Below are 230,686 nucleotides of genomic sequence, written 5' to 3'. Positions count from 1 at the left end.
GAATAAGCGGCGTTATTTACACCGCTCAATAAGTAATTTGTTAACCTTTGACCTTCGGCATCGCAATGTCTTTAAGACCACCGGCGTTCTCAACGTGGGTATATCCCATTTCGTTGAGGAGCTCTTTTGCCTGCCCGGACTGGCGTCCGGCGTTGCAATACACTTTCACGGTGTCGTTTTTATCCGGAACGGCGGTGGCAATGCGCTCTTTCACTTCCTTCAGGGGAATATTGATGGCTCCCTGAACGTGTTCTTGCTGATACTGTTCTGGAACACGAACATCGATCCAGTGTTCAGCAGCAAAAACAGGCAGTGAAAACGCCAGCGTCAGCGCAAGTAAGCCTTTTTTAAACATGTAAGCGTCCTTCTATGGATGAAAATTGCCATCCATTATACGCCTGAGATTTAACAATTTTTGCGAAACTCCCCTCACCTTTTATAACGCTGCGCCAGTTTATTGGCAGCCCGACTTAACAGCGGTTCCAGCGCCACAGCCAACAACATTTTCAGCGGTCGGCGAGCAACAGATTTTATCGCCCAACCCGCCACACCCGCCGGGCCGTAGCGCAGAGCGGTGAGAAGAACCAGCTTGCCTGCTAATTTGAAACCAGGCTTCACCTTTTGCCCAGCTTGTTGCCAGCGAGTATTCATAACTTTCCTCACAATTGACGGAAACGGCTACGCAGCGTGAAGGTATCGGAAGTGACATAACGTTCCATCTCGCGTAAACGCGTTTCACTGGCCGCCAGTTCACGGTCGACTTCATCCAGCAATTCGCTGCTGGAAGGTAGCTGCTCACCAAAGGCCATGTTGTCCGGCATTGGATCAAGCGCAAATGACAAAATGATGTAAGCAACCAGGGTAAACAGCGCCAGACCGAAGAAAATCGACAGCACCACCAGGATACGCACCAGTTTTACCGGTACATCAAAATAGTTGGCAATCCCTGCGCAGACGCCGCGCACCATGCCCTGCTGTGGAATACGCCATAATTTTTTATTGAGATTAATGCCCGCCATTAGCGATCCCTCCAGTTCGGATGTTCTGCATCAAGAATAGATTCCAGCGCCTGAATACGTTCGCGCATCCGTTTTGCTTCATCAGCCAGTTGCGCTAATCGCTGCTGTTCGCTTTGCGACAATTCACCGCGACTGGATCGGTTGCTGTAATGCAGCCATAACCAGATCGGTAAAACAAACAGCACAAAAATGGTTAACGGAATAGCCAGAAATAGCGCGCTCATAAGTACTCCTTAGACGATGAGCGGCGGCGCGTTCGGACGCCGCCTGGATGTTATTATTGATTGTCTTGCTTCATTTTGGCTTTTAATTGTGCCAGTTGCTCACTGATTGCATCATCGGCTTTCAGTTCGGCAAACTGATCGTCCAGCGATTTTTGTTTGCCGAAGCTGTGACTTTCTGCTTCCGCTTCCATCTGGTCGATACGACGTTCGAAAGATTCGAAACGCGCCATTGCTTCATCCAGTTTGCCACTGTCCAGTTGACGACGCACGTCACGCGACGAGTTTGCAGCTTGATGACGCAACATCAATGCCTGCTGGCGAGCGCGAGTTTCGCTCAATTTGTTTTCCAACTCGCCAATCTCTTTCTTCATACGCTCCAGCGTATCGTCCACCAGCGTCACTTCATGTTCCAGGCTCTTAATCAGATCGGTCAGTTTCTGTTTTTCAATTAGTGCCGCACGCGCCAGATCTTCTCTCTCTTTCAGCAGCGCCAGTTCGGCTTTTTCCTGCCACTCAACTTCACGCGCCGACGCTTGTTCAATACGGCGAGTCAGCTGTTTCTTTTCCGCCAGTGCACGCGCCGAGGTAGAACGCACTTCAACTAATGTATCTTCCATTTCCTGGATCATCAGACGCACCAGTTTCTGCGGATCTTCCGCTTTCTCTAACAGGGCGTTGATGTTGGCGTTCACGATGTCGGCAAAGCGAGAAAAAATACCCATAATGTTGTCCTCTTGATTTCTTCGTTCAGGATTGTCCTGCTGAACTGTTAATACAATTTGCGTGCCAATTTTTTATCTTTTTGATTTATAAAGATCTGATTGAAGATTCAACAGCAACATGCCAGGATGAATTAGCGAATTACACTAACAAGTGGCGAATTTCATCATGGCAGAATACAAAGATAATTTACTCGGTGAGGCGAACAGCTTTCTCGAAGTGCTGGAACAGGTTTCGCATCTCGCACCGCTGGACAAACCGGTGCTCATCATCGGCGAGCGCGGCACCGGTAAAGAGCTGATCGCCAGCCGTTTGCATTATCTCTCCTCCCGCTGGCAAGGGCCGTTTATTTCCCTTAACTGCGCGGCGTTAAATGAAAATCTGCTGGATTCCGAACTGTTTGGTCACGAAGCCGGTGCGTTTACCGGAGCGCAAAAACGCCATCCGGGACGATTTGAACGTGCCGACGGCGGAACGCTGTTTCTTGATGAACTCGCTACGGCACCAATGATGGTGCAGGAAAAGTTATTACGCGTAATTGAGTATGGTGAACTGGAACGCGTCGGCGGCAGCCAGCCATTGCAGGTGAATGTGCGGCTGGTATGTGCGACAAATGCCGATCTTCCGGCGATGGTCAATGAAGGTACTTTTCGCGCCGACCTGCTCGACCGCCTGGCTTTTGATGTTGTACAACTGCCGCCCCTGCGCGAGCGTGAAAGCGACATTATGCTGATGGCGGAGCACTTCGCCATCCAGATGTGTCGGGAAATAAAACTGCCTCTGTTTCCTGGTTTTACCGAGCGCGCCAGAGAAACGTTGCTGAACTATCGCTGGCCGGGAAATATCCGTGAATTGAAAAACGTGGTGGAACGTTCGGTGTATCGCCACGGCACCAGCGATTATCCGCTTGATGAGATCATTATTGATCCCTTTAAACGGCGTCCACCTGAAGACACTATCGCCGTTTCAGAAAACACCTCGCTTCCAACGCTGCCGCTGGATTTACGTGAGTTTCAAATGCAGCAGGAAAAAGAGTTGCTGCAACTCAGTTTGCAACAGGGGAAATATAACCAGAAGCGCGCAGCTGAATTGCTGGGGTTAACCTATCATCAGTTCCGCGCATTGCTTAAAAAGCACCAGATTTAGTGGAGTTGGGCAATGTGGCTTGCCGGATGAGGCGATCAAGCCTACAAAATCAATACGTCGTTTGCAGGCCTGATAAGCGCAGCGCATCAGGCATTTTTGCGTTGGGCTCCGCTTATGCGTATTAATCTCTCAGCGCATCCTGCAAAATTTTCATTGCCGCATCGAACTGCGCATCCGGGATGGTCAGCGGATACAGGAAACGAATCACGTTGCCGTATGCGCCACAGGTCAACAGTAACAGCCCCTGCGCCAGCGCACGTTGCTGAATTTTCTGCGCAATGGCGGCTGACGGCTCGCCCGTTTGCGGGTCGTTAAATTCTGCCGCAATCATCGACCCCAGACCGCGTACCGCAGCAATGGCCGGAACGCTTTCTTTGGCCTCAATCAGCGTTTGCGTCAGGCGCTGACCGAGTTGATTCGCACGGTCGCAAAGGGATTCTTTGTCGATAATGTTGAGCACTGCGTGCGCGGCGGCAACTGCCAGCGGGTTACCGGCGTAAGTGCCGCCAAGCCCGCCCGGCGCGGGCGCGTCCATAATGTTGGCATTACCGACCACGCCCGAAAGCGGCATACCACCCGCGAGGCTTTTCGCCATCGTCATTAAGTCCGGCTTATCGGTGTAATGATCCATGGCAAACAGTTTACCTGTACGCGCAAAACCGCTTTGCACTTCATCAGCAATCATCACAATGCCGTGCTCATCGCACAGGCGGCGAATGGCGGCAACCAGCTCTTTTGGCGCCACGTTAAATCCGCCCTCGCCCTGTACCGGTTCGAAAATAATGGCCGCGACCTGTTTCGCTTCGATGTCTGATTTAAACAAGCGTTCGATGGCGTCGAGGGAATCTTGCGTCGAAACGCTATGCAAATCTGACGGATACGGCACGTGATACACCGAACCGGGGAACGGGCCGAAACCAATTTTGTACGGTGCAACCTTTCCAGTTAATGCCATGGTCATATACGTGCGACCGTGGAAGCCGCCGCTGAACGCAATCACGCCAGGGCGTCCGGTATGGGCGCGGGCGATTTTCACCGCATTCTCAACTGCTTCCGCACCGGTGGTGAAGAACGCGGTTTTGGCCTGACCGCTCACCGGGGCAAGGGCGTTAATTTTCTCCGCCAGGGTGACGTAGCTTTCGTATGGCACAATCTGGTACGCCGTGTGGGTAAACTGTTGCAGTTGCTGTTCCACTGCCGCCACCAGTTCAGGATGGCGATGTCCGGTGTTCAGCACCGCGATGCCTGCGGCGAAATCGATGTACTCGTTGCCCTCAACATCCTTCAGCGTGGCGTTTTCAGCCGACTGGGCGAAGAAGTTACACATTACGCCAACCCCGCGCGGAGTGGCAGAAAGACGACGCTGATGGAATTCATTGTTGCTCATGTTTCACACCTTTTGACTCTTCACTGTTAATCGGAAATTAAACGCCCAGACGATCGCGCAGGCTGTAATAGACTGCGCCCATCGCGGTAAACGGCACGCGCAGCGTGCGCCCGCCAGGGAACGGGTAATGCGGCAGATTGGCGAAGGCGTCGAAACGCTCGGCATCTCCGCGTAGCAGTTCAGCAATTAAACGCCCGGCGAGATGGGTACAGGTAACGCCGTGGCCGCTGTAGCCCTGCATGTAGTAAATGTTTTTATTAAGGCGACCAAACTGTGGCATACGTGACAGGGTCAGCAAGAAGTTGCCCGTCCAGCGGTAGTCGATTTTTACGCCCTGCAACTGCGGGAAGGTTTTCAGCAGTTTCGGCACCACCAGGCGCTCAACGTCATCCGGGTCACGTGCGCCATACACCACGCCACCACCGTACAGCAGGCGGTTATCGGCAGTCAGGCGGTAGTAATCAAGCAGATAGTTACAGTCTTCGACACAGTAGTTTTTCGGGATCAGCGAACGGGCTAAATCATCGGAAAGACGCTCAGTGGTGATTACCTGCGTGCCGCACGGCATACTGCGCTTCGCCAGTTCCGGCTCCACTTTATCGCCCAGATACGCATTCCCGGCGACAATCACATACTTCGCCGTTACCTGACCTTTGGCAGTCCGCACCACGGCTGGCGTGGTGTGCTGGATCTGCGTCACCGCAGAAAGCTCATACACACGTCCGCCGTTCAGACGAATGGCGTCGGCTTCACCAATAGCGAGGTTCAGCGGGTGAATATGCCCGCCGCTGTGATCCAGCAGCGCACCGGTGTAGCGATCGCTGGCAACTTCACGGCGAATGGCACTGGCGTCCAGCAGTTCGAGTTGATTGTTACCATAGCGTTCCCAGTTCTCTTTCTGCTCTTCAAGAGTCGCGAGCTGCTTATCATTCATCGCCACAAACAGGCCGCCGGGGCGGTAGTCGCAGTCAATCTGATAACGTTTGATACGTTCGCGGATGATCTCTCCGCCTTCGAACATCATGCTGCCGAGCATACGGGCGGTGTCCATGCCGTAGCTTTTTTCGATTACGTCGATGTCGCGGCTGTAGGAGTTTACAAGCTGCCCGCCGTTGCGTCCGCTGGCGCCAAAGCCGATGCGTGAGGCTTCGAGTACCACCACGTCAAAGCCCGCTTCCGCCAGATGCAGTGCAGAGGAAAGCCCGGTGTAGCCGCCGCCAACCACGCAAACATCACACGTGATTGACTCATTCAGCGTGTCGAAAGGCGCATATTTATTCGCACTGGCGGCGTAGTAACTACTGGTATGTTCGGTCATTTCAGGCCTCCAGGCTTATCCAGATGGTTTTCAGTTCAGTGAATTTTTCAAGGGCGTGCAGGGATTTGTCGCGACCGTTGCCGCTCTGCTTATAACCGCCAAACGGTACGGTCATATCGCCATCGTTGTAGTTGTTGACGAAGACGGAACCAGCTTTCAAGCGGCGGCTCATGCGGTGCGCGCGGGAGAGATCGCGCGTCCATACCGCCGCACCGAGCCCGTACTGGCTGTCGTTGGCAAGCTGTAGCGCCTGGTCTTCTGATGTGAAACGCGTGACCACCAGCACCGGGCCGAAAATCTCTTCGCGACTTAAGGACGCATTGGGCTCTACGTCGACAAAGATGGTCGGGCCGATGGCGGCAGCCAGCTCGGCGTTACGGCCATCCAGCAGCAGTTGCCCTTTGCTTTCACCTTCACGAATAAAGGTGTGTACCGAGTCGGCATGAGCGCAGTCGATTAAGGTGCCCATCGTGGTTGCAGGATCAAGTGGATGCCCTGGCTGCCAGTTTTGCGCCTGCTGTTTTAACAGGGCTAAGAATTCATCGGCGATACTCTCTTCCAGCAATAAACGGGTTCCGGCGATGCACACCTGGCCCTGGTTGTAGAAGATGCCTGCGGCGGTCGCGCTCGCCGCTTTTTGCAGATCCGGGCAGTCAGCAAAAACGATGTTGGCGCTTTTACCACCCGCTTCCAGCCAGACGCGTTTCATGTTGCTGTCGCCTGCGTCTTTCAGCAGTTGTTTACCGGTACGCGTGGAGCCGGTAAAGGCGATGGCATCGATATCGTTATGACGAGAAAGCGCCTGCCCCGCCTCATGACCAAAACCAGTTACTACGTTCAACACGCCATCCGGCAGACCTGCTTCTTTCGCCAGCCCCGCAAGGCGAATCGCACTGAGCGGTGATTTTTCAGACGGCTTCAGGACAACGCTGTTACCTGCCGCCAGCGCCGGGCCGAGTTTCCAGCAGGTCAGCAACAGCGGGAAGTTCCACGGGACGATGGCGGCAATTACGCCGACCGGTTCGCGCACAATCATCGCCAGCTCATGGCTACTGGTGGTCGCCACTTCGCCATACACTTTATCGATCGCTTCGGCGTACCAGCGAATGGCGCGTGCCGCGCCGGGAATATCATCACGCAGGCTGTGACGAATCGGTTTACCGGTGTCGAGGGTTTCCAGCAGCGCCAGTTCTTCGGCGTTGGCTTCCATTAAATCGGCGAGTTTATTCAGTACCACTTTGCGTTTAGCCGGAGAAGAGAGCGACCAGTCGCCGCGTTCAAATACGTTGCGTGCCGCGCTCACTGCGCGGTCGATATCGGCGCTTTTACCGCGCGCAATATTCGCCAGCGGCGCCTGGGTGACCGGATCAACGGTTTCGAAGGTTTCGTTTTCCGCCGCAGCGGTATACTCACCGTTAATAAATAAGCGGGTTTCAATGGCGAGACTTAACGCTTTATCCTGCCAGTAAGCCAGATGATGAAAATTCATTATGACTCCTGTTTCACGTCTATCAGATATATGCAGTTTGTGAACGTCAGGGCGCAGAGATCCCCGGGCCGTATGCCCGTTTATTTCTGGCGACATTCTTTATGGATTGCCGGGCGCATTGCGCTTACCCGGCTTACAGAGCTAAAAGATTAAAACGTGGTGGGTGTATGGGCGCTGATAATTCGGCAAATGCCTGCCGACGTATTGCTGAAACTGTGCGGGATGCCGGTATTAATGGCATAACTTTGCCCCGCGACGAGGTGATAATCCTGTCCATTAATGGTCAGAACAATTTCACCTTCCAGTACAGTGCCTATTTCCTCACCCTGATGCTTAATTCTTTCCCCAGTGGTTGTGCCCGGCTGGTACGTTTCAAAGATCATCGCCAACGTGCGATTCGGGTTACCGTTATGAACCAGCTTCATTGACACACCCTGACTGCCCATTTCAATTAAGTCGTCCTGATTAATGACGACCTGCGGCTCATCAGGTTTTTCCGGCTCGGAAAAGAATTCCGAGAGTGACAGTCCATACACCTTCAGCAGCTTTTGCAGCGTACTGATGGCAGGGCTGACTTTATCCTGTTCTATCGTACTGATAGCACTGTGAGTCAGCCCGGAGAGTTCGGCGGCACGACGTTGTGAAAGCCCCTGCTGCTGGCGGATTTCCGACAAGCGTTTTCCTGGCGCCAGTCCCTCATCACTCATATTTGCATTTCCTTAAACTGTAGTGGTCAGAGTCGCTGTTTTTCAGCGATATGGTGCTGACAAGCGGTGATAAAGCCCTCGAACAATATACGCGAAAGCGCGTACTCGCTACTGTTCCATTCCGGGTGCCACTGTACGCCCAGCGCGAAAGGATGATTGATGACGCTAACCGCCTCAACTAAGCCATCCGGCGAGCGAGCTTCAACACGCAACCGTGGGCTAACAACCTTCGCCCCTTGTCCATGCAGAGAGTTTACCCAAAAGTTGCTACATTCAGGTAACAGCGCAGACAGTAATCCCCCCTCTTCAACCTGAACTTCATGCGACGGCGCATATTGCTGCTCCACCGGCAGTTCGGGATCTTCCCGATGTTCCAGCAATTCAGGCTGTTCGCACAGCTTGCGATGCAACGAACCTCCGGTTGCCACCACCAGTTCCTGTAAACCCCGGCAGATGGCGAAAATGGGGATGCGCCTTTCGAGTGCAGCGTTAATTAACGCCATGCTCAGAAGATCACGCCCGGGATCGGCGTCAGGCTCATCGCCGTTTTCACCATATAGGTGCGGCTGCACATTGCTGGGGCTACCAGGAAGATAAATGCCATCAAGTTTCGGCAAAAGTTCTTCAAGTAATGACGGCTCAGCCAGCGCATGGGGAAGCGCAATCGGCAAACCACCTGCATGAATGATGGCATTCAGGTACTTTTCTTGCAGAGTCTGGGTCTCATGACCCTTAAGCCTGTTCCTGCACATTACGACACCGATAACAGGATTGTTCATTATATTTTCCATGCTCAATCTCACAAAGTGGACTAAATTATCGCCATTACTGCGGTTTAAATGACCTTTCTGTTCAATATTTTTTCAATCTAGCAGTGAGTTTTCTTTTTTGCAAACTCAATTTAACATTTGACAAACATTTAGTTTGCATACAGATTCGAAGAGTGGTCATTATATTTTACGCTCTGATAACGAGTGGAAAACAAAACCAAAGGCGAAGAATCATGGAAACCAATATCGTTGAAGTAGAAAACTTTGTTCAGCAGTCAGAAGAGAGGCGGGGTAGCGCCTTTACGCAGGAGGTGAAACGCTATCTGGAACGCTACCCGAATACGCAATATGTTGATGTTTTACTTACCGATCTTAATGGCTGTTTTCGTGGAAAACGCGTCCCCTTCTCCAGCCTGAAAAAACTGGAGAAAGGATGCTACTTCCCGGCTTCGGTGTTTGCGATGGATATTCTGGGCAATGTGGTAGAAGAAGCAGGGCTAGGTCAAGAAATGGGCGAACCCGATCGTACCTGTGTCCCTATTCTCGGTTCTTTAACCCCTTCTGCCGCCGATCCTGAGTTTATTGGTCAAATGCTTCTGACCATGGTCGATGAAGATGGCGCTCCCTTTGACGTTGAGCCGAGGAATGTACTCAACCGCCTGTGGCAACAGCTACGCCAGCGCGGATTGTTCCCGGTCGTAGCGGTAGAGCTGGAGTTCTATTTACTGGATCGCCAGCGCGACGCCGAAGGGTATCTGCAACCGCCCTGTGCGCCAGGCACCGATGACCGCAATACCCAAAGCCAGGTCTACTCTGTCGATAACCTCAACCACTTCGCCGATGTGCTCAATGATATTGATGAACTGGCGCAATTACAGCTGATTCCGGCAGATGGTGCGGTCGCCGAGGCTTCGCCAGGCCAGTTTGAAATCAACCTTTACCATACCGATAACGTACTGGAAGCCTGCGATGATGCATTAGCCCTTAAACGCCTGGTGCGCTTGATGGCGGAAAAGCATAAGATGCACGCCACTTTTATGGCGAAGCCGTATGAAGAACACGCGGGCAGCGGGATGCATATCCATATCAGTATGCAAAATAATCGTGGAGAGAACGTGCTAGCTGACGCGGAAGGCGAAGATTCGCCGCTACTGAAAAAGATGCTCGCCGGGATGATAGATCTGATGCCGTCATCAATGGCATTGCTGGCGCCGAACGTGAACTCATATCGCCGCTTCCAGCCGGGCATGTATGTGCCGACGCAGGCATCGTGGGGTCATAACAACCGTACCGTTGCCCTGCGTATTCCGTGTGGCGATCGTCATAACCACCGTGTGGAGTATCGCGTGGCGGGTGCCGATGCCAACCCGTATCTGGTGATGGCGGCGATTTTTGCCGGTATTCTGCACGGTCTTGATAATGAGCTGCCGTTGCAGGAAGAAGTCGAAGGTAACGGGCTGGAACAGGAAGGATTACCCTTCCCGATTCGCCAGAGCGATGCCCTGTGGGAGTTTATCGAGAACGATCACCTGCGCCACTATTTAGGCGAGCGTTTCTGTCATGTGTATCACGCCTGTAAAAATGATGAGCTGTTGCAGTTTGAGCGCCTCATCACAGAAACAGAAATTGAGTGGATGTTGAAAAACGCATAGTGCCCCCTTGCGGGGGTTGCCTCATCGGCCTGAGCGGAGCCAGGCCTGACATTTGCTGGTAATCCAGACATTTCCCGGATGTCGCGTTATGGAGCGCAGGCGGCAACGGGCTTCCGTTAACGATTAAGACTGTGACGAGGAAATGAGATGATGCCGATGATGAAATTCCCGCATGGCGAGGGAGGCTGCGTATGCGCTCCCCCTGCGACTGACCGGACTCCGCCCCCTTTGCTTCCCCTGCTAAACAGGTTTGATTTCAGGTCGACGCGACCGCAAACCCGATTACGCAGTGGAGGCAACGATTATGGCTATTAATTCACCGCTGGACATTGCTGCACAACCGGGCAAAACCCGCCTGCGAAAATCACTGAAATTGTGGCAGGTGGTGATGATGGGTCTGGCCTATCTCACGCCGATGACCGTGTTCGATACCTTTGGCATTGTCTCCGGTATCAGCGACGGCCACGTTCCGGCGTCCTACCTGCTGGCGCTGGCCGGCGTGCTGTTTACCGCGATCAGCTACGGCAAACTGGTTCGCCAGTTCCCGGAAGCTGGCTCGGCCTATACCTACGCGCAAAAGTCGATTAACCCGCACGTCGGTTTTATGGTCGGCTGGTCATCGCTGCTGGATTATCTTTTTTTACCGATGATCAACGTCTTGTTGGCGAAAATCTATCTCTCCGCCCTCTTCCCGGAAGTGCCGCCGTGGGTGTGGGTGGTAACCTTCGTCGCCATTTTAACCGCCGCGAATCTGAAGAGCGTCAACCTGGTCGCTAACTTCAATACCCTGTTTGTACTGGTGCAGATCTCCATCATGGTGGTGTTCATCTTCCTGGTGGTTCAGGGGCTACATAAAGGGGAAGGTGTCGGCACCGTCTGGTCGCTACAGCCGTTTATCAGTGAGAACGCGCATCTGATTCCGATTATTACCGGGGCGACGATCGTGTGCTTCTCGTTTCTTGGTTTTGATGCGGTGACCACGCTTTCAGAAGAGACGCCGGACGCCGCGCGCGTTATTCCAAAAGCCATCTTCCTGACGGCGGTCTACGGCGGCGTTATCTTTATTGCCGCATCGTTCTTTATGCAACTGTTCTTCCCGGATATCAGCCGCTTTAAAGACCCGGATGCCGCACTGCCGGAGATTGCACTGTACGTCGGCGGCAAGCTGTTCCAGTCGATTTTCCTCTGCACCACGTTTGTGAACACATTAGCGTCTGGCCTGGCTTCACATGCCAGCGTGTCGCGTCTGCTGTATGTGATGGGGCGTGACAATGTGTTTCCGGAGCGCGTGTTTGGCTATGTGCACCCGAAATGGCGCACCCCGGCGCTGAACGTCATTATGGTCGGGATTGTCGCGTTGTCGGCGCTGTTCTTTGATTTAGTCACCGCTACAGCATTGATTAACTTCGGCGCGTTGGTGGCATTTACCTTCGTCAATTTGTCGGTGTTTAATCATTTCTGGCGGCGTAAAGGAATGAATAAAAGCTGGAAGGATCACTTTCACTATTTGCTGATGCCGCTGGTTGGCGCGCTGACGGTAGGCGTGTTGTGGGTTAACCTGGAGTCAACTTCACTGACGCTCGGTCTGGTTTGGGCCTCGTTAGGCGGCGCATATTTGTGGTATCTGATCCGCCGCTATCGCAAAGTGCCGTTGTATGAAGATGACAGAACACCAGTGAGCGAGACGTAATGTGTTGGATGCGCTGCGTATTGCCCTGCCTGTTGGCAATACGCAGCGCCATTATCCATAAAAAGATGTATGACCCGGATCACGAGTGCTATCATCCGCCCCTGTGCTTAACGCATTAACCCCAGGGCAGATAATGAACCACGATATCCCACTAAAATATTTTGATATTGCCGATGAGTACGCGACCGAATGCGCAGAACCTGTCGCAGAAACTGAACGCACGCCACTGGCTCACTACTTCCAGTTACTGCTCACCCGTTTGATGAATAATGAAGAGATCAGCGAAGAAGCTCAGCATGACATGGCTGCTGAAGCGGGGATCAATCCCGCACGCATTGATGAGATCGCAGAGTTTTTGAATCAATGGGGTAATGAGTAATCCTTTATTAAGGCCAGTTCGGGCTGGCTTCTTACGAGCAAGTCAAACGGCACCTCGCTAAGTAGTTCTGTGAGTTATAGTTATAAGAAATCACGGGTACGAATGTTGAACAGATGGCGACGCCACATGTGCAACAACCAACCATACTGCCCTCATTGCGACCCCTGAACACAAACGGTAATGGCAAATGTCATTAAATATTAGTAAGATAGCCTCTTTACATAAAATCCCTTAATATTATGCGCCAGGTATTATCGTCTCTTTTGGTGATTGCTGGACTTGTGAGTGGTCAGGCAATCGCCGCGCCTGAACCCACCCCGCACGCTGATATCCGCGACAGCGGTTTTGTCTATTGCGTCAGCGGGCAGGTCAACACCTTTAACCCATCCAAAGCGAGCAGTGGGTTAATTGTCGATACCCTTGCCGCCCAGTTTTATGATCGACTACTGGATGTCGATCCTTATACTTATCGTCTGATGCCGGAACTTGCCGAAAGCTGGGAAGTGCTCGACAACGGCGCGACCTATCGCTTCCACCTGCGTCGCGATGTCCCGTTTCAAAAAACCGACTGGTTTACGCCTACTCGCAAAATGAATGCCGACGATGTGGTGTTTACCTTCCAGCGAATTTTTGACCGTAACAACCCGTGGCATAACGTCAACGGGAGCAACTTTCCCTATTTCGACAGCCTGCAATTTGCTGATAACGTGAAAAGCGTCCGCAAGCTGGATAATCATACCGTTGAGTTCCGTCTGGCCCAGCCGGATGCTTCTTTTTTATGGCATCTGGCGACCCATTATGCGTCAGTAATGTCTGCCGAATATGCGCAGAAATTAGAGAAAGAAGATCGTCAGGAACAACTCGACCGCCAACCCGTAGGCACCGGGCCGTATAAACTGTCGGAAAATCGCACGGGGCAATATATTCGCCTGCAACGTCATGATGAGTTCTGGCGAGGCAAACCGTTGATGCCGCAGGTGGTGGTGGATTTAGGCTCTGGTGGCACCGGACGTCTGTCGAAACTATTGACCGGTGAATGTGATGTTCTGGCCTGGCCTGCTGCCAGCCAGCTATCCATTTTGCGCGACGACCCGCGTTTGCGTTTAACGCTGCGTCCAGGGATGAACGTCGCCTATCTGGCTTTTAACACCGCCAAACCGCCGCTAAATAATCCGGCTGTCCGTCATGCGCTGGCACTGGCGATTAATAACCAGCGCCTGATGCAATCTATCTATTACGGTACGGCTGAAACGGCGGCCTCTATTTTACCGCGCGCCTCGTGGGCTTATGACAACGAGGCTAAAATTACCGAATACAATCCGGCGAAATCACGCGAACAGTTAAAGGCATTGGGGCTGGAAAACTTAACGCTGAAACTGTGGGTGCCAACACGTTCGCAGGCGTGGAACCCCAGTCCGCTGAAAACTGCCGAACTGATTCAGGCGGATATGGCACAGGTCGGCGTGAAAGTGGTGATTGTGCCGGTAGAAGGTCGTTTTCAGGAGGCGCGGTTGATGGATATGAGCCATGATCTGACGTTATCCGGTTGGGCGACGGACAGTAACGACCCGGACAGTTTCTTCCGTCCGTTACTGAGCTGCGCGGCAATTCATTCGCAGACCAACCTCGCCCACTGGTGCGACCCGAAATTCGACAACGTGTTGCGTAAGGCGCTCTCTTCGCAGCAACTGGCGGCGCGTATTGAAGCCTATGACGAAGCGCAAAGTATTCTGGCGCAGGAGTTACCCATTCTGCCGCTGGCCTCATCATTACGCTTGCAGGCCTATCGGTACGATATCAAAGGGCTGGTTCTTAGCCCATTTGGTAACGCCTCCTTCGCTGGCGTATACCGCGAAAAGCAAGAGGTGAAAAAACCATGATTATCTTCACCTTACGCCGCGTTTTATTATTGATCGTGACCCTGTTCCTGCTGACTTTTGTTGGCTTCAGTTTGAGCTATTTCACGCCACATGCGCCGTTACAAGGCGCTTCACTGGGGAATGCCTGGGTATTCTGGTTTAACGGCCTGATCCACTGGGATTTTGGCGTTTCCAGCATTAACGGACAACCGATAGCCGAACAGTTAAAAGAGGTTTTTCCGGCAACGATTGAGCTATGCATCCTCGCTTTCGGCTTTGCGCTAATTGTCGGCATCCCGGTGGGCATGATTGCCGGGATTACGCGCCATAAGTGGCAAGATAACTTGATCAATGCCATCGCGTTGCTGGGCTTTTCAATCCCGGTTTTCTGGCTGGCGCTTCTGCTGACGCTGTTTTGTTCGCTGACGCTGGGCTGGCTGCCCGTTTCAGGGCGTTTCGATTTGCTGTATGAAGTGAAACCTGTTACCGGTTTTGCGTTGATTGATGCCTGGCTTTCAGACTCTCCGTGGCGGGATGAAATGATCATGAGCGCAATACGCCATATGGTGTTGCCGGTTATCACCCTGTCGGTTGCGCCAACAACTGAAGTGATCCGATTGATGCGTATCAGCACTATCGAAGTGTATGACCAGAACTATGTGAAAGCGGCGGCGACCCGTGGTTTGTCACGCTTTACTATTTTGCGTCGCCATGTGCTGCATAACGCGCTACCCCCCGTCATCCCTCGTTTGGGCTTGCAATTTTCCACCATGCTGACGCTGGCGATGATCACCGAAATGGTCTTTAGCTGGCCTGGTTTGGGGCGCTGGTTAATTAACGCCATTCGCCAACAAGATTACGCAGCGATTTCCGCCGGTGTGATGGTGTGTGGCTCGCTGGTCATTATTATTAACGTGATTTCTGATATTTTGGGTGCTATGGCTAACCCTCTGAAACATAAGGAATGGTATGCCTTACGATAGCGTATACAGCGAGAAGCGCCCACCGGGCACGCTGCGTACCGCATGGCGCAAATTCTATGGTGATGCCGCTGCAATGGTCGGCCTGTACGGCTGCGCGGGGCTGGCTGTGCTGTGTATTTTTGGCGGCTGGTTTGCGCCTTACGGCATTGACCAGCAATTTCTCGGTTATCAATTGTTGCCACCGTCATGGTCTCGCTATGGCGAAGTCTCTTTCTTCCTGGGGACTGACGACCTCGGACGCGACGTTTTAAGCCGTTTATTGAGCGGCGCTGCGCCTACCGTTGGCGGCGCATTTGTGGTGACACTTGCTGCTACCATCTGTGGTCTGGTGCTCGGCACCTTCGCCGGTGCGACGCATGGTCTACGGTCAGCGGTGCTTAATCATATTCTGGATACCTTACTGGCGATCCCGTCCCTGCTGCTGGCAATTATCGTTGTGGCATTTGCCGGGCCGAGTTTGTCGCACGCGATGTTTGCCGTCTGGCTGGCGCTGCTGCCGCGTATGGTGCGTTCGGTCTACAGCATGGTGCATGATGAACTGGAAAAAGAGTACGTTATCGCTGCTCGCCTGGATGGGGCAACGACGCTGAATATTCTCTGGTTTGCCGTACTGCCAAACATCACCGCTGGACTGGTCACTGAGATCACCCGCGCACTGTCAATGGCAATTCTTGATATTGCCGCGCTGGGCTTTCTTGATCTCGGCGCGCAACTCCCCTCTCCTGAATGGGGAGCGATGCTCGGCGATGCACTGGAACTGATTTATGTCGCCCCGTGGACCGTCATGCTTCCTGGGGCGGCAATTATGATCAGCGTGTTGTTGGTTAACCTCCTTGGTGATGGTGTGCGTCGTGCAATTATTGCGGGGGTGGAATAATGCCGTTACTGGATATTCGTAACCTGACCATTGAATTTAAAACCGGTGATGAGTGGGTTAAAGCCGTTGACCGCGTGAGTATGACCTTAACCGAAGGCGAAATCCGGGGTCTTGTTGGTGAATCCGGCTCCGGCAAGAGTTTGATTGCGAAAGCGATTTGTGGCGTCAATAAAGATAACTGGCGTGTTACCGCTGACCGTATGCGTTTTGATGACATCGATCTGCTGCGTCTTTCCGCGCGCGAACGGCGCAAGCTGGTTGGGCACAACGTGTCGATGATTTTTCAGGAACCACAATCGTGTCTCGACCCTTCTGAACGTGTGGGGCGTCAGTTAATGCAAAACATCCCGGCCTGGACCTATAAAGGCCGTTGGTGGCAGCGTTTTGGCTGGCGCAAACGCCGTGCCATTGAGCTGCTGCACCGCGTGGGGATTAAAGATCACAAAGATGCGATGCGCAGCTTTCCGTATGAGTTGACCGAAGGTGAGTGCCAGAAAGTGATGATTGCCATCGCGCTGGCGAATCAACCACGTCTGCTAATAGCTGACGAACCTACAAACTCAATGGAGCCAACAACACAGGCGCAAATCTTTCGCCTGCTGACGCGTTTGAATCAAAACAGCAATACTACTATTTTGCTTATCAGCCATGACTTACAAATGCTTAGCCAATGGGCGGATAAAATCAACGTGCTTTATTGTGGTCAGACAGTGGAAACCGCGCCAAGTAAGGAGCTGGTGACAATGCCGCATCATCCTTACACCCAGGCGCTGATCCGCGCGATACCGGATTTCGGCAGCGCGATGCCGCATAAAAGTCGCCTCAATACGCTGCCTGGTGCAATCCCGCTTCTGGAACAATTACCCATTGGTTGTCGTCTGGGGCCACGTTGCCCATATGCACAACGAGAATGTATAGTGACGCCGCGCCTGACGGGCGCGAAAAATCATCTCTATGCCTGTCATTTCCCGCTGAATATGGAGAAAGAGTGAGATGATCGAAACGCTGCTCGAAGTGCGTAATTTAAGCAAAACGTTCCGCTACCGAACTGGCTGGTTTCGTCGTCAGACCGTAGAAGCCGTAAAACCCTTGAGCTTTACGCTACGTGAACGCCAGACGCTGGCGATTATTGGTGAAAACGGCTCCGGTAAATCGACGCTGGCGAAAATGCTGGCAGGAATGATTGAGCCAACCAGCGGCGAGTTATTGATTGACGATCATCCGCTGCATTTTGGCGATTACTCCTTCCGCAGCCAGCGGATTCGCATGATTTTTCAGGATCCATCGACCTCGTTGAATCCGCGTCAGCGTATCTCGCAGATCCTTGATTTTCCTCTGCGTTTGAACACCGATCTGGAACCTGAACAGCGCCGCAAACAGATTATTGAAACAATGCGTATGGTCGGGCTGCTACCGGATCACGTCAGTTACTATCCGCATATGCTGGCACCAGGGCAAAAACAACGTCTGGGTCTGGCGCGCGCGCTGATATTGCGCCCAAAAGTTATTATCGCGGATGAAGCTCTCGCCTCGCTGGATATGTCGATGCGTTCGCAGTTGATTAATCTGATGCTGGAGCTACAAGAGAAACAGGGCATTTCTTATATTTATGTTACCCAACATATCGGGATGATGAAGCATATCAGCGACCAGGTTCTGGTCATGCATCAGGGTGAAGTGGTCGAGCGCGGTAGTACGGCTGACGTGCTGGCATCGCCGCTACATGAACTCACCAAACGGCTCATTTCCGGGCACTTTGGCGAAGCGTTGACGGCGGATGCGTGGCGCAAAGATCGTTGATTTTCTGAACCCGCCTTCCAGATAATTCACCTCATTCTGACAAGGGATTAAATCTTGTCAGAATGAGTGGATGGATAAAATAAAATCAAATGCGCGTTATTTAAGACGCAATCTCACCCCGCAGGAACGAAAGCTCTGGCGATATCTTCGCAGCCGACGTTTTGGTGATTTCAAATTTCGCCGTCAACATCCGGTGGGGAGCTACATTCTCGATTTTGCCTGCTGCTCGGCGCGTGTAGTAGTTGAGCTGGATGGTGGGCAGCATGATTCGACAGTTGCCTATGATACCAGGCGCACACGCTGGCTTGAGTCGCAGGGCTGGACCGTGCTGCGTTTCTGGAATAACGAGATTGATTGTAATGAGGAGGCGGTGCTGGAGATTATTCTGCAGGAACTGAGTCGCCTGTCACCCTCACCCCAGCCCTCTCCCTGAAAGGGCAAGGGAGCCGACTGAATCGGGTAGTTGCTGTGGTGAAAACATGGAGTCGGATGGTGAAGAATATTCGGCAAGGACTGAATCGCCGGTCACCCTCACCCCAGCCCTCTCCCTGAAAGGACTAGGGGGCTGTATGTGCCTGTTTGTTGCTGGGGTGACAATATTTGCACAATACGATCCCCTCGCCCCTCTGGGGAGAGGGTTAGGGTGAGGGGAAAAGCCCCCACCCTGCCCGCGCCCTGCTCCGGTCGGACCTGGCAACTATAGCCACCCACAGCCAGGTTGATTATAATAACCGTTTATCTGTTCGTACTGTTTATTTAAACGACGAATCGCCTGATTTTCAGGCACAACAAGCATCAACAATAAGGATTAAAGCTATGGGTTTTCTTTCCGGTAAGCGCATTCTGGTAACCGGTGTTGCCAGCAAACTGTCCATCGCCTACGGTATCGCTCAGGCGATGCACCGCGAAGGAGCTGAACTGGCATTCACCTACCAGAACGACAAACTGAAAGGCCGCGTAGAAGAATTTGCCGCTCAATTAGGTTCTGACATCGTTCTGCAGTGCGATGTTGCCGAAGATGCCAGCATCGACACCATGTTCGCTGAACTGGGTAAAATCTGGCCGAAATTTGACGGCTTCGTACACTCTATTGGTTTTGCACCTGGCGATCAGCTGGATGGTGACTATGTTAACGCCGTTACCCGTGAAGGCTTCAAAATTGCCCACGACATCAGCTCTTACAGCTTCGTTGCAATGGCAAAAGCTTGCCGTTCCATGCTGAATCCGGGTTCTGCCCTGCTGACCCTCTCCTACTTGGGCGCCGAACGCGCTATCCCGAACTACAACGTTATGGGTCTGGCAAAAGCGTCTCTGGAAGCGAACGTACGCTATATGGCTAACGCGATGGGTCCGGAAGGTGTGCGTGTTAACGCCATCTCTGCGGGTCCGATCCGTACTCTGGCGGCTTCCGGCATCAAAGACTTCCGTAAAATGCTGGCTCACTGCGAAGCGGTTACACCGATTCGTCGTACCGTTACCATTGAAGATGTAGGTAACTCTGCAGCGTTCCTGTGCTCCGACCTCTCCGCTGGTATCTCCGGTGAAGTCGTTCACGTTGATGGCGGTTTCAGCATCGCTGCCATGAACGAACTGGAACTGAAATAATCGTTCTGTTGGTAAAGATGGGCGGCGTTCTGCCGCCCGATTTCTCTGTTATACCTTTCTGATATTTGTTATCGCCGATCCGTCTTTCTCCCCTCCCAGCCTTGCGTCAGGATAACGATTTCCTTTACGACCAAGGAGTACCCATGGAACAACGCCACATTACCAGCAAAAGCCACTGGTATCATGAAACGCAATCCAGTACTTCGGAGTATGACGTTTTGCCACTGGTTCCGGGAGCCGCAAAGGTAACCGATCCTTTTCTGCTCGACGTGATCCTTGATGAAGAAACACTTGATCCTTTTCATTCGTGGCTGATCCCGGCGCGTGCTCTTGCTGTAGAGTTATTCCCCGACCAGCTTGCAGTGACACGCTTACAAACATTCACCGCCTATGAACGCCTGACGACCGCCCTGACGGTTGCCCAGGTCTGCGGCGTCCAGCGGTTATGCAACTACTATTCCGCGCGTCTGACACCGCTTCCCGGGCCAGACTCCTCCAGGGAAAGCAATCATCGGCTGGCGCAAATCACGCAATATGCCCGTCAACTGGCTGGTTCTCCATCTATTATCGACGGTCAGTCCCGCCAGCATCTTAACGATGTCGGGCTTACCGCCTGGGACTGTGTAATTATCAATCAAATCATCGGCTTTGTTGGTTTTCAGGCGCGAGCGATCGCCACATTTCAGGCTTATCTTGAGCATCCGATACGCTGGCTACCCGGTCTGGAAGTGCAAAGCTACGCAGACGGTTCACTTTTTGCTGAAGCATCAACTGGCTGGCGTGCCTGCTACGAAGTGGATAAATATCCGCAAGAGCAAGAGATGAATGCTCTCCGACAGCTACCATCCGAACTCCGCCAACTGATAGCAATATTGAATCTGCACCCTGCCTCACTTTCACTCTTTGTGACGTTGCTATCCAGTTCCTTGGTAACAACAAAATCCAGCCATCAACTTGCTGCCTTACTCAGTGCACGAATTAACGGGAGCGTTGCCTGTTTCACCTCTTTAATTCATTCAAATGTTGAATATAAAGAAGCAATATGCATTCTGTTTCAGGGCGAAAACGAAATAAACCAATGGGCTGACCGTCATTCTGTTGAGCGCGCTACCGTTCAGGCGATACAATGGCTGACACGAGCACCCGATCGCTTTAGCGCCGCCCAGTTTAGCCCATTACTCGAACATGAAATATCATCAGCTCAGGTTATCAATCTGCTGGTATGGAGCGGGTTTTGTGGTTGGATAAATCGCTTAAAAATCGCGTTGGGTGAAACACATTAACCTTGCTGCGTCAGGCAGAATCGCGTAAAACTGTCAGCCGCTCTAATGGCCACCAAAATAGACAATTATGTTTCAGGACAACCCGCTGCTAGCGCAGCTTAAACAGCAACTGCATTCCCAGACGCCCCGCGCTGAAGGGGTGGTAAAAGCCACTGAAAAAGGCTTTGGCTTCCTGGAAGTCGACGCACAGAAAAGTTATTTCATTCCGCCGCCGCAGATGAAAAAAGTCATGCATGGCGACCGAATTATCGCGGTGATCCACAGTGAAAAAGAACGTGAATCCGCAGAGCCAGAAGAACTGGTTGAACCGTTTCTGACTCGTTTTGTGGGGAAAGTTCAGGGCAAAAATGACCGTCTGGCCATCGTTCCTGATCATCCACTCTTAAAAGACGCCATTCCTTGTCGCGCGGCTCGTGGCCTGACCCATGAGTTTAAAGAAGGCGACTGGGCGGTTGCCGAAATGCGCCGCCATCCGTTGAAAGGCGATCGCTCATTCTATGCGGAACTGACACAATACATCACTTTTGGTGACGACCATTTCGTGCCGTGGTGGGTAACCCTGGCACGCCATAATCTGGAAAAAGAAGCGCCAGACGGTGTCGCTACCGAAATGCTCGATGAAGGTCTGGTACGTGAAGATCTGACTGCACTGGACTTTGTCACCATTGACAGCGCCAGCACGGAAGATATGGATGATGCCCTCTTCGCCAGGGCGCTGCCGGATGACAAACTACAGTTGATTGTGGCGATTGCCGACCCAACCGCGTGGATCGCAGAAGGCAGCAAGCAGGACAAAGCCGCGAAAATTCGTGCGTTCACCAACTATCTGCCAGGCTTCAATATCCCAATGCTGCCACGGGAACTTTCCGACGATCTCTGCTCCCTGCGTGCCAATGAAGTGCGTCCGGCGCTGGCATGTCGGATGACGCTATCCGCTGACGGCACCATTGAAGACGACATCGAATTTTTTGCTGCCACCATCGAATCCAAAGCGAAACTGGTTTATGACCAGGTTTCCGATTGGCTGGAAAACACCGGTGACTGGCAACCAGAAAGTGATGCGATTGCGGAACAAATCCGCCTGTTAGCGCAAATTTGCCAGCGTCGCGGCGAATGGCGTAATAACCATGCGTTGGTGTTTAAAGATCGCCCGGATTACCGTTTTATTCTGGGTGAAAAAGGTGAAGTGTTGGATATCGTCGCTGAACCGCGTCGTATTGCCAACCGTATCGTCGAAGAAGCGATGATCGCCGCCAACATATGTGCGGCTCGCGTGCTGCGCGATAAGCTCGGTTTCGGTATCTATAACGTGCATATGGGCTTTGATCCGGCAAATGCCGACGCGCTGGCAGCATTACTGAAAACGCACGGCCTACATGTTGACGCCGAAGAAGTGCTCACACTGGACGGCTTCTGCAAACTGCGCCGTGAGCTGGATGCGCAACCGACAGGTTTCCTTGACAGCCGCATTCGCCGTTTTCAGTCTTTTGCAGAAATCAGCACCGAACCTGGCCCTCACTTTGGTCTCGGTCTGGAAGCGTATGCCACCTGGACTTCACCGATTCGTAAGTATGGCGACATGATCAACCATCGTCTGCTGAAAGCGATCATCAAAGGCGAAACAGCGACGCGTCCACAGGATGAGATCACCGTCCAAATGGCAGAGCGTCGCCGCCTCAACCGAATGGCAGAACGTGATGTCGGCGACTGGTTATACGCACGTTTCCTGAAAGATAAAGCCGGAACCGATACCCGTTTTGCGGCGGAAATCGTCGATATCAGCCGTGGCGGTATGCGTGTGCGGCTGGTCGATAACGGCGCAATCGCCTTTATCCCTGCACCATTCTTACACGCCGTGCGCGATGAACTGGTTTGCAGTCAGGAAAACGGCACCGTACAAATTAAAGGTGAAACGGTTTACAAGGTAACCGACGTTATCGACGTCACCATCGCAGAAGTACGCATGGAAACCCGTAGTATTATTGCGCGCCCGGTCGCGTAATCCCCTTTCACGGCCCGTTCATTACCGATGGGCCGTTTGCTTTTCCCCCTCCCTTCGCCTTCGTTTTATCTCAGCAGATTTTTTTTAATGACTTCCGTTTGAAAACTGGCGTTTTCCCAAAACTGGATTACAAATAAATATATAAATAAAACAATACGTTTAGCCGACATTAATTTCATGTAAGTCATGTTGAACCTTTCATTTAATGGTGAGCTTCGCCGTTAACCGTAGGGTATGCATCATGAAAACCGTTAGGGAGTCCACAACGTTGTACAACTTTCTCGGCTCGCACAACCCATACTGGCGGTTGTCGGAAAACAGTGATGTTTTGCGCTTTTCCACCACTGAAACAACAGAACCTGAACGTACTCTGCAGTTATCTGCCGAACAGGCTGCTCGTATCCGGGAAATGACGGTCATCACCTCCAGCCTGATGATGAGCCTGACAGTCGATGAGAGCGACCTTTCTGTCCATCTGGTGGGACGAAAAATCAATAAGCGCGAATGGGGTGGCAACGCGTCGGCATGGCATGACACACCAGCGGTTGCTCGTGATTTATCACACGGACTTTCCTTTGCTGAACAGGTGGTTTCTGAAGCACATTCCGCAATAGTGATTCTGGATAGCCGAGGGAATATCCAGCGTTTTAATCGGTTATGCGAAGAATACACAGGGCTGAAAGAACACGATGTCATTGGGCAAAGTGTGTTTAAATTGTTTATGAGTCGCCGTGAAGCCGCGATCTCCCGGCGTAACAACAGCAGTTTTTTTCGTAGTGGCAACGCCTATGAAGTCGAGCGTTGGGTACAGACGCGCAAAGGTCAGCGGCTGTTTCTGTTTCGCAACAAATTTGTCCACAGCGGTAGCGGCAAAAATGAGATCTATTTAATCTGTTCCGGCACCGATATCACCGAAGAACGTCACGCCCAGGAACGCTTGCGAATCCTGGCTAACACTGACAGCATCACCGGGCTACCGAATCGTAACGCAATGCAGGAATTAATCGACTACGCCATTAATGAGGCCGACGAGGGTAAAGTCGGAGTGGTTTATCTCGATTTAGACAATTTTAAAAAAGTGAACGATGCCTACGGGCATTTGTTTGGCGACCAGCTGTTACGCGAGGTTTCACTGGCTATTTTAAGCTGTCTTGAGCAGGATCAGGTGTTAGCACGTCTTGGCGGCGATGAATTTCTGGTACTCGCACCAAACACCTCGCAAAGTGCCCTGGAAGCAATGGCATCGCGGATTTTGACCCGCCTGCGCCAACCCTTTCGCATCGGTTTAATCGAAGTTTATACCGGCTGTTCAATTGGTATTTCACTTTCACCGCAACATGGATCAGACAGCGCAGCGATTATTCGCCATGCCGATACGGCAATGTACAGTGCCAAAGAAGGCGGACGAGGACAATTTTGCGTCTTTTCGCCGGAAATGAATCAACGGGTATTCGAATATCTGTGGTTGGATACCAACCTGCGTAAAGCTCTGGAAAACGATCAGTTAGTTATTCACTACCAGCCGAAAATCACCTGGCGGGGTGAAGTACGCAGTCTGGAAGCCCTGGTACGCTGGCAGTCTCCCGAACGTGGCTTAATTCCCCCTCTGGACTTTATTTCCTATGCCGAAGAGTCCGGTCTGATTGTGCCTCTAGGCCGTTGGGTTATTCTCGACGTCGTGCGCCAGGTAGCAAAATGGCGAGATAAAGGCATTAATCTTCGGGTTGCGGTGAATGTCTCAGCACGCCAACTTGCCGATCAAACCATTTTCACTGACCTGAAACAGGTACTCCAGGAACTTAAATTTGAGTATTGCCCTATTGATGTCGAGCTGACTGAAAGCTGTCTGATTGAAAACGATCAGTTGGCGCTTTCCGTTATTCAGCAATTCAGTCAATTAGGCGCACAGGTTCATCTGGATGATTTCGGCACGGGTTACTCTTCTCTTTCCCAACTGGCACGATTCCCCATCGATGCTATAAAACTCGACCAGGTTTTTGTCCGTGATATTCACAAACAGCCAGTCTCGCAGTCGCTGGTACGTGCGATCGTCGCCGTGGCTCAGGCGCTCAATCTTCAGGTGATTGCCGAAGGTGTAGAGAGTGCAAAAGAAGATGCCTTTTTGACCAAAAATGGCATCAATGAGAGACAAGGATTTTTGTTTGCTAAACCGATGCCTGCCGTGGCTTTTGAACGCTGGTATAAACGTTATCTGAAGCGCGCATAAAGAGACGAATATATAAATGTAACAGTATATAATTCCATTACATATCGTATTAATGAATGATAATTAGCCTTTGCCGTTAAACACTTCTCTTTTAGCGGCAATTTTTGCATTATTCATTTTCACTTTTTTGCCTTGAGGATACCCTGATGTCTGAATTTGATGCCCAACGCGTTGCCGAACGTATTGATATTGTGTTAGATATCCTTGTGGCGGGCGATTACCACTCTGCGATCCATAATCTCGAGATACTTAAAGCAGAACTGTTGCGCCAGGTTGCTGCATCTACGCCAGACATCCCGAAGGCACCGTGGGAGATTTAACAATCGTGCTTTCAGGTTTCCCTATTTAAGGATGCCCGGCGCGTCAGCATTTTTTATTTAGTATTATAACGTTATAAGAATTACAGCGATGAATTCCCGACAACAAACTATTCTACAGATGGTCATTGAGCAGGGTCAGGTTAGTGTAACCGATCTGGCAAAAGCCACTGGAGTTTCCGAAGTTACCATTCGCCAGGATCTCAACACCCTCGAAAAACTTAGCTATCTACGCCGTGCACATGGCTTTGCTGTTTCGCTTGATAGTGATGACGTCGAAACCCGTATGATGAGTAATTATACGCTGAAGCGTGAACTCGCCGAGTTTGCCGCCTCACTGGTTCAACCGGGTGAAACCATCTTTATCGAGAATGGTAGCAGTAATGCCCTTCTGGCTCGCACATTAGGTGAGCAGAAGAAAAATGTCACCATCATTACGGTCAGCAGCTATATAGCGCATTTACTGAAAGACGCGCCTTGTGAAGTCATTTTACTTGGCGGCGTGTACCAGAAAAAAAGCGAAAGTATGGTTGGCCCACTGACACGTCAGTGCATCCAACAGGTGCATTTCAGTAAGGCATTTATTGGTATCGATGGCTGGCAACCTGAAACTGGATTTACAGGTCGCGACATGATGCGTACCGATGTGGTCAATGCCGTGTTGGAAAAAGAATGCGAAGTCATAGTCCTGACTGACAGTTCTAAGTTTGGTGCCATACACTCTTACTCCATCGGTCCTGTGGAGAGAATCAAGCGTGTTATAACCGATTCGAAGATTCGCGCCAGCGATACGATGCATTTAGAACACAGTAAATTAATCGTTCACGTCGTTGACATGTAATCATTTTCCTTCCCTACGGATGATTTACCCTGACGCAAATCATCCGCTCTAAGATGATTCCTGGTTGATAATTAAGACTATTTACCTGTTATTAACATCCTAAAGTTATAAACTTATTATCAGCGATATAACAGGAAGTCACTATCACCTGCGTGATATAACCCTGCGCGCGAGAGGATTTCACGGAATTATTTTAACGGATGTATTCTAAACTATTATAGTTATAGAGAGCTTACTTCCGTGAATCATAAATTCAGGAGAGAGTATTATGTTTGTAACGAGCAAAAAAATGACCGCTGCTGTTCTGGCAATTACACTGGCAATGTCTCTAAGCGCCTGTTCTAATTGGTCTAAACGAGATCGCAACACCGCAATCGGTGCGGGCGCAGGGGCTTTAGGTGGTGCAGTACTGACTGATGGCAGCACGTTGGGTACATTAGGTGGTGCAGCAGTTGGTGGTATTATCGGTCACCAGGTCGGTAAATAATCGTAAATAAATGTCGATAAGCGACTCGCAATTATAATACGCTTGACTCTGTTCATTACGAAATAACTGAATAGTACACACAGTAAAATAAACGAAAGCCACGGAATATTTCCGTGGCTTTTTTTGTTACCCGCCCGCGAGTTTTACTTTCATTCCTTTCGCTTCAAGGAGTGATTTTAATAAATCACGCTTATCTCCCTGGATTTCGATAATTCCGTCTTTTACTGCTCCGCCGCAGCCGCATTTTTTCTTCAGTTCAGCCGCCAGTTTTGCCAGCTCGGTATCATCGAGATCGACTCCAGTGATCAGGCAAACGCCCTTTCCTTTACGTCCACTGGTTTGACGTTGAATGCGCACCACGCCGTCGCCTTTAGGGCGTACAGGGGCCGCTTTTGGCTCATCAATACGTCCGGTTTCCGTTGAGTAAACCAGACGGCTGTTGGAATCACTCATCATGCACTCCGTTGTAATGAGGCGTTGATCGCTTTCAGCGTTTGCGCTGGATCTGCCGATTGCGTTACCGGGCGACCAATCACCATATAATCAACTCCAGCCGCCAACGCCTGTTCTGGCGTCATAATGCGGCGCTGGTCACCAGCGTCACTCCCCTGCGGACGAATGCCCGGCGTAACCAGTTTGAACTCCTGACCGAATACCTGTTTAAAACGCACAGCTTCCTGAGCAGAACACACCACACCATCAAGGCCACATTTTTGCGTCAATGCCGCCAGACGTTCTGCATAATCCGCTGGTGACAGTGTCACGCCAAGATCGGCCAGGTCGCTGGCTTCCATGCTGGTCAATACAGTCACAGCAATTAATAGCGGTGCATCTTTACCAAACGGAACCAGCGCCTCACGTGCTGCGGTCATCATACGTGCCCCACCTGAGGCATGAACGTTCACCATCCACACGCCTAAGTCAGCCGCTGCTGCCACAGCGTGCGCTACGGTGTTGGGAATGTCGTGAAATTTCAGATCGAGGAAAATATCAAAACCGCGATGTTGCAATTCATGCACAAACTGCGGCCCAAACAGCGTAAACATCTCTTTGCCGACTTTCAGACGACAATCACGTGGGTCGATCTTGTCGACAAATGCCAGCGCGGCGTCACGATTATGGTAATCAAGGGCAACAACGACAGGAGAATTCGTAACAGCGCGGGAAGAAGATGAAGCAGTTAACGTCATGACCAGACCTTCTTGATGATGGGCACCGGAAGTGGCGCGAAACAGGTAAACGGCGAGCATTCTACCCGTGGAAATAAAAAATTAACAGTTGCGATTTCTCCCCTGTCAGGCTTTTCTACGCTGGAGTTGCCGAAGCAAAATGTGAGAGTAACAATAAGGATGTTGTAACTAAAGTTGGATTTTTTTTAGAAGTTACAGTCCATCAAGGCCGCGAATGGGTTTAATGGTTGACCAGGCCCGACATGATGGACAATGCCAGTAGAGCGTATATGCGGTAAAACCACACTTCTGGCAACGATAACGCGGCTTACTACGCACCTTCTCACCAACCATGTCACGCAGCACCATCAGGCTCTCTTTAGCGCGCCCTTCTTCTGCTTCATTCAGGTGGTAATCCATTAACTTGTGGAACACGCGCATGGTCGGGTGACGTTGTAGTTGGCGCGTAATATAGACCTGAGCGGCATCACTGCCCTCGCGCGCTTCGATGATGTCTGCAAGCATCAACTCAGCATCGGCACCGGTGTTCTCTTCCACCGCGCGCTGCAGGAACTCTGCCCATTCGGAAGTTTTACCCAGTTGCTGATAGCAGGTTTGCAGCATTTCCAGCGTTTCGCTGACCAGTTCTCTGTCCTGGGAAATGACGCGTTGCAGGCTTTCGACCGCTTTGGCGTATTCTCCTTTCGCCATAAACACACGTCCCATCATGATGGATACGCGGGCGCTGTTTTTATCTGCCGCCGCCCCTTTTCTCAACAAGGTCATAGCGCGATCAAGATCGTCGCTGGCCATATGCTGGAGCGCCAGTTCACAGTAGAAATGGGCAATCTCGACGCGTTGCTTATCTTTGCCCAGCTTCACCAGGCGTTCTGCAACATCAATTGCTTTCTGCCATTCACTGGTAGACTGATAGATTTGTAACAGCTGTTGCAATGCGCCAACACGGAAGTCAGTTTCATCGGTCAGTTGATTAAACATATCTTCCGCGCGATCGTATAAACCCGCCGCCATGTAATCACGCCCCAGTTGTTGAATTGCCAGCAAGCGTTGCTCATAAGTCAACGAGGCACTTTCCATTAAGGTTTGATGAATACGAATCGCGCGATCGACTTCGCCACGCGAACGGAACAGATTTCCGAGCGTAAGATGGGCTTCAACGGTGCCAGTGTCCTCTTTGAGCATATCGAGGAACAGATCAACCGCTTTATCCTGTTGATTACTAAGCAGGAAGTTAACCCCTGCAACGTAATCGCGTGACAGGCGGTTGGCTTCATCTTGCTTGTTTTGTTGCGCACTTCTGCGGCCCATATACCAGCCATAGGCAGCGGCTACAGGCAAGAGCAGAAACAACAACTCCAGCATAGAAAGTTATTCCTTCGCCACTGACGAATCAGGCGCTACCGTCACGCCAGTCGCAGGTGAAAGCTGGTTTTCCAGTCGCTTTATTTTACGTTCAGCGCGCGCCAGAGAAACACGAACTCGCAGCCAGAACAGGCCACAAATCAACCAACCGATAGCAAAACCCGCAGCAAACAATACCGCCAGCAAAGTAGAGATACGATACTCCCCTTGCGCTAACAGATAATTAAATGTTACCTGTTGATCATTCTGCGCACCTAATGTGACGGAAATCACAAAAATCGCTAACACCAGTAAGAAAATGAGTAAATATTTCACATTACTTCCCGTTATGTGGTTAGAGCGAATAAATTATGGTCAACTTACCGCAATAGCCCTTTAAATTACCATTTTCACGACGTCTGCGAAATGGTAGCCACAATCATTGTTGATGATTTGAGGGTTAAATTCAGAAATTCAACCAGTATTAACTTTCTTGTTCTCGTTGCGCTATCTCACGATTTTCTTCCGGTGGTGGTGTTAATGGCCCACAAATACGTTGTGCAAGCCAGGTTGCTACCGCGACCAGCGTCCACGAAATCAACGTAGCCACCACCAGATCGCGCGGCCAATGCATCCCAAGCAACAGGCGGCTTCCCATGACTCCCGTTGCCCAAACCAGCAAGAGTGCAATGGTTACGGTTCGCCGACGCGGCCATAACAGCCCAACGGCCAGCAGAGCCCAACTGGCAGCAAACATTGTGTGACCAGAAGGAAAGGCAAAACCGGTCTCTTTCTGCCAATGAGTTCGCAAATATTGCGGGATATTTTTCTCTTCAGCCAACTGTTCTTTCACTAAATTTCCGCGCTCTGCACGCTTTAAAGTGTAGAACTCATCAACCGGAATATGATGTGTTTTTTCCAGCCAGATAACAAACGGGCGCGGTTCCTGAACTTTGTCTTTAATCCAGGATTTTACCGCTTGTCCGACCAGGATCGCCGTAGCCAGTATGGCAAACAACATAATTGCCGCTTTGATCCGAAAACGCAGGCACCAAAGGAACCAGCCGAATAAAATCAGATGCGTAATAACGCCCCAGGGCTGAGTGACAGTTTCAGTGACCCAAAAAGCCGCCTTTAACACCCCATTCTGCTCTCCTGGTTGCCAACGCCAGCCAGAAATCCATACCGCTACAGGCATGATAAGTAATAGTGCAGCTCCAACTGCGGTACGTCTGGCAATCGAACGCATGGTCTCTCCTTTCTTATAATTCTCACAATCATAACTGAAAATGCCCTGACCTGGAAAAATTGACAGATTTGTGCCATTCAGTGAACGATCGACGCGTCGTGATTAGGTGAACGCCTTCGCGTTATGGCAAAATAAGCCAATACAGAACCAGCATTATCTGGAGAATTTCATGCAGCTTAAACGTGTGGCAGAAGCCAAACTGCCAACCCCATGGGGCGATTTCCTGATGGTGGGATTTGAAGAACTGGCAACCGGACACGATCATGTCGCGCTAGTCTATGGCGATATTTCCGGGCATACCCCGGTACTTGCGCGCGTCCATTCCGAATGTCTGACCGGTGACGCCCTGTTCAGCTTGCGCTGCGATTGTGGCTTCCAGCTGGAAGCGGCGCTGACGCAAATCGCCGAAGAAGGCCGTGGTATTTTGCTGTATCACCGCCAGGAAGGTCGTAACATTGGTCTGCTGAATAAAATTCGCGCTTACGCATTGCAGGATCAAGGTTACGACACCGTAGAGGCTAACCACCAGTTAGGCTTCGCTGCAGATGAGCGCGACTTCACTCTTTGCGCTGATATGTTCAAACTCCTTGGTGTCAATGAAGTCCGTTTGTTAACCAATAACCCGAAAAAAGTCGAAATTCTGACCGAAGCCGGGATTAATATTGTTGAACGCGTGCCGTTGATTGTTGGTCGTAACCCCAATAACGAACATTATCTCGATACCAAAGCCGAGAAAATGGGGCATTTGCTGAACAAATAACCCACTTACGTTGTAAAGTTAATTTGCTTGCCGGTTATCTTACTTCCGGCAAGCAAATACTCGTTACTTCAACATATTACGAATAACGTAATGCAAAATACCGTCGTTCTGGTAATAGGTTAATTCCGTCGCGGTGTCGATGCGACAACGGCACGGCACAACTTCCTGGCTACCATCAGCACGCGTCAGCGTCACCGGAACCGTCGCGCCCGGTTGTAGATTTTGCAGATCGACAATATCAATCTTCTCTTCCCCGGTCAGCCCTAATGTTTTACGCGTCACGCCTTGCGGAAATTCCAGCGGCAGAATGCCCATGCCAATTAAATTCGAGCGGTGAATTCGTTCAAACGATTCGGCAATCACGGCACGAATACCAAGCAGACGCGGACCTTTTGCCGCCCAGTCACGGCTGGAGCCAGAACCATATTCTTTACCGGCAATCACCGCCAGGGGCGTTTTCTCCTGCTTATAGCGCATCGCTGCATCATAAATAGAAACGACATCGCTGGCAGGTAAATGCCGCGTCATTCCACCTTCAACACCGGGCACCATTTCGTTACGAATGCGAATATTGGCGAATGTGCCGCGCATCATCACCTCATGGTTACCGCGCCGCGAACCGTAGGAGTTAAAGTCTTTCCGCTCAACACCTCGACCTTGTAGATATCGACCCGCCGGACTGTCGGGCTTAATACTGCCCGCCGGAGAGATATGGTCAGTGGTGACTGAATCCCCCAGCATTGCGAGGATCCGCGCACCGTGAATATCTTCCACAGGTGCTGGTGTTGCCTGCATTTCATCAAAGAACGGCGATAAGCGAATATAGGTCGAATCATCCTGCCAACCGTAGGTATCGGATCGCGCAACGTTAATTTCTTTCCACTCAGCTGTCCCTTCGAAAACTTCTGCGTACTCTTTACGGAACATCTCTGTAGAGACCTGTTCTACTGCGCGGGCAATTTCTTGTGCCGATGGCCAGATATCTTTCAGATATACCGGATCGCCTTTACGATCATGGCCGATAGGCTCTGAAGCCAGGTTGATATTCATATTTCCCGCCAGCGCATAGGCAACCACCAACGGCGGCGAAGCCAGCCAGTTGGTTTTAACCAGCGGATGAATACGGCCTTCAAAGTTACGGTTGCCGGACAGCACCGCACCAACGGTTAAATCGCCTTTTTTGATTGCAGTTTCGATAGGATCGGGCAACGGACCAGAGTTACCAATACAGGTGGTACAGCCATATCCCACAAGGTTGAAGCCAAGTTCATCGAGATACGGAGTCAGTTTGGCTTTTGCCAGATAATCAGAAACCACTTTCGAACCCGGTGCCAGCGACGCTTTGACCCACGGTTGCCGCTTCAGGCCCAGAGTTACGGCTTTTTTAGCCAGCAAGCCTGCGGCCATCAGTACACTTGGATTAGAGGTGTTGGTACATGACGTGATGGCAGCAATAACCACTGCGCCATCAGGCAACTGATACTGATGTCCGTTCATAACATAATCGACCGGTTGGCGATCTTTATGCGTGGCATTCACTTCCAGTTCGTTACTGGCGGCAAAAGCTTTTGGTACATCGGGCAGTGCAACGCGATCCTGTGGGCGTTTTGGCCCCGCCAGACTCGCTTCAACGTCATTCATGTCCAGTTCTAACGTACTGGTAAAAATCGGTTCATCGCCTGGGTTACGCCACATACCCTGCGCTTTAGCATATTTTTCGACCAGCTCGACCTGATCTTCACTGCGCCCGCTTAAACGCATGTAATCGAGGGTGACCGCATCGATTGGGAAGAAGCCGCAGGTCGCGCCATATTCTGGCGACATATTGGCAATGGTGGCGCGATCTGCCAGCGGCAGCGAATCCAGCCCATCACCATAAAATTCGACGAATTTCCCCACCACGCCATGTTTGCGCAGCATTTGGGTAACAGTGAGAACCAGGTCTGTGGCGGTGATACCTTCACGTAATTTTCCGGTAAGTTTAAAGCCCACAACATCCGGGATAAGCATGGAAACCGGCTGGCCTAACATTGCGGCTTCTGCTTCGATCCCACCAACGCCCCACCCCAGCACGCCAAGGCCGTTGATCATCGTAGTGTGTGAGTCGGTGCCGACGAGCGTATCCGGATAAGCAATCCATTCACCATCCTGCAATTCGCTCCACACTGCTTTGCCGAGATATTCGAGGTTAACCTGATGGCAAATCCCTGTACCTGGCGGCACAACGCTAAAACGGCTGAAGGCCTGCTGTCCCCATTTCAGGAATACATAACGTTCGTGGTTTCGCTCCATTTCCAGACGCACGTTTTCCTCGAATGCCTCATCATCGCCAAAACGATCGACGGTCACCGAATGGTCAATTACCAGATCGACCGGTGAGAGTGGATTCACTTTCGCGGTATCGCCGCCGAGACGTTTTACCGCTTCTCGCATCGCCGCAAGATCCACGACAGCGGGCACGCCGGTAAAGTCCTGCATTAACACTCTTGCCGGGCGGTAGGCAATTTCACGGTCAGCATGGGCATTTTTCAACCAGCCCGCCAGCGCGTGGAGATCCTCTTCGATAACCGAGTTACCATCCTGCCAGCGGAGCAGGTTTTCGAGCAGAACTTTGAGTGACTTAGGCAGGCGGGTGATATCGCCCAGTGATTTAGCAGCAAGTGGCAGGCTGTAGTAATGGTAAGTTTTATCTTTGGCCTGCAACGTGTCCTTACTGGCTTCTCGTAGGGTTGACGACATAGCTCCTCCTTAATAACAGGGTTGCGATGCCCTGATTCTCTTCAGGGTGAATATTAAAGATAACACAAACATTGCGTAACGATTTGATAACAACCCAAATTGATAAAAGAGGAGAAATCTTGCGGATAAGAAAAGAAAAACCTCGCCACAGCGAGGTCAGAGATTAGTGAGCAACTATCCAGATGAGTTCAACCCAGAAGAGCATCGACAGAGAAAATGCGCCCATCCAGGACCAATATTTCATATTTGTGGTGATCATAGGCTACACCCCTCACTTGTTATTACTTTCTGTTGAAATTATTCAACCTTTTATTGCTGTGGTGTATTAAAAACCGTTTAATTCACGAATATATCGGATAATAAGAATGATGATAATTATTGTTTCTGCTGCTCATCTTCAGCAAACATCTCTATAAACGCTTGCTGTTGCGACGTCAGTTTCCAGCCATCCGGAATAACGACTGAACATTCCCGTTTCGTTTCCGTTTCATTGTCACTATGCTGAGACAGTGGCAAAGCAATCTGATGCTGCTCCTGAACGACCATGCTTTACCCCCACACTTTCCAAATTAGCAGTGCGACAAGCACCCAGAAGAGCGCAGAACCAAGAAATACCGCAAGCCAGGCTTTGCGTTTCAATTCAGGGTCCCTGCGGGGTTCCTGATTTCCAGAAGGCATTGCTAACCTCATATAATCGCCATCACTTATCAGTAATACGCTAAACGATTGGTATAATTAATCAACTGATGAGACAAATCCTAATGAAACTTTAGCCAAAAATCCAGCTAATTTACGAATCGTCTCCAGTGAATAATTCAATCTTTTGACCTGAAATAGATATTTGAAGGCTGGAGTTTGCGAGGCAGGTAATTAGACACTACTTTACGTCCAATTTACCATAAAGATTTCAGGGATAATTATATTGTGAGCGGTGTACAAATAAGAAAGAACAAAGGATATATTCCGGCACCCCGAAAACATAAAAGGTGCCGGAAATAATGCAGGTAATTATTTTTCCGGCAATTTGATATCTTTAAACATGATCTCAATTTCTTCATTGGAACGCAGTGCTACGGCGGCATCAACGACATCGCGGGTTAAATGCGGCGCAAAACGCTGAATGAAATCATACATATAACTGCGCAAAAACGTACTGCGACGAAAACCAATTTTGGTTGTGCTATGGCTGAAAATGTCATGCGCATCAACACGAACCAGGTCAGGGTCAGAAACCGGGTCCACCGCCATGCTGGCAATTACCCCAACACCCAGCCCTAAGCGGACGTAAGTTTTAATCACGTCAGCATCGGTAGCCGTGAAAACAATACGCGGCGTCAACCCTGCGCGGTTAAAGGCGGTATCCAGCTCGGAGCGTCCGGTAAAACCGAAGGTATACGTCACCAACGGATACTGCGCCAGTTCTTCAATGGTAATTGCTTTTTTGCCCGCCAGCGGATGGTCAGGTGTCACCACAATAGCCCGATTCCAGTGATAGCATGGCAGCATCACCAAATCTTCATACAAATGAAGTGCTTCCGTGGCGATAGCGAAATCGGCATTACCTTTAGAGACGGCATCGGCGATTTGTGTCGGCGATCCCTGATGCATATGCAAAGAAACGCGAGGATAACGCTCAATGAAACCTTTGATGACATTCGGTAATGCATAGCGCGCCTGAGTATGCGTGGTGGCGATATACAGCGAGCCTTTATCAGGCCAGGTATGCTCTCCGGCGACCGATTTAATAGCATCAACTTTCGACAGAACTTCACGAGCGATACGAATTATTTCCTGCCCGGCTGGAGTAACCTGCGTCAAATGCTTACCGCTACGGGAAAAAATTTGAATACCCAGCTCATCTTCCAGCATTCTGACTTGCTTACTGATCCCAGGTTGTGATGTGTAAAGTCCTTCAGCCGTTGATGAGACGTTCAGGTTATGATTGACGACCTCAACAATATAGCGAAGTTGTTGTAATTTCATGTTAAACCATCCAATTAGACGCCATCAGAACATCGTTTTTTCGTCACTCCTGACGGGTGACTAATACGATTTAATAATAAAAAAGGTGCTAACTATAACCACTATATCATTTATAGCTTTAGTGTATAGGTGTGGAGATAAAATAATATGCAATAAAAAAGGGTCGCTTTTGCGACCCTTTGTTTTAAAAACCAGAAAGAATTAAAGGTTATTTTTTCCCTTCAACCCATTTGCCATCAACATAAAATGCTGACCAGCCAGTTGCCTTTCCGTCTTTTTCCGAAGAGACATATTGCTGCCTGGTTTTCCGGCTAAAACGAACCATTGTCTTATTACCTTCTGGATCTTGCTGTGGCGCATCAGCCAGATAACGCAATTTTTCTGGTAAACGGTCGCGGAAGCGATAAAGCTCTTCCACCAGCGGCGCACGCGTTTCACGTGATTTCGGGAAAGTATTGGCCGCCAGGAACACACCGGCAGCGCCGTCACGCAACACGAAATAAGCATCCGATTTTTCGCACGGTAATTCTGGCAGCGGAACCGGATCTTCTTTCGGCGGCGCGACTTCACCGTTACGTAAAATCTTACGTGTGTTTTTACACTCTTCATTGGTGCAAGCCATGTACTTACCGAAACGCCCCATTTTCAGGTGCATTTCAGAACCACATTTTTCACACTCAACGATCGGGCCGTCATAACCTTTAATACGGAATTCGCCCTCTTCGATCTCGTAACCGTCGCAGGTTGGATTATTACCACAGACATGCAACTTACGTTTTGGATCGATGAGATAGCTGTCCATCGCTGTACCGCATTTCGGGCAACGACGTTTGGCGCGCAGCGCGTTGGTTTCAGCGTCTTCGCCTTCCAGCACGTTAAGCACTTCGTTTTCCGGCACCAGGTTGATGGTGGTTTTGCAACGCTCTTTCGGCGACAGCGCATAACCGGAACAGCCCAGGAATACCCCGGTGCTGGCGGTGCGAATCCCCATTTTTCGACCACAGGTCGGGCAGTCAATGCTGGTCAGAACCATCTGGTTCGGGCGCATACCGCCCTCTTCCGGATCTTTTTCCGCTTTATCAAGCTGCTGAGTGAAATCAGAGAAGAAGTGATCCAGTACAGCTTTCCACTCTGCTTCGTGATTTGCCACCTGGTCGAGGCTGTTTTCCATCTGCGCGGTAAAGTCGTAATTCATTAACTCGCGGAAATTTTCTTCCAGGCGATCAGTAACGATCTCACCCATTTTTTCCGCATAGAAGCGACGGTTTTCCACACGCACATAGCCGCGATCCTGAATGGTCGAAATGATCGACGCATAGGTAGACGGACGACCGATCCCGCGTTTTTCCAGTTCTTTAACCAGTGAAGCTTCGCTAAAACGGGCTGGCGGCTTGGTAAAGTGCTGCGCAGGCGTCAGTTCAACAAGCGACAGGGAGTCACCTTTATCGACAGCCGGTAAAATACGATCTTCATCGCCTTTACGCAGCGCAGGCATTACTTTCGTCCAGCCATCGAAACGCAGAATACGACCGCGCGCTTTCAGGCGGAAGTCACCCGCGCCAACGGTCAGCGTGGTGGAGTCATATTTCGCTGGGGTCATTTGACAGGCAACAAACTGACGCCAGATTAACTGGTACAGTTTCTGCGCATCTGCTTCCATATCTTTCAGCGATTCCGCCATCACATTGACATCTGAAGGACGAATCGCTTCGTGCGCTTCCTGTGAGTTTTCTTTGCTGGCGTATTGGTTCGGGCTTTCCGGCAGATATTTATTACCAAAATTATCGCTGATATAACCGCGAACCATGTTTACCGCGTCCTGACTCAGGTTAGTGGAGTCGGTACGCATGTAAGTGATATAGCCAGCTTCATACAGACGCTGCGCCATCATCATGGTTTTTTTCACACCAAAACCAAGACGGGTGCTGGCAGCTTGTTGCAGCGTAGAGGTAATAAAAGGAGCGCCTGGTTTACTGGTTGTCGGTTTGTCTTCACGTTCCAGCACGCTGTAGCGCGCTTTTTCAAGCAGACTTACCGCAGCCTGAGTTTGTTCTTTGTTGACCGGGCGGAACGGTTTATCGTTCTGATGAGTCACCTGCAAAGCCAACGCTTCACCAGACGGCGTAGTCGTACTGGCATCGACTTCCCAGAATTCTTCCGGCACGAACGCTTTAATTTCACGCTCACGCTCAACCACCAGGCGAACCGCTACGGATTGCACACGCCCGGCGGAAAGACCGCGAGCGATCTTTTTCCATAGCAGCGGCGAAACCATATAACCCACGACGCGATCCATAAAGCGACGCGCCTGCTGGGCATTAACACGATCAATATTCAGTTCGCCGGGTTTGTTGAACGCCTGGCGGATCGCGTTTTTAGTAATTTCGTTAAACACCACTCGGCTATAGCGAGCTTCATCACCCCCAATCACTTCCCGCAGGTGCCATGCAATGGCTTCCCCTTCGCGGTCAAGGTCGGTTGCGAGATAGATGTGGTCGGCTTTTTCAGCCAGTTGTTTCAGTTCAGAGACGACCTTCTCTTTACCAGGCAACACTTCATAGTGCGCCTCCCAATTGTGCCACGGGTCAACCCCCATACGGTTGACGAGAGCGCCACGTTCATCCTTTTTAGGCTTTTTAGCCGTTTTGGTGGAGGTAGAGTCGGCACTCTTTTTAGCAGCTGAGCCACTGGTCGGCAAATCGCGGATGTGACCGACACTGGATTTCACCACGTAGTCACTACCCAGATACTTGTTGATCGTTTTGGCTTTTGCCGGGGACTCAACGATGACAAGAGCTTTACCCATATTCACCTTACCTAATTTGATTCTTCCAGGAATGCGTCGCACATTGATAAACCTTCCACTGGCAACGAGTTACCGATATGGACTCGCTCTCTGCGGATATCAACCCCTTGTCGTGACTCTGTTCACGAAAATTCCGGTGACTGAGTTAACAGGTCTTGGCCTACAGGCGCTATAGCACGACGGAATTTTGGTCGAATGTCAAGCAAATCTATTGCCAGATTGACGAAAGCGTCACACTGTACCTGATAAAATCCGTTACGCAACTTTATTAGCATGCAAAATCCAAAGTTGCCAGTAAGGCGCTCCTGACGCCAGCGTGGTATATTTGTCCGCATGCCATGCCTGGCGTAGACTAATGTCCTTGTTTAAGGAGTAAATAATGAACAAAGAGACACAACCCATCGACCGCGAAACGCTGTTGAAAGAGGCCAACAAAATCATTCGTGAGCATGAGGACACACTCGCAGGAATTGAAGCCACCGGCGTCACGCAGCGTAATGGCGTGCTGGTGTTTACTGGCGATTACTTTTTAGATGAGCAAGGGCTGCCGACAGCGAAAAGCACTGCTGTGTTTAATATGTTCAAACACCTGGCACACGTGCTCTCGGAAAAATATCATCTGGTAGATTAAAGCAAAACGCGAGGCCTGAACCTCGCGTTTGTCTTTTACATCAAAGGCTTTTGCCCACGCTGCCACCAGCGTAGCAACAATCGGTCGACGCTCTCTGCCGCACTGCCGGTAAACCGATCGATTAACCGTTTACGCTGCATATAACGCACATTGACCACTTCTCGACCGTCCATCAGATTAAGAATCACTTCATCACTGGTGTTGATTTCGTCAACCAGGCCTTTCTCTACCGCCTGTTGCCCGTACCAGTGTTCACCGGTAGCCACCTCTTCAATATCCAGAGACGGACGCATACGTTTTACAAAATCTTTAAATAGCTGATGTGTTTCGTTCAGTTCTTCGCGGAATTTTTCGCGCCCTTCTTCAGTATTTTCACCCAGCAATGTCAGCGTGCGCTTATATTGCCCGGCAGTATGCAGTTCAATATCAATATCTTTACTTTTCAGGAAGCGGTTAAAGTTGGGCATTTGCGCTACCACACCGATGGAACCAACAATGGCAAACGGCGCAGAAACAATTTTGTCCGCCACACAGGCCATCATGTACCCGCCGCTGGCAGCCACTTTGTCTACCGTAACGGTTAAAGGAATGTTTTTATCGCGCAGACGCCGCAATTGTGAGGCTGCCAGGCCATAACCATGAACCATACCGCCGGGGCTTTCCAGACGCAAAACAACCTGATCCCGTGGCTTAAATGCCGCGAGTACTGCGGTTATCTCTTCACGTAATGAGTTAACTTCATGCGCGTCCATGCTGCCTTTGAAATCCAGTACCCAGACGCGGGGTTTACTGTCAGTCACCACCTCACCCAGTTTGGCTTTTGCTTTCGCTGCTTTCGCTTCTTGCTTGTGCTTTTTCTTCTGCGCTTTGTGCCACTGCTTTTGCTGATGCGGATCCATCAGAGCTGCTGCCAGTTCTTCTTTCATCTCCTTATATTGTTCGCTGAGATTGTTAACCCGTAACTCGCCACGCTGGCGTTTATTACGTTGCGCAACATTGACAATAATGGCGGCAACAGCCGCAATCGCCACAACAACAGTGACAATTTTCGCCAAAAACAAACCATATTCAGACAACAATTCCACGAGTCCCACCTTGGTTAAACAACGCTTTGCCTCACAGTTTACAACAGGCACGTTAAGCCGTCTCGCAGAGATATTCTTGACGAGAAAGTATGACAAAGTATTCATTTTGCGGCGTTATCGCCCCAGGCCGATTGAAATGCGCCTCTGTTTAAGGCATAACCCCTCAAAGTCATAAAGTACACTGGCAGCGCGACTGATGATGTCGTTGAGGAGTAGCCATGCATTACCAACCAAAACAAGATTTACTCAATGATCGTATTATCCTGGTAACCGGCGCCAGCGACGGCATTGGTCGTGAAGCCGCTCAGACTTATGCGCGTTATGGCGCGACAGTGATTTTACTGGGACGTAATGAAGAAAAATTACGTCAGGTCGCCCAGCGTATATTCGAAGAGACCGGACGTCATCCACAGTGGTTTATTCTCGATTTACTGACCTGCACATCCGAAGATTGCCATCAACTGGCACAGCGCATTGCCGTTAATTATCCGCGTCTGGACGGCGTTCTGCATAATGCCGGATTGCTTGGCGAAGTTTGCCCGATGAGTGAACAAAATCCGCAGGTCTGGCAGGATGTCATGCAGGTCAACGTTAATGCCACCTTTATGCTGACCCAGGCACTGCTTCCTTTATTACTCAAATCGGACGCCGGTTCGCTGGTCTTTACCTCATCAAGCGTCGGGCGTCAGGGTCGGGCTAATTGGGGTGCATACGCTGCCTCAAAATTTGCCACCGAAGGAATGATGCAGGTACTGGCCGATGAATATCAACAGCGCCTGCGCGTGAACTGCATTAACCCAGGCGGTACGCGCACCGCCATGCGTGCCAGCGCCTTCCCGACGGAAGATCCGCAGAAACTCAAAACCCCCGCTGATATCATGCCACTTTACCTCTGGCTGATGGGCGATGATAGCCGCCGTAAAACCGGCATGACCTTTGACGCCCAACCGGGCCGTAAACCAGGAATTTCCCAATGAGTGATGAACGCTACCAACAGCGTCAGCAGCGAGTTAAAGAAAAAGTGGATGCCCGTGTGGCGCAGGCCCAGGATGAACGCGGCATTATTATCGTTTTTACTGGCAATGGAAAAGGCAAAACCACAGCGGCATTTGGTACGGCAACACGCGCAGTAGGTCACGGAAAAAAAGTGGGCGTCGTGCAATTTATTAAGGGCACCTGGCCTAATGGCGAACGAAATCTGCTGGAGCCGCACGGCGTTGAGTTTCAGGTAATGGCAACTGGCTTCACCTGGGATACGCAAAACCGTGAGTCTGATACCGCTGCCTGCCGCGAAGTCTGGCAACATGCAAAACGAATGCTGGCGGATTCCTCACTGGATATGGTTTTGCTCGATGAGCTGACGTATATGGTGGCGTATGACTATTTGCCACTGGAAGAAGTGGTGCAGGCGTTAAATGAACGTCCACATCAACAGACGGTGATTATCACGGGTCGTGGTTGTCATCGGGATATTCTTGAATTGGCGGATACGGTAAGTGAATTACGCCCCATCAAACATGCGTTTGATGCCGGTGTAAAAGCGCAGATAGGGATTGATTACTAATCTGTAAAAATGCCGGATATGACGTCCGGCATACTTTGATTAACCGTTATTATTACGTCCGCCAGAACGACGACCGCCGCTCACCTGACTGTGACGTTTCACCGCACGACGAATCTGATTCGCCTTCATGCGACGACGGTCTTTTTCTACAGCGACTTTAGAGCTGGTTTCTGGCGGTAGCTCCACCAGTTCGCGCAGATAGTTAGTCTGGGCGAGGTCCAGCTCCGTCCAGCCACCGCGTGGCAGACCTTTTGGCAGTGGGATATCACCGTAACGAACACGGATCAGGCGGCTTACCTGCACACCAACCGCTTCCCACAAACGACGAACTTCACGGTTACGGCCTTCGGTCAGAGTAACGTTGTACCACTGGTTGATCCCTTCGCCGCCGCTGAACTTAATGGTTTTAAAGGCTGCCGGACCATCTTCCAACTGCACGCCACGACTCAAATCACGCAGTTTCGCGTCGTCAACCTGACCAAATACACGCACGGCATATTCACGTTCAACTTCACGGCTTGGGTGCATTAAACGGTTTGCCAGTTCACCGTCGGTGGTGAACAGCAACAGACCACAGGTATTAACGTCGAGACGACCTACGGCAATCCAGCGTGCGCCACGCAACTTCGGCAGACGGTCAAACACTGTTGGACGCCCTTCCGGGTCGTTACGGGTACATAACTCACCTTCCGGCTTGTAATAGGCCAGCACGCGACAAATTTGCTCAGCGGACTCACGCACCGAAATCAGGTGACCATCGATACGAATTTTCAGTCCAGGAGTAACTTCAACGCGATCGCCGAGTTTAGCAATTTTGCCATCAACACTCACACGACCGGCTTCAATAATAGATTCGATTTCACGGCGAGAACCGTGGCCGGCACGCGCCAGCACTTTCTGTAGCTTTTCGCTCATAGAGCTTCCTTTTGGTGTCGCCTTCCCAGGCGTCTGATATGCTTTGTGCAACAGTGAGTCAGAACTTACATCTGACTCACTGATAGTAAAGTCTGTTCGAACTCTTCCGGCCTTAAGTCAACGACATGACGTTTTAACTGGCCTGGCTTTGAGGCGCAACATACTACACTATCTTTAGGGTTAAAGCTTGTTTCGATTAACATCAGCTTGATTACCAGCCACCACCGCCTCCGCCAACTGCGCCACCGCCACCGGCACTACTACCGGAATAACTTCGCCCCAACAAACTGGTATTAGCTCCCAGACTCAGGTGCATCTGTAATGAGAATAAAACGCCGCTACGGGCAATTTCCGGAGCGCGAACAGCCGCTGTAAGTGACGGAGTGATACGTGCTGCCCATTCTCTGCCAAGGTTTGCCGAGACCGCCCAACCTAACAAAGTGTAATCCAGTTTCCGTGTTTCCCCTTTCCGCCGCCGCCCACTGTGCGTTGCCGCCTCTTTACGCGCAATATAGTTGACGATAGCCTCGCCGTGGGCATAACGTTGCTGCCCAGTTTGTGTAAACTGTGGCAGAAAAATATACCCCAGGGCGGTGAGATACCCCGTCAGGAAAACGGCACTAAAATAACCGGCTGGCATATACCAGTAAAAGAACACATCTCCGACATTGATGTAGAGAGAATAGAAAGCCACGCCTGAACAAATCAGTGGTAAAAACAAAGTGATGATTACACAATTAACGCAAGGCTTGTCATCATCGCGGGCAAACAAAAGCGCAAGGGAAGAAAACAAAAAAGGAAGAAGCCAGCAGGTCATGATAAACATATCAGCCACCAGACTCATACCTGCCCAGCCAACGGGACTCAGGTTTCCATAAAAAATGACTGCTAATATCGCCAGTCCGCCCCATTGCAAAAACGCATCCGGTCGGTAAAACGAAGACTTTTTACGCGGCAGATAAAATTTCTGCATCCGTAAAAATGCCCTGCGTAAGACTCTGTTGCGTCTCCCCGTAAGAACGACCTTATCGCCTTTACGAAATAACGCTTCCAGTAATAACTGCTCTGCGGGCAGTAGTACCTCATTATTTCTGGTCGCGCCTTCATTAACACGAATCAGGATTTGCTGGTTCTTGTCATACAGGTCTTCCAGATGAATTTTTCCTTTCACAATCAGATTTACGATATCGGCACAAAAACCTTTATCGTCGTAAACCAGCTTCGCATCGAGACGCAACATGCCAGGCGTGTAATCTGGGGGAATGATTTCAGTTTCACTCACATCTACCGGCGTAAATTGTGGCCTGCGCTTCCAGAGATATAACCATCCACACACCAGTAACAGACACGGTAACCAAATGATAAGAGACGATGTTGAGGGCAAAAAAAGATGGCTAAAAATATTCGTCGTGTGTTGTGCCGGGGCATTATCCAGCAAGGCATGAGGCCAACGGTAGAGTGCAGTGAAATCTTCACGGTAAAACGGATCGCGGGATTCAATTCTTCCGTCCTCAAGGATGCGGCCATTTCGATATGTGTCGCCCTCTTCTCCAGTAAAGAGATCGATTTCGCTAAATGGATTACCCGTAATATCAGGCAACTTGAGTGAAAATCGGGTCTTATAGATTTCAAACGGCCAGTTATTACCAGTTACGTTCCAGATAAGCAGGTCAGAATCACCCTCACGCAGTACAGCATTTTCAACCTGGTAATGAATTTGATAATGATAGTCGCCTTGAGGCAAGAAACGCTGCTTATCGCCCACGACAATACTCATCAACCCGATATGCCAGTCAAGTTGCCAGGGTTCAGGAATACCATCACGAGTGACGCCAATAATGCGATAGTTTAGCAGCGCCGCATCACCATTAGGCTGCATCCATAATCGAGGCAAATCACGATAAAATCCATGCTTAATCTGCTGATTTCTCGCCTGAAAATGAATGTTCTCTTTAATGTCGAGCACCCCATCAGGTTGCATGGTGGCCTCAACATCAAAGAGCGAGATCCCTTCTTCATGATAAGGAATCTCCATGTTTTTCGCGTAACCCAGCGATGAGAAAAGCAGCCCAGCTATCAACAGCAAAATGCAGCGAAATGTCCCTGCCATAATCTTCCATCCGTGGAACGCAATTTTTTATAAGAAAGGCTTCACATCACCTACGCCTTCACGCACCACGACTGGCGTATCATCGGTGAGGTCGATGACCGTTGTCGGTTTCTGGCCGAGATAACCGCCGTGAATGATCAAATCCACCTGTTTTTCCAGACGGTCTTTAATTTCTTCCGGATCGGATTCGGTAAATTCGCTGCCCGGCAGCATCAACGAAGTGGAAAGCATCGGTTCACCCAGCACCTCAAGTAACGCCTGGGCGATGGGGTTTGACGGCACGCGCATCCCGATGGTTTTACGTTTTTCCTGTAACAGGCGGCGTGGCACTTCCTTCGTCCCCTTAAGGATGAAGGTATAGTTACCTGGCGTGTTGTTTTTCATCAGACGAAACGCGACGTTATCCACAAAGGAATAGGTCGAGAGTTCAGAAAGATCGCGACACATCAGGGTAAAGTTGTGACCGTCCGGCAGCTGGCGAATACGACAAATACGCTCCATGGCGTTTTTATCTTCAATTTTACAGCCGAGCGCATAGCCGGAATCGGTTGGATAGACAATCACCCCGCCTTTACGCACGATCTCCACCGCCTGATTGATCAGACGTTGCTGCGGGTTATCAGGATGAATATAAAAAAACTGACTCATAATTCCCTCTCTGTGGTGTTCTGCGGCTGTTCCCATAGCTGCCAGACGCCTTCAACACCTGCGGGCAGCCAGAGTTTACGACCCAGTTCGATCCACGGGCATGGCTGATGAAAATCAGATCCTTGTGATGCCCATAAATGGTGCTGACGCGCAAGTGTCGCCAGTTGGGTGCGTTCATTGGGCGATTGCTGGCACTGCGCGACTTCCATCGCGTCGCCGTGGTGTTCGGCAAAATGCGCAACCAATCTTTTCAGCCATTTAGCACTAAGATTGTACCGCCCAGGATGAGCTAGTACCGCCTTACCGCCAGAATGATGAATGACATCAATAGCTTGTTCTATTGTACACCACTGTGGCGGAACGTATCCGGTTTTCCCGCGCGCCAGATACTTTTTAAAGACATCCGCCATTGAACTGGCTTTGCCGCACTCCACAAGGAAACGAGCAAAATGACCGCGCGTCACCGCACCGCCCTGCGCCAGCCGTTGCGCGCCTTCCAGCGCACCAGGTATTTGCGCTTTTTCAAGTCTTTCGGCAATTAGCTGCGCCCGCTGATTGCGCCGTTCTGTCTGCTGCGCGAGGAACTCACACATTAGCGGATGAGTAATATCAATATTCAGCCCGACAATATGAATTTCATGATTTTCCCAGACCGTGGAAATTTCCACGCCGGGAATAAGATTCAGCGCCAACCCCGAACGTGAAATTTCCTCTCTTGCTGGCGCGATTGCGGCTGTGGTGTCATGGTCGGTGATCGCCAGGGTGCCGACGCGCATCTCGACTGCACGGTGCACCAATGCTTCTGGCGTCAGACAGCCATCGGAAGCTGTCGTATGGCTGTGCAGGTCGTAAATCACTGCGTAATTCGTGTCGCTCAAGGCGCACTCCCGTTCTGGATAATGTTTTTTGCGCCGACATCATAACGGTTCTGGCAAATATTCTGAAATGAGCTGTTGACAATTAATCATTGAACTAGTTAACTAGTACGCAAGTTCACGCAAAAAGGGTATCGACAATGAAAGCAATTTTCGTACTGAAAGGTTGGTGGCGCACTTCCTGAAACGGGCAGTGTATTCACCATGCGTAAAGCAATCAGATACCCAGCCCGCCTAATCAGCGGGCTTTTTTTTGAACAAAATTAGAGAATAACAATGCAAACACAAAAACCGAATCTCGAATTGCTAACCTGCGAAGGCGCTTATCGCGACAATCCCACCGCGCTTTTTCACCAGTTGTGTGGGGATCGTCCGGCAACGCTGCTGCTGGAATCCGCAGATATCGACAGCAAAGATGATTTAAAAAGCCTGCTGCTGGTAGACAGTGCGCTGCGCATTACAGCACTAGGTGACACTGTCACAATCCAGGCGCTTTCCGGCAATGGCGAAACCCTGCTGACACTACTGGATAACGCCCTGCCTGCGGGGGTGGAAAATGAACAATCACCAAACTGCCGTGTGCTGCGCTTCCCCCCTGTCAGTCCACTGCTGGATGAAGACGCCCGCTTATGCTCCCTTTCGGTTTTTGACGCTTTCCGCTTATTGCAGAATCTGTTGAATGTACCGAAGGAAGAACGGGAAGCGATGTTCTTTGGCGGCCTGTTCTCTTATGACCTGGTCGCGGGGTTTGAAGATTTACCGCAATTGTCAGCGGAAAATAACTGCCCTGATTTCTGTTTTTATCTCGCTGAAACGCTGATGGTGATTGACCATCAGAAAAAAAGCACCCGCATTCAGGCCAGCCTGTTTGCGCCGAATGAAGAAGAAAAACAGCGTCTCACTGCACGCCTGAACGAACTACGTCAGCAACTGACCGAAGCCGCGCCGCCGCTGCCAGTGGTTTCCGTACCGCATATGCGTTGTGAATGTAATCAGAGCGATGAAGAGTTCGGTGGCGTAGTGCGTTCGTTGCAAAAAGCGATTCGCGCCGGAGAAATTTTCCAGGTCGTCCCCTCTCGCCGTTTCTCACTGCCCTGCCCGTCATCGCTGGCAGCCTATTACGTGCTGAAAAAGAGTAACCCCAGCCCGTATATGTTTTTTATGCAGGATGATGATTTCACTCTGTTCGGTGCGTCGCCGGAAAGTTCGCTCAAGTATGACGCCACCAGCCGCCAGATTGAAATCTACCCGATTGCAGGAACACGCCCACGAGGTCGTCGCGCCGATGGTTCACTGGACAGAGACCTCGACAGCCGCATAGAACTGGAGATGCGTACCAACCATAAAGAGCTTTCGGAACATCTGATGCTGGTGGATCTCGCCCGTAATGATCTGGCACGCATTTGCACCCCCGGCAGCCGCTACGTTGCCGACCTCACCAAAGTTGACCGTTACTCTTACGTGATGCATCTCGTCTCCCGCGTTGTCGGTGAATTGCGCCACGATCTTGACGCCCTGCACGCTTATCGCGCCTGTATGAATATGGGCACATTAAGCGGTGCGCCGAAAGTGCGCGCCATGCAGTTAATTGCCGAAGCGGAAGGTCGTCGACGCGGCAGTTACGGCGGCGCGGTAGGTTATTTCACCGCACACGGCGATCTCGACACCTGCATTGTGATCCGCTCGGCACTGGTGGAAAACGGCATCGCCACCGTGCAGGCCGGTGCTGGCGTGGTTCTTGATTCTGTTCCGCAGTCGGAAGCCGACGAAACCCGTAATAAAGCCCGCGCTGTACTGCGCGCTATCGCCACCGCGCATCATGCACAGGAGACTTTCTGATGGCTGACATTCTGCTGCTCGATAATATCGACTCTTTTACTTACAACCTGGCAGATCAGTTGCGCAGCAATGGTCATAACGTGGTGATTTACCGCAACCATATTCCGGCGCAGACCTTAATTGAACGCCTGGCGACGATGAGCAATCCGGTGCTGATGCTTTCTCCTGGCCCCGGTGTGCCGAGCGAAGCGGGTTGTATGCCGGAGCTGCTTACTCGTCTGCGCGGCAAGCTGCCGATTATTGGCATTTGCCTCGGTCATCAGGCGATTGTCGAAGCCTATGGGGGTTATGTCGGCCAGGCGGGCGAAATTCTGCACGGTAAAGCGTCGAGCATTGAACATGACGGTCAGGCGATGTTTGCCGGGTTAACAAACCCTCTGCCAGTGGCGCGTTATCACTCGCTGGTGGGCAGTAACATTCCGGCCGGTTTAACCATCAACGCCCATTTTAATGGCATGGTGATGGCGGTTCGTCATGATGCGGATCGCGTCTGTGGATTCCAGTTCCATCCGGAATCCATTCTCACCACCCAGGGCGCTCGCTTGCTGGAACAAACGCTGGCCTGGGCGCAGCAAAAGCTGGAACCCACCAACACGCTGCAACCGATTCTGGAAAAACTGTATCAGGCGCAGACCCTTAGCCAGCAGGAAAGCCACCAGCTATTTTCAGCAGTGGTACGTGGTGAACTGAAGCCGGAACAACTGGCGGCGGCGCTGGTGAGCATGAAAATTCGCGGCGAGCACCCGAACGAAATCGCCGGAGCAGCAACTGCGCTTCTGGAAAACGCTGCGCCGTTCCCGCGCCCGGATTATCTGTTTGCCGATATTGTCGGCACCGGCGGTGACGGCAGCAACAGTATCAACATTTCTACCGCCAGTGCTTTTGTTGCAGCAGCCTGTGGGCTGAAAGTGGCGAAACACGGCAACCGCAGCGTCTCCAGTAAATCGGGTTCTTCGGATCTGCTGGCGGCGTTCGGTATTAATCTTGATATGAACGCCGATAAATCGCGCCAGGCGCTGGATGAGTTAGGCGTCTGTTTCCTCTTTGCACCGAAATATCACACCGGATTCCGCCACGCGATGCCGGTTCGTCAGCAACTGAAAACCCGCACTCTGTTCAACGTGCTGGGGCCATTGATTAACCCGGCGCATCCGCCGCTGGCGTTAATTGGTGTTTATAGTCCGGAGCTGGTACTGCCGATTGCCGAAACGCTGCGCGTGTTGGGGTATCAACGCGCAGCGGTTGTGCACAGCGGCGGAATGGATGAAGTTTCGTTACACGCACCAACGATTGTTGCCGAGTTGCACGATGGCGAAATTAAAAGCTATCAGTTGACCGCAGAAGATTTTGGCCTGACGCCCTACCACCAGGAACAACTGGCAGGCGGAACGCCGGAAGAAAACCGTGACATTTTAACACGTTTGTTACAAGGTAAAGGCGACGCCGCCCATGAGGCAGCCGTCGCGGCGAATGTCGCCATGTTAATGCGCCTGCATGGCCAGGAAGATCTGCAAGCCAATGCGCAAACCGTTCTTGAGGTACTGCGTAGTGGTTCCGCTTACGACAGAGTCACCGCACTGGCGGCACGAGGGTAAATGATGCAAACCGTTTTAGCGAAAATCGTCGCGGACAAGGCGATTTGGGTAGAAGCCCGTAAACAGCAGCAACCACTTGCCAGTTTTCAGAATGAAATTCAGCCGAGCACGCGACATTTTTATGATGCGCTACAAGGTGCACGTACCGCATTTATTCTGGAATGCAAGAAAGCGTCGCCATCAAAAGGCGTGATCCGTGATGATTTCGATCCGGCACGCATTGCCTCGATTTATAAGCATTACGCTTCGGCAATTTCGGTGCTGACTGATGAGAAATATTTCCAGGGAAGCTTTGATTTCCTCCCCATCGTCAGCCAAATCGCGCCACAGCCGATTTTATGTAAAGACTTTATTATCGACCCTTACCAGATCTATCTGGCGCGCTATTACCAGGCTGATGCCTGCTTATTAATGCTTTCAGTGCTGGACGACGAATCGTATCGCCAGCTTGCAGCCGTCGCCCACAGTCTGGAGATGGGTGTGCTGACTGAAGTCAGTAATGAAGAGGAACTGGAGCGCGCCATTGCATTGGGGGCAAAGGTCGTTGGCATCAACAACCGCGATCTGCGTGATTTGTCGATTGATCTCAACCGTACCCGCGAGCTTGCGCCGAAACTGGGGCACAACGTGACGGTAATCAGCGAATCCGGCATCAATACTTACGCTCAGGTGCGCGAGTTAAGCCACTTCGCTAACGGTTTTCTGATTGGTTCGGCGTTGATGGCCCATGACGATTTGCACGCCGCCGTGCGTCGGGTGTTGCTGGGTGAGAATAAAGTATGTGGCCTGACGCGTGGGCAAGATGCTAAAGCAGCTTATGACGCGGGCGCGATTTACGGTGGGTTGATTTTTGTTGCGACATCACCACGTTGCGTCAACGTTGAACAGGCGCAGGAAGTGATGGCTGCGGCACCGTTGCAGTATGTTGGCGTGTTCCGCAATCACGATATTGCCGATGTGGCAGGCAAAGCTAAGGTGTTATCGCTGGTGGCAGTGCAACTGCATGGCAGTGAAGATCAGCAATATATCGACGCACTGCGTGATGCTCTGCCAGCAAACGTTGCCATCTGGAAAGCATTGAGCGTTGGAGAAACCCTGCCCGCGCGCGATTTTCAGCACGTTGATAAATATGTTTTCGATAACGGCCAGGGCGGAAGCGGGCAACGTTTCGACTGGTCACTGTTAAACGGTCAATCACTTGGCAACGTTCTGCTGGCGGGTGGCTTAGGCGCAGATAACTGCGTGGAAGCGGCACAAACCGGCTGCGCCGGGCTTGATTTTAATTCTGCTGTAGAGTCGCAACCGGGCATCAAAGACGCACGTCTTTTGGCCTCGGTTTTCCAGACACTGCGCGCATATTAAGGAAAGGAACAATGACAACATTACTTAACCCGTATTTTGGTGAGTTTGGCGGCATGTACGTGCCACAAATCCTGATGCCTGCCCTGCGCCAGCTGGAAGAAGCCTTCGTCAGCGCACAAAAAGATCCAGAATTTCAGGCGCAGTTTAATGATCTGCTAAAAAACTATGCCGGACGCCCGACCGCGCTGACCAAATGCCAGAATATTACGGCCGGCACTAACACCACGTTGTACCTGAAGCGTGAAGATTTACTGCACGGCGGCGCACATAAAACAAACCAGGTGCTAGGTCAGGCCTTACTGGCGAAGCGGATGGGTAAAACCGAAATCATCGCCGAAACCGGTGCCGGTCAGCATGGTGTGGCGTCTGCCCTTGCCAGCGCCCTGCTTGGCCTGAAATGTCGAATTTATATGGGTGCCAAAGACGTCGAACGTCAGTCGCCCAACGTTTTTCGTATGCGCTTAATGGGCGCGGAAGTGATTCCGGTACATAGCGGTTCCGCGACGCTGAAAGATGCTTGTAACGAGGCACTGCGCGACTGGTCCGGAAGTTATGAAACCGCGCACTACATGCTGGGCACCGCAGCTGGCCCGCATCCTTACCCGACCATTGTGCGTGAGTTTCAACGGATGATTGGCGAAGAAACCAAAGCACAGATTCTGGAAAGAGAAGGTCGCCTACCGGACGCCGTTATCGCCTGTGTTGGCGGCGGTTCGAATGCCATCGGGATGTTTGCTGATTTCATCAACGAAACCGACGTTGGCCTGATTGGGGTGGAACCAGGCGGTCACGGTATCGAAACCGGCGAGCACGGTGCACCATTGAAACATGGTCGTGTGGGCATCTATTTCGGTATGAAAGCGCCGATGATGCAGACAGAAGACGGGCAGATTGAAGAATCTTACTCCATCTCAGCCGGGCTGGATTTCCCGTCTGTCGGCCCGCAACACGCGTATCTCAACAGCACTGGACGCGCTGATTATGTCTCAATTACCGATGATGAAGCACTGGACGCCTTTAAAACGCTGTGCCTGCATGAAGGGATTATTCCGGCGCTGGAATCCTCCCATGCCCTGGCTCATGCGCTGAAAATGATGCGCGAAAACCCGGAAAAAGAGCAGCTGCTGGTGGTTAACCTTTCCGGTCGCGGCGACAAAGACATCTTCACCGTTCACGATATTTTGAAAGCACGAGGGGAAATCTGATGGAACGCTATGAAACTCTGTTTGCCCGTTTGAAGGAGCGCAAAGAAGGCGCATTCGTTCCTTTCGTCACGCTCGGTGATCCGGGCATTGAGCAGTCGCTGAAAATTATCGATACGCTAATTGAAGCCGGTGCTGACGCGCTGGAGTTAGGCATCCCCTTCTCTGACCCGCTGGCAGATGGCCCGACGATTCAAAACGCCACACTGCGTGCTTTTGCGGCGGGTGTGACCCCGGCACAATGTTTTGAAATGCTGGCACTGATTCGCCAGAAACACCCGAATATTCCCATTGGCCTTCTGATGTATGCCAACCTGGTGTTTAACAAAGGTATTGATGAGTTTTATGCCCAATGCGAGAAACTCGGCGTCGATTCGGTGCTGGTTGCCGATGTGCCCGTGGAAGAGTCTGCGCCCTTCCGCCAGGCTGCGTTGCGCCATAACGTCGCACCTATATTTATCTGCCCGCCGAATGCCGACGATGATTTGCTGCGTCAGATAGCCTCTTATGGTCGTGGTTACACCTATTTATTGTCGCGTGCGGGCGTGACCGGCGCAGAAAACCGCGCCGCGTTACCCCTCAATCATCTGGTTGCGAAGCTGAAAGAGTACAACGCTGCACCTCCATTGCAGGGATTTGGTATTTCCGCCCCGGATCAGGTAAAAGCAGCGATTGATGCAGGAGCTGCGGGCGCGATTTCTGGTTCGGCCATTGTTAAAATCATCGAGCAACATATTGATGAGCCAGAGAAAATGTTGGTGGCATTGAAAGCTTTTATACAACCGATGAAAGCGGCAACACGCAGTTAATCCCACAGCCGTCAGTTCTGCTGGCGGCATTTTGTATTCCTTTAACGAAGCCAGAAAAATCTTAATTTTATTTATTATTTGCCTTTTTACCGTTTCGCTTAACCCTAACATACGTCAACTTACGTCATTTTTCCGCCCAATAGTAATATAATCAAACAAATTAATCCCGCAACATAACACCAGTAAAATCAATAATTTTTCCTAAGTCACTTATTCCTCAGGCAATTATTAATATATCCAGAACCTTCCTCAAAATATATTTTCCACCCTCCCTCCTTGTCACGCTTAATTTGACTAATTCTTATTAGCAACTAATTTTAATGAGTGTCGACACACAACACTCATATTAGTCAAACAATGCAACGTAACGGGAGAAATAACATGGCCGAACATCGTGGTGGTTCAGGAAATTTCGCCGAAGATCGTGAGAAGGCATCCGACGCAGGTCGTAAAGGTGGTCAGCACAGCGGCGGTAATTTTAAAAACGATCCGCAACGCGCATCCGAAGCGGGTAAAAAAGGCGGTCAACAAAGCGGTGGTAATAAATCAGGAAAATCCTGATCCACCGTTAATTATTAATATCAGCTGATAAAGATAATTGTATCTGCGGGCCGTATGGCTCGCAGTGATTTCACTGGAGAAAAATATGAATATGAAGACTATTGAAGATGTATTTATTCACCTGCTTTCAGACACCTACAGCGCAGAAAAACAATTAACCCGGGCACTGGCAAAATTCGCCAGAGCAACATCAAACGAAAAACTAAGTCAGGCTTTTCATGCGCACCTTGAGGAAACTCATGGACAGATAGAACGTATTGATCAAGTCGTAGAATCCGAATCAAATCTTAAAATTAAACGCATGAAGTGCGTAGCAATGGAAGGACTCATTGAAGAAGCTAATGAGGTCATTGAGAGCACAGAAAAAAACGAAGTGCGTGACGCCGCGCTCATTGCTGCTGCACAGAAAGTCGAGCACTATGAAATTGCCAGTTACGGGACCTTAGCGACACTGGCTGAACAATTAGGTTACCGTAAAGCAGCGAAGCTTCTGAAAGAAACTCTGGAAGAAGAAAAGGCCACAGACATCAAACTGACTGATCTGGCTCTTAATAACGTAAATAAGAAAGCCGAAAATAAAGCCTGAAATATGAACTTCAACTTTCAGTAATTTTATAAAGAGGACATTTTCATGAATCGTATTGAACATTATCATGACTGGCTACGTGACGCCCACGCAATGGAAAAGCAAGCCGAATCTATGCTTGAATCCATGGCCAGCCGTATAGATAATTATCCTGAACTACGCGCTCGTATTGAACAACATCTTAGTGAAACCAAAAACCAGATTGTTCAACTGGAAACTATTCTTGATCGTAATGACATTTCACGTTCAGTCATTAAAGATTCCATGAGTAAAATGGCTGCGCTTGGGCAGTCAATCGGTGGTATTTTTCCTTCTGATGAAATTGTCAAAGGTTCCATTAGCGGCTATGTCTTCGAGCAATTTGAAATCGCCTGCTATACCTCACTATTAGCTGCGGCAAAAAATGCCGGTGATACAGCCTCTATTCCGGTCATCGAAGCGATTTTAAATGAGGAAAAGCAGATGGCCGACTGGCTAATTCAGCATATTCCGCAAACAACTGAAAAATTTTTAATTCGTGCTGAAACTGATGGCGTAGAAGCGAAGAAATAATACCCTTTATACCATGTCCTTATTGACCCCGTAATTACGGGGTCATTTTTGCGGGGAATTAAAAACGATATCCTGCGGAGAACATAAACACCCACGGATCGAGGCGTACACTGTCGTGTTGCTGTGCACCGCCCAGTTTATAATTTGCGGTAGTATCAATATCCATGTACCAGACTGACATGTTAACCAACCAGTCACGGTTAATCAGATAATCCACCCCAACCTGCCCGGCAGCGCCCCAGGAATCTTTCAGACTGAGATCGGAAAGCCCGGCCTCTTTGCCATGATCGTTAAATCCATTATCAAAGAACGTGGTGTAGTTAATACCGGCACCAACGTAAGGACGGAATTTGCTGCTGGCATCACCAAAATACCACTGCGCCATCAGTGTTGGCGGCAGATGATGGACTGTTGCAATATCACCGGTCGCGCGAGTACCGATTTTATGGCGGAAAGGCGTCGCTGCCAGTAATTCAACACCGATATTGTCAGTCGCCATATACGTAAACGTCAGGCCCAACTGAGTGTTATTAGTCACGCTAAATCCCCCCAGACTTCCTAACGTACCACCAGCGCCTTCTGTCGGACGCACAGTCGCAGAACCTGCACGCATAAAAAACTCGCCTGCTTCATGCGCAAAGGCTGTGCCAGAGAGAAGTGTTGTTACTGCCAAAGCCGCCACTGTTAATTTTTTCATATCCGCTCCGTCGTTATGGTTATAAAAACGTGACAAATATACCTACATTGGGGTAACAAATGATCCTACACAGATCACACTACATCCTCTAAATCACCCTTTATTGATCTGGATTAATTTAGAAGTTGCATCACAAATCCTGGTTAATGTGATTTAAATCAATTTTCGAATATTTGCGCTGCGCAAATATTAACGCGCTCGCCACTTGCTCCCGTCTGCACACATAAATGCCAACAATTACCTCCGCTTTACAAAGATATGCTTTTCCATACATGACCTGATGCTGCCACTGAGAGGCTAACCAGGGTACAATTGCCCGCTAATTAACACCTGCATAAAACTCAAGGAGAGTGCATGTCTATCACGGCGCAGTCCGTATACCGTGACACCGGAAATTTCTTCCGTAATCAATTTATGACCATTCTGTTGGTATCGTTGCTTTGTGCATTTATCACAGTGGTGTTAGGACATGTTTTCTCACCCAGTGACGCTCAACTTGCGCAGCTCAATGACGGTGTACCCGTTAGTGGCGGCGGTGGGTTGTTCGACCTGGTACAAAATATGTCCCCGGAACAACAGCAGATTTTGCTGCGTGCATCCGCTGCTTCTACCTTTTCAGGATTAATCGGTAACGCCATTCTTGCGGGCGGCGTATTATTAATGATCCAGCTAGTGTCCGCCGGTCAGCGGGTCAGCGCATTACGGGCAATTGGCGCGAGCGCTCCGGTATTACCGAAGCTATTCTTGCTAATCCTCCTGACAACATTGATTGTGCAAATAGGCATCATGCTGGTGGTCGTTCCTGGTATCATCATGGCCATCCTGCTGGCGTTGGCTCCCGTGATGCTGGTCCAGGATAAAATGGGCGTTTTCGCCTCCATGCGCAGCAGTATGCGGCTGACATGGGCGAATATGCGTCTGGTGGCACCTGCGGTATTGAGCTGGTTGCTGGCAAAAACACTGTTGTTGCTGTTTGCCTCTTCGTTTGCCGCATTAACCCCAGAAATTGGCGCTGTACTGGCGAACACCTTGAGCAACCTGATTTCAGCCGTATTGCTCATCTATCTGTTCCGTCTGTACATGTTGATTCGCCAATAACCCTAAGTATTTGATTACGGAATCGTAAAATGAAGCAGTTTCTTGATTTTCTACCGCTGGTTGTCTTCTTCGCGTTCTATAAGATTTATGACATCTATGCGGCAACTGCGGCGCTGATCGTCGCCACAGCGATTGTGCTTATTTATAGCTGGGTTCGCTTTCGTAAGGTTGAGAAGATGGCTCTGATCACCTTTGTTCTGGTGGTTGTCTTCGGTGGTCTGACGCTATTCTTCCACAATGATGAGTTTATTAAATGGAAGGTCACCGTAATTTACGCACTGTTTGCCGGTGCTCTGTTGGTTAGCCAATGGGTAATGAAAAAGCCGCTGATTCAACGTATGTTGGGTAAAGAGCTTACCCTGCCGCAGCCAGTATGGTCGAAGTTGAATCTGGCCTGGGCAGTCTTTTTTATCCTTTGCGGGCTGGCAAACATCTATATCGCTTTCTGGCTACCACAAAATATTTGGGTCAACTTCAAAGTGTTCGGTCTGACCGCCCTCACCTTAATCTTCACGCTGTTAAGCGGTATCTATATCTACCGCCACATGCCACAGGAAGATAAATCATAACCAGACTGCCAGTCCTTCGGGGCTGGCGCTGTATCTCCTCTGTTCTCCTCAGGAAAATCATAGTAGCATCGCGCCTGTGATTTTCCTTTTTAGTCGGTTTTACCATGTCAACAACACATAACGTCCCCCAGGGCGATCTGGTTTTACGAACTTTAGCCATGCCTGCCGATACCAATGCCAATGGTGACATCTTTGGTGGTTGGTTAATGTCGCAGATGGATATTGGTGGTGCCATTCTGGCAAAAGAAATTGCACACGGTCGCGTAGTAACCGTGCGGGTTGAAGGAATGACTTTCTTGCGGCCGGTTGCGGTCGGCGATGTAGTGTGCTGCTATGCACGCTGTGTCCAAAAAGGGACAACATCTGTCAGTATTAATATTGAAGTGTGGGTGAAAAAGGTGGCGTCTGAACCACTTGGGCAACGCTATAAAGCGACGGAAGCATTATTTAAGTATGTCGCTGTAGATCCTGAAGGAAAGCCTCGCGCCTTACCCGTTGAGTAATAGTCAAAAGCCTCCGGTCGGAGGCTTTTGACTTTTTACTTACTGAATTTCGGTGGTGCCGTTAATTTTAAACAGAATATTTACCACAATTCCACTTCCTGGCTTACCCGGCTCGTAACGCCATCTGCGCATCGCGTTTTTCACTTCGCGCTCAAACATGTTTGCGGGTTTGGCGGAAAGAATTTGTACGTTATCCACGCGACCATCCGGTGTAACGTCAAATTTAACTTTAACCTGCCCTTCAATGCGCAATGCCTGCGCACGCGCTGGATACTGCGGCTGATTGCGGCTTAATGCGCGTGGTCCTGAAGCCACACTAGTGACTGGTTTGCTGGTTGCAGCCGTTGCCGTGCTGGTGGTCGGGCGCGCTGGTGCCGTATTTTCAAACGGTGATGCCGGACGCGACTCCGCTGGTTTAACATCGCGCTTTGGCTGTTCCTGCACCTTTTTCACTGGCTTAGGTTTTGGCTTAGGTTTTGGCTTCGGCTTTTCAATGACCACCGGCGCTTCTTTTGGCGGTTCAGGTATCGGCTCAGGTTCCGGCTCTGGCTCTACCACCGGCTCCGGCGGCGGCTGAACGGCTTGTGGCGGTTCGAGATCCGCTGGCGCAACCATGGTGACAGAAATCGGCTGCGCGGGCGCAGGTAGTTCAATAACCTGATGTACCGAGGTATAGAGTAGACCCGCCACGACAGCACCGTGAATGCAGACTGAAAGTAACGTCGGCCAGGGGAAGCGGCGAGGTAAATCAAGGGTCATTGAAGTCATAATCATTTCAGTAGAAAAACCAGGCCTCAATTTTAAATGCAAATAGCAATCATATTCAATAACACAAAACGATCAGGATCAGTGAAAACGCAATTTTTGGCGTAATTGGCCTGACTTTATCCAGACTCTTAACAAAGACATCATCTTTCCGTTGCAGATCTTCGCCCTTTCAAATAACGTACTTTACAACTTTTCCGAACAAGGAGTTGTGCCCGTGTTGTATGTAATTTACGCTCAAGACAAAACCGATAGTCTCGAAAAACGTCTTTCCGTTCGTCCGGCACATTTAGCGCGTTTGCAGTTACTGCATGATGAAGGTCGTTTGCTGACTGCGGGACCAATGCCAGCAGTTGATAGCAATGATCCTGGTGCCGCAGGTTTTACAGGTTCGACGGTGATTGCTGAATTTGAATCTCTGGAAGCAGCGCAAGCATGGGCTGATGCCGATCCTTACGTGGCGGCTGGAGTGTATGAACACGTTTCAGTCAAGCCCTTTAAGAAAGTGTTCTGAATAGAGGCTCAACATCTTAGAACACGGTTTTAGCAACCGTGTTCTTGTTTGGCCTTTCCTTGTAGGTATGCCATCGCAGCCGCTATGACAAACAGATAATAACTTTATCTGTATTTCTTTATACGATGTCAGCATATTCAGGAAAAATGCCCCTCCCTGACAAGGTATTGCTCAATCAAATCCTTTGATTACTGCGGATAAAGTCATCTACTATTGTTTAACATATTCACGCGTCGCATGTATGCTCACATTATGTACGCGTAGAGATAATTAAACAAAATTGTGGTTACAGAGGTATCAGTGAGTCACTGGGCTACATTCAAGCAAACAGCAGTAAATTTATGGGTGACCCTGCGGCACGATATTATCGCGCTAGCCGTCTTTTTAAATGGATTGCTTATTTTTAAAACAATCTATGGTATGTCGGTCAATCTGCTCGATATTTTCCATATCCAGGCATTTTCGGAACTTGATCTCTCCTTGCTGGCCAATGCGCCGCTGTTTATGCTCGGCGTCTTTCTTGTTCTGAATTCGATCGGCTTGTTATTTCGAGCAAAACTGGCATGGGCAATCAGTATTATTTTGTTGTTGATTACGCTGATCTACACCTTGCATTTTTATCCCTGGCTGAAATTTAGTATTGGTTTTTGCATCTTTACGCTGGTGATTCTGCTGGTGCTGCGCAAAGACTTCTCACACAGTAGTGCCGCCGCCGGGACAATTTTTGCTTTTATTAGTTTTACGACGTTACTGTTTTACTCCACCTACGGCGCGCTGTATTTAAGTGAGGGTTTCAATCCGCGAATAGAGAGCCTGATGACTGCTTTCTATTTTTCGATAGAAACTATGTCAACCGTGGGCTATGGCGATATCGTTCCCGTGTCTGAATCGGCACGCCTGTTTACTATTTCAGTCATTATTTCCGGCATTACCGTTTTCGCCACCTCCATGACCTCTATTTTTGGTCCTCTTATCCGAGGAGGATTCAATAAACTTGTGAAAGGAAACAAGCATACGATGAATCGTAAAGATCACTTTATTGTTTGCGGTCACTCCATTCTGGCAATCAACACTATTCTGCAACTGAATCAACGCGGACAAAACGTGACTGTTATCAGCAATTTGCCAGAAGATGACATCAAACAACTTGAGCAACGATTAGGCGACAATGCTGATGTTATTCCCGGTGACAGCAATGACAGTTCGGTATTAAAAAAAGCGGGAATCGATCACTGTCGGGCTATTCTGGCGCTCAGTGATAACGATGCAGATAACGCTTTTGTCGTCCTGTCAGCCAAAGATATGAGCAAAGATGTCAAAACGGTGCTGGCCGTCAGCGATAGCAAAAACCTGAATAAAATTAAAATGGTACATCCGGACATCATTCTTTCGCCGCAGCTTTTTGGCAGCGAAATTCTGGCGCGGGTTTTAAATGGTGAAGAGATTAATAATGATATGCTCGTCTCAATGTTGCTGAACTCCGGGCATGGTATTTTCAGCGATGACGATGAAACGAAAACTGACAGTAATGAATCGGCGCAAAAATAGATTTAAAAGGCTGAAGGTAAACTTGCTGGGCACCGCAATGGTGCCCGGAACATTCAGATATTGTAGATCGCAAACAATAACGAGTTACGCTGTTTGTTTAGAATGCACTTCCTGATGCTGTGGATACGCATATTTCGGCGAGACTGCCCCTCAAGCCAACGCGATTTACGCCGGCTAGCCTGACGCTGCATACGCCAGCGTCCCACTTCCGTTCTACTCCGCTTCATGTTAACTACTCTATGCAATAACAGAATGGTCATTATACCCTCGCCCCCGACGCTGACTAGTGCTTTTCCCGCGTTTTTATTTGCCAGATGAATCCATATGCGTAAACTCATAACAATGCGCTTTCAAAAGGATTTCTAATCTATGACAACCGTTTATACGTTGGTGAGTTGGTTGGCCATTCTGGGATACTGGTTGCTCATTGCAGGCGTAACATTACGCATTCTAATGAAACGACGTGCAGTTCCCTCCGCCATGGCCTGGCTGTTAATCATTTATATTCTGCCTCTGGTCGGAATTATTGCCTATCTTGCAGTCGGCGAACTCCACTTAGGTAAACGCCGTGCCGAACGCGCCAGAGCGATGTGGCCTTCTACCGCTAAATGGCTTAACGATCTTAAAGCCTGTAAACATATCTTCGCAGAAGAAAACAGCAGTGTCGCCGGCCCGTTATTCAAGCTTTGCGAGCGTCGTCAGGGGATCGCCGGGGTCAAAGGAAATCAGCTACAACTGATGACCGAGTCTGATGATGTGATGCAGGCGTTAATCCGCGACATCCAGCTCGCCCGGCATAATATTGAGATGGTGTTTTATATCTGGCAACCCGGCGGTATGGCGGATCAGGTGGCTGAGTCACTGATGGCTGCAGCCCGACGCGGTATTCATTGCCGACTGATGCTCGATTCCGCCGGTAGCGTCGCGTTCTTCCGCAGTCCGTGGCCAGAACTGATGCGTAATGCCGGTATCGAAGTGGTCGAGTCCCTAAAAGTTAATCTGATGCGCGTATTTTTACGCCGTATGGATCTGCGCCAGCACCGCAAGATGATCATGATCGATAACTACATTGCCTATACCGGCAGTATGAATATGGTCGATCCGCGCTTCTTCAAACAGGATGCAGGTGTAGGACAATGGATTGACCTGATGGCGCGTATGGAAGGCCCCATCGCCACCGCGATGGGGATTATTTATTCCTGCGACTGGGAGATTGAAACCGGGAAACGTATTCTGCCACCGCCACCAGATGTCAATATTATGCCGTTTGAGCAGGCCAGCGGTCATACGATCCATACTATTGCTTCTGGCCCCGGCTTCCCGGAAGACCTGATTCACCAGGCATTACTGACTGCGGCTTATTCGGCGCGTGAATATTTGATCATGACGACGCCCTACTTCGTGCCCAGCGATGATTTGCTTCACGCTATTTGCACGGCAGCGCAACGTGGTGTTGATGTCAGTATTATCCTGCCACGTAAAAATGACTCAATGCTGGTTGGCTGGGCCAGCCGCGCGTTCTTTACTGAGCTGCTGGCCGCTGGGGTTAAAATTTATCAGTTTGAAGGCGGATTGCTGCATACCAAGAGCGTGCTGGTCGATGGCGAGTTAAGTCTGGTGGGCACCGTTAACCTCGATATGCGTAGTCTTTGGCTGAACTTTGAAATCACGCTGGCGATCGACGATAAAGGTTTTGGTGCTGACCTGGCCGCCGTTCAGGACGATTATATTTCACGCTCACGTTTACTTGATGCGCGGTTGTGGGCGAAACGACCACTCTGGCAACGCGTTGCCGAGCGACTGTTTTACTTCTTCAGTCCGTTGCTGTAAAACGTGGCCAACAGATGTTAAACGGGTAGTGACTATGGATATGGATTTAAACAATCGCCTGACCGAAGATGAAACACTTGAACAGGCCTATGATATTTTTCTCGAACTGGCCGCAGATAATCTCGATCCGGCTGATGTTCTGCTGTTCAATCTTCAGTTTGAAGAGCGCGGCGGCGCGGAGTTATTCGACCCGGCAGAAGACTGGCAAGAGCATGTTGATTTCGATTTAAACCCGGACTTTTTTGCCGAAGTGGTGATTGGCCTGGCGGACAGTGAAGATGGCGAAATTAACGATATTTTCGCCCGCATTCTGTTATGCCGCGAAAAAGATCACAAACTTTGCCATATTATCTGGCGAGAATAAATAATCGCTTTTGGCGTGATAAAGGGCTGACAGCTGTCAGCCCTTTTTGTTTTAAAGCGGATCGACTTTCAGGCAAGAAACGGCATGTCTGAAACTCCCCTCCAGCACAGGTCGCGTTTTGGCACACTCAGGACCGGCAATCGGGCAACGGGTACGGAAAACACAACCGGAAGGCGGGTTGATCGGCGACGGTAATTCCCCTTCCAGTAACTGAATAGATTTGTTCTTTTCCAGATCCGGGTCAGGAATGGGCACTGCCGACATCAATGCTTTGGTATAAGGATGCAGCGGATTATGGTAGACCTCATCATACGTTCCCAGTTCTACCGCATGTCCGAGATACATCACCAGCACGCGATCGGAAATGTGTTTTACCACGGCCAGATCGTGGGCGATAAAGATTAATGACAATCCCATCTCACGCTGCAATTGCTGGAGCAGGTTGACTACCTGCGCCTGAATTGACACATCCAGCGCCGACACCGGCTCATCGCAGATAATCAGCTTCGGTTCAAGAATAAGTGCACGAGCAATCCCGATACGCTGACACTGCCCGCCGGAGAACTCATGCGGATAACGGTTAATCAGATTGGGTAGCAAGCCGACTTTCATCATCATCGCCTTCACGCGCTCACGAACTTCCTGGCGTGACATTTTCGGATAGTAGGTGCGCAGCGGTTCAGCGATGATCTCACCGATGGTCATACGCGGGTTCAGCGATGCCAGCGGATCCTGAAAAATCATCTGGATATCACTACGAACGGCACGCCATTCATCGGGCTTCATTCCCAACAACTCTTTGCCTAACCAGGCAACACGACCGTCAGTAGCCTTGACCAAACCGATGATGGCACGAGCAAAGGTGGACTTACCGCATCCCGATTCTCCTACCACACCCAATGTTTCCCCTTCATACAAGCGAAGCGTGACACCATCGACCGCTTTCAGTGTTTTTGCGGGTTGCCAGAACCACTGTTTGCCATCTTTGATCTCAAAGTGCACTTTCAGGTCAGCGATTTCGAGGAGGACTTTTCTTCCTTCGGTTACAGCATTCATAACAGCTCCTCCACCGGTTTAAAGCAGGCACGCAGGCGACCAGGCGTAAACTCTTCCAGCGGCGGCGCACTACTACAAATCTCCATCGCATACGGACAACGTGGCTGGAACGGGCAACCTTTCGGTAAACGTAGCAGGTTTGGCGGATTACCGGGAATGGTCAACATGGTTTCACCTTCCGCATCAAGGCGCGGCACCGCATTGAGCAAACCGATAGAATAAGGATGAACGGGTTGATAAAAGACATCGCGCGCATTGCCATATTCCATCGTGCGCCCGGCGTACATCACCAGAACTTTGTCACAGATCCCCGCCACAACACCCAGATCGTGGGTGATCATAATGATGGCGGTATTAAATTCCCGCTTCAGTTCATTCAATAGCGTCATGATTTGCGCCTGTACGGTCACGTCCAGCGCGGTTGTCGGCTCATCGGCAATCAGCAGTTTAGGCCGACACAGCAACGCCATCGCAATCATGACGCGCTGACGCATCCCACCAGAAAATTCATGCGGGAACATCTTCATGCGTTTACGCGCTTCCGGCATTTTTACCGCATCGAGCATCCGCACTGACTCTTCAAACGCCTCAGCCTTGCTCATGCTTTTATGCAGCATCAGCACTTCCATCAACTGCTCACCAACGCGCATATAAGGGTTTAACGAGGTCATCGGATCCTGAAAAATCATCGAGATTTGTTCAGCGCGCAGTTTATTGAGTTCTCGCTCTGGAAGATTGAGGATTTCTCGCCCATTGAAGGTTGCCGCCCCGTCAATACGTCCGTTGGCAGCCAGAAGCCCCATTAAGGCAAACGCGGTTTGCGATTTACCCGAACCAGATTCACCAACGATACCCAGCGTTTCCCCAGCACGCAGTGAAAAATTCAAATCATTGACCGCCGTGACGTCGCCATCCGGTGTGCTAAAGGTGACACGCAAATCTTTCACGTTCAGTAGTGCGTCAGCCTGTTGTTGTGCGAGCGGCACAGTTGCAGTTTCAATTACGCTCATGGCTGCACTCCTTAACGATCTTTCGGGTCGAGGGCATCACGCAAGCCATCGCCGATAAAGTTGAAACAAAACAGCGTCACCACAAGGAATCCCGCAGGGAACAGCAGTAACCACGGAGAGACTTCCATCGAGTTCGCGCCATCGCTCAGCAATGCGCCCCAGCTGCTTAACGGCTCTTGTGTACCCAGCCCCAGGAAGCTTAAAAAGGATTCAAAGAGGATCATGCTGGGCACCAGTAGCGATGCATAGACCACTACAACACCAAGCACATTCGGCACAATGTGGCGAATAACAATACCGGGCGTAGATACACCGCCAACTTGTGCCGCCTCAATAAACTCTTTGCGCTTCAGACTCAGGGTTTGTCCACGCACAATACGCGCCATATCCAGCCAGGAAACCATGCCAATCGCTACAAAAATCAGCAGAATGTTTTGACCGAAAAAGGTCACCAGCAAAATGACGAAGAACATGAATGGGAAGGAGTTGAGGATTTCCAGCAGACGCATCATTACCGAATCCACTTTGCCGCCAAGATAACCAGAAAGCGAACCATAAAGTGTCCCCACAACCACTGCGACCAGTGCCGCAGCAACCCCGACCATGAGTGAGATACGTCCACCAATAGCAACGCGTACCAGCAAGTCGCGGCCAGATGAGTCAGTACCAAAGTAGTGACCGGATTCCATATCCGGGGCACTGGACATCATCGCCCAGTCGGTATCGTCATAGGCAAACTGCGAAAGCATTGGTGCCAGGATAACAAATAACGCGATCAGTACCAGCACTATCAGACTGGCGACCGCCGCACGGTTATGCATAAAACGTCGACGTGCGTCCTGCCACAAGCTGCGCCCTTCGACCTCCAGCTTCTCACTGAAATTTTCCAGCGCCTCGCTGTTTTTCTTACTTAACATCATCGCGAGCTCCAGTATCAGTAACGGATTTTCGGGTCGATAACCGCATATAGCACATCGACAATGGCATTAAACAAAATGGTTAATGCACCAACCAGAATGGTCAGGCTTAACACCAATGAATAGTCACGGTTCAATGCGCCATTAACGAACAATTGCCCGATCCCCGGCAAACCATAAATGGTTTCGATGACCATAGAACCGGTAATAATGCCGACAAATGCGGGTCCCATATAGGAGAGCACGGGTAGCAGAGCAGGTTTTAATGCGTGGCGAAGGATGATCCTGCGCATAGGTAAACCTTTCGCGCGGGCAGTACGAATAAAGTTAGAATGCAAAACTTCAATCATCGAACCACGGGTAATGCGCGCAATACTGGCGATATAAGCGAGAGACAATGCCACCATCGGCAATATCATGAATTTCAGCGCCCCGCCATTCCAGCCACCGCCTGGTAGCCAATGCAAAATGATCGCAAATATCATGACTAATAATGGCGCAACCACAAAACTGGGGATAACCACCCCGGTCATTGCCAGCCCCATCACGGTATAGTCCCATTTGGTGTTTTGTTTTAATGCGGCAATAACGCCAGCACTAACACCCAGCACTACCGCAAGTATAAACGCGGCTGCCCCCAATTTTGCAGAAACAGGAAAACTGGATGCTACCAGGTCATTGACCGAATAATCTTTATATTTAAAAGACGGACCGAAATCGCCATGCGCCAGTTGTTTCAGGTAGCTGAAATACTGTGTCATGATCGGATCATTAAGATGATATTTCGCTTCGATATTGGCCATCACTTCTGGCGGTAACGTCCGTTCACCAGTGAACGGACTTCCTGGCGCCAGACGCATCATAAAGAACGAAATAGTAATCAGAATAAATAGCGTCGGAATCGCTTCCAGACAGCGACGTAGAATAAATTTTAACATTGCCGTACCTTCTGGCCAGTGCCTTCTATAATGCGATAAAAATCAGACACCGTGGAGCAAGTTCCCCTGCCCCACGTATTGCCATTAGTGCTTCACAATGTACATATTTCTGGTGTAGGTATTATCCAGCGGATCTTTGCCGGTATACCCCCCAACCCACGGTTTCACCAGACGCGCGTTCACATAGTAATAAACCGGAACAATGGCCGAATCTTTATCCAGCTGCTGTTCTGCTTTGGTGTACAGCGCAGTGCGTTGCGCCTCGTCAGTCGCTTTCAGCGTTTCCGCCATAATGCTGTCAAAGGCCGGGCTCTTATAATGCGCGGTATTCATCGAACTGTTCGACAGCATGGTGTTCAGGAAGGATGTTGGTTCGTTATAGTCAGCACACCAGCCTGCACGAGCCACATCAAAAGTTCCCTGGTGACGGGTATCGAGGAAGGTTTTCCACTCCTGGTTAACCAGTTTGACGTTTACACCAATGTTTTTCTTCCACAGTGAAGAGGCGGCAATCGCCAGCTTTTTATGCAGATCGGACGTGTTATATAGCAGGTTAATGGTCAACGGTTTGTCTGCGGTATAGCCCGCTTCAGCCAGCAGCTTTTTCGCTTCTTCGTTACGTTTTTCCTGACTCCAGCCAAACCATTCCGGTTGAGTTAATTTTGCACCATCTGTGTAAGGAGGAGTGTAACCATAGGCGGGCATATCGCCCTGTGCTTTCACTTTATTAACGATGATATCGCGATCCATACCCAGTTTCAGTGCGGTACGCACACGCACGTCGTTGAATGGCGGTTTCTGATTGTTAATTTCGTAATAGTAGGTGCACAAATACGGATCGACGTGAACCTCGTCCGGGATCTCTTTTTTAAGCTTCTGGAACAGCTCGATCGGCATGTTGTTATAGGTCATATCGATTTCGCCGCTGCGATAGCGGTTAACATCGGTGACTTCAGAAGCAATCGGCAAATAGGTGACTTGGTTAATGACGGTTTTCGCGTTGTTCCAGTAGGTCGGGCTGCGCTCAAGAACGATACGTTCGTTAACGACCCAATCTTTTAAGGTATAGGCACCGTTGGTGACAATATTTCCTGGCTGGGTCCATTTCTCGCCGAATTTCTCAATAGCGGCTTTTGGCACCGGAGAAGTCGATGGGTGAACCAGTAATTTATAGAAATACGGAACAGGCTCACTCAATGTGACTTCTAAAGTGTGGTCATCGACGGCTTTCACGCCGAGATCGGTAATCGGTTTTTTCCCTTCGAGAATTTCATCAATACCGGCGATATGCCCATATTGTAGATAACTGGCATAGGGAGAAGCGGTGTTCGGATCAACAGAACGTTGCCAACTGTATACAAAGTCCTGCGCAGTGACTGGCGTGCCGTCGGACCATTTTGCATCTTTACGCAGATGGAATGTCCAGACTTTGGCATCTTTATTATCCCAGGACTCCGCGACGCCAGGCGCCGGGTGACCATCGAGATCGCTGACCAGCAAGCCTTCAAACAGGTCGCGACTGATATTAGACTCCGGAACCCCTTCAATTTTGTGCGGATCTAATGACTGAACTTCAGAACCATTGTTACGCACCAGCGTTTGTTTTTCTGCGAGCTGAACACCAGCGGGTACATCAGCCGCCAGCGCAACATTCCCTGCCATAAGCGCAGCCAGAACGCCTGCTGCTACTAAACTTCTCTTGGTGATGTTGGTCATTGTTTTTGGACTCCCTCATTATAATTACTGGCTTTAACCAGCATGTGTAATCCCGGGTTGGGACCCTGGACAGATTCGGAGACTTTCTGCTGCCAGGTTGATATATCGTTACGCTTTGCTATCACCGACTTTATTTATTCTGGCGATTCGAACGACCACCTTACGTCGGTTCCTACTGTGTCTCCCCTGTCGAGACACATTTACTATTTAATGCAGCAATTTTTATTGTTAATTATTCTCATTACCAAAAAAATCGCCTGACGGTTGGCCGGAAAGTATCAAATGCGCTTCTTGCCCGCCAATACATTTTGCAAAATTGTTAAGCAATTCTCTTTTACTGACCGCGCCAATATCTAAAGACTTCATCAGATTGCCAATAAAACAATTTAAAAACAATAAGATAAAACCTCGTAAAGCAAGTCTGTTTTTTCTGGTTGCTGTCACGATAGAGAAATATACAATAACTTAACAAAAGGTCATTATTTAGCACATTCCTCTGCCAAATGCAGTGGAATTACTAATATCATTTCAATTATTCTTCAGCAAGACCCAGGATTATGATGTCGCGAAAATAACATGATGAGGAGGATGGCGGGGTAAGGATATTCTTATAACTGGCTGTAATATGAGGAAAAATATTTATCTATTTCGTTTGCTTTTGATAACTGTGCTGGGCAAAAGTAAAAATAATGCCGAAAAAACGGAGCACCATGGCTCCGTTTCGTATGAAAGAAATTAATTGAGCAGACCAGGGAAAATCCCTTTGATTCCATTAACAATAAATTCAATCCCTAATGCCATCAGCAGCAACCCCATAATACGAGTAATCACGTTTATACCGGTCTGGCGCAGAACTCGCACCAGCCAGGGTGCCATGCGGAATAAGCCCCAGCAACATAAAGCAAACAATGCAATTGCCACAAAAAAGCCGAACAGATAACCAATGCTGTGATAACGCGTTCCCCAAACGATAGTTGAACTGATCGCCCCTGGCCCTGCCATCAAAGGCAATGCGAGCGGTACAACGCCGATGCTTTCTCGAATTGCGGTTTCTGATTTCTCTTGTTTGTTCTGTTTATCCTCACCAAGCTTACCGCTGATCATCGACATCGCAATTGTAACCACCAGTATGCCGCCCGCGATGCGGAACGAATCAATCGATATTCCAAAAAGTTGCAGAATCGTGTCGCCGAGAAAAAGCGAGATCCACAAGATAATCGCTACCGACAGGTTGGCAGTCAGATTTGTTTTGTTTCTCGCTGCCGCAGTCTGATAGCTGGTCATACTGATGAACACGGGGATAATCCCAACCGGGTTAACCAGCGCAAATAACCCGATGAAAAATTTAAAGTAAACGGGAAAATCAAAGAGTGTCTGAATCACGGTTAGCTCCGAAGCAAAAGCCGGATAATGTTAGCCATAAGCAAAGGTAAAAAAATACGCGCTGACAATACGCCTTTTGGCAGCATTTTTCACCTCCTAACCGCTTAAAATTACTATCATTCATTATTGTTATCTAGTCGTGCAAAACATGCTAATGTAGCCAACAATAAATACTACAATTTATTAACTATTAGCTTTTATAGCTAAAAGCGGAGCTGAAAGGTGTCAGCTTTGCGGAATTTTGATCTAGATCACGTAATCAGTACCCAGAAGTGAGTAATCTTGCTTACGCCACCTGGAAGTGACGCATTAGAGATTAGTCTCTCTAATGTTTAAACTCTTTTAGTAAATCACAGTGAGTGTGAGCGCGAGTAAGCTTTTGATTTTCATAGGTTAAGCAAATCATCACCACACTGACTATACTCTCGTATTCGAGCAGATGATTTACTAAAAAAGTTTAACATTATCAGGAGAGCATTATGGCTGTTACTAATGTCGCTGAACTTAACGCACTCGTAGAGCGTGTAAAAAAAGCCCAGCGTGAATATGCCAGTTTCACTCAAGAGCAAGTTGATAAAATCTTCCGCGCCGCCGCTCTGGCTGCCGCAGATGCTCGAATCCCACTCGCGAAAATGGCCGTTGCCGAATCCGGCATGGGTATCGTCGAAGATAAAGTAATTAAAAACCACTTTGCTTCTGAATATATCTACAACGCCTATAAAGATGAAAAAACCTGTGGTGTTCTGTCTGAAGACGACACTTTCGGTACTATCACTATCGCTGAACCAATCGGTATTATCTGCGGTATCGTTCCAACGACTAACCCGACTTCAACTGCAATCTTCAAATCGCTGATCAGCCTGAAGACCCGTAACGCTATTATCTTCTCTCCGCACCCGCGTGCAAAAGATGCAACCAACAAAGCTGCTGATATCGTTCTGCAGGCTGCTATCGCTGCTGGTGCACCGAAAGATCTGATTGGCTGGATCGATCAACCTTCTGTTGAACTGTCCAACGCGCTGATGCACCACCCTGATATTAACCTGATCCTCGCGACTGGTGGTCCGGGCATGGTTAAAGCAGCATACAGCTCCGGTAAACCGGCAATCGGTGTAGGTGCTGGTAACACTCCGGTTGTTATCGATGAAACCGCAGATATCAAACGTGCAGTTGCATCCGTATTGATGTCCAAAACCTTCGACAACGGCGTAATCTGTGCTTCTGAACAGTCTGTTGTTGTTGTTGACTCTGTTTATGACGCTGTACGCGAACGTTTCGCTACCCACGGCGGTTACATGCTGCAGGGTAAAGAGCTGAAAGCCGTTCAGGACGTTATCCTGAAAAACGGAGCACTGAACGCAGCTATCGTTGGTCAACCGGCTTATAAAATTGCTGAACTGGCGGGCTTCTCTGTACCAGAAAACACTAAGATTCTGATTGGTGAAGTGACCGTTGTTGATGAAAGCGAACCGTTCGCACATGAAAAACTGTCCCCGACGCTGGCAATGTACCGTGCAAAAGATTTCGAAGACGCGGTAGAGAAAGCAGAGAAACTGGTTGCCATGGGCGGTATCGGTCATACTTCTTGCCTGTACACCGACCAGGATAACCAACCGGCTCGCGTTGCCTACTTCGGTCAGAAAATGAAAACTGCCCGTATCCTGATCAACACCCCGGCTTCTCAGGGTGGTATCGGTGACCTGTATAACTTCAAACTCGCACCTTCCCTGACTCTGGGTTGTGGTTCCTGGGGTGGTAACTCCATCTCTGAAAACGTTGGTCCGAAACACTTGATCAACAAGAAAACCGTTGCTAAGCGAGCTGAAAACATGTTGTGGCACAAACTTCCGAAATCTATCTACTTCCGCCGTGGCTCACTGCCAATCGCGCTGGATGAAGTGATTACTGATGGCCACAAACGTGCGCTCATCGTGACTGACCGCTTCCTGTTCAACAACGGTTATGCCGACCAGATTACTTCTGTACTGAAAGCTGCCGGCGTTGAAACCGAAGTCTTCTTTGAAGTTGAAGCTGACCCGACACTGAGCATCGTTCGTAAAGGTGCAGAACTGGCAAACTCCTTCAAGCCAGACGTGATCATCGCGCTGGGTGGTGGTTCCCCGATGGACGCCGCGAAAATCATGTGGGTTATGTACGAGCATCCGGAAACCCACTTTGAAGAACTGGCGCTGCGCTTTATGGATATCCGTAAACGTATCTACAAGTTCCCGAAAATGGGCGTGAAAGCGAAAATGATCGCCGTCACCACCACTTCCGGTACGGGTTCTGAAGTGACTCCGTTTGCGGTTGTAACCGACGATGCAACAGGTCAGAAATATCCGCTGGCAGACTATGCACTGACCCCGGATATGGCGATTGTTGACGCCAACCTGGTTATGGATATGCCGAAGTCCCTGTGTGCTTTCGGTGGTCTGGACGCAGTCACTCACGCCATGGAAGCTTATGTTTCTGTACTGGCATCTGAGTTCTCTGATGGTCAGGCTCTGCAGGCGCTGAAACTGCTCAAAGAATATCTGCCAGCGTCTTACCACGAAGGGGCTAAAAACCCGGTAGCGCGTGAACGTGTTCACAGTGCAGCTACTATCGCGGGTATCGCGTTTGCGAACGCCTTCCTGGGTGTATGTCACTCAATGGCGCACAAACTGGGCTCCCAGTTCCATATTCCGCACGGTCTGGCCAACGCCCTGCTGATTTGTAACGTTATCCGCTACAACGCGAATGACAACCCGACCAAGCAGACTGCATTCAGCCAGTACGATCGTCCACAGGCTCGTCGTCGTTATGCTGAAATCGCAGACCATCTGGGTCTGAGCGCACCGGGTGACCGTACTGCTGCGAAGATCGAGAAACTGCTGGCATGGCTGGAAACGCTGAAAGCAGAACTGGGTATTCCGAAATCTATCCGTGAGGCTGGCGTTCAGGAAGCTGACTTCCTGGCGAACGTAGATAAACTGTCTGAAGATGCATTCGATGACCAGTGCACCGGCGCTAACCCGCGTTACCCGCTGATCTCCGAGCTGAAACAGATTCTGCTTGATACCTACTATGGTCGTGATTACGTAGAAGGAGCACCAGCAGCAAAGGAAGCAGCTCCAGCTAAAGCAGAGAAAAAAGCGAAGAAATCCGCTTAATCAGTAACTCTGTACATCCTCATAAACGGTCCCTTTTGGGGCCGTTTTTTTGTTTTCGCTACACGCTATACAAAGTCAAATAACCCAACTGCATTAGTATGCTCATATATACTGTTATCTAATGCGCACTAACCGCGATAACCTGAAAATGACTCAACATCGTAGATGACGAAGCACTAAATCGTTCTATTACGTTTTAGCGATGGTTAGGAGCAGAGAAAGGATTATGGTTCGGAAGAAGTTAGTAAAACGAACTGACAGGATAAAGGCCTCGATTCATCCTGTCAGTAAAGAAAATCTTATTAATCGTGTTGATGTCTTTCTTGAATAGCCGTCAAAGAACCGACTTCTAACGCTTCTTTATAGTGTTTACGGCAAACCGAGACGTAACGCTCATTACCACCAATAACCACCTGTTCGCCTTCGTTATAAGGCCTACCCGCTTGATCAAGACGTAGCACCATGCTTGCTTTACGACCACAAAAGCAGATAGTTTTTAATTCGACCAGTTTGTCTGACCATGCCAGTAAGTATTGACTGCCGGTAAATAATTCACCGCGAAAATCTGTACGTAAGCCATAACAAAGTACGGGTATATCGAGTTGATCGACAACCTCCGATAATTCATATACTTGTTGTCTGGTTAAAAACTGGCATTCATCAACCAATACACAATGAATTGCCTGTTGTTCATGTTCCGCACGAATCTCATCAAATAATGATGAATTTTGGTTAAATAATTTTGCCGGAGATGACAAACCTATACGCGAGCTGACTTTCCCTGCCCCGAAACGATCGTCAATTTCCGCCGTATATACGACAGTCCGCATACCGCGTTCCTGGTAATTGTATGAAGATTGCAGCAATGCCGTAGACTTACCCGCGTTCATTGCGGAATAGTAGAAATATAGCTGTGCCATCAGCCACAGGCCCTCAATGATATGAAATAAAGTTGGCTGAAGTTTATCATAATTCGCCAGTTTTACAGCGCAACAGTACACGCAGAAGAGCGTATATACATCATTCCTTAAGAAGGATGACATAATCCTTCAGAGCTATCATTGTGTCTGTATTGCTTGTTATAACCGCGTAAATGACTCCTGGTAACTATTCACAATCTTTAACTTGTTGCACAAGTAATAACCCTCTGTTGACCTCCAGGATACGGCAATACGAAGTCCCTGCACTTATTGCGACTGTTCTTCTTTTCATCATTCTCTTAATAGCGGATTTTTTGTAAACATGACTAATACCGAAGAGTAAAAGACGTCAGCGCGTGTTAATCCCTACATAAAATGTGACATGAATCAGGAAGTTTTAACCTTAGATGATGCGAAATCATCGGTGCAAATAGGGCTATATGCCGCATCTTTTCTGGCTAATTTTATGAAAAGATATTTATTGGTGGCACAAAATAAAGAACAATTTTGAATTCCTTACATTCCTGGCTATTGCACAACTGAATTTAAGGCTCTATTATTACCTCAACAAACCACCCCAATATAAGTTTGAGATTACTACAATGAGCGAAGCACTTAAAATTCTGAACAACATCCGTACTCTTCGTGCGCAAGCAAGAGAATGTACACTTGAAACGCTGGAAGAAATGCTGGAAAAATTAGAAGTAGTTGTTAACGAGCGTCGCGAAGAAGAAAGTGCGGCTGCTGCTGAAGTTGAAGAACGCACTCGTAAACTGCAACAATATCGTGAAATGCTGATCGCTGACGGTATCGACCCGAACGAACTGCTGAATAGCATGGCTGCTGTTAAATCTGGCACCAAAGCTAAACGCGCACAGCGTCCAGCTAAATATAGCTACGTTGACGAGAACGGCGAAACCAAAACCTGGACTGGTCAGGGTCGTACTCCGGCTGTAATCAAAAAAGCAATGGATGAGCAAGGTAAATCCCTCGACGATTTCCTGATCAAGTAATAATCTTTTTTAGATTACGCTCGCTTAAAATCCCGCCATTGGCGGGATTTTTTATTGTCCGTTTTAAGACTATCCAATAAGAATAAGCTATAAAAAAACGGCATTGATAACTCAATGCCGTTTCGTAGAAAACACCGCTATTGGTGTTACTTCTTAATGCCCATCTCTTCTTCAAGCCAGGCTTTAAATTCAGCACCCAGCGAGTTGTGACGAATACCGTATTCAACGAAAGCCTGCATGTAACCTAATTTATTACCGCAGTCATGGCTCTTCCCTTTCATGTGATAGGCTTCAACCGTTTCTTTTTCGATCAGCATATCAATAGCATCGGTAAGTTGAATTTCATCGCCTGCTCCCGGAGGAGTTTTTGCCAGCAGCGGCCAAATATCGGCGCTAAGTACGTAACGACCAACAATAGCGAGATTAGACGGCGCAACATCCGCTTTTGGTTTTTCAACCACGCCAACCATAGGTACGCTTTCACCCGGCGCTAATTCAACGCCTTTGCAATCCACAACACCGTATGCAGTCACATCAGCAACAGGCTCAACCATGATCTGACTATGGCCAGTTTCATCAAAGCGGCGGATCATCTCTGCGAGGTTATCCTGCGACAAATCGGATTCATATTCATCCAGAATAACGTCAGGCAAAATAACAGCCACAGGTTCATCACCAACTACCGGGTGAGCACACAATACTGCGTGCCCTAAACCTTTCGCCAGCCCCTGACGAACTTGCATAATAGTCACGTGCGGCGGGCAAATAGACTGCACTTCATCAAGCAGCTGACGTTTTACACGTTTTTCCAGCATTGCTTCCAGTTCAAAACTGGTATCAAAGTGGTTTTCAATAGAGTTTTTCGATGAGTGAGTAACCAGCACAATTTCAGTAATACCCGCCGCAATACATTCATTCACGACGTATTGAATTAATGGCTTATCGACAAGCGGTAGCATCTCTTTCGGGATAGCTTTCGTCGCCGGCAACATCCTGGTTCCTAATCCCGCTACGGGGATAACGGCTTTTTTGACTTTCGTGTTAATGGCAGCCATTTAAATTCTCCTGGACTGTTCGTGTATTGAACGTGTTCATATTTCTGTATCACATCCCAGTATATCAGTACCCTGGCGACGCCTGGTTCCGAAAAGGAAGCGAGTTAACATAATTAAGACAATTACTTATACGAATGGCGACGATAGTACCACCAGCAGACATTAGCAGGTAATGCAATTTTATCCCAAATTATCGTTTGCTCAATTCGCAGACAGCATCAAACGTAGCCTTCCACCAGCGCCCCAAATTTGGCATTGCCAGGCATCACATCTCTGACTCAATTGATTCAAATAAGTGTTGCCTAATGTTCCTAACGGAACGCCATTACTGATTTGAATCTGGTGTTCACCCGCATTCAACGTCGCATTCAAGCCTGCGGATACCAGAATGAGATTTTTTAATTCACGATGATAATAGCCGACTAATAGAGGAAACTGACCAGGCAGATTGGCCTGGCGTAGTAAATGGTTTACCTGCTTCAATAACGCGCCTAACTCAGGCAAAGGTTGATTCTGGTGCGCAAGCTGTTCCTGTAATAAGCCATTAAACAACGCACGTAATAACAAGGCTGCAAGGACGCCATTATGTCCAGCACGGGTTACATCAAGGCAATAAAAAGCCAGATCGTTTTCCGAAAGTGCAGCAATATCAAGTACCAGACCAGGTTTATCAACAGCAACGAGTTGGCGATAATTAACCCGGCAATGGGAAATCTCCTGCTGAACCGGTGGTTGTAATTCTTGCAATAATTTCGCGGCAGCTGTCGGATTATCGACCATTGCATCCCAATCGCGAAAAAGCCTTTCTTCTTCCTCAACCCTGGAGTTAAACATGCTGGGATACAGACAAGCAAAAACCATCTCGCGCAAGCGATTAAGATCTTTAACTGGTTTCAGCAAAACATCTTCCACACCCAGCCGTAATGCTTTCGCAATATCTGCCATATTTTCCGTAGCAGAAATCACCAGAACCGGGGTTTGGTCTCCCCGGTTGCGTATATGTTCCAGCAGTTTTAAGCCGTTCATTCTTGGCATTGCAATATCACATATCATCAGATCGGGTGTAAAACCTCCCAGTAGCTCAAGGGCATCCACCCCATCAGCCGCCAGTACTGTTGTTGCTCCCAATGAGGAAAACCATGAATCCAGAAGCGAGCGAAAGACTGGCTCATCTTCAACTATGAGAATCTGTTTTCCGACCAATGGCTGCGTCATGTTCTCTCCCCTGACTGGCTTTATTCAATAGTGACATGCTATTGCCATCAGTGCCTGTCAGAATTAACTTAAGTGTAGATAAAAAATCAGGTCAAAACGTTGGTTCGAACCAGCGGTAAAAGTTCATCCATTTTCTTCTCTACCGCTAATTGTCCTGCCGCAATGGCAGCATTTGCACGATGAAAATCCAGAGTGGATATCTGCGGGCATAAAGGTTGAATCAGAATATCAGGCGGATCCCCAGCCATACGGTTTCGTTTAAGACGGTTTTCCAGCACCTGGATAGACGTGGTCATAATCTCTGTTGCGGTTGGCGCAGTCACTGCCCGACGTGCCGTTATACTGCCTAATCGTTCTTTCAGACGCGCATGCCACGGGAGAGGATCGTCGTTCTCGCCATTATCTTCACTGACATTAAATGAAAGGAGATCTTGTTGCATTAAATGAGCATCGTGCTGCAGATCGACCGCAATCACAATATCAGCGCCCATCGCACGCGTGAGGGAAATAGGAATCGGATTAACAACTGCGCCATCAACCAGCCAATAGCCGTTATGAGCGACCGGCGCCATCAGGCCGGGGATGCTGCATGATGCACGAATAGCAAGATGGAGATCGCCTTCGGTAAACCAGAGTTCTCGCCCCGTGCTTAAATTAGTGGCAACCGCAGCGAAACGGCGTGAACAATTTTCGATCTCTGTTTCCGGCATTATTTCGCGGTACTGGTTGAACACACGCTCACCGCGCAACAATCCACCACGCTGCCAGGAAAGATCCATCAGCCGTAAAACATCCCAATAGCTAAAAGAGGTAACCCACTGTTCAAGCGCGGTCAGGCGATCGCATGCAAAAGCAGCGCCCACCAGCGAACCGATTGAACATCCAGCGACGATATCTATTTCAATGCCCATTTTTTTAAGCGCGTTAATGACGCCAATATGCGACCATCCTCGCGCCGCGCCAGATCCTAGCGCCAGCCCTATTTTTATCTTTCTCATTGTTCCTGAAGGCTTCCCCTGGAATGCAGCCGTAGCCACATCGCTACTGCTCGGTTAACATAGTGCTACGCAGGCGATTAATACGCCGTTATTGTTTCCAGGGAGATTATTTGTGTCTGAGCTTTGTCCCTGTGGTAGTGCTGTCGAGTATAGCCTATGTTGCCACCGTTATGTGTCTGGTGAAAAGGTCGCACCTGATCCAGAACATCTCATGCGTTCGCGTTACTGCGCTTTTGTGATGCAGGACGCAGATTATTTAATTAAGACCTGGCATCCGTCCTGTGGCGCAGCGGCGTTACGTGCCGAATTGATTGCCGGATTTGCGCATACCGAATGGTTAGGGCTGACCGTATTTGAGCGTTCATATCACGAAGGAGATAACGTAGGTTATGTTAGCTTCGTCGCCCGATTTGCCGAACAGGGTAAAACAGGAGCGATAATTGAACGTTCGCGATTTTTGAAAGAAAACGGTCAGTGGTACTATATTGACGGTACACGTCCACAGTTTGGCCGCAACGATCCCTGCCCTTGTGGTTCAGGTAAAAAATTTAAAAAGTGCTGCGGCCAATAATGGTTGACGGTACGGTTTAGCAAACACTCTCAACAAGGTTTTTCCAGCAATGCACTCACTCCAACGAAAAGTTCTGCGTACTATTTGTCCGGATCAAAAAGGTCTGATCGCGCGCATTACGAATATTTGCTACAAGCACGAGTTAAATATCGTGCAGAACAATGAATTTGTTGATCATCGTACCGGACGCTTTTTTATGCGCACGGAACTGGAAGGCATTTTTAATGATTCGACCCTGCTGGCGGATCTCGATAGCGCATTGCCGGAAGGCTCTGTGCGCGAACTAAATCCCGCCGGTCGTCGCCGGATAGTCATTCTGGTCACTAAAGAAGCGCATTGCCTTGGCGATCTGCTGATGAAAGCCAATTACGGTGGACTGGATGTGGAAATCGCGGCAGTCATCGGCAACCACGATACCTTGCGTTCGCTGGTTGAACGTTTTGATATTCCATTTGAACTGGTCAGCCATGAAGGATTAAGTCGCAACGAGCACGATCAAAAGATGGCGGATGCCATTGATGCTTATCAGCCTGATTACGTTGTGCTGGCGAAGTATATGCGCGTATTAACGCCGGAATTTGTGGCGCGCTTCCCGAATAAAATTATCAATATTCACCACTCATTCCTGCCGGCGTTTATTGGGGCACGTCCGTATCATCAGGCCTATGAACGCGGCGTGAAGATAATTGGCGCAACGGCACACTATGTAAATGACAATCTGGATGAAGGTCCAATCATTATGCAGGACGTTATTCATGTGGATCACACTTATACAGCCGAAGATATGATGCGGGCAGGTCGTGACGTCGAGAAAAACGTATTAAGCCGCGCCCTTTACCAGGTTTTGGCGCAACGTGTGTTTGTTTACGGTAACCGGACGATTATTCTTTAATCGCCAGCAAAAAGAACTGGTTGCCTTTAATCCGTTACGGATGAAAATTACGCAACCAGTTCATTTTTCTCAACGTAACGCTTTACAGCGGCGTGTCATTTGGTATGATGCGCCCCGCTTCCCAATGAGGGAGCAGGCCAGTAAAAAGTATTGCCCCGTGGTGGGGTTCCCGAGCGGCCAAAGGGAGCAGACTGTAAATCTGCCGTCATCGACTTCGAAGGTTCGAATCCTTCCCCCACCACCATTATTCACCACAGCGATGTGGTAACTTCGGTGAGATTGTTAATCTTTGCACTCATCGAGGAAGGGTGAGAACCTTCGATTAAGGTTCGACTCGAGCGAAAGCGAGAGAACATTGCCGCAGGCAACGACCCAAAGGGTGAGGAGCGAAGCGACGAATAATCCTTCCCCCACACCATCTTCAGCATTACCTACAATTGATTTTCCCCTGGTGGGGTTCCCGAGCGGCCAAAGGGAGCAGACTGTAAATCTGCCGTCATCGACTTCGAAGGTTCGAATCCTTCCCCCACCACCATTATTCACCACAGCGATGTGGTAACTTCGGTGAGATTGTTAATCTTTGCACTCATCGAGGAAGGGTGAGAACCTTCGATTAAGGTTCGACTCGAGCGAAAGCGAGAGAACGTTGCCGCAGGCAACGGCCCGAAGGGTGAGGAGCGAAGCGACGAATAATCCTTCCCCCACCACCATTACTTCCTGAAAATACTCTTCTAAATCAATTTACTAACCATTTATTTCTTGTTGTCACACAGAATTCGTCATGCCTGTTTTTAGGTCTGCACACTTTTACACAAAACAAAAAACCCCGCCGAAGCAGGGTCTATGTGAACTAAATTTCGCTTAGTGGCGAGCACGCACCAGCTGATATTTCCGTGTCAGATACTCCACCGGCACGCTCCAGATGTGCACCAGACGCGAGAACGGGAACAGCAGGAATAACGTCATCCCCAGCACCAGATGCAAACGGAAAATAAACGCGACACCATCAAGGTGCTGAGAAGCGCCACCGTGGAAGGCCACTACCGACTGCGCCCAGCCAACCAGTTTCATCATCTCGCTGCCGTCCATATGCTGGGCGGAGAACGGAATGGTCAGCAGCCCCAGCGCACACTGGATAACGAGCAGCGACAAGATCAGGATATCCGCTCCGGTAGTCGTTGCACGCACGCGCGGGCTGAACAGGCGGCGTTTTAGCAACAGCACACCGCCAATCAGGCACAGCACGCCGCTGGCACCACCAGCAAACATCGCCATTTTCTGTTTCACTTCAATCGGCAACCACGCTTCATACATCCAGTGCGGCGTCAGCATACCGAAGAAGTGACCGACAAAAATCCCCAGAATTCCGATATGGAACAGGTTAGACGCAAGGTTCATCCCTTTGCGATCCAGCATCTGGCTGGACGCCGCGCGCCAGGTGTACTGCCCGTAGTCATAGCGCAGCCAGCTACCAATCAGGAAGACCGCCCCGGCAATGTACGGGTAGATATCAAAGAAGAACATATTCAGGAATTGCATTAGTGCTGTCCTCCGGTGGTGATATTCAGATATTGCGGCGCGACGGCACCGGCAAAGCGACGCTGATGAGCAGTGATTGCCGAATCACCGCAGCCTTTGTCAGCAAAGAATTTAACCTGCTCTTCTTCCCAGACAGCATCCAGCGCCTGCGGCGTATCATCGCGCGCTTCATCGGCAATTTTTTCCGCCACTTTGTCGCTGTCGATAGCGGTATTCGCCAGTTTCAGCAGCAGATCAAACAGCACTGCATAACGGCTTTCACGCTGTTGCAGACGAGCACTTAGCAACGCCAGAATCGGCGCGATATCTTTCAAACCTTCCACGGCTTCGCTTTGCGGCAGCTGCGCCAGGTACTCCAGATACAGCGGCAGATGATCCGGCAGTTCACGACTGTTTAACTGCAAGCCGTGCTGCTCGTACTGCGCCAGTAAATCCACCATCGCCTGACCACGATCACGGGATTCGCCGTGCACATGTTCAAACAGTAACAGCGACGTGGCACGACCACGGTCGAACAGTTCGCTGTACTGCGCCTGAGCGTCCAGCGGATCCATCGCAGTTAAATCGCGCAGGAAAATGCCCAGCGCATGGGCATCCTCTTTTGACAGATTTTCCGACGCGGCAATCGCCTCAAACATCTCTTGTTGATGCTGCCATAAGGCAGCATCCGGATATTCAAGGAGACGCGATACAATCACGAGTTCGATCATGGATGCGGCTCCGTTTTACTGGTCACGTCGATGGCATCGATACGACGGCTGTTGAACAGATTGAATTTGGTATCTGAACCGTGGCAGCCGTCACCAAAGGTAAAGCCGCAACCATTTTTCTCCGGGAAGGCTTCCCGCGCCAGTTCACGATGGCTACTCGGCACCACAAAGCGATCTTCGTAGTTTGCAATTGCCAGATAACGGTACATCTCCTGTGCCTGGGCTTCGGTCAGGCCGACCTCTTCCAGCGCACGGGTATCAACTTTACCGTCAACGGTTTCAGCTCGTTTGTAATGACGCATTGCCAGCATACGTTTCAACGCGAGCAGTACCGGTTGGGTATCACCGGCGGTCAGCAGATTCGCCAGGTACTGAACCGGGATACGCAGGCTTTCTACGTCTGGCAAAATGCCGTTGTTGCCCAGTTCGCCCGCGTCTGCCGCAGACTGAATCGGTGACAGAGGCGGCACGTACCAGACCATCGGCAATGTGCGATATTCCGGATGCAGCGGCAGCGCCAGTTTCCAGTCCATCGCCATTTTATACACCGGCGACTGTTGTGCGGCTTCAATAACGCTTAGCGGAATACCGTCTTTAATCGCTTGCTCGATGACTTTCGGATCGTTCGGATCGAGGAACACTTCCAGCTGACGCTGGTAGAGATCTTTCTCGTTCTCGGTGCTGGCTGCACGTTCAATAGCGTCGGCATCGTACAACAGCACGCCAAGATAACGGATACGACCCACACAGGTTTCTGAGCACACCGTCGGCTGACCGGCTTCAATACGCGGATAGCAGAAGATGCACTTCTCAGATTTACCGCTCTTCCAGTTGAAGTAGATTTTTTTGTACGGGCATCCGGTGATGCACATACGCCAGCCACGGCATTTATCCTGATCGATCAGTACGATGCCATCTTCTTCACGTTTGTAGATAGCCCCGCTCGGACAGGTCGCCACACATGCCGGGTTGAGGCAGTGTTCACACAGACGCGGCAAATACATCATGAAGGTGTTTTCGAACTGGCTATACATCGCCTTCTGGATGTTGTCGAAGTTCTTGTCTTTCGCCAGTTTGTCAAACTCGCCGCCCAGGTCATCTTCCCAGTTCGGCCCCTTTTCGATTTTCGCCATCCGTTCCCCGGTAATCAGCGAACGCGGACGGGCAATCGGCTGCGATTTGCTGCCTTCCGGCGCGGTATGCAGGTTCTGATAGTCAAAATCGAACGGCTCGTAATAATCGTCGATCCCCGGCAGATGCGGGTTAGCGAAGATTTTACCCAGCAGCATGGCACGGTTACCCATGCGCGGCTGCAGTTTGCCGTTGATTTTACGGATCCAGCCGCCTTTGTATTTTTCCTGGTTTTCCCAGTCAGTCGGGAAGCCCTGGCCCGGCTTGGTTTCCACGTTGTTGAACCACGCGTATTCCACGCCTTCACGGCTGGTCCAGACGTTTTTACAGGTAACTGAACAGGTGTGGCAGCCGATGCACTTATCGAGATTCAGCACCATGCCGACTTGTGAACGAATTTTCATTTTACGCTCTCCTGTACCTGGTCATTGCCTTCGCCATCTAACCAGTCAATGTTCTTCATCTTACGCACTACAACAAACTCATCGCGGTTAGAACCTACGGTGCCGTAGTAGTTAAAGCCGTATGCCAGATGGGCATAGCCGCCGATCATATGCGTCGGTTTCGGCGTGATACGGGTGACCGAGTTATGAATCCCCCCACGCTGCTGCGTGATTTCCGAACCAGGCAGGTTAACGATACGTTCCTGCGCGTGGTACATCATGGTCATCCCTGCCGGAACACGCTGGCTGACAACCGCACGGGCAGTCAGCGCACCGTTGCTGTTGAAGACTTCAATCCAGTCGTTGTCGGCAATACCCAAATCTTTAGCATCGGCTTCGCTCAGCCAGACCACAGGCCCACCGCGACCTAAAGTCAGCATCAGCAGGTTGTCGCTGTAAGTGGAGTGGATACCCCACTTCTGGTGTGGCGTCAGGAAGTTCAGGGCTTTTTCCGGGTTACCGTTGGATTTCTGGCCCATCACTTCTTTCACCGAACGGGTATCGATCGGCGGACGATAAACCAGCAGGCTTTCACCGAAATCACGCATCCACTGATGATCCTGATACAGCTGCTGACGACCAGAGAGCGTACGCCACGGGATCAGCTCGTGAACGTTGGTGTAACCGGCGTTGTAAGAAACGTGTTCATCTTCCAGACCAGACCAGGTCGGGCTGGAGATAATTTTGCGCGGCTGTGCCTGAATATCGCGGAAGCGGATTTTCTCGTCTTCTTTATTTAGCGCCAGATGCGTATGGTCGCGACCGGTAAACTCGCTCAGTGCCGCCCAGGCTTTCACGGCTACCTGACCGTTGGTTTCCGGTGCCAGCGTCAGGATCATCTCTGCCGCATCAATTGCGGTGTTGAGCATCGGCTGGCCTTTCGCTGGACCTTCAGCCTTGGTGTAGTTGAGCTTACGCAGTAGATCCATTTCGCTCTGGGTGTTCCAGGCAATCCCTTTACCGCCGTTGCCGATTTTCTCCATCAGCGGGCCGATTGAGGTAAAGCGTTCGTAAGTGGCCGGATAATCACGCTCAACCACCATAATATGCGGTGCGGTTTTACCTGGGATCAGATCGCATTCGCCTTTTTTCCAGTCTTTCACATCCAGCGGCTGCGCCAGTTCAGCGGCGGAGTCGTGCTGAATTGGCAGCGTAACGATGTCGGTTTCTTTACCCAGATGACCAACGCACACTTCGGAGAATTTCTTCGCGATAGCTTTGTAGATTTCCCAGTCGCTTTTCGCTTCCCAGGCCGGATCGACCGCCGCAGACAGCGGGTGAATAAACGGATGCATATCCGAAGTATTCATGTCGTCTTTTTCGTACCAGGTCGCCGTCGGTAAAATAATGTCGGAATAGAGACAGGTGCTCGACAGACGGAAGTCCAGCGTCACCACCAGATCCAGCTTGCCTTCCAGACCGTTATCCTGCCAGTCCACTTCTTCCGGCTTCACGCCGCCCTGCTGCCCCAGATCTTTACCCTGGATACCGTGTTCCGTCCCCAGCAGGTACTTGAGCATAAACTCATGACCTTTACCGGAAGAGCCCAGCAGGTTAGAACGCCAGATAAACAGGTTACGCGGATGGTTTTTGCCGTTTTCCGGCTGTTCCGCAGCAAAACGGATTGAACCCTCTTTCAGGGATTTCACCGTATAGTCCACCGGATTCATCCCCACTTTTTCTGCTTCGCGGGCGATAGTCAGCGGGTTAGTGCCTAACTGCGGCGCAGAGGGCAGCCAGCCCATACGTTCTGCACGAACGTTGAAGTCGATCAGGTGTCCGGTATAGCGGGATTTATCCGCCATCGGCGACAGCAACTCTTCTGCGGTCACGGTTTCATAACGCCACTGGCTGGAGTGGTTATAAAAGTAAGAGGTGCTGTTCATGTGACGCGCCGGACGCTGCCAGTCGAGAGCAAATGCCAGCGGCTGCCAGCCAGTTTGCGGACGCAGTTTTTCCTGACCTACGTAGTGTGCCCAACCGCCACCGCTCTGACCAACGCAGCCGCAGAAAATCAGCATGTTGATCAGACCGCGATAGTTCATATCGAGGTGATACCAGTGGTTCAGACCGGCACCAACAATGATCATTGAACGACCGTGCGTCTTATCAGCGTTGTCGGCAAATTCACGGGCAATGCGGATAATCTGGCTACGAGAAACACCGGTGATCTGCTCGGCCCAGGCCGGGGTGTAGGCTTTCACGTCGTCATAGCTGGTTGCGCAGTTAACGTCGTTCAGACCACGCTCCAGGCCGTAGTTTGCCAGCGTCAAATCATAAACGGTGGTCACCAGTGCGGTGCTGCCATCAGCCAGTTGCAGGCGTTTTACCGGCAGCTTGTGCAGCAGAATGTTTTCCAGCTCCACTTTGTTGAAGTGTTCCGTGCCGTCGCCGCCAAAGTACGGGAAGCCCACTTCGGCAATCTCATCCTGACTACCCAGCAGACTCAGTTGCAGCTCGGTTTCTTCGCCGGTTTTGCCGTCGCGCTGCTCCAGATTCCATTTGCCCTTCTCGCCCCAACGGAAACCGATCGAACCGTTCGGCGCAACCATTTCACCTTGCGTATTAAAGGCGACGGTTTTCCATTCCGGGTTGTTTTCCTGGCCCAGCGCATCAACCAGATCGGCGGCACGCAGCATACGACCCGCAGCGTAATAACCGTCGCGCTCTTCCAGCATTACCAGCATCGGCATGTCGGTGTAACGGCGCACATAATCGGTGAAATACTGGCTTGGGTTATCGAGGTGGAATTCACGCAGCATCACGTGACCCATTGCCAGCGCCATTGCTGCGTCGGTGCCCTGTTTCGGTGCCAGCCACAGATCGCACAGTTTGGCGATTTCAGCGTAGTCCGGTGTGACGGCAACGGTTTTGGTGCCTTTGTAACGCACTTCGGTAAAGAAGTGAGCGTCCGGGGTACGGGTCTGCGGAACGTTAGAGCCCCAGGCGATGATATAGCTGGAGTTGTACCAGTCAGCGGATTCCGGTACGTCAGTTTGCTCGCCCCAGGTTTGCGGAGACGCAGGAGGCAGGTCGCAGTACCAGTCGTAGAAGCTTAAGCAAGTACCGCCAATCAGCGAAAGATAGCGAGCACCTGATGCGTAAGAAACCATCGACATTGCCGGAATTGGCGAGAAGCCAGCGACACGATCCGGGCCGTAGTTTTTGATGGTGTAAACGTTAGACGCGGCGATCAGTTCGTTCACTTCCTGCCAGGAAGAACGAACAAAACCACCGCGTCCACGCGCCTGCTTAAAGCTTTTCGCTTTATCGGCGTCTTCGATAATAGAAGCCCATGCCTCAACCGGATCGCTATGCTGCGCCTTCGCTTCACGCCACATTTTCATCAGGCGTTTGCGCATCATCGGGTATTTCAGACGGTTGGCGCTATAGAGATACCAGGAGTAGCTGGCACCGCGCGGGCAGCCGCGAGGTTCATGGTTTGGCAGATCCGGACGAGTACGCGGATAGTCAGTCTGCTGGGTTTCCCAGGTCACCAGACCGTTTTTAACGTAGATTTTCCAGCTGCAGGAGCCGGTGCAGTTTACCCCGTGGGTAGAGCGGACAATTTTGTCATGCTGCCAACGCTGGCGATATCCATCCTCCCAGTCACGGTTGGTATCGAGAAGCTGGCCATGCCCATCGGCAAAGGTATCACCCTTCTGTTTGAAGTAGCGAAACCGGTCCAGGAATTTACTCATCGGTTTTCTCCTGTGGGAGCCTGTCGGCTCTCTGATAAATCGACATTGCTAATGTTTAAAACGAAGGTAACGCTCTGAAACGTCGTGGGAATTGATAACGATCAAGAGTGGTGGGGATGAAAAATAAAGTAAATTCCTAATATACCTCTTTGGGGTAATTAATATTTATTATCCAACTTATTGTAAATTAATGTTTTTTACATCCAATGTCATTTAATCACTTCGGATTTTTATACAGATGGGTATTAAGGAGTATCCCCCATGGATGACATATTAATGGTGCTTAATTGACGCCGTTGAAATAATCATCTCTCTATAAGTATGTTGTAACTAAATGACAAATAAAAAAAGCGCGACATTATGCCGCGCAAAGGATAATCAAATATTACGATTTATTTTTTAGAATGCCGACCATATACCGCCCAGGTAATTACTACGCAGGCGATATAGAAAATCAAAAATACTTTCATTGCACCGACTGGCGACCCTGTTAATGCCAGTGAGCTACCGAACGCTTTCGGGATAAAGAAGCCACCGATAGCGCCAATCGCGGAGATGAAGCCCAGCGCCGCCGCAGTGTCGGTTGCCGCTTCACGCATGGCACGTTCGTCAGAACCGCCTTCTGCTTTCACACGATCCATCGTCAGTTTACGGAAGATCACGGAAATCATCTGGAAGGTGGAACCACTACCCAGCCCCGCCGTCAGGAACAGCGCCAAGAAGACCGTAAAGAATGCCATGAAGTTTCCGCCTTGCCCGTCAGTCGGTAAGGTGAGGAACAGCAGACCACTGAAAATCGCCATCAGCACGAAGTTCACCAGCGTGACCCGAGTACCGCCGAGACGGTCAGACAATGCTCCCCCCGCAGAACGCGCCAGTGCGCCAATAAACGGTCCGAAGAAGGCGTAGTGCAGGATCTGTACATCCGGAAACTGCGTTTTAGACAGCATGGCAAAACCCGCAGAAAAACCGATGAAGGAACCGAAGGTTGCCAGATACAGCAGGCTCATAATCCACAGATGACCCCGTTTGAGTACTGGCAACTGCTCCTTGATAGAGGCTTTCGAGGTAGCAAGGTCGTTCATGCCAAACCACGCTGCAATGGTGAAGATGGCGAGGAACGGCACCCATACCCAGGAGGCGTTAGCCAGATACAACTCGGTGCCATCCGGCTGTGTTACGCCCTGGCTGCCAAATGCAGCAAAAATTGACAGTGATACCACCAGCGGAGCAACCAGCTGCATGACGCTAACGCCCATGTTGCCCAGACCACCATTCAGCCCCAGTGCACCACCCTGCTTCTGCTTGGGAAAGAAGAAGCTAATGTTTGCCATACTGGAGGCGAAGTTCGCGCCAGCAAAGCCGCACAGCAGAGAAATGATGATGAATACGCTGTATGGCGTAGTGGTATCCTGCACGGCAAAACCCAGCCAGACGCAAGGAATAATGAGAATGCCGGTGCTGAACGCCGTCCAGCGACGACCACCGAAGATTGGAACCATAAAGGAGTATGGCACACGCAATAATGCGCCAGAAACCGAAGGTAGTGCGGTCAAAAGAAACAGCTGATCGGTCGTAAAATTAAAGCCGACTTTCGGTAAATTTACCGCGACGGCACTGAATAACATCCATACACAAAACGCCAGTAGCAGACAGGGAACGGAAATCCACAGATTGCGGCTGGCTATACGCTGGCCGCGCTGTTGCCAGAACGCAGGATCTTCCGGTCGCCAATCAGTAATGACAGCTCCAGTAGCCCTTTCGGGGGCGGATGAGTGACTCATAGACACCTCTGATACTCGTTTCGATGTCTGCCACCTTAGTGTCTGTAGCCAAAGGTAATTTGATGTAAATCAAACGATAAGATAACTTTATCTATCATTGATATTTATGATTACCCATAGTGAGTACGGAGATTTCATAAAAATTATGAGATTTTTCACAGTACTGTAAAATCCCTACCCTTACTGATGTAAATCGACTAACCACACGGCAAATAAGGAGTAACTCTTTCCAGGTATGGGTATACTTCAGCCAATAGCCGAGAATAACGCCATTCCAGAATGTATCGTCACATTCATTAAGGTTATTGCTCATTCAAAGCCTGAAGGAAGAGGTTTACATGCTTAAACGTTGTCTCTCTCCGCTCACCCTGGTTAATCAGGTTGCGCTTATTGTTTTGCTTTCTACCGCTATTGGACTGGCGGGGGTGGCGGTTTCTGGCTGGCTGGTACAAGGCGTTCAGGGCAGCGCCCATGCTATTAACAAAGCGGGATCGCTGCGTATGCAAACTTACCGGCTACTGGCGGCAGTACCATTAAGCGAGAAAGACAAGCCCTTAATCAAAGAGATGGAACAAACGGCATTTAGCACCGAATTAACTCGAGCAGCAGAACGAGACGGGCAACTGGCGCAATTACAAGGGTTGCAGGATTACTGGCGCCATGAGCTGATTCCTGCGCTGCTACACGCACAAAGCCGCGAAACGGTGTCGGCTGACGTCAGCCAGTTTGTCGCCGGGCTTGATCAGTTGGTGTCTGGTTTTGACCGCACCACAGAAATGCGCATTGAGACGGTCGTACTGGTTCATCGGGTGATGGCTGTGTTTATGGCACTTCTGCTGGTATTTACCATCATATGGCTGCGGGCACGGCTGCTACAGCCGTGGCGGCAATTGCTGGCGATGGCGAGTGCCGTCAGCCATCGCGATTTTACCCAGCGGGCGAATATCAGCGGGCGCAACGAAATGGCAATGCTCGGAACGGCACTGAACAATATGTCTGCGGAACTGGCGGAGAGTTATGCCGTACTTGAGCATCGGGTACAGGAGAAAACCGCCGGGCTGGAGCATAAAAATCAAATACTCTCGTTTTTGTGGCAGGCTAACCGTCGTTTGCATTCTCGCGCCCCACTGTGTGAACGCCTGTCACCTGTACTCAACGGATTGCAAAATTTAACCCTGCTGCGTGATATCGAACTGCGTGTATATGACACTGAAGATGAAGAGAATCATCAGGAGTTCACCTGCCAGCCGGATATGACCTGCGACGACAAAGGCTGCCAACTCTGCCCGCGCGGGGTATTACCCGTTGGTGATCGCGGCACTACCCTGAAATGGCGACTGGCAGATTCCCATATGCAGTACGGCATTTTGCTGGCGACCCTGCCTCAGGGGCGCCATCTGAGCCATGATCAACAGCAACTGGTGGATACGCTGGTTGAACAATTAACCGCCACTCTGGCGTTGGATCGCCATCAGGAACGCCAGCAGCAGTTGATCGTGATGGAAGAGCGTGCCACCATTGCGCGCGAACTACATGATTCTATTGCCCAATCTCTCTCTTGTATGAAGATGCAAGTGAGTTGTTTACAGATGCAAGGCGACGCACTGCCAGAAAGCAGCCGCGAACTGTTAAGCCAGATCCGTAACGAACTGAATGCGTCATGGGCGCAGTTGCGTGAGTTGCTCACCACATTCCGTTTGCAGCTCACAGAACCGGGATTACGCCCGGCACTGGAGGCAAGTTGTGAAGAGTACAGCGCCAAATTTGGCTTCCCGGTGAAGCTGGATTACCAGTTGCCACCGCGTCTGGTGCCCTCGCATCAGGCAATCCATCTGTTGCAAATTGCCCGTGAGGCATTAAGTAACGCCCTCAAACATTCGCAAGCGAGCGAGGTCGTTGTGACGGTGGCGCAAAACGATAATCAGGTCAAACTGACCGTCCAGGATAACGGCTGCGGGGTGCCTGAAAATGCCATCCGCAGCAATCACTACGGCATGATAATTATGCGTGACCGTGCGCAAAGTCTGCGTGGCGACTGTCGCGTCCGCCGTCGTGAATCAGGTGGCACCGAAGTGGTGGTCACTTTTATTCCCGAAAAAACTTTCACAGACGTCCAAGGAGATATCCATGAGTAATCAGGAACCGGCTACTATCCTGCTGATCGACGATCACCCGATGCTGCGAACTGGCGTAAAACAGCTTATCAGCATGGCCCCCGATATCACTGTGGTTGGCGAAGCGAGCAATGGCGAGCAGGGTATTTTACTTGCGGAATCTCTCGATCCTGATCTGATTCTGCTTGATCTGAATATGCCCGGCATGAACGGTCTGGAAACGCTGGATAAACTGCGCGAAAAATCTTTATCCGGCCGCATTGTGGTATTCAGCGTCTCGAACCATGAAGAGGACGTCGTCACCGCGCTGAAACGCGGCGCAGATGGCTATCTGTTAAAAGATATGGAGCCGGAAGATCTGTTAAAAGCGTTGCACCAGGCTGCAGCTGGCGAAATGGTATTAAGCGAGGCGTTAACCCCTGTTCTGGCCGCCAGCCTGCGTGCTAACCGCGCCACGACTGAACGCGACGTCAACCAGTTAACGCCGCGCGAGCGCGATATTCTGAAACTGATTGCTCAGGGCTTACCGAATAAGATGATCGCCCGTCGCCTGGACATCACTGAAAGCACGGTCAAAGTGCACGTGAAGCACATGCTGAAAAAAATGAAGCTTAAATCTCGTGTGGAAGCCGCAGTATGGGTGCATCAGGAACGTATTTTCTGATTATGGTTCCCAGCGCAGTTCGTCCTTTGCCATTTCATCGAAAGGTTCGGCAAGCGTTAGCGTGATCTCATTGGAAGAGACACGCTGTCCCTGGTTATCTTCCACCACCACCGACAAGCGCCATCGATTGGTCGCCTCTTCTCCACTTTGCCAGTCCGGCACGATCAGCGTCCAGCCATCCGCACTGTTGGCTGTGGCTCCCGATGTCAGACTTAACATCTGTGTATCCCCTTGCCAGATCAATTGTCGAATACCGTAACGACTGTGGATTTGTAATTTCAGCGGCACCGTTTCACCAGGTTTAAGATCCCAGGGGGGCGTCGCCAGAAATACCGTTAAGGTTTTACGCTGATGATACTCAATGACCGGCAGATTATTCCGCTGCGGATTGTCATAGCGACTGCCGCGCAACGACTGACTCTCAGCAACTTCACCAGCAGAAAGTTGTTTGTTTAGTGGCACACCAAAGCGGTAGTTAATATTCAGCCCGAGATTATTTTGGCTTTCTCCACTTTCGCCTTGTTTATGCTGAGCGGTCATAGTAACGAGTGGAACAGGGGTGTAATTAAGCCCCAGACTCATGGCGACAGGATTATGATAACCCGTACCAGAATTAAACAGATCGACACGCTGACCAAAATATTGTTCGAGGCTGACACTGGTGTTGAGATGCTGGTAAAACGGCATTCGCATCCGGGCAGTCAGATCATAACCACGTGCCATACGCTGCTCGAGCGAGGCAGTCTGTTCATGCCATGAGGCAAAAGGCTGATAATAATTTGCCGACAGACGCAGATATTCTCCCCAGGCTTCAGCGCCAACCCCTGCCCGCTGAAGATTTTCATCTAACAAGTTGTCATAAAACGTGTTGTATCCCATCAACCATGTGCCATGCCTCCAGCGTTGACCAATGCCAAGGTTACTTACCAGACCATCGTCCTGCTGGGTGAGCCCAAGTTGGCTCCATGTAAGATAACGCTCGTTATCCTGCAACGGTACAAACCAGCTCCCCCGGCTGCCGGTAAAATGCCCTTCGTTATCCACTTTAACGTCAACACTGGCGTTCCCCCACGGCGAAAGCCAGGACTCCACATGTTGATTAACCTGCTGACTGAGCGCATCACGGACTTTTCCCAGCGCGAAGGCTTTTGCCTGTTCGCCTGTATCCTGACCGTTATCAGTCATACTGGTTTCACCAAAATCTTTCACGATTTCGGCGAAGTGTTTTTCACCGTCATGATTTTCCGGTGCCATTCCTAAGTCCGGCAGACCATCCTTATCGTTATCAAAAGGATTTACCGATTGCTGCTCAACGGATGGCTGTGCGCTGGCTATACCGCCTGCCAGCAGCAAGAGTAAATAAAGTGGGGTAACACGAGAGACGATACGGCTCAAAACGTCAGTAATTTCCGGTAAAAATGAACACCCATTACTTTATAGAATAACGATTACTGGTAACTTTTCTCGTACTTTCTCATGCTTTATGGAAAATCCTAAAAATGTGGCAAATTGGTCAGACAGCGTAAAAGCAGTAAGATAGAAGTCGAAAATCTAATTATCTGAATACAGGAGTGAGTAATGCAAAAAATCGTGATCGTTGCCAATGGCGCGCCCTACGGGAGCGAATCCTTATTTAACAGCCTGCGGTTAGCCATTGCGCTACGGGAACAGGAGAGCAACCTGGATCTGCGTTTGTTTCTGATGTCTGATGCGGTAACTGCCGGATTACGCGGACAAAAACCGGGGGAAGGCTACAATATTCAGCAAATGCTCGAGATCCTCACTGCACAAAATGTGCCTGTGAAATTGTGCAAAACCTGCACCGATGGTCGCGGTATCAGCCCACTTCCGCTGATTGATGGAGTTGAAATTGGCACACTGGTCGAACTGGCGCAATGGACGCTGGTTGCCGATAAAGTGCTTACGTTTTAATTGCAGTATGGGGCGCTCAAGGTTACAGAAACGCCCCGCTGTGATGACAGTTTCATCAGGCAAAACCGGGCCGTAAGACACCATCCGGGAAATTCTCCGCCAGCAGTTTTTTCACCGACACCAGTAAATCATTCAGCCCGTCATCCTGCATCCCCAGTTTGTTGAGCTCTTGTTCCAGAGAAAATAAATACTGTGCATTGGTTCCAAGTGAACCACTCGCCGCAGCAATCAACGGAGCAATCACCTGAGCTCGGGTATCGGACTCATATTCAGGATGGCGCGGGTCCATAATAAACACCAGCGCGTTGACAGTGCGCCCGTCATCAAGATCAAGCTGACACCAGGTTGGCAGGTAGCAGCCGGTAATCATCTCCCGCTTCCACAGCAAGGTCAGTTCCTGCTCCAGCGTCTCTTCCGGCAAGCGATACGCCACTCCCGTGGTGCGGCCGCCCTCTTTCAGAGCAAGCATTCTTCCCGGCTGGTGTGCCGTCCCCCTTCCGGCGGTCAGACGCAGACAGAACGCCCGGTGCCACCCAACCAGCGTACCGGTACAGGACTCGATAAACTCCAGCGCCGGATTCCACATCAACGATCCATAACCGAAGATCCACACCGCCCCCTCATCAGGACGACAAGCCAGCGTAGCTGCCAGCGAGGCTGCCCGCTGTTCTGCCGACCATAAGAGTGATTCTTCAATAGTGCCAAATGCCGTTTTACAATCGGCATTCATCAAGAAATCCCGCGTTATCACCTTATACCTCCGCCACTGCATACTTCCCTGCGACAACTTTTTGGTGTCTTCCAGACATTTTTACTGCTCATTTTGGAACCATTACCGGGACAATATGCAATCTGCAGACCACTTGCAAGGCGACGCCGCACGAATAGCTTTAACTCATCACCGGGAGTTATAACTTTTTATGCCATTTATCATCACTTCCTTTAGCATATTCATGTTTCACTGCTGCCCAGGCCACTTTATGCGCTGTCTCCTCCCGACTGGCATCATCACGCCGATCTTCTTTATCTTTATATTGATCCCAGGCGCTGTTGAATGCCTCTTTATAGATATCCTGAGCATGGGACGGTAGAACGTGTTTTACATTTTCCGGCAGATCGCTTTTTGTTTTATACGGCATTGTTGACTCCTTTTTTAAAGGTGAACTTTAAGTGTGGTCAACAATATCCACGCTTGCCAGCATATAAGACTTTTCACGTCAGACTCTTCTTAAGAGGTGCTAATACAAACATTGTCTAAACACGTTGATTATTTTTATACCCCAAAGAGTAAAAAAGCGACAGCGGGGTAAAATTTCGTAAAATGTTACCGATATCCAGACACTTTCTGTTATTTTTTCTGCCTATTTATTACATTTTCGACAAATTCATCTGCAAAGGATAACCATAATGACAAATGCTCACGAGGCGGTAAAAACCCGCCACAAGGAGACCTCGCTTATTTTCCCGGTTCTGGCGCTGGTAGTGCTGTTCCTGTGGGGAAGCAGTCAAACACTACCAGTGGTCATAGGCATCAATCTTCTTGCGCTTATTGGTATTTTAAGCAGCGCCTTTAGTGTTGTCCGTCATGCGGACGTATTAGCCCATCGACTGGGAGAACCTTATGGCTCTCTTATTCTTAGCCTTTCCGTGGTTATTCTTGAAGTCAGTTTGATATCAGCCTTAATGGCGACCGGCGATGCGGCGCCGACGTTAATGCGAGATACGCTCTATTCAATCATTATGATTGTTACTGGTGGACTGGTTGGTTTTTCATTACTGTTGGGCGGGCGCAAATTTGCCACCCAATATATGAATCTGTTTGGTATTAAACAGTATTTAATCGCCCTGTTTCCATTGGCAATTATTGTGCTGGTATTCCCGATGGCTCTGCCTGCGGCGAATTTTTCAACTGGTCAGGCGTTGCTGGTGGCATTAATTTCCGCAGCAATGTACGGCGTATTTTTGCTAATTCAGACCAAAACGCATCAGAGTCTGTTTGTCTATGAACATGAAGATGACAGTGATGATGACGATCCGCACCATGGTAAACCGTCTGCCCATAGCAGCCTGTGGCATGCCGTCTGGTTGATTATCCATTTAATTGCGGTGATAGCGGTTACCAAAATGAACGCCAGTCCGCTGGAAACACTGCTCACCAGCATGAATGCTCCGGTGGCCTTTACCGGTTTCCTGGTGGCGCTATTGATTCTTTCGCCGGAAGGCTTAGGGGCGTTAAAAGCGGTATTAAACAACCAGGTCCAGCGCGCGATGAATCTGTTCTTTGGTTCGGTGTTAGCAACCATTTCACTTACCGTACCTGTCGTCACGCTGATCGCCTTTATGACAGGCAATGAATTGCAGTTTGCGCTTGGTGCGCCAGAAATGGTGGTGATGGTAGCCTCTTTGGTGCTGTGCCATATCTCCTTCTCCACCGGACGTACTAACGTACTCAACGGCGCGGCACATCTGGCTCTCTTTGCCGCCTATTTGATGACAATATTTGCCTGACATTGATATCTCCCCCTGGCGGCGGAAGCTGGGGGAGATAATAAAAATACCTGCCCGGTTCCTTTCTTCAGTTATTCTGAACAATTCGTCAGACATAATTGCGAGCCTGCACCACAACATGCAAGAAAGCACTGCAACAGTTGATGAAAAGCTGGAATGTACTCTTCATTACGAACGTTTCAGTGGTGAAGTAAAGAAGGCTTGAGACGTAGTATCCACACCAAGCCGGCGTTATCCGGTGAGGCGCAATGTTGCGGGGGCTTTATCCCTGGTGGCATTGGTTGCTGGAAAGAGAAAACCCCCGCACGTTGAGAGGTAAAACCTGACAACAGAACGGGGGCTAATCTTGAACCATCAACAATTCAAGAATAGCCGCAAAATGTTGTCATTACAACAAGGCGGCTATATGACGCTCGCGCAGTTTGCCATGATTTTCTGGCACGACCTGGCAGCACCGATCCTGGCGGGAATTATTACCGCAGCGATTGTCGGCTGGTGGCGTAACCGGAAGTAAGGCGAAAACGGGCGTCAGGCTGCCGTGATGGCAATATGCGCCCGAAACCGGCCGCAGGGGTAACAGCCTGCGGCCTTTTTTGTATCTGGCACCCATGAAAAAAGTCTTAACGCAGAACGCTAAGACTTTATTTTTCAAGCAAAAAAGATTACTTGCTGGTATCCAGTTCTTCGAAACCTTTCACCAGATCATCAATCGCTTTCATCTGCTTGAGGAACGGTTCCAATTTAGCCAGCGGCAGCGCGGATGGGCCATCACATTTCGCATGTTCCGGATCCGGATGAGCTTCAATAAACAGCCCCGCCAGACCTACCGCCATACCGGCTCGTGCCAGCTCAGCCACCTGAGCACGACGACCGCCGGAAGCTGCGCCAAACGGATCGCGGCATTGCAGTGCGTGGGTCACGTCGAAAATCACCGGCGAGTTACCAGACACTTTCTTCATAATGCTGAAACCCAGCATATCGACAACCAGGTTGTCATAGCCAAAGTTAGCGCCGCGATCGCAAAGAATCACTTTATCGTTGCCGCCTTCTTTGAATTTATCAACGATGTTACCCATCTGACCCGGGCTGACAAACTGCGGTTTTTTGACGTTAATTACCGCACCGGTTTTCGCCATGGCTTCCACCAGGTCAGTCTGACGAGCGAGAAATGCCGGTAACTGGATCACATCCACAACATCAGCAACTGGCTGTGCCTGGCTTGGTTCGTGAACGTCGGTGATAATTTTCACGCCAAAAGTTTGCTTCAATTCCTGGAAGATTTTCATCCCTTCTTCCAGGCCCGGTCCACGATAAGAGTGGATAGAGGAGCGGTTGGCTTTGTCAAAAGAGGCTTTGAACACGTAAGGGATACCCAGTTTCTGGGTCACGGTTACGTAGTGTTCGCAAATGCGCATCGCCAGATCGCGAGATTCCAGCACGTTCATACCGCCAAACAGCACGAACGGCAGGTCATTTGCTACGTTGATGTCGCCAATGCTAACCACTTTTTGTTTCATAGGATCGCCTTAATCTTAAGTAAAATGTCGATTAATTAATGCAGCACAATATGTTTATGCGCGATGTTATTAATTTGCGCACGAATCATTTCGCTGATCGGGTCTTCCGGACACTGTTCAACGAAATAACTTAAATCATTTAACGCAACGTGTTCGCAATCCAGTTGCGCGTAAATCAACCCACGATCGCGAATTTCATACGGATCTTCCGGGTTGAACTGTAATAAGGCCTCGCTGGTGCGTAATGCCAGTTCCATCTGATTTTCTTCCATCAGCGACGCTTTCAGCGTATCCAATAGTTTGCGGATAACCTCAATGTTATCGGCTTCATCCAGGTCTTCATAAAACAGTTCCGCCGACGGGCTGATATTTCCCTTTAACCATACATCCAGCATATGTTCGCTTAACGATTCACCGTTAAAAGGGTTAATCAACCAAATTTCGCCATCCGGACATTCAATGCGCAATATAAGCTGCGTCGGGAAAATCACCGGCATCAGCGGCAAATCGAGACGATTAGCGACCCACACCAAAACGGCGCCTAATGATACCGCACTGCCCTGCCGATTTTTTAACACCTGATCCAACCATAGTGCATCGGAAAGACGATAAACACCGCGTGAGGCTTTAAATCCCCATTCGCCGTAAAACAGCGCGATCAATTTTTCCAGCTGCTCTTCTAAAGGCAGAAGCTGGCTAATTTCTTCCTTCGCCAGATTAACGAGACGCTCCAGTTCGTCGTATACATCTTGCGAGGGAAAATCGCGGCGGATTGCTTCGCAAGCCAGGATCATGCCTTCGCACAGCGGCGCTTTATTAAATTCGAAATCAGCTAACGATCTCATGACTTACCCCAGTAACGGTACTTTTGTGGTGGCGAGTTTAATGATGATGTACAGCACCACCAGCGCCAGCGGGAAGGCAATAATGCGCACCTGCTGACTGTGCACCCGACGATAATCGAGAGCAATAAAACCCAAAACGATATAAATGATAACTCCAAACAGCTTTTCAGTCAGCCATTGTGCCTGCCCGGAAAATGGCAGGATGTGCGCTTTAGCCATTAGCGCCACGCCGCTTAACAATAACACCGTGTCAATAACCGGCGGCGCAATGCGCGTCCAGCGAGCAAATGCCTGAGGATGCTCCTGATAACGTAGCCAGAAACGTAAGGTTAATAGCCCAACAGAAAGCGCAACGCTAATGAGATGAACGCTAAGCAGCGTAGTAAAACTTGTCATCGATAATAGCGACCAAGCGTCACGCGCTCGTTATCACCGTAGTCCCGGCAGGTTTCGACGTCATGATATCCCGCGAGGATAAATGCCTGTCGCACCGCTTCGCCCTGCTGCCAGCCATGTTCCAGAAGCAGAAAGCCGCCGGATACCAGCGCGTTACGCGACTGTTCGACGATATGCACGATGTCTGCCATTCCACTGTCTGCCGCAACCAGCGCAGTGAGCGGCTCAAAGCGGACATCGCCTTGTTGAAGATGTGGGTCCTGCTCGTCAATATACGGCGGATTGCTGACAATCATCGCAAACTGCTGCCCGGCTAGCGCGCTAAACCAGTCGCTTTGCAGAATGTGGATATTTTTGATCGCCAGATGCTGGGCATTACGTTGTGCCAGGGCGACAGCATCAGGCATACGATCTACAGCGGTAATTTCGCAGTCCGGGCGCTCGCTAGCCAGCGCAAGCGCAATCGCCCCGGTGCCCGTACCGAGATCGAGAATACGGCAAGACTGTTCAGGTAACCGAGCCAGTGCCTGCTCCACCAGACATTCCGTGTCAGGACGGGGAATTAAGGTCGCTGGCGAAACAAATAACGGCAACGACCAAAATTCACGCACACCGGTTAAATGAGCAATAGGTTCACCTGCACGACGACGCGCCAGCAGTACGTCGAGTTGCTCACACTGCGCGTCAGTCAGCTGCGTTTCGCCAAAGGCGAGAATAAAAGTACGCCCCTTGCCGGTAACATGCTCCAGCAGGATTTCAGCATCGCGCCGTGGGCTTTCGCTCGCCTGAAGTTGGGTTATTGCGTCACGTAACCAGTGTTGATATTCCATTATTCTTGCTCGGACAACGCCGCCAGTTGGTCAGCCTGATGTTCCTGGATAATCGGTTCAATTAGCATATCCAGCTTACCTTCCATCACTTCATCCAGACGGTAGAGCGTCAGGTTGATACGGTGGTCAGTGACGCGCCCCTGCGGGAAGTTGTAGGTACGATTACGATCGCTGCGATCGCCACTGCCCAGCAGGTTACGACGGGTAGACGCCTCCGCCTGCTGGCGTTTTGCCATTTCTGCTGCGTGGATGCGAGCACCAAGTACAGAAAGTGCTTTAGCTTTGTTTTTATGTTGTGAACGTTCGTCCTGACATTCAACAACAATACCGGTTGGTAAGTGAGTAATACGGATTGCCGAATCGGTGGTGTTAACGTGCTGCCCCCCTGCCCCTGAAGAGCGGAAAGTATCAATGCGCAAATCTGCCGGGTTGATGTCCGGCAGTTCTGCGTCAGGCAGCTCTGGCATTACCGCAACGGTACAAGCAGAAGTATGAATACGACCCTGCGATTCCGTAGCAGGAACACGCTGCACGCGATGACCGCCAGATTCGAATTTCAGGCGACCATACACACCATCGCCACTGATTTTGGCGATGATCTCTTTATAGCCACCATGCTCGCCCTCGCTGGCGCTCATGATTTCCACGCGCCAGCGACGGGCTTCTGCGTAACGGCTGTACATACGGAACAGATCGCCTGCAAATAATGCGGCTTCATCACCACCTGTTCCGGCACGCACTTCGAGAAAGGCGTTGCGTTCGTCATCAGGATCTTTTGGCAGCAAGAGAACCTGAAGTTGTTGTTCCAGTTGTTCGCTTTTTTCTTTAGCTTCACGCAGTTCATCCTGCGCCATCTCACGCATTTCAGGATCGTCGAGCATCATCTGTGCGGTTTCGATATCTTCCTGAACCTGTTGCCAGTCGGTGAAACAGCGCGAAACATCACTTAACTGCGCATATTCACGAGATAATGCGCGAAAACGTTCCTGGTCAGCGATGGTTTGCGCATCACCCAGCAGCGCCTGAACTTCTTCATGGCGTTCATGCAGGGCTTCCAGTTTGGCAACGATAGAAGGCTTCATAGGCGTAAATGCACCCTGTAAAAAAGAAAATGATGTACTGCTACTCCAGCCCGAGGCTGTCGCGCAGAATATTCAGGCGTTCGTTATCCCCGTCACGGGCAGCCTGTTGAAGTGATTTCGTTGGCGCATGGATCAGGCGGTTAGTCAGTTTCCATGCAAGATCCTGCATAATGGCTTGCGCGTCGCCGCCCTGTTCAAGGGCTGCTAACGCTTTGGCGGTTAACTCATCGCGAACCTGCTCTGCCTGACTGCGATAATCGCGAATAGTTTCGCTGGCGCTTTGTGCGCGCAGCCACGCCATAAATTCGCTGGTTTCCTGAGCGACGATAGTTTCCGCTTCAACTGCGGCGGCTTTACGCTGCGCCAGGTTATGCGAAATGATGCTTTGCAGATCGTCAACGCTATAAAGGTAGGCATTCGCCAGTTTTCCGACTTCCGGTTCGACATCGCGCGGAACGGCAATATCCACCAACAGCATCGGTTGGTTGCGACGGCTTTTTAATGCGCGCTCCACCATACCTTTACCGATAATCGGTAACGGGCTTGCAGTGGAACTAATGATGATATCGGCTTCGCGCAGACGTTCGTCGATATCGCTCAATGCAATCACTTCTGCGCCGACTTCATCTGCCAGGATTTGGGCTCGTTCGCGAGTACGATTGGCGATAATCATCTTCTGCACTTTGTGTTCGCGCAGATGACGCGCCACCAGTTCGATGGTTTCGCCCGCACCAACCAGCAATACCGTCACCGTAGAAAGCGATTCAAAGATCTGCCGCGCCAGCGTACAAGCCGCAAAAGCGACAGACACAGCACTGGCGCCAATATCCGTTTCAGTGCGAACGCGCTTCGCTACAGAGAAAGATTTCTGGAACATGCGTTCCAGTTCGCTGGCCTTCATATGGCCTTTTTGCGAATCGGCAAACGCTTTTTTCACCTGACCGAGGATCTGCGGCTCCCCCAGAACCAGTGAATCCAGGCCACTGGCAACACGCATTAAATGGCTAACCGCGTCGTTATCCTGATGCCAGTAGAGGCTATTACGCAGATCTTCTTCGTTGAGATTGTGGTAATCGCACAACCAGCGAATGAGCGCCTCTTGCAGGTTATCCTGCTCTTCAACGCTAAGATAAAGTTCTGTGCGGTTACACGTCGACAGCACCACGCCGCCCTGCACCATCGGCTGCGCGAGCAGGCTGTCAAGCGCCTGATCGAGCTTGTCCGGCGAAAACGATACACGTTCTCGTAGCGATACAGGTGCCGTTTTATGGTTAATACCGAGTGCTAAAAGGGTCATGTCTGCGGGAAATAATACCAACGTTGATATGGTTAGTCTGCTCGCATCATACAGGATGAGTGAGATCAATAAAAGAGAGCGCCCCCTTTTGGAGTAATTGCCAAAAGCCGTTAGATTCTGGCAATTAAGACAACTTGAACATAGACGATAGCGGACGGTAACGCTAGCATTAAGGGTTATAACTGCAACGTATCTCAAGGACTTGTCATTATCATGCCCCTGCCCGATTTTCGCTTTATCCGCCTGCTACCGCTGGCTGCCCTCGTGCTCACTGCCTGTTCCGTTACCACACCAAAAGGCCCCGGCAAAAGCCCGGACTCCCCGCAGTGGCGTCAGCATCAGCAAGAGGTTCGTAACCTCAACCAGTATCAGACACGCGGTGCATTTGCGTATATTTCTGACCAGCAGAAAGTGTATGCCCGCTTCTTCTGGCAGCAAACTGGCCAGGATCGCTACCGTCTGCTGCTGACCAACCCATTGGGAAGCACCGAACTGGAGCTGAATGCTCAGCCGGGTAACGTGCAGCTGGTAGATAACAAAGGTCAGCGTTACACCGCCGATGACGCCGAAGAGATGATTGGCAAATTGACAGGAATGCCGATTCCGCTCAACAGTTTGCGCCAGTGGATTTTAGGTTTGCCTGGTGATGCAACCGACTACAAACTGGACGACCAGTACCGCCTGAGCGAAATCACCTACAGCCAGAACGGCAAAAACTGGAAAGTCGTATACGGTGGTTATGACACCAAAACGCAACCTGCGATGCCAGCCAATATGGAACTCACCGACGGTGGTCAGCGCATCAAGTTAAAAATGGATAACTGGATAGTGAAATAATGCGGACACAGTGGCCCTCTCCGGCAAAACTTAATCTGTTCTTATACATTACCGGTCAGCGAGCGGACGGTTACCACACGCTGCAAACGCTGTTTCAGTTTCTTGATTACGGCGACACCATCAGCATTGAACTTCGTGACGATGGGGATATTCGTCTGTTAACGCCCGTTGAAGGCGTGGAGCACGAAGATAACCTGATCGTTCGCGCAGCACGGTTGTTGATGAAAACAGCGGCAGACAGCGGGCGTCTTCCGGCGGGGAGCGGTGCAAATATCAGCATTGGCAAGCGTTTGCCGATGGGCGGCGGCCTGGGCGGTGGTTCATCGAATGCCGCGACTGTGCTGGTGGCGTTAAATCATCTCTGGCAATGCGGGCTAAGTATTGATGAACTGGCGGAACTGGGTCTGACGTTGGGTGCAGATGTTCCTGTCTTTGTACGCGGTCATGCCGCGTTTGCTGAAGGGGTTGGCGAAATATTAACGCCAGTGAATCCACCGGAGAAATGGTATCTGGTGGCACACCCTGGTGTAAGTATTCCGACACCGGTGATTTTTAAAGATCCTGAACTCCCGCGCAACACGCCGAAAAGGTCAATTGATACGTTGCTAAAATGTGAATTCGGTAATGATTGCGAGGTTATCGCAAGAAAACGTTTTCGCGAGGTTGATGCGGTGCTTTCCTGGCTGTTAGAATACGCCCCGTCGCGCCTGACTGGGACAGGAGCCTGTGTCTTTGCTGAATTTGATACAGAGTCTGAAGCCCGCCAGGTGCTAGAGCAAGCCCCGGAATGGCTCAATGGCTTTGTGGCGAAAGGTGTTAATCTTTCCCCATTGCACAGAGCCATGCTTTAAGCCGGGCAAGCTGAGTTTCGGTGACAACGTCACCTTGTTCCAGACGTTGCATCGCGCTCTTTAATACACCGCCTGGAAAGAATATTGCCTGGCCCGCACAGTTTTCGGCAGATTCTTTCCACCAATGGACGCATGCCTGAGGTTCTTCTCGTGCCTGATATGAAGCTTTTTGCTGGTAACGCCACCCCGGAACTAGCACAACGTATTGCCAACCGCCTGTACACTTCACTCGGCGACGCCGCTGTAGGTCGCTTTAGCGACGGCGAAGTCAGTGTACAAATCAATGAAAATGTACGCGGTGGTGATATTTTCATCATCCAGTCCACTTGTGCCCCTACTAACGACAACCTGATGGAATTAGTCGTGATGGTTGATGCCCTGCGTCGTGCTTCCGCAGGTCGTATCACCGCTGTTATCCCCTACTTTGGCTATGCGCGCCAGGACCGTCGCGTCCGTTCCGCTCGTGTGCCAATCACTGCGAAAGTGGTTGCAGACTTCCTCTCCAGCGTCGGTGTTGACCGTGTGCTGACAGTGGATCTGCACGCTGAACAGATTCAGGGTTTCTTCGACGTTCCGGTTGATAACGTATTTGGTAGCCCGATCCTGCTGGAAGACATGCTGCAGCTGAATCTGGATAACCCGATTGTGGTTTCTCCGGACATCGGCGGCGTTGTGCGTGCCCGCGCTATCGCTAAGCTGCTGAACGATACCGATATGGCAATCATCGATAAACGTCGTCCGCGTGCGAACGTTTCCCAGGTGATGCATATCATCGGTGACGTTGCAGGTCGTGACTGCGTACTGGTCGATGATATGATCGACACTGGCGGTACGCTGTGTAAAGCTGCTGAAGCTCTGAAAGAACGTGGTGCTAAACGTGTATTTGCATACGCGACTCACCCGATCTTCTCTGGCAACGCGGCGAACAACCTGCGTAACTCTGTAATTGATGAAGTCGTTGTCTGCGATACCATTCCGCTGAGCGATGAAATCAAATCACTGCCGAACGTGCGTACTCTGACTCTGTCAGGTATGCTGGCCGAAGCGATTCGTCGTATCAGCAACGAAGAATCGATCTCTGCTATGTTCGAACATTAATCGAACCCGGCTCAAAGACCCGCTGCGGCGGGTTTTTTTGTCTGTAATATCCATTTGTATGACCTATGCCTCCTTCACCTGCCATTTAGTTGACAGATGATGCGCTCACGGATGAAACATTATTGTGAACAAAATATTCTCCTCACATGTGATGCCTTTCCGCGCTCTGATCGACGCTTGCTGGAAAGAAAAATACACTGCCGCACGGTTTACCCGTGACCTGATTGCCGGGATTACCGTCGGGATTATTGCTATTCCGCTGGCGATGGCGTTGGCAATTGGTAGTGGCGTGGCTCCACAGTACGGTTTATATACCGCTGCTGTTGCAGGGATTGTCATTGCTCTGACGGGGGGGTCGCGTTTTAGCGTTTCCGGTCCAACTGCGGCATTTGTGGTAATTCTCTATCCCGTTTCGCAACAGTTTGGACTGGCAGGCCTGCTGGTTGCGACGTTGTTGTCCGGGATCTTTTTGATCCTGATGGGGCTGGCGCGCTTCGGGCGCCTGATTGAGTATATCCCGGTTTCCGTTACCTTAGGCTTCACTTCGGGTATCGGGATCACCATCGGTACGATGCAGATTAAAGATTTTCTCGGTCTGCAAATGGCACATGTCCCGGAACATTATCTGCAAAAAGTCGGCGCATTATTTATGGCGCTGCCCACCATTAATGTGGGTGATGCTGCCATTGGCATTGTGACGCTTGGCATTCTGGTTTTCTGGCCGCGTCTGGGCATTCGTTTACCTGGTCATCTTCCGGCCTTGCTGGCTGGTTGTGCGGTGATGGGCATTGTTAACCTGCTCGGTGGACACGTTGCTACCATCGGCTCGCAATTCCACTACGTTCTGGCCGATGGTTCCCAGGGTAATGGTATTCCGCAACTGCTGCCGCAACTGGTACTGCCGTGGGATCTCCCCGATTCAGAATTCACACTAACCTGGGATTCTATTCGCACACTGCTGCCTGCGGCATTCTCAATGGCAATGCTCGGCGCAATCGAATCTCTGCTCTGCGCGGTGGTACTGGATGGCATGACCGGGACGAAACACAAGGCGAACAGCGAACTGGTCGGTCAGGGGCTGGGGAATATCATCGCTCCGTTCTTTGGTGGTATTACCGCTACAGCTGCCATCGCGCGTTCTGCCGCTAACGTCCGTGCCGGTGCAACTTCCCCTATTTCGGCGGTGATCCACTCTATTCTGGTTATTCTCGCTCTGCTGGTACTGGCACCGCTGCTCTCCTGGCTGCCGCTTTCCGCCATGGCTGCCCTGCTATTGATGGTGGCGTGGAACATGAGTGAAGCACACAAAGTGGTCGACTTGCTGCGCCATGCGCCGAAAGATGACATCATCGTCATGCTGCTTTGCATGTCGCTGACCGTGCTGTTTGATATGGTTATTGCCATCAGTGTGGGTATCGTACTGGCATCGCTGCTGTTTATGCGCCGTATCGCCCGTATGACTCGTCTGGCACCCGTGGCGGTAGATGTTCCTGAGGATGTACTGGTTCTGCGCGTTATTGGTCCGCTGTTTTTCGCTGCGGCTGAAGGCTTATTCACCGATCTTGAATCACGTCTGGAAGGCAAACGAATTGTTATTCTGAAGTGGGATGCAGTTCCGGTTCTTGATGCTGGTGGCCTTGATGCGTTCCAGCGTTTTGTGAAGCGCCTGCCTGAAGGATGTGAACTGCGGGTGTGTAATGTGGAGTTCCAGCCACTGCGCACCATGGCTCGTTCTGGTATTCAACCGATCCCTGGACGCCTGGCATTCTTCCCGAATCGCAGCGCAGCAATGGCTGATCTGTAAGACAGGCATTAAATTGACCAGTCAGCACAAACTGACTGGTCAGCAAACTGCATTATGCGTTAGCTATGACGACGATTATCGTTACGGCGGCAACGTTTGTCATAATGACGAACCCACCAGTAACGGTCGCACACCTGTTCATGCCCGCCAACACGGGCACCCGCCAGCCAGAGAATGGCACCGACGAAAATACTCAGCACTGCACCATGTGCGAAATACTGGGGCATATTAAACTGTGGTAACTGGTTGAGGATTGAATACCCCACGCCGACCACCATGACCACCAGACCCAACCCCATGAGCACGTTACCGAGTAACGAAGCGTTTTTGCGTTTCATGTGTCACCTCCGGAACTTTCTGGGTTGTAACAGGGAATACCCCTCTTCCTTATGTGTAAAGTATAGACAACACCCTGTAGGTTATGTGCGGGCGTGATCACAATTACAACCCTTATTTCAACAAAACTTTACAAATAAACGCCTGAACATCCTGACTTTCTAATAGTTCGCAGAGGCAATTATTATGTTGTCTGCGTATAAGGTGCTGTTTTTTGTCAAGCGAGGCCACAACCAGTAAACTACGCGCCAGTTATGCACTCACTCAGGACAAAAAACGTGACGATTAAATTGATTGTTGGCCTGGCGAACCCCGGCGCTGAATACGCCGCAACGCGACACAATGCTGGCGCCTGGTTCGTTGACTTACTGGCGGAGCGTTTGCGCGCTCCCTTGCGCGAAGAAGCTAAATTCTTTGGTTATACCTCGCGAGTTACCCTTGGAGGCGAAGATGTCCGCCTGTTAGTCCCGACCACATTTATGAATCTCAGCGGCAAAGCCGTCGCGGCGATGGCCAGTTTTTTCCGCATTAATCCGGACGAAATTCTGGTCGCCCACGACGAGCTGGATCTGCCCCCTGGCGTCGCCAAATTTAAGTTGGGCGGCGGTCATGGTGGTCACAATGGACTGAAAGACATCATCAGTAAATTGGGTAATAACCCTAACTTTCACCGTTTACGCATTGGAATCGGTCATCCGGGCGATAAAAACAAAGTTGTCGGGTTTGTGTTAGGCAAACCTCCTGTTAGTGAACAGAAGTTAATTGATGAAGCCATCGACGAAGCGGCACGTTGTACTGAAATGTGGTTTACAGATGGCTTGACCAAAGCAACGAACCGATTGCACGCCTTTAAAGCGCAATAAGTCGTTGTCTGCGGCATTTTTGCCGCGTGCCGTGTATAATAGGCAGAGTTATTTCCATTTCTACAATCTGTTTACGATAACAGGTTGATTATTAAGATATTAAGGTGATTTAAATCATGGGATTCAAATGCGGTATCGTCGGTTTGCCCAACGTCGGGAAATCTACCCTGTTCAACGCGCTGACCAAAGCCGGTATTGAAGCGGCCAACTTTCCATTCTGCACCATCGAGCCGAACACAGGCGTTGTGCCAATGCCCGATCCGCGTCTGGATCAACTGGCTGAAATCGTAAAACCGCAGCGTACGCTTCCCACGACCATGGAGTTTGTCGATATCGCTGGCCTGGTAAAAGGCGCGTCAAAAGGCGAAGGTCTGGGTAACCAGTTCCTGACCAACATCCGTGAAACCGAAGCGATCGGTCACGTTGTTCGCTGCTTTGAAAATGACAACATCATTCACGTTTCCGGCAAAGTTAACCCGGCAGACGATATTGACGTTATCAATACCGAGCTTGCTCTGGCGGATCTCGACACCTGTGAACGTGCAATTCACCGGGTACAGAAAAAAGCCAAAGGTGGCGATAAAGACGCGAAAGCCGAGCTGGCGGTACTGGAAAAATGCCTGCCACAACTTGAAAACGCAGGTATGCTGCGCGCGCTGGATTTAAGCGCAGAAGAAAAAGCTGCTATTCGTTACCTGAGCTTCCTGACGCTGAAACCGACAATGTACATCGCTAACGTCAACGAAGACGGTTTTGAAAACAACCCGTATCTTGACCAGGTGCGTGAAATCGCGGCGAAAGAAGGTTCTGTTGTCGTTCCGGTTTGTGCTGCTGTTGAAGCAGACATTGCCGAACTGGACGACGAAGAACGTGACGAGTTTATGCAGGAACTGGGACTGGAAGAGCCGGGTCTGAACCGTGTGATCCGTGCCGGTTATAAACTGCTGAACCTGCAAACTTACTTCACCGCCGGGGTGAAAGAAGTGCGTGCATGGACCATTCCGGTTGGTGCAACCGCGCCGCAGGCTGCTGGCAAAATCCACACCGATTTTGAAAAAGGCTTTATCCGTGCACAAACCATCGCGTTTGAAGATTTCATCACTTACAAAGGTGAACAAGGCGCGAAAGAAGCAGGCAAAATGCGTGCAGAAGGTAAAGATTACATCGTTAAAGATGGCGATGTGATGAACTTCCTGTTTAACGTTTAATACGTTACTACCAGTACTGAAGTCTCCGTACAGGCGCAAAAAATCAGCCATTATGTGTGGATGCACATAATGGCTTTTTTTGTTTTTGTCGATCATCCCCGACGCTTAAACTGCCCCGCATCAATGCCATATTGTTTCATTTTTCGCCACAGCGTGGTGCGACCAATTCCAAGTAACGCCGACATTTCCAGAATACGTCCACCTGTCACCTGGGCGGCGTTAATAATCGCTTCTTTTTCGACTTCCGCAAATGACAGACTGGTGGAAAGACGCGTGGCGCTGATATCTTCTGTCGCCTGTTCGGTAAACAGATGCTCAGGCAAATCACTGACGTGAATGCGTCCGTTGTCGCTGCTCAGGGCAAGGTTCTCAATGACGCTATACAGTTCAAAATCATTACCGGGCCATGCGCAGGAGACCAAACGAGCAAGTGCATCGTCATCAATCTTCAGGCGAGTTGAGAAGCGTTTTTCGAGATTACGCAATTTGTTATTCACCAGCGCCGGAATACTGCCGCGCCGCATACGCAGAGGCGGGATGGTAATTTCAAATGCATGGAGCGCGTAATAAAGCTGGCGACTAAAGCGATTTTGTTCCACCAGCATTGCCAGATCTGCGGTCGTCGTGGCAATCACTTTGACATCAATCGGGATTAAACGCCGCGCATCCAACCGCGTGATAACGCCCTGCTTGATGACCTGAAGCAATGCTGACTGTAACTCCACCGCCAGATACTCAATCTTTTCGAGAAACAGCGTGCCACCGTGTGCCAGTTCCAGACGACTCAGACGACCATTTTTATTCTCCGTGCGATCGCCGCCAATAAACTCCTCCACCAGCGTCGCATCACCATATAACTCGCAATTGACGGCGATATAGGGACCTGCAGCGCGTTCGCTTTCATTATGAATCGCCTGACTTAACAGAGCCTTACCAACGCCTTCTTCTCCACAAAGTAACACCGGAAAACTGCTGCGCGCCGCCTGACGACCAAAATGAATCAAGCGACGGGTTTGCGGATCATCCTGTGGCATATGAGCAAAAGTATGACTAACTTTGCCTAATTGACTGGTCATCAATTGCCGCATCTGCTCCACCGGATGCAGCAGCAGAATAAAGCTGGTTCCCTGGGGTTCAATTATCGGTTTAAGGGTAATGACCGCATCAATAAACTGGTGCTGACTTTCAAAGGTCGCTTCCACATGTTTGAGCGGATGTGCCTGTTTTATTGCCTGTTGCAGCACGGCAGGTAACGTTAACAGTTCCGTGATTGCTCTTCCCTGGCTGGCCGTTGCGTCCAGACGCAAAACACGCGCCGCCTGAGCATTAATAAATTGCAGATTACCCTGCTCGTCCCAGCTAATCACGCCATCGTCCATACTTTCTAACAGAGCGTTACGTTGATTTAAATGCCGATTAGTTTCAGCCAGCAAACTGTCCGTTAGCAGTAAGTTTCCCACCTCGCGAGCAATTGCCAGCGTCAACGGCAAATCGGCTGCTGTCGATTGTTCCGCTGGACACGCCAGGGCTATCGTCCCGGTCAATCGCCCCTTGCTGTCAAACAGCGGCGTTGCACAAAATGCCCATTTCCAGAGCGCCTGTTTAAAATGTTGATCGGCTATCGTTTTCACCGCCTGACCAGAGATAGCCGCTAACGATAGCGCACAAGTACCGATGATTCCTTCGGCGCAATAAGTGCCGTCATTAAATCCCAACGCACTAAGCTGCTCCATAGTCTGCGGATCACCATAACGGCTAAGGATGCAGGCAGTTTCATCGAGAATAAGCAAAACGCACGCTCGTGGCGCCATATATTCCAGGGCATCTTCCAGCGCCGCCTGCCCGAGTGTCAGCATCGCCTTTTTACGCCGACAGATGGTAGCAAATGTCACGCCCTGGGCCTGGTGCGGTACGCTCCACGACTCCCGTTTCATCAGTTTGCGGCATCGCTCCCAGGATGCTGCAATCCAGGGGGCGTTAGCCTGGTCATCGTTGTGAAAACCGCCTCTCATATTCCGCTCACTTCTGGCAAAAGGTGTTCTGACTCGCAATTTTAAGTATCAGGGCATTCTTATGTTCCATTATGGAACATTTATTAAAACATATGTTTCAGCATGAAACATAATTTGTATGAATTTTCTTTTCCCAAGTCTGATGCACAATGGATTCATCGGCAGTCAGTGGTCGCCGTGTCGTTGAACATCATCCATGCCCTACGATAATTGCTGGAGCAAGATAATGAAAAAATTGATCAATGATGTGCAAGACGTACTGAACGAACAACTGGCAGGGCTGGCGAAAGCGCATCCTTCGCTGACATTGCATCAGGATCCGCTGTACGTCACACGAGCTGATGCACCGGTTGCCGGAAAAGTCGCCCTGCTGTCAGGCGGCGGCAGCGGACACGAACCAATGCACTGCGGTTATATCGGTCAGGGGATGCTTTCGGGGGCGTGTCCGGGTGAAATTTTCACTTCACCTACCCCCGATAAAATCTTTGAATGCGCCATGCTGATTGATGGCGGCGAAGGCGTACTGCTGATCATCAAAAATTACACCGGCGATATTCTTAACTTCGAAACAGCAACCGAATTACTCCACGACAGCGGCGTAAAAGTGACCACAGTGGTCATTGATGACGACGTCGCGGTGAAAGACAGTCTTTATACCGCCGGGCGGCGCGGTGTTGCCAATACGGTGTTAATAGAAAAACTTGTGGGTGCGGCGGCAGAACGTGGCGACTCACTGGATGCCTGTGCGGAACTGGGGCGTAAGCTGAATAATCAGGGTCACTCAATTGGTATCGCTCTCGGTGCCTGTACCGTTCCAGCCGCTGGCAAACCTTCATTTACGCTGGCAGATAATGAGATGGAGTTTGGCGTCGGTATTCATGGCGAGCCGGGTATCGATCGTCGCCCCTTCTCTTCCCTTGATCAAACCGTCGATGAAATGTTCGACACGCTGCTGGAAAATGGCACATACCATCGCACACTGCGCTTCTGGAATTATCAACAAGGAAACTGGCAGGAAGAGATTCAAACCAAACAGCAGCTACAGTCTGGCGATCGGGTGATTGCGCTGGTCAACAATCTTGGCGCCACACCACTTTCTGAGCTTTACGGCGTCTATAACCGTCTGACTACGCGTTGTCAGCAAGCGGGGCTGACTATCGAACGCAATTTAATTGGTGCGTATTGCACTTCACTGGATATGACCGGTTTTTCCATCACCTTACTGAAAGTTGATGACGAAATGTTGGCGTTATGGGATGCCCCAGTCCACACCCCGGCGCTGAACTGGGGTAAATAAGGAGATAACGATGTCACTGAGCAGAACTCAAATTGTTAACTGGCTTACTCGCTGTGGAGAAATCTTCAGCAAAGAGAGCGATTATCTTACCGGGCTGGATCGTGAAATTGGCGACGCTGACCACGGGCTAAATATGAATCGAGGATTTAGCAAAGTGGTGGAAAAACTACCCGCCATTGAGGACAAGGATATTGGTTTCATCCTCAAAAATACCGGTATGACACTGCTTTCCAGCGTCGGTGGAGCCAGTGGTCCGCTATTCGGTACATTCTTTATTCGCGCCGCGCAGGCGACTCAGGCGCGCCAGAGCCTGACGCAGGAAGAGCTTTATCAGATGTTTCGCGATGGTGTGGACGGCGTAATCAGTCGGGGGAAAGCCGAACCTGGCGATAAAACCATGTGCGATGTCTGGGAACCAGTGGTTGAGTCGTTACGCCAGTCCAGCGAGCAAAATCTCTCTGTTCCGGCTGCGCTCGACGCAGCCAGCAGTGTCGCTGAATCCGCTGCACAAAGCACGATTACGATGCAAGCTCGCAAAGGCCGTGCCAGTTATCTCGGCGAACGCAGTATTGGTCACCAGGATCCTGGCGCGACCTCCGTGATGTTTATGATGCAAATGCTGGCGTTAGCCGCGAAAGAGTAAGGAATTGGTGATGGTAAACCTGGTCATAGTTTCACATAGCGCCCGGCTGGGTGAAGGTGTCGGTGAATTAGCCCGTCAGATGTTAATGAGCGATAGTTGTAAAATCGCCATTGCCGCTGGGATTGATGACCCGCAAAATCCCATTGGTACTGATGCCGTCAAAGTGATGGAAGCCATCGAATCCGTTGCTGATGCCGACCATGTGCTGGTTATGATGGACATGGGGAGCGCGTTATTGAGTGCAGAAACCGCTCTGGAATTGCTGGCGCCAGAGATCGCCGCAAAAGTACGTTTGTGCGCAGCGCCATTGGTCGAAGGAACTCTGGCGGCAACAGTTAGCGCGGCATCAGGTGCCGATATCGACAAAGTTATTTATGATGCTATGTCTGCGCTGGAAGCCAAACGCGAACAACTGGGTTTACCGTCATCCGCCAGTGAGATATCTGACACATGCCCGCCGCACGATGAAGAAGCCCGTTCCCTGGCTGTGGTGATTAAAAACCGTAACGGCCTCCACGTGCGCCCGGCCTCTCGACTGGTCTATACCTTATCGGTATTTAATGCAGACATGTTACTGGAGAAAAACGGCAAATGCGTCACGCCGGAAAGTATTAACCAGATTGCGCTATTACAAGTCCGCTATAACGATACTCTGCGCCTGATTGTGAAAGGGCCAGAAGCTGAAGAGGCGCTGGCCGCTTTCCGCCAGTTGGCTGAAGATAACTTTGGTGAAACAGAAGATATTACGCCGCCAACGCTGCACCAGGTTAATCCTGTTACGGGGAAAGCCTTTTATTATCAACCCGTTTTATGCGCCGTACAGGCGAAATCAGTCCTTACGGTGGAACAAGAACAGGAACGATTACGCCAGGCAATTGATTTTACGTTGTTAGACCTGATGACGTTAACGGCAAAGGCAGAAGCAAGCGGGCTTAACGATATCGCCGCGATCTTTTCCGGTCACCATACTCTGTTAGACGATCCTGAACTGCTGGCAGCAGCAAGCGAACTTCTTCTGCATGAACATTGCACCGCAGAGTATGCCTGGCAGCAGGTTCTTAAAGAACTTAGCCAGCAATATCAGCAGATTGATGATGAATATCTGCAGGCGCGCTATATCGATGTGGATGATCTTCTGCATCGCACCCTGCTCCATCTGACACAGACAAAAGAAGAACTACCGCAATTTAGCGCACCAACCATTTTGCTGGCAGAGAACATTTACCCCTCCACCGTGCTGCAACTGGATCCGACGGTCGTTAAAGGCATCTGCCTTAGTGCCGGAAGTCCGGTATCCCATAGCGCCTTAATTGCCCGTGAACTGGGTATTGGCTGGGTTTGCTTACAGGGTGAAAAACTGTACGCGGTACAACCTGAAGAGACGTTAACTCTGGACGTTAAAACACAACGTTTTAGCCATGATGGCTAAACCAGTGTCCGGATGGCGTCGTTACGATGCCATCCGGGAAAGCCTTACGCTATTAGCCAGCGTACTGACCATGTTGTAAATCCTGTACTACTTTGTTCATTTTCGCTTCATTCAACAGATAAAACTTAATAGAAATTGCAGTCAGGAAGTAGAAGAATGCCGGCAGGAGGGTAAACAGTAACACTACGCCCTGTACTGAATTAGCGGATTGAGTTGTGCTACTGGTTGCATAGCCATAATAAGCCAGTACCCAACCAATCACCGCCCCACCTACTGCAACGCCCAGTTTGATGACAAAAATATTCGCAGCAACGTTCATCCCCGTAATACGACGACGCGTTTTCCATTCACCATAGTTATTCGCATCGGTAATCATCGACCACTGGAGTGCGCCATTTCCGCCCTGAATAATCTGAATTGCCAGATGAGCCAGTAATGGAATAACCCAGTATTCCACCGGCAGGAAATAACAGAGCACGCCCAACGCCGCATTAATAATATTAACCCAGAATGAAAGTTTAATTTTACAAAAGCGAGTACCAAATGGTTTCGCCAGTACAGAACCTAACATAGAAGCAAACATTCCGCCGAGCATAAACCAGGTAAGAATATCTGAACCTTTATTTAAAACGGTATTAACATAATAAACAACAGCACCGCCACGGATAACCACCGCCACCAGCATCATAAAATTATAAACAGAGAGGATGCGCCACTGATCATTCTTAAAAAGAATCTTCAAATCGCGCGCAATATTCAGATTTTCTTCCTGAATAGGTTGTACCCGCTCTTTGGTGGTCAGGAAACAGATTAAAAACATAATGCAGCCAATAACGCCAAACACCGCCATCGCAATCTGGATACCAGTAGCCCGATCGCCTGGCGAGAGGAAGTCAGCGACCGGCAGGATAAATGCTGTACCTAACGCACCGCCAATAGGTGTGATGGCAAAACGCCAGGATTGCAATGACAGGTTTTCACGTGGATCGGATGTCAACGCCGCGCCCAATGAGCAGTAAGGAATATTAATGGCCGTATACATTAATGTCATAAATATATATGCAGCAACCGCGTAGACAACCTTACCGCTATCAGAGAAATCAGGAATGGAGTAAACCAGCACGCAACTGACCGCAAATGGTACACAGATGGCCAACAGCCACGGACGGAAACGCCCCCAACGAGATGAGGTTGCATCGGCGATTGCCCCCATAATCGGATCGGTAATTGCATCCAGTAGACGCACCAGTAAAAACATGGTTCCCATTACGGCTGGCGGCAGACCATAAATATCGGTATAGAAATAAGCGAGGATGGCAACAGAAGAATCAAAGACGATATGGCTGGCGGCATCGCCCAGGCTATAGCCTATTTTTTCTTTTATTGGCAATTTTTCCACATTAGACATGTTTTATCCTTATCTATAAATTTACTTCACGGAATACCTTTCACTGGCACAATTCTTCACGGAAGTTTTTGGTCGGTCTATTATGTTTTTTCATTAAATTCTTATGATTTTTTTCTTCTGTGATCACACAACAAAAGTCACTGCCCATTTAATAAACAACATATATTTTATGAATATATTGCAACACTATTTAGGCCGTTAATTACATCGTCCATAATGCCTGACACTTCGCAGAATGAGATTTCAATCATGCAGTTGCCGCGATCCTGAACTAAGGTTTTCTGATACTTGATTACCGTTTTGTTCGGTATCGCCAAAGGAGAATGATTGATGAAACCACGTGTCCCTCGTCACCTGCAAAGAATGGCGTTAATTCCCACCACCGTTTTATTGTGTTTTGCCACGCTATCGGCACAGGCGGAAGAAATCGCCGTCACACCACAATCACCTGATATTTTGTTGGGACCGTTGTTTGACGATGTTCAAAACGCCAAACTTTTTCCTGATCAAAAAACTTTTGCCGACGCCGTGCCCAACAGCGACCCGCTAATGATCCTCGCTGACTATCGGATGCAACAGAACCAGAGCGGGTTTGATTTGCGTCACTTCGTGAAAGTTAATTTCACCCTGCCAAAAGAAGGCGAGAAACATGTCCCGCCGAAGGGACAGTCGCTGCGTGAACATATTGATGGACTTTGGCCGGTATTAACCCGCACAACGGAAAGCACCGAAAAATGGGACTCTCTGTTGCCATTGCCGAAACCCTATGTCGTGCCGGGAGGTCGTTTTCGGGAAGTGTATTACTGGGACAGTTACTTCACCATGCTGGGGCTTGGCGAAAGCGGTCACTGGGATAAAGTGGCGGATATGGTGGCGAATTTTGGTTATGAAATAGATACTTATGGACACATTCCCAACGGGAACCGCAGCTACTATTTAAGCCGTTCGCAGCCGCCTTTCTTTGCGTTGATGGTGGAGTTACTGGCGCAACATGAAGGCGACGCCGCGTTGAAACAGTATCTGCCACAACTACAAAAAGAATATGCTTACTGGATGGACGGCGTTGAAAATCTGCAAGCCGGGCAACAGGAAAAGCGCGTTGTAAAGCTCAAGGATGGCACTATTCTTAACCGCTACTGGGACGACCGCGATACACCGCGTCCGGAGTCATGGGTAGAGGATATCGCCACCGCGAAAAGCAATCCAAATCGCCCTGCCACTGAAATTTACCGTGACCTGCGTTCCGCCGCCGCATCTGGCTGGGATTTCAGCTCGCGCTGGATGGACAATCCTCAGCAGTTAAATACATTACGCACCACCAGCATCGTACCGGTCGATCTCAATAGCCTGATGTATAAAATGGAAAAAATCCTTGCCAGCGCCAGTAAAGCCGCCGGGGATAACGCGATGGCCAGTCAATACGAAACGCTGGCAAATTCCCGTCAGAAAGGGATCGAAAAATACTTGTGGAACGATCAACACGGCTGGTATGCCGATTACGATCTGAAGAGTAATAAAGTACGTAATCAGTTAACTGCCGCCGCCCTGTTCCCGTTGTACGTTAATGCAGCAGCGAAAGATCGCGCCAGTAAAATGGCAACGGCGACCAGAACGCATCTGCTGCAACCTGGCGGACTGAACACCACCTCGGTGAAAAGTGGGCAGCAATGGGACGCGCCAAATGGCTGGGCGCCGTTACAATGGGTCGCTACTGAAGGATTGCAAAACTACGGGCAGGAAGATGTAGCGATGGACATTAGCTGGCACTTTCTGACCAATGTTCAGCACACCTATGACCGGGAGAAAAAGCTGGTGGAGAAATATGATGTCAGCACCACCGGAACAGGTGGCGGTGGTGGCGAATATCCGTTGCAGGATGGTTTTGGTTGGACCAACGGCGTAACGCTGAAAATGTTGGATTTGATCTGCCCGAAAGAAAAACCGTGTGACAACGTTCCGGCAACGCGCCCGACCAGTGCTTCCGCAACGCAGCCAACAAAAGTCACAGAACCCACACCTTAATTTTTCTTCTCCCGACAGCGTCATTCTGCTTATCTGGATGACGTTGCCGTTTTATCTGGTTTTCAAACACCGTGAGGTTTACACATAATTTGAAAGCGGATAGCGATGTCAGCACCGCTATCCGCCAGAAAGATTACGTTATTCTCTTCGCAGGAGGCGGAATACCCCCAGCACCAGGATAGCGCCGACCACCGCCACCAGGAAGCTATGTAAATTAAAACCACTGATGGAGCCGCCAATGCCAAACATGGTCGCCAGCCAGCCGCCGACAACCGCACCGACTATCCCGAGAATGCAGGTCAGGAAAAATCCACCACCATCACGCCCTGGCATGATCAGCTTGGCGATAATGCCGGCTATCAGGCCAAAAATAATCCAGGCAATAATTCCCATGTTCAGGCCCTCGTTTCGATGAATCGGACGCAAGAAATGCTTACGTCAACGCTCTAAGTATAGGCAAGCACAGGATCAATGGAGGGAGGCTGTCGGTTGAATTAGTCGTAAGTTGTAAAAAAATTCACGCATTTGTATTAAGTTTTGTTAGTCCCTACCGATAAACCAAAGACAGTTTGTCGGTCAGGAGTTTTTCCGCGTGAGTCATTACCATGAGCAGTTCCTGAAACAAAATCCGTTAGCAGTCCTGGGCGTTTTACGCGATTTACATAAAGCCGCAGTGCCACTGCGTATCAGTTGGTCAGATGGTCAGCTGATCAGCAATATACTGGCGATAAGCCCTGATAAACTGGTGCTGGATTTTGGTAGTCAGCAAGAAGACAACAATGCCGTGCTTAAAGCGCGTCAAATCACTATTACCGCCGAAACGCAAGGCGCCAAAATCGAATTTACCCTTGCGCAATTACAGCAAAGTGAATATTTGCAGCTTCCGGCGTTTATCGCCACTCCCCCTCCCGCATTATGGTTTGTGCAACGACGCAGATATTTCCGCATCTCCGCCCCACTTCATCCGCCTTATTATTGTCAGACCAAACTGGCGGATAACAGTACGTTACGTTTTCGCCTGAGTGACTTATCGCTAGGTGGCATGGGTGCATTACTGGAAACGGAAAAACCAGGCGGGTTGCACGAAGGTATGCGCTTCGCACAGATTGAAGTCAACATGGGACAATGGGGCGTTTTTCACTTTGACGCCCAGTTACTGACCATCAGCGAGCGCAAAGTGATTGATAGCAGAAATGAAACGATCTCCACTCCCCGCCTGAGCTTTCGTTTTCTTAACGTCAGCCCGACGGTGGAGCGGCAATTACAGCGGATTATATTCTCACTCGAACGGGAAGCCCGGGAGAAAGCGGACAAAGTGCGCGACTGAGTTACATCGCGTCCAGCGCCTGCTCAAGTTTGTAGATATAGCGTGGTGCCTGCGGTGCAGGATGATTTCTTGCTACGTGATCGAGGAACTCATCAGCATCCAGATCATTGATTTTGCTGATCGCTTTTTTCCGATCTGATGAGAAAGTCCGTAGCAGCGCACCAGCCCCGTTAGCGTATGACACCACCAGCGCATATTGCAGGACCTTCGGATCTTCAATGCCTGCCAGCGGGCCGGTTTCCAGAATATTCAGGTAAGCCGCCCCCATTGAGATATTGCGCTCCGGGTTTTTCAGTTCGCTGGTCGTCGGCTCACCTTTCCAGCCCATGCGTCGATAAACATCACGTCCGGAGGTTGAGGCTTTTAACTGCATCAAACCAATAGCATTCGACTTACTTACCGCGTTCGGGTTACCGCCTGATTCAATAGCGATAATCGCCGTGATCAATTGCGGATCGACACCCCAGGCCGCTCCGGCTTTCTGGCTTATTGGCATCCACTGCATCGCACGTTGTACCGGGACTTTCGCATTCCACGGCGGGTTCGTATAGTCATGCTTTGAAGAACAACCCGCTAATAACACAATCAAAAAGGCAAACCATCTCAATTTCACTTCATCTATCCTTATCGCCTGGAATCGCCGTTGAGGTGACAACGGCACACCTAAGCGGCATGATATACATTTCGTTTCTGTTGTCAGCAAGGAATTGCCATGTATCAGTTTCACTTAATTGCCCCGTCGGGTTACTGCATTAATCAGCACGCCGCACAGCGCGGCATTCAGCGCCTTACCGATGCAGGGCATCAGGTCAATAACGTCGGGGTTATCGCCCGTCGTTGTGAACGTTTTGCTGGTACGGAAACGGAGCGTCTGGGAGATCTCAATTTCCTTGCCAGACTGACTTCGCCCAACACCATCGTGCTGGCAGTACGCGGCGGTTACGGTGCCAGTCGCTTACTGGCGGATATTGACTGGCAGGCTCTGGTGGCTCGCCAACAAAATGATCCGTTGCTTATCTGCGGGCATAGCGATTTTACGGCCATTCAGTGCGGTCTTCTGGCACAAGGCAATGTCATCACCTTTAGCGGCCCGATGCTGGTGGCAAATTTTGGCGCGGATGAGCTGAATGCCTTTACCGAGCACCACTTCTGGCTGGCGTTACGCAATGAAACGTTCAGCATTGAATGGCAAGGGGAAGGCCCGTCGTGTCAGACAGAAGGAACACTGTGGGGAGGCAACCTCGCGATGCTGATTTCGCTTATCGGTACGCCGTGGATGCCACAAATTGAGAACGGTATTCTGGTACTGGAAGACATCAACGAACATCCGTTCCGTGTCGAACGCATGTTATTACAGCTTTATCATGCTGGAATTTTACAGCGCCAGAAGGCGATTATTCTCGGCAGCTTTAGTGGCAGCACGCCCAATGATTATGATGCGGGTTACAACCTGGCGTCGGTGTACGCGTTCTTGCGTTCCCGCCTGTCGATTCCGCTGATTACCGGCCTCGACTTTGGTCATGAACAACGCACAGTTACCCTCCCGTTGGGCGCACATGCTATCCTCAAAAACGCCAAAAACGGTACACAATTGACGATTAGCGGTCATCCTGTTCTTAAAGCGTAAAAAAATCACGCTTCCGGGCTAAGTAAAACGCTGTTTCTGCCGTGAATATGGTAGGTTTATAGTATGAGACAGCGTAATCAGGAGTAACCGACCGTTGGATGCCGCAACAATTATTAGCCTTTTCATCTTAGGCTCCATCCTTGTCACCAGTAGTATTTTACTTAGTTCATTTTCTTCCCGCCTTGGCATTCCGATTCTGGTTATTTTCCTGGCGATCGGTATGCTGGCTGGGGTCGATGGTGTCGGCGGCATTCCGTTTGATAATTATCCTTTTGCCTACATGGTAAGTAACCTGGCACTGGCGATTATTTTGCTCGATGGCGGAATGCGCACCCAGGCCAGTTCATTTCGCGTGGCGTTAGGACCTGCTCTTTCACTGGCGACGCTGGGCGTGCTTATCACCTCCGGTTTAACTGGCATGATGGCGGCATGGCTGTTTAATCTTGATTTGATTGAAGGTTTATTAATCGGCGCAATTGTCGGCTCTACCGACGCCGCAGCGGTCTTTTCTCTGCTTGGCGGCAAAGGGCTTAACGAACGTGTTGGCTCGACGCTGGAGATAGAGTCCGGCAGCAATGATCCGATGGCGGTCTTTCTGACAATTACCTTGATTGCGATGATCCAGCAGCATGAAAGCACTATTAGCTGGATGTTCGTTGTCGATATTCTGCAGCAATTTGGCCTGGGGATCGTAATCGGTCTTGGCGGTGGTTATTTACTGCTGCAGATGATTAACCGCATCGCCCTGCCTGCGGGCTTGTATCCATTGCTGGCATTAAGCGGCGGTATTTTGATTTTTGCTTTAACCACGGCGCTGGAAGGCAGCGGCATTCTGGCTGTTTATCTGTGCGGTTTCCTGCTGGGTAATCGTCCGATTCGCAACCGCTACGGCATTCTGCAAAATTTCGACGGCCTCGCCTGGCTGGCACAAATCGCCATGTTCCTGGTGCTGGGACTGTTGGTTAACCCAAGCGACCTGCTGCCTATTGCCATTCCGGCGCTCATTTTGTCCGCATGGATGATATTCTTCGCCCGTCCTCTTTCGGTATTTGCCGGATTGCTACCGTTCCGTGGTTTTAATCTGCGTGAGCGCGTGTTTATCAGCTGGGTGGGATTACGCGGCGCAGTGCCGATCATCCTGGCGGTGTTCCCGATGATGGCGGGGCTGGATAATGCGCGTCTGTTCTTTAATGTCGCATTCTTCGTAGTTCTGGTTTCACTGCTATTGCAGGGAACATCGCTGTCGTGGGCAGCGAAAAAAGCTAAAGTAGTGGTTCCGCCAGTGGGACGTCCGGTGTCACGCGTTGGACTGGATATTCATCCGGAAAATCCGTGGGAACAATTTGTTTACCAATTGAGTGCCGATAAATGGTGCGTGGGCGCGGCGCTGCGCGACCTGCATATGCCAAAAGAGACGCGCATTGCGGCACTGTTTCGTGATAACCAGTTGCTTCACCCCACCGGCAGCACCCGACTGCGTGAAGGCGACGTATTATGCGTGATTGGTCGGGAACGCGATCTTCCGGCACTCGGAAAACTGTTTAGCCAGTCGCCGCCTGTCGCGCTGGATCAACGCTTCTTTGGTGACTTCATTCTCGAAGCCAGCGCGAAATATGCCGATGTGGCGCTGATTTATGGTCTGGAAGATGGTCGGGAGTATCGCGATAAACAGCAAACGCTGGGTGAAATTGTTCAGCAGTTGTTAGGCGCGGCACCGGTGGTCGGTGACCAGGTAGAGTTTGCCGGGATGATCTGGACGGTGGCTGAGAAAGAAGATAATGCAGTGTTGAAGATCGGCGTTCGGGTGGCAGAGGACGAAGCCGAATCTAAAATTTGATGGAGTTTGTATCGCCGGATACGACGTGTGCGTCTTATCCGGCTTGCCACAAGTTACACCGTCACAACAGGTACACGTAGCGCCAGCGCGCACATCAACTCATAGCCCACCGTTCCGGCAGCGGCGGCGACATCATCAATTTTGATCTCCTTGCCCCACAGCTCAACCGGCGTACCAATCCCCGCCTGTGGGCAAGGCGTCAAATCGACCGCCAGCATATCCATCGAGACTGTCCCCACCGTCATGGTGCGCACCCCGTCCACTAAAACAGGTGTTCCGGTTGGTGCATGACGCGGATAGCCGTCGGCGTATCCGGCGGCGACAATGCCGATTCGCTGCTCATCGCGCGCAGTATAGCGACCGCCATAGCCCACACGCTCGCCCGCTTTTAGCGTCTGAACACCAATAATCTCACTGCTTAACGTCATGACCGGGCGTAATCCGGTATTGGCGATATCGCGCCACTGACCGGACGGCGAAGCACCATATAAAATAATGCCAGGTCGAACCCAGTCAAAATGCGCTTCCGGATGCCACAGGGTTGCCGCCGAATTAGACAACGAGCGCCGACACTCCAGACCTTCCGCTGCCTGCTCAATACGCGCCATCGCGCCAGAAATCCCATCAGGATGCTCCGCATCGGCAAAATGCGACATCAAAGTCATTTCGCCAACATTCGCCATCGCCCGCAGCTGCTGCCAGACAGTAAGCACGCGATCGGGCTGGAACCCCAACCGATTCATTCCACTGTTCACCTTAAGGTAAACATCCAGCGGCGCTTTTAGCCGCGCATTTTGCAGTGCTTTGAGCTGCCAGTTACTGTGCACGCAGGTGGTCAGACGGTACTGGTCATAAACTTCCAGATCCTGAGCATGAAAAAAACCCTCCAGCATCAGGATTGGCCCTTTCCAGCCGCGCTCGCGCAGGATAATGGCCTCTTCAAGATTAAGTAACGCAAAACCATCGGTCGCCCCGAGCGCGCTCCAGATACGCTCGATACCGTGCCCGTAAGCGTTCGCTTTTACCACCGACCAGACGCGCGCATGCGGCGCGGCCTGGCGGACAATGGTCAGATTTTGTTTTAATGCCTGCAGATCGAGGCTGGCCTGTATCGGACGAGTCATCTCGATTCCTTAACTGTGCGCGCCATGTAAATGGCCTGGACGTGATGGCGTAAATCCACGACTGTAGCGCGCTACACTTAGATCCTCATACGGGATCGCTGGCGTGCGGCCAGAAAGCAGATCGCTTAACAACTGACCAGAACCGCAAGCCATCGTCCAGCCAAGCGTACCGTGACCGGTATTCAGCCACAAATTTTTGAAGCGTGTACGCCCCACAACCGGCGTGCCATCTGGCGTCATCGGACGTAGCCCCGTCCAGAACGTGGCCTGCTCAACATGGCCGCCGCGCGGATAAAGGTCGCGAACCACCATCTCCAGCGTTTCACGACGCGGTTGCAACAGCTCGGTGTTAAAGCCAACAATTTCCGCCATTCCGCCAACACGGATACGGTTATCGAAACGGGTAATGGCGATTTTGTAGGTTTCATCAAGAATGGTGGACACCGGCGCACCGTCTTCCTGCGCAATCGGAATGGTCAAAGAATAACCTTTCAACGGATAAACCGGGATATCGACAATGCCCTTGAGCATCGCCGTCGAGTAAGAGCCAAATGCCATAACATACGCATCGGCCTTAATTACTTCACCACCACACTTCACACCATAAATCTGCTCGCCGTCACAAAGCAGCTGATCGACTGGTGTATTAAAGCGGAATTTTACCCCCGCCTGTTCCGCCATGCTCGCCAGATTCTGGGTAAAGAGCTGACAGTCACCGGTTTCGTCATTGGGTAGTTGCAGGCCACCAGTCAGTTTGTGCGCAACTTCCGCCAGCGCAGGTTCAACTTCCGCCAGGCGACTGGATTCCAGTAACTTATATGGCACGCCTGCATCTTCCAGTACGGCGATATCGCGAGTGGCGTTTTCATACTGTTGTTCAGTGCGGAACAGTTGCAGCGTCCCGCCCTGCCGTCCTTCATACTGAATATTGGTTTCGGCGCGCAATGTTTTCAGGCAATCACGGCTGTATTCCGCCAGGCGCACCATCCGACCTTTGTTTTCCATATAGTGGCTGGTGTCACAGTTCCGTAACATTTGCCACATCCATTTCAACTGGAATTGCGTACCATCGAGACGAACCGCCAGCGGCGCATGTCGCTGGAACATCCATTTAATCGCTTTTAAAGGCACGCCTGGCGCCGCCCACGGCGCGGCATATCCAGGAGAAATTTGCCCGGCATTTGCTGCGCTGGTTTCAAGTGCTGCCCCGGGTTCCCGATCAATGACGGTGACCTCGTGTCCAGCCTGATTTAAATACCAGGCGCTGGCAACGCCTACCACACCACTTCCCAGTATGACAACTCGCATAGCCACTCCGATAACGGTAGATACAGTAAAAGAACAATAATCTAATTACATCTTGATAACCCAGATGAAAATATTATTCAACATATGGCTTTTTTATGGTGAGCTGGCTCACATCTCCCTGACTTTGCGGGAATATGGCGTCTTTGGTATCTCCTGCTGGTCGCGCTTTATATCCAGCAGAAAATTCCGTTCAGAAGCTAATTATTGGCGCTCCGATAATAAGAAATCGCAAAGAAAAAAATTCTCCAGCGACGCGGTTTTTAACTGGTGTTCTATGCTTGAAATGAGGTGTTCCACACAGAGAGCGCCGACAACAATGAGGTGCGCGTATGGCGACGATCGATTCTATGAATAAGGACTCCACACGTTTGAGCGATGGACCTGACTGGACATTCGACCTGCTGGATATTTATTTGGCAGAGATAGACCGGGTGGCAAAACTCTACCGGCTGGATACCTACCCGCACCAGATTGAAGTAATTACATCAGAGCAAATGATGGATGCCTACTCCAGCGTCGGTATGCCAATTAACTATCCGCATTGGTCGTTTGGTAAAAAGTTTATTGAAACCGAGCGTCTGTATAAGCACGGTCAGCAAGGGCTGGCCTATGAAATCGTCATTAACTCTAATCCGTGTATCGCTTATCTGATGGAAGAGAACACCATTACCATGCAGGCACTGGTGATGGCACACGCCTGTTATGGCCACAACTCTTTCTTCAAAAACAATTACTTATTCCGTAGCTGGACCGATGCCAGTTCGATTGTCGATTACCTGATTTTCGCCCGCAAATACATTACCGAGTGCGAAGAACGCTATGGCGTTGATGAGGTAGAAAAGCTGTTGGATTCGTGCCATGCGCTGATGAACTACGGTGTGGATCGTTATAAACGCCCACAAAAAATCTCGCTGCAAGAGGAGAAAGCCCGGCAGAAAAGTCGCGAAGAGTATCTGCAGAGTCAGGTCAATATGCTCTGGAGAACGCTGCCTAAGCGCGAGGAAGAGAAAACCGTTGCCGAAGCGCGCCGCTATCCGTCCGAGCCACAAGAAAATCTGCTCTATTTTATGGAGAAAAATGCACCGCTGCTGGAATCATGGCAGCGTGAAATCCTGCGCATTGTACGTAAAGTGAGCCAGTATTTTTATCCGCAAAAACAGACTCAGGTGATGAACGAAGGCTGGGCGACCTTCTGGCACTACACCATCCTTAACCATCTGTATGATGAAGGGAAAGTGACCGAACGTTTTATGCTGGAGTTCTTGCATAGCCACACCAATGTGGTCTTCCAGCCGCCCTATAACAGCCCGTGGTACAGCGGAATTAACCCGTATGCCCTCGGATTTGCTATGTTTCAGGATATTAAACGGATTTGTCAGTCGCCAACGGAAGAAGACAAATACTGGTTCCCGGATATCGCCGGTTCCGACTGGCTGGAAACGCTGCATTTCGCGATGCGTGATTTCAAAGATGAGAGCTTTATCAGCCAGTTCCTGTCACCGAAGGTAATGCGTGATTTTCGCTTCTTCACCGTGCTGGATGACGATCGGCATAATTATCTGGAGATTTCCGCCATTCATAATGAGGAAGGTTATCGGGAGATCCGTAACCGTTTATCGTCGCAATATAACTTAAGTAATCTGGAGCCGAATATTCAGATCTGGAACGTGGATTTGCGCGGCGACCGTTCGCTGACGCTGCGTTACATTCCACATAACCGCGCACCGCTGGATCGGGGGCGTAAAGAAGTGCTGAAGCATGTACATCGCCTGTGGGGATTTGATGTGATGCTGGAACAGCAAAACGAAGACGGCAGCGTCGAGTTGCTGGAACGCTGCCCGCCAAGAATGGGGAATCTATAAAAAAACCCCTCCTCATTTGAGGAGGGGTCATTTTTGCCGGATGCGGCGTACACGCTTTATCCGCCTGCAAAGCATCACAAATTCAATAGGCCAGATAAGCATAACGCATCAGGCAACTATGCGTTGGTCATCAGTATGGATGGATTAACGCCCCTGAATGGCTAAATCACCCGGCAGGTTTTTCTGCATCCGGTGCCAAATCTCGCCACTCTCATGCCCATAACGGCGTACTGTTTCGTAAACCTGATCGTGAGCACCTTCACTGCACAACGCAGACAGCTTGTGGTAGAAGCCCAGCGCCAGACTACGCGCTTCCGGATTGGCGAAATAGTGACGACCAATGCGCGTATACAACCCTTTCATTCCGTTAAGGATCAGACCATAAATCGGGTTACCAGAGGCAAACGCCAGACCGCGAAAAATGTTGTAATCCAGATCAGCAAAGGCGTCTGCGTGATCGGCCACTTCATTAGCCGTTGCCAGCACTTCCTGCGCTTTATCAGGATGCTGACGAAACGCGGTGCGAATAAAAATGGTCGAAATATTGGTGCGCACTGACAGCAAATTATCTATGAGTTGCGGTACACTTTCGTGATCCAGTCGCGCCAGCGTCTCAAGGATATTCAACCCGGAGGTTTCCCAGAAATTATTCACCTTCGTCGGTTTGCCGTGTTGAATGGTCAGCCAGCCGTCTCGCGCCAGGCGCTGTAACACTTCGCGTAACGTCGTTCTCGTTACACCAATTAATTCTGAAAGTTCACGTTCTGCGGGCAAAATAGTCCCGGGTGGGAAGCGGTTATTCCAGATACTTTCAATAATGTACTCTTCCGCGAAACCCGCCGGGCTTTGCGCCTTAATGACCATAGTGAGATTTCCATAACACAGCAAAACAAAGTTGGACTCATCATACCAGAGGGCTAACAACGCTGATAGCAGACAAAAAGAAGAAAAAAGGGATCAAGGCTTCATTTTCTGTATCTCTTTCCCCTTGACTATCAAGACTTGCCTCGCTCCCCCCTGACCGTTAAGCTTTGCGTTCTAACATAAAAACATCATTTATTATTTGTAAGGTAAGGGAAACCATCATGGAGATCTCCTGGGGCCGCGCGTTATGGCGCAATTTTTTGGGTCAGTCACCTGACTGGTACAAACTTGCCCTTATTATTTTCTTAATTGTTAACCCATTAATTTTCCTCATCAGCCCCTTTGTTGCTGGCTGGCTGCTTGTCGCGGAATTTATTTTCACTCTGGCGATGGCTCTGAAATGCTATCCGCTGCTCCCCGGCGGTCTGTTGGCTATCGAAGCTGTCTTCATCGGCATGACCAGTGCGGAACACGTCCGTGAAGAGGTGGCGGCAAATCTTGAAGTCTTGCTGTTACTGATGTTTATGGTGGCGGGCATCTATTTTATGAAACAGCTTCTGCTGTTCATATTTACCCGTTTACTGTTAAGCATTCGCTCCAAAATGCTGCTGTCGCTCTCTTTTTGCATGGCGGCGGCGTTTCTCTCTGCGTTCCTCGATGCCTTAACCGTCGTTGCCGTAGTGATCAGTGTTGCAGTTGGTTTTTATGGCATTTATCACCGCGTAGCTTCTTCCCGCACCGAAGATACCGACCTGCAAGACGACAGCCATATCGACAAGCATTACAAAGTGGTTCTGGAGCAGTTCCGTGGCTTTCTGCGTAGCCTGATGATGCATGCGGGTGTCGGCACTGCATTAGGCGGCGTGATGACTATGGTAGGCGAACCACAGAACCTGATCATTGCCAAAGCTGCTGGCTGGCATTTTGGCGATTTCTTCCTGCGCATGTCACCGGTGACCGTCCCTGTCCTGATTTGCGGCCTGCTAACCTGCCTGCTGGTGGAGAAGCTGCGTTGGTTTGGCTACGGCGAAACGCTGCCGGAGAAAGTCCGCGAAGTGCTGCAACAGTTTGACGATCAAAGCCGTCTCCAGCGTACACGTCAGGATAAAATTCGTCTGATTGTCCAGGCGATTATCGGCGTCTGGCTGGTCACCGCGCTGGCTTTGCATCTGGCAGAGGTCGGCTTGATTGGTTTGTCTGTCATTATTCTGGCGACATCACTGACCGGTGTAACTGATGAACATGCTATCGGCAAAGCCTTCACCGAGTCTCTGCCATTCACCGCACTGTTGACGGTCTTTTTCTCGGTAGTGGCGGTGATTATCGACCAACAACTGTTCTCCCCAATTATCCAGTTTGTATTGCAGGCATCAGAACACGCTCAGCTATCGCTGTTCTATATCTTCAACGGTTTGCTGTCTTCCATTTCGGATAACGTCTTTGTAGGGACGATTTATATCAACGAAGCAAAAGCGGCAATGGAAAGCGGCGCGATTACACTGAAGCAATATGAACTGCTGGCAGTCGCCATTAACACCGGAACCAACCTGCCCTCCGTCGCCACGCCGAACGGACAGGCTGCGTTCTTATTCCTGTTGACCTCAGCACTCGCGCCATTAATACGTCTTTCTTATGGCCGCATGGTGTGGATGGCTCTGCCCTACACTCTCGTACTGACCCTCGTCGGATTACTCTGCGTAGAGTTTACGCTTGCTCCTGTAACTGAATGGTTTATGCAAATGGGGTGGATTGCAACGCTTTGATAACAACTTACCGGGCATATTTATGCCCGGTTTGCCTTTCCGCCCGATAATTGTTCAATTACATCCTATTTTTACTCCCTCCTGGTGGCGCAACGAATGAATTGGTTTAAACTGCGCATTCGATGCATATTGCAGGGAAATTATTATGTTGCGATTTTTGAACCAATGTTCACAAGGCCGGGGGGCGTGGCTGTTAATGGCATTTACCGCTCTGGCTCTGGAACTGACGGCGCTGTGGTTCCAGCATGTGATGTTACTTAAACCTTGCGTGCTCTGTATTTATGAACGCTGTGCGTTATTCGGCATTCTGGGCGCCGCGCTGATTGGCGCTATCGCCCCGAAAACTCCGCTGCGTTATGTGGCGATGCTCATCTGGCTGTATAGTGCTTTTCGTGGCGTGCAATTAACTTACGAGCACACCATGCTCCAGCTCTATCCTTCACCGTTTATGACCTGTGATTTCATGGTTCGATTCCCGGACTGGCTGCCGCTGGATAAATGGGTGCCACAAGTGTTTGTCGCCTCTGGCGATTGCGCTGAGCGTCAGTGGGATTTTTTAGGCCTGGATATGCCGCAGTGGCTGCTCGGTATTTTTGTTGCATACCTGATTGTCGCAGTGCTGGTGGTACTCTCTCAGCCGTTTAAAGCGAAAAAACGTGACCTGTTTGGTCGCTAATCAATTCGGCGCTCCTGCGGGAGCGCCTGTCTGGCTTCACCTTGCCGAGAGCTTAATATTGGATGCGGTGCAGACGCCTTGCCCGGCCTACGGCATTTCTGGCGGCGTAATCCCGAAGTGGTTCCACGCACGCACTGTCGCCATACGCCCGCGCGGCGTCCGCTGCAAAAAGCCCTGCTGAATCAAATAAGGTTCCAGCACATCCTCAATAGTTTCACGCTCTTCGCCAATGGCCGCTGCCAGGTTATCCAGGCCAACCGGCCCACCGAAGAATTTATCGATCACCGCCAGCAATAACTTGCGATCCATATAATCGAAACCTTCAGCATCAACGTTCAGCATATCCAGCGCCTGAGCAGCGATATCCGCCGAGATGGTGCCATCATGCTTCACTTCGGCGAAATCTCGCACACGACGCAGCAGGCGGTTGGCGATACGTGGCGTACCTCGCGCCCGGCGAGCCACTTCCAGCGCGCCATCATCACTCATCTCAAGCCCCATAAACCGTGCGCTACGACTGACGATATATTGCAAATCAGGCACCTGGTAAAACTCCAGGCGCTGCACAATACCGAAACGGTCACGCAGTGGCGATGTCAATGAACCAGCACGCGTTGTCGCGCCAATCAGGGTGAACGGGGGAAGATCGATTTTAATTGAACGCGCTGCCGGGCCTTCACCAATCATAATATCCAACTGGTAGTCTTCCATGGCTGGATACAGCACTTCTTCCACCACAGGCGAAAGACGGTGGATCTCATCAATAAACAACACATCGTGTGGTTCAAGGTTGGTGAGCATCGCCGCCAGATCACCCGCCTTTTCCAGTACCGGGCCGGACGTGGTGCGTAAATTGACGCCCATTTCATTGGCGACGATGTTGGCAAGAGTGGTTTTACCCAGACCCGGAGGACCAAAAATCAATAGATGATCAAGGGCATCGCCGCGCAGTTTCGCCGCTTTGATGAAAATTTCCATCTGTGAACGAACCTGCGGCTGACCAACATACTCTTCCAGTAGTTTGGGGCGAATGGCGCGATCTGCCACATCTTCCGGCAAAGTCGTACCGGCAGAAATCAGACGGTCTGCTTCAATCATCCTTTACCTCATAACGCGGCGCGCAGGGCTTCGCGAATTAATGTTTCACTGCTGGCATCAGGGCGAGCGATTTTGCTCACCATGCGGCTGGCTTCTTGTGGTTTATAGCCCAGCGCCACCAGCGCAGCAACAGCTTCCTGTTCGGCATCGTCGGTTGCCGGGCTTGCCGGTGAGGTCAATACCAGATCGGCAGCCGGTGTGAACAGATCGCCATGCAGACCTTTAAAGCGATCTTTCATTTCAACGATCAGGCGTTCAGCAGTTTTCTTACCAATGCCCGGTAATTTCACCAGTGCCGCAGGTTCTTCACGCTCAACGGCATTTACAAACTGCTGCGCTGACATACCCGAGAGGATAGCCAGTGCCAGTTTCGGTCCCACGCCGTTAGTTTTGATCAACTCTTTAAATAACGTGCGCTCTTGTTTGTTGTTAAAACCATACAGTAGCTGCGCATCTTCACGCACCACAAAGTGGGTGAAAACAATCGCTTCCTGGCCCGCTTCAGGGAGTTCATAAAAACAGGTCATCGGCATATGCACTTCATAGCCTACGCCGCCCACTTCAAGTAACACCAGCGGGGGTTGTTTTTCCAGAATGATGCCTCTCAGCCTGCCTATCACATGACGCTCCTGCGTAATGAATCAAAGATAAGGCTGTATGATAAAAAAATGCTGGATAGATATCCAGCGAAGGATGAAGAAAAATTGCGAGTCGTCTCGATGAACTGAAAAATGGCGCAGTATAATTGATCCGCTAAGCCATATTTATAATAAATATTTTAATGTTAAATATTTAGTGGATAAATCTGCAAAAAAAATAAACCTTTCTGCTCCTGCAAAAAAATATTTTTTATGGTATTACGCATATTCATATTTATTTCAATGGAATGACAAAGTGAAAATTAATTACCCTTCTGAATATGAAGTTGGCGATATTGTATTTACATGTATAGGTGCTGCATTATTTGGTCAAATATCTGCCGCATCAAATTGCTGGAGTAATCACGTCGGGATCATTATCGGTCATGACAGCGATGATTATCTGGTCGCAGAAAGCCGTGTTCCCCTTTCCACCATAACCACACTGTCCCGCTTTATTAAACGCTCTGCTAACCAACGCTATGCAGTAAAGCGATTAGGTGCCGGGCTAACAGAACAGCAAAAACAACGGCTGGTAGAACAGGTTCCCTCCCGGCTACGCAAGCTCTACCATACCGGTTTTAAATACGAATCTTCCCGCCAGTTCTGTTCAAAATTCGTTTTTGATATTTATAAAGAGGCGCTATGTATCCCGGTGGGTGAAATAGAGACATTTGAAGAACTGTTAAACAGCAATCCGAATGCAAAACTCACCTTCTGGAAATTCTGGTTTTTAGGTTCGATTCCGTGGGCACGTAAAACGGTCACTCCAGCGAGTTTGTGGCATCATCCGGATCTGGCGTTAATACATGCAGAAGGAGTAGTAACGCCTCAGCAAGAACTGACCGAGGCGGTATAACTTAACGCAGTCGCCCGCGAGCCAGATTCAGCCTCGATTCGCTCATCTGCATCGCATTCTGGCTGACATGGCAGTGGGTGATGGCAATCGCCAGCGCATCGGCGGCGTCCGCCTGTGGGTTGGCGGGTAGTTTTAGCAAAGTGCGCACCATATGCTGCACCTGGCTTTTTTCGGCACTACCAATACCTACCACCGTTTGCTTTACCTGACGTGCCGCATATTCAAATACTGGCAATTCCTGATTCACCGCCGCCACAATCGCCACGCCGCGTGCCTGCCCCAGTTTCAGGGCAGAGTCGGCATTCTTCGCCATAAAGACTTGTTCGATTGCGAAATAATCGGGCTGGAACTGGGTGATGATTTCCGTCACGCCCGCATAGATGAGCTTCAGACGAGACGGTAAATCATCCACTTTGGTGCGTATGCATCCACTGCCCAGGTAGGACAGTTGCCTGCCCACCTGACGGATAACGCCGTAGCCGGTAACGCGCGAACCCGGGTCAATACCGAGAATAATAGCCATCACGCGTCTCCGTTTTGTTGTTTAGCCGGCCTCATCAGAGGGTCGCTGCAACCTCATCAGAGATCTCACCGTTATGGTAAACTTCCTGCACGTCGTCACAGTCTTCCAGCATATCGATCAGACGCATCAGTTTCGGTGCAGTTTCTGCATCCATATCGGCTTTGGTTGACGGGATCATGGAAACTTCTGCGCTGTCTGCTTTCAGACCAGCCGCTTCCAGAGCATCACGTACTTTACCCATCTCTTCCCATGCAGTGTAGACGTCGATTGCGCCGTCATCATAGGTCACAACGTCTTCTGCACCTGCTTCCAGCGCCGCTTCCATGATGGTGTCTTCATCACCTTTCTCGAAGGAGATCACGCCTTTTTTGCTGAACAGATAGGCTACGGAACCGTCAGTACCGAGGTTGCCGCCACATTTGCTGAATGCGTGACGCACTTCAGCAACAGTACGGTTACGGTTGTCAGACAGACATTCAATCATGATTGCAGTGCCGCCAGGACCGTAACCTTCGTAGATGATGGTTTCCATGTTCGCATCATCATCACCGCCCACACCACGTGCAATTGCGCGGTTCAGAGTGTCACGGGTCATGTTGTTAGACAGTGCTTTATCAATGGCTGCACGCAGACGCGGGTTAGCATCCGGATCGCCGCCGCCCAGTTTAGCTGCGGTCACCAGCTCACGAATGATTTTAGTGAAGATTTTACCGCGCTTAGCATCCTGCGCGGCTTTACGATGTCTGGTGTTGGCCCATTTACTATGACCTGCCATAAAAAATATCTCCAAATAGCCCTGCCTGTTCAGGCAGCGTTAATTACATACTCTTCAATCGCCTGCCGGTTGCTCCACGACTTAGTGAGCGCCGCTGCTGCGGGCGCATCAAGCCACTTGTAGGCCAAATGTTCAGTAAAAACAATCTGGCGTTCGTGCGGGAGCGCAAGACAGAACCATGATTCTGTATTGCGCATCACACCCGGCGCATAGCGATGACGCAAATGTGAAAAAATTTCAAACTCTACCGTGCGTTGACAGTCAATTAAGGTCAGTTGTTCAGCGACAACATCAATGGTGACCTCTTCCTTTACTTCGCGCATGGCAGCTTGCGGCGCGGTTTCACCCTCTTCCACGCTGCCGGTTACCGACTGCCAGAAATCGGGATCGTCACGCCGCTGTAACATCAGCACCCGTTTCGTATCTTGTGCATAGATGACCACTAAGATCGAAACGGGACGCTTATAAGTCATATCAATTATTCTCAGCCTTCTTCACAACCTGAATGCTCAGCTCAGCCAGAGCCGTCGGGTTAGCAAAGCTCGGTGCTTCAGTCATCAGACACGCTGCCGCTGTGGTTTTCGGGAAGGCGATAACGTCACGGATGTTGTCAGTGCCGGTCAGCAGCATGGTTAGACGGTCAAGGCCAAATGCCAGACCTGCGTGCGGCGGAGTGCCATATTTCAGGGCGTCGAGCAGGAAGCCGAATTTCTCGCGCTGTTCCTCTTCGGTGATACCCAGAATGCCAAATACAGTCTGTTGCATATCACCATTATGGATACGCACAGAACCACCGCCCACTTCGTAACCATTGATGACCATATCATAAGCGTTCGCCACCGCATTTTCCGGTGCCGCTTTCAGCTCGGCAGCAGTCATGTCTTTCGGTGCGGTGAACGGATGGTGCATCGCGGTCAGGCCACCTTCGCCGTCGTCTTCAAACATCGGGAAGTCGATAACCCACAGCGGCGCCCATTTGCTTTCGTCGGTCAGACCAAGGTCTTTACCCACTTTCAGGCGCAGTGCGCCCATCGCGTCGGCAACAATTTTCTTGTTGTCGGCACCGAAGAAAATCATATCGCCATCTTGCGCGGCAGTACGATCCAGGATGGCTTCGATGATTTCTGCATTAAGGAACTTCGCTACCGGGCTGTTGATACCCTCCAGACCTTTCGCACGTTCGTTAACTTTGATGTAAGCCAGACCTTTCGCGCCATAGATTTTGACGAAGTTACCGTATTCATCGATCTGCTTACGGGTCAGCGATGCACCGCCCGGAACACGCAGAGCAGCAACGCGGCCTTTCGGATCGTTCGCTGGACCCGCGAATACCGCAAATTCAACAGATTTCAGCAGATCGGCAACGTCGGTCAGTTCCATCGGGTTACGCAGATCCGGTTTATCGGAACCGTAACGGCGTTCGGCTTCCGCAAAGGTCATTACCGGGAAATCGCCCAGATCCACGCCCTTCACTTCCAGCCACAGATGACGCACCAGGGCTTCCATTACCTCACGCACTTGCGGCGCGGTCATGAAAGAAGTTTCCACATCGATCTGGGTAAATTCTGGCTGACGGTCAGCACGCAGGTCTTCGTCACGGAAGCATTTGACTATCTGATAATAACGGTCGAAACCGGACATCATCAGCAACTGTTTGAACAACTGCGGAGATTGCGGCAGCGCGTAGAATTTGCCTTTATGCACACGAGAAGGCACCAGGTAGTCACGCGCGCCTTCCGGCGTCGCTTTGGTCAGCATCGGGGTTTCGATGTCGAGGAAGCCGTGGTCGTCCATAAAACGGCGCACCAAGCTGGTAATTTTTGCACGGGTTTTCAGGCGCTGAGCCATTTCCGGGCGACGCAGATCAAGATAGCGGTATTTCAGACGCGCTTCTTCGGTGTTGACGTGGTTAGAGTCAAGCGGCAGAACGTCTGCGCGGTTGATGATGGTCAGCGAGGACGCCAGCACTTCGATTTCGCCGGTCGCCATATCGCGGTTGATATTTTTTTCGTCACGCGCACGCACGGTGCCCGTTACCTGAATGCAGAACTCATTACGCAGTTCAGAGGCCAGCTTTAACGCGTCCGCACGATCCGGATCGAAAAATACCTGCACGATACCTTCGCGGTCGCGCATATCGATGAAGATCAGGCTACCAAGATCACGACGACGGTTGACCCAACCACACAGAGTCACCTGCTGCCCCACGTGGGACAAACGGAGCTGTCCACAATATTCTGTACGCATGAGATATCCCTTAACTTAGCTGCCGGCGGACGTCCCCTGCTGCGCAGGTGACCTAAGTCGCAGCGTTAGCTGTATGTCACAACTGAATGAAAAAAGGCGGCTATTATACTGGAAATTCTGCCGCACCGTAAGAGTCTGGCCCGCTCTGGAACGACTCGTTACCACTTTATATCAGGCCTGAAATCAGACTCTACCCTTGTTTGCTATAAAGGTGTTGCCTGAGCACATAAAAATTAACAAAATTTGTCGTTCTGCCATCGGCTAATCGCATTAAGGTGAGAGGCTCGATTTTGTTTTATCTGGAGTCATCATGCTTGAACTGAATGCTAAAACCACTGCGCTGGTGGTGATTGATTTACAAGAAGGCATCTTACCGTTTGCCGGTGGTCCGCACACTGCTGAAGATGTCGTTAATCGCGCCGGGAAGCTGGCGGCGAAATTTCGAACTAACGGTCAGCCTGTGTTTCTGGTGCGCGTCGGCTGGTCTGCCGATTACGCCGAAGCATTAAAACAGCCAGTTGATGCTCCCTCACCTGCCAGAACATTACCGGAAAACTGGTGGCAACATCCTGCGGCGTTAGGTGCAACTGACAGCGATATCGAAATCATCAAACGTCAATGGGGGGCGTTTTACGGTACGGATCTGGAGTTACAATTACGCCGTCGTGGCATTGACACCATCGTCTTATGTGGGATCTCGACCAATATCGGTGTCGAATCAACTGCCCGCAATGCCTGGGAGCTGGGCTTTAATCTGGTGATTGCCGAAGACGCCTGTAGTGCAGCCAGCACCGAACAGCACAATAACAGCATCAACCATATCTACCCGCGCATTGCCCGCGTGCGTCGCGTGGAAGAGATCCTCAACGCATTATGATTTACATCGGTCTGCCGCAATGGTCGCATCCAAAATGGGTGCGTTTGGGGATCTCCAGCCTGGAAGAGTATGCCCGCCACTTTAACTGTGTGGAGGGCAACACCACCCTTTATGCTCTGCCAAAGCAGGAAGTGGTTCTGCGTTGGCGCGAGCAGACCACCGATGATTTTCGTTTTTGTTTTAAATTTCCGGCAACCATTTCGCATCAGGCAGCATTGCGGCATTGCGATGATTTAGTGACTGAATTTTTGACCCGTATGTCGCCGTTAGCGCCGCGCATTGGACAATACTGGCTGCAATTGCCCGCCACGTTTGCTCCACGGGATCTGCCTGCGCTATGGCACTTTCTCGATTCTCTTCCTGGCGAATTTACCTATGGTGTGGAAGTCCGCCATCCGCAGTTTTTCACCAAAGGCGAAGAAGAACAAACGCTTAATCGAGGTTTGCATCAACGCAGCGTTAATCGGGTGATTTTAGACAGCCGTCCGGTTCATGCAGCACGTCCGCATAATGAAGCCATTCGCGATGCGCAACGGAAAAAACCGAAAGTTCCGGTACATGCCGTGTTGACGGCAAAGAATCCGCTGATCCGTTTTATCGGTAGCGATGATATGACACAAAACCGGGAATTATTTCAGGTCTGGTTGCAAAAATTAGCGCAATGGCAACAGACCACCACGCCTTATCTTTTCCTGCATACACCTGATATCGCCCAGGCACCGGAACTGGTACATACTCTGTGGGAAGACTTGCGTAAAACACTCCCAGAGATCGGAGCAGTTCCGGCTATTCCACAGCAATCTTCTCTTTTCTGAAATTGCCACCTATCATAGACAAGTGCCATCGGCCATTTTAAAGGGAGTTTGTATGGTAAGCGCGCTGTATGCCGTTTTAGGTGCGTTGTTATTAATGAAGTTCTCTTTCGATGTTGTTCGCCTGCGTTTGCAATATCGCGTTGCCTATGGCGACGGCGGTTTTAGCGAACTGCAAAGCGCCATTCGCATTCACGGTAACGCGGTGGAATATATTCCCATCGCGATTGTGTTGATGCTGTTTATGGAAATGAATGGCGCAGAAACCTGGATGGTGCATATTTGCGGCATCGTTTTGCTTGCTGGTCGTCTGATGCATTATTACGGTTTTCATCACCGTCTGTTCCGCTGGCGACGTTCCGGCATGAGCGCCACCTGGTGTGCGCTGTTGCTGATGGTGCTGGCGAATCTTTGGTATATGCCCTGGGAGTTGGTTTTCTCCCTGCGTTAGCGCACAATACGCCACTTTCTTTTTCCCGGATTTTTACGTTATGTCTCACCGCGACACGCTATTTTCTGCCCCTATCGCCAGACTGGGCGACTGGACCTTTGATGAACGGGTAGCTGAAGTCTTCCCGGATATGATCCAGCGTTCCGTTCCCGGCTATTCCAATATTATTTCCATGATTGGTATGTTAGCCGAACGCTTCGTTCAACCTGGTACGCAGGTTTACGATCTGGGTTGTTCTCTGGGCGCGGCGACGCTCTCGGTGCGTCGCAACATTCATCATGATAATTGCAAAATTATTGCCATCGACAACTCCCCGGCGATGATCGAACGCTGCCGTCGCCATATCGATGCATACAAAGCGCCGACACCTGTAGACGTGATCGAAGGTGACATTCGCGATATCGCTATTGAAAACGCGTCAATGGTGGTACTGAATTTTACCCTGCAATTCCTGGAACCTTCCGAGCGCCAGGCGTTACTGGATAAAATTTATCAAGGGCTGAACCCAGGCGGCGCGCTGGTGCTTTCGGAAAAATTCAGTTTTGAAGATGCCAAAGTTGGTGAACTGCTCTTCAACATGCACCACGACTTTAAACGAGCCAACGGTTACAGTGAGCTGGAAATCAGCCAGAAGCGCAGCATGTTAGAAAACGTAATGCTGACCGATTCTGTTGAAACCCACAAAGCGCGTCTGCATCAAGCCGGGTTTGAACATAGCGAGCTATGGTTCCAGTGCTTTAACTTTGGTTCGCTGGTGGCATTAAAAGCAGAGGACGCTGCATGATCGACTTTGGTAACTTTTATTCTCTGATTGCCAAAAATCACCTTTCGCACTGGCTGGAAACACTGCCCGCGCAGATTGCTAACTGGCAGCGTGAACAGCAGCACGGGTTGTTTAAGCAGTGGTCAAATGCGGTGGAATTTCTACCTGAAATTAAACCGTATCGTCTTGATTTATTGCATAGCGTGACGGCAGAAAGCGAAGAGCCACTGAGCGCGGGGCAAATTAAACGCATTGAAACGCTGATGCGCAACCTGATGCCGTGGCGCAAAGGGCCGTTCTCACTGTATGGCGTCAACATCGATACCGAATGGCGTTCCGACTGGAAATGGGATCGCGTCCTGCCCCATCTTTCTGATTTAACCGGGCGCACCATTCTTGATGTCGGCTGTGGCAGCGGTTATCACATGTGGCGCATGATCGGCGCAGGCGCGCACCTCGCGGTGGGGATCGACCCGACCCAACTTTTCCTCTGCCAGTTTGAAGCGGTGCGCAAACTGCTGGGTAACGATCAGCGCGCACATTTGTTACCGTTAGGTATTGAACAACTTCCGGCACTGAAAGCCTTTGATACCGTCTTTTCGATGGGCGTGCTTTATCATCGTCGTTCACCGCTGGAGCATCTCTGGCAGTTGAAAGATCAACTGGTGAATGAAGGTGAACTGGTACTGGAAACACTGGTTATTGATGGCGACGAAAACACGGTACTGGTGCCGGGCGATCGTTACGCGCAAATGCGTAATGTCTACTTTATTCCCTCGGCGCTGGCGCTGAAAAACTGGCTGAAGAAGTGTGGTTTTGTTGATATCCGCATTGCGGACGTGAGCGTCACTACAACAGAAGAGCAGCGTCGCACTGAATGGATGGTTACCGAGTCTCTGTCCGATTTCCTCGACCCGCATGATCCGAGTAAAACGGTAGAAGGTTATCCCGCGCCTAAACGCGCGGTGCTGATTGCGCGTAAGCCGTAAAAATTTAGCGCCCGTTTCCGGGCGCTATTCACGTCTTACGCCTGAACAGCTGGCTGATCAAACGCCGTTAACTTCGGCGCATTGCCCGTGTATTTTTCGATATACACCAACGAGGTGTTACCGGCACAGACATTCGCCAGCTGCGAGCTGGGGATATCCGCCGTTAACACATTTGCGCAGCCGTTTTTACACAAGCCATTTTCCAGATCCGGCCATGCGCCTTCATGGACGCACACCACGCCTTTTTTGATCCCGTCAGTCACCACGGCTCCCGTCAGGATCTGACCGCGTTTGTTCCAGACGCGTACCAGATCGCCGTTCGCAATGCCAAAGCGAGCAGCATCTTCTGTATGAATGGTGAGCGGCTCACGATCGGCAACCGCATATTTATTACGCAGTTCCGCATAGTTAAGCTGACTGTGTAAACGGTGTGCCGGATGTGCGGTCAGAAGCTGCAACTGCTTCTCGTCGGCGGTACCTTTCCACTCATCAGGCGCAAGCCAGGTTGGGTGTGCCGGGCAATCCTTATAAGCAAATTTTTCCAGCGTTTTGGAATAGATCTCAATTTTGCCGCTTGGCGTACCCAGCGCATTTTTCACCGGATCGGCGCGGAAATCGCCATAGCGAACATATTGCTCGTTCTTCTCGCTGCGGCGCATTTCAAGCAGTTTATTTTGCTGCCAGAAGGCATTAAACATCGGCATAGTGACGCGTTGCGCACGCGCACCTTTCTGAGCGGCATCATAGAAAAATTTCAGCCACGCCATTTCATCTTTACCTTCGGTATAGATCTCTTTTCCGCCAGGTTTCAGTAATTCAGCAAGATCGGCAAACACGTCAAAATCGTTACGTGCTTCAAACTGCGGCGCAACCACTTGCTTCATCGGTACGATGTGCTGGTTGCTGTAGTCGCCGGTCATCGTCAGGTCATTGCGCTCAAACGATGTGGTGATCGGTAATACGATATCCGCGTGTTTAGCTGCTGCCGTCCAGTAACATTCAGAAACGACGATCAGCTCTGGTTTCTGCCAGGCTTTGATCAGACGATTGGTATCCTGGTGATGGGTGAAATTACCGCCGCCAGCCCACCAGATCATTTTGATATTTGGGTAAGTTTGTTCTTTACCGTTGTGCTGATATTTGCCGCCAGGATTTTCCAGCGCATCGACAATACGGGCGACAGGGATCGCCGTCATTCCGCCATCATCAGCGGCCTCACTGGCCTGTCCGGCAATCGCCGCAGACATTTCCGGCAGTACGCCGCCAACGCGTGTCGGATTGCCACCGTTGGAGTAATGATAAGAGAAACCAAAGCCGCCGCCCGGCGTACCAATCTGCCCTAGCATGGCCGCCAGGGTCACCAGCATCCAGTGTTTCTGTTCACCGTATTGCTGGCGTTGGATTCCCCAGCCTGCCATCAGCATCGTGCGATTCGCCGCCATCAGTTCGGCGAGTTTGACTATCTGCGCTTCCGGCACACCGGTAATTTCCGCCGCCCAGGCCGCGCTCTTCGGCGTACTATCTTTCTTGCCTGTCAGATACTCTTCAAACTGCGGATAGCCAGTGGTGTATTTTTCAAGGAACGCTTTATCGTGTTTGCCTTGTGTCAGAAGGGTATGCGCAATCCCTAACATCAGCGCCACGTCAGTCCCCATATTCGGCGCGATCCAGGTAGCGTTGTCGCCAAAGAACTCGATCGTTTCGGAACGGATAGGATCAATGGCAATCACCGGTTTGCCGGATTTCTTCAGTTGATGGAAGTACTCCAGCCCTTGCTCATCGGTACTACTCCAGGCAATTTTTAAGGTATTCAGCGGGTTCATCCCCCACAGCACCACCACCTGGCTGTTTTCCAGAATCAGCGGCCAGGAGGTCTGCTGTTCATAAACCTCCACGGAACCGACAACGTGCGGCATGATCACCTGCGCAGCTCCGGTTGAGTAATCGCCACTATGTCCTGAATAACCACCCGCCAGATTCATATAACGTTGCAGTAAAGTTTGCGCTTTATGCAACACGCCAGAAGAACGCCAGCCGTAAGATCCGGCAAAAATGGCAGATGGTCCATTGGCCTTGCGAATGCGATCGTGTTGCTCATGAATCAGTTTTAATGCCTGTTCCCAGCTCACCTGAACGTAACTGTCGTCGCCGCGACCTTTCGCCGGTTGCAGTGGATTATCGAGATAGCTTTTTCGCACCATCGGATGCTGAATACGCGCCGTGGTATGCACCTGATCCGCCGCCGTAGATTGCAAAGAGTTCGGGATGGTCTTCGCCAGCGCGCCTGTAGAAGAAACAATTTTACCGTCCTTCACTTCTACGTTCATCGCTCCCCAACGGCCTGCGGTAAGAATTTTACCGCCCTTCTCTTCTGCCCATGCAGGTAACGGTACAGCCGATGTCACCACCAGCGCCCCTGCCGCAATACCGCTATGTTTAATAAACTCACGTCTTGTTAATGTCATAACTTCCTCCCTGATCAACGAAGATCACTGTTTCTCGGTAATATCTTTAGCGTTGTACTGAAAGTACCGCGTCAAAATATCCAGTTCGTTTTCGCTCATGCTGGTTCGCGCCCCCATCCCTTTGGCAATGGACGGCCATGCATTGACGGTGTAATGATCGGCGGCAATAGGTGCATGGCAACCAGCGCAATAGGTATCGTCGAGTTTTTCAGCGTATTGCCATAGCGGTTTACGGTCCGCTAATGCGGGATCGGTAAGCGTCCCCTGTAATGACGCCTTACGCCATTGATTACCGTATTCGTCAGCTTTCCATTCCCCATTTACCGTTAGCGCCTTGATACCTTCTTCGCTTAGTGTGGCTAACGCCAGTCGTTGACCTGCCGCCAGGTAGAGCGTGTTTTCACTGCCCTGCATCTGATAACCCTGCAACAGGACGAGCGGCTGTTTGCCACTGGCATCAACAACCGTAAGATCGGTGCCTGGATTCACAGTAGCCAGTTCACCTATGCGGGACGGTTTGAAAGGATAAATATGCGCGCCATTAGTCACTGATGTGGCGGCCTGACTTTCCAGTTCATGCGCCGCGTTGTCATCCATTTTTATTTCTGGCGGAAAATGGGCAATCCCTTTGTGGCAATCAATACACGTTTCGCCATCTTTTTGCGCTTTGGTATGCATTTTCTGCGCAGCTTCACTTTGCGATGCAATATCCATGGCATCAAAAGAATGGCAACTACGGCACGTTGCAGAGTCTGAGGCTTTTAATTCTTTCCACACTGTTTCGGCCATTTCCTGACGATGGGATTCGAACTTATCGTCGCTGTCTATTTTGCCGCTAACAAATTCATGATAAATATCTTTAGATGCTTTTAATTTAGCAAATAAATAATCAATTCCTGACTTTGGAATATGGCAATCGGCACATTCAGCACGAATACCTTTTTGATTAGAGAAATGGACAGTCCCCTGATATTCCTCAAACGGTTTGCTCATTGAGTGGCAGGAAAGACAAAATGCCGTTTCCGACGTTTTGTGCAACGTTTTTTGCGCCAACAATAACCCACCGCTACCCACCACTACTGCTATGAGCAGAAAAAATAACCCAATGCGTTTTTTCCCTCGCATAGATTCCTCTAATTAAATTCCAGTACACCGAACCAGCTGTATAAATAAATATACAACGAATTAATAACTCACTAAATTCGGCACAACACTGCCTGAAATAATCGACAAAGAATATGATTTATTGCAATTTAACCATTAATTATTAAAGAAGAAACCAGCCGTTATTTTTTAATATATATTTGGCAGTTTTAATAATTTAAATTACATAGTTAATATGAATATATATAACATTTTTAGTAGCATGATTTGGCGCGCTATTACGAAGTCGATATGACACGGCAACTGTTCATTTTTCATACTTCTCAAGGATAAAAAAAGGCCCCTGTTGAATGGGCAGGGGCCTGGTACGAGCAAGCATCATATTGGGCGACATGATGCAACGGTAAAAATCATTTGGCCTGATGGCGCTCAATGATTCCTTTCATTTCAGCAACCGCCGTCCCGTCTACGACATAACGCGAATACTCGTCCGCGTGTGCATCCGATGACATGGACAATCCCTGATTACGATAACGCATCGGTGAGGCTTGCCACGCTCCTGCAGAGCTATGGACTTCCAGCATCCCGGCATCGAGGAAATGGTGCAGGTTTTCTGCACGGACTCCTGCTCCGGCCATGATGATTGGAGCATCACCATAGGCAATAAGTTCCATAATTTTTGATAAACCTTGCAGTGCATCAGATTTTTGCCCCGATGTCAGCACCCTGGCAATGCCTAATTCAGCAAGGTTATTCAATGTATTTAAAGGGTTAGCGCACATATCGAAGGCGCGATGAAAAGTGACGGCCAGCGGACCAGCAGCCGCCATTATTTTTTCCATTCGTGGCATATCGACATTACCATCAACATCCAGAAGGCCTGTCACCAGTCCAGGAAATCCTAATTCACGCACTGTGCGGATATCTTCAAGAATGGCGGCAAACTCGCCGTCGCTGTAGCAAAAATCGCCACCGCGTGGACGGATGATCGGATGTACGGGGATCGTAACATGCTGGCGCACGGACTTCAGAACGCCCAGTGACGGCGTTAGCCCCCCTTCTTTCGGTGCCGCACACAATTCTATTCTGTCGGCACCGTTTTGCTGCGCCGTCAGCGCGCATTCCATGCTGTAACAGCAAATTTCCAGTAATGCCATTTTTGCTCCTTATTACGCCGACTGCTCGCTGGCAACGATCTCTTCAATGGACCATGGATGAAATTTTATCGTCGTTTTGCCATCGGTGACCGCCAGCGTCGGATTCGGCAATCGTTCATGCTCACCTTTTGGCGAACTGGTTTTAACCGAGATCCCCGGCAGGCTTAGTCCTTCATCAGAAAGCAACGCCAGCGCGCGGGCATTCAGCGTTTCCGGCTCTCCTGGCAGAACAATTTCGATATGTTCCCAACCTTCATGCGGGTAGCGTTTTTCCCCTGGCCACGGCAACTCAACAATCGAAAACTGCCAGTGAGCAACCTGTACCGGTTCACGCAATTTAAACAGGCAAATCGGTCTACCATTGATCATATTTTCTGACAGGAGTTCGCCGCACTGTTCAAACCCGCGACGCCAGCGTTCAGCGGTGGCGTTTTGATGGCAACGCAAAGAAATGTGATCGGCAGTCAGCGGAGTAATATCCAGCCCCAGACGCCGTGAAAGTTCGTCTAATGCATGGATAAATCGCGGTAAATCCGTTGCAATATCCTGCAACTCGTCGATAGATTGCCAGTTCGCCATAATCACTCTTCGTCTTCGGTAAAAGCGTTAATTTACCCTGTTGCCCTGCGCCAACCAACCGCTGATTTCACGCCGCTCCTGATGCAATAGTGAAAACGGCAATACGCCACGCGCACGTTGCTGACGAAAACAGCCATTTGCAGTATACTCCCGCCCTAATTTCTTTAACTGGTGCGGGCAATTTTTGCTCGCTTCATCAATGTAAGGTATTCCGGTGAATATTCAGGCTCTTCTCTCAGAAAAAGTCCGTCAGGCCATGATTGCGGCAGGCGCGCCTGCGGATTGCGAACCGCAGGTTCGTCAGTCAGCAAAAGTTCAGTTCGGCGACTATCAGGCTAACGGCATGATGGCAGTTGCTAAAAAACTGGGTATGGCACCGCGACAATTAGCAGAGCAGGTGCTGACTCATCTGGATCTTAACGGTATCGCCAGCAAAGTTGAGATCGCCGGTCCTGGCTTTATCAACATTTTCCTTGATCCGGCATTCCTGGCTGAACATGTTCAGCAGGCGCTGGCGTCCGATCGTCTCGGTGTTGCTACGCCAGAAAAACAGACCATTGTGGTTGACTACTCCGCGCCAAACGTGGCGAAAGAGATGCACGTCGGTCATCTGCGTTCCACTATCATTGGTGACGCGGCAGTACGTACTCTGGAGTTCCTCGGTCACAAAGTGATTCGTGCTAACCACGTCGGCGACTGGGGCACTCAGTTCGGTATGCTGATTGCATGGCTGGAAAAGCAGCAGCAGGAAAACGCCGGTGAAATGGAGCTGGCTGACCTTGAAGGTTTCTACCGCGATGCGAAAAAGCATTACGACGAAGATGAAGAGTTCGCCGAGCGTGCACGTAACTACGTGGTAAAACTGCAAAGCGGTGACGAATATTTCCGCGAGATGTGGCGCAAGCTGGTCGACATCACCATGACGCAGAACCAGATCACCTACGATCGTCTGAACGTGACGCTGACCCGTGATGACGTGATGGGCGAAAGCCTGTACAACCCGATGCTGCCGGGTATCGTGGCGGATCTGAAAGCCAAAGGTCTGGCAGTAGAAAGCGAAGGCGCAACCGTCGTATTCCTTGATGAGTTCAAAAACAAGGAAGGCGAACCGATGGGCGTGATCATTCAGAAGAAAGATGGCGGCTATCTCTACACCACCACCGATATCGCCTGTGCGAAGTACCGTTACGAGACGCTACATGCCGATCGCGTGCTGTATTACATTGACTCCCGTCAGCATCAACACCTGATGCAGGCGTGGGCGATCGTCCGTAAAGCAGGCTACGTGCCGGAATCCGTACCGCTGGAGCACCACATGTTCGGCATGATGCTGGGTAAAGACGGCAAGCCGTTTAAAACCCGTGCTGGCGGTACGGTGAAACTGGCCGATCTGCTGGATGAAGCCCTGGAGCGTGCACGTCGTCTGGTGGCAGAGAAGAACCCGGATATGCCAGCCGACGAGCTGGAAAAACTGGCCAATGCCGTGGGTATCGGTGCGGTGAAATACGCGGATCTCTCCAAAAACCGCACCACCGACTACATCTTCGACTGGGACAACATGCTGGCGTTTGAGGGTAATACTGCGCCGTACATGCAGTATGCCTACACCCGTGTGTTGTCCGTGTTCCGTAAAGCAGAAATTAACGAAGAGCAACTGGCTGCGGCTCCGGTGATCATCCGTGAAGATCGCGAAGCACAATTGGCTGCTCGCCTGCTGCAGTTTGAAGAAACCCTCACTGTGGTTGCCCGTGAAGGCACGCCGCACGTGATGTGTGCTTATCTGTACGATCTGGCCGGTCTGTTCTCTGGCTTCTACGAGCACTGCCCGATCCTTAGCGCAGAAAACGAAGAAGTGCGTAACAGCCGTCTGAAACTGGCGCAACTGACGGCGAAGACGCTGAAACTGGGTCTGGATACGCTGGGTATTGAGACGGTAGAGCGTATGTAATCGCGTCATACCGCAAAGGCCGATGTCGTTGCAGACATCGGCTTTTTTATCACTAACGGTAATTCACAATCACTTCATTACGTTGTACCTTCAGCGGCGGAATTAACCGCCCACCGCCAGGCACTTCCCAGATAAATCGCAACGGTTCTGCCGCCGGTATACCGGAAAAGGCCACTGTGCTCCCGCTCTGCCCGTCTAACTCGACACAACGAGATTGTGAACACAAGCGTACCCGCAGCCCCGATGGTGTCGGGCCGATAAGCTGATAACGCCACGCCACCAGCGTCATCAATCCTGATGCTGGTTGTCGCGAAGAAAGAGGCGCTGACGACATCGACTCACCGCGATGGTTTAGCGTAACGCCCACACTACTTGTCTGCCACATCCCCTCCCCGGCGGCTTGTACAACCAGCGGAAACAACAATATCGCCAGTAAGATCCTCATTATTTACCCCCAATAGTCGCCGTCATCCGAATCTGCCGGTTATCAGAGAGTTCGAGATTCGACAGCACCACCAGTTGCGGCAGGCTACGGCGCAGAAAGCGAGACAATAGCGGACGCAGCGCGTGGTTCACCAACAGTACTGGCGGCGCACCCAGCATCTCCTGACGGGATAATGCTTCCTGGGTCTGTGCCAGCAAACGATCCGCCAGCCCCGGTTCCAGTCCGCCACCGCCCTGCAACGCCTGTAACAGTAAACGCTCCAGTGGCGTGTCCAGACCGATAACGTGAACTTCATCTTTACCGGGGAACCACTGCTGAGTAATTGCCCGCCCCAGCGCCACGCGCACGACGGCGGTTAATTCATGCGGATCGCTCTGGATAGGCGCATGTTCCGCCAGCGTTTCAAGAATGGTGCGCATATCGCGGATCGGTACTTTTTCATCAAGCAGGTTTTGTAGCACTTTATGCAGCGTGGTAAGCGTGATAACGCCAGGAACCAAATCCTCCGTCAGTTTTGGCATCTCCTGCGCCACGCGATCCAGTAACTGCTGCGCCTCCTGACGACCAAACAGTTCTGCGGCATGTTGACTAATGAGGTGGTTAAGATGCGTTGCCACCACTGTACTGGCTTCAACCACCGTATATCCCTGAATCTGCGCTTGTTCTTTTAGCGCACTTTCGATCCAGATAGCATTAAGACCAAATGCCGGATCGACAGTCACTTCACCGGGTAGCGTCCCGGCGGCTGTTCCTGGGTTAATGGCCAGCCAGCGCCCCGGATAAGCATCACCACTGCCAATCTCAACGCCTTTCATCAAGATACGATAGCGGGCAGGCTGTAGATCCATATTGTCGCGGATGTGCACCACTGGCGGTAGAAAGCCCATCTCCTGAGCAAATTTCTTGCGAATACTGCGAATACGACCAAGCAACTCGCCATCCTGCTGAAAATCGACCATCGGAATCAGCCGATAACCCACTTCCATTCCCAGAGAATCTTCCAGTTGCACATCGTTCCAGGTCGCTTCGACAACGGCATTATTTTCCGCCATCTTCACTGGTTTCGGTTCAGCGGGCGCTTTTTGTTCACGTCCACGAACCCACCATGCCAGCCCCAGCAATCCCGCTGTGAACAGTAAAAATACCAGGTTTGGCATTCCCGGCACCAGCCCCAGTAAACCGAGCACTGCGGCACTTAACAACATGACGCTGGGGTTACTGAAAAGCTGATTCACCATCTGCTCGCCAACGTCCTGATCGGTACTGACTCGCGTAACGATAACCCCCGCAGCGGTAGAAATAACCAGCGCAGGTATTTGCGCGACCAGACCATCACCGATGGTCAACAGCGTATAACTTTCCGCTGCATGACCCATACTCATGCCATGTTGCAACACCCCAACCAGCAATCCGCCAACAACGTTAATGACCATGATGAGGATCCCGGCGATGGCGTCACCACGGACAAACTTACTCGCCCCGTCCATTGAGCCGTAAAAATCAGCTTCCTGGGTCACTTCTGAACGTCGCTTTTTTGCTTCATCTTCGCCAATCAGGCCAGCGTTGAGGTCGGCATCAATCGCCATCTGTTTTCCTGGCATTCCGTCGAGAACAAAGCGCGCACCCACTTCCGCGATACGTCCGGCACCTTTGGTAATGACCATAAAGTTGATGATCACGAGGATGACAAACACCACAATGCCGATGGCAAAGTTACCGCCCACGAGAAAATGACCAAATGCTTCAACCACCTTCCCTGCCGCCGCCGCGCCAGTATGCCCTTCCATCAAAATGATACGCGTGGAAGCCACATTAAGCGCCAGACGCAGCAGCGTGGTAAACAACAGAATGGTCGGAAACGCGGCAAACTCAAGCGTGCGCTGGGTAAACATCGCCACCAGCAACACCATAATCGACAAGGCAATGTTGAAAGTGAACAGCAGGTCGAGAATGAATGCGGGCAGTGGCAGCACCATCATCGACAAGATCAGCAGGATCAAAATAGGTCCGGCAAGGATCTGCCACTGTGTCGATTTCAGGTTTGCGGGCAGGCGCAGCATCGCGGCCAGATTACTCATGGGACGGTTTCTCGTTGATAAAATCCAGGGCTTCCGGCACCGGAAGATGAGTGGGTTGTTCAGGACGTTGTCCACCGGCCAGACGCCAGCGTTTCAGTTGCCAGACCCAGGCCAGCACTTCCGCCACGGCGGCATACAGTTGACCGGGAATTTGTTGGCCGATTTCTGCGTGTCGATACAGCGCGCGCGCCAGCGGCGGCGCTTCAAGAGTCGGGACGTTATTTTCAGCGGCGATTTCACGAATGCGTAACGCCACCAGCCCCGCGCCTTTAGCAACGACTTTCGGCGCGCTCATTTTGTTTTCGTCATACTGCAATGCCACTGAGTAGTGAGTTGGGTTATTAACAATGACGTCCGCTTTCGGCACATCGGCCATCATCCGACGCCGCGCGGCAGCACGCTGCATCTGACGAATTCGCCCTTTGACATGCGGATCGCCTTCGCTTTGTTTGAACTCATCACGAATATCCTGCCGTGACATACGCAGCTTTTTCAGGTGGCTGAAAATTTGAAAAAAGACGTCAAATCCCACCATCGGAATGACACCAAGCACCACTAAAAGTGCACACAACCCCACAACATCCATCGCGTTAGCCATTGCGGTAATGGGTGACTGCGCCATTAAGCGCATCATCTGCGGCCAGTGATGCCAGAGATAAAAGCCAGTAACGCAGCCAACCAGTGTAGATTTCAGGATAGCTTTCAGCAGCTCCGCGCCAGTTTGCGCCGAGAAAATACGTTTAATGCCCGGTAGTGGGTTGAGTTTGGAAAACTTCGGTTGCAATGATTTACCACTAAATACCAGCCCCCCCAGCATGACCGGCGAAATGAGCGCCACCAGCACCACACCGCTAATCAGCGGCAACAGTGCAAGCATGGCTTCTCTGATCAGCAAAATAATCTGTCCGAGAATGAGGTTGGGGTCATTGATGATGCTGTGATCAAAATGCAGCCCGGCGGAGAGCATCCCCGACAACCGCCGTGCCAGAGACGCGCCACCAAACCAAATAACACACACGCCCACCAGTAAAATGAGCAGTGAGGTCAGCTCACGGGAGCGCGGGATCTGCCCCTCTTCCCGCGCTTTTTCAAGTCGGTGAGGTGTGGGAGCTTCTGTTTTGTCGTCGCTCTCGTCAGACACGTCGCCAATCCTGGAAATGGTAATAAGCGTGAATAATGCCAGAGCGGAAAGCATTCAATGCCTGGAATAAGTGGCAAAACAGGTGGGCTTTAGGGCTTTTACCGCAGTACATCAGACAGGGCGCACGTTTGTCGGATGTGGCGTAAACGCCTTATCCGACCGCCTGATATGACGCGGTCACGTCACATCAGGCAATACAAATCAAAACCCAAGACTATCCAACAAATCGTCCACCTGATCCTGACTGGCAACCACACCGGCTTTGCTGGTATCGACCTGTGGTCCGTTAAGCAAACTCTGGTTTTCACGTTTCGGACGCGCATCCTGTTCCGGGATATTTTCCAGCAGCACCATCAACAGCTGGCGTTCAATTTCCTGAATCACATCCATCATCCGTTTAATCACCTGCCCGGTGAGATCCTGAAAATCCTGCGCCATCATAATTTCCAGTAACTGCGCGTTTGTGAAGCTGGTATGAGCGGGCACATCCGCCAGAAATTGCCGTGTATCTGTCACCAGTTCACGGGCGTCGGCAAGGTCAATCGGATCGGCGAACCAGTCATCCCAGCGTTGGGTTAATGCTTTTGCCGATTCCTCCATTTCATCCTGATGCGGTTGCGACGCCTCAACGCTATTCAGCGCCCGCTCTGCGGCCTGCGCAGTCATCTGCACAACGTAGAACAAGCGATCGCGGGCATCAGGGATAGCTTCCGCAGCTTCGGCTATCGCCTGATCCAGTCCCAGCTCGCGCAGGCTGTCACGCAGCATACGCGTCAGGCTGCCGATGCGCGCAATGATATCGCCGGCTGCATGTTCATCAGCAGGTTTGATTGATGGTTGCATCATAGTCGCATCCTCACATGCCCAGTTTCTCAAAGATTTTGTTGAGTTTTTCCTCCAGCGTCGCGGCGGTAAATGGCTTAACCACATAGCCACTGGCCCCCGCTTGTGCTGCCGCGATAATGTTCTCTTTCTTCGCCTCAGCGGTCACCATCAGCACTGGCAACGCCGACATCGCACCATCAGCACGAATGGTTTTCAGCAACTCCAGACCATCCATATTCGGCATATTCCAGTCGGAAATCACAAAGCCATAACCGCCCGCCTGTAACTTGTTGAGAGCATCAGCGCCATCTTCCGCTTCCTCAACATTGTTGAAACCCAGCTCTTTCAGCAGGTTACGCACAATGCGTCGCATGGTGGAAAAGTCATCCACAACCAAAAATTTAAGTTCTTTATCCGCCATTTCACACTCCTGATTTAAATACGTATCGCCTGTCCGACACTGATTTTCGCCAGCATTTGCTGGCTTACCTGGCTAAGATCGACCACTTCGCAGACGCCCCCCAGATTGATGGCCTCGCGCGGCATACCGAACACCACACAGCTTGCTTCGTTTTGCGCAAGGGTCCATGCCCCCGCCTGACGCATCGCCAACATTCCCGCCGCACCGTCGTTGCCCATACCGGTGAGGATCACTCCAACCGCGTTGCGCCCCGCCTGTCTGGCGACAGAATGAAACAACACATCCACCGACGGTCGATGGCGGTTAACCGCCGGGCCATCGTGAATTTTGATTTGATAGTTCGCGCCGCTGCGCGCCAGTTCCATATGTCGATCGCCCGGTGCGATATAGGCATGTCCCGGCAAAACACGTTCTCCGTCTTCGGCCTCTTTAACACCGATTTGACACAGCTTATTCAGGCGGTCGGCAAAAGAACGGGTAAAGCCAGGCGGCATATGCTGGGTGATTAACAGTGCCGGGCTGGAAAGCGGCAGCGGCTGCAATACGTGCCGAATTGCCTCGGTGCCCCCCGTTGAAGCACCAATCGCAATCAGTTTTTCTGAACTCAACAACGGCCCCGCCTTCAGCGTTGCCGGAGCCAATAATGGTTTATGCGCCGCGAGGCTCGCCCTCGACGCCGTACGCACCTTTTCAGCGATCATTTCGCTGTACGCCAGCATCCCTTCTCGAATACCCAGTTGCGGTTTAGTGACAAAATCAATCGCCCCCAACTCCAGCGCACGCAGCGTCACTTCAGAACCTTTGCCGGTCAGAGAAGAAACCATCACAACGGGCATTGGACGCAAACGCATTAACTTTTCGAGGAAATCCAGTCCGTCCATCCGTGGCATTTCAACATCCAGCGTCAGCACATCGGGGTTGAATTTCTTAATCAAATCTCGCGCGACCAGCGGATCGGGCGCCGTTGCCACCATTTCCATATCGCTATGGCTGTTGATGATTTCCGTCATGATCTGGCGCATCAGTGCCGAATCATCGACAGACAACACCCTGATTTTGCTCATGGTTAATCCTTACTTAGCGCATACACCGTCTGCCCACGCAGCGTGAAGCTGCGCTCAAGGTGGCTGAAATTTTCAGAGTGCCCCGCAAACAGCAATCCGTCAGGTTTAAGTAGTGGCACGAAGCGGCGCAAAATCTCCTGTTGGGTCGTTTGATCAAAGTAGATCATGACGTTACGGCAGAAGATCGCATCAAACGGCCCCGGTACGGTGTACTGTTTCGCCAACAAATTCAGCGGGGAAAAATCGACATAGCTCGCCAGTTCCTGGCGCACGCGCACCAGCCCTTCATGCGGCCCCGTGCCGCGCATGAAGTAACGCTGGAGTTGTTGTGGCGTCAGGTTTTTCAGCTCTTCATGGCGATAAATGCCGCTTCTGGCTTTTTCCAGCACTTCGGTGTCGATATCACTGGCGAACACTTTCCAGCGTCCAGGCGCGGTGCCTAATGTGTCCGCCAGCGTCATGGCAATGCTGTACGGCTCTTCACCAGTCGACGCCGCCGCGCTCCATACACGATATTCCCCAGAACGACGGCGAGCGTGAGCCGCGAGCAGTGGGAAATGATGCTCTTCACGGAAAAATGCCGTCAGGTTGGTAGTCAGCGAGTTAATAAATGCCTGCCACTCGCCGCTAAGCTGATTAGATTCCAGCATGTTCAGATAATGACCAAAATCGGCCAGTCCTAGCGAGCGCAAACGGCGTATCAACCGGTTGTAGACCATGTCACGCTTGTGGTCGGCCAGAACAATCCCCGCACGTTGATAGATCAATTGACTTATCCGCCGAAAATGAACGTCGGAAAGCGCAAGGCGCTCGCTCATCTGTAACAATAAAGACGTTTGCCCACAGGGCTGAGATGATGTCATAGCGCCTTCTCAATCACTTCAGGAAACCACTGGCACAGCCTGTAACTGCACCGATTGTGTTGTAATAGCGCCACCAGAAACGATAAGCGCGACGTTCTGTTGCATCATCAGCCTCATCTGGCGGCAATGGCGCTTGAGTAAATACCCATCAAAATGTTTCCCAGTTTGGCTCTTGTTCAGCGATACGCCGCCGCGACTGCGCAGGTGATTGCTCACTGGCAGGCTGGGATTTTAGTGGTGGTTTGTGGTTTAGCTGACTGGCTGCCAGACGAAATGCGGATACTGCCTGCGTTAAACGACCGGCCTGCTCTTCCAGTGCGGCAGCAGCGGCGGCTGACTCCTGCACCAACGAGGCATTCTGTTGAGTGACGCGATCCATTTCCGACACGGCCAGCGCAACTTGATCAATGCCACGGCTCTGCTCATCGGAGGCTGAAGCAATTTCCCCCATAATGTCGGTGACGCGCGTAACCGCATTAACGATATTCGTCATCGTTTCCCCGGCGCTTTCGACCAGCACAGAACCGGTATCAACGCGGGAAACTGAGTCTTCTATCAGAGCTTTGATCTCTTTTGCTGCCTGGGCGCTGCGACTGGCAAGATTACGCACTTCGCCTGCCACCACGGCAAAACCACGGCCCTGTTCCCCGGCACGCGCGGCTTCAACAGCGGCATTCAGTGCGAGGATATTGGTCTGGAAGGCAATGCCGTCGATTACGCTAATAATGTCGGCGATTTTCTTCGAACTGTCGGCGATTTCATGCATGGTTTTCACCACGCCATCCACCACTTTGCCGCCGTGCAGCGCGGTGTCGGAGGCACTTTGTGCCAGTTGCGAGGCCTGACGGGCGTTATCGGCGTTCTGTTTCACCGTCGCGGTGAGCTGTTCCATGCTGGCGGCAGTTTCTTCCAGCGCGGATGCCTGCTGTTCAGTGCGTGATGAAAGATCGGTATTGCCCGCTGCAATTTCACGTGTACCGGCATAGATGGCGTCCGACCCCTGGCGCACATGGGTGACTGTGTCGGTCAAAGAACGCTGCATATGCGAAACGCTCTGCGCCAGTTCGCCCATTTCACTGCGCCCATCAATGATGAGGCTATTCGCCAGGTTACCACCGGCAATTTCGCGAATGTGAGCAATGATTTTCGCCAGCGGGGTAAGCAACATACGGCGGATGCCGTACCACGCCACCAGCAGAATCAATACCACCACCAGCGCGATAACCGCCAGTTGCCACTGGGAAAAGCGGTAATCTTCCGCATTGTTAGTGACGATATCGCGGTAAAGTTTTTCACTACTGAGGGCGTACTGAGCAAACGCTTCGCCCATCGCATTTTGCATTCCCTGAGTTGGTTGAGCGAAATAGGCGCCAGTATTGCCATAATCAAGATAATCAATCAGTTCAGTTAACGCTGTGTGATAGTTTTTGTATTTTTCATCAATATTACGACTGGTGGCGACCATTTCAGGTAACGGTGCCATGCTTTTGAATTTTTTAAAATGAGTCGCTGCCTGGGCCAATGTTTTCCTGGCGCTATCAAGCAATTCAACTTTGGCGTTACTTTGTTGATTGGATGAATCCATCATCATCCGCACCGCCGAACGGCTCAAATTAATGCGCGTTTGTAGCATTAAATCCCAGGTTGAGGTTAGCTCACTCTGTTGTTCCCGTAGTTCATTGGAAACGACAAAGCTTTTCTGGCTATGGTGAAGCGAAGAAAAAAACAAACTGCCGGAAATTAGCTGTAACAGTGCGAATACCCCCAGCACCATTACCAACAGCGTGACTACGCGGATACGGTTAATCATAAGGCACCTTCCTGAAAACAAGTTGATCTCGTTATCGGCAAGGAAGGGGGAAACTTTATTGCTGATGCCACCCGCCGCGAAATTGAAATAAAAAACCCGATGCGCAGATCATCGGGTTCATTTCAATTGAGGAAATCAGGAGAATTACGCCACTTCTGACGCCGCGCTATCTAACAGCGCCATCTCTTCGCTATTCAGCAGTTTTTCGATGTTCACCAGAATCAACATACGGTCGCCCAGTGCGCCCAATCCAGTGAGATATTCTGTTGAAAGCGTCACGGCAAATTCCGGTGCCGGACGAATTTGCTCCGCCGTCAATGAAAGCACGTCTGAAACGCCGTCAACCACGATGCCGACCACCCGTTGTCCGAGATTCAGTACGATAACTACCGTGTTGTCGTTATAGTCCACATCCACCTGGCTGAACTTAATTCGTAAGTCAACAATCGGCACAATAACGCCGCGCAGATTCGTGACGCCTTTGATAAACGCTGGCGTGTTTGCAATCCGTGTTACCTGATCGTAGCCACGGATCTCCTGCACTTTCAGAATATCAATACCGTACTCTTCATCACCAAGGGTAAATACCAGAAATTCCTGGCCTGACGGCTCGCTGGCCAGCTTTGTTACATTCGTCATACCGGTCATATTGTTACCTTTTTACTCATTCAGGCGGCGGTGTTCGCCATACGTTGTTCGCGGTTTATCGTCTGCAAGGCAGAAACATCAACAATCAGTGCCACGCTGCCGTCGCCGAGAATCGTTGCGGCGGATATTCCCGGGATTTTGCGATAGTTACTTTCCAGGTTTTTCACTACTACCTGGTGTTGACCAATTAATTGATCCACCAGCAAAGCGTAGCGGCGACCGCCACTTTGCAGGATCACCACAATTCCCTGAGTCGCTTCAGTTTTCGCGCCCGTGACGTTGAACACTTTCCACAGTTCGACGATGGGCAGATATTCACCACGTACTTCCAGTACCCGCTCGCCGCCCGCCAGTGGATGCAGATCGGCTTCACGGGGTTGCAGTGATTCCATGACGGCATTCAGCGGCAGAATGAAAACTTCATCTGCAACACGTACAGACATGCCATCGAGGATCGCCAGCGTCAGCGGCAGTAAAATGCGGATCGTAGTTCCTGCGCCCGGCGTCGATTTGATTTCGACATGACCGCCCATCTCCTGGATATTACGTTTGACCACATCCATACCGACACCGCGTCCGGAGACATCGGTAACCTGCTCTGCTGTAGAAAAACCAGGAGCAAATATCAGCATTGCCACTTCGTCATCTGTCATGTTGTCGCTGACGGTCAGACCTTGTGAAACAGCTTTTGCCAGAATCCGTTCACGGTTTAGCCCCGCGCCATCGTCGGTCACTTCGATGCAGATGTTGCCGCCCTGATGTTCAGCAGACAGAACCAAATTTCCGACGCGGTTTTTGCCTGCGGCGAGGCGTTTTTCCGGCAGTTCAATTCCGTGGTCGAGACTGTTGCGTACCAGATGGGTCAGCGGGTCAATAATGCGTTCTATCAGGCTCTTGTCGAGTTCAGTGGAACTGCCCACCAGCGTCAGTTCTACCTGTTTGCCGAGTTTTCCCGCCAGGTCACGTACCAGCCGGGGATAGCGACTAAAGACATATTCCATCGGCATCATGCGGATCGACATTACCGATTCCTGCAAATCACGGGCGTTACGTTGTAACTGCCCCATGCTGGTAATCAAATCACCATGATTAACCGGGTCCAGTTCGCTCGAACGCTGAGCCAGCATCGACTGGGTGATGACCAGTTCGCCGACAAGGTTAATCAGTTGATCAACCTTCTCTACAGCCACACGGATACTGGTGGATTCGCTGCCGCGCGGCGGTTTTTCCCGTTCTGTCCGTACAACTGGCGCTTCTGCGGCGGCAAGTTTAAGCACCGGTGGCGCAGATACTTTCGCCGTAGACTCAACGCTTTCAAAGGCAATCTGATCGGCCTCAATGACAAAACAAAGCACCGCAGTAATGTCGTCTTCCGCAATATCTCCCGCTAATGTCGCCGATAACGAATCGGCTCCTTTCACCACGTCAGTCAACGTTGTCAGATGTCCCAGCTCTTCTTCCAGCAGATCGATTTCTCCCGCTTTCAGGCGCGAAAGGATAATTCGTCGCGGCGATTGGCGGCTATTCTGACCATCTTGCGGTTCATTTTTGGCAACCACACTTAATCGGGTCACTGCGGATACCGTTTCGCCTTTCGCTTCTAATGCCAGTTGACGCAAGGCCTGGCAGATATAATCGAAGCTGGCGGCATCTGGCTCTTGTGACTGTTTATAAGCGTCGAGCTGTTCTTGCATGATGTCCTTCGTTTCCAAAAACAGATTGATAATGTCGGTATTAAGCTGCATCTCACCACGTCTGGCTTCATCGAGCAGGTTTTCCATCAGATGCGTGGTTTCCTGTAACACAGTAAAACCAAACGTTCCTGCCCCTCCTTTGATGGAATGAGCTGCACGAAAGATGGCATTCAACTGTTCGGCATCTGGCGCTTCTGGCTGCAAATTAAGCAGATGCTTCTCCATATCGGCTAACAGTTCGTCCGCCTCATCAAAAAATGTCTGATAAAAATCGCTTATATCCATGCTCACGCAGTCACCTCGGTTCGGCTGATGGCATTGTGGGAACACTGACCTGCGGTGCGCTCCCTGTTTTTTCCAGAACACTTACCGGCTCATTCTGGCTTTCAGCGTTTTCATGCAAAATAGCTTGTTCTGCTTGTCTGTTCAGAACCAGCAGGCTGATTCGACGGTTGACGGCATCATCAGGTCCACGATCGCTCAAACGCATGGTGGCTGCCATGCCGACAACGCGCAGAATTTTGCCATCAGCCAGACCGCCCACCATTAGCTCACGGCGCGACGCATTGGCGCGTTCGGCAGAAAGCTCCCAGTTGCTATAGCCTTGCTCACCATTGGCGTAAGGGAAATCATCGGTATGACCTGAGAGACTGATACGGTTAGGAATACCGTTCAGCACAGGCGCAATACTCCGCAGAATGTCACGCATATAGGGTTCGACGTCAGCACTGCCGGTTTTAAACATCGGGCGATTCTGGCTGTCGATAATCTGAATGCGTAAACCTTCCTGCACCAGATCGATTTTGAGATGTGGACGCAGCGCCCGTAGTTTCGGGTCTGATTCGATAAGCTGGTCGAGATCGCCCCGCAATTTCCGCAGCCGACTTTGCTCCATGCGTTTTTTCAGTTCTTCAATGTCCGGTTGCTTATTCACTTCTCCCTGGCTTTGGGTGTAATCATCACCCCCGCCAGGAATTGGGCTTTCACTATTAGAAATGCGATCACCGCCCGTTACTGCCGTCGCCAGCGGCGTGCGGAAATATTCTGCAATCTGAATCAGCTCTTTTGGGCTGGAGATGGAGATCAGCCACATCACCAGAAAAAAAGCCATCATCGCAGTCATAAAGTCAGCATAAGCAATCTTCCACGATCCATGCGCCGAGCCGTGACTTTTCGCTTTGCGTCGCTTGACGACAATAATTGGATGCGCGTGATTCTTCATGCTTCCTCAGTTGTCGTCTGCTGTTGCGGATTTTTCACTGCACGAACGTGCTCTTCCAGTTCGACGAACGACGGGCGCTCGCTGGAGTAGAGCGTTTTGCGACCAAATTCAACCGCAATTGGCGGTGCATAACCGTTGAGATTAGAAAGCAGTATGACTTTGACGCACTGCATCATTTTGCTGGTCTCTGCGCTTTTCTGGCGCAAAACACTTGCCAGCGGGGAAATAAATCCATAAGCCAATAAGATACCGAGGAAAGTCCCCACCATCGCATGAGCAATCAACGCCCCCAGTTCGGCGGCAGGTCGGTCAGCCGAACCGAGCGCGTGAACCACTCCCATCACAGCCGCGACAATACCAAATGCCGGGAGCGAGTCACCGACCAGCGCCAGACTGTTTGCCGGGACTTCCGCCTCGCTTTCGTGAGTCTCGATCTCTTCATCCATCAAAGCTTCGATTTCAAAGGTATTCATGTGACCACTAATAATCAGGCGCAGATAATCGACAATAAAATCAAGCATGACGGCATCAGCCATAATGCGAGGATAACTGGCGAAGATCTCGCTCTCGCGAGGATTTTCAATATCGCGCTCCAACGAAAACATGCCCATCTGGCGTGATTTCGCCATTAGCCGGTAAAGCAGCGCCAGCAGATCCATATACATTGCTTTGGTGTATTTGGAGCGGCGAAACAGTAACGGCAGCGCCTTAAGCGTGCCTTTGATGGCTTTACCGTTGTTGCCGACAATAAACGACCCAATACCTGCACCGGCAATAATCACCAGTTCAGCGGGTTGATAAAGTGCTCCAAGGCTTCCGCCGGTCATCAAATAACCGCCGAAAACTGTACCGAGAACAACCAGGTAACCTAATAAGATAAGCACGACATCATCCTTTCACTGTTGACCATGACAGGATGTTCAGTCGTCAGGCGTTAACTTACGGTCGGGGAAAAAAGCAGCGACAATCAGTTGCCGCTGCTGGAATGTTTCGCCATATCGCGTGAGTTAAACAGCCTGTACTCTCTGTTCATCCAGCAGTTGAGGGATAATATCGGCAGGGTCTTGAGAAAGTTTACGTCTTTTTACCGCTCGTGATGGCGGCTGACATAAGCTGCAGGCAAAGCTGCCAACAGGCTGATGGGCATGGGTGATAAAATTACCGCCGCAGCACTTGCAACTGGAAAGTTGTAGTAAACCACTTTCAACAAATCGCACCAGTGTCCAGGCGCGTGTCAACGCCAGCAGCGGCCCATCTTCGGCTTGCGGACACTGTTCGAGGTATAAACGATAGGCTTTGATTACTGCATCGACGCCGTTACATAACCCGGTTTTCAGCAAAAACTGCCATGCATTACAAAACATCGACGCATGAACATTTTGTTCCCAGGTCATAAACCAGTCGGTGGAGAATGGCAGCATACCTTTCGGCGGCGGACTTCCGCGCAGTTCTTTATAGAGTTTGATCAGGCGTCCGCGACTTAATTGTGTTTCACTTTCCAGCATCTGCAAACGAGCACCGAGGGTGATCAATTCCATTGCCAGCTGAATATCCCGGGCTTCCTGAACAATGCTTTTTTCACTCATTATCAGGCCCTTTTTTTACGCAGCACTTCTTCGGGCTGATTAACATCATTCAACAAACGTGTAGAGAGCATGATACCGGTATGAACTTGCTGGAGATCGTCAACGCGGGAATCCTGCGTCAACTGATTAATAGTCTGGTGGCTGTCAAAGCGGAAATGACAAATCAGTTGATTGGTTTCTGCCAGTTTAACCATTTGCGGAAGCGTCAGCGTCGCTAACGTTGTTGCCATTTCTTCATTAATACCGAGACGAAACATGGCGGACGCTTTGTCCTGAACGATCAGACGTTGTGCAAGAAGTAAATATGACAAATTGATGTCATAAATATGTTTCAGCAACTCGGAGGTATGCATTATTCCCATCCAGAATAACTAACTTTATTTTTATGCGGTATCACCGCACCCCGTGATGTCGCCGGGAAATCCCGGTAAAAAGTAAATAACCATGGAATAGTTGCGATCAACGAAAAAACACAAACATCGTAAGCGATGAAACAATCCCTTACAGAGAATAGTGTTTTTTACACTTAACTAAGATTTTTCCTAATTCGACGCAACTGTACTCGTCACCACTCACACATACAACGGAGCGACGCTGCGATTTTCGATAATGTGTGACTCAGATCACACAAAACACTCAATTACTTAACATTAATGTATAAGTCATACTTTTGTTTTGATGATATTTCATTCTGTTAAAAAGTTTTTCAGCGCCTCTGGCTTCAAAAATGAAGTAGAGGCATAAAATTATTATGTTGCGCACTGTTAATATAAATCACCGTAAATAACCATCTGTTATGTATGAAATAAATTTATTTATCCTCCATAACTTATTTTCAAACAGAGAGTTACATAACATGACCCAGTTCAAGTGAAAATAAAGCCGAGAACCCCTCAAATGTTATATAAATGTTTTTCAAACATTAACCATTTGTTTTATAAGGAAAATAGATAATTTTACTTCTTACAGCCATACTGGCGATCGCATAATAACATTGCGGCACTAATTAATTATTCTTACTAGTAACCAGCCTAATATTTACCTTTTTGACTGAGTTGTTATTGCATCAATGCCTCATTCAGAGTAAAGCTGTAATAACACCTGAAGTTCACAGAATAAGGAGCAGGTTATGAGCTATACCAATGTTCTTGTTGCTGTAGCTGTCTCGCCAGAAAGCCAGCAACTGTTGACAAAAGCGGTCTCTATCGCCCGTCCGGTTAATGGGCGCATAAGTTTGATCACTCTCGCTTCCGACCCGGAAATCTTCAATCAATTAGCCGCACCGATGCTTGAAGATTTACGCAGCGTGATGCATGAAGAAACACAAAACTTTCTTGATAAATTAATAAAGGATGCGGGATATCCGGTAGAAGAGACATTTATTGCTTACGGTGAGTTAAGCGAACATATTCTGGCAGTGTGCCGTAAGCATAAATTCGATTTGGTGATTTGCGGCAATCATAACCACAGTTTCTTTTCGCGAGCATCCTGCTCAGCGAAAAGTGTGATTGCCTCAAGCGAGGTCGATGTACTACTGGTTCCGCTTAAGGGAGATTAACTGCCATTACGCCAGTTTCGGAAAGGTAGCAACTTTATCGCGCTGCTGACTTTCCGCACTTCGCGGAACTATCTGCTTTAGGTCGCGAATAAAATACTCCTGCCAGTGATTAATGTCGTTTTTCACAATAACTTCCAGCATTTCTGCATGGCGGGAAATACGTTCCGCCAGCGACATCGTCAACGCCCGATTGAGCGCCGCCGCAACTTCATCACGATCGTAGGGGTTTACAATTAACGCCGACGTCAGTTCGTTTGCCGCTCCGGCAAATTGCGAAAGTACCAGTACGCCCGGATTGGCAGGATCCTGTGCGGCAACATACTCTTTCGCGACCAGGTTCATTCCGTCGCGCAGCGGCGTCACTAATCCAACATCAGAATAGCGGAAGATTTTCATCAGTAATTTACGATCAAAATGCTGATTCAGATAATAAAGCGGCGTCCAGCCTAATTGACCATATTTGCCGTTAATTCTCCCGGCTTCATTTTCCAACTGATGACGAATATCCTGATACGCTTGCACATCACCACGCGACGTTGGCGCAATCTGGGTATAGCGAATTTTACCGTGATGTTGCGGATAGTTTTCCAGCAACGCTTCATAGGCGAGAAAACGCTCCGGCAAACCTTTGGAATAATCCAGTCGTTCGACAGAAAAGATATTTTGTACGTTTTTCAGTTCCGCTTTTAGTTGCGCCAGTTTTGCCGGCAATGGTCCGGCAGCCTGTTTGGCTATCTCATCTGGTTCAATGCCAATGGGGTAAACTTCGGTTCGAAACGCTTTGCCCCAGGCCGTATGGATTTTTGAGCTACGCGTCGTAACGCGGGTCAGGTTAGAAAGGCAATCCAGGAACGCCAGGCGATCGTTCTCTGTCTGGAAACCCAGCAAATCATAATCACAAAGCTGTTCAAGCAAGGTGTCATACGTCGGCAGCGCATTGAATATTTCCGGCGTCGGGAAAGGAATATGCAGGAAGAAACCAATGCGATTATTCACCCCTCGTTTGCGTAATTCATGCGCAAATGGCAACAGGTGATAATCGTGAACCCAGATAATGTCATCGTCTTCTAGCAGCGGCAGTAATTTATCTGCCAGCAACGCATTTACGCGTAGATAGCCGTCCCAGGCAGGACGCTGAAATTGCACCAGATCGAGTCGATAATGAAATGCAGGCCAGAGAACGGCATTGGAGAATTGGTTGTAGTATTCGTCGAGATCCTGTTCGCTGAGGTTAAAAGAGGCCCAGGTAATATTTCCTTTTTTCACCTTTTTTAGCGGCTGATCCTCATTCCCCGTTTCGCCACTCCAGCCAAACCACAGTCCACCTGCAGCTTTCAGTGCACCCAGTATGCCGACAGCAAGGCCACCGGCACTGGCGGCGTGCTCGTCTGGTGGTGCAATCCGGTTAGATACTACGACTAAACGACTCATAGTCATCACTCCTGTTATTTTCTCTTTTTTGTTGTTGTAATGCGTTGGTTATCATTTCAAGCCAGCTCCAGACATCCGGCACGCCCGCCAGCCGCCATGATGCCTGAGTCGCTCCGGTGCCAATTTTCACTGACATTCCACCCAGTCGGTTAACGACCGCGAAGCCAGATTCATCGGTTAAATCATCGCCCAGAAAAACGGGCTTACGGCCGATAAAGGGAGCTTCCTGCATAAAGGCAGCAATCGCCTCCCCTTTACTGGTGTTTCCTGGTTTAATCTCGACGACACACTTTCCCTGCTGTAATGCCATTTGCGGCCAAATCTGGGTAATGCGTTGCGCTAATCTCAATAAGGCGTCTTCGTGCTGCGGCGCCTGACGATAGTGCAGCGCAAACGCCATCCCTTTCGCCTCCAGCTCCGCACCGGGATAGTGGCTGATTGCCGTATGCAGTTGAACACTAATATCGCGGGCAATCGCATCCGGCAGATGAACGATATGCGTTTTACCATTGATGTCACGGCGCTCCGCCCCATGCACACCCGCTAACGGGAAGCGATAAGGTTTTGCCAGTGCGTCAAGCTCGACCATTGAGCGCCCTGATATCAATGCCAATGCACCATCACTTGCGGCTGCCAGTAGCTGAAGTCCTTGCAGAATATTGTCAGGCACGACGACCTGATCGGGATGCGGTTTAATTTCCGCCAGCGTTCCATCGAGATCAAAAAACCAGGCATATTTCGCGGATAGTTCAGGGGGTTCGGTTAACGGTTCTGTCACCCGGTACTCCTCCTTATCTTTTTATAGTTCGCGCAGAACGCGCTTTACAGACATGTAAGTATAGACAGTGTGACGTAGCTCGCCATTTGCAAAAAAGAACAGCCAGCCGTTGTGGCGGCTGGCTGTGGAGGAAAAAAGGGCTAAATTTTTGCGGAAAAAAGCATCAAACAGTGCGTTTCGCTTTTTGCTTGTAACGGTCGAAGATCACCGCCGCCAGCAGGATTAAGCCACGAACCACGTACTGCGCGAAAGGAGAAATATTGAGCAGGTTCATAGCATTTTCTACAGTACCTAAAATTAAGATACCCGCCACCACATATGAGATTTTTCCGATGCCACCTTTCAGAGAAACGCCACCTAAAACGCAGGCTGAGATAACAATCAACTCATAGCCAATCGAGGTCATCGGCTGACCGCTGGTCATGCGCGAAGCCAGAACAATCCCGGCAATCGCCGATACCAGACCAGAGAGAACAAAGATAATGATTTTGGTGCGGACAACCGGTACACCTGCCAGACGCGCGGCCTCTTCGTTACCGCCAATCGCCAGCGTATTACGACCAAAGGTAGTTTTGTTCAGCAGCAAGCCAAAGATTATCAGGCAAGCGACAGTGAGCCAGATTGGCGCAGGCAGGCCGAACCAGTTGGCATAACCGAGAGCAAAGAAACTTTCATCTTCGATACCGACCGCTTTACCGTCGGAGATAATATACGCCAGACCACGGACAATCTGCATCGTCGCCAGCGTGGTAATCAAAGCGTTAATTTTAAGTTTGGCGATAACAAAACCATTCACCAGACCGCAGAGGACGCCCAGCAGCAAACCTGCCGCCACGCCTATCCACAGGCTTTCGGTCAGATTGATAACCACCGCCGTAGTAACACCTGCACAGGCAATTACCGAAGCAACAGAAAGGTCAAAGTCACCCGACGCGAGACAGAACAACATGCCGCACGCCACCATCCCCGACATGGAGATTGCCAGCCCCAGCCCTTTCATATTAATGAAGGTGGCAAAGTTCGGGACAAAAATGGCACAGGCGATAAACAGCACCGCAAACACCACCAGCATACCGTACTGATCCCAGATACGCCCGAAGCTGAATGACGACTTAGATGCACCAGAACCCGATGTAGAAACAGAAGACATCATACTCTCCTTACTCAGGCAACTGCCTGGCTGACTTTAGGCATAGCAAGGCTTAGTGCCTGACGCTCATCTGCCTGCTCGTGTAGCAATTCACCCGCGATTTCACCTTCACGCATGACGATAATACGGTCGGCAACGCCGAGGACTTCGGGCAGATCGCTGGAGGCAAACAGCACCGCCACGCCCTGCGCCGCCAGCGCATAAATCACGTTATATATTTCGTGCTTGGCTCCCACATCAATACCGCGCGTAGGTTCATCCAGCAAAATGACCTTCATCTCTTCCGATAACCAACGCCCCAGAATGGCTTTCTGCTGATTACCACCGGAGAGATTCATGATTAATTGCTCCGCTCCCGGCGTTTTGATATTGAGCGAACGAATATGGTGATCAGCATTATTCGCTTCCCAGCCGTTATTGATCACACAACCACCAAGCACATGTTTGCGACGGGCACTGATGTTGATATTGTCACGAACGGAATGCACCGGAATAATACCTTCCGCTTTGCGATCTTCCGGACAGAGCATCATGCCAGCGGCAATGGCGTGACCCGGCTTGCGAATATCAATCGGCTTTTGGTCGATATAAACCTGACCGGCGGTGATTTGCGTACCACCAAACATGCCTTTCATTAATTCGCTGCGTCCAGCCCCCACCAGACCAAACAGACCAACAATTTCACCACTGCGAACGGTCAGGCTTATTGGCGTACGCACGCCTGGCGCCTTAACTGCATCCAGGCGCAATCGCTCCTCACCATAGCTACGCGGTTGCCAGCCGTAGATATCGCCGATATCGCGACCGACCATCGCCTGTACCAGAACGTCGTGGTTAATCTGCTGCATATCGGTGAAAGTTTTGACGTAACGTCCATCTTTAAAGACGGTGATGGCATCGCTGAGAGCAAATATTTCTTCCATACGGTGAGAAACGTATAAGATCACCCGCCCCTCTTTTCGTAGCTCACGAATAACGCGGAAAAGATTGTCGATTTCACGGGCAGACAGGGAGCTGGTTGGCTCATCAAAGGCGATAATTTTGGCGTTACGCGCCAGAGCTTTGGCAATTTCAACCATCTGCCACTGACCAATGGAGAGATATTTCAGCGGCGTAGCCGGGTCAATATCCATACCCAGATGTTTGAGTTGTAAACCTGCTTCATAATTCAGCAGTGAACGATTTACAATGCCGCCTTTATGGGGAAGCTGGCCGAGATAAATATTTTCCGCGACGGTCATTTCCGGCACGAGATGCAGTTCCTGGTAAATAATCGCCACGCCCGCGTTAAGCGCAGTGGTCGTGTCGGAAAAGGACATTTCTTGTCCATTAATCACTACAGAACCCGTGGTTGGCGCATAGTTTCCGCTAAGGATTTTTAAGAGTGTTGATTTTCCTGCGCCATTTTCACCCATCAACGCATGAACCTGACCGGCATAGCAGTCAAAACTAATATCCGTCAACGCCTTAACGCCGGGGAAAGTTTTACCAATGCCGCGAAATGAGAGATACGGGGTAGACTGTTGCATAACGTCTCCGTGAATCACTGGTCTTTCACACCCCCTCTGCACAATAAAGGCAGAGGGGAATTTTTACGGCAGATTACTTACCGCCTAAACCTTTTTTCTCCAGTTCTTCTTTAAAGTTGTCGCGCGTAATCAGAACTACATCGGTAACTTCAGTGAATTTTGGTGGTTCTACGTCTTTCGCTACCCAGTTGTAGAGCATTTCGCTGGATTTATAGCCATGTACGTCCGGACTTGGCAGGAGTGAACCGTAGAAACCGGTAGCCTGCGCTTTGGACAGCTCACTCACCGCATCCACCCCATTGATACCGATACCAATGATGTCCGCCGCTTTAAAGCCCTGACCTTCCGTTGCTCGTACACCGCCCAGCACGGTGCTGTCGTTCATCCCGACAATCAACCAGTGTTTAACTTCAGGATGCTGAACCAGCATGGAGTTGGCGGCGTCAAATGCCCCAGGGATGTCGTTAGATTTGGTGGGAACCTGATATATTTGTTTTTCCGGGAATCCGGCGGCTTTCAGCGCGTCCATAGACCCCGTGGTACGGCGACGAGCGGTATCCAGTTCGTTGGCAGTAATCGCCATTACGGCACTTTCTTTTACGTCCCAACCACGTTTTTGCATCTCTTTATACAGTTCCTGGCCCTGACGCTCACCAATTTTGGTCGCCGCCATCATCACCAGCGGCACGGTATCCATCGGCTTACCCTTGGCATTTACAAACTGGTCATCCACGGCAATCACTTTCATACCATAGCCACGTGCTTTCGCCACAATTGCGGAACCCAGTTTCGGGTCTGGCGTACAAATGACAAACCCTTTCGCACCGCTGGCAGCCAGACTGTCGATGGCGTTCAGCGTCTTTTCGCCATCCGGCACGGCAATCTTAATAACGTCAAACCCTAAATCTTTCCCGGCTTTATCGGCAAACTTCCATTCGGTCTGGAACCACGGCTCTTCTGGTTGCTTTACCAGGAAACCGAGTTTCAGGTTTTCCGCCATAGCGGATTGTGACATAACGGCAGCCAGACCAATGGCTGCAAGAGCTTTAGTAAATTTGTGCATGGTTATCTCCAGCTTTAGCGTCATTTTGTGTAGGGCAAAAACTAAGAACTTTTGTTAATTCAATCGGAAAACAAAGCATTACCTTTAGCGAAAAGATAATTGACTGTGTTGGCATAGTTTTAGCGAGAAATTAATTCTCCATAGGAGAGCAATATCACATAGCAGAATTACAGTGAGAACGTGCATAAATTCAGCGAGAAATGACATACTGGAAACGGTAATTGTCTGACAAATCAAAAAGGCATTAGCAGAATAATCCATGACATTAGCCTGGAAATCCTTGTGGTATGCGTTGAGAGGCTGGGAGTGTCTTTTTTTAATCTAATTATTACCGGGTAAGAGGTTGTTCATTTACGCTGAATAGTGAAAGGAGGATGAAGTCTCTAATCCTTGCAACAATCAATTTCCACATTAATTATCACCCCCCTTATTAATTAAGGGTAACGCTATAATGAGAGCATCATCGCATAACTAAAAAAATATCTTAAAATATCAAAACATCATCATGTTATTAATAATTTATTTCAATATCAATGAGATATACCAACACAGCGCATTAGGAATTATTGCAAACTAATTGTTCTCATCAATGAAATGTAAAAAAATATAAATCTGGTGATTTAAGGATTTTCTTATATCCGTTCAGACGTTATGCTTATTTCAGATCATCGTCAGAATTGACTCCACGATCACATTTTGGACATGCAGAAAGGAATTATTCTGCAATCAGTAATTACGGTGTTTTGATTCATCTTGCACCTCACGTCTTCTGGATATAAGGATATTAGGTATGGCAACCACTGGAATGCTTCTCAAACTCAACACCCAAATGAACCGCGAGTTTTATGCATCCAATCTCTACCTTCACCTGAGCAAATGGTGTTCTGAACAAAGTCTGAATGGCACCGCTACTTTCCTTCGCGCCCAGGCACAAAGTAACGTGACGCAAATGATGCGCATGTTTAACTTTATGAAAAGTATCGGAGCAACTCCCATCGTTAAAGCTATCGATGTACCAGGAGAAAAGCTTAACTCCCTGGAAGAACTCTTCCAAAAGACGATGGAAGAATATGAGCAGCGTTCAAGCAAGCTGTCACAATTAGCCGATGAAGCTAAAGAATTGAATGATGATTCTACCGTCGATTTCCTGCGCGATCTGGAAAAAGAACAGCAGCACGATGGTCTGTTGTTGCAGACCATTCTTGATGAAGTACGCAGCGCGAAACTTGCCGGTATGTGCCCTGTCCAGACCGACCAGCATGTTCTTAATGTCGTATCGCATCAGATACATTAATCATGTTCGGCGCTTTAAAACATGCGCCGGATACAAATAATTTTGAGAAAGCCGCTGCTTCATACTTTGAAGCAGCGGTTTTTTTAATGGGATTCACCTTGCGGAGTAAATTTCAGTTCAATCAGCGCGATGGCTTTTTGGATAGCGCGCATCGTTACCGGATCGGCTGCGGCGGGATGGTTAGTAAAATCGATATTCTTCAACTGGCTGGACATTTTTTCACGCAACTCAACAGGTGCGATCACATCGAGTACGTCGAGAATTTGTTTGATTACCAACTGGCAAGCGACAACATCAGAGACCAGTTCCTGATCGGCATTCAGCGGCTGGGACATTGTAAACTCCTGATAGCTTTTTGAAAGCCGCTATAGTAGCGGCTTCCCCTCCACAGCGATAGTCACATCCGCCATCACCAGGGCACAAAAAAACCTGCCGAAGCAGGTTTTTTTGTTATCTGAACATATTGCCTGGCGGTACGTCTTTGAACGTCTTGCAATAGTTATCAAACATGCTTTTCAGGATTTTGCGTAGTTTCATCGAGGTACTCCGACCATTTGTTATGCAGGTGTTATCGTCTTTGCGCTTATAATATGACATCCATCGCAAAAATCAATCTTTATGTGATCTGCATCACATAAATACCCCTTTAATGTTATGAAATTGATAACCACAAAGTCCCCATAAAGCGCCTGACTTCTGGGAAAAGCAAGGAATAGCACCGATCCGTCGTCTTTTCTGTCCATAACCTGGTACTGCGCGCGGGTACAATACCAGTTTCTTCTCCCTCTTCAGGCCGTGACATGAAACATCTGATATTTATTTTTTCACTTTTAACATTAGCGGGCTGCACCGTAACTCGTCAGGCTCAATTGAGCGAAGTTAATGTCACGAGCGGTATTGTGCGCCTCGTTTATAATCAGGCATTTTTACAACACGCCCGTACTGACAGCTATCTTAATCAAAGAATAGCGGAACGCGCATGTCAGCACGCAGGGTTTACCCGCGCTATTGCGTTTGGGCAACCTGTAAGTAACTGTAGTCTGTTTGCGGGATCGTTATGCCTGAATACGGAATTTACGCTGTCGTATCAGTGCCAAAATTTAATGCCCTCGACTTATCAATAAAGACCTTAATCAGCGAGGGATGCTTCGCTGGTTAATTAATTCCACGAATAGCGTTAATGCGTTTTATTCCCATTCGTATTTTTAATAATTGAATTTAATATTTTACCTTTTGCAAATAATAAAATAACAAATTATAGTGGCGCCACAGCAACAAAAATAACCTTTATGGAGCACTATCATGCTGAAACCAGAAATGATTGAAAAACTCAATGAGCAGATGAACCTGGAACTGTACTCTTCACTGCTTTATCAGCAAATGAGCGCCTGGTGCAGCTATCATACCTTTGAAGGCGCGGCTGCGTTTCTCCGCCGACACGCCCAGGAAGAGATGACGCATATGCAGCGTCTGTTTGACTATCTGACCGATACCGGAAACTTACCGCGTATTAATACCGTTGAATCCCCGTTTGCTGAATATTCTTCACTTGATGAATTATTCCAGGAAACCTATAAGCATGAACAATTAATCACGCAGAAAATTAATGAACTGGCTCACGCTGCCATGACCAACCAGGATTACCCAACGTTTAATTTCCTGCAATGGTATGTTTCTGAGCAACATGAAGAAGAGAAATTGTTCAAATCGATTATTGATAAATTAAGTCTGGCCGGTAAAAGCGGCGAAGGTCTTTATTTCATCGATAAAGAACTTTCTACCCTCGACACGCAAAATTAATCTACTCTGGCGGCAGATTTACTGCCGCCGTTTCATATCAGTGGCGACAAATTTTACTTGTATCGGTTGAGAACCCTTCTTCACCGGGAATAAATTTACCTTTCGCCGCCAGAAACGCCACCAGTTCTCCCGCAGTCATCCCTTCCGCCGAGCAGGTATGAAAACGCGCCTGTTCACCAAAACGCGCTTTGATCGCCGCTTCCAGACTGGCGTGCGTATATTGCTCGCCTGATTCAATCATCATATTTAACACTTCATGACCGTGAATAGAGCTCATCGTTCCTCCTCAAAAAGGGCATAGCGTAGCGATAGCTGCTCATCAAGGCTTTGCGCCAGCGCAGTTCTGAATGCATTTTATTGCACATTTTTATTTACACTAAATGTAACGCCGATTTGACGAAAAATGTAGAATGCCTTAACCTGCGCCGCAGATATCACTCATAAAGATCGTCAGGACAGAAGAAAGCGTGAAAAACAGAACTCTGGGAAGTGTTTTTATCGTGGCAGGAACCACAATTGGCGCGGGTATGTTGGCAATGCCGCTGGCGGCAGCAGGCGTCGGTTTTAGTGTCACATTGACATTGTTAGTTGGTCTGTGGGCATTGATGTGTTACACCGCACTGCTATTGCTGGAGGTGTATCAGCATGTACCCGCAGATACCGGTCTGGGCACGCTGGCAAAACGCTATCTGGGGCATTATGGGCAGTGGCTGACAGGCTTCAGTATGATGTTTTTAATGTACGCCCTGACGGCGGCGTACATTAGCGGCGCCGGTGAATTGCTGGCCTCCAGCATCAGCGACTGGACGGGTATTCCAGTGTCGGCAACCACTGGCGTGTTGTTGTTCACTTTTGTTGCCGGTGGTGTGGTTTGTGTCGGGACGTCGCTGGTCGATTTATTTAACCGCTTTCTGTTCAGCGCCAAAATTATTTTTCTGGTGGTGATGCTGGTATTGCTGCTACCGCATATTCACAAAGTGAATCTTTTAACCCTGCCGCTACAACAAGGACTTGCGTTGTCGGCGATCCCGGTAATTTTTACGTCATTTGGCTTCCACGGTAGTGTACCGAGCATCGTCAGTTATATGGATGGCAACATTCGCAAGCTGCGCTGGGTATTTATTACCGGTAGTGCGATCCCTCTGGTGGCGTATATATTCTGGCAACTGGCGACGCTGGGCAGCATTGATTCCACAACCTTTATGGGATTGTTGGCTAATCATGCCGGGCTAAACGGGCTGTTACAGGCATTACGCGAAGTGGTGGCCTCACCGCATGTCGAACTGGCGGTGCATTTATTTGCTGACTTAGCCCTCGCAACGTCCTTCCTCGGCGTAGCATTAGGCTTATTTGATTATCTTGCGGATCTGTTTCAGCGTTCAAATAGCGTTGGCGGGAGAATGCAAACCGGGGCAATTACTTTTCTGCCACCGCTGGCATTTGCGCTGTTTTACCCACGTGGCTTTGTAATGGCGCTGGGTTACGCCGGTGTGGCGCTGGCTGTGCTGGCGTTGATTATCCCTTCCCTGTTGACCTGGCAGAGCAGAAAGCATAATCCACAAGCAGGTTATCGGGTGAAAGGCGGCCGTCCAGCGTTGATACTGGTGTTTCTCTGTGGTATTGGCGTGATTGGAGTGCAATTTTTGATTGCAGCAGGGTGGTTACCAGAAGTGGGGTGATCAAATAACCTCACATATCCCTGTTGGGTGCCAGAATTAACTCTGGCACCCAATGTGACCTCTTAATGCAAGCAGCACTGCTTAAATTTCTTACCACTACCGCACGGGCAAGGATCGTTACGACCCGGTTTTTCTTCTGCTTTTATCGGTTGCTGAACAGGCTTTTCCTGCTGATGAGCCATCCAGTAAGCATGCAAATCAAGTGCCGCCAGTCGAATGGCATCCACACTCTCATCAAACGCTTCCGGCGACAGCTTCTCTACCCGCTCGAAGTTTTCTTCCGTACCGTGCAGCGCAATCGCCTCAAGCGCCGGTTTTAAGGATTCAGGCAATGCCGACCAGTCAGAGAGAGCAACGCCACGCATATAGCCAAAGCACCACTCCTCAACAATCGTCAGCTCACTACCATCAACCTCTCGCAGACCAAATAACGGCTCAAACTGTTCAGGAAATTCGTTCAGACGCTCTGCGGTATCGGCCATATGTTGAAAAGCCAGGTTCATAAAGCGCGTCATCTCTTTTTCTGACGCCCAGCGCGGTACATAGTCCGCCCCACCCCAGACGGCCACCAACCACTGTTCTGGTTCAATTTCTTGCGGAGAACTCAACACCGCCGTCAATAAACCGTCCAGCTCAGCTACATCAAGGATGGCGTGGTCTGTGTTGTATTTGGTCAGGATATCATCCAGCCATTCCAACTCACTTTCGTTCAACGGTCCCGTTTTCATACGCTTTTCCTTGTGGATCTCGACTCGCCAGCGTCTATCTTACATGTCGGTCTGGCATAGAGATACTTTTTGAGTGGATTACCCAGTGATTAAAAATAAGAGGGGTATAACGATAAGTGGCAGATACAAAAAAACCACCCGAAGGTGGTTTCACGACACTGCTTATTGCTTTGATTTTATTCTTATCTTTCCCATGGTACCCGGAGCGGGACTTGAACCCGCACAGCGCGAACGCCGAGGGATTTTAAATCCCTTGTGTCTACCGATTCCACCATCCGGGCTCGGGAAAAAAGTGGAGGCGCGTTCCGGAGTCGAACCGGACTAGACGGATTTGCAATCCGCTACATAACCGCTTTGTTAACGCGCCAAATTCTTCAGGCTTTTCAGCCAGACACCCGCTTAAGCCGGTGTCTTTTAAACTGGAGCGGGAAACGAGACTCGAACTCGCGACCCCGACCTTGGCAAGGTCGTGCTCTACCAACTGAGCTATTCCCGCATTCATCAAGCAATCAGCTAATCACTTGATTTTATTATCGTCTGGCAATCAGTGCCGCCGTTCGATGCGTTGCATTCTACTTACCTGACGCGATGAGTCAACGATATTTTTCACCACTTTTGATCGTTTGCTGAATTTTGCGCCGAAACGATCACTGATCAAGCAAATCTGCGCGAGCTGCGCTCAAATATTGCAACATAGACCACAGAGTCAGTACCGCAGCCACAAAGAAAAGTGCAATACCAGCGTACTCAACCCAAATGTTCGGACGCCATAACAGCCAGGCCAGCGCCACCATTTGGGCAGTCGTTTTTACTTTACCAATCCAGGACACGGCCACACTGCTGCGTTTACCGAGTTCAGCCATCCATTCACGTAGAGCAGAAATAATAATTTCACGGGCGATCATCGTTGCCGCTGGCAAAGTGACCCACCAGCTATGGTAATGCTCAGTTACCAGCACCATGGCAATGGCAACCAGCACTTTATCTGCTACTGGATCAAGGAAAGCGCCAAAACGGGTACTCTGATTCCAGCGACGCGCCAGAAAACCATCGAACCAGTCAGTTACCGCCGCAACGCAGAAAATGAGCGCGGCAGCAAACGGCGACCAGGTGACAGGCAGATAAAAGACCAATACAAAGAATGGGATAAGGATGACACGGAACAGTGTGAGCAACGTAGGGATATTAAATTGCATAATGACGGGTAACTATCTGTTGTCAGTAAGATTACCCCTATGTTGCTACAGAGACATCAATGTTTCAACGACCAGAAGATCTTTTCTGCCAGACCTTGCGAAATACCCGGCACTTTTGCAATTTCCTCAACGCTGGCGTTACGTAAACCTTGCAAACCGCCCATATATTTCAACAACATTTGCCGACGTTTTGGTCCAACGCCTTCGATGGTTTCCAGCGTGCTGGTATTTTTGACTTTTGCGCGTTTTTTGCGATGCCCACCAATCGCGTGATCGTGTGATTCATCGCGGATATGCTGGATGACATGCAGCGCCGGTGAATCTGGCGGCAGACTGAAGCCCTCACCTTCAGGTTCGAAGAACAACGTTTCCAGCCCAGCCTTACGATCGGCTCCTTTCGCCACGCCAAGCAGCAGCGGATGGTTTTTATCCCATGAGACATCCAGCTCGGCGAAGACATTTTTCGCCTGCGCAAGCTGGCCTTTGCCGCCATCAATCAGGATCACGTCCGGAATCTTACTGTCGTCGATGGCTTTACCGTAACGCCGACGCAGCACCTGATTCATTGCCGCATAATCATCACCAGGCGTAATGCCGGTAATGTTATAGCGCCGATACTCCGCACGCAGCGGGCCGTTAGCATCGAACACCACACACGAAGCGACCGTTTGTTCACCCATGGTATGGCTGATGTCAAAACACTCCATCCGCTTCACTTCCGGCAATTTCAACACGCTTGCAAGCGCGGTCAGACGCTGGTGAACCGTAGATTGCTGCGAAAGTTTGGTCGTTAAGGCCGTCGCCGCATTGGTGCGCGCCAGCTTCAGATAACGTGCCCGATCGCCACGCGGTTTAGTCTGAACGTTAATCTTGCGCCCTGCCAGTTCTGAAAGGGAATCGGCGAGCAGCGTTTTATCGCTAAGATTAAAGTCGAGCAGGATCTCACCCGGCAAAGTGCGCATCTGGCTGCCCTGTAAATAGAACTGACCGACAAAGGTTTCCACCACTTCGCCCAGCTCCGTACCGCCAGGTACTTTCGGGAAATAACTACGGCTACCGAGCACCTTGCCCTGACGAATAAACAAGACGTGGACACAAGCCATGCCCGCATCGAAAGCGACGCCAATAACGTCAAGGTCATCACCTGTATTGGAGACAAACTGTTTTTCGGTTACGCGTCGCACCGCCTGGATTTGGTCGCGAATACGTGCCGCTTCTTCAAACTCCAGATTCTGGCTGGCTGTTTCCATGCGACCGATCAGTTGAGTAAGCACCTGATCGTCCTTACCGGATAAAAACAGGCGCACATACTCTACCTGCTGGGCGTACTCTTCTTCACTCACCAGACCCTCAACGCACGGTCCCAGACAGCGCCCTATCTGATATTGCAGACACGGACGCGAGCGGTTGCGATAAACGCTATTTTCACACTGGCGAATCGGGAAAATCTTTTGTAGCAGCGCCAGGGTTTCACGCACGGCATAGCCGTTTGGGAACGGGCCGAAATATTCACCTTTGGCGTGCTTTGCACCGCGATGCATAGCCAGACGCGGATGGGTATCGCCGCTAAGAAAAATAAAAGGATAAGATTTATCATCGCGTAACAGAACGTTGTAACGCGGCTGATAGAGTTTGATGTAGTTGTGTTCCAGCAGCAGAGCTTCGGTTTCGGTATGGGTAACCGTCACATCAATTTGCTGGATCTGGGCAACCAACGCTTCGGTTTTGCGCGAAGCGAGGTTGCTACGGAAATAGCTGGAAAGCCGTTTTTTCAGGTCTTTCGCTTTGCCGACATAGATAACCGTACCACCAGCATCATACATGCGATAAACGCCAGGCTGGCTGGTTACGGTTTTTAAAAACGCTTTTGCGTCAAACTGAACACTCACTGACTTGTTAATGTCTCCGCATTACACAGACCATGGCGAATTGCCAGGTGAGTCAGCTCAACATCGCCATGAATGTTTAATTTACTGAACATACGGTAGCGATAGCTGTTCACCGTTTTCGGGCTGAGATTAAGCTGTTCTGAGATCTCATTGACCTTTTGGCCTTTGGTAATCATCAGCATAATCTGCAATTCACGTTCAGACAAACTGGCAAATGGGCTTTCTGTTTTTTCTGGTTCGATCTGGCTTAATGCCATTTGTTGAGCAATGTCAGAAGCAATATAACGCTGCCCCGAATAGACAGAGCGAATCGCACTCACAACTTCCTGCGGAGCCGCACCTTTGCTGAGATAGCCCGCAGCACCGGCCTGCATGACTTTCGCTGGTAAAGGGTTTTCAGTATGAACCGTAAGCATGATGATTTTGACATCTGCTGTCGAGCGAGCGATTTTACGCGTCGCCTCAAGACCGCCAATGCCAGGCATACTCATGTCCATTAGCACGACGTCAACGGTGTTTGCCCGGCACCACTTAACGGCGTCTTCACCGCAGGATGCCTCACCGACGACTTTAATACCCTTTATATCTTCCAGAATGCGTCGTATCCCTGCGCGCACCAGTTCGTGGTCATCAACAAGTAGAACGTTGATCAAAGGAATATCTCCAGAAATAGGGATAACGCTACTGATAGTTAGTCATTCGTATATTAGCGGTTTTTATTGCAACTTTGAAACGTTAAAAATGGTGGGTATTCGATTTTTCTCTCGTTTTTGTAAATTCGATTGTCCAGAGTTATCGTCACGTCCGTCATCAAAGGTTTGCCAGCGCGTTTCGCAGTAAGGCCAACGACGAAATGTGACAAAAATTGACTTTATTCAGCATAAATGAAAAATCAGCGGCATGAATATGTAACATGAATTAACCCGAACAATACGCGCGAAAAACATTCATGATAAAAATATTTATTGCGCGTTATATTCCCTGTTTTATTACTATTGCTGATATCGTGCGCAAAAAACAACCACTGCTATTTTTAGCAAAGCTTATGGTATACTCCGCCGCCTTAACATTTTTCACCGCAAATTTTCATTGCAACATGACGAGGAAAATAAATGAGTACGCCTGATTTTTCTACTGCCGAGAATAATCAAGAACTGGCAAATGAAGTCTCCTGCCTGAAAGCGATGCTGACGCTGATGCTGCAGGCGATGGGACAAGCTGACGCGGGTCGCGTGATGTTAAAGATGGAAAAACAGCTTGCGCTGATCGAAGACGAAACCCAGGCTGCGGTATTTTCCAAAACGGTTAAGCAAATTAAACAAGCCTACCGTCAGTAATATAAAACCGGCTGAAAGCGCACCTTTCAGCCGGTTTGGCATCTTTCATGCCCAATGTAATAGATATCATATTAAGCCAGTTGCGGCTGCGTAGCAGGCAACCTGCGTCTTATTCGGTGCATTGATTTTTTTCTGCATATTTTTCTGATGAAAATTGACAGTATTCTCAGAGATTGACAGGATCATCGCTATCTCTGCTGACGTTTTACCTTCTGCGGTCCATTTCAGAATTTCTTTTTCCCGCTTGCTGAAATTCATCTCTGGCGTCATCACTATGTCATCATTTAAACGTATCAACGCCATCAGACTTTCACGCACCAATAGCTGCATTTTTAATTGCAGTTCATCACTAAGAATGGGTATTTCACGCGTACTGCTACGGGAAAAGGACAAAAACCCCAACGCCCGATTCGGCAGCATTAAATACTGAGTGACGCCACGGCGTAAACCATGCGCACGTGCGGCTTCCCATAACGGCTGTGCTTCGTTGAATAACTCATCATTCCACAATAAATGCCCCTGACTGAAGTTTTCAGGGTTAAGCACAGGATCAATGGCGAGAAAGTTGTTGGCCTGATAATAACTGACCCATGACTCCGGATAATTGGTGTAGAAAGCCACTTTCGGTCGCGTGAATGGCACCGGGTGGCGCACACATAATGAATAAAAATCGAACTCCAGTTGGTAAGTCTGATGCTCTATTTCATGGTAGACCTCTTCTGCGGCCTCCATCCTCTGAAAACGCAACAACATCGTGCGACGCCAGCTGAAAAAATCCGTATCCTGCATAGTTAACCGCAACGCCCCTGAGAGTGAGTATCATTTATACTGATAACTCAAACTATCACATAAATAAGATTTATATATAATTTATATTATTCAGACAATGAATTACTTTTGCAAGACATAGCATTCTCTTATGTTATTAATAAGTTATGCTGATTTATTAGGCGATTCATGCGGCCAGGAATGCGTTTTCGCCCCGGGTAAAAAGCTGCCGGGGCTGATTTTTTCTTATCTTATTGCAACAGAAACTTCTCAAGGAACTGGCGTGTGCGGGGATGCTGAGGATCGGCAAATAAGGTTTTTGCAGGGCCCTGCTCTACTATCCGCCCTTGATCCATAAAGATCGCGCGGTCAGCAACGTCACGGGCAAAGCTCATTTCGTGCGTCACAATCACCATGGTGCGCTTTTCATGTGCCAACTGGCGTATGGTATTCAGGACTTCCCCCACCAGCTCCGGGTCCAGCGCCGAAGTGGGTTCGTCAAACAAAATGACTTCCGGGCGCATCGCCAGCGCACGCGCAATCGCCACACGTTGCTGTTGACCGCCGGACAAACGACGCGGATAGCTGGTCTCTTTCCCTTCCAGTCCAACTTTTGCCAGCAGCTCGCGAGCGCGCGCCGTGGCCTCCTCCTTCGGTTCGCCTTTAACGATCACCGGCCCTTCAATAATGTTTTCCAGCACTGTGCGATGCGGAAACAGATTAAAATTCTGAAAGACAAATCCGACATGCTGGCGCAACTGGCGAATCAGCGATTTTTGCTGGCTTAACGAACGCGCAGTATCAATAGTGATATCCCCAACGGTGATGCTCCCCGCCTCCGGTTGCTCCAGCAAATTTATGCTGCGTAGCAACGTGGTTTTGCCGGAGCCACTCGGGCCGATAATCGCCACGACTTCGCCAGTTTTGACCTCCAGATCGATACCGTGCAGTACCGTCTGACCGTGGAATTTTTTCACCAGGTTTTTAACTTCAATGGCACTCATTTTGGTTCTCTCTCCTGGCGGTTAAGTTGATTCTCAAAATGGTTCTGTAGCGTCGATAACACTGTCGCCATAATCCAGTAGATGAGCGAAGCCGCCAGATACATGGTGAAAACTTCCAGCGTGCGCGAGGTAATCAACTGCGCCTGACGAAACAGTTCCGGCACCTGAATCGTCGCTGCCAGCGAGGTATCTTTTACCAGGCTGATAAAGCTGTTCGACAGCGGCGGCAGCGCCACCCGAGCCGCCTGCGGCAAAATGGCGCGACGCATAGTTTGCCACGGCGTCATGCCAATACTGGCGGCGGCTTCCCACTGACCTTTATCAATAGATGAAATGGCGGCACGCAGCGTTTCGGCAGCATAGGCAGCGGTGTTCAGTGACAGGCCAATCATCGCCGACGGAATCGGATCTAGTTCAATGCCAAACTGCGGTAGGCCGTAGTAGATCATAAACAGTTGCGCGATGAGCGGCGTACCGCGAAAAATGGAAATGTAAAAACGCGCCAGCCAGCGCACGAGCCAGAGTGGCGACAGGCGCATCAGCGCGAGAATGAATCCCAGCAGTAAGCCAAAAAACATGCCGCCGATGCTGAGTTGCAGCGTATACCCAGCCCCTTTAAGCAGGAACGGCAAAGAATCAATAACCAGTTGTATACTTTCTTGCATGAGCGTTTCCGGGGCTAGACGTGAGGATGATAGGCGAACAGCGCAGGCGCGCCGCCAGTATGAATAAACAGAATCGGCCCTTCGTCTTTGAAGCGTTTCTGACTGATGCCATCCATCAGCCCCGCCATCGCTTTTCCGGTATACACAGGATCAAGCAGAATGCCTTCCAGCCGCGCCAACAGTTTCACCGCTTCCATGCCTTCGTCGTTCGGCACGCCGTAGCCAGGCGCAAAATAGTCATCCCAGAGTAAAATTTCCGCTGATGCGCTCAGTTCCAGTTCTTTCGCGATTGCCTGTTGTAGGTTAACCACTTTTGGCAACTGGTCAGCAACGGAACGTGACACGGTCACGCCAATCAGTTCGCTTTCTGGCATTAGTTGTTCCAGTCCTACTGCCAGTCCAGCGTGAGTTCCGGCGCTGCCCGACGCCACCACCACCGAAGAAATATTAACCGCCCCTTCACACTGTTGCGCGATTTCCAGCGCGCTCTCCACATAGCCCAGCGCGCCTAAAGCATTAGAACCTCCAACCGGAATGACATACGGACGGAACCCTTGCGCTTCGACTCGCGTTGCCAGCTCTTCCAGTTGGGCATTGGGATCGGTCAGCGCGTCACACATTTCAATCTGGGTATTGAAGAGATCCAACAACAAGCGATTGCCGTTGGTTAAATAGTTTTCTGCGGATGTTCCGATAGGATTCTCCAGCAGCGCCACACAATGCAGCCCAAGTTTTGCGGCGACGGCGGCAGTCTGGCGCACGTGGTTAGACTGAATCGCTCCGGCGGTAATCAGAGTGTCGGCACCTTCACGCAGGGCGTCTGCCGCGAGAAACTCTAGTTTGCGTAATTTATTGCCGCCCATCGCCATCGGAGTGACGTCATCCCGTTTAATAAAAATTTCCCGCCCAAGATAATCAGAAAGACGCGGCAGATATTCGAGCGGCGTTGGTGTGCCGATAAACTCCAGCCGTGGGAAACGAGTTAAATTATGCAGTGGCATAAAAGCCTCCGGTATGTGTTGTTGTGATATTGTTATTATGCACGCAAAAAACGCTTAAATAAAAAAGGCGCTAATTAAAGCACCTTTTTTGTCATTATGCCCCGTCCAGAACAGCGTTGACACGTTTCTGGCTGTGATTTCACCCGATGGATGCAACATACTGGTTGAACCGCTCTGCGGGTGATTCATACTCTGGCGTTTTATCGGTCTTTCGTTGAGCGTCTGGCAACTGTAGTAGTCACGGATTCCGGGTGATGGCATGTAGTGCATTAATAGAATCAGGTTTGTGGTCCCGTGATACTGTTGAATGTCCGATGGATCATCAGGAACGTAACGGTGTAAAGGCTGCTTATATCCATAAAGCAGAACATCTGATGTCCCCTGGTTACGGGGATAACTTCTCCTGGCATCTTAGGTTGATCAAGCCTGTTATCAATACCCGTTCATTAATATGGTGATCATTATCTCTGCATTAATTATTATTTATATCCAGGTCTGTTTTTAGGATAAAAATATTATATTCCTTGACGATATTTTCAGGCACTTTTCTTATAAAAAAGCAAAGAAACACTCACTATCTAAAATTACACCAATCAATAAACAAACTAACATCCAGAAAACATTACAATTTCAAATTACTCGTCAAAAAAAACCAACCTGATTGCTTGAGATGGATTTTTTCTGTTTATTTGCAATAATGCTCGCATCGATCATTTGTATGATGATTAGATAATGTATATTATTTCCCATTGATATTTATACAGTCAAAACATTTAACCCACCATTCTTAAAAAAATTGGAGCTTTTGTGAAAATGAAAATTAATAAAAAAGAAAAATTTGATATCTATATAAAAAACAGAAAAACATTCGGCGTAACGCAAGAGGGAATGAAGACTACATTACTTTGCAGTCTTATATCTGCCACTCTGGCCATTCAGCCTGCTTTGGGAGCCAAAATGGAAGTTACTCTTTCTGAAGGAAACCCTGCAGAAATATCTGAAAATATCATTGGTGCTGATGTCTCGCATCACAGGCCAGATAATAATGATGATGGGGAAGCTGGTGAAGATGCTCTCATTGTTAATGTTGTACCTGGTTCGTTACAGGATGAAAATATCCTGACAATTAACAGCGGTACTCGCATTAGTGGCGGTGAAGGCGGATGGGCTGGTGATGATGATAATACGAAGATGGGTTCTGCAGGAGGCCAGGGCGGTACAGCCATTACTGGAAATAATTTTACTCTTGTTAATTCTGGTGATATTTCCGGTGGTAAGGGGGGTTGGGGAGGTTATGGTAATGGCGGAGGCGATGGAGGTGAAGCAGGTACCGCTATTTCCGGAGATGATCTTACCATTACGAACAACGGAAGCATTACAGGTGGCGATGGCGGTATGCCTGGAGCCAGTGGTTATGGCGATGAGAGCGGTGGTTTAACTGGGACTCCTGCTGTTGGTGGGATTGCCATATTTGGCAATAATCTTCAAATAAGCAATAACGGAAACATCACTGCCGGGCAAGGTAGTAGTGGTGCCTGGTGGGCGGTATGGGGATCTTCTGCCGGCAACGGAGGGAATGGAGGCACGGCTATATCCGGAAATAATATGGAGATAACAAATAATAATCACATTACAGGTGGCCAGGGGGGGGATGGTGCTCGCGGTGGTGAAGGTAGTGTCGAATTTACTACCGATCAAAATATTAATGGGAGTACCGGTGGTAGTGGTGGTATTGGAGGGTCTGCTATATATGGTAATAATATTAAGATAAATAATACGGGAGATATAACTGGCGGACTGGGGGGCACTGGTGGTGAAGGAGGTAGTGGTGATACAGATGAATATGATCCCACTGATTCATTGCCCCTTGGCACTGGTGGTACTGGTGGGATTGGTGGTACTGGTGGGATTGCCATATCTGGAAATAATATGGAAATAAATAATTATGGAAATATTATTGGTGGAAATGGCGGCACTGGTGGTGATGGTGGCCAGCCCGGTGAAAATATGCATTCTGAAAATACTGGTAACGGTGGTGATGGTGGCAACGGAGGTAATGGTGGCACTGCTATATCCGGGAGTAATATTACGATAAATAATCATGGCGGAATTTTTTCTGGTAGTGGAGGAGAGGAAGGTAACGCTAACTTCTCCGGGGCTGGAGGTATATCGGGTAACAGAGGGCAAGATTGTGACACCGCAATATCTTTGAATGGTGGAACTAACTCGTTGAATCTCTACGCCGGTTCTACCATTCAAGGTGATATTGTTTTGAATAGTGCTGTAAATAATGCTGATGGTAATTCTCTGTCCATTACAAATAAAGACTCCGCCAGCTCTGAAATAAAAGGCAATCTTAGTGCGGGTACAGGTACACATGTTTCCGTTTCGGGAGCTGATGTCACCTTTAGCGGAAGTTCGGTATTTGACAGAGATTCATCGCTGAATATGAGCACAGGTTCCAGTCATTTAACTGCCAACAGTATTCAGTTCAATAACGGTGCAGTGCTTAATGTTGATACTGCCATGACAATATGGAAGAAAAATGAGTACGGCTTGTTGACGACCTCCGACGGCATAACAGGGCTCTCTGAAAATAATATTTATCAGCATAATAATCTACTGAGTGATGGTGCTGAAGACTATGTTTTAACATCACTTAGAGGTAACGGGCAGACAGTAAAAGAGGTCAGTTCTTCCCTGAAGTGGAATGACCCCTCAGGAAATGGATATGGCACGTTTGATCTGAGAAATGGCGCGGTGTTAGAGCTGAAGGTACGGCTTGCAGATAACAATGCTGCTCAGTTATCTCATGGCTGGGATGGAAAAACGCTGACCAAAGCCGGCGAAGGAACACTGATTCTGTCCTCCCAAAACACTTACACGGGTGTAACAGACATCCGTGGCGGCAATGTCCGCATGAACAGCAACAGTGCTCTGGGACAGACCAGCGAGATTCGCCTGGCAGCTGACACCATGCTGGATATGAACGGTCACAGCCAGATCGCAGGTAAACTGAACAGCGCAGCAGGTTCCATACTGAACATTAATAGCGGTAATCTGACCCTCACAGGTGGAGGCCTGTCTGCAGGCACCCTCATCGGCTCTGGCTCCCTGAACATCAGCGGTGGCGTGTTCGCTATTACTGGTTCCACCCGCGCCCTGAATGCCACCACCACTATCGCAGAAAAGGCAATGGTGAAGGTGCTTACTACTGACGGACTGGGAGCAGGCTCGGTTAACACTGCCGGCACACTGATTCTGGGCAAGGCTGATGCACCTGTCATGCTTGCTAACAGCCAGGTCACCATCGCTCAGCAGGGGACACTCTCTGGCTCTGGTGGTGTCGCCGGGAACGTAACCAACAGCGGTACTCTTGACCTGAGAGCCGATGCTCCGGGTAATGTACTGACGATCGGAGGTAACTATACCGGTAATAATGGCTTACTGCTCATGAACACCGCTCTGGGGAATGACAGCTCCGCAACAGACAAACTGGTTATTAAAGGCAATGCTTCCAGTCAGACCCGAGTGGTTGTTATAAATGCAGGTGGTACCGGAGCACAGACACTGAACGGTATTGAGTTGATTCATGTCGACGGAAATGCTGACAGTGCTGCATTTATTCAGGCCGGGCGTATTGCCGCCGGGGCTTATGACTACACGCTGGGACGTGGTCAGGGAAGCAACCGTGATAACTGGTATCTGACCAGTGGTAAAAACACTCCGTTCCTGCTGCGCGCTCTGAAAGCAATGCAACCCTCTGCCCCTGAACCTGCTCCGGGTGGTCATGACAACGACCTGCGTCCGGAAGCTGGCTCCTACACAGCGAACATTGCTGCAGCAAACACCATGTTCGTATCCCGTCTTTATGAACGCCAGGGGCCGATGCATTACACCGATGTGATTACCGGTGAGCAGAAAGAAACCAGCATGTGGATGCACCATGAAGGGGGACACAACCGCTGGCGTGACGGTACAGGCCAACTGAAAACACAGGGTAACCGTTACGTCCTGCAGATGGGCGGTGACCTGGCTCAGTGGAGCCGGAACAGCTCTGACCGCTGGCATCTGGGGGTTATGGCTGGTTACGGTAATGACCATAACAATACAGATTCTGTACGTACCGGATACAGTTCAAAAGGCAGTGTGAAAGGATACAACACAGGTCTGTATGCCACCTGGTATGCTAATGATGAGACACATAGCGGGGCTTATCTGGATAGCTGGGCACAGTACAGCTGGTTCGATAACGATGTGAAAGGTGACGGACTGCCGGGGGAATCCTGGAAATCAAAAGGTCTGACAGCCTCACTGGAAACCGGTTATGTCTGGAAAACCGGTGAGTTTACCGGCAGCCATGGCAGTCTGAACGAATGGTATGTCCAGCCTCAGGCTCAGGTTATCTGGATGGGCGTAAAAGCTGATGAGCACCGCGAACTCAATGGTACCCATGTTGAAAGCACCGGTGACGGTAACCTCCGTACCCGTCTGGGCGTGAAAACCTGGATTAAGGGGCACAACAGAATGGACGACAGCAAATCCCATGAGTTCTGTCCGTTCGTTGAGGTGAACTGGCTGCACAACACCCGTGATTTTGGCACCCGTATGAACGGTGTGACGGTACATCAGGACGGTGCCAGCAATACCGGAGAAGTAAAAACCGGTGTTGAGGGACTGATAAATGACCATCTGAACCTGTGGGGCAATGTGGGTGTACAGCTCGGTGACAAGGGATACAGTGACGCCTCTGCCATGCTGGGTGTGAAGTATACATTCTGAACCGGGTAGTGTAGTGGTCAGTAATACTGTTCAGCTCTTTATCAGTCAGTGCATGAGAGAAACGGGATAACCTGTTCAATGACCAATGGTTATGATTGCTACCAGAATGCGCTGGCTGAACGAATAAATGAGATCCTGAAAAATGAGTTTTACTCTCGCGTCCTACAAACCTGACGTAGACCTGGGAAATGGTAAAAAAATCCGTGACAATTTATAACCATGAGCGACCACACTTGGCACGGAAATACAAAACGCCCGATGGAGTTCATCAGGCGTTTTACAGACAGAAAACTGTCAACTTAAATCAGGACTAGTCATTATGCGATTATTTGGTCACATCAGCACCAAACCATTTTTCGGAAAGAGCTTGTAGAGTGCCGTCTTTTTGCATTTCTGCAATGGCATCGTTAACCGCTTTCAGCAGGTCTTCGTTACCTTTACGCAGCGCCACACCTGACTCCTGGCGGGAGAAGGCTTCGCCGGTTACTGCCAGCGTATCATTGGTTTTTTTCACCAAATCCAGCGCAGCCAGACGATCAACCAGGATGGCATCAATACGACCTACGCGCAGATCCTGATATTTGGTCGGATCATCATCATAGGTACGCACATCAACACCCTGAACATTCTGCCGCAGCCACTCTTCATAGTTAGTCCCCAGACCAACGCCAACTTTTTTACCTTTCAAATCGTCGGCGGTTTTAATGGTGCCTTCATTACCTTTTTTCACCAGCGCCTGAATACCGGAAATGGTGTACGGGGTAGAGAAATCGTATTTTTTCTTACGTTCATCAGAGATGGTGACCTGATTAATCACCACATCGATGCGCTTAGAATCCAGTGACGCCAGCATACCGTCCCACTTTGTCGGTTTTAATGCGGCTTCCACGCCCAGATGTTTTGCCAGTTGTTGCGCAAATTCCACCTCAAAACCGGTCAATTTACCGTCATCGCCCTGAAAGCTAAACGGCGGGTAAGTCCCTTCCAGTCCCACCAGCAAAGTGCCCCGCTCTTTCACTTTATTGAGCAGACCTTCGTCGGCAAAACTTTTCACGCTCATACCCGCAACCAGCGCCACGGCCATAACCCCCATCAGCGCCTGACGTCCCAGATGTACTAATTTCATATTCACCCCGAATGTTGTTATGTTGGTTTGCAGTGTAGAGCCATTGTTCGAAGACACAAAAACAACTCTGCTACATCTTATTCTTATTTAATATATATCAGAAGCTGACAGGCTGGGGGATTTCTGCGTAAGGTCACCACGGGTTTGCATCTGGTAGCACTGGTACTTACGTAATGCGATGCGATAATTATTGGTGCTGGTGGTGGGCAGCCAGGGAGCCAGGTTTTCATCAAGAAAACCATCCTGCAGCAGGTCGGAGGAAATATCGTGTTCGCTTAAATAATTACCCAAACGACGTAGACGTACCACATATTCACGCACAGTGCCGGGGCTCATTTCAGTATGATCAAAGAGAAACTGTTTAAAGCCGATAATATCAAAAAAATCACTCTGGGTTTTGCAATGTAAATCGCCGCAGAAACGGCATAATGCCGCCCATGATTTTTGTTCCTCAAACCAGCCATTTTCATCAAGCAGCGTATCAAGGCGAGATATCGCTATTTTATTCACTATCTTGCCATCGCGCACGAGAGTAATACGATCGAGTAATTTACGGCAATATGCGCAATGAGTCTGGCTATGTTTAAAGTCTTTAAGATAGCGGCTTAATGGCCGCCTTTTCTGGTGCTGCACCATTATTAAGAACTCCTGGTATTCAAAATTAATGTGCGGCATTTACCTAAGTTATAACTTACCCAGTTTGGTGCGTAACCGTTTAATAGCCTGGCTATGTAACTGACTGACCCGAGATTCACCGACTTCCAGCACTGCGCCAATCTCTTTGAGATTAAGCTCTTCCTGGTAATAGAGCGTTAATACCAACTGTTCGCGCTCCGGTAACATTTCGATGGCTTCCATCACCCGCTGACGCAAATTACCGTCCAGTAGTTGCTGCAATGGGTTATCCCGCTGATGATCGTCAGTAACCAGTTCAATGCTATCACCGTGCTCTTCGCGCCACTCATCATAGGAGAAAAGTTGGCTGTTATTCGTATCAAGCAACATTTGTCGATAGTCGGCGATTTCAATCCCTAAACGTTCTGCCACTTCAGTTTCTGTGGCATTGCGGCCAAGCTCCTGCTCCAGTTGCCCTATTGCCTGCGCCACTTCACGTGCATTGCGTCGCACGCTGCGCGGCACCCAGTCACGGCTGCGAAGTTCATCCAGCATAGCACCACGGATACGCTGCACTGCGTAAGTTGTAAATGCCGTTCCTTGCAGGGCATCATAACGTTCAACAGCATTAAGTAATCCAATGCCGCCTGCCTGTAGCAGATCGTCAAGTTCTACACTCGCGGGCAGTCGAACCTGCAGGCGCAATGCTTCGTGACGCACCAGCGGGATATAACGCTGCCACAGCGAATGTTTATCCATTACACCTTCAGCGGTATAGAGTGATTTCACGATAAACAGCCCTGCGTTATATAAATAATCGGCATAATTATCCGTTTCTGCAGGTTTTTTAATCGGACGATTAATGGGTGAAATAAGGGGTTATTTAGGGTAATCGGTAAATAACGAGCAGAATAACCCCGCCGGAGCGGGGTTAAGATAGCTGACAACGTCAGCCTCATCTTGCCGGATGCGGCGTAAACGCCTTATCCGACCTACGCGAATATGCAAATTTATTAATTGCGATTCACCTTTTAGGCATGATAAGCGCAGCGCATCAGGCAATTTGGCGTTTGCTGTCGTTATATTACGACGATTAACCCTGCAGCAGAGACAGAACTTGTTGCGGCACCTGGTTAGCCTTAGACAGCACAGAGTTACCCGCCTGCTGGATGATCTGCGCTTTCGACATGTTAGACACTTCGGTCGCATAGTCAGCGTCCTGAATACGGGACTGCGCTTCAGACAGATTGGTGGTGGTGTTGTTCAGGTTAGTGACCGCAGAATCCAGACGGTTTTGAACGGCACCGAGGGAGGAGCGGAATTTGTCAACAGAAGCAATCGCTTTGTCTAAAAGTGCCAGTGGATCAGCAGAAGAAGCCCCTGAGAACTGTGCAGTCGGAGTTGCTGTAGATAATTCAACAACAACCTTGTTCCCTGTGGCTGTTGCTGCAGTGTCGTCATCAAGCGCCGTTGCAACCGTTGTAGCGTAGTTTTTACCCTGGAATGTTACATATCCCGCAGCCGCGCCTTTAGAGTCGGCGGCAACTTTAATCAGTTGATCTTTCTGAGTAGCAGCAGTCGTTAGTCCATTATCGGTGTCTTTGTATTCGACATCGGCTTTATTCAACGTGACTTTACCGTCTGCATGATTAATCGACGCGGAGTAGAAATCACTGCCGGATTGAACGACGAACTGTGCAGTGGCAGCCCCTTTCGCATCCAGTGTATTGTGTAACGTCAGGCTAGAAACATCGACTGTTTTACCTGTCGCAGTAGTCAGATCTTTCGCAACAGCCGTGAAATCAACACCAACGGGTTCCGTTCCTGCATCACCCGTAATTTGAGTAATAGAACTGCTAACATTCAGCGACTGACCCGAAACGGAGAAACCATTCAATCCCAGCGTGGAAGAATCAATTTTCTGCAAATCGATAGAGATGGTCTGCCCATCATTCGCGCCAACCTGAATCTTCATGGAACCATTTTTTGCCAGCACGTTCACGCCGTTGAACTGGGTCTGACCGGAAACGCGGTCAATTTCATCCAGACGGGATTTGATTTCGTCCTGAATAGAAGACAGGTCAGAATCAGAGTTAGTGCCGGTCGTCGCCTGAACGGTCAACTCACGCACACGTTGCAAGTTGTTGTTGATTTCAGACAGTGCGCCTTCTGCGGTCTGCGCCAGAGAAATACCGTCGTTGGCGTTACGCGCGGCCTGAGTCAGGCCTTTAATGTTAGAGGTAAAGCGGTTAGCAATCGCCTGACCTGCGGCGTCATCTTTCGCGCTGTTAATACGCAGACCAGAAGAGAGGCGCTCGATAGAAGTCGACAGCGCAGACTGATTTTTGTTGATGTTGTTCTGAGTGATCAGCGAGAGGCTGTTGGTGTTAATGACTTGTGCCATAATTTTTATTCCTGTTTTTTAGCTCTACGGTTTAAGTATCGGGCTTCCACCCTTCGGCTTCGTCGCCGTCAACCCTGTTATCGTCTGGTCTCTCACAACCTTTAGAATTTTTTTCTAGCGGTCGAAATACTCCCCTTCCTCGTTGCTGTTCGTGTCATTAAGCCAAAAAATAAATCGTAAACTTTGCCCCGCTTACGCCGATAACCCCGGTATTCGTTCTACATGTCGCATGATTAAGGAATCAATATGGCTAGTATTTCAACGCTTGGGGTTGGGTCGGGGCTGGACTTAAGCAGCATCCTCGACAGTCTGGAGGCGGCAGAAAAATCTACCCTGACGCCGATATCAAAACAGCAAAGCTCTTACACCGCGAAACTGAGCGCCTACGGGACGCTGAAAAGCGCACTGGAGAGTTTCCAGACAGCCAACACAGCACTGAATAAAGCCGATTTATTTACCGCCACCTCAACCACCAGTAGTTCATCGGCTTTCAGCGCCACCACCACGGGCAGCGCGATTGCCGGGAAATACACCATTAGCGTCAGCCAACTGGCGCAGGCACAGACGCTGACCACCAAAAACAGTCAAAAAGACAGTAAAGCCGCCATCGCCACCAGCGATAGCGTACTGACCATCCAGCAAGGCGGCGGTAAAGATCCGGTCACGATTGATATCAGCGCGGCTAACTCGTCACTTTCCGGTATTCGCGATGCCATTAACAACGCCAAAGCTGGCGTCAGCGCCAGTATCATCAATGTAGGTAACGGCGAGTATCGTCTGTCCATCACCGCTAACGATACGGGCAGCAATAACGCGATGAAACTTAGCGTCAGCGGCGACAGCGCCCTGGAAAGTTTTATGGGTTACAACGGAACTTCAGGTGATAGCAGCAATGGCATGATTGAAAGCGTCACCGCGCAAAACGCCAAACTGACGGTCAATAACGTTGAGATTGAAAACAGCAGTAACACTATCAGCGACGCACTGGAAGATATCACCCTCAACCTGAATGACGTCACCACTGGTAATCAGACACTGACCATCAGTAAAGACACATCAAAAGCTGAAAATGCGGTTAAAGCGTGGGTGGATGCCTATAACACATTGCAGGATACGTTCAGCAGCTTAACCAAATACACCGCCGTCGATGCCGGCGCAGAAAGTCAGGACTCCAGCAATGGCGCATTACTCGGCGACTCCACACTGCGTACCATCCAGACTCAGCTTAAAACCTTGCTCGCCAATACCCACAGCAGTTCAAACTATAAAACGCTGGCACAGATTGGCATTACCAGCGATGCCAGTACCGGCAAGCTGGAAATCGCGACCGACAAGCTGCAAACGGCGCTGAAGAAAGATGCCGCTGGCGTCGGTGAAATGTTTATTGGTAACGGTAAAAGTACAGGGGTAACCACCGGCATTAGCAGCAATCTGACCAGTTGGCTCTCCTCCACCGGGATAATCCAGGCAGCAAAAGATGGCGTCAGCAAAACGCTGAACAATTTGACTGATCAGTACAACGCAGCCAGTGAACGTATCGATACCTTAATGGCGCGCTATAAAGCCCAGTTTACCCAATTAGATGTGTTAATGAACTCGCTGAACTCCACCAGTAGCTATCTGACACAGCAGTTCGATACCTCAAATAGCAGCTCGAAATAATCTTCAGGAGAGACTATGTACAGCGCAAAAGGCACCCAGGCCTATGCCCAAATTGGCGTCGAAAGCGCCGTAATGAGCGCCAGCCAACAACAATTGGTCACCATGCTGTTTGACGGCGTGTTGAGCGCACTGGTAAGAGCGCGCCTGTTTATGCAGGACAACAATCAGGAAGGAAAAGGCGTCTCTTTGTCAAAAGCGATCAGCATTATTGATAACGGGCTGAGGATCGGTCTTGACGAAGAAAGCCAGGACGAATTAACCCAGAATTTGATAGCCCTGTATAGCTATATGATCAGGCGTTTGCTGCAAGCCAATTTACGCAACGATGTCTCCGCAGTCGAAGAAGTGGAAACGTTGATGCGTAACCTTGCCGATGCCTGGAAAGAGTCTTTACTCTCCCCTTCTTTGATTCAGGATCCTGTCTGATGAACCACGCACCGCACTTGTATTTTGCCTGGCAACAACTCGTCGAAAAAAGCCAACTCATGTTACGCCTGGCGACAGAAGGACGATGGAATGAACTCATCGCCAGCGAAATGGAATATGTCAATGCGGTGCAAAAGATCGCACACCTAACGGAAGAAACGGAACCCTCTACCATGATACAGGAGCAACTCAGACCGCTGCTGCGCCTCGTTCTGGAAAACGAAAACAAAGTAAAACAGTTATTGCAGATTCGGATGGATGAACTGGCGAAACTGGTCGGTCAGTCATCAATGCAAAAATCTGTGTTAAGCGCCTACGGTGATCAGGGGGGCTACGTGCTGGCGCCGCAGGAAAACCTCTTTTGACGCTTAAAAAGATGATGGCTCGCGAATAATCCGATTACGGCTACGCTTCTAATGTTCCCCTTGAGTGGAGTCGAAGAATGCGTAATCCCACGCTGTTGCAATGTTTTCACTGGTATTACCCGGAAGGCGGCAAGCTCTGGCCTGAACTGGCCGAGCGCGCCGACGGTTTTAATGATATTGGTATCAATATGATCTGGCTGCCACCAGCCTATAAAGGCGCATCGGGCGGGTATTCGGTCGGCTACGACTCCTACGATTTATTTGATTTAGGCGAGTTTGATCAAAAAGGCAGCATCCCCACCAAATATGGCGATAAAGCACAACTGCTGGCCGCCATTGATGCACTCAAACGCAATGACATTGCGGTACTGCTGGACGTGGTCGTCAACCACAAAATGGGCGCAGATGAAAAAGAAGCCATTCGCGTACAGCGCGTCAATGCTGACGATCGCACGCAAATTGATGATGAAATCATTGAGTGCGAAGGCTGGACGCGTTACACCTTTCCCGCTCGTGGCGGGCAATACTCGCAGTTTATCTGGGATTTCAAATGTTTTAGCGGTATCGACCATATCGAAAACCCAAACGAAGACGGTATCTTTAAAATCGTCAACGACTACACCGGCGAAGGCTGGAACGACCAGGTTGATGATGAGCTTGGTAATTTTGACTATCTGATGGGCGAAAATATCGACTTTCGCAACCATGCCGTTACGGAAGAGCTCAAATACTGGGCGCGCTGGGTGATGGAGCAAACGCAATGCGACGGTTTTCGTCTCGACGCAGTAAAACATATTCCGGCCTGGTTTTATAAAGAGTGGATCGAACACGTGCAGGAAGTCGCGCCAAAGCCGCTATTTATTGTGGCGGAATACTGGTCGCGCGAAGTTGATAAGCTGCAAACGTATATTGATCAAGTTGAAGGCAAAACCATGCTGTTTGATGCGCCGCTACAGATGAAATTTCACGAAGCATCACGCATGGGGCGCGACTACGACATGACGCAGATTTTCACCGGTACGCTGGTGGAAGCCGATCCTTTCCATGCTGTTACGCTGGTCGCCAATCACGACACCCAACCGTTACAAGCCCTTGAAGCGCCGGTTGAACCGTGGTTTAAACCGCTGGCTTATGCCCTGATTTTGCTGCGGGAAAATGGCGTCCCTTCCGTGTTCTACCCTGATTTGTACGGTGCTCATTACGAAGATGTCGGCGGTGACGGACAAACTTATCCGATAGATATGCCGATAATCGAACAGCTTGATGAGTTGATTCTCGCCCGCCAGCGTTTCGCCCACGGAGTACAGACGTTATTTTTCGACCATCCGAACTGTATTGCGTTTAGTCGCAGCGGTACTGACGAATATCCTGGCTGCGTGGTGGTCATGTCAAACGGCGACGATGGCGAAAAAACCATTAATCTGGGGGAGAATTACGGCAATAAAACCTGGCGCGACTTTCTGGGTAATCGACAAGAGAGCGTAGTAACCGATGAAAATGGCGAAGCGACCTTCTTTTGCAACGGCGGTAGCGTCAGTGTGTGGGTTATCGAAGAGGTGATTTAAAACCGATCACTGAAAATACACTCATCGTTATTGCGGGGGCGCTACAGTTCCAGACCCGATAAGCTTGCGCATCGGGCACTTTTTTTGACATAAAAATCCCCCAGCGCCAGGGGGATTTCATTACGGTAGTGGCGTCGGCAACGGCGCTTTTTCCAGCACGGCAGCACATTCAGCCGTCGGTCGATTCACGCGTTCCATTGTCATGCCGTCATATTCGATAGTGTTACCGTCACGTTCAATTTCATATAGCTCACGTTTGACAGTAACGTTAGTGAGATCATCCGATATCAGCGTCAACTTACCCGGTAAAGCAATCACCCGCTGCCACTGACGACAATCCAGCGTATCCCCCTGTTTAGTAACAATCAGGCTACCTATCGCTTCAGGGCTGACCAGAGCACGTTGTGGCCCTTTGGTCTGCCAGTAGCCCGCCAGCCACTCTGGCGCGGGTGCTTTCACAACATTGTTATAATTTTCAACTTCGGCACAGCCAGCCAGCAGCATAAGTGCGCCTGCAATTGCGAGTTTTTTCATCATTCATCCTGCATGAGAAGAAAAGAGGATTGTGGCATTAATGCCTTGATGCTGCCAGCCTTTCCAGACCCAAGGTGAAATTTGATCTAACCATTATTTTTGTGAATTATTGACCCGAAAATAAATTTACATGGTGTATGATTCGCAGCTCTTGTTACAAACCTTCTGAGTTCAGAGGCTACATACATGTCATGGCAGCAATTCAAGCAAGCCTGGTTGATTAAATTCTGGGCCCCCATCCCCGCAGTCATCGCGGCGGGTATTCTCTCCACTTATTATTTTGGCATCACCGGCACCTTTTGGGCAGTTACGGGTGAATTTACCCGCTGGGGCGGTCAGCTCCTGCAACTGTTTGGCGTCCATGCTGAAGAGTGGGGTTATTTTAAAATAATCCATCTGGAAGGATCGCCATTAACCCGCATCGACGGAATGATGATTCTGGGTATGTTTGGCGGCTGTTTTGCCGCTGCTCTGTGGGCCAACAACGTTAAATTACGTATGCCGCGCAGCCGTATCCGCATTATGCAGGCCATTATTGGCGGTATTATCGCCGGTTTCGGCGCACGTCTGGCGATGGGCTGTAACCTGGCTGCGTTCTTCACCGGTATTCCGCAGTTCTCGTTGCACGCCTGGTTCTTTGCTATCGCCACCGCCATCGGCTCATGGTTTGGTGCGCGCTTTACCCTACTGCCGATGTTCCGCATCCCGGTAAAAATGCAGAAAGTCTCTGCCGCATCACCGCTAACACAAAAACCGGATCAGGCACGGCGTCGCTTCCGCCTCGGTATGCTGGTATTTTTCGGTATGCTGGGCTGGGCGCTGCTGACAGCAATGAATCAACCGAAGCTGGGGTTGGCTATGCTATTTGGCGTCGGCTTTGGCTTACTGATTGAACGCGCGCAAATCTGCTTTACCTCGGCGTTCCGCGATATGTGGATCACCGGACGAACCCATATGGCGAAAGCGATCATTATCGGTATGGCGGTGAGTGCCATCGGTATTTTCAGTTATGTACAGTTAGGCGTAGAACCGAAAATAATGTGGGCAGGTCCGAACGCTGTCATTGGTGGGTTACTGTTTGGTTTTGGTATTGTTCTGGCAGGCGGCTGTGAAACTGGCTGGATGTACCGCGCGGTGGAAGGCCAGGTGCACTACTGGTGGGTTGGCCTGGGCAACGTTATCGGCTCGACGATTCTGGCTTATTACTGGGATGATTTCGCCCCGGCGCTGGCAACCGACTGGGACAAAATCAACCTGCTGAAAACCTTTGGCCCAATGGGCGGCCTGCTGGTGACATATTTGATGCTGTTCGCTGCGTTAATGTTGGTTATCGGCTGGGAGAAACGCTTCTTCCGCCGTGCGGCGCCGCAGACTGCTAAGGAGATCGCATGAAAAATATCGTACCTGATTACCGTCTAGATATGGTGGGCGAACCCTGCCCTTATCCGGCGGTCGCTACTCTTGAGGCGATGCCGCAGTTAAAGAAAGGTGAGATCCTCGAAGTGGTCAGCGATTGCCCGCAGTCAATTAACAATATTCCGCTGGATGCACGTAATCACGGCTATACCGTACTGGATATCCAGCAAGACGGGCCGACCATTCGTTATTTGATTCAAAAGTAATCTTTTCTCCCGCTGTTTCAGGCAGCGGGAGTGTCTATGCTACAAATGCTCTGCTGTAGAGGCAGAGAAAAGTACGCGATATATCAGACAAATATTTTCAAGGATTTATGGCAATCCTGAAATGAACTAGTGATGAAGCATCTCATCCACAATTTCTTTCGTCTGTAACTGATAAGGATAATAAGTTGGCCAGTTATCCATCTCTTCAAGTAATTGCTGTTGTGACGTATTGCCCATAAATATATGGAAATGAGAGGATTTCCGGGGGGCAATAATATGATCGCTAAACTGCACAAACTTAGGTGCTTTACTGGCAGGATCACGGCACTCAAACAGATAACGAACCCCTTTTTTTCCTGATTTATATGTCAATATCTTGAATCCACTATAATTATATTTACAGGAAGTCACCTCCTCCCCTCTGTGGAACTCCATAACACCATTTTCGATACCGATAGTGTCAATATCCGTCGTATATCCCTGCTGATAATAGGACTTAATATCCGCAAATGATTTACCCGGTTCTTTTTTTGCTTTCATTTCAAAAACAGGATCAAGGTCACCACTTTGAAGCAAGGGGTATACCGATTGCCAAATACCATCCCAGTCAGTGAGTGACCTGTCTTTCACGTTATCATCATCAAAAATACCCTTTGCTGCTTTTTGTTCTATTTCTGTCAGTGGTGCCCCATGCGAATGATGCCCATGAGCAAGTGCATAGTTGCCAGTCAATAGTAACCCCAGCGCAAAAGCCAATTTATTAACAACCATCATCCAGTTTATCCTCCCGCTTCAACATTCATTAGATGTTATAACATAACATTTTGCGAGTGCAATACTGAAGAACGAATAGCAAAACCTAACCAGACACACGCATCATAACCCTATATTTAGTACGTCTTTGTCACCCGCATTAAGTCATCGGATCTGATTGAAGGAATAGCACCAATCATGCAAACTACAAACTCTCACAACTAACAAGAGATTATTCCCTCTGATGGATCAGGTTGCTATTTTCCAAAAGATGTTTGAGCAAGTGAGAACGGAGCTAAACTTTTCCTGGTTTTACACAGAGTTAAAACGTCATCATATTGCGCATTACATTTACTATCTTGCTACAGATAACATTAGGATCGTCACACACGATGACAAGGTGTTGTTAATAAGAGGAAGCAGAAATCTATTAAAAGTCAGTGCCACTAAGAACCCTGAGCAAGTAATAAAAGCAGCCCGGACTCACATTTCCAGAAAGTCTACTTTTCGGGAATATTGTATAACGCTCGCGAATGCGGGTGTCTTCCGGTGGGTTACTGACGTTAATGATAATAAACGTCGTTACTATTCCATCGATAATACACTCTTATATATTGAAGATGTTGAAAACAATAAACCCTTAATTTAAGTGTATTAGCTCATCTCAGATCTGACAGTTATCCGTTATTTTTCCAGGTATCTGTCAGATTATCTCTTCCCTGACACCACTCACACGCCATAGCAACTTCCAGGCGGGAGGCTCATGGAAAATATCTGTCAAAAATTGTTATATTATAACAACGGTAGTTTTTCCATGACTGAGGAGAACACACATGAAAATCAATGGGGTAAGTAAAGCCATTTTTCTTTTTGCACTGCTAACCTCAACGGCCTCTGCCGCTGGCAAGGACGTTAATGTTGAGTTCAGGAAGGGGCATAATAGTGCGCAGTACTCAGGAGAGATAAAGGGATACGATTACGACACATATAACTTCTATGCCCAAAAAGGCCAGAAGGTGCACGTCAGCATCTCCAATGAGGGAGCTGATATTGTCCTCTTTGGGCCCGGAATCAGCGATTCGGTTGATCTCTCCAGATACTCTCCCGAGCTTGATGACAACGGTCAGTACATCCTTCCCGCTTCCGGTAAATATGAGCTAAGGGTGCTTCAAACCCGCAATGACGCTCGTAAAAACAAGGCTAAAAAATACAGCGTCAACATACAGATTAAGTAAACAGAGAACGACGGGGCTATCCCCGTCATTACTTTCCTGTACTTGAAAATGACTGTCAGTAACAGACAGGAGCTGGCTGTGACACGGTTTCCCCCCATATCACACCTGCTGGCGCGAGCGACAAATCCGCGCCCTGTTTACGCGTTAAATACTTGCTGCTTTAACCGTCTGAATAGCGTGGGGGTATATCGGTAAGTGTTACCTGAAAATACGATTAATTTTATGGTTTAAACCTTTTTTAGTTATTAGTAAGATACATGCGCTTCCAAAAAAGCTGGGAAATTCAACAACTCTTGGAAAATTTTTGGCCTTGTCCCGCGGCTCCAATCCGACAGCCGCGTTTCTTTTCACTATCTAATCCATCGCTAACTTACGAACTTTGCCTTCACACATTCAAACACGGAATACAAAAGATCGGCTGCACGGGAGAAGAAAGTCTGGATTGTATCCAGTGCAAATCGTTGAGGATGGCAGAAAACCATCAGGAGCAGGTATCAGAAATTGGGTGCGTTTGCCCCATCCATGCCCCACGCTGTGGGATCGGATGTCATTAAACAAGCACAGTCAACAAGTTAAAATCTACACCTGCATGGACATCACTTCCTGGTACGCTGCCACCAGCTTATTACGCACCTGAATCCCCATTTGCATCGAAACCGACGCTTTTTGCATATCGGCCATCACATCGTTTAGCGCCACGCCGGGTTCGCCGAGGGTGAATTTTTCTGCCTGCGTGCGCGCGGCGGTTTGCGTATCGCTTATGCGATCGAGCGCGGCATGAAGCTGTCCGGCAAAACTGATTGTGGGTTGCGACAGTGGCTGCTGGACACGCGCACTCATTGCCGTGGCCTGTAACTGGCTGATAACCCCTTCGATCCCTTGTATGGCTGACATACTCATCTCCCAAATAGTTTCTGGTAGCAGAGCCTATCAGCAAGTCAATAAGATAAAGGCGTTAAATAACGATAAAAAAACGGGTTAATTGGGGCATAGAAAAAAATAAAACCACAAATAATGAGGCCGTTAATTTTTCGAGTGTGCTGACCCGGGAGTGCGTCTTGTTCCACTTTGCCAATACCGCCGTCTATCATCTGCCGCGAGGTGCGCGATGAATACGACCGCAGCCCAGACAAAATCTCTTGAGTGGCTCAATCGCCTGCGCGCGAATCCGAGAATTCCCCTGATTGTTGCTGGTTCCGCTGCGGTGGCAGTGATAGTCGCGTTAATTCTGTGGGCAAAAGCCCCTGATTACCGCACGTTATTCAGCAATCTTTCCGATCAGGATGGTGGCGCAATCGTCAGCCAACTGACGCAAATGAATATTCCTTACCGCTTCAGCGAAGCCAGCGGCGCGATTGAAGTTCCGGCCGATAAAGTTCACGAGCTGCGTCTGCGTCTGGCGCAGCAAGGCTTACCTAAAGGCGGTGCAGTTGGATTTGAACTGCTCGATCAGGAAAAATTTGGCATCAGCCAGTTCAGTGAACAGGTGAATTATCAGCGGGCGCTGGAAGGCGAGCTTTCCCGTACCATCGAAACTATTGGCCCGGTAAAAGGGGCGCGCGTGCATCTGGCGATGCCAAAACCCTCTTTATTTGTTCGTGAACAAAAATCTCCTTCGGCATCAGTGACGGTAAATTTGTTGCCAGGCCGCGCGCTGGATGAAGGGCAAATTAGCGCCATTGTACATCTGGTTTCCAGCGCGGTTGCCGGTCTACCACCAGGAAATGTCACGCTGGTGGATCAGGGCGGACATCTGTTAACCCAATCCAACACCAGCGGGCGTGACCTTAATGACGTCCAGTTGAAATATGCCAGCGATGTCGAAGGACGCATTCAGCGGCGTATTGAAGCGATCCTGTCGCCTATTGTCGGCAACGGCAATATTCACGCCCAGGTAACGGCACAACTGGACTTCGCCAGTAAAGAGCAAACAGAAGAACAGTATCGCCCTAACGGCAACGAATCACAGGCGGCGCTCCGCTCACGCCAGCTTAATGAGAGCGAGCAAAGCGGTTCCGGTTATCCGGGCGGCGTACCGGGTGCGTTGTCGAATCAGCCAGCGCCTGCGAATAACGCACCAATCAGTACGCCTCCGGCAAATCAAAATAATCGCCAGCAGCAGGCGAGCACCACCAGCAATAGTGGACCGCGTAGCACGCAGCGTAATGAAACCAGTAACTACGAAGTCGATCGCACCATTCGTCATACCAAGATGAACGTGGGCGATGTGCAACGCTTATCCGTTGCGGTAGTGGTGAATTACAAAACGTTGCCAGATGGAAAACCGTTGCCTCTCAGCACCGAACAGATGAAGCAGATTGAAGATCTGACCCGCGAAGCGATGGGCTTTTCGGAAAAACGCGGCGACTCGCTCAATGTCGTCAACTCGCCATTCAATAGCAGTGACGAAAGCGGTGGAGAACTACCATTCTGGCAACAGCAGGCATTTATCGATCAGTTGCTGGCTGCCGGGCGCTGGTTGCTGGTGCTGCTGGTGGCGTGGCTGCTGTGGCGTAAAGCGGTACGCCCACAGCTAACACGTCGCACCGAGACGATGAAAGCTGTACAGCAACAGGCACAGAGCCGCGCGGAAGAGGAAGATGCGGTAGAAGTCCGCCTGAGCAAAGACGAACAACTACAGCAACGCCGCACTAACCAACGTCTGGGAGCTGAAGTAATGAGCCAGCGTATCCGTGACATGTCTGATAACGATCCGCGCGTGGTGGCGCTGGTCATTCGCCAGTGGATAAACAACGATCATGAGTAACCTGACAGGCACCGAAAAGAGCGTCATCCTGCTAATGACCATTGGCGAAGACCGGGCGGCAGAGGTTTTCAAACATCTCTCCCAGCGCGAAGTGCAAACCCTGAGTGCGGCGATGGCAAACGTCACGCAGATCTCCAATAAGCAGTTAACGGATGTGCTGGCAGAGTTTGAGCAAGAAGCTGAACAGTTCGCGGCACTGAATATCAACGCCAACGATTACCTACGTTCGGTGCTGGTCAAAGCCCTTGGTGAAGAGCGTGCCGCCAGCCTGCTGGAAGATATCCTCGAAACTCGCGATACCGCCAGTGGTATTGAGACACTCAACTTTATGGAACCGCAGAGCGCCGCCGATCTGATCCGCGATGAGCATCCGCAGATTATCGCCACCATTCTGGTGCATCTGAAGCGCGCCCAGGCCGCTGATATTCTGGCGTTGTTCGATGAACGTCTGCGCCACGACGTGATGTTGCGTATTGCGACCTTTGGCGGCGTACAGCCTGCCGCGCTGGCGGAACTGACCGAAGTACTCAATGGCCTTCTCGACGGTCAGAATCTCAAACGCAGCAAAATGGGCGGCGTGAGAACGGCAGCCGAGATTATCAACCTGATGAAAACCCAGCAGGAAGAAGCGGTTATTACCGCCGTGCGTGAATTTGACGGTGAGCTGGCGCAGAAGATCATCGACGAGATGTTCCTGTTCGAAAATCTGGTGGATGTCGATGATCGCAGCATCCAGCGCCTGTTGCAGGAAGTGGATTCAGAATCGCTGCTGATCGCCCTGAAAGGTGCCGAGCAGCCACTGCGCGAGAAATTCCTGCGCAATATGTCGCAGCGTGCCGCCGATATACTGCGCGACGATCTCGCCAATCGTGGTCCGGTGCGTCTGTCGCAGGTCGAGAACGAACAGAAAGCGATTCTGCTGATTGTGCGCCGTCTTGCCGAAACCGGCGAGATGGTGATTGGCAGCGGCGAGGATACCTATGTCTGATAATCTGCCGTGGAAAACCTGGACACCGGACGATCTTGCGCCGCCGCAGGCGGTGTTTGTACCCATGGTCGAGCCAGAAGAGAGCATTCCTGAAGAGGCCGACCCCAACCTTGAGCAACAACTGGCGCAACTGCAAATGCAGGCCCATGAGCAAGGTTATCAGGCGGGAATTACCGAAGGTCGCCAGCAAGGCCACGAACAAGGCTATCAGGAAGGGATCGCTCAGGGGCTGGAACAAGGACTGGCGCAAGCAAAATCCCAGCAAGCGCCGATTCATGCCCGGATGCAGCAACTGGTCAGCGAATTTCAAACCACGCTTGATGCGCTTGATAGTGTGATTGCTTCGCGCCTGATGCAGATGGCGCTGGAGGCGGCGCGTCAGGTGATCGGTCAGACGCCAACGGTGGACAATGCGGCGTTGATTAAGCAGATCCAGCAGTTGTTACAGCAAGAACCGTTATTCAGCGGCAAACCGCAGCTGCGCGTACACCCGGACGATCTGCAACGCATCGATGAAATGCTCGGCGCAACCTTAGGTTTGCATGGCTGGCGCTTGCGGGGCGATCCGACACTCCATCCCGGCGGCTGCAAAGTCTCCGCCGATGAAGGCGATCTCGACGCCAGTGTCGCCACTCGCTGGCAAGAACTCTGCCGTCTGGCAGCGCCGGGAGTAGTGTAATGACCACGCGCCTGACACGCTGGCTAACCACACTGGACAACTTTGAAGCCAAAATGGCGCAGTTGCCTGCGGTGCGTCGCTACGGGCGATTAACCCGCGCCACCGGGCTGGTGCTGGAAGCTACCGGATTGCAATTGCCGCTCGGCGCAACCTGTGTGATTGAACGCCAGAACGGCACTGAAACTCACGAAGTAGAAAGCGAAGTGGTTGGCTTTAATGGTCAACGACTGTTTTTAATGCCACTGGAGGAAGTGGAAGGCGTACTACCTGGCGCACGCGTTTATGCCAAAAATATCTCCGGCGATGGCCTGCAAAGCGGCAAACAGTTGCCGCTCGGTTCGGCGTTATTAGGTCGCGTTCTGGACGGCAGCGGTAAACCGCTCGATGGCCTCCCCTCCCCCGATACGACTGAAACCGGTGCGCTGATTACCCCGCCGTTTAACCCGTTACAACGCACACCGATTGAACATGTGCTGGACACGGGCGTGCGTCCTATCAATGCCCTGCTTACCGTCGGGCGCGGGCAGCGTATGGGGCTGTTTGCCGGTTCCGGCGTCGGTAAAAGTGTGCTGCTGGGAATGATGGCACGTTACACCCGCGCTGATGTGATTGTCGTGGGTTTGATTGGCGAGCGTGGGCGCGAAGTAAAAGATTTTATTGAGAATATCCTCGGTGCTGAAGGACGTGCACGCTCAGTGGTGATTGCCGCACCGGCAGATGTTTCCCCACTTCTGCGAATGCAGGGTGCCGCCTATGCCACGCGCATTGCCGAGGATTTTCGCGATCGTGGTCAGCATGTGTTGCTGATTATGGACTCCCTCACCCGCTACGCGATGGCTCAGCGTGAGATTGCGCTGGCGATTGGCGAACCGCCAGCCACCAAAGGTTATCCGCCGTCGGTATTCGCCAAATTACCGGCACTGGTCGAGCGTGCCGGAAACGGCATCAGCGGCGGCGGCTCGATTACCGCGTTTTATACCGTGCTCACCGAAGGCGATGACCAGCAGGATCCGATTGCTGACTCCGCGCGGGCAATCCTCGACGGTCACATTGTGCTGTCTCGCCGACTGGCGGAAGCCGGGCACTATCCAGCTATCGATATTGAAGCGTCGATCAGCCGTGCAATGACGGCGTTAATCAGCGAGCAACATTATGCGCGAGTGCGCACATTCAAACAGTTGTTGTCGAGCTTTCAGCGTAATCGCGATCTGGTCAGTGTCGGCGCTTACGCCAAAGGCAGCGATCCAATGCTCGATAAAGCCATCGCCCTGTGGCCGCAGCTGGAGGGCTATTTGCAACAAGGTATTTTTGAACGCGCGGACTGGGAAGACTCTCTTCAGGGGCTGGAACGTATTTTTCCGACAGTGTGACTACGCAGGAGATAACAGCAGATGGCAGAACATGGCGCACTGGCGACCCTGAAAGATCTGGCAGAAAAAGAGGTGGATAACGCCGCACGTCTGTTGGGTGAAATGCGTCGCGGATGTCAGCAGGCAGAAGAACAACTCAAAATGCTGATCGATTATCAGAATGAATATCGAAACAACCTGAATAGCGATATGAGTGCCGGGATGACCAGCAACCGCTGGATCAACTATCAGCAGTTTATTCAGACGCTGGAAAAAGCCATTACCCAGCATCACCAGCAACTCACGCAGTGGACACAAAAAGTTGATGTTGCCCTGAATAACTGGCGGGAGAAAAAACAACGTTTGCAGGCCTGGCAGACACTACAGGAACGGCAATCCACGGCGGCGCTACTGGCAGAAAACCGCCTCGATCAGAAAAAGATGGATGAGTTCGCCCAGCGCGCCGCCATGAGGAAACCAGAATGATTCGCTTAGCGCCCTTGATTACCGCTGACGTTGACACCTCCGCATTGCCCGGCGGCAAAGCCAGTGATGTCGCTCAAGATTTTCTCGCATTGTTGAGCGGGGCATTAGCAGACGATACAACAACCGACAAAGCTGCGATCCAATTGCTGGTGGCAACAAATAAACCTGCCACAAAAGGCGAACCGCTGGTGAGTGATATTCTTTCTGATGCGCAACAAGCGGATTTACTGCTCCCTGTGGATGATACACCGCCAGTCGTTAATGACGAACACGCCACATCAACACCGTTAACCGCCGCTCAGGCGATGACGCTGGCAGCGGTGTCAGACAAAAACGCAGTAAAAGACGAAAAAGCGGATGATCTTAATGAAGACGTCACCGCAAGCCTGAGCGCCCTTTTCGCGATGTTACCGGGTTTTGACAATACACCCAAAGTGACTAATACGCCGTCAACCGTGTTACCGACAGAGAAGCCAACGCTCTTCACAAAACTGACTTCTGCGCAACTCACCACAGCACAGACTGACGACGCCCCTGGCGCTCCAACTCAGCCATTAACACCGCTGATTGCTGAAGCCCAGAGTAAAGCGGAAGTCATCAGCACGCCATCGCCGGTGACCGCTGCCGCCAGTCCGCTAATCACTTCGCACCAGACGCAGCCACTGCCCACCGTCGCAGCGCCTGTTTTGAGTGCACCGCTGGGTTCTCACGAATGGCAACAATCATTAAGCCAGCATATTTCGCTGTTTACCCGTCAGGGACAACAAAGTGCCGAGCTGCGTTTGCATCCGCAGGATTTAGGCGAGGTGCAAATCTCCCTTAAGGTGGATGACAACCAGGCGCAAATCCAGATGGTTTCGCCGCATCAGCACGTTCGCGCGGCACTGGAGGCGGCTCTGCCAGCACTGCGCACACAACTGGCAGAAAGCGGTATTCAGTTAGGACAGAGCAATATCAGCGGCGAGAGTTTTAACGGTCAGCAGCAGGCCGCGTCCCAGCAACAGCAAAGTCCGCGCACAACAAGCCATGAACACCTGGCTGTCGAAGATGACGATGCACTGCCGGTTCCCGCCTCTTTACAAGGGCGTGCAACAGGCAATAGCGGCGTTGATATTTTCGCCTAACGTCAGAGGTGGCACCGTAATCCACGTCTTTTCCACGCTTTGCCGCGCTTAAGACACAGGATAATTAGCCGATAAGCAGTAGCGACACAGGAAGACCGCAACACATGACTGATTACGCGATAAGCAAGAAAAGCAAGCGATCGCTTTGGCTCCCGATCCTGGTATTTATTACTCTCGCGGCCTGCGCCAGCGCGGGTTACAGCTACTGGCATTCGCGTCAGGCTGCTACTGACGACAAAGCACAGCAACACGTCGTACTCTCACCTGTCTTCTATGCACTGGACACTTTTACGGTCAATCTGGGCGAAGCGGATCGCGTGCTTTATATCGGCATAACACTGCGACTGAAAGATGAAGCCACCCGTTCGCGCCTGAGCGAGTATTTGCCGGAAGTCCGCAGTCGCTTGCTGTTACTGTTTTCGCGCCAGGATGCCGCCGTGCTGGCAACTGAAGAAGGCAAGCAAAAGCTGATTGCCGCAATTAAAGCCACACTCTCCACCCCGCTCGTTGCCGGGCAACCGAAACAGGATGTCACCGACGTGCTGTATACCGCTTTTATTCTGCGATAACGACATGGGCGATAGTATTCTTTCTCAAGCTGAAATTGATGCGCTGTTGAATGGCGACAGCGAGGTCAAAGACGAACCGACAACCAGTGCTGGCGGCGAAAGTGATATTCGTCCGTACGATCCCAATACCCAACGACGGGTTGTGCGCGAACGTTTGCAGGCGCTGGAAATCATTAATGAGCGTTTTGCCCGTCATTTCCGCATGGGGCTGTTTAACCTGCTGCGCCGTAGCCCGGACATTACCGTCGGGGCGATCCGCATTCAGCCGTATCATGAATTTGCCCGCAACCTGCCGGTGCCGACCAACCTGAACCTTATCCATCTGAAACCGCTGCGCGGCACCGGGCTGGTGGTGTTCTCGCCAAGTCTGGTGTTTATCGCCGTGGATAACCTGTTTGGCGGTGATGGTCGCTTCCCGACCAAAGTAGAAGGTCGCGAGTTTACGCATACCGAACAGCGCGTCATCAACCGCATGTTGAAGCTGGCACTTGAAGGCTATAGCGACGCCTGGAAGGCGATTAATCCGCTGGAAGTAGAGTACGTGCGTTCCGAAATGCAGGTGAAATTTACCAATATCACCACCTCGCCGAACGACATTGTGGTTAACACGCCTTTTCATGTCGAAATTGGCAACCTGACCGGCGAATTTAATATCTGCCTGCCATTCAGCATGATCGAGCCGCTACGGGAATTGTTGGTTAACCCGCCGCTGGAAAACTCGCGTAATGAAGATCAGAACTGGCGCGATAACCTGGTGCGTCAGGTGCAGCACTCACAGCTGGAACTGGTCGCCAACTTTGCCGATATATCGCTGCGCCTGTCGCAGATTTTGAAACTGAAACCCGGCGATGTCCTGCCGATAGAAAAACCCGATCGCATCATCGCCCATGTTGACGGCGTTCCGGTACTGACCAGCCAGTACGGCACCATCAACGGTCAATATGCGTTACGGATAGAACATTTGATTAACCCGATTTTGAATTCTCTGAACGAGGAACAGCCCAAATGAGTGACTTGAATAATCCGGCCGATGACAACAACGGCGCAATGGACGATCTGTGGGCTGAAGCGTTGAGCGAACAAAAATCAACAAGCGGCAAAAGCGCGACTGAAGCCGTGTTCCAGCAGCTTGGCGGCGGCGACGTCAGTGGAACATTGCAGGATATCGACCTGATTATGGATATTCCGGTTAAGCTGACCGTCGAGCTGGGTCGCACACGTATGACCATCAAAGAGCTGTTACGTCTGACGCAAGGGTCAGTCGTGGCGCTGGACGGTCTGGCGGGCGAACCGCTGGATATTCTGATCAACGGCTATTTAATCGCCCAGGGCGAAGTGGTGGTCGTTGCCGATAAATACGGCGTGCGGATCACCGATATCATTACCCCGTCTGAGCGAATGCGCCGCCTGAGCCGTTAGTGATGAATAACCACGCCACTGTGCAATCTTCTGCGCCAGTTTCCACCGCGCCGCTCCTTCAGGTGAGTGGCGCACTGATTGCCATTATTGTCCTGATCCTCGCTGCTGCCTGGCTGGTAAAACGGCTGGGATTTGCCCCTAAACGCACTGGCGTTAACGGTCTGAAAATTAGCGCCAGCGCCTCGCTGGGCGCGCGTGAACGGGTCGTGGTGGTCGATGTGGACGATGCGCGGCTGGTGCTCGGCGTTACCGCAGGGCAAATCAATTTGCTGCATAAACTTCCCCCTTCAGCACCCACAGAAGAGATACCACAGGCCGATTTTCAGTCGGTCATGAAAAACTTGCTCAAGCGTAGCGGGAGATCCTGATGCGTCGTTTGTTGTCTGTCGCGCCGGTTCTTCTCTGGCTGGTTACGCCCCTCGCGTTCGCGCAACTGCCTGGTATCACCAGCCAGCCGCTACCTGGCGGTGGACAAAGCTGGTCGCTCCCGGTGCAGACGCTGGTGTTCATCACCTCATTGACGTTTATTCCGGCGATTTTACTGATGATGACCAGCTTCACCCGCATCATCATTGTTTTTGGTTTATTACGTAACGCGCTGGGAACGCCCTCCGCGCCGCCCAACCAGGTATTGCTGGGGCTGGCGCTGTTTTTGACCTTTTTTATTATGTCTCCGGTGATCGACAAAATTTATGTCGATGCATACCAGCCATTCAGCGAAGAGAAAATCTCCATGCAGGAGGCGCTGGAAAAAGGGGCGCCGCCGCTGCGTGAATTTATGCTGCGTCAGACCCGCGAGGCGGATTTAGGGTTGTTTGCCAGACTGGCGAATACTGGCCCGTTGCAGGGACCGGAGGCTGTGCCGATGCGCATTTTGCTCCCGGCCTACGTGACCAGCGAGTTAAAAACCGCATTCCAGATAGGCTTCACGATTTTCATTCCTTTTTTGATTATCGATCTGGTGATTGCCAGCGTTTTGATGGCGTTGGGGATGATGATGGTTCCACCCGCCACCATTGCTCTGCCCTTTAAACTGATGCTGTTTGTGCTGGTGGATGGCTGGCAATTGCTTGTCGGTTCGCTGGCGCAGAGCTTTTACAGCTAGAGAGGCAAAATGACACCCGAATCGGTCATGATGATGGGGACAGAAGCGATGAAAGTCGCGCTGGCGCTGGCTGCCCCGCTGCTGCTGGTGGCGCTGGTCACTGGCCTTATCATCAGCATTTTGCAGGCTGCCACGCAGATTAACGAAATGACGCTGTCGTTTATTCCGAAAATTATCGCCGTATTTATCGCCATTATTATTGCCGGACCGTGGATGCTCAACCTGTTGCTGGATTACGTCCGCACCTTGTTCACTAACCTGCCGTATATCATCGGGTAACCCGTACTATGTTGCAGGTGACAAGCGATCAATGGCTTTCCTGGTTAAGCCTGTATTTCTGGCCATTACTGCGCGTGCTGGCGCTCATTTCTACCGCGCCCATTTTGAGCGAACGCAGCGTGCCGAAACGGGTGAAACTGGGTCTCGCAATGATGATCACGTTCGCCATAGCTCCGGCATTACCTGCCAACGATGTTTCCATTTTTTCGTTTAATGCCCTGTGGCTGGCAATGCAGCAGATCCTGATTGGCATTGCGCTTGGCTTTACCATGCAATTTGCCTTTGCCGCTGTACGAACCGCAGGCGAAATTATCGGTCTGCAAATGGGGCTGTCATTTGCGACGTTTGTGGATCCTGGTAGCCATCTCAATATGCCCGTCTTAGCGCGCATCATGGATATGCTGGCGTTACTGCTGTTCCTGACATTTAACGGTCATTTATGGTTGATTTCGCTGCTGGTCGATACCTTTCACACCCTGCCGATTGGTGGCGAACCGCTTAACAGCAATGCTTTTCTGGCACTCACCAAAGCGGGAAGTTTGATTTTTCTCAACGGATTTATGCTGGCATTACCGCTTATTACCCTGCTGCTGACGCTGAATCTGGCGCTGGGATTGCTTAATCGTATGGCTCCGCAATTATCAATTTTCGTTATCGGTTTTCCATTAACGCTGACGGTCGGCATTTCATTAATGGCAGCATTAATGCCGTTAATTGCTCCATTTTGCGAACATTTATTTAGTGAAATTTTTAATTTACTGGCGGACATTATTAGCGAATTTCCAGCAATATGATTCCATAATGTTTATCGTGTTATCCTAAGGATTATCTGAAAAATAAAATCAGACAACATCTTCCAGGATACTCCTGTGGCGAAATATTTGTTTTAAGCTCACTCACATATCGCAACATTTACTTTACTTTAAGACAATTCCAGGCAAATTATACAACACTTTACGGGATAGTAAGTCCGCCTGAAAAATCGCGAGAGTGGCGCATTAGGTGACCCATGTTGTTCCGTTTAGTCATGATGAAATATTCAGGTAAGGGGAATTATCGTTACGCATTGAGTGAGGGTATGCCATGTCAACGATTATTATGGATTTATGTAGTTACACCCGACTAGGTTTAACCGGGTATCTGTTGAGTAGAGGGGTTAAAAAAAGAGAAATCAACGACATCGAAACCGTTGATGACCTTGCCATTGCTTGTGATTCACAGCGCCCTTCAGTGGTGTTTATTAATGAGGACTGTTTTATCCACGATACTTCTAACAGTCAACGCATCAAGCACATCATTAATCAACATCCCAATACGTTATTTATCGTTTTTATGGCGATTGCCAACGTTCATTTTGATGAATATCTGTTGGTCAGAAAAAATTTATTGATCAGTTCCAAATCGATTAAACCGGAATCTCTCGATGATATCCTTGGCGATATTCTGAAAAAAGAGACAACGATGGCCACTGTTTTAAATATGCCGACATTATCATTGAGTCGAACCGAATCGAGTATGTTGCGAATGTGGATGGCAGGTCAGGGAACCATTCAAATCTCCGACCAAATGAATATCAAAGCCAAGACCGTTTCATCGCATAAAGGCAATATTAAACGTAAGATCAAAACGCATAATAAACAGGTTATCTATCATGTCGTCCGACTGACGGATAATGTGACTAATGGTATTTTTGTCAACATGCGCTAAAACATTCTGACTGGTGGTTTCCCACCAGTCAGACTGAATAAAATTACTCTGCTTTCTCCACAAAGATACCGTCCTGATGCCCTGCCTCATTAAAGAACCAGATGCCGAGCGGGTAGTCTTCCAGCGAAACCAGGTACATTGTGCCTTCACTAAACTCCTCAACTGCCAGTACCACGCCAGGACGACGCGGACCGCCATCCGTTTTGACTGTTACCCGATCATTCACCTTCATCGTTTTCCTCCTGTGGCTTTGTGCCAGTGTAGAACAATTTCGTTTTTCTGGCAGCGCCGGGCGCACGCGAGTGCTGATTTTCTCGACGGTCTATACTTAAGAGATGCCAGGCTGACCTAACGGTCGGCAGCAACAAATGAGTAACGGTTGCGAGGAAAGATGATGAAGACCGCAAAAGAGTACAGCGATACCGCAAAACGAGAGGTCAGCGTCGATGTCGATGCCCTGCTGGCGGCGATCAATGAAATTAGCGAAAGCGAAGTTCATCGCAGCCAGAGCGATTCTGAGCACGTCAGCGTTGATGGGCGTGAATATCATACATGGCGTGAATTAGCGGATGCCTTTGAGCTGGACATCCATGACTTTAGCGTCTCGGAAGTGAACCGCTAAATGCAACATAAAAAAATCCCGACCCTTGTGGGGGTCGGGATCAAACTTGCTTAAGCAAGAAGCACTTAAAAAATTCGTTACACCAGGAAATCTGATGTGTTCATCACCTTATCTGCAATTTTTTTCGCTGACAAGGAAATATTCTTTGCGCGAATGATTAATGTCATTAATGAATGGAACTGTGACTTCCGTCACCCCTTACGAGCTCTGCTACGAGCGGGATCGCTCCCGAAAAATGATCAAATACAAATCGTGCTATTTTGAGAAACATCCTGGTAAAGGGAGTATGCGCTACCATGCTTTCAATTCAACAACCACTGCTGATTTTCACCGATCTCGATGGCACCCTGTTAGATAGTCATAGTTATGACTGGCAGCCTGCCGCTCCCTGGTTAAACCGTTTACGGGAAGCAGGTGTGCCTGTGATTCTCTGTAGCAGTAAAACGTCAGCGGAAATGCTGTACCTGCAAAAAAACGTGGGGCTACAAGGGTTGCCGATGATTGCCGAAAACGGCGCGGTGATCCAACTGGATCATCAATGGCAAGATATCGACGGTTTTCCCCGGATCATCTCGGGCATTGCCCATAGTGAAATCAGTCTGGTGTTGAATACGCTGCGCGAGAAAGAACATTTCAAATTCACCACCTTTGATGATGTCGATGATACAACCATTGCGGAATGGACGGGATTAAGCCGCAGCCAGGCGGCGCTGACGCAGTTGCATGAAGCCTCAGCCACGCTCATCTGGCGCGACAGTGACGAGCGAATGGCGCAATTTACCGCCCGCCTGAACGAGCTGGGGTTACAGTTTGTACAAGGCGCTCGCTTCTGGCATGTACTGGATGCCTCTGCCGGAAAAGATCAGGCAGCTAACTGGATCATCGCAATATATCAACAATCAGGGGGAGAACGTCCGACGACGATCGGCTTAGGCGATGGTCCAAATGATGCCCCCTTACTGGAGGTGATGGATTACGCAGTCATTGTGAAAGGGCTAAACCGGGAAGGTGTTCATCTGCAAAATGAGGAGCCTGCCAGGGTCTGGCGAACGCAGCGAGAAGGACCGGAAGGCTGGCGCGAAGGACTGGATCACTTTTTCACCGCTCGTTAAGCGTTATCGCTCGCAAAAACCCGATTACGCCCTGCCTGTTTAGCGAGATAAAGCCGACGATCGGCAAGCGACTGTAATTGTTCAAAATCATAATCGCCGGTTTCCTCGCTGCTGCTCACCCCCAACGAAGCACTAATGCGGATAGTTTTGCTCTTGGCAATCAACATCTCTTTTTCATTCAGCTTCAGACGAATGCGTTCGGCAACTTCTTTTGCCTGCTCCAGGTTAGCGCCCGGCAGAATCACACAAAACTCCTCGCCGCCAACTCGTCCGGCAACATCCTGGGCTCGCAATGAACGACTAATTAATCCGGCGGCATGTGACAACACACGATCGCCTGCCTGGTGACCAAAGCGGTCATTAATCGCTTTAAAATGGTCAAGGTCGACCTGAATGACAGAAAAAGGATGTTTATGTGTCTGGCACAATTTAGCAAGCGGACGCGCTTTTTCGAACAGTGCACCACGGTTATACATGCGGGTTAAGGTGTCGTGCCACGCTTGCCATTGCAGCGAACTTTGCAGGACAAACATATTGCTTACCATCTGGCGAATCACATACCAGGAGATAAGTAGCATGGTGGTGAAGAGCGCCCACAGCAGGGTTAATGCAATACTTATGCTGCCAAAATCACCACGTACACCTTCACTAAGCGTATGGATACGCACTAATACGCCATCGAAATGATCCAGCCGTTCCCAGCTAACATAGCGGCTGTTCATCCGAATCCCACCGCGCGTATCGTGTTCAATGTCCTGCGCAAGTGATGCCAGTTCACGAGGATCAAAGAGATCTTCGCCAGGATGATCCGGGTTAGATGAGGTCAATAATTTCAGTTTGCTGTCATAGAGTTGATATTCGCCATCGAGATTTTTATCGATAGCATTTTGTAAAAATTGCTGCATTGAACGCACGGGAATACTCATCCCCAATACGCCATACCAGTAATTATTATTATCGACCGGCACGCTTACAGTGACCTGTGGTTCAGTAGCATTGTTATGCTCATGCTGGGAGGTAAACCAACGCACCGCACGTTGACGGTTTTCTCGTTGTGAATGACCGATAAACCAGGGTTGGGTGACAAATTCGTAGTAACGCCCAGGCACATTACGCATAAATAGTGTCGGCTGCGTCGAAACGTAAAATCCGGCGCGCGAGACATACATCGCCTGTTCAACCATTGATGAGGAGTTGTGCGCCAGGCGCAGTAAGTAACCAACTTCCAGCGCGGCGGTAATTTCATTATCCAGGGATTCATTTTCGCGGGAAAGCAGACTCCCCTCACTGACTAACGCATCCGAGACACCGTTTACTGGCAAGGTGCGCCGTCTGTTGAGTTCTATCTGCCAGGCATGTTCATCGCGACGTTGTTCGAACTCGGTAACGGCATTGCGCAGAGAAGTGAAATCGAGCGGCGCAACGAGGGCTTCACGCATCCCGTTACGTAAAAACAATAATTTATCAACGTTATATTGCAGTTGTTTATCAAGCGCGTTGGCAACATTTTCCAGATGGTTACGCTGGCTTGAAATATAGGCATCTTCCAGAACCACCACTTCACGCCATGTAAGTAACGTTGAGAAGATCAACACCACAATAAAGCAGAGATTAACGACATGACCAGGCCCCAGGCGGCGCGCGAGTTTTTTCAGCCAGCTCTGGTTTTCCATTTCTGTCTCGTGCTGCACCCTGACGACTCCCAACCTGCTTTCTTATGATTCTGGCATAACCTGGCGATAACGTACCGCCAAACAGCAATAATTTTATAATGTTGCCATGATAAGACGCATCAGGCATTCAATGCAGACATTGGCACAACAGCCGGATGCGGCGTGAACGCCTTATCCGGCCTACTTTTGATTCTACCGCCAGACATCGATTATTTTTATAACCCAGGCATGATAAGACTAGCCAGCGTCGCATCAGGCATTCGATGCAGACATTGGCACAACAGCCGGATGCGGCATGAATGCCTTATCCGGCTTGGTGTTAATTATACGCTTTCAGGCTTCTTCCGCCGAACGACGCCTCTCCCCCGGAACAAGCTCAGTTTCATGAAAGGCTTCCTGTTTGACACCGTAACCGTCATACCACCGACACTCAACCATGCCGCTGGAATACCCAGTAACAATCATCTTCGGGCCGCCCTCTTTGACCGTCACTTCCTCACTAACCACAAAGCTCATACTCGCCTCCTTTTTTCGAGTGAAACTTGTTCACCTTAGTCGAGAATGGCGAATTTTGCATAATAGCCAATGAGAATATTAATGTGCCTGACCGCGCAATTTCGCTATCGTTTTCACTCCCAACACGACGATACCACCGATGATAAAACCAAGAATCAGATTTAAAACAGTCGGTAATATCATTGCGACCAGCGCACTCTGCTGCCCGGCGAAATGTTCAATCGCATGATGCAGCGGCGCGATGCCATGTATCACAATACCGCCGCCGACCAGGAACATCGCCAACGTACCGACTATCGATAACGCTTTCATCAGCCAGGGGGCAATAATCAACAACCCCTTGCCTGTCGCTTGCATAACCGTACTGGATTTTTCCACCAGCCAGTAACCCAAATCATCAATCTTAACGATGATACCCACCAGACCATAAACACCCACGGTCACGACCAGTGCGATCCCTGAAAGTACCAGCACCTGATTAAGCAACGGCGCTTCCGCCACAATCCCCAGCGTGATGGCAACGATTTCCGCAGACAAAATAAAATCGGTTCGAATCGCCCCTTTTATTTTGTCCTTTTCAAACTTCAGTGGATCTTGCGCCGCCAGTGCCTTCAGACGCTGCTGACTTTGCGCCGGATCATCTTTGTGCTTACGCGCCTCCAGCATATGCAGCACCTTCTCTACCCCTTCAAAGCAGAGAAATGCGCCACCAATCATCAACAGTGGCGTAATCGCCCACGGGATAAAAGCACTGATGATCAGCGCCAGCGGCACCAGAATCACTTTGTTGATAAGCGATCCCTTCGCCACGCCCCAGACCACGGGCAACTCCCGATTGGCACGCACACCTGAAACTTGCTGCGCATTGAGCGACAAGTCATCCCCTAATACACCAGCGGTTTTCTTCGCCGCCAGCTTGCCCATCACGGAGATATCGTCCAGCAAAGTGGCGATATCATCGAGCAATGTCAGTAAACTACTCCCGGCCAAAAGCATTCCCTCTCATTTTTATCGTTGACGCGCTAAGTATGAAGCAAAATCGGCCCGGCTGATACTTGCTTCACAGGTCAACATTTTTTTAACAATCAAACACAATTATATCTCTCGCCAGCGAAATGATTTTCACGTTTACTATGAACAACCTTTTTATTTCCATCGTGAGGGATTATGCGTTTCCGCCAGTTGTTACCGCTTTTTGGCGCGCTGTTTGCGTTGTATATCATTTGGGGCTCAACCTATTTTGTCATTCGGATTGGGGTTGAAAGTTGGCCACCGTTAATGATGGCAGGCGTGCGGTTTCTGGCTGCCGGTATTTTATTAATGGCCTTTTTACTGCTGCGTGGGCACAAATTGCCGCCACTGCGTCCCCTGCTTAATGCCGCGTTGATTGGTTTATTACTGCTTGCTGTCGGTAACGGTATGGTAACGGTGGCTGAACATCAAAATGTTCCTTCCGGCATTGCCGCCGTGGTGGTGGCAACAGTACCTCTCTTTACTCTCTGTTTCAGTCGCCTGTTTGGCATTAAAACGCGCAAGCTGGAATGGGTGGGTATCGCCATTGGGCTTGCCGGAATCATCATGCTCAATAGCGGCGGTAATTTAAGCGGCAATCCGTGGGGCGCGATTCTGATTTTGATCGGTTCTGTGAGTTGGGCGTTTGGTTCGGTTTATGGCTCGCGCATTACCCTACCAGTAGGAATGATGGCGGGCGCCATTGAGATGCTGGCGGCTGGAGTGGTGTTAATGATCGCGTCGATGATTGCAGGTGAAAAACTGGCGAAGCTCCCTTCTCTTTCGGGCTTCCTTGCGGTCGGGTATCTGGCGCTGTTTGGTTCGATCATCGCCATCAATGCTTATATGTATTTAATCCGCAATGTCAGCCCGGCTCTCGCCACCAGCTATGCATACGTTAACCCCGTAGTCGCGGTCTTGCTGGGTACGGGGCTGGGCGGCGAAACGTTGTCGAAGATTGAATGGCTGGCGCTGGGCGTGATTGTCTTCGCAGTAGTGCTGGTCACGTTGGGAAAATATCTCTTCCCGGCAAAACCGATTGTCGCGCCAGTCATTCAGGATGGATCACGCGAGTAAATGAATCCCCAGAGTGTCGATCTGCGCGCTGGCGCCCTCGCCGCAGATCCACTCTTCCAGACGCTCGGCAAGCGCCGCATCGGTCAATTTCTCCCGTCCGCGTAACGCACACTCCCAGACAATCAATACACGCCAACCTGATTCCTGTAAGCGGCTAATGTCCCGCTTGTCACGCGTTACATTTTTGCCAATCTTCTCCAGCCAGAACTCAGTGCGTGTAGCAGGCACTTTAAACAGATAACAGTGATGATGATGCCAGAAACAGCCATGTGTAAATATTACACAGCGATACTCATCGAGGACAAAATCCGGGCGTCCGGGCAGGCTGGCATCCTGAACACGAAACGCCAGCCCCTGCCCGGTTAATAAGTTGGCGAGACGTTTCTCGATTGCCGTATCGCGCGTGGCAATCGCGCGCATGTTTTTGCTGCGCGTGGCCTTATCGTGAACGTCGGCCATGTTGTACCTCTTGCTGACGCAACGCCACCGCCTGTTTGATTTTTGGCTCAAGCAATTTTGCCACTGCAGCAAATACCGGTACTACCACCGAGTTGCCGAACTGGCGATAGGCCTGAGTGTCAGAAACCGGAATACGAAATTTTGCTTCATGGGGTGCTTCAAAGCCCATCAAGCGTGCGCATTCTCGAGGCGTTAACCGACGTGGACGATGTTGCTGATTCTGCGGATCGTCAAAATCTTTCTCACCTGTGGCCATATCCCAGCCGCGATCGATTAAAATTTCCGCACCATCTTTGTAATAACGAGCAGAAAGCGTACGCGTAACACTCTGCGGGTTGTCCGGATAAACCATTCCGTAACCGAAGCCGTTACCGCGCGCCTGATGTTTTTTCGCATAGCGATAGAGGTACTTCCACAGCACCGGCGTCAGGATATATTTTGCTTCGACAACCGGGTCCAGTAACTGCGCCAGCGTAATACGTTGTGCCGGATAGCAGTCACTAATATCCCGCAAGGTGAAATCTGTTTTCAAATTCAGATCGCGACGAAAGCCCACCAGCACGATGCGTTCTCGGTGCTGCGGCAGAAAATGTTTGCCGTCGATGATTTTCGGATCGTCCGGGCCATTATCTTCGGCATCGGCCACGTCATAGCCCAGTTCATCCAGCGTCTGCATGATGATACGGAATGTTTTGCCCTGGTCGTGGCTTTTCAGGTTTTTGACGTTTTCGAGCACAAAAATCGCCGGACGACGGGCATTGATGATACGCACTACATCAAAGAACAGCGTGCCCTGGGTATCGCAAGCGAAACCGTGCGCACGACCAAGTGAGTTCTTTTTCGATACGCCAGCCAGTGAAAACGGCTGGCAAGGAAAACCGGCCAATAAAACATCATGTTCAGGAATGTGCTGACGAATATGTTCTGCCGCCACTTCATCGCTCACACCCTCTTTATGGCTCAGAGTGATGTCGCGGATATCTTCATTAAAGTGATGCGTCGCCGGGTCGCAATAATGGTTAGCTTTGTAGGTGCGCACCGCATGTTTATTCCACTCGCTGGTAAATACACACTGACCGCCAATCGATTCAAAACCGCGACGGATGCCTCCAATACCGGCAAAGAGATCGATAAAGCGAAACGTATAATGCGGATGATGTGCTGGCGGTTTGGGTAACAACGTTTGCAAATGGGCGAACTCTTTTTCGCTTAAGCGGTGCCACACCGAGTCGTTAGCCAGCGCACGTTTTAAAATCGCCGGACTCCAGTGGTTTTCTCCCACGCCATTAAGTTGCGCTACCAGCGTTTTTACATCATAAATTTGCAGCAGTTTCTCCAGCATTGCCTGTGCGGCATTCCCGGTGCTGTATGAATCGGTTACTGATATATTTTCCTGCATAGATTTAACCGGCCATCTGAGATGGCCGACAGGGTAACATAATTACTTCTGTTTAGGGCTACGCGGTCAGTCAACCGGCGAAAACGCATCAATCACCGTATGATCCACACCTTCATTCTCGCCCGCCAGTTCGGCACTGAGCTTAGCCATAAACTCCACCAGAAAACGGGCGTTATGTTGTGCCAGCAGTTTACCTTTTGCCGTTTGCATAGTTTGCGGTAGTTTCAGCAACTTCGTCTGGAAATGATCCAGCGCGTAGCGTTTATCATCGAGTGGGCGACGTTGCGCGAACGGATCTTCACCGTCAAATAGCGCCATCCCCAATGAACCTGAAACAGCAAACACGCGCGCCAGACCTATCGCACCTAATGCTTCCAGCCTGTCTGCATCCTGCACGATTTTGGCTTCCACCGTTAAAGGCGTAATTTGCGCACTGAAACTGTGTGCCGCGATGGCATGGCAAATGGCGTCTATTTTCTCTGACGGAAAATCAGCAAATTCCGCACTTAAAATGCGACGCGTTTCTTCTGCCGCCAGTAAAGAGGAACGCTGCCGTTGCGGATGATTTTTCGCCAGACTCACGACATCATGAAAATAACAGGCGGTTAAAATGATCAGCATATCGACGTCTTCATCTGCCGCCAGTTTCTGCGCTGTCGCCCAGACGCGACGAAAATGACACAGGTCATGAGCCGCGTCCTGGTGTGTATGATGGTTTTTCAACCAACGTTCAAATTGTGCCTGCCAGTGTTGTAAGTTCATACGCGCTCCGCTGCCAAAGGGGCGCAACCTTAGCAGTTTTTACTCATAGCGTCTGCTTCGCGCAGGCCGTGGTCGGGTGTACCAGGCAATACCACCTAACAATGCCCCGACCATAGCCATAAATAAAAATCCCACTAACGCACCTAACCACTTTCCCGCAGTTGAACCTAAATCACTTTCAAATCCTGACACGGGGGCATCGGGGATCCGACTCATTACCCAGATGTAACGCACCATCACCCAGACAAAATAGCCACACCATGTATAGAAAGCCCACAAAGCCAGTTTGCCGCCAGGGCTGCGAGAGAGTCTTTCTTCCATTGTTGTCGAACCATGCTCCATTTTGAGATAACCCGGAAAATTAAGACCTGATCCTATTGTGTGATGAAAGTCACATTTTTCCACATCGGTTGAGCCAGTCAAGTCTCATTCATTTTTTGAACAAATAGATGATTTTTGTTCAATGGCAATAATTACTGGAAAAACAGCTATTAAAAATTTTATTTAACTTTGATCGTAGTTTTATTAATTCACTAATTCAATATATCAGCGAGGAATACAATTATACCTTTTTTGTTTTCTGTGTCATGATAACTCCGTTATTAGCCTTTTATCGTCTTGTTTATATTTTTGAGCCGGCATGATGCCGGCTTTTTTTATGTCGTTTTATAATGTGCGCAAGATCACACACGATTTTTAGCGAAACAATCATTGACGCAATCCATTCTTATCAAAAACCAATAACTATTTGATATAAAACCATAAATGTCGTGAATATTTATGGTTTTAACTCATAATCGTGAATTATATTAAATAGATTAGAAACATTTTGAAATCTTTTAAATACATTTGTTACATGTATTTCTTAAAATAAAATGAACTTCATAGAATAGTATCCAAATGTGCTTTTTTTGGATAACGGCACTTATTTTTATATTCATGAAGATTATAATCACAAGGGAATACATAATGAAAAGAAAAGTTCTGGCAATGCTGGTCCCGGCGTTATTAGTTGCTGGCGCAGCAAATGCGGCTGAAGTCTATAATAAAGATGGTAATAAACTGGATTTCTACGGAAAAGTAGCGGGTCTACACTATTTTTCTGACAACTCGGGCGCTGATGGCGACATGTCATATGCCCGTATCGGTTTCAAAGGCGAAACTCAGATCGCTGACCAGTTTACTGGTTACGGTCAGTGGGAATACAACCTGCAAGCAAATGGTACTGAAGGTGACGGTGATAACTCAGCAACCCGTCTGGCGTTCGCTGGTTTAGGTTTCGGTCAGAACGGTACTTTCGACTACGGTCGTAACTACGGTGTTGTGTATGATATCGAAGCGTGGACCGATATGCTGCCTGAATTTGGTGGCGATACTTATGCTGGCGCCGACAACTTCATGAACGGCCGTACCAATGGTGTAGCAACCTACCGTAACAATGGCTTCTTCGGTCAGGTTGATGGTCTGAACTTTGCTCTGCAATATCAGGGTAATAATGAAGGCTCCGGGGAGGGTTTCTTCTTTGGTCAGGAAGGCTCCGGTAGCGGCGATGGTCGTAAACTGTCTAAAGAAAATGGCGATGGTTATGGTATGTCAACCTCCTATAACTTTGACTTCGGTTTAAGCCTGGGTGCTGCTTACTCCAATTCTGACCGTACTGATGAACAAACAAAACCTGATTTTCATAATACCCGTGCCGGTGATAGAAATGATATAACAGCTGGCGGTGAAACAGCTGAAGCCTGGACCGTTGGCGCTAAATACGACGCTAATAACGTTTACTTAGCAGCCATGTATGCTGAAACTCGTAATATGACGGGTTATGGTGACGCTGATGCTATCGCTAACAAAACACAGAACTTTGAAGTTGTAGCTCAGTATCAGTTCGACTTCGGTCTGCGTCCGTCCATCGCTTACCTGCAATCTAAAGGTAAGGATTTAGGCGGTTGGGCTCATGACGGCAACGGCGACCCGCGTTACACCAACAAAGATCTGGTTAAATACGTTGAAGTCGGTGCAACCTACTATTTCAACAAAAACATGTCCACCTATGTTGATTACAAAATCAACCTGCTGGACAACGATGATGACTTCTACAAAGCAAACGGCATCGCGACCGATGATATCGTTGCTGTAGGCTTAGTCTACCAGTTCTAATCAGCCAACGCGCCTCGGCGTGTTACTGTAAAAACCTATATACCCGCCTGAGTTCGTCCCTCATCGAACTCAGGCTTTTTTATCGTCATCAAATCAGCAACAGCGGCACGCTAAACTGCCGTAGCATATCGACAAAACCCAATTCCTGAGTAGCTCCCAGCACAATAACATCTTCCAGTTGCTGTTCAGCCAGTTCCTTCACCCCTTCCGGAAGAGTCCCAAGATAAACATAGGTATGGATAAACCCTTCAGGCAAAACCAACTGTTCTGCCAGTGTAGCTAAACGGCGCAAAGCCTGATCACGTAGCACATATTCCAAACGATGCATGTCAGAAACATATCCCCGCTCCAGTATCCTTACATACTCCGGTATAAAGCCAAGCAAATGAACATGCCCTGATGAAACGTTGGCGAAAAATTGTGCATGATAAAATGCTTGCTCTCTATCATCCCGGGAAAAGACATTCACCGGAATAACAATATTTCGGTACATAGAAAATCCCTGAAAACATCTGAATATAAAAAGAATTTACGTTATAATTAATTTATCTGTTAAATTTTATACTTACGCCATAAATACAGCATCATTGGGCACATTAAATCAGCTGCGCCTTGGCCACTCCTGGCAGAGCAACTCCAGGCAGCTCCTGTAATTAGCACATCTGATGCCATGTAATTAATCATATCTGCCATCAGTTAAACCTTAATCTGGATCATCATTTTTTCGCGATTCACGGCCTTACAGGGCAGTTTCATCATTATTTTTTTGCTAAAAATCTCATTTACGAATTTTGCACTCCCCCTCTGTAACGAGGATATGCAATCTCATCTTTTCTGAAAAATGGACTACAATATATTGCTACGCTTTGAGTTTTTATTGCAAATAAGGTGGAATCGGTGAGATCACTATTCGATAATAGCTGTGTATTTACCCAACCATATTTAACATACTCTCCTACCGCTTTCGGTATATTGACTCATTTTACGCTCCTGGTTAAATATAGCACCCAGCTCAGTCGCGAATATAGTGACTAACCTACCTAAGTTACAATAAGGAATACACTATGACTGTTCAAACAAGTAAGAATCCGCAGATCGATATTGCTGAAGATAATGCGTTCTTCCCTTCAGAATTTTCGCTTAGTCAGTATACCAGCCCGGTATCTGATCTTGATGGAGTGGACTATCCAAAACCGTATAGCGGCAAGCACAAAATTCTGGTGATCGCCGCTGACGAACGTTATCTGCCGACCGATAACGGTAAACTGTTCTCAACGGGCAACCATCCGATTGAAACGTTGCTGCCGCTGTATCACCTGTATGCAGCAGGTTTCGAGTTCGAAGTTGCGACCATCTCCGGCCTGATGACGAAGTTTGAATACTGGGCTATGCCGCACAAAGATGAAAAAGTGATGCCATTCTTTGAGCAACACAAATCTTTGTTCCGCAATCCGAAGAAATTAGCGGATATTGTCGCCAACTTAAACGCAGACAGCGAGTACGCAGCAATTTTTGTTCCCGGCGGTCATGGCGCTCTCATTGGCTTACCGGAAAGCAAAGAAGTTGCAACCGCTCTACAATGGGCAGTTGAAAATGACCGTTTTGTTATCTCTCTCTGCCATGGTCCGGCTGCGTTTCTGGCACTTCGTCATGGTGATAACCCGCTGAACGGTTATTCCATTTGTGCGTTCCCTGACGCCGCAGACAAACAAACGCCAGATATTGGCTATATGCCTGGCCATCTGACCTGGTACTTTGGTGAAGAACTGAAGAAAATGGGAATGAATATCATCAATGATGATATTACCGGCCGGGTACATAAGGATCGTAAACTTCTCACCGGCGACAGTCCTTTTGCAGCGAATGCGCTGGGTAAACTCGCAGCACAGGAAATGCTGGCTGCATACCAGGGTTAATCGGACATCACTTACGGTATAATAAAAAAGTGGGGGTATTTCCCCCACTTAGATGATCACTCTGATTGCTGACGTTTTATCTCTTCTCTTACCTTCACTTTGCATCGACTTCAGATTGAAATGTACATTGAAGCTATGCAATACAAGTATTTTTGCGATACAAACATAATTTAATTGAATAATTAAAAATTAATAATAGAAATAAATTATGTATTATCTCGCTTTTTAGCGATTTTAGAAAACGACTATCTCTGATAAACTCCATCACGTTTTAACCAGTAGGGAAGCGAGGTTGGAAATGTCGTTAGTGTCAATTTTTAGACGCATTGCATTCAGTTATTATGATTATTCATGTGCAAATATCAATATTGCAAATACTGAATTTGTGGTCATTCACATCCCCGACCAAATTGGTGATGCAATGGCCATTTACCCCATAATTAGATCGCTGGAATCACATAAAATAAAACATTTATTAATTGTCGCATCCACAATTAATAAATCTGTTTTTGATTTGCTTTGTCTTAAAGAGACTAAATTAACATTAGTCAGTATGACAATGCAGGATCATGCCAGCTTTAGAGAAATAAAAAGTCTGGCGCAAAGTATAAGAGATCAATACGGTACACCGGATCTCTGCATTGAAGCTATGCGCAAGAAAAACCTGAAGACAATGCTGTTCATAAGTTATTTAAAAGCCAAAACCAATTTACAAGTGGTGGGTTTAACAATGAAATGTTATTCCTCCTTATGTAAATCGGCGTCGAAAATGGACCAGTCTCTTCGGGCGCCAGTACCAATGACATGGGCATTCATGATGCGAGAGGCTGGTTTCCCGCCTGTCCGCCCCTTATTTGAACTGCCGATCAACAAAGAGGTAATAAACGAGGTACGTTATGAACTTACCTCATTGGGCGCATATATTGCTCTTAATCTTGATGGTAGTGTTCAGGAGCGAACTTTTTCAGGCTCAATAGCTCAAAAACTAATAGCTATAATTAAAAATGAAATAAATATGCCAATTGTCATTGTTCATGGCCCGAATGGTACTGAAAAAGCAATAGAACTAACGCAGTGTTTTGACAATGTCTATCATTTATCATTGTCACCTTCAATACCACGTTCTGCCGCCGTCATAAAAGATGCTTTTCTCGCAATAACACCTGATACTTCTGTTTTACATATGACAAGTGCGGTAATGACTCCAACTTACTGATAGTGTTTTATGTTCAGATAATGCCCGATGACTTTGTCATGCAGCTCCACCGATTTTGAGAACGACAGCGACTTCCGTCCCAGCCGTGCCAGGTGCTGCCTCAGATTCAGGTTATGCCGCTCAATTCGCTGCGTATATCGCTTGCTGATTACGTGCAGCTTTCCCTTCAGGCGGGATTCATACAGCGGCCAGCCATCCGTCATCCATATCACCACGTCAAAGGGTGACAGCAGGCTCATAAGACGCCCCAGCGTCGCCATAGTGCGTTCACCGAATACGTGCGCAACAACCGTCTTCCGGAGCCTGTCATACGCGTAAAACAGCCAGCGCTGGCGCGATTTAGCCCCGACATAGCCCCACTGTTCGTCCATTTCCGCGCAGACGATGACGTCACTGCCCGGCTGTATGCGCGAGGTTACCGACTGCGGCCTGAGTTTTTTAAATGGCGGAAAATCGTGTTGAGGCCAACGCCCATAATGCGGGCGGTTGCCCGGCATCCAACGCCATTCATGGCCATATCAATGATTTTCTGGTGCGTACCGGGTTGAGAAGCGGTGTAAGTGAACTGCAGTTGCCATGTTTTACGGCAGTGAGAGCAGAGATAGCGCTGATGTCCGGCGGTGCTTTTGCCGTTACGCACCACCCCGTCAGTAGCTGAACAGGAGGGACAGCTGATAGAAACAGAAGCCACTGGAGAACCTCAAAAACACCATCATACACTAAATCAGTAAGTTGGCAGCATCACCGACAAGTGCTTATAATGTTCCTGTCATCGCAGTATATGCCGATTATAAAACACGCTGGCCTGCTATGGCAGATATTTCAGAGACGATTGTGGTAGGGAAAAATATTGATCACATCAATCTGGATGAGTTCAGAAATACGATAAAAAGAATTATCGCAAAAATTCAGCCCTGATGTAGTTATCAGATTTAAGGGAGGTTAGATACGGGCCCGGTTATGGCTAACATCGAAAAGCAAAAAGCCTGCTCGAAAGCAGGCTTTTCAAAATTTGGCTCCTCTGACTGGACTCGAACCAGTGACATACGGATTAACAGTCCGCCGTTCTACCGACTGAACTACAGAGGAATCGTGAGAACGAGGCGAATATTACTGAGTGACACTGCGAGTGTCAACACTAAAATTCACACGTTATTTCAATCGGTTAATTAAGCAACAAAATTGATATTTAATGAACATCTGGTGCTGAATATGTGCCTCGTTCATTCGCATTTCGCAGTCTTTGCAGCGGTTCCTGCTGATAAAATTGGCAGAAACGTTGCCACAGAGAGGGGAAACGAGGAGCAAAAAGCTCCGGGGCACTAAAAAAGTATTCGGAAAGCACGGCAAAACATTCTGCTGGGTCACTGGCGGCATAAGCATCAATGCTGGAGGCATTTTCGCCCACTAATTCAATTTCGTCCTGAATGTTATTCATCGCCGCGTGAAGATCGTGTTCCCAGCCCGCGACTTCACGTAAAGGAATAAAGGGGACACCACTGGCGCGATCGCCGTTCCGGGTGTCCAGTTTATGTGCAACTTCGTGGATGATCAGATTAAACCCAGAGGCATCGAAGGAATCCTGTATATCGAGCCAATTCAGTACGATGGGGCCTTGCTGCCAGCTTTGACCTGACTGAACGATGCGTTGATTATGTACCAGTCCTATATCGTCTTCCCATTCATCGTCTACCACAAATGGTGCTGGATAAATTAACACTTCATGGAAACCATCCAGCCATTCCAGCCCCAGTTCCATAACAGGTAAACAAAACAGCAAGGCGATACGACCGCTTTTCAAAGCGTCAAGTTCAACCCCTTGTAAAGGAACCAACCGTTTTTGTTGCAAAAAACGTCCAGCAAGAGTGACTAATTTGTTTTGCTCCTGCTCAGTCAAACTTGTCAAAAGAGGTATCGACAGAGCTTCCTTCCACGGAATTGCATCATCATGAACGGTTTCTTGTACTTTCCAGGGCCACTTAATCATCGTTTTGCTCGCAAACTCGTCACTTGAACAAAATTGCACGGACAGGGACTGTTAAAATGCCAAATTTCCTGGCATCATTGCAACAATCTGAACGGAGAGATGCCGGAGCGGCTGAACGGACCGGTCTCGAAAACCGGAGTAGGGGCAACTCTACCGGGGGTTCAAATCCCCCTCTCTCCGCCAATCATTCAAGCAATTAGCCCACCCCGTGTCAGTGACACAAATCTCATTGAGAAAATTCGAAAAATTCATCTGCAAAAATAACGCCAGCAAGTAGCCAGTGCTACCTTAGCGATCACATTTCTCTGTCTTTTGATTTTCTAATACGCACCTGAATCCACAATTTTGTTCGTTTCCAGCACATTACAGTAGACCCTATCCGCCCTCCATGCTCATTTTCAGGTATAAAAATATTTGCAGATGCTCTCTGTCGCGGTAGTCTCATAAGGTTCGTTTATAGATTGACGGCAATGTGAGTGACCTTTTTCCATACTAATTATAAAAAGACAGTACAGACAGGAACACTATGGACTCCACGCTCATCTCCACGCGTCCCGATGAAGGAACGCTTTCGTTAAGTCGCGCCCGACGAGCTGCATTAGGCAGTTTTGCCGGTGCCGTCGTCGACTGGTACGATTTTTTACTCTATGGCATTACTGCAGCACTGGTATTTAATCGAGAGTTTTTCCCACAAGTGAGCCCGGCAATGGGAACTCTCGCAGCATTTGCCACTTTTGGCGTCGGATTCCTTTTCCGTCCACTTGGAGGTGTCATTTTCGGCCATTTTGGCGACCGCCTGGGGCGTAAGCGCATGTTGATGCTGACTGTCTGGATGATGGGGATCGCAACAGCATTGATTGGTATTCTTCCTTCATTCTCGACTATTGGCTGGTGGGCACCGATTTTACTGGTGACGCTGCGTGCTATTCAGGGATTTGCCGTCGGCGGAGAATGGGGAGGCGCAGCATTGCTGTCCGTTGAAAGCGCGCCGAAAAATAAAAAAGCCTTTTACAGTAGCGGTGTACAAGTTGGCTACGGTGTAGGGTTACTGCTTTCAACTGGACTGGTTTCTCTGATTAGTATGATGACGACTGACGAGCAGTTTTTGAGCTGGGGCTGGCGCATTCCTTTCCTGTTTAGCACCGTACTGGTGTTGGGGGCATTGTGGGTGCGTAATGGTATGGAGGAATCCGCTGAATTTGAGCAACAGCAACATAATCAAGCGGCTGTGAAAAAGCGAATCCCTGTTATCCAGGCACTGTTACTACATCCAGCGGCTTTTCTGAAGATTATTGCGCTGCGACTGTGCGAGTTGCTGACGATGTATATCGTTACCGCCTTTGCGCTTAACTACTCAACCCAGAATATGGGTCTGCCACGCGAATTATTCCTGAATATTGGTTTGCTGGTGGGAGGGTTAAGCTGCCTGACAATTCCCTGTTTTGCCTGGCTTGCCGATCGTTTTGGTCGCCGCAGGGTTTATATCACTGGCGCAGTTATCGGAACCTTAAGCGCGTTTCCTTTCTTCATGGCGCTCGAGGCTCAATCCATTTTCTGGATAGTCTTCTTCTCAATTATGCTGGCGAATATTGCGCATGACATGGTGGTTTGTGTGCAACAACCGATGTTCACAGAGATGTTTGGTGCCAGTTATCGCTACAGCGGCGCTGGGGTCGGATATCAAGTTGCCAGTGTGGTAGGTGGAGGATTTACCCCTTTTATTGCCGCCGCTCTTATTACTTATTTTTCCGGGGACTGGCATAGCGTCGCCATTTATTTGCTGGCTGGATGCCTGATTTCCGCAATGACCGCTTTGTTGATGAAAGACAATCAACGCATCTGATGGTCTGGCGAAGATCATTCGATCTTCGCCTTACACTTTTGTTTCACATTCCTGTGACATACTATCGGATGTGCGGTAATTGTATGGAACAGGAGACACACATGAATAATAAGGGCTCCGGTCTGACCCCAGCTCAGGCACTGGATAAACTTGACGCGCTGTATGAGCAATCTGTAGTCGCTTTACGCAATGCCATTGGAAAATATATTAAAAGTGGCGAATTACCTGATGAAAACGCCCGCAAACAAGGTCTTTTTGTCTATCCATCATTGACCGTGACCTGGGATGGCTGCGCCACAAATCCTCCCAAAACACGCGCATTTGGACGTTTTACTCACGCTGGCAGCTATACCACCACTATTACCCGCCCTGCTCTCTTTCGTTCGTATCTCAATGAACAACTAACGTTACTGTATCAAGATTATGGTGCGCACATCTCCGTGCAACCCTCGCAGCATGAAATCCCCTATCCCTATGTCATCGATGGCTCTGAACTGACACTTGATCGTTCGATGAGCGCCGGGCTAACTCGTTACTTCCCGACAACAGAACTGGCGCAAATTGGCGATGAAACTGCAGACGGCATTTATCATCCAACGGAATTTTCTCCGCTATCGCATTTTGATGCGCGCCGGGTCGATTTTTCCCTCGCGCGGTTACGCCATTATACCGGCACGCCAGTCGAACATTTTCAGCCGTTCGTTTTGTTTACCAACTACACACGTTATGTGGATGAATTCGTTCGTTGGGGGTGCAGCCAGATCCTCGATCCTGATAGTCCCTACATTGCTCTTTCCTGTGCTGGAGGGATATGGATCACCGCCGA

At 50.0% G+C, this 230,686-nt stretch carries 228 protein-coding genes, 7 tRNA genes, 2 other RNA genes, 4 pseudogenes and 1 other annotated feature (1 of these 242 running past the window's edge); of the genes and pseudogenes, 116 read left to right on the top strand and 125 right to left on the bottom strand.

Translation table 11 applies throughout. The annotated features are described in order from the left end of the window. Window positions 1-40 precede the first annotated feature (40 nt). The 5 genes from pspE to pspA all read right to left on the bottom strand — a co-directional run bounded on the left by pspE (window position 41) and on the right by pspA (window position 1,965). Window positions 41-355 (bottom strand): thiosulfate sulfurtransferase PspE, encoded by a 315-nt coding sequence (gene pspE / locus LG381_RS14575; RefSeq protein WP_225762574.1) that lies wholly within the window; start codon window positions 353-355, stop codon window positions 41-43. A gap of 74 nt (window positions 356-429) precedes the next feature. Then, the gene (gene pspD, locus LG381_RS14570) at window positions 430-651 is read right to left on the bottom strand and encodes a phage shock protein PspD (protein WP_001295585.1); all 222 of its coding nucleotides are present in this window, start codon (window positions 649-651) and stop codon (window positions 430-432) included. An 8-nt stretch (window positions 652-659) separates the two neighbouring features. Beyond that, on the bottom strand, window positions 660-1,019 hold the full coding sequence (pspC, locus tag LG381_RS14565) for an envelope stress response membrane protein PspC (protein WP_000907387.1): 360 nt from the start codon (window positions 1,017-1,019) through the stop codon (window positions 660-662). After that, complete coding sequence (gene pspB, locus LG381_RS14560; protein ID WP_001274965.1) at window positions 1,019-1,243, bottom strand: envelope stress response membrane protein PspB; 225 nt, start codon at window positions 1,241-1,243, stop codon at window positions 1,019-1,021. The genes pspC and pspB overlap by 1 nt, the downstream gene beginning before the upstream one ends. 53 nt (window positions 1,244-1,296) lie before the next feature. After that, window positions 1,297-1,965, bottom strand: a complete 669-nt coding sequence (pspA, locus tag LG381_RS14555) for a phage shock protein PspA (protein ID WP_000511032.1) — start codon at window positions 1,963-1,965, stop codon at window positions 1,297-1,299. 166 nt (window positions 1,966-2,131) lie between these two features. On the opposite strand from pspA, the gene pspF reads away from it, so the two are divergent. Beyond that, window positions 2,132-3,109, top strand: a complete 978-nt coding sequence (gene pspF, locus LG381_RS14550; protein WP_024165077.1) for a phage shock protein operon transcriptional activator — start codon at window positions 2,132-2,134, stop codon at window positions 3,107-3,109. A gap of 121 nt (window positions 3,110-3,230) precedes the next feature. Here the strand turns inward: pspF and puuE are convergent, their stop codons facing one another. The 5 genes from puuE to puuD form a co-directional block, all read right to left on the bottom strand. Beyond that, window positions 3,231-4,496, bottom strand: a complete 1,266-nt coding sequence (puuE, locus tag LG381_RS14545; RefSeq protein ID WP_225762573.1) for a 4-aminobutyrate transaminase — start codon at window positions 4,494-4,496, stop codon at window positions 3,231-3,233. 37 nt (window positions 4,497-4,533) lie between these two features. Then, complete coding sequence (gene puuB, locus LG381_RS14540) at window positions 4,534-5,814, bottom strand: gamma-glutamylputrescine oxidase (RefSeq protein WP_222679807.1); 1,281 nt, start codon at window positions 5,812-5,814, stop codon at window positions 4,534-4,536. 1 nt (window position 5,815) lies between these two features. Next, on the bottom strand, window positions 5,816-7,303 hold the full coding sequence (gene puuC / locus LG381_RS14535) for an aldehyde dehydrogenase PuuC (RefSeq protein WP_225762572.1): 1,488 nt from the start codon (window positions 7,301-7,303) through the stop codon (window positions 5,816-5,818). 149 nt (window positions 7,304-7,452) lie between these two features. Then, complete coding sequence (gene puuR, locus LG381_RS14530) at window positions 7,453-8,010, bottom strand: HTH-type transcriptional regulator PuuR (RefSeq protein WP_001278727.1); 558 nt, start codon at window positions 8,008-8,010, stop codon at window positions 7,453-7,455. Window positions 8,011-8,036: 26 nt separating this feature from the next. Then, window positions 8,037-8,801 (bottom strand): gamma-glutamyl-gamma-aminobutyrate hydrolase, encoded by a 765-nt coding sequence (gene puuD, locus LG381_RS14525; protein ID WP_010344757.1) that lies wholly within the window; start codon window positions 8,799-8,801, stop codon window positions 8,037-8,039. A 212-nt stretch (window positions 8,802-9,013) separates the two neighbouring features. Here puuD and puuA point away from each other — a divergent pair, with 212 nt between their 5' ends. The 13 genes from puuA to LG381_RS14460 all read left to right on the top strand — a co-directional run bounded on the left by puuA (window position 9,014) and on the right by LG381_RS14460 (window position 22,910). After that, window positions 9,014-10,432 (top strand): glutamate-putrescine ligase, encoded by a 1,419-nt coding sequence (gene puuA, locus LG381_RS14520; protein WP_032225083.1) that lies wholly within the window; start codon window positions 9,014-9,016, stop codon window positions 10,430-10,432. A 150-nt stretch (window positions 10,433-10,582) separates the two neighbouring features. Further along, window positions 10,583-10,747, top strand: coding sequence for a hypothetical protein (locus LG381_RS14515; protein ID WP_123058409.1), 165 nt, complete (start codon window positions 10,583-10,585; stop codon window positions 10,745-10,747). Beyond that, the gene (gene puuP / locus LG381_RS14510) at window positions 10,737-12,122 is read left to right on the top strand and encodes a putrescine/proton symporter PuuP (protein WP_225762571.1); all 1,386 of its coding nucleotides are present in this window, start codon (window positions 10,737-10,739) and stop codon (window positions 12,120-12,122) included. The genes LG381_RS14515 and puuP overlap by 11 nt, the downstream gene beginning before the upstream one ends. 133 nt (window positions 12,123-12,255) lie before the next feature. Continuing rightward, the gene (locus LG381_RS14505; protein WP_175119409.1) at window positions 12,256-12,501 is read left to right on the top strand and encodes a YmjA family protein; all 246 of its coding nucleotides are present in this window, start codon (window positions 12,256-12,258) and stop codon (window positions 12,499-12,501) included. Between the two features lie 239 nt (window positions 12,502-12,740). Continuing rightward, window positions 12,741-14,381 (top strand): ABC transporter substrate-binding protein SapA, encoded by a 1,641-nt coding sequence (gene sapA / locus LG381_RS14500; RefSeq protein WP_001250190.1) that lies wholly within the window; start codon window positions 12,741-12,743, stop codon window positions 14,379-14,381. Then, window positions 14,378-15,343 (top strand): putrescine export ABC transporter permease SapB, encoded by a 966-nt coding sequence (sapB, locus tag LG381_RS14495; protein WP_000583301.1) that lies wholly within the window; start codon window positions 14,378-14,380, stop codon window positions 15,341-15,343. The genes sapA and sapB overlap by 4 nt, the downstream gene beginning before the upstream one ends. Further along, window positions 15,330-16,220 carry a peptide ABC transporter permease SapC gene (gene sapC, locus LG381_RS14490; protein ID WP_001146145.1) on the top strand — a complete coding sequence of 297 codons (891 nt, stop codon included), beginning with the start codon at window positions 15,330-15,332 and terminating at the stop codon, window positions 16,218-16,220. Before sapB ends, sapC begins: the two co-directional genes overlap by 14 nt. Then, complete coding sequence (gene sapD, locus LG381_RS14485; protein ID WP_001128858.1) at window positions 16,220-17,212, top strand: peptide ABC transporter ATP-binding protein SapD; 993 nt, start codon at window positions 16,220-16,222, stop codon at window positions 17,210-17,212. The genes sapC and sapD overlap by 1 nt, the downstream gene beginning before the upstream one ends. A 1-nt stretch (window position 17,213) precedes the next feature. Further along, window positions 17,214-18,020: a peptide ABC transporter ATP-binding protein SapF gene (gene sapF, locus LG381_RS14480; protein ID WP_000573415.1), complete on the top strand. Its 807-nt coding sequence runs from the start codon at window positions 17,214-17,216 to the stop codon at window positions 18,018-18,020. Window positions 18,021-18,090: 70 nt separating this feature from the next. Further along, window positions 18,091-18,453 carry a DUF559 domain-containing protein gene (locus LG381_RS14475; RefSeq protein ID WP_000357908.1) on the top strand — a complete coding sequence of 121 codons (363 nt, stop codon included), beginning with the start codon at window positions 18,091-18,093 and terminating at the stop codon, window positions 18,451-18,453. Between the two features lie 383 nt (window positions 18,454-18,836). Further along, entirely contained in the window at window positions 18,837-19,625 is a 789-nt protein-coding gene (gene fabI / locus LG381_RS14470) for an enoyl-ACP reductase FabI (RefSeq protein ID WP_225762570.1), read from the top strand. A gap of 143 nt (window positions 19,626-19,768) precedes the next feature. Next, a complete protein-coding gene (locus LG381_RS14465; protein ID WP_225762569.1) occupies window positions 19,769-20,908 on the top strand; it encodes a CMD domain-containing protein in 1,140 nt (379 codons plus the stop codon). Window positions 20,909-20,975: 67 nt separating this feature from the next. After that, window positions 20,976-22,910 (top strand): exoribonuclease II, encoded by a 1,935-nt coding sequence (locus LG381_RS14460; RefSeq protein ID WP_225762568.1) that lies wholly within the window; start codon window positions 20,976-20,978, stop codon window positions 22,908-22,910. Between the two features lie 65 nt (window positions 22,911-22,975). Here LG381_RS14460 and LG381_RS14455 read toward each other — a convergent pair whose 3' ends face one another. Next, the gene (locus tag LG381_RS14455; protein ID WP_000221851.1) at window positions 22,976-23,098 is read right to left on the bottom strand and encodes a hypothetical protein; all 123 of its coding nucleotides are present in this window, start codon (window positions 23,096-23,098) and stop codon (window positions 22,976-22,978) included. 53 nt (window positions 23,099-23,151) lie between these two features. On the opposite strand from LG381_RS14455, the gene pdeR reads away from it, so the two are divergent. The 4 genes from pdeR (at window position 23,152) to osmB (ending at window position 26,782) form a co-directional block, all read left to right on the top strand. Continuing rightward, window positions 23,152-25,137: a cyclic di-GMP phosphodiesterase gene (pdeR, locus tag LG381_RS14450; RefSeq protein WP_000859925.1), complete on the top strand. Its 1,986-nt coding sequence runs from the start codon at window positions 23,152-23,154 to the stop codon at window positions 25,135-25,137. Window positions 25,138-25,283: 146 nt separating this feature from the next. Continuing rightward, window positions 25,284-25,457, top strand: a complete 174-nt coding sequence (gene yciZ, locus LG381_RS14440) for a protein YciZ (RefSeq protein ID WP_001288366.1) — start codon at window positions 25,284-25,286, stop codon at window positions 25,455-25,457. Between the two features lie 88 nt (window positions 25,458-25,545). Further along, window positions 25,546-26,295, top strand: a complete 750-nt coding sequence (locus tag LG381_RS14435; RefSeq protein ID WP_001088636.1) for a DNA-binding transcriptional regulator YciT — start codon at window positions 25,546-25,548, stop codon at window positions 26,293-26,295. A 268-nt stretch (window positions 26,296-26,563) separates the two neighbouring features. Then, window positions 26,564-26,782 (top strand): osmotically-inducible lipoprotein OsmB, encoded by a 219-nt coding sequence (osmB, locus tag LG381_RS14430; protein ID WP_000498252.1) that lies wholly within the window; start codon window positions 26,564-26,566, stop codon window positions 26,780-26,782. A gap of 126 nt (window positions 26,783-26,908) precedes the next feature. Here the strand turns inward: osmB and yciH are convergent, their stop codons facing one another. The 5 genes from yciH to pgpB all read right to left on the bottom strand — a co-directional run bounded on the left by yciH (window position 26,909) and on the right by pgpB (window position 30,562). Next, the gene (gene yciH, locus LG381_RS14425) at window positions 26,909-27,235 is read right to left on the bottom strand and encodes a stress response translation initiation inhibitor YciH (protein ID WP_010344773.1); all 327 of its coding nucleotides are present in this window, start codon (window positions 27,233-27,235) and stop codon (window positions 26,909-26,911) included. Next, window positions 27,235-27,972 (bottom strand): orotidine-5'-phosphate decarboxylase, encoded by a 738-nt coding sequence (gene pyrF / locus LG381_RS14420; RefSeq protein ID WP_000176261.1) that lies wholly within the window; start codon window positions 27,970-27,972, stop codon window positions 27,235-27,237. Before pyrF ends, yciH begins: the two co-directional genes overlap by 1 nt. A 192-nt stretch (window positions 27,973-28,164) precedes the next feature. Next, window positions 28,165-29,334, bottom strand: coding sequence for a lipopolysaccharide assembly protein LapB (gene lapB / locus LG381_RS14415; RefSeq protein ID WP_105280527.1), 1,170 nt, complete (start codon window positions 29,332-29,334; stop codon window positions 28,165-28,167). Between the two features lie 6 nt (window positions 29,335-29,340). Beyond that, window positions 29,341-29,649 (bottom strand): lipopolysaccharide assembly protein LapA, encoded by a 309-nt coding sequence (gene lapA, locus LG381_RS14410; protein WP_000876289.1) that lies wholly within the window; start codon window positions 29,647-29,649, stop codon window positions 29,341-29,343. A gap of 148 nt (window positions 29,650-29,797) precedes the next feature. Next, a complete protein-coding gene (gene pgpB, locus LG381_RS14405) occupies window positions 29,798-30,562 on the bottom strand; it encodes a phosphatidylglycerophosphatase B (protein ID WP_225762566.1) in 765 nt (254 codons plus the stop codon). Between the two features lie 169 nt (window positions 30,563-30,731). Here pgpB and ribA point away from each other — a divergent pair, with 169 nt between their 5' ends. Beyond that, window positions 30,732-31,322: a GTP cyclohydrolase II gene (ribA, locus tag LG381_RS14400; RefSeq protein ID WP_001176295.1), complete on the top strand. Its 591-nt coding sequence runs from the start codon at window positions 30,732-30,734 to the stop codon at window positions 31,320-31,322. A gap of 63 nt (window positions 31,323-31,385) precedes the next feature. Here the strand turns inward: ribA and acnA are convergent, their stop codons facing one another. The 6 genes from acnA to topA form a co-directional block, all read right to left on the bottom strand. Continuing rightward, window positions 31,386-34,061 carry an aconitate hydratase AcnA gene (acnA, locus tag LG381_RS14395; protein ID WP_225762565.1) on the bottom strand — a complete coding sequence of 892 codons (2,676 nt, stop codon included), beginning with the start codon at window positions 34,059-34,061 and terminating at the stop codon, window positions 31,386-31,388. Between the two features lie 163 nt (window positions 34,062-34,224). Further along, window positions 34,225-34,320, bottom strand: coding sequence for a small membrane protein YmiC (ymiC, locus tag LG381_RS14390; RefSeq protein ID WP_016158389.1), 96 nt, complete (start codon window positions 34,318-34,320; stop codon window positions 34,225-34,227). Between the two features lie 116 nt (window positions 34,321-34,436). Beyond that, entirely contained in the window at window positions 34,437-34,607 is a 171-nt protein-coding gene (locus LG381_RS14385; protein ID WP_000261429.1) for a hypothetical protein, read from the bottom strand. A gap of 3 nt (window positions 34,608-34,610) precedes the next feature. Continuing rightward, entirely contained in the window at window positions 34,611-34,751 is a 141-nt protein-coding gene (locus LG381_RS14380) for a YmiA family putative membrane protein (protein WP_001234284.1), read from the bottom strand. A gap of 318 nt (window positions 34,752-35,069) precedes the next feature. After that, the gene (gene cysB, locus LG381_RS14375) at window positions 35,070-36,044 is read right to left on the bottom strand and encodes an HTH-type transcriptional regulator CysB (RefSeq protein ID WP_000776255.1); all 975 of its coding nucleotides are present in this window, start codon (window positions 36,042-36,044) and stop codon (window positions 35,070-35,072) included. A 208-nt stretch (window positions 36,045-36,252) separates the two neighbouring features. After that, a complete protein-coding gene (gene topA, locus LG381_RS14370) occupies window positions 36,253-38,850 on the bottom strand; it encodes a type I DNA topoisomerase (protein WP_024212414.1) in 2,598 nt (865 codons plus the stop codon). Window positions 38,851-39,229: 379 nt separating this feature from the next. Here topA and LG381_RS14365 point away from each other — a divergent pair, with 379 nt between their 5' ends. Then, on the top strand, window positions 39,230-39,481 hold the full coding sequence (locus LG381_RS14365) for a YciN family protein (protein ID WP_001031530.1): 252 nt from the start codon (window positions 39,230-39,232) through the stop codon (window positions 39,479-39,481). 35 nt (window positions 39,482-39,516) lie between these two features. On the opposite strand, the gene sohB is transcribed toward LG381_RS14365, so the two are convergent. Further along, the gene (gene sohB / locus LG381_RS14360; protein ID WP_000422074.1) at window positions 39,517-40,566 is read right to left on the bottom strand and encodes a protease SohB; all 1,050 of its coding nucleotides are present in this window, start codon (window positions 40,564-40,566) and stop codon (window positions 39,517-39,519) included. Window positions 40,567-40,784: 218 nt separating this feature from the next. Between sohB and LG381_RS14355 the strand changes: the two genes are divergently transcribed. Together LG381_RS14355 and cobO are read left to right on the top strand one after the other, a co-directional pair. After that, window positions 40,785-41,543, top strand: coding sequence for a YciK family oxidoreductase (locus LG381_RS14355; protein WP_085460781.1), 759 nt, complete (start codon window positions 40,785-40,787; stop codon window positions 41,541-41,543). Then, window positions 41,540-42,130, top strand: a complete 591-nt coding sequence (gene cobO / locus LG381_RS14350) for a cob(I)yrinic acid a,c-diamide adenosyltransferase (RefSeq protein WP_001278904.1) — start codon at window positions 41,540-41,542, stop codon at window positions 42,128-42,130. Before LG381_RS14355 ends, cobO begins: the two co-directional genes overlap by 4 nt. A 39-nt stretch (window positions 42,131-42,169) precedes the next feature. Here cobO and rluB read toward each other — a convergent pair whose 3' ends face one another. The 4 genes from rluB to rnm all read right to left on the bottom strand — a co-directional run bounded on the left by rluB (window position 42,170) and on the right by rnm (window position 46,681). Beyond that, window positions 42,170-43,045: a 23S rRNA pseudouridine(2605) synthase RluB gene (rluB, locus tag LG381_RS14345; protein ID WP_001291217.1), complete on the bottom strand. Its 876-nt coding sequence runs from the start codon at window positions 43,043-43,045 to the stop codon at window positions 42,170-42,172. A gap of 211 nt (window positions 43,046-43,256) precedes the next feature. Further along, a complete protein-coding gene (locus LG381_RS14340) occupies window positions 43,257-45,155 on the bottom strand; it encodes a DUF2207 domain-containing protein (RefSeq protein WP_225762564.1) in 1,899 nt (632 codons plus the stop codon). A 27-nt stretch (window positions 45,156-45,182) separates the two neighbouring features. Further along, the gene (locus LG381_RS14335; protein WP_001516499.1) at window positions 45,183-45,803 is read right to left on the bottom strand and encodes an L-threonylcarbamoyladenylate synthase; all 621 of its coding nucleotides are present in this window, start codon (window positions 45,801-45,803) and stop codon (window positions 45,183-45,185) included. Further along, window positions 45,800-46,681, bottom strand: coding sequence for an RNase AM (rnm, locus tag LG381_RS14330; RefSeq protein WP_001285663.1), 882 nt, complete (start codon window positions 46,679-46,681; stop codon window positions 45,800-45,802). Before rnm ends, LG381_RS14335 begins: the two co-directional genes overlap by 4 nt. Before the next feature lie 137 nt (window positions 46,682-46,818). On the opposite strand from rnm, the gene trpL reads away from it, so the two are divergent. From trpL to LG381_RS14285, 9 genes are all read left to right on the top strand, one after another. Further along, the gene (gene trpL / locus LG381_RS14325; RefSeq protein ID WP_001700591.1) at window positions 46,819-46,863 is read left to right on the top strand and encodes a trp operon leader peptide; all 45 of its coding nucleotides are present in this window, start codon (window positions 46,819-46,821) and stop codon (window positions 46,861-46,863) included. Next, window positions 46,840-46,933, top strand: a sequence feature (Trp leader region). Its footprint overlaps the gene before it by 24 nt. Window positions 46,934-46,954: 21 nt before the next feature. Then, the gene (trpE, locus tag LG381_RS14320; protein WP_225762563.1) at window positions 46,955-48,517 is read left to right on the top strand and encodes an anthranilate synthase component I; all 1,563 of its coding nucleotides are present in this window, start codon (window positions 46,955-46,957) and stop codon (window positions 48,515-48,517) included. Continuing rightward, window positions 48,517-50,112, top strand: coding sequence for a bifunctional anthranilate synthase glutamate amidotransferase component TrpG/anthranilate phosphoribosyltransferase TrpD (trpD, locus tag LG381_RS14315; RefSeq protein ID WP_016158394.1), 1,596 nt, complete (start codon window positions 48,517-48,519; stop codon window positions 50,110-50,112). The genes trpE and trpD overlap by 1 nt, the downstream gene beginning before the upstream one ends. Continuing rightward, entirely contained in the window at window positions 50,113-51,474 is a 1,362-nt protein-coding gene (gene trpCF, locus LG381_RS14310; RefSeq protein ID WP_225762562.1) for a bifunctional indole-3-glycerol-phosphate synthase TrpC/phosphoribosylanthranilate isomerase TrpF, read from the top strand. It abuts the gene before it with no gap. An 11-nt stretch (window positions 51,475-51,485) separates the two neighbouring features. Then, window positions 51,486-52,679, top strand: a complete 1,194-nt coding sequence (trpB, locus tag LG381_RS14305) for a tryptophan synthase subunit beta (protein ID WP_000209511.1) — start codon at window positions 51,486-51,488, stop codon at window positions 52,677-52,679. Next, entirely contained in the window at window positions 52,679-53,485 is an 807-nt protein-coding gene (gene trpA, locus LG381_RS14300; RefSeq protein WP_225762561.1) for a tryptophan synthase subunit alpha, read from the top strand. Before trpB ends, trpA begins: the two co-directional genes overlap by 1 nt. A gap of 381 nt (window positions 53,486-53,866) precedes the next feature. Further along, the gene (locus LG381_RS14295) at window positions 53,867-54,046 is read left to right on the top strand and encodes a general stress protein (RefSeq protein WP_000807651.1); all 180 of its coding nucleotides are present in this window, start codon (window positions 53,867-53,869) and stop codon (window positions 54,044-54,046) included. Window positions 54,047-54,131: 85 nt separating this feature from the next. Further along, a complete protein-coding gene (locus LG381_RS14290) occupies window positions 54,132-54,632 on the top strand; it encodes a ferritin-like domain-containing protein (protein WP_001056485.1) in 501 nt (166 codons plus the stop codon). A gap of 45 nt (window positions 54,633-54,677) precedes the next feature. Then, on the top strand, window positions 54,678-55,184 hold the full coding sequence (locus LG381_RS14285; protein WP_001079506.1) for a DUF892 family protein: 507 nt from the start codon (window positions 54,678-54,680) through the stop codon (window positions 55,182-55,184). Window positions 55,185-55,242: 58 nt separating this feature from the next. Here LG381_RS14285 and ompW read toward each other — a convergent pair whose 3' ends face one another. After that, window positions 55,243-55,881, bottom strand: a complete 639-nt coding sequence (ompW, locus tag LG381_RS14280; protein ID WP_000737249.1) for an outer membrane protein OmpW — start codon at window positions 55,879-55,881, stop codon at window positions 55,243-55,245. Window positions 55,882-56,235: 354 nt separating this feature from the next. On the opposite strand from ompW, the gene LG381_RS14275 reads away from it, so the two are divergent. From LG381_RS14275 to yciA, 3 genes are all read left to right on the top strand, one after another. Further along, complete coding sequence (locus tag LG381_RS14275; protein WP_000028528.1) at window positions 56,236-56,979, top strand: YciC family protein; 744 nt, start codon at window positions 56,236-56,238, stop codon at window positions 56,977-56,979. A gap of 29 nt (window positions 56,980-57,008) precedes the next feature. Beyond that, complete coding sequence (locus LG381_RS14270; protein ID WP_000808667.1) at window positions 57,009-57,548, top strand: septation protein A; 540 nt, start codon at window positions 57,009-57,011, stop codon at window positions 57,546-57,548. A 104-nt stretch (window positions 57,549-57,652) separates the two neighbouring features. Continuing rightward, on the top strand, window positions 57,653-58,051 hold the full coding sequence (gene yciA, locus LG381_RS14265) for an acyl-CoA thioester hydrolase YciA (RefSeq protein WP_000108165.1): 399 nt from the start codon (window positions 57,653-57,655) through the stop codon (window positions 58,049-58,051). Between the two features lie 39 nt (window positions 58,052-58,090). Here the strand turns inward: yciA and tonB are convergent, their stop codons facing one another. Next, the gene (tonB, locus tag LG381_RS14260; RefSeq protein ID WP_024212522.1) at window positions 58,091-58,810 is read right to left on the bottom strand and encodes a TonB system transport protein TonB; all 720 of its coding nucleotides are present in this window, start codon (window positions 58,808-58,810) and stop codon (window positions 58,091-58,093) included. A 223-nt stretch (window positions 58,811-59,033) separates the two neighbouring features. Between tonB and LG381_RS14255 the strand changes: the two genes are divergently transcribed. Both LG381_RS14255 and kch read left to right on the top strand, forming a co-directional pair. Next, window positions 59,034-59,330: a YciI family protein gene (locus LG381_RS14255; RefSeq protein WP_072648419.1), complete on the top strand. Its 297-nt coding sequence runs from the start codon at window positions 59,034-59,036 to the stop codon at window positions 59,328-59,330. Between the two features lie 300 nt (window positions 59,331-59,630). Further along, entirely contained in the window at window positions 59,631-60,878 is a 1,248-nt protein-coding gene (kch, locus tag LG381_RS14250) for a voltage-gated potassium channel protein (protein WP_024212520.1), read from the top strand. A 53-nt stretch (window positions 60,879-60,931) separates the two neighbouring features. Here kch and LG381_RS14245 read toward each other — a convergent pair whose 3' ends face one another. Further along, window positions 60,932-61,105: a YciY family protein gene (locus LG381_RS14245; protein WP_001309467.1), complete on the bottom strand. Its 174-nt coding sequence runs from the start codon at window positions 61,103-61,105 to the stop codon at window positions 60,932-60,934. A 142-nt stretch (window positions 61,106-61,247) separates the two neighbouring features. On the opposite strand from LG381_RS14245, the gene cls reads away from it, so the two are divergent. Then, window positions 61,248-62,708, top strand: coding sequence for a cardiolipin synthase (cls, locus tag LG381_RS14240; protein WP_000214525.1), 1,461 nt, complete (start codon window positions 61,248-61,250; stop codon window positions 62,706-62,708). Between the two features lie 34 nt (window positions 62,709-62,742). Continuing rightward, a complete protein-coding gene (locus LG381_RS14235) occupies window positions 62,743-63,072 on the top strand; it encodes an HI1450 family dsDNA-mimic protein (RefSeq protein ID WP_000366958.1) in 330 nt (109 codons plus the stop codon). 51 nt (window positions 63,073-63,123) lie between these two features. On the opposite strand, the gene oppF is transcribed toward LG381_RS14235, so the two are convergent. The 7 genes from oppF to ychE all read right to left on the bottom strand — a co-directional run bounded on the left by oppF (window position 63,124) and on the right by ychE (window position 70,092). Further along, complete coding sequence (gene oppF / locus LG381_RS14230; protein ID WP_222679622.1) at window positions 63,124-64,128, bottom strand: murein tripeptide/oligopeptide ABC transporter ATP-binding protein OppF; 1,005 nt, start codon at window positions 64,126-64,128, stop codon at window positions 63,124-63,126. Continuing rightward, window positions 64,125-65,138 carry a murein tripeptide/oligopeptide ABC transporter ATP-binding protein OppD gene (oppD, locus tag LG381_RS14225; RefSeq protein WP_225762560.1) on the bottom strand — a complete coding sequence of 338 codons (1,014 nt, stop codon included), beginning with the start codon at window positions 65,136-65,138 and terminating at the stop codon, window positions 64,125-64,127. Before oppD ends, oppF begins: the two co-directional genes overlap by 4 nt. Before the next feature lie 11 nt (window positions 65,139-65,149). Next, window positions 65,150-66,058 carry an oligopeptide ABC transporter permease OppC gene (gene oppC, locus LG381_RS14220; protein ID WP_225762559.1) on the bottom strand — a complete coding sequence of 303 codons (909 nt, stop codon included), beginning with the start codon at window positions 66,056-66,058 and terminating at the stop codon, window positions 65,150-65,152. A 14-nt stretch (window positions 66,059-66,072) separates the two neighbouring features. Then, a complete protein-coding gene (gene oppB / locus LG381_RS14215) occupies window positions 66,073-66,993 on the bottom strand; it encodes an oligopeptide ABC transporter permease OppB (protein ID WP_000911117.1) in 921 nt (306 codons plus the stop codon). An 84-nt stretch (window positions 66,994-67,077) separates the two neighbouring features. Next, complete coding sequence (gene oppA / locus LG381_RS14210) at window positions 67,078-68,709, bottom strand: oligopeptide ABC transporter substrate-binding protein OppA (protein ID WP_000182038.1); 1,632 nt, start codon at window positions 68,707-68,709, stop codon at window positions 67,078-67,080. A gap of 228 nt (window positions 68,710-68,937) precedes the next feature. Then, window positions 68,938-69,075, bottom strand: a complete 138-nt coding sequence (locus LG381_RS14205; protein WP_157941585.1) for a hypothetical protein — start codon at window positions 69,073-69,075, stop codon at window positions 68,938-68,940. 369 nt (window positions 69,076-69,444) lie between these two features. Then, on the bottom strand, window positions 69,445-70,092 hold the full coding sequence (gene ychE, locus LG381_RS14200) for an NAAT family transporter YchE (RefSeq protein ID WP_000616769.1): 648 nt from the start codon (window positions 70,090-70,092) through the stop codon (window positions 69,445-69,447). Window positions 70,093-70,571: 479 nt separating this feature from the next. Between ychE and adhE the strand changes: the two genes are divergently transcribed. Further along, on the top strand, window positions 70,572-73,244 hold the full coding sequence (adhE, locus tag LG381_RS14195) for a bifunctional acetaldehyde-CoA/alcohol dehydrogenase (protein WP_000301666.1): 2,673 nt from the start codon (window positions 70,572-70,574) through the stop codon (window positions 73,242-73,244). A 302-nt stretch (window positions 73,245-73,546) separates the two neighbouring features. On the opposite strand, the gene tdk is transcribed toward adhE, so the two are convergent. Beyond that, window positions 73,547-74,164, bottom strand: coding sequence for a thymidine kinase (gene tdk, locus LG381_RS14190; RefSeq protein WP_024165082.1), 618 nt, complete (start codon window positions 74,162-74,164; stop codon window positions 73,547-73,549). 602 nt (window positions 74,165-74,766) lie between these two features. Here tdk and hns point away from each other — a divergent pair. After that, window positions 74,767-75,177: a histone-like nucleoid-structuring protein H-NS gene (gene hns, locus LG381_RS14185; protein WP_001287384.1), complete on the top strand. Its 411-nt coding sequence runs from the start codon at window positions 74,767-74,769 to the stop codon at window positions 75,175-75,177. Window positions 75,178-75,323: 146 nt separating this feature from the next. Here hns and galU read toward each other — a convergent pair whose 3' ends face one another. The 3 genes from galU to rssA form a co-directional block, all read right to left on the bottom strand. Further along, on the bottom strand, window positions 75,324-76,232 hold the full coding sequence (gene galU / locus LG381_RS14180) for a UTP--glucose-1-phosphate uridylyltransferase GalU (RefSeq protein WP_222679619.1): 909 nt from the start codon (window positions 76,230-76,232) through the stop codon (window positions 75,324-75,326). A 201-nt stretch (window positions 76,233-76,433) separates the two neighbouring features. After that, window positions 76,434-77,447 carry a two-component system response regulator RssB gene (rssB, locus tag LG381_RS14175; RefSeq protein ID WP_000193438.1) on the bottom strand — a complete coding sequence of 338 codons (1,014 nt, stop codon included), beginning with the start codon at window positions 77,445-77,447 and terminating at the stop codon, window positions 76,434-76,436. 86 nt (window positions 77,448-77,533) lie between these two features. Then, a complete protein-coding gene (gene rssA / locus LG381_RS14170; protein ID WP_010344798.1) occupies window positions 77,534-78,445 on the bottom strand; it encodes a patatin-like phospholipase RssA in 912 nt (303 codons plus the stop codon). 112 nt (window positions 78,446-78,557) lie between these two features. On the opposite strand from rssA, the gene LG381_RS14165 reads away from it, so the two are divergent. From LG381_RS14165 to LG381_RS14140, 6 genes are all read left to right on the top strand, one after another. Continuing rightward, on the top strand, window positions 78,558-79,016 hold the full coding sequence (locus LG381_RS14165; RefSeq protein ID WP_016158404.1) for a YchJ family protein: 459 nt from the start codon (window positions 78,558-78,560) through the stop codon (window positions 79,014-79,016). 49 nt (window positions 79,017-79,065) lie between these two features. Next, on the top strand, window positions 79,066-79,908 hold the full coding sequence (gene purU, locus LG381_RS14160; RefSeq protein ID WP_000555850.1) for a formyltetrahydrofolate deformylase: 843 nt from the start codon (window positions 79,066-79,068) through the stop codon (window positions 79,906-79,908). A 159-nt stretch (window positions 79,909-80,067) separates the two neighbouring features. Continuing rightward, a tRNA-Tyr gene (locus LG381_RS14155) sits at window positions 80,068-80,152 on the top strand. Between the two features lie 44 nt (window positions 80,153-80,196). Then, window positions 80,197-80,326, top strand: a non-coding RNA gene (locus LG381_RS14150) — RtT sRNA. 32 nt (window positions 80,327-80,358) lie between these two features. Then, a tRNA-Tyr gene (locus LG381_RS14145) sits at window positions 80,359-80,443 on the top strand. Between the two features lie 43 nt (window positions 80,444-80,486). Then, a non-coding RNA gene (locus tag LG381_RS14140) (RtT sRNA) lies at window positions 80,487-80,618 on the top strand. Window positions 80,619-80,769: 151 nt separating this feature from the next. Here LG381_RS14140 and narI read toward each other — a convergent pair. From narI to narK, 5 genes are all read right to left on the bottom strand, one after another. Beyond that, the gene (narI, locus tag LG381_RS14135; protein ID WP_225762558.1) at window positions 80,770-81,447 is read right to left on the bottom strand and encodes a respiratory nitrate reductase subunit gamma; all 678 of its coding nucleotides are present in this window, start codon (window positions 81,445-81,447) and stop codon (window positions 80,770-80,772) included. Then, window positions 81,447-82,157, bottom strand: coding sequence for a nitrate reductase molybdenum cofactor assembly chaperone (gene narJ / locus LG381_RS14130; RefSeq protein WP_000571678.1), 711 nt, complete (start codon window positions 82,155-82,157; stop codon window positions 81,447-81,449). Before narJ ends, narI begins: the two co-directional genes overlap by 1 nt. Further along, the gene (narH, locus tag LG381_RS14125; RefSeq protein WP_105279369.1) at window positions 82,154-83,692 is read right to left on the bottom strand and encodes a nitrate reductase subunit beta; all 1,539 of its coding nucleotides are present in this window, start codon (window positions 83,690-83,692) and stop codon (window positions 82,154-82,156) included. The genes narJ and narH overlap by 4 nt, the downstream gene beginning before the upstream one ends. Then, window positions 83,689-87,432: a nitrate reductase subunit alpha gene (locus LG381_RS14120; protein WP_225762557.1), complete on the bottom strand. Its 3,744-nt coding sequence runs from the start codon at window positions 87,430-87,432 to the stop codon at window positions 83,689-83,691. The genes narH and LG381_RS14120 overlap by 4 nt, the downstream gene beginning before the upstream one ends. A 392-nt stretch (window positions 87,433-87,824) precedes the next feature. Continuing rightward, window positions 87,825-89,216, bottom strand: a complete 1,392-nt coding sequence (narK, locus tag LG381_RS14115) for a nitrate transporter NarK (protein ID WP_225762556.1) — start codon at window positions 89,214-89,216, stop codon at window positions 87,825-87,827. 338 nt (window positions 89,217-89,554) lie between these two features. On the opposite strand from narK, the gene narX reads away from it, so the two are divergent. Continuing rightward, entirely contained in the window at window positions 89,555-91,351 is a 1,797-nt protein-coding gene (gene narX, locus LG381_RS14110) for a nitrate/nitrite two-component system sensor histidine kinase NarX (RefSeq protein WP_225762555.1), read from the top strand. Next, a complete protein-coding gene (narL, locus tag LG381_RS14105; protein ID WP_000070495.1) occupies window positions 91,344-91,994 on the top strand; it encodes a two-component system response regulator NarL in 651 nt (216 codons plus the stop codon). The genes narX and narL overlap by 8 nt, the downstream gene beginning before the upstream one ends. On the opposite strand, the gene LG381_RS14100 is transcribed toward narL, so the two are convergent. After that, a complete protein-coding gene (locus tag LG381_RS14100; protein ID WP_085460787.1) occupies window positions 91,995-93,389 on the bottom strand; it encodes a YchO/YchP family invasin in 1,395 nt (464 codons plus the stop codon). A 183-nt stretch (window positions 93,390-93,572) separates the two neighbouring features. Between LG381_RS14100 and ychN the strand changes: the two genes are divergently transcribed. Beyond that, window positions 93,573-93,926, top strand: coding sequence for a DsrE/F sulfur relay family protein YchN (gene ychN / locus LG381_RS14095; protein WP_001169665.1), 354 nt, complete (start codon window positions 93,573-93,575; stop codon window positions 93,924-93,926). Between the two features lie 55 nt (window positions 93,927-93,981). Here ychN and chaC read toward each other — a convergent pair whose 3' ends face one another. Together chaC and chaB are read right to left on the bottom strand one after the other, a co-directional pair. Further along, window positions 93,982-94,677: a glutathione-specific gamma-glutamylcyclotransferase gene (gene chaC / locus LG381_RS14090; RefSeq protein WP_225762554.1), complete on the bottom strand. Its 696-nt coding sequence runs from the start codon at window positions 94,675-94,677 to the stop codon at window positions 93,982-93,984. Window positions 94,678-94,834: 157 nt separating this feature from the next. Beyond that, window positions 94,835-95,065 carry a putative cation transport regulator ChaB gene (gene chaB, locus LG381_RS14085; RefSeq protein WP_001146436.1) on the bottom strand — a complete coding sequence of 77 codons (231 nt, stop codon included), beginning with the start codon at window positions 95,063-95,065 and terminating at the stop codon, window positions 94,835-94,837. Window positions 95,066-95,333: 268 nt separating this feature from the next. On the opposite strand from chaB, the gene chaA reads away from it, so the two are divergent. Together chaA and LG381_RS14075 are read left to right on the top strand one after the other, a co-directional pair. Further along, entirely contained in the window at window positions 95,334-96,434 is a 1,101-nt protein-coding gene (chaA, locus tag LG381_RS14080; RefSeq protein ID WP_000180147.1) for a sodium-potassium/proton antiporter ChaA, read from the top strand. Window positions 96,435-96,840: 406 nt separating this feature from the next. Continuing rightward, window positions 96,841-96,948, top strand: a complete 108-nt coding sequence (locus LG381_RS14075; protein ID WP_000170954.1) for a type I toxin-antitoxin system toxin Ldr family protein — start codon at window positions 96,841-96,843, stop codon at window positions 96,946-96,948. Window positions 96,949-97,096: 148 nt separating this feature from the next. Here the strand turns inward: LG381_RS14075 and kdsA are convergent, their stop codons facing one another. The 6 genes from kdsA to hemA are packed head-to-tail and all read right to left on the bottom strand — an operon-like array spanning window position 97,097 to window position 102,401. Beyond that, complete coding sequence (gene kdsA / locus LG381_RS14070) at window positions 97,097-97,951, bottom strand: 3-deoxy-8-phosphooctulonate synthase (protein WP_000811058.1); 855 nt, start codon at window positions 97,949-97,951, stop codon at window positions 97,097-97,099. 35 nt (window positions 97,952-97,986) lie between these two features. Continuing rightward, complete coding sequence (gene sirB1, locus LG381_RS14065) at window positions 97,987-98,796, bottom strand: invasion regulator SirB1 (protein WP_001257033.1); 810 nt, start codon at window positions 98,794-98,796, stop codon at window positions 97,987-97,989. A 3-nt stretch (window positions 98,797-98,799) separates the two neighbouring features. Continuing rightward, a complete protein-coding gene (gene sirB2 / locus LG381_RS14060; protein WP_000200410.1) occupies window positions 98,800-99,192 on the bottom strand; it encodes an invasion regulator SirB2 in 393 nt (130 codons plus the stop codon). Further along, on the bottom strand, window positions 99,189-100,022 hold the full coding sequence (gene prmC, locus LG381_RS14055) for a peptide chain release factor N(5)-glutamine methyltransferase (RefSeq protein ID WP_225762553.1): 834 nt from the start codon (window positions 100,020-100,022) through the stop codon (window positions 99,189-99,191). The genes sirB2 and prmC overlap by 4 nt, the downstream gene beginning before the upstream one ends. Continuing rightward, on the bottom strand, window positions 100,022-101,104 hold the full coding sequence (prfA, locus tag LG381_RS14050) for a peptide chain release factor 1 (RefSeq protein WP_000804726.1): 1,083 nt from the start codon (window positions 101,102-101,104) through the stop codon (window positions 100,022-100,024). The genes prmC and prfA overlap by 1 nt, the downstream gene beginning before the upstream one ends. Before the next feature lie 40 nt (window positions 101,105-101,144). Beyond that, a complete protein-coding gene (gene hemA / locus LG381_RS14045; protein WP_010346781.1) occupies window positions 101,145-102,401 on the bottom strand; it encodes a glutamyl-tRNA reductase in 1,257 nt (418 codons plus the stop codon). A gap of 213 nt (window positions 102,402-102,614) precedes the next feature. Between hemA and lolB the strand changes: the two genes are divergently transcribed. The 4 genes from lolB (at window position 102,615) to dauA (ending at window position 106,991) form a co-directional block, all read left to right on the top strand. Further along, entirely contained in the window at window positions 102,615-103,238 is a 624-nt protein-coding gene (gene lolB, locus LG381_RS14040) for a lipoprotein insertase outer membrane protein LolB (RefSeq protein WP_001130680.1), read from the top strand. After that, window positions 103,238-104,089 (top strand): 4-(cytidine 5'-diphospho)-2-C-methyl-D-erythritol kinase, encoded by an 852-nt coding sequence (ispE, locus tag LG381_RS14035; protein WP_105286119.1) that lies wholly within the window; start codon window positions 103,238-103,240, stop codon window positions 104,087-104,089. Before lolB ends, ispE begins: the two co-directional genes overlap by 1 nt. Window positions 104,090-104,239: 150 nt before the next feature. Next, window positions 104,240-105,187: a ribose-phosphate diphosphokinase gene (gene prs / locus LG381_RS14030; RefSeq protein WP_001298109.1), complete on the top strand. Its 948-nt coding sequence runs from the start codon at window positions 104,240-104,242 to the stop codon at window positions 105,185-105,187. Between the two features lie 124 nt (window positions 105,188-105,311). After that, a complete protein-coding gene (gene dauA, locus LG381_RS14025) occupies window positions 105,312-106,991 on the top strand; it encodes a C4-dicarboxylic acid transporter DauA (protein WP_071995177.1) in 1,680 nt (559 codons plus the stop codon). Between the two features lie 59 nt (window positions 106,992-107,050). On the opposite strand, the gene ychH is transcribed toward dauA, so the two are convergent. Next, on the bottom strand, window positions 107,051-107,329 hold the full coding sequence (gene ychH, locus LG381_RS14020; RefSeq protein WP_000823884.1) for a stress-induced protein YchH: 279 nt from the start codon (window positions 107,327-107,329) through the stop codon (window positions 107,051-107,053). Window positions 107,330-107,605: 276 nt separating this feature from the next. On the opposite strand from ychH, the gene pth reads away from it, so the two are divergent. Continuing rightward, window positions 107,606-108,190, top strand: a complete 585-nt coding sequence (pth, locus tag LG381_RS14015; RefSeq protein ID WP_000152933.1) for an aminoacyl-tRNA hydrolase — start codon at window positions 107,606-107,608, stop codon at window positions 108,188-108,190. A 116-nt stretch (window positions 108,191-108,306) separates the two neighbouring features. Beyond that, window positions 108,307-109,398: a redox-regulated ATPase YchF gene (ychF, locus tag LG381_RS14010; RefSeq protein ID WP_000505860.1), complete on the top strand. Its 1,092-nt coding sequence runs from the start codon at window positions 108,307-108,309 to the stop codon at window positions 109,396-109,398. Window positions 109,399-109,490: 92 nt separating this feature from the next. On the opposite strand, the gene dhaR is transcribed toward ychF, so the two are convergent. Then, a complete protein-coding gene (gene dhaR / locus LG381_RS14005) occupies window positions 109,491-111,410 on the bottom strand; it encodes a dihydroxyacetone kinase operon transcriptional regulator DhaR (RefSeq protein ID WP_085460793.1) in 1,920 nt (639 codons plus the stop codon). 226 nt (window positions 111,411-111,636) lie between these two features. Here dhaR and dhaK point away from each other — a divergent pair, with 226 nt between their 5' ends. The 3 genes from dhaK to dhaM are packed head-to-tail and all read left to right on the top strand — an operon-like array spanning window position 111,637 to window position 114,779. Continuing rightward, window positions 111,637-112,707 (top strand): dihydroxyacetone kinase subunit DhaK, encoded by a 1,071-nt coding sequence (dhaK, locus tag LG381_RS14000; protein WP_225762552.1) that lies wholly within the window; start codon window positions 111,637-111,639, stop codon window positions 112,705-112,707. Window positions 112,708-112,717: 10 nt separating this feature from the next. Further along, window positions 112,718-113,350 carry a dihydroxyacetone kinase subunit DhaL gene (dhaL, locus tag LG381_RS13995; protein ID WP_105279374.1) on the top strand — a complete coding sequence of 211 codons (633 nt, stop codon included), beginning with the start codon at window positions 112,718-112,720 and terminating at the stop codon, window positions 113,348-113,350. A gap of 10 nt (window positions 113,351-113,360) precedes the next feature. After that, window positions 113,361-114,779: a dihydroxyacetone kinase phosphoryl donor subunit DhaM gene (gene dhaM / locus LG381_RS13990; RefSeq protein WP_024212517.1), complete on the top strand. Its 1,419-nt coding sequence runs from the start codon at window positions 113,361-113,363 to the stop codon at window positions 114,777-114,779. Between the two features lie 52 nt (window positions 114,780-114,831). On the opposite strand, the gene LG381_RS13985 is transcribed toward dhaM, so the two are convergent. Then, entirely contained in the window at window positions 114,832-116,187 is a 1,356-nt protein-coding gene (locus LG381_RS13985; protein WP_000072949.1) for a glycoside-pentoside-hexuronide (GPH):cation symporter, read from the bottom strand. Window positions 116,188-116,517: 330 nt separating this feature from the next. Between LG381_RS13985 and LG381_RS13980 the strand changes: the two genes are divergently transcribed. Further along, a complete protein-coding gene (locus LG381_RS13980; RefSeq protein ID WP_000804565.1) occupies window positions 116,518-118,209 on the top strand; it encodes an alpha,alpha-trehalase in 1,692 nt (563 codons plus the stop codon). Between the two features lie 138 nt (window positions 118,210-118,347). Here the strand turns inward: LG381_RS13980 and LG381_RS13975 are convergent, their stop codons facing one another. Next, the gene (locus tag LG381_RS13975) at window positions 118,348-118,602 is read right to left on the bottom strand and encodes a GlsB/YeaQ/YmgE family stress response membrane protein (RefSeq protein ID WP_000511315.1); all 255 of its coding nucleotides are present in this window, start codon (window positions 118,600-118,602) and stop codon (window positions 118,348-118,350) included. Between the two features lie 199 nt (window positions 118,603-118,801). Here LG381_RS13975 and LG381_RS13970 point away from each other — a divergent pair, with 199 nt between their 5' ends. Continuing rightward, window positions 118,802-119,536: a flagellar brake protein gene (locus LG381_RS13970; protein WP_000020172.1), complete on the top strand. Its 735-nt coding sequence runs from the start codon at window positions 118,802-118,804 to the stop codon at window positions 119,534-119,536. 1 nt (window position 119,537) lies between these two features. Here LG381_RS13970 and emtA read toward each other — a convergent pair whose 3' ends face one another. After that, window positions 119,538-120,149, bottom strand: a complete 612-nt coding sequence (gene emtA / locus LG381_RS13965) for a membrane-bound lytic murein transglycosylase EmtA (protein WP_000776968.1) — start codon at window positions 120,147-120,149, stop codon at window positions 119,538-119,540. A 99-nt stretch (window positions 120,150-120,248) separates the two neighbouring features. On the opposite strand from emtA, the gene ldcA reads away from it, so the two are divergent. Together ldcA and LG381_RS13955 are read left to right on the top strand one after the other, a co-directional pair. Then, window positions 120,249-121,163: a muramoyltetrapeptide carboxypeptidase gene (ldcA, locus tag LG381_RS13960; RefSeq protein WP_225762551.1), complete on the top strand. Its 915-nt coding sequence runs from the start codon at window positions 120,249-120,251 to the stop codon at window positions 121,161-121,163. Between the two features lie 94 nt (window positions 121,164-121,257). Then, complete coding sequence (locus tag LG381_RS13955) at window positions 121,258-123,000, top strand: potassium/proton antiporter (RefSeq protein ID WP_000338387.1); 1,743 nt, start codon at window positions 121,258-121,260, stop codon at window positions 122,998-123,000. Between the two features lie 53 nt (window positions 123,001-123,053). Here LG381_RS13955 and dadX read toward each other — a convergent pair whose 3' ends face one another. Together dadX and dadA are read right to left on the bottom strand one after the other, a co-directional pair. Next, entirely contained in the window at window positions 123,054-124,124 is a 1,071-nt protein-coding gene (gene dadX, locus LG381_RS13950) for a catabolic alanine racemase DadX (protein WP_222679605.1), read from the bottom strand. Between the two features lie 9 nt (window positions 124,125-124,133). Next, entirely contained in the window at window positions 124,134-125,432 is a 1,299-nt protein-coding gene (gene dadA / locus LG381_RS13945; RefSeq protein ID WP_001266918.1) for a D-amino acid dehydrogenase, read from the bottom strand. 329 nt (window positions 125,433-125,761) lie between these two features. Between dadA and LG381_RS13940 the strand changes: the two genes are divergently transcribed. Then, window positions 125,762-127,294 carry a SpoVR family protein gene (locus LG381_RS13940; protein ID WP_000190825.1) on the top strand — a complete coding sequence of 511 codons (1,533 nt, stop codon included), beginning with the start codon at window positions 125,762-125,764 and terminating at the stop codon, window positions 127,292-127,294. Between the two features lie 144 nt (window positions 127,295-127,438). Here the strand turns inward: LG381_RS13940 and fadR are convergent, their stop codons facing one another. Beyond that, a complete protein-coding gene (gene fadR, locus LG381_RS13935; RefSeq protein WP_010350948.1) occupies window positions 127,439-128,158 on the bottom strand; it encodes a fatty acid metabolism transcriptional regulator FadR in 720 nt (239 codons plus the stop codon). A gap of 221 nt (window positions 128,159-128,379) precedes the next feature. Between fadR and nhaB the strand changes: the two genes are divergently transcribed. Both nhaB and dsbB read left to right on the top strand, forming a co-directional pair. Then, window positions 128,380-129,921, top strand: a complete 1,542-nt coding sequence (gene nhaB / locus LG381_RS13930; RefSeq protein ID WP_000406374.1) for a Na(+)/H(+) antiporter NhaB — start codon at window positions 128,380-128,382, stop codon at window positions 129,919-129,921. A gap of 145 nt (window positions 129,922-130,066) precedes the next feature. Beyond that, window positions 130,067-130,597, top strand: coding sequence for a disulfide bond formation protein DsbB (gene dsbB / locus LG381_RS13925; protein ID WP_222679604.1), 531 nt, complete (start codon window positions 130,067-130,069; stop codon window positions 130,595-130,597). A gap of 87 nt (window positions 130,598-130,684) precedes the next feature. Here dsbB and ruvB read toward each other — a convergent pair whose 3' ends face one another. Both ruvB and ruvA read right to left on the bottom strand, forming a co-directional pair. Then, the gene (gene ruvB, locus LG381_RS13920; RefSeq protein ID WP_000568522.1) at window positions 130,685-131,695 is read right to left on the bottom strand and encodes a Holliday junction branch migration DNA helicase RuvB; all 1,011 of its coding nucleotides are present in this window, start codon (window positions 131,693-131,695) and stop codon (window positions 130,685-130,687) included. A gap of 8 nt (window positions 131,696-131,703) precedes the next feature. Beyond that, a complete protein-coding gene (gene ruvA / locus LG381_RS13915; protein ID WP_000580342.1) occupies window positions 131,704-132,315 on the bottom strand; it encodes a Holliday junction branch migration protein RuvA in 612 nt (203 codons plus the stop codon). A 274-nt stretch (window positions 132,316-132,589) separates the two neighbouring features. Here ruvA and LG381_RS13910 point away from each other — a divergent pair, with 274 nt between their 5' ends. Continuing rightward, window positions 132,590-133,192 carry a YebB family permuted papain-like enzyme gene (locus LG381_RS13910; RefSeq protein ID WP_000701081.1) on the top strand — a complete coding sequence of 201 codons (603 nt, stop codon included), beginning with the start codon at window positions 132,590-132,592 and terminating at the stop codon, window positions 133,190-133,192. Between the two features lies 1 nt (window position 133,193). Here the strand turns inward: LG381_RS13910 and ruvC are convergent, their stop codons facing one another. The 4 genes from ruvC to aspS are packed head-to-tail and all read right to left on the bottom strand — an operon-like array spanning window position 133,194 to window position 136,737. Then, entirely contained in the window at window positions 133,194-133,715 is a 522-nt protein-coding gene (ruvC, locus tag LG381_RS13905; RefSeq protein WP_001295503.1) for a crossover junction endodeoxyribonuclease RuvC, read from the bottom strand. A gap of 34 nt (window positions 133,716-133,749) precedes the next feature. Beyond that, window positions 133,750-134,490: a YebC/PmpR family DNA-binding transcriptional regulator gene (locus LG381_RS13900; RefSeq protein WP_000907234.1), complete on the bottom strand. Its 741-nt coding sequence runs from the start codon at window positions 134,488-134,490 to the stop codon at window positions 133,750-133,752. 29 nt (window positions 134,491-134,519) lie between these two features. Continuing rightward, window positions 134,520-134,972 (bottom strand): dihydroneopterin triphosphate diphosphatase, encoded by a 453-nt coding sequence (nudB, locus tag LG381_RS13895; protein WP_077629663.1) that lies wholly within the window; start codon window positions 134,970-134,972, stop codon window positions 134,520-134,522. Beyond that, a complete protein-coding gene (aspS, locus tag LG381_RS13890; RefSeq protein WP_001258658.1) occupies window positions 134,965-136,737 on the bottom strand; it encodes an aspartate--tRNA ligase in 1,773 nt (590 codons plus the stop codon). Before aspS ends, nudB begins: the two co-directional genes overlap by 8 nt. 310 nt (window positions 136,738-137,047) lie before the next feature. Here aspS and LG381_RS13885 point away from each other — a divergent pair, with 310 nt between their 5' ends. Genes LG381_RS13885 through cmoB form a run of 5 tightly spaced genes read left to right on the top strand, consistent with a single transcriptional unit; the run spans window position 137,048 to window position 140,629 of the window. Then, complete coding sequence (locus tag LG381_RS13885) at window positions 137,048-137,614, top strand: hydrolase (protein WP_085460798.1); 567 nt, start codon at window positions 137,048-137,050, stop codon at window positions 137,612-137,614. After that, window positions 137,611-138,429 (top strand): DUF72 domain-containing protein, encoded by an 819-nt coding sequence (locus LG381_RS13880; RefSeq protein WP_000639253.1) that lies wholly within the window; start codon window positions 137,611-137,613, stop codon window positions 138,427-138,429. The genes LG381_RS13885 and LG381_RS13880 overlap by 4 nt, the downstream gene beginning before the upstream one ends. Before the next feature lie 52 nt (window positions 138,430-138,481). Next, on the top strand, window positions 138,482-138,877 hold the full coding sequence (locus tag LG381_RS13875) for an MAPEG family protein (RefSeq protein WP_010345040.1): 396 nt from the start codon (window positions 138,482-138,484) through the stop codon (window positions 138,875-138,877). Window positions 138,878-138,917: 40 nt separating this feature from the next. Beyond that, a complete protein-coding gene (gene cmoA, locus LG381_RS13870; protein WP_000019591.1) occupies window positions 138,918-139,661 on the top strand; it encodes a carboxy-S-adenosyl-L-methionine synthase CmoA in 744 nt (247 codons plus the stop codon). Further along, on the top strand, window positions 139,658-140,629 hold the full coding sequence (cmoB, locus tag LG381_RS13865) for a tRNA 5-methoxyuridine(34)/uridine 5-oxyacetic acid(34) synthase CmoB (RefSeq protein WP_000564730.1): 972 nt from the start codon (window positions 139,658-139,660) through the stop codon (window positions 140,627-140,629). Before cmoA ends, cmoB begins: the two co-directional genes overlap by 4 nt. Before the next feature lie 35 nt (window positions 140,630-140,664). Here cmoB and torZ read toward each other — a convergent pair whose 3' ends face one another. The 4 genes from torZ to LG381_RS13845 all read right to left on the bottom strand — a co-directional run bounded on the left by torZ (window position 140,665) and on the right by LG381_RS13845 (window position 145,934). Then, complete coding sequence (gene torZ, locus LG381_RS13860; protein WP_225762550.1) at window positions 140,665-143,094, bottom strand: trimethylamine N-oxide reductase TorZ; 2,430 nt, start codon at window positions 143,092-143,094, stop codon at window positions 140,665-140,667. A gap of 24 nt (window positions 143,095-143,118) precedes the next feature. After that, the gene (locus tag LG381_RS13855) at window positions 143,119-144,219 is read right to left on the bottom strand and encodes a NapC/NirT family cytochrome c (RefSeq protein ID WP_225762549.1); all 1,101 of its coding nucleotides are present in this window, start codon (window positions 144,217-144,219) and stop codon (window positions 143,119-143,121) included. A 389-nt stretch (window positions 144,220-144,608) separates the two neighbouring features. Next, entirely contained in the window at window positions 144,609-145,355 is a 747-nt protein-coding gene (gene cutC / locus LG381_RS13850; RefSeq protein WP_225762548.1) for a copper homeostasis protein CutC, read from the bottom strand. A 12-nt stretch (window positions 145,356-145,367) separates the two neighbouring features. Then, window positions 145,368-145,934: a VOC family protein gene (locus LG381_RS13845; RefSeq protein WP_010345044.1), complete on the bottom strand. Its 567-nt coding sequence runs from the start codon at window positions 145,932-145,934 to the stop codon at window positions 145,368-145,370. A 214-nt stretch (window positions 145,935-146,148) separates the two neighbouring features. Here LG381_RS13845 and argS point away from each other — a divergent pair, with 214 nt between their 5' ends. Then, window positions 146,149-147,882: an arginine--tRNA ligase gene (gene argS / locus LG381_RS13840; protein WP_001025326.1), complete on the top strand. Its 1,734-nt coding sequence runs from the start codon at window positions 146,149-146,151 to the stop codon at window positions 147,880-147,882. Between the two features lie 52 nt (window positions 147,883-147,934). Here argS and flhe read toward each other — a convergent pair whose 3' ends face one another. The 14 genes from flhe to flhD form a co-directional block, all read right to left on the bottom strand. Then, window positions 147,935-148,327: a flagellar protein FlhE gene (gene flhe / locus LG381_RS13835; protein WP_001221459.1), complete on the bottom strand. Its 393-nt coding sequence runs from the start codon at window positions 148,325-148,327 to the stop codon at window positions 147,935-147,937. Further along, window positions 148,327-150,405, bottom strand: coding sequence for a flagellar biosynthesis protein FlhA (gene flhA, locus LG381_RS13830; RefSeq protein ID WP_000067001.1), 2,079 nt, complete (start codon window positions 150,403-150,405; stop codon window positions 148,327-148,329). The genes flhe and flhA overlap by 1 nt, the downstream gene beginning before the upstream one ends. Continuing rightward, the gene (gene flhB, locus LG381_RS13825) at window positions 150,398-151,546 is read right to left on the bottom strand and encodes a flagellar biosynthesis protein FlhB (RefSeq protein WP_024212519.1); all 1,149 of its coding nucleotides are present in this window, start codon (window positions 151,544-151,546) and stop codon (window positions 150,398-150,400) included. The genes flhA and flhB overlap by 8 nt, the downstream gene beginning before the upstream one ends. Window positions 151,547-151,747: 201 nt before the next feature. Next, window positions 151,748-152,392, bottom strand: coding sequence for a protein phosphatase CheZ (cheZ, locus tag LG381_RS13820; protein ID WP_000983593.1), 645 nt, complete (start codon window positions 152,390-152,392; stop codon window positions 151,748-151,750). A gap of 10 nt (window positions 152,393-152,402) precedes the next feature. Further along, window positions 152,403-152,792, bottom strand: coding sequence for a chemotaxis response regulator CheY (gene cheY / locus LG381_RS13815; RefSeq protein ID WP_000763855.1), 390 nt, complete (start codon window positions 152,790-152,792; stop codon window positions 152,403-152,405). Window positions 152,793-152,806: 14 nt separating this feature from the next. After that, window positions 152,807-153,856: a protein-glutamate methylesterase/protein glutamine deamidase gene (cheB, locus tag LG381_RS13810; RefSeq protein ID WP_225762547.1), complete on the bottom strand. Its 1,050-nt coding sequence runs from the start codon at window positions 153,854-153,856 to the stop codon at window positions 152,807-152,809. Window positions 153,857-153,858: 2 nt separating this feature from the next. Continuing rightward, the gene (cheR, locus tag LG381_RS13805; protein ID WP_222679593.1) at window positions 153,859-154,719 is read right to left on the bottom strand and encodes a protein-glutamate O-methyltransferase CheR; all 861 of its coding nucleotides are present in this window, start codon (window positions 154,717-154,719) and stop codon (window positions 153,859-153,861) included. A 148-nt stretch (window positions 154,720-154,867) separates the two neighbouring features. Continuing rightward, window positions 154,868-156,529 (bottom strand): methyl-accepting chemotaxis protein II, encoded by a 1,662-nt coding sequence (tar, locus tag LG381_RS13800; RefSeq protein WP_010345055.1) that lies wholly within the window; start codon window positions 156,527-156,529, stop codon window positions 154,868-154,870. 144 nt (window positions 156,530-156,673) lie between these two features. Continuing rightward, the gene (gene cheW / locus LG381_RS13795; RefSeq protein WP_000147302.1) at window positions 156,674-157,177 is read right to left on the bottom strand and encodes a chemotaxis protein CheW; all 504 of its coding nucleotides are present in this window, start codon (window positions 157,175-157,177) and stop codon (window positions 156,674-156,676) included. Between the two features lie 20 nt (window positions 157,178-157,197). Beyond that, the gene (gene cheA, locus LG381_RS13790; protein WP_225762546.1) at window positions 157,198-159,162 is read right to left on the bottom strand and encodes a chemotaxis protein CheA; all 1,965 of its coding nucleotides are present in this window, start codon (window positions 159,160-159,162) and stop codon (window positions 157,198-157,200) included. A gap of 4 nt (window positions 159,163-159,166) precedes the next feature. Continuing rightward, window positions 159,167-160,093 carry a flagellar motor protein MotB gene (gene motB / locus LG381_RS13785; protein WP_000788499.1) on the bottom strand — a complete coding sequence of 309 codons (927 nt, stop codon included), beginning with the start codon at window positions 160,091-160,093 and terminating at the stop codon, window positions 159,167-159,169. Further along, complete coding sequence (gene motA, locus LG381_RS13780; protein ID WP_000906346.1) at window positions 160,090-160,977, bottom strand: flagellar motor stator protein MotA; 888 nt, start codon at window positions 160,975-160,977, stop codon at window positions 160,090-160,092. Before motA ends, motB begins: the two co-directional genes overlap by 4 nt. Window positions 160,978-161,100: 123 nt before the next feature. Then, entirely contained in the window at window positions 161,101-161,679 is a 579-nt protein-coding gene (gene flhC / locus LG381_RS13775) for a flagellar transcriptional regulator FlhC (RefSeq protein ID WP_001291590.1), read from the bottom strand. 2 nt (window positions 161,680-161,681) lie between these two features. Continuing rightward, window positions 161,682-162,032 (bottom strand): flagellar transcriptional regulator FlhD, encoded by a 351-nt coding sequence (gene flhD, locus LG381_RS13770; RefSeq protein ID WP_001516558.1) that lies wholly within the window; start codon window positions 162,030-162,032, stop codon window positions 161,682-161,684. A gap of 776 nt (window positions 162,033-162,808) precedes the next feature. On the opposite strand from flhD, the gene uspC reads away from it, so the two are divergent. Beyond that, window positions 162,809-163,237, top strand: coding sequence for a universal stress protein UspC (uspC, locus tag LG381_RS13765; RefSeq protein WP_000122665.1), 429 nt, complete (start codon window positions 162,809-162,811; stop codon window positions 163,235-163,237). A 6-nt stretch (window positions 163,238-163,243) separates the two neighbouring features. Here uspC and otsA read toward each other — a convergent pair whose 3' ends face one another. The 5 genes from otsA to araF form a co-directional block, all read right to left on the bottom strand. Next, window positions 163,244-164,668 (bottom strand): alpha,alpha-trehalose-phosphate synthase, encoded by a 1,425-nt coding sequence (gene otsA, locus LG381_RS13760; RefSeq protein WP_225762545.1) that lies wholly within the window; start codon window positions 164,666-164,668, stop codon window positions 163,244-163,246. Continuing rightward, window positions 164,643-165,446 carry a trehalose-phosphatase gene (otsB, locus tag LG381_RS13755; RefSeq protein WP_000138759.1) on the bottom strand — a complete coding sequence of 268 codons (804 nt, stop codon included), beginning with the start codon at window positions 165,444-165,446 and terminating at the stop codon, window positions 164,643-164,645. The genes otsA and otsB overlap by 26 nt, the downstream gene beginning before the upstream one ends. Window positions 165,447-165,609: 163 nt before the next feature. Further along, window positions 165,610-166,596: an arabinose ABC transporter permease AraH gene (gene araH, locus LG381_RS13750; RefSeq protein ID WP_000100212.1), complete on the bottom strand. Its 987-nt coding sequence runs from the start codon at window positions 166,594-166,596 to the stop codon at window positions 165,610-165,612. Between the two features lie 14 nt (window positions 166,597-166,610). Further along, entirely contained in the window at window positions 166,611-168,125 is a 1,515-nt protein-coding gene (araG, locus tag LG381_RS13745; RefSeq protein WP_001187835.1) for an arabinose ABC transporter ATP-binding protein AraG, read from the bottom strand. A gap of 73 nt (window positions 168,126-168,198) precedes the next feature. Further along, window positions 168,199-169,188 (bottom strand): arabinose ABC transporter substrate-binding protein AraF, encoded by a 990-nt coding sequence (araF, locus tag LG381_RS13740; RefSeq protein ID WP_000548667.1) that lies wholly within the window; start codon window positions 169,186-169,188, stop codon window positions 168,199-168,201. Window positions 169,189-169,978: 790 nt separating this feature from the next. Here araF and LG381_RS13735 point away from each other — a divergent pair. Next, window positions 169,979-170,482 (top strand): non-heme ferritin-like protein, encoded by a 504-nt coding sequence (locus LG381_RS13735; RefSeq protein WP_000246122.1) that lies wholly within the window; start codon window positions 169,979-169,981, stop codon window positions 170,480-170,482. Between the two features lie 83 nt (window positions 170,483-170,565). Here the strand turns inward: LG381_RS13735 and yecJ are convergent, their stop codons facing one another. Both yecJ and azuC read right to left on the bottom strand, forming a co-directional pair. Further along, the gene (gene yecJ, locus LG381_RS13730; RefSeq protein WP_000082114.1) at window positions 170,566-170,817 is read right to left on the bottom strand and encodes a DUF2766 family protein YecJ; all 252 of its coding nucleotides are present in this window, start codon (window positions 170,815-170,817) and stop codon (window positions 170,566-170,568) included. Between the two features lie 115 nt (window positions 170,818-170,932). Then, complete coding sequence (gene azuC, locus LG381_RS13725; RefSeq protein WP_077629254.1) at window positions 170,933-171,019, bottom strand: stress response protein AzuC; 87 nt, start codon at window positions 171,017-171,019, stop codon at window positions 170,933-170,935. Window positions 171,020-171,282: 263 nt separating this feature from the next. Between azuC and yecR the strand changes: the two genes are divergently transcribed. Next, the gene (gene yecR, locus LG381_RS13720) at window positions 171,283-171,606 is read left to right on the top strand and encodes a YecR family lipoprotein (RefSeq protein WP_000681392.1); all 324 of its coding nucleotides are present in this window, start codon (window positions 171,283-171,285) and stop codon (window positions 171,604-171,606) included. Window positions 171,607-171,784: 178 nt separating this feature from the next. Beyond that, the gene (gene ftnA, locus LG381_RS13715; RefSeq protein ID WP_000917208.1) at window positions 171,785-172,282 is read left to right on the top strand and encodes a non-heme ferritin; all 498 of its coding nucleotides are present in this window, start codon (window positions 171,785-171,787) and stop codon (window positions 172,280-172,282) included. Window positions 172,283-172,319: 37 nt separating this feature from the next. Here the strand turns inward: ftnA and LG381_RS13710 are convergent, their stop codons facing one another. Beyond that, complete coding sequence (locus LG381_RS13710; RefSeq protein WP_000094895.1) at window positions 172,320-172,559, bottom strand: YecH family metal-binding protein; 240 nt, start codon at window positions 172,557-172,559, stop codon at window positions 172,320-172,322. Window positions 172,560-172,749: 190 nt separating this feature from the next. On the opposite strand from LG381_RS13710, the gene tyrP reads away from it, so the two are divergent. After that, window positions 172,750-173,961 (top strand): tyrosine transporter TyrP, encoded by a 1,212-nt coding sequence (gene tyrP / locus LG381_RS13705; RefSeq protein WP_000797587.1) that lies wholly within the window; start codon window positions 172,750-172,752, stop codon window positions 173,959-173,961. 62 nt (window positions 173,962-174,023) lie between these two features. On the opposite strand, the gene yecA is transcribed toward tyrP, so the two are convergent. The 7 genes from yecA to uvrY all read right to left on the bottom strand — a co-directional run bounded on the left by yecA (window position 174,024) and on the right by uvrY (window position 178,427). Then, window positions 174,024-174,689, bottom strand: a complete 666-nt coding sequence (gene yecA, locus LG381_RS13700; RefSeq protein WP_000847898.1) for a UPF0149 family protein YecA — start codon at window positions 174,687-174,689, stop codon at window positions 174,024-174,026. Window positions 174,690-174,883: 194 nt separating this feature from the next. Beyond that, window positions 174,884-174,970: transfer RNA gene (locus tag LG381_RS13695), tRNA-Leu, on the bottom strand. A 12-nt stretch (window positions 174,971-174,982) separates the two neighbouring features. Then, a tRNA-Cys gene (locus LG381_RS13690) sits at window positions 174,983-175,056 on the bottom strand. A gap of 53 nt (window positions 175,057-175,109) precedes the next feature. Further along, window positions 175,110-175,185: transfer RNA gene (locus LG381_RS13685), tRNA-Gly, on the bottom strand. 151 nt (window positions 175,186-175,336) lie between these two features. Beyond that, window positions 175,337-175,885, bottom strand: coding sequence for a CDP-diacylglycerol--glycerol-3-phosphate 3-phosphatidyltransferase (gene pgsA, locus LG381_RS13680; protein ID WP_001160187.1), 549 nt, complete (start codon window positions 175,883-175,885; stop codon window positions 175,337-175,339). Between the two features lie 56 nt (window positions 175,886-175,941). Then, entirely contained in the window at window positions 175,942-177,774 is a 1,833-nt protein-coding gene (gene uvrC / locus LG381_RS13675; protein WP_000116018.1) for an excinuclease ABC subunit UvrC, read from the bottom strand. Further along, window positions 177,771-178,427 carry a UvrY/SirA/GacA family response regulator transcription factor gene (gene uvrY / locus LG381_RS13670; RefSeq protein ID WP_000611331.1) on the bottom strand — a complete coding sequence of 219 codons (657 nt, stop codon included), beginning with the start codon at window positions 178,425-178,427 and terminating at the stop codon, window positions 177,771-177,773. The genes uvrC and uvrY overlap by 4 nt, the downstream gene beginning before the upstream one ends. A 296-nt stretch (window positions 178,428-178,723) precedes the next feature. On the opposite strand from uvrY, the gene LG381_RS13665 reads away from it, so the two are divergent. Next, window positions 178,724-178,900, top strand: coding sequence for a hypothetical protein (locus LG381_RS13665; RefSeq protein ID WP_032155896.1), 177 nt, complete (start codon window positions 178,724-178,726; stop codon window positions 178,898-178,900). Then, entirely contained in the window at window positions 178,887-179,111 is a 225-nt protein-coding gene (gene yecF, locus LG381_RS13660; protein ID WP_000106474.1) for a DUF2594 family protein YecF, read from the top strand. Before LG381_RS13665 ends, yecF begins: the two co-directional genes overlap by 14 nt. Before the next feature lie 66 nt (window positions 179,112-179,177). On the opposite strand, the gene sdiA is transcribed toward yecF, so the two are convergent. The 4 genes from sdiA to dcyD form a co-directional block, all read right to left on the bottom strand. Continuing rightward, window positions 179,178-179,900: a transcriptional regulator SdiA gene (gene sdiA, locus LG381_RS13655; protein WP_225762544.1), complete on the bottom strand. Its 723-nt coding sequence runs from the start codon at window positions 179,898-179,900 to the stop codon at window positions 179,178-179,180. Between the two features lie 230 nt (window positions 179,901-180,130). After that, window positions 180,131-180,883, bottom strand: a complete 753-nt coding sequence (gene tcyN / locus LG381_RS13650) for an L-cystine ABC transporter ATP-binding protein TcyN (RefSeq protein WP_137325895.1) — start codon at window positions 180,881-180,883, stop codon at window positions 180,131-180,133. Beyond that, complete coding sequence (gene tcyL / locus LG381_RS13645; protein WP_032225570.1) at window positions 180,880-181,548, bottom strand: cystine ABC transporter permease; 669 nt, start codon at window positions 181,546-181,548, stop codon at window positions 180,880-180,882. The genes tcyN and tcyL overlap by 4 nt, the downstream gene beginning before the upstream one ends. Before the next feature lie 14 nt (window positions 181,549-181,562). Beyond that, complete coding sequence (dcyD, locus tag LG381_RS13640) at window positions 181,563-182,549, bottom strand: D-cysteine desulfhydrase (RefSeq protein ID WP_225762543.1); 987 nt, start codon at window positions 182,547-182,549, stop codon at window positions 181,563-181,565. Window positions 182,550-182,788: 239 nt separating this feature from the next. Between dcyD and LG381_RS13635 the strand changes: the two are divergent. The 3 genes and pseudogenes from LG381_RS13635 to LG381_RS13625 form a co-directional block, all read left to right on the top strand. Beyond that, window positions 182,789-182,920: pseudogene (locus LG381_RS13635) on the top strand (integrase); the annotation flags it as partial. 442 nt (window positions 182,921-183,362) lie between these two features. Continuing rightward, entirely contained in the window at window positions 183,363-187,331 is a 3,969-nt protein-coding gene (locus LG381_RS13630; protein ID WP_225762986.1) for an autotransporter outer membrane beta-barrel domain-containing protein, read from the top strand. A gap of 24 nt (window positions 187,332-187,355) precedes the next feature. Then, window positions 187,356-187,645, top strand: a pseudogene (locus tag LG381_RS13625) (integrase core domain-containing protein); the annotation flags it as partial. 11 nt (window positions 187,646-187,656) lie between these two features. Here the strand turns inward: LG381_RS13625 and tcyJ are convergent. The 4 genes from tcyJ to LG381_RS13605 form a co-directional block, all read right to left on the bottom strand. Next, a complete protein-coding gene (gene tcyJ, locus LG381_RS13620) occupies window positions 187,657-188,457 on the bottom strand; it encodes a cystine ABC transporter substrate-binding protein (RefSeq protein ID WP_000779810.1) in 801 nt (266 codons plus the stop codon). Between the two features lie 87 nt (window positions 188,458-188,544). Then, complete coding sequence (gene fliZ, locus LG381_RS13615; RefSeq protein ID WP_024165180.1) at window positions 188,545-189,096, bottom strand: flagella biosynthesis regulatory protein FliZ; 552 nt, start codon at window positions 189,094-189,096, stop codon at window positions 188,545-188,547. A 45-nt stretch (window positions 189,097-189,141) separates the two neighbouring features. Next, on the bottom strand, window positions 189,142-189,861 hold the full coding sequence (fliA, locus tag LG381_RS13610; protein ID WP_000839543.1) for an RNA polymerase sigma factor FliA: 720 nt from the start codon (window positions 189,859-189,861) through the stop codon (window positions 189,142-189,144). Window positions 189,862-190,165: 304 nt separating this feature from the next. After that, window positions 190,166-191,476, bottom strand: a complete 1,311-nt coding sequence (locus tag LG381_RS13605) for a FliC/FljB family flagellin (RefSeq protein WP_000079765.1) — start codon at window positions 191,474-191,476, stop codon at window positions 190,166-190,168. A gap of 246 nt (window positions 191,477-191,722) precedes the next feature. Between LG381_RS13605 and fliD the strand changes: the two genes are divergently transcribed. The 4 genes from fliD to amyA all read left to right on the top strand — a co-directional run bounded on the left by fliD (window position 191,723) and on the right by amyA (window position 195,494). After that, a complete protein-coding gene (gene fliD, locus LG381_RS13600; RefSeq protein ID WP_225762542.1) occupies window positions 191,723-193,138 on the top strand; it encodes a flagellar filament capping protein FliD in 1,416 nt (471 codons plus the stop codon). Between the two features lie 15 nt (window positions 193,139-193,153). After that, on the top strand, window positions 193,154-193,564 hold the full coding sequence (gene fliS, locus LG381_RS13595; RefSeq protein ID WP_000286600.1) for a flagellar export chaperone FliS: 411 nt from the start codon (window positions 193,154-193,156) through the stop codon (window positions 193,562-193,564). Next, complete coding sequence (fliT, locus tag LG381_RS13590; protein WP_225762541.1) at window positions 193,564-193,929, top strand: flagella biosynthesis regulatory protein FliT; 366 nt, start codon at window positions 193,564-193,566, stop codon at window positions 193,927-193,929. The genes fliS and fliT overlap by 1 nt, the downstream gene beginning before the upstream one ends. 77 nt (window positions 193,930-194,006) lie before the next feature. Then, window positions 194,007-195,494 carry an alpha-amylase gene (gene amyA, locus LG381_RS13585; protein WP_001245675.1) on the top strand — a complete coding sequence of 496 codons (1,488 nt, stop codon included), beginning with the start codon at window positions 194,007-194,009 and terminating at the stop codon, window positions 195,492-195,494. 120 nt (window positions 195,495-195,614) lie between these two features. Here the strand turns inward: amyA and yedD are convergent, their stop codons facing one another. Continuing rightward, a complete protein-coding gene (yedD, locus tag LG381_RS13580) occupies window positions 195,615-196,028 on the bottom strand; it encodes a lipoprotein YedD (RefSeq protein ID WP_010346797.1) in 414 nt (137 codons plus the stop codon). A gap of 186 nt (window positions 196,029-196,214) precedes the next feature. On the opposite strand from yedD, the gene yedE reads away from it, so the two are divergent. Both yedE and yedF read left to right on the top strand, forming a co-directional pair. Beyond that, on the top strand, window positions 196,215-197,420 hold the full coding sequence (gene yedE / locus LG381_RS13575; protein ID WP_000118927.1) for a selenium metabolism membrane protein YedE/FdhT: 1,206 nt from the start codon (window positions 196,215-196,217) through the stop codon (window positions 197,418-197,420). Continuing rightward, window positions 197,417-197,650, top strand: a complete 234-nt coding sequence (gene yedF / locus LG381_RS13570) for a sulfurtransferase-like selenium metabolism protein YedF (protein ID WP_000790504.1) — start codon at window positions 197,417-197,419, stop codon at window positions 197,648-197,650. The genes yedE and yedF overlap by 4 nt, the downstream gene beginning before the upstream one ends. Before the next feature lie 126 nt (window positions 197,651-197,776). Here the strand turns inward: yedF and zinT are convergent, their stop codons facing one another. Continuing rightward, the gene (gene zinT, locus LG381_RS13565; protein ID WP_000989853.1) at window positions 197,777-198,424 is read right to left on the bottom strand and encodes a metal-binding protein ZinT; all 648 of its coding nucleotides are present in this window, start codon (window positions 198,422-198,424) and stop codon (window positions 197,777-197,779) included. A 223-nt stretch (window positions 198,425-198,647) separates the two neighbouring features. On the opposite strand from zinT, the gene LG381_RS13560 reads away from it, so the two are divergent. After that, complete coding sequence (locus LG381_RS13560) at window positions 198,648-199,052, top strand: DUF1398 domain-containing protein (RefSeq protein WP_000373062.1); 405 nt, start codon at window positions 198,648-198,650, stop codon at window positions 199,050-199,052. A 184-nt stretch (window positions 199,053-199,236) separates the two neighbouring features. Then, entirely contained in the window at window positions 199,237-199,638 is a 402-nt protein-coding gene (pliG, locus tag LG381_RS13555) for a g-type lysoyme inhibitor PliG (protein ID WP_000700153.1), read from the top strand. Window positions 199,639-200,217: 579 nt separating this feature from the next. Here pliG and fliE read toward each other — a convergent pair. Further along, a complete protein-coding gene (gene fliE / locus LG381_RS13550) occupies window positions 200,218-200,532 on the bottom strand; it encodes a flagellar hook-basal body complex protein FliE (protein WP_024165182.1) in 315 nt (104 codons plus the stop codon). A 214-nt stretch (window positions 200,533-200,746) separates the two neighbouring features. Between fliE and fliF the strand changes: the two genes are divergently transcribed. The 14 genes from fliF (at window position 200,747) to rcsA (ending at window position 212,110) form a co-directional block, all read left to right on the top strand. Next, entirely contained in the window at window positions 200,747-202,405 is a 1,659-nt protein-coding gene (gene fliF, locus LG381_RS13545) for a flagellar basal-body MS-ring/collar protein FliF (protein ID WP_225762540.1), read from the top strand. Continuing rightward, a complete protein-coding gene (gene fliG / locus LG381_RS13540; RefSeq protein WP_000067966.1) occupies window positions 202,398-203,393 on the top strand; it encodes a flagellar motor switch protein FliG in 996 nt (331 codons plus the stop codon). The genes fliF and fliG overlap by 8 nt, the downstream gene beginning before the upstream one ends. Beyond that, a complete protein-coding gene (gene fliH / locus LG381_RS13535; RefSeq protein ID WP_225762539.1) occupies window positions 203,386-204,072 on the top strand; it encodes a flagellar assembly protein FliH in 687 nt (228 codons plus the stop codon). The genes fliG and fliH overlap by 8 nt, the downstream gene beginning before the upstream one ends. Then, on the top strand, window positions 204,072-205,442 hold the full coding sequence (gene fliI / locus LG381_RS13530; protein WP_000213313.1) for a flagellar protein export ATPase FliI: 1,371 nt from the start codon (window positions 204,072-204,074) through the stop codon (window positions 205,440-205,442). Before fliH ends, fliI begins: the two co-directional genes overlap by 1 nt. A gap of 21 nt (window positions 205,443-205,463) precedes the next feature. After that, window positions 205,464-205,907 carry a flagellar export protein FliJ gene (gene fliJ, locus LG381_RS13525; protein WP_000807573.1) on the top strand — a complete coding sequence of 148 codons (444 nt, stop codon included), beginning with the start codon at window positions 205,464-205,466 and terminating at the stop codon, window positions 205,905-205,907. Further along, window positions 205,904-207,031 carry a flagellar hook-length control protein FliK gene (locus LG381_RS13520; protein WP_225762538.1) on the top strand — a complete coding sequence of 376 codons (1,128 nt, stop codon included), beginning with the start codon at window positions 205,904-205,906 and terminating at the stop codon, window positions 207,029-207,031. The genes fliJ and LG381_RS13520 overlap by 4 nt, the downstream gene beginning before the upstream one ends. A 104-nt stretch (window positions 207,032-207,135) precedes the next feature. Continuing rightward, complete coding sequence (gene fliL, locus LG381_RS13515; protein ID WP_000133127.1) at window positions 207,136-207,600, top strand: flagellar basal body-associated protein FliL; 465 nt, start codon at window positions 207,136-207,138, stop codon at window positions 207,598-207,600. 4 nt (window positions 207,601-207,604) lie between these two features. Further along, window positions 207,605-208,609: a flagellar motor switch protein FliM gene (fliM, locus tag LG381_RS13510; protein WP_010346990.1), complete on the top strand. Its 1,005-nt coding sequence runs from the start codon at window positions 207,605-207,607 to the stop codon at window positions 208,607-208,609. After that, window positions 208,606-209,019 carry a flagellar motor switch protein FliN gene (fliN, locus tag LG381_RS13505; RefSeq protein WP_001281690.1) on the top strand — a complete coding sequence of 138 codons (414 nt, stop codon included), beginning with the start codon at window positions 208,606-208,608 and terminating at the stop codon, window positions 209,017-209,019. Before fliM ends, fliN begins: the two co-directional genes overlap by 4 nt. Window positions 209,020-209,021: 2 nt before the next feature. Further along, a complete protein-coding gene (gene fliO, locus LG381_RS13500; RefSeq protein ID WP_010351023.1) occupies window positions 209,022-209,387 on the top strand; it encodes a flagellar biosynthetic protein FliO in 366 nt (121 codons plus the stop codon). Then, window positions 209,387-210,124: a flagellar type III secretion system pore protein FliP gene (gene fliP / locus LG381_RS13495; protein WP_225762537.1), complete on the top strand. Its 738-nt coding sequence runs from the start codon at window positions 209,387-209,389 to the stop codon at window positions 210,122-210,124. The genes fliO and fliP overlap by 1 nt, the downstream gene beginning before the upstream one ends. A gap of 9 nt (window positions 210,125-210,133) precedes the next feature. Beyond that, window positions 210,134-210,403: a flagellar biosynthesis protein FliQ gene (fliQ, locus tag LG381_RS13490; RefSeq protein WP_000187358.1), complete on the top strand. Its 270-nt coding sequence runs from the start codon at window positions 210,134-210,136 to the stop codon at window positions 210,401-210,403. A gap of 8 nt (window positions 210,404-210,411) precedes the next feature. Then, window positions 210,412-211,197: a flagellar biosynthetic protein FliR gene (gene fliR / locus LG381_RS13485; protein WP_000942311.1), complete on the top strand. Its 786-nt coding sequence runs from the start codon at window positions 210,412-210,414 to the stop codon at window positions 211,195-211,197. A 289-nt stretch (window positions 211,198-211,486) separates the two neighbouring features. Continuing rightward, the gene (rcsA, locus tag LG381_RS13480; protein WP_000104005.1) at window positions 211,487-212,110 is read left to right on the top strand and encodes a transcriptional regulator RcsA; all 624 of its coding nucleotides are present in this window, start codon (window positions 211,487-211,489) and stop codon (window positions 212,108-212,110) included. A 43-nt stretch (window positions 212,111-212,153) separates the two neighbouring features. Here rcsA and dsrB read toward each other — a convergent pair whose 3' ends face one another. After that, window positions 212,154-212,342, bottom strand: coding sequence for a protein DsrB (dsrB, locus tag LG381_RS13475; RefSeq protein WP_000867217.1), 189 nt, complete (start codon window positions 212,340-212,342; stop codon window positions 212,154-212,156). A 162-nt stretch (window positions 212,343-212,504) separates the two neighbouring features. Here dsrB and yodD point away from each other — a divergent pair, with 162 nt between their 5' ends. Together yodD and LG381_RS13465 are read left to right on the top strand one after the other, a co-directional pair. Next, window positions 212,505-212,732, top strand: coding sequence for a peroxide/acid resistance protein YodD (yodD, locus tag LG381_RS13470; protein ID WP_010346997.1), 228 nt, complete (start codon window positions 212,505-212,507; stop codon window positions 212,730-212,732). Between the two features lie 296 nt (window positions 212,733-213,028). After that, window positions 213,029-213,844, top strand: coding sequence for a mannosyl-3-phosphoglycerate phosphatase-related protein (locus LG381_RS13465; protein ID WP_225762536.1), 816 nt, complete (start codon window positions 213,029-213,031; stop codon window positions 213,842-213,844). On the opposite strand, the gene dgcQ is transcribed toward LG381_RS13465, so the two are convergent. From dgcQ to LG381_RS13450, 3 genes are all read right to left on the bottom strand, one after another. After that, the gene (gene dgcQ / locus LG381_RS13460) at window positions 213,841-215,535 is read right to left on the bottom strand and encodes a cellulose biosynthesis regulator diguanylate cyclase DgcQ (protein WP_077629652.1); all 1,695 of its coding nucleotides are present in this window, start codon (window positions 215,533-215,535) and stop codon (window positions 213,841-213,843) included. The genes LG381_RS13465 and dgcQ overlap by 4 nt on opposite strands. Before the next feature lie 315 nt (window positions 215,536-215,850). Beyond that, on the bottom strand, window positions 215,851-216,033 hold the full coding sequence (locus LG381_RS13455; RefSeq protein ID WP_000011629.1) for a DUF2158 domain-containing protein: 183 nt from the start codon (window positions 216,031-216,033) through the stop codon (window positions 215,851-215,853). 78 nt (window positions 216,034-216,111) lie between these two features. Further along, window positions 216,112-217,029, bottom strand: a complete 918-nt coding sequence (locus LG381_RS13450; protein WP_225762535.1) for a DUF808 domain-containing protein — start codon at window positions 217,027-217,029, stop codon at window positions 216,112-216,114. A gap of 171 nt (window positions 217,030-217,200) precedes the next feature. Here LG381_RS13450 and yedA point away from each other — a divergent pair, with 171 nt between their 5' ends. After that, complete coding sequence (yedA, locus tag LG381_RS13445) at window positions 217,201-218,121, top strand: drug/metabolite exporter YedA (protein WP_001212251.1); 921 nt, start codon at window positions 217,201-217,203, stop codon at window positions 218,119-218,121. Here yedA and vsr read toward each other — a convergent pair. From vsr to drpB, 4 genes are all read right to left on the bottom strand, one after another. Continuing rightward, window positions 218,110-218,580, bottom strand: coding sequence for a VSPR family DNA mismatch endonuclease (vsr, locus tag LG381_RS13440; protein ID WP_225762534.1), 471 nt, complete (start codon window positions 218,578-218,580; stop codon window positions 218,110-218,112). The two genes, yedA and vsr, sit on opposite strands and share 12 nt — an antisense overlap. Continuing rightward, window positions 218,561-219,979, bottom strand: a complete 1,419-nt coding sequence (dcm, locus tag LG381_RS13435) for a DNA-cytosine methyltransferase (protein ID WP_225762533.1) — start codon at window positions 219,977-219,979, stop codon at window positions 218,561-218,563. Before dcm ends, vsr begins: the two co-directional genes overlap by 20 nt. Window positions 219,980-220,045: 66 nt before the next feature. Then, window positions 220,046-220,741, bottom strand: a complete 696-nt coding sequence (locus tag LG381_RS13430) for a phosphohydrolase (RefSeq protein ID WP_225762532.1) — start codon at window positions 220,739-220,741, stop codon at window positions 220,046-220,048. Between the two features lie 39 nt (window positions 220,742-220,780). Further along, window positions 220,781-221,062 (bottom strand): cell division protein DrpB, encoded by a 282-nt coding sequence (gene drpB / locus LG381_RS13425; protein ID WP_300979982.1) that lies wholly within the window; start codon window positions 221,060-221,062, stop codon window positions 220,781-220,783. A gap of 648 nt (window positions 221,063-221,710) precedes the next feature. Between drpB and ompC the strand changes: the two genes are divergently transcribed. Further along, window positions 221,711-222,898 (top strand): porin OmpC, encoded by a 1,188-nt coding sequence (gene ompC / locus LG381_RS13420; protein ID WP_225762531.1) that lies wholly within the window; start codon window positions 221,711-221,713, stop codon window positions 222,896-222,898. An 88-nt stretch (window positions 222,899-222,986) separates the two neighbouring features. Here the strand turns inward: ompC and LG381_RS13415 are convergent, their stop codons facing one another. Continuing rightward, window positions 222,987-223,391 (bottom strand): universal stress protein, encoded by a 405-nt coding sequence (locus LG381_RS13415; protein WP_024165183.1) that lies wholly within the window; start codon window positions 223,389-223,391, stop codon window positions 222,987-222,989. A gap of 571 nt (window positions 223,392-223,962) precedes the next feature. On the opposite strand from LG381_RS13415, the gene hchA reads away from it, so the two are divergent. Both hchA and LG381_RS13405 read left to right on the top strand, forming a co-directional pair. Continuing rightward, window positions 223,963-224,814: a glyoxalase III HchA gene (gene hchA / locus LG381_RS13410; RefSeq protein ID WP_000218185.1), complete on the top strand. Its 852-nt coding sequence runs from the start codon at window positions 223,963-223,965 to the stop codon at window positions 224,812-224,814. 298 nt (window positions 224,815-225,112) lie between these two features. Continuing rightward, window positions 225,113-226,021: pseudogene (locus LG381_RS13405) on the top strand (glycosyltransferase family 9 protein); the annotation flags it as partial. A gap of 2 nt (window positions 226,022-226,023) precedes the next feature. On the opposite strand, the gene LG381_RS13400 reads toward LG381_RS13405, so the two are convergent. After that, window positions 226,024-226,721 (bottom strand): IS1-like element IS1B family transposase gene (locus tag LG381_RS13400; RefSeq protein WP_095033700.1). Its coding sequence is split into 2 segments (ribosomal slippage): window positions 226,024-226,472 and window positions 226,472-226,721, totalling 699 coding nucleotides; the frame shifts between segments, so codons are not numbered across the junction. A gap of 59 nt (window positions 226,722-226,780) precedes the next feature. Here LG381_RS13400 and LG381_RS13395 point away from each other — a divergent pair. After that, a pseudogene (locus tag LG381_RS13395) lies at window positions 226,781-226,948 on the top strand (lipopolysaccharide heptosyltransferase family protein); the annotation flags it as partial. Window positions 226,949-227,043: 95 nt separating this feature from the next. On the opposite strand, the gene LG381_RS13390 reads toward LG381_RS13395, so the two are convergent. Together LG381_RS13390 and mtfA are read right to left on the bottom strand one after the other, a co-directional pair. Beyond that, window positions 227,044-227,119, bottom strand: a tRNA-Asn gene (locus tag LG381_RS13390). A 100-nt stretch (window positions 227,120-227,219) separates the two neighbouring features. Beyond that, on the bottom strand, window positions 227,220-228,017 hold the full coding sequence (gene mtfA, locus LG381_RS13385; RefSeq protein ID WP_024165184.1) for a DgsA anti-repressor MtfA: 798 nt from the start codon (window positions 228,015-228,017) through the stop codon (window positions 227,220-227,222). 93 nt (window positions 228,018-228,110) lie between these two features. Here mtfA and LG381_RS13380 point away from each other — a divergent pair. The 3 genes from LG381_RS13380 to amn form a co-directional block, all read left to right on the top strand. Next, window positions 228,111-228,200 (top strand) — tRNA-Ser (locus tag LG381_RS13380). Between the two features lie 343 nt (window positions 228,201-228,543). Beyond that, window positions 228,544-229,860, top strand: a complete 1,317-nt coding sequence (gene shiA / locus LG381_RS13375; RefSeq protein WP_225762530.1) for a shikimate transporter — start codon at window positions 228,544-228,546, stop codon at window positions 229,858-229,860. A 101-nt stretch (window positions 229,861-229,961) separates the two neighbouring features. Beyond that, on the top strand, window positions 229,962-230,686 hold the 5' portion of the coding sequence (amn, locus tag LG381_RS13370) for an AMP nucleosidase (protein ID WP_001060211.1). 730 nt of this gene lie beyond the right edge of the window; the window shows 725 of its 1,455 coding nt (coding positions 1-725); the start codon lies at window positions 229,962-229,964; its stop codon lies beyond the right edge, outside the window.

Origin of the sequence: Escherichia sp. Marseille-Q3837 (assembly GCF_916618735.1) — a bacterium.
GTDB classification, from domain to species: Bacteria; Pseudomonadota; Gammaproteobacteria; order Enterobacterales; family Enterobacteriaceae; genus Escherichia; species Escherichia ruysiae.
The sequence above is the reverse complement of the archived record's forward strand: the minus strand, read 5'-3'. Positions and strand labels throughout refer to the sequence as shown.

Bases quoted from the DNA above. Each gene is read 5' to 3' on its own strand.
- pspE (WP_225762574.1), bottom strand. From the start codon at position 355: ATGTTTAAAAAAGGCTTACTTGCGCTGACGCTGGCGTTTTCACTGCCT.
- pspD (WP_001295585.1), bottom strand. From the start codon at position 651: ATGAATACTCGCTGGCAACAAGCTGGGCAAAAGGTGAAGCCTGGTTTC.
- pspC (WP_000907387.1), bottom strand. From the start codon at position 1,019: ATGGCGGGCATTAATCTCAATAAAAAATTATGGCGTATTCCACAGCAG.
- pspB (WP_001274965.1), bottom strand. From the start codon at position 1,243: ATGAGCGCGCTATTTCTGGCTATTCCGTTAACCATTTTTGTGCTGTTT.
- pspA (WP_000511032.1), bottom strand. From the start codon at position 1,965: ATGGGTATTTTTTCTCGCTTTGCCGACATCGTGAACGCCAACATCAAC.
- pspF (WP_024165077.1), top strand. From the start codon at position 2,132: ATGGCAGAATACAAAGATAATTTACTCGGTGAGGCGAACAGCTTTCTC.
- puuE (WP_225762573.1), bottom strand. From the start codon at position 4,496: ATGAGCAACAATGAATTCCATCAGCGTCGTCTTTCTGCCACTCCGCGC.
- puuB (WP_222679807.1), bottom strand. From the start codon at position 5,814: ATGACCGAACATACCAGTAGTTACTACGCCGCCAGTGCGAATAAATAT.
- puuC (WP_225762572.1), bottom strand. From the start codon at position 7,303: ATGAATTTTCATCATCTGGCTTACTGGCAGGATAAAGCGTTAAGTCTC.
- puuR (WP_001278727.1), bottom strand. From the start codon at position 8,010: ATGAGTGATGAGGGACTGGCGCCAGGAAAACGCTTGTCGGAAATCCGC.
- puuD (WP_010344757.1), bottom strand. From the start codon at position 8,801: ATGGAAAATATAATGAACAATCCTGTTATCGGTGTCGTAATGTGCAGG.
- puuA (WP_032225083.1), top strand. From the start codon at position 9,014: ATGGAAACCAATATCGTTGAAGTAGAAAACTTTGTTCAGCAGTCAGAA.
- LG381_RS14515 (WP_123058409.1), top strand. From the start codon at position 10,583: ATGCCGATGATGAAATTCCCGCATGGCGAGGGAGGCTGCGTATGCGCT.
- puuP (WP_225762571.1), top strand. From the start codon at position 10,737: ATGGCTATTAATTCACCGCTGGACATTGCTGCACAACCGGGCAAAACC.
- LG381_RS14505 (WP_175119409.1), top strand. From the start codon at position 12,256: ATGAACCACGATATCCCACTAAAATATTTTGATATTGCCGATGAGTAC.
- sapA (WP_001250190.1), top strand. From the start codon at position 12,741: ATGCGCCAGGTATTATCGTCTCTTTTGGTGATTGCTGGACTTGTGAGT.
- sapB (WP_000583301.1), top strand. From the start codon at position 14,378: ATGATTATCTTCACCTTACGCCGCGTTTTATTATTGATCGTGACCCTG.
- sapC (WP_001146145.1), top strand. From the start codon at position 15,330: ATGCCTTACGATAGCGTATACAGCGAGAAGCGCCCACCGGGCACGCTG.
- sapD (WP_001128858.1), top strand. From the start codon at position 16,220: ATGCCGTTACTGGATATTCGTAACCTGACCATTGAATTTAAAACCGGT.
- sapF (WP_000573415.1), top strand. From the start codon at position 17,214: ATGATCGAAACGCTGCTCGAAGTGCGTAATTTAAGCAAAACGTTCCGC.
- LG381_RS14475 (WP_000357908.1), top strand. From the start codon at position 18,091: ATGGATAAAATAAAATCAAATGCGCGTTATTTAAGACGCAATCTCACC.
- fabI (WP_225762570.1), top strand. From the start codon at position 18,837: ATGGGTTTTCTTTCCGGTAAGCGCATTCTGGTAACCGGTGTTGCCAGC.
- LG381_RS14465 (WP_225762569.1), top strand. From the start codon at position 19,769: ATGGAACAACGCCACATTACCAGCAAAAGCCACTGGTATCATGAAACG.
- LG381_RS14460 (WP_225762568.1), top strand. From the start codon at position 20,976: ATGTTTCAGGACAACCCGCTGCTAGCGCAGCTTAAACAGCAACTGCAT.
- LG381_RS14455 (WP_000221851.1), bottom strand. From the start codon at position 23,098: ATGACTTACATGAAATTAATGTCGGCTAAACGTATTGTTTTATTTATA.
- pdeR (WP_000859925.1), top strand. From the start codon at position 23,152: ATGAAAACCGTTAGGGAGTCCACAACGTTGTACAACTTTCTCGGCTCG.
- yciZ (WP_001288366.1), top strand. From the start codon at position 25,284: ATGTCTGAATTTGATGCCCAACGCGTTGCCGAACGTATTGATATTGTG.
- LG381_RS14435 (WP_001088636.1), top strand. From the start codon at position 25,546: ATGAATTCCCGACAACAAACTATTCTACAGATGGTCATTGAGCAGGGT.
- osmB (WP_000498252.1), top strand. From the start codon at position 26,564: ATGTTTGTAACGAGCAAAAAAATGACCGCTGCTGTTCTGGCAATTACA.
- yciH (WP_010344773.1), bottom strand. From the start codon at position 27,235: ATGAGTGATTCCAACAGCCGTCTGGTTTACTCAACGGAAACCGGACGT.
- pyrF (WP_000176261.1), bottom strand. From the start codon at position 27,972: ATGACGTTAACTGCTTCATCTTCTTCCCGCGCTGTTACGAATTCTCCT.
- lapB (WP_105280527.1), bottom strand. From the start codon at position 29,334: ATGCTGGAGTTGTTGTTTCTGCTCTTGCCTGTAGCCGCTGCCTATGGC.
- pgpB (WP_225762566.1), bottom strand. From the start codon at position 30,562: ATGCGTTCGATTGCCAGACGTACCGCAGTTGGAGCTGCACTATTACTT.
- ribA (WP_001176295.1), top strand. From the start codon at position 30,732: ATGCAGCTTAAACGTGTGGCAGAAGCCAAACTGCCAACCCCATGGGGC.
- acnA (WP_225762565.1), bottom strand. From the start codon at position 34,061: ATGTCGTCAACCCTACGAGAAGCCAGTAAGGACACGTTGCAGGCCAAA.
- ymiC (WP_016158389.1), bottom strand. From the start codon at position 34,320: ATGATCACCACAAATATGAAATATTGGTCCTGGATGGGCGCATTTTCT.
- LG381_RS14385 (WP_000261429.1), bottom strand. From the start codon at position 34,607: ATGGTCGTTCAGGAGCAGCATCAGATTGCTTTGCCACTGTCTCAGCAT.
- LG381_RS14380 (WP_001234284.1), bottom strand. From the start codon at position 34,751: ATGAGGTTAGCAATGCCTTCTGGAAATCAGGAACCCCGCAGGGACCCT.
- cysB (WP_000776255.1), bottom strand. From the start codon at position 36,044: ATGAAATTACAACAACTTCGCTATATTGTTGAGGTCGTCAATCATAAC.
- topA (WP_024212414.1), bottom strand. From the start codon at position 38,850: ATGGGTAAAGCTCTTGTCATCGTTGAGTCCCCGGCAAAAGCCAAAACG.
- LG381_RS14365 (WP_001031530.1), top strand. From the start codon at position 39,230: ATGAACAAAGAGACACAACCCATCGACCGCGAAACGCTGTTGAAAGAG.
- LG381_RS14355 (WP_085460781.1), top strand. From the start codon at position 40,785: ATGCATTACCAACCAAAACAAGATTTACTCAATGATCGTATTATCCTG.
- cobO (WP_001278904.1), top strand. From the start codon at position 41,540: ATGAGTGATGAACGCTACCAACAGCGTCAGCAGCGAGTTAAAGAAAAA.
- rluB (WP_001291217.1), bottom strand. From the start codon at position 43,045: ATGAGCGAAAAGCTACAGAAAGTGCTGGCGCGTGCCGGCCACGGTTCT.
- LG381_RS14340 (WP_225762564.1), bottom strand. From the start codon at position 45,155: ATGGCAGGGACATTTCGCTGCATTTTGCTGTTGATAGCTGGGCTGCTT.
- LG381_RS14335 (WP_001516499.1), bottom strand. From the start codon at position 45,803: ATGAGTCAGTTTTTTTATATTCATCCTGATAACCCGCAGCAACGTCTG.
- trpE (WP_225762563.1), top strand. From the start codon at position 46,955: ATGCAAACACAAAAACCGAATCTCGAATTGCTAACCTGCGAAGGCGCT.
- trpD (WP_016158394.1), top strand. From the start codon at position 48,517: ATGGCTGACATTCTGCTGCTCGATAATATCGACTCTTTTACTTACAAC.
- trpCF (WP_225762562.1), top strand. From the start codon at position 50,113: ATGATGCAAACCGTTTTAGCGAAAATCGTCGCGGACAAGGCGATTTGG.
- trpB (WP_000209511.1), top strand. From the start codon at position 51,486: ATGACAACATTACTTAACCCGTATTTTGGTGAGTTTGGCGGCATGTAC.
- trpA (WP_225762561.1), top strand. From the start codon at position 52,679: ATGGAACGCTATGAAACTCTGTTTGCCCGTTTGAAGGAGCGCAAAGAA.
- LG381_RS14295 (WP_000807651.1), top strand. From the start codon at position 53,867: ATGGCCGAACATCGTGGTGGTTCAGGAAATTTCGCCGAAGATCGTGAG.
- LG381_RS14290 (WP_001056485.1), top strand. From the start codon at position 54,132: ATGAATATGAAGACTATTGAAGATGTATTTATTCACCTGCTTTCAGAC.
- LG381_RS14285 (WP_001079506.1), top strand. From the start codon at position 54,678: ATGAATCGTATTGAACATTATCATGACTGGCTACGTGACGCCCACGCA.
- ompW (WP_000737249.1), bottom strand. From the start codon at position 55,881: ATGAAAAAATTAACAGTGGCGGCTTTGGCAGTAACAACACTTCTCTCT.
- LG381_RS14275 (WP_000028528.1), top strand. From the start codon at position 56,236: ATGTCTATCACGGCGCAGTCCGTATACCGTGACACCGGAAATTTCTTC.
- LG381_RS14270 (WP_000808667.1), top strand. From the start codon at position 57,009: ATGAAGCAGTTTCTTGATTTTCTACCGCTGGTTGTCTTCTTCGCGTTC.
- yciA (WP_000108165.1), top strand. From the start codon at position 57,653: ATGTCAACAACACATAACGTCCCCCAGGGCGATCTGGTTTTACGAACT.
- tonB (WP_024212522.1), bottom strand. From the start codon at position 58,810: ATGACCCTTGATTTACCTCGCCGCTTCCCCTGGCCGACGTTACTTTCA.
- LG381_RS14245 (WP_001309467.1), bottom strand. From the start codon at position 61,105: ATGAAGCGGAGTAGAACGGAAGTGGGACGCTGGCGTATGCAGCGTCAG.
- cls (WP_000214525.1), top strand. From the start codon at position 61,248: ATGACAACCGTTTATACGTTGGTGAGTTGGTTGGCCATTCTGGGATAC.
- LG381_RS14235 (WP_000366958.1), top strand. From the start codon at position 62,743: ATGGATATGGATTTAAACAATCGCCTGACCGAAGATGAAACACTTGAA.
- oppF (WP_222679622.1), bottom strand. From the start codon at position 64,128: ATGAATGCTGTAACCGAAGGAAGAAAAGTCCTCCTCGAAATCGCTGAC.
- oppD (WP_225762560.1), bottom strand. From the start codon at position 65,138: ATGAGCGTAATTGAAACTGCAACTGTGCCGCTCGCACAACAACAGGCT.
- oppC (WP_225762559.1), bottom strand. From the start codon at position 66,058: ATGATGTTAAGTAAGAAAAACAGCGAGGCGCTGGAAAATTTCAGTGAG.
- oppB (WP_000911117.1), bottom strand. From the start codon at position 66,993: ATGTTAAAATTTATTCTACGTCGCTGTCTGGAAGCGATTCCGACGCTA.
- oppA (WP_000182038.1), bottom strand. From the start codon at position 68,709: ATGACCAACATCACCAAGAGAAGTTTAGTAGCAGCAGGCGTTCTGGCT.
- LG381_RS14205 (WP_157941585.1), bottom strand. From the start codon at position 69,075: ATGAAGTCTTTAGATATTGGCGCGGTCAGTAAAAGAGAATTGCTTAAC.
- adhE (WP_000301666.1), top strand. From the start codon at position 70,572: ATGGCTGTTACTAATGTCGCTGAACTTAACGCACTCGTAGAGCGTGTA.
- tdk (WP_024165082.1), bottom strand. From the start codon at position 74,164: ATGGCACAGCTATATTTCTACTATTCCGCAATGAACGCGGGTAAGTCT.
- hns (WP_001287384.1), top strand. From the start codon at position 74,767: ATGAGCGAAGCACTTAAAATTCTGAACAACATCCGTACTCTTCGTGCG.
- galU (WP_222679619.1), bottom strand. From the start codon at position 76,232: ATGGCTGCCATTAACACGAAAGTCAAAAAAGCCGTTATCCCCGTAGCG.
- rssB (WP_000193438.1), bottom strand. From the start codon at position 77,447: ATGACGCAGCCATTGGTCGGAAAACAGATTCTCATAGTTGAAGATGAG.
- rssA (WP_010344798.1), bottom strand. From the start codon at position 78,445: ATGAGAAAGATAAAAATAGGGCTGGCGCTAGGATCTGGCGCGGCGCGA.
- purU (WP_000555850.1), top strand. From the start codon at position 79,066: ATGCACTCACTCCAACGAAAAGTTCTGCGTACTATTTGTCCGGATCAA.
- narI (WP_225762558.1), bottom strand. From the start codon at position 81,447: ATGCAATTCCTGAATATGTTCTTCTTTGATATCTACCCGTACATTGCC.
- narJ (WP_000571678.1), bottom strand. From the start codon at position 82,157: ATGATCGAACTCGTGATTGTATCGCGTCTCCTTGAATATCCGGATGCT.
- narH (WP_105279369.1), bottom strand. From the start codon at position 83,692: ATGAAAATTCGTTCACAAGTCGGCATGGTGCTGAATCTCGATAAGTGC.
- LG381_RS14120 (WP_225762557.1), bottom strand. From the start codon at position 87,432: ATGAGTAAATTCCTGGACCGGTTTCGCTACTTCAAACAGAAGGGTGAT.
- narK (WP_225762556.1), bottom strand. From the start codon at position 89,216: ATGAGTCACTCATCCGCCCCCGAAAGGGCTACTGGAGCTGTCATTACT.
- narX (WP_225762555.1), top strand. From the start codon at position 89,555: ATGCTTAAACGTTGTCTCTCTCCGCTCACCCTGGTTAATCAGGTTGCG.
- narL (WP_000070495.1), top strand. From the start codon at position 91,344: ATGAGTAATCAGGAACCGGCTACTATCCTGCTGATCGACGATCACCCG.
- ychN (WP_001169665.1), top strand. From the start codon at position 93,573: ATGCAAAAAATCGTGATCGTTGCCAATGGCGCGCCCTACGGGAGCGAA.
- chaB (WP_001146436.1), bottom strand. From the start codon at position 95,065: ATGCCGTATAAAACAAAAAGCGATCTGCCGGAAAATGTAAAACACGTT.
- chaA (WP_000180147.1), top strand. From the start codon at position 95,334: ATGACAAATGCTCACGAGGCGGTAAAAACCCGCCACAAGGAGACCTCG.
- LG381_RS14075 (WP_000170954.1), top strand. From the start codon at position 96,841: ATGACGCTCGCGCAGTTTGCCATGATTTTCTGGCACGACCTGGCAGCA.
- kdsA (WP_000811058.1), bottom strand. From the start codon at position 97,951: ATGAAACAAAAAGTGGTTAGCATTGGCGACATCAACGTAGCAAATGAC.
- sirB1 (WP_001257033.1), bottom strand. From the start codon at position 98,796: ATGAGATCGTTAGCTGATTTCGAATTTAATAAAGCGCCGCTGTGCGAA.
- sirB2 (WP_000200410.1), bottom strand. From the start codon at position 99,192: ATGACAAGTTTTACTACGCTGCTTAGCGTTCATCTCATTAGCGTTGCG.
- prmC (WP_225762553.1), bottom strand. From the start codon at position 100,022: ATGGAATATCAACACTGGTTACGTGACGCAATAACCCAACTTCAGGCG.
- prfA (WP_000804726.1), bottom strand. From the start codon at position 101,104: ATGAAGCCTTCTATCGTTGCCAAACTGGAAGCCCTGCATGAACGCCAT.
- hemA (WP_010346781.1), bottom strand. From the start codon at position 102,401: ATGACCCTTTTAGCACTCGGTATTAACCATAAAACGGCACCTGTATCG.
- lolB (WP_001130680.1), top strand. From the start codon at position 102,615: ATGCCCCTGCCCGATTTTCGCTTTATCCGCCTGCTACCGCTGGCTGCC.
- ispE (WP_105286119.1), top strand. From the start codon at position 103,238: ATGCGGACACAGTGGCCCTCTCCGGCAAAACTTAATCTGTTCTTATAC.
- ychH (WP_000823884.1), bottom strand. From the start codon at position 107,329: ATGAAACGCAAAAACGCTTCGTTACTCGGTAACGTGCTCATGGGGTTG.
- ychF (WP_000505860.1), top strand. From the start codon at position 108,307: ATGGGATTCAAATGCGGTATCGTCGGTTTGCCCAACGTCGGGAAATCT.
- dhaR (WP_085460793.1), bottom strand. From the start codon at position 111,410: ATGAGAGGCGGTTTTCACAACGATGACCAGGCTAACGCCCCCTGGATT.
- dhaK (WP_225762552.1), top strand. From the start codon at position 111,637: ATGAAAAAATTGATCAATGATGTGCAAGACGTACTGAACGAACAACTG.
- dhaL (WP_105279374.1), top strand. From the start codon at position 112,718: ATGTCACTGAGCAGAACTCAAATTGTTAACTGGCTTACTCGCTGTGGA.
- dhaM (WP_024212517.1), top strand. From the start codon at position 113,361: ATGGTAAACCTGGTCATAGTTTCACATAGCGCCCGGCTGGGTGAAGGT.
- LG381_RS13985 (WP_000072949.1), bottom strand. From the start codon at position 116,187: ATGTCTAATGTGGAAAAATTGCCAATAAAAGAAAAAATAGGCTATAGC.
- LG381_RS13980 (WP_000804565.1), top strand. From the start codon at position 116,518: ATGAAACCACGTGTCCCTCGTCACCTGCAAAGAATGGCGTTAATTCCC.
- LG381_RS13975 (WP_000511315.1), bottom strand. From the start codon at position 118,602: ATGGGAATTATTGCCTGGATTATTTTTGGCCTGATAGCCGGCATTATC.
- ldcA (WP_225762551.1), top strand. From the start codon at position 120,249: ATGTATCAGTTTCACTTAATTGCCCCGTCGGGTTACTGCATTAATCAG.
- dadX (WP_222679605.1), bottom strand. From the start codon at position 124,124: ATGACTCGTCCGATACAGGCCAGCCTCGATCTGCAGGCATTAAAACAA.
- dadA (WP_001266918.1), bottom strand. From the start codon at position 125,432: ATGCGAGTTGTCATACTGGGAAGTGGTGTGGTAGGCGTTGCCAGCGCC.
- LG381_RS13940 (WP_000190825.1), top strand. From the start codon at position 125,762: ATGGCGACGATCGATTCTATGAATAAGGACTCCACACGTTTGAGCGAT.
- fadR (WP_010350948.1), bottom strand. From the start codon at position 128,158: ATGGTCATTAAGGCGCAAAGCCCGGCGGGTTTCGCGGAAGAGTACATT.
- nhaB (WP_000406374.1), top strand. From the start codon at position 128,380: ATGGAGATCTCCTGGGGCCGCGCGTTATGGCGCAATTTTTTGGGTCAG.
- dsbB (WP_222679604.1), top strand. From the start codon at position 130,067: ATGTTGCGATTTTTGAACCAATGTTCACAAGGCCGGGGGGCGTGGCTG.
- ruvB (WP_000568522.1), bottom strand. From the start codon at position 131,695: ATGATTGAAGCAGACCGTCTGATTTCTGCCGGTACGACTTTGCCGGAA.
- ruvC (WP_001295503.1), bottom strand. From the start codon at position 133,715: ATGGCTATTATTCTCGGTATTGACCCGGGTTCGCGCGTTACCGGCTAC.
- LG381_RS13900 (WP_000907234.1), bottom strand. From the start codon at position 134,490: ATGGCAGGTCATAGTAAATGGGCCAACACCAGACATCGTAAAGCCGCG.
- aspS (WP_001258658.1), bottom strand. From the start codon at position 136,737: ATGCGTACAGAATATTGTGGACAGCTCCGTTTGTCCCACGTGGGGCAG.
- LG381_RS13885 (WP_085460798.1), top strand. From the start codon at position 137,048: ATGCTTGAACTGAATGCTAAAACCACTGCGCTGGTGGTGATTGATTTA.
- LG381_RS13880 (WP_000639253.1), top strand. From the start codon at position 137,611: ATGATTTACATCGGTCTGCCGCAATGGTCGCATCCAAAATGGGTGCGT.
- LG381_RS13875 (WP_010345040.1), top strand. From the start codon at position 138,482: ATGGTAAGCGCGCTGTATGCCGTTTTAGGTGCGTTGTTATTAATGAAG.
- cmoA (WP_000019591.1), top strand. From the start codon at position 138,918: ATGTCTCACCGCGACACGCTATTTTCTGCCCCTATCGCCAGACTGGGC.
- cmoB (WP_000564730.1), top strand. From the start codon at position 139,658: ATGATCGACTTTGGTAACTTTTATTCTCTGATTGCCAAAAATCACCTT.
- torZ (WP_225762550.1), bottom strand. From the start codon at position 143,094: ATGACATTAACAAGACGTGAGTTTATTAAACATAGCGGTATTGCGGCA.
- LG381_RS13855 (WP_225762549.1), bottom strand. From the start codon at position 144,219: ATGCGAGGGAAAAAACGCATTGGGTTATTTTTTCTGCTCATAGCAGTA.
- cutC (WP_225762548.1), bottom strand. From the start codon at position 145,355: ATGGCATTACTGGAAATTTGCTGTTACAGCATGGAATGCGCGCTGACG.
- LG381_RS13845 (WP_010345044.1), bottom strand. From the start codon at position 145,934: ATGGCGAACTGGCAATCTATCGACGAGTTGCAGGATATTGCAACGGAT.
- flhe (WP_001221459.1), bottom strand. From the start codon at position 148,327: ATGAGGATCTTACTGGCGATATTGTTGTTTCCGCTGGTTGTACAAGCC.
- flhA (WP_000067001.1), bottom strand. From the start codon at position 150,405: ATGAGTAATCTGGCCGCGATGCTGCGCCTGCCCGCAAACCTGAAATCG.
- cheZ (WP_000983593.1), bottom strand. From the start codon at position 152,392: ATGATGCAACCATCAATCAAACCTGCTGATGAACATGCAGCCGGCGAT.
- cheY (WP_000763855.1), bottom strand. From the start codon at position 152,792: ATGGCGGATAAAGAACTTAAATTTTTGGTTGTGGATGACTTTTCCACC.
- cheB (WP_225762547.1), bottom strand. From the start codon at position 153,856: ATGAGCAAAATCAGGGTGTTGTCTGTCGATGATTCGGCACTGATGCGC.
- cheR (WP_222679593.1), bottom strand. From the start codon at position 154,719: ATGACATCATCTCAGCCCTGTGGGCAAACGTCTTTATTGTTACAGATG.
- tar (WP_010345055.1), bottom strand. From the start codon at position 156,529: ATGATTAACCGTATCCGCGTAGTCACGCTGTTGGTAATGGTGCTGGGG.
- cheW (WP_000147302.1), bottom strand. From the start codon at position 157,177: ATGACCGGTATGACGAATGTAACAAAGCTGGCCAGCGAGCCGTCAGGC.
- motB (WP_000788499.1), bottom strand. From the start codon at position 160,093: ATGAAGAATCACGCGCATCCAATTATTGTCGTCAAGCGACGCAAAGCG.
- flhC (WP_001291590.1), bottom strand. From the start codon at position 161,679: ATGAGTGAAAAAAGCATTGTTCAGGAAGCCCGGGATATTCAGCTGGCA.
- flhD (WP_001516558.1), bottom strand. From the start codon at position 162,032: ATGCATACCTCCGAGTTGCTGAAACATATTTATGACATCAATTTGTCA.
- uspC (WP_000122665.1), top strand. From the start codon at position 162,809: ATGAGCTATACCAATGTTCTTGTTGCTGTAGCTGTCTCGCCAGAAAGC.
- otsA (WP_225762545.1), bottom strand. From the start codon at position 164,668: ATGAGTCGTTTAGTCGTAGTATCTAACCGGATTGCACCACCAGACGAG.
- araH (WP_000100212.1), bottom strand. From the start codon at position 166,596: ATGTCTTCTGTTTCTACATCGGGTTCTGGTGCATCTAAGTCGTCATTC.
- araG (WP_001187835.1), bottom strand. From the start codon at position 168,125: ATGCAACAGTCTACCCCGTATCTCTCATTTCGCGGCATTGGTAAAACT.
- araF (WP_000548667.1), bottom strand. From the start codon at position 169,188: ATGCACAAATTTACTAAAGCTCTTGCAGCCATTGGTCTGGCTGCCGTT.
- LG381_RS13735 (WP_000246122.1), top strand. From the start codon at position 169,979: ATGGCAACCACTGGAATGCTTCTCAAACTCAACACCCAAATGAACCGC.
- yecJ (WP_000082114.1), bottom strand. From the start codon at position 170,817: ATGTCCCAGCCGCTGAATGCCGATCAGGAACTGGTCTCTGATGTTGTC.
- azuC (WP_077629254.1), bottom strand. From the start codon at position 171,019: ATGAAACTACGCAAAATCCTGAAAAGCATGTTTGATAACTATTGCAAG.
- yecR (WP_000681392.1), top strand. From the start codon at position 171,283: ATGAAACATCTGATATTTATTTTTTCACTTTTAACATTAGCGGGCTGC.
- ftnA (WP_000917208.1), top strand. From the start codon at position 171,785: ATGCTGAAACCAGAAATGATTGAAAAACTCAATGAGCAGATGAACCTG.
- LG381_RS13710 (WP_000094895.1), bottom strand. From the start codon at position 172,559: ATGAGCTCTATTCACGGTCATGAAGTGTTAAATATGATGATTGAATCA.
- yecA (WP_000847898.1), bottom strand. From the start codon at position 174,689: ATGAAAACGGGACCGTTGAACGAAAGTGAGTTGGAATGGCTGGATGAT.
- pgsA (WP_001160187.1), bottom strand. From the start codon at position 175,885: ATGCAATTTAATATCCCTACGTTGCTCACACTGTTCCGTGTCATCCTT.
- LG381_RS13665 (WP_032155896.1), top strand. From the start codon at position 178,724: ATGATAAAAATATTTATTGCGCGTTATATTCCCTGTTTTATTACTATT.
- yecF (WP_000106474.1), top strand. From the start codon at position 178,887: ATGAGTACGCCTGATTTTTCTACTGCCGAGAATAATCAAGAACTGGCA.
- sdiA (WP_225762544.1), bottom strand. From the start codon at position 179,900: ATGCAGGATACGGATTTTTTCAGCTGGCGTCGCACGATGTTGTTGCGT.
- tcyN (WP_137325895.1), bottom strand. From the start codon at position 180,883: ATGAGTGCCATTGAAGTTAAAAACCTGGTGAAAAAATTCCACGGTCAG.
- tcyL (WP_032225570.1), bottom strand. From the start codon at position 181,548: ATGCAAGAAAGTATACAACTGGTTATTGATTCTTTGCCGTTCCTGCTT.
- dcyD (WP_225762543.1), bottom strand. From the start codon at position 182,549: ATGCCACTGCATAATTTAACTCGTTTCCCACGGCTGGAGTTTATCGGC.
- LG381_RS13630 (WP_225762986.1), top strand. From the start codon at position 183,363: ATGAAAATTAATAAAAAAGAAAAATTTGATATCTATATAAAAAACAGA.
- tcyJ (WP_000779810.1), bottom strand. From the start codon at position 188,457: ATGAAATTAGTACATCTGGGACGTCAGGCGCTGATGGGGGTTATGGCC.
- LG381_RS13605 (WP_000079765.1), bottom strand. From the start codon at position 191,476: ATGGCACAAGTCATTAACACCAACAGCCTCTCGCTGATCACTCAGAAC.
- fliD (WP_225762542.1), top strand. From the start codon at position 191,723: ATGGCTAGTATTTCAACGCTTGGGGTTGGGTCGGGGCTGGACTTAAGC.
- fliS (WP_000286600.1), top strand. From the start codon at position 193,154: ATGTACAGCGCAAAAGGCACCCAGGCCTATGCCCAAATTGGCGTCGAA.
- fliT (WP_225762541.1), top strand. From the start codon at position 193,564: ATGAACCACGCACCGCACTTGTATTTTGCCTGGCAACAACTCGTCGAA.
- amyA (WP_001245675.1), top strand. From the start codon at position 194,007: ATGCGTAATCCCACGCTGTTGCAATGTTTTCACTGGTATTACCCGGAA.
- yedD (WP_010346797.1), bottom strand. From the start codon at position 196,028: ATGAAAAAACTCGCAATTGCAGGCGCACTTATGCTGCTGGCTGGCTGT.
- yedE (WP_000118927.1), top strand. From the start codon at position 196,215: ATGTCATGGCAGCAATTCAAGCAAGCCTGGTTGATTAAATTCTGGGCC.
- yedF (WP_000790504.1), top strand. From the start codon at position 197,417: ATGAAAAATATCGTACCTGATTACCGTCTAGATATGGTGGGCGAACCC.
- zinT (WP_000989853.1), bottom strand. From the start codon at position 198,424: ATGATGGTTGTTAATAAATTGGCTTTTGCGCTGGGGTTACTATTGACT.
- LG381_RS13560 (WP_000373062.1), top strand. From the start codon at position 198,648: ATGGATCAGGTTGCTATTTTCCAAAAGATGTTTGAGCAAGTGAGAACG.
- pliG (WP_000700153.1), top strand. From the start codon at position 199,237: ATGAAAATCAATGGGGTAAGTAAAGCCATTTTTCTTTTTGCACTGCTA.
- fliE (WP_024165182.1), bottom strand. From the start codon at position 200,532: ATGTCAGCCATACAAGGGATCGAAGGGGTTATCAGCCAGTTACAGGCC.
- fliF (WP_225762540.1), top strand. From the start codon at position 200,747: ATGAATACGACCGCAGCCCAGACAAAATCTCTTGAGTGGCTCAATCGC.
- fliG (WP_000067966.1), top strand. From the start codon at position 202,398: ATGAGTAACCTGACAGGCACCGAAAAGAGCGTCATCCTGCTAATGACC.
- fliH (WP_225762539.1), top strand. From the start codon at position 203,386: ATGTCTGATAATCTGCCGTGGAAAACCTGGACACCGGACGATCTTGCG.
- fliI (WP_000213313.1), top strand. From the start codon at position 204,072: ATGACCACGCGCCTGACACGCTGGCTAACCACACTGGACAACTTTGAA.
- fliJ (WP_000807573.1), top strand. From the start codon at position 205,464: ATGGCAGAACATGGCGCACTGGCGACCCTGAAAGATCTGGCAGAAAAA.
- LG381_RS13520 (WP_225762538.1), top strand. From the start codon at position 205,904: ATGATTCGCTTAGCGCCCTTGATTACCGCTGACGTTGACACCTCCGCA.
- fliL (WP_000133127.1), top strand. From the start codon at position 207,136: ATGACTGATTACGCGATAAGCAAGAAAAGCAAGCGATCGCTTTGGCTC.
- fliM (WP_010346990.1), top strand. From the start codon at position 207,605: ATGGGCGATAGTATTCTTTCTCAAGCTGAAATTGATGCGCTGTTGAAT.
- fliN (WP_001281690.1), top strand. From the start codon at position 208,606: ATGAGTGACTTGAATAATCCGGCCGATGACAACAACGGCGCAATGGAC.
- fliO (WP_010351023.1), top strand. From the start codon at position 209,022: ATGAATAACCACGCCACTGTGCAATCTTCTGCGCCAGTTTCCACCGCG.
- fliP (WP_225762537.1), top strand. From the start codon at position 209,387: ATGCGTCGTTTGTTGTCTGTCGCGCCGGTTCTTCTCTGGCTGGTTACG.
- fliQ (WP_000187358.1), top strand. From the start codon at position 210,134: ATGACACCCGAATCGGTCATGATGATGGGGACAGAAGCGATGAAAGTC.
- fliR (WP_000942311.1), top strand. From the start codon at position 210,412: ATGTTGCAGGTGACAAGCGATCAATGGCTTTCCTGGTTAAGCCTGTAT.
- rcsA (WP_000104005.1), top strand. From the start codon at position 211,487: ATGTCAACGATTATTATGGATTTATGTAGTTACACCCGACTAGGTTTA.
- dsrB (WP_000867217.1), bottom strand. From the start codon at position 212,342: ATGAAGGTGAATGATCGGGTAACAGTCAAAACGGATGGCGGTCCGCGT.
- yodD (WP_010346997.1), top strand. From the start codon at position 212,505: ATGAAGACCGCAAAAGAGTACAGCGATACCGCAAAACGAGAGGTCAGC.
- LG381_RS13465 (WP_225762536.1), top strand. From the start codon at position 213,029: ATGCTTTCAATTCAACAACCACTGCTGATTTTCACCGATCTCGATGGC.
- LG381_RS13455 (WP_000011629.1), bottom strand. From the start codon at position 216,033: ATGAGCTTTGTGGTTAGTGAGGAAGTGACGGTCAAAGAGGGCGGCCCG.
- LG381_RS13450 (WP_225762535.1), bottom strand. From the start codon at position 217,029: ATGCTTTTGGCCGGGAGTAGTTTACTGACATTGCTCGATGATATCGCC.
- yedA (WP_001212251.1), top strand. From the start codon at position 217,201: ATGCGTTTCCGCCAGTTGTTACCGCTTTTTGGCGCGCTGTTTGCGTTG.
- vsr (WP_225762534.1), bottom strand. From the start codon at position 218,580: ATGGCCGACGTTCACGATAAGGCCACGCGCAGCAAAAACATGCGCGCG.
- dcm (WP_225762533.1), bottom strand. From the start codon at position 219,979: ATGCAGGAAAATATATCAGTAACCGATTCATACAGCACCGGGAATGCC.
- LG381_RS13430 (WP_225762532.1), bottom strand. From the start codon at position 220,741: ATGAACTTACAACACTGGCAGGCACAATTTGAACGTTGGTTGAAAAAC.
- drpB (WP_300979982.1), bottom strand. From the start codon at position 221,062: ATGGAAGAAAGACTCTCTCGCAGCCCTGGCGGCAAACTGGCTTTGTGG.
- ompC (WP_225762531.1), top strand. From the start codon at position 221,711: ATGAAAAGAAAAGTTCTGGCAATGCTGGTCCCGGCGTTATTAGTTGCT.
- LG381_RS13415 (WP_024165183.1), bottom strand. From the start codon at position 223,391: ATGTACCGAAATATTGTTATTCCGGTGAATGTCTTTTCCCGGGATGAT.
- hchA (WP_000218185.1), top strand. From the start codon at position 223,963: ATGACTGTTCAAACAAGTAAGAATCCGCAGATCGATATTGCTGAAGAT.
- mtfA (WP_024165184.1), bottom strand. From the start codon at position 228,017: ATGATTAAGTGGCCCTGGAAAGTACAAGAAACCGTTCATGATGATGCA.
- shiA (WP_225762530.1), top strand. From the start codon at position 228,544: ATGGACTCCACGCTCATCTCCACGCGTCCCGATGAAGGAACGCTTTCG.